The sequence below is a fragment of the Agrobacterium sp. ES01 genome (assembly GCF_050320885.1).
Taxonomy (GTDB): Bacteria; Pseudomonadota; Alphaproteobacteria; order Rhizobiales; family Rhizobiaceae; genus Allorhizobium.
The window spans coordinates 171291-397173 of the sequence record NZ_JBNQTH010000004.1; the positions used below are offsets into that span (position 1 = coordinate 171291).

General features: G+C 58.0%; 206 protein-coding genes and 2 tRNA genes (2 of these 208 only partly in view). 106 read left to right on the top strand and 102 right to left on the bottom strand.

Translation table 11 applies throughout. From position 1 onward, the window contains the following. The 6 genes from araD to ACQQ2Q_RS13720 form a co-directional block, all read right to left on the bottom strand. Positions 1–336, bottom strand: the 5' portion of a protein-coding gene (gene araD / locus ACQQ2Q_RS13695) for an L-arabinonate dehydratase (protein ID WP_428187657.1). Its footprint begins 1407 nt before the window's first position; only the first 336 of its 1743 coding nucleotides appear in the window; its start codon is at positions 334–336; the stop codon falls past the left edge of the window. 87 nt (positions 337–423) lie between these two features. Further along, positions 424–1206, bottom strand: coding sequence for a FadR/GntR family transcriptional regulator (locus ACQQ2Q_RS13700; protein WP_428187658.1), 783 nt, complete (start codon positions 1204–1206; stop codon positions 424–426). Between the two features lie 16 nt (positions 1207–1222). Then, positions 1223–2185 (bottom strand): galactofuranose ABC transporter, permease protein YjfF, encoded by a 963-nt coding sequence (yjfF, locus tag ACQQ2Q_RS13705; RefSeq protein WP_428187659.1) that lies wholly within the window; start codon positions 2183–2185, stop codon positions 1223–1225. Then, complete coding sequence (locus tag ACQQ2Q_RS13710; RefSeq protein WP_428187660.1) at positions 2182–3207, bottom strand: ABC transporter permease; 1026 nt, start codon at positions 3205–3207, stop codon at positions 2182–2184. Before ACQQ2Q_RS13710 ends, yjfF begins: the two co-directional genes overlap by 4 nt. Further along, positions 3200–4726, bottom strand: coding sequence for a sugar ABC transporter ATP-binding protein (locus ACQQ2Q_RS13715; protein ID WP_428187661.1), 1527 nt, complete (start codon positions 4724–4726; stop codon positions 3200–3202). The genes ACQQ2Q_RS13710 and ACQQ2Q_RS13715 overlap by 8 nt, the downstream gene beginning before the upstream one ends. 112 nt (positions 4727–4838) lie before the next feature. Continuing rightward, on the bottom strand, positions 4839–5753 hold the full coding sequence (locus ACQQ2Q_RS13720) for a substrate-binding domain-containing protein (protein ID WP_428187662.1): 915 nt from the start codon (positions 5751–5753) through the stop codon (positions 4839–4841). Between the two features lie 288 nt (positions 5754–6041). Here ACQQ2Q_RS13720 and ACQQ2Q_RS13725 point away from each other — a divergent pair, with 288 nt between their 5' ends. After that, positions 6042–7559, top strand: a complete 1518-nt coding sequence (locus ACQQ2Q_RS13725; protein ID WP_428187663.1) for an aldehyde dehydrogenase (NADP(+)) — start codon at positions 6042–6044, stop codon at positions 7557–7559. A gap of 267 nt (positions 7560–7826) precedes the next feature. Here the strand turns inward: ACQQ2Q_RS13725 and ACQQ2Q_RS13730 are convergent, their stop codons facing one another. Together ACQQ2Q_RS13730 and ACQQ2Q_RS13735 are read right to left on the bottom strand one after the other, a co-directional pair. Continuing rightward, entirely contained in the window at positions 7827–8000 is a 174-nt protein-coding gene (locus tag ACQQ2Q_RS13730) for a DUF1328 domain-containing protein (RefSeq protein WP_428187664.1), read from the bottom strand. A gap of 105 nt (positions 8001–8105) precedes the next feature. Next, positions 8106–8693 (bottom strand): exopolysaccharide biosynthesis protein, encoded by a 588-nt coding sequence (locus tag ACQQ2Q_RS13735; protein ID WP_428187665.1) that lies wholly within the window; start codon positions 8691–8693, stop codon positions 8106–8108. A gap of 229 nt (positions 8694–8922) precedes the next feature. On the opposite strand from ACQQ2Q_RS13735, the gene ACQQ2Q_RS13740 reads away from it, so the two are divergent. Further along, complete coding sequence (locus ACQQ2Q_RS13740) at positions 8923–9210, top strand: hypothetical protein (RefSeq protein ID WP_428187666.1); 288 nt, start codon at positions 8923–8925, stop codon at positions 9208–9210. A 95-nt stretch (positions 9211–9305) separates the two neighbouring features. On the opposite strand, the gene ACQQ2Q_RS13745 is transcribed toward ACQQ2Q_RS13740, so the two are convergent. Next, positions 9306–9578: a hypothetical protein gene (locus ACQQ2Q_RS13745; protein WP_428187667.1), complete on the bottom strand. Its 273-nt coding sequence runs from the start codon at positions 9576–9578 to the stop codon at positions 9306–9308. A gap of 312 nt (positions 9579–9890) precedes the next feature. Here ACQQ2Q_RS13745 and exbB point away from each other — a divergent pair, with 312 nt between their 5' ends. Genes exbB through ACQQ2Q_RS13760 form a run of 3 tightly spaced genes read left to right on the top strand, consistent with a single transcriptional unit; the run spans position 9891 to position 12337 of the window. Then, positions 9891–10907 carry a tonB-system energizer ExbB gene (gene exbB, locus ACQQ2Q_RS13750; protein ID WP_428187668.1) on the top strand — a complete coding sequence of 339 codons (1017 nt, stop codon included), beginning with the start codon at positions 9891–9893 and terminating at the stop codon, positions 10905–10907. Positions 10908–10919: 12 nt separating this feature from the next. Next, positions 10920–11390 carry a TonB system transport protein ExbD gene (gene exbD, locus ACQQ2Q_RS13755; RefSeq protein ID WP_428187669.1) on the top strand — a complete coding sequence of 157 codons (471 nt, stop codon included), beginning with the start codon at positions 10920–10922 and terminating at the stop codon, positions 11388–11390. Next, entirely contained in the window at positions 11387–12337 is a 951-nt protein-coding gene (locus ACQQ2Q_RS13760) for an energy transducer TonB family protein (protein WP_428187670.1), read from the top strand. Before exbD ends, ACQQ2Q_RS13760 begins: the two co-directional genes overlap by 4 nt. Positions 12338–12380: 43 nt before the next feature. Here ACQQ2Q_RS13760 and ACQQ2Q_RS13765 read toward each other — a convergent pair whose 3' ends face one another. The 6 genes from ACQQ2Q_RS13765 to ACQQ2Q_RS13790 all read right to left on the bottom strand — a co-directional run bounded on the left by ACQQ2Q_RS13765 (position 12381) and on the right by ACQQ2Q_RS13790 (position 18546). Continuing rightward, the gene (locus ACQQ2Q_RS13765) at positions 12381–13385 is read right to left on the bottom strand and encodes an ABC transporter ATP-binding protein (protein ID WP_428187671.1); all 1005 of its coding nucleotides are present in this window, start codon (positions 13383–13385) and stop codon (positions 12381–12383) included. A 12-nt stretch (positions 13386–13397) separates the two neighbouring features. Then, the gene (locus tag ACQQ2Q_RS13770) at positions 13398–14465 is read right to left on the bottom strand and encodes a Gfo/Idh/MocA family oxidoreductase (protein ID WP_428187672.1); all 1068 of its coding nucleotides are present in this window, start codon (positions 14463–14465) and stop codon (positions 13398–13400) included. Next, a complete protein-coding gene (locus tag ACQQ2Q_RS13775) occupies positions 14462–15301 on the bottom strand; it encodes a carbohydrate ABC transporter permease (protein WP_428187673.1) in 840 nt (279 codons plus the stop codon). The genes ACQQ2Q_RS13770 and ACQQ2Q_RS13775 overlap by 4 nt, the downstream gene beginning before the upstream one ends. A 10-nt stretch (positions 15302–15311) precedes the next feature. Then, positions 15312–16241: a carbohydrate ABC transporter permease gene (locus ACQQ2Q_RS13780; protein ID WP_428187674.1), complete on the bottom strand. Its 930-nt coding sequence runs from the start codon at positions 16239–16241 to the stop codon at positions 15312–15314. Between the two features lie 95 nt (positions 16242–16336). Further along, a complete protein-coding gene (locus tag ACQQ2Q_RS13785; RefSeq protein ID WP_428187675.1) occupies positions 16337–17596 on the bottom strand; it encodes an ABC transporter substrate-binding protein in 1260 nt (419 codons plus the stop codon). Beyond that, entirely contained in the window at positions 17593–18546 is a 954-nt protein-coding gene (locus tag ACQQ2Q_RS13790; protein WP_428187676.1) for an N-acetylmuramic acid 6-phosphate etherase, read from the bottom strand. Before ACQQ2Q_RS13790 ends, ACQQ2Q_RS13785 begins: the two co-directional genes overlap by 4 nt. A gap of 316 nt (positions 18547–18862) precedes the next feature. On the opposite strand from ACQQ2Q_RS13790, the gene ACQQ2Q_RS13795 reads away from it, so the two are divergent. The 3 genes from ACQQ2Q_RS13795 to nagA are packed head-to-tail and all read left to right on the top strand — an operon-like array spanning position 18863 to position 21806. Beyond that, the gene (locus ACQQ2Q_RS13795; RefSeq protein WP_428187677.1) at positions 18863–19645 is read left to right on the top strand and encodes a GntR family transcriptional regulator; all 783 of its coding nucleotides are present in this window, start codon (positions 18863–18865) and stop codon (positions 19643–19645) included. Between the two features lie 17 nt (positions 19646–19662). Continuing rightward, on the top strand, positions 19663–20676 hold the full coding sequence (locus tag ACQQ2Q_RS13800) for an SIS domain-containing protein (protein ID WP_428187983.1): 1014 nt from the start codon (positions 19663–19665) through the stop codon (positions 20674–20676). Continuing rightward, positions 20676–21806 carry an N-acetylglucosamine-6-phosphate deacetylase gene (gene nagA / locus ACQQ2Q_RS13805; protein WP_428187678.1) on the top strand — a complete coding sequence of 377 codons (1131 nt, stop codon included), beginning with the start codon at positions 20676–20678 and terminating at the stop codon, positions 21804–21806. The genes ACQQ2Q_RS13800 and nagA overlap by 1 nt, the downstream gene beginning before the upstream one ends. A gap of 7 nt (positions 21807–21813) precedes the next feature. Here nagA and ACQQ2Q_RS13810 read toward each other — a convergent pair whose 3' ends face one another. Continuing rightward, positions 21814–22308: a DUF421 domain-containing protein gene (locus ACQQ2Q_RS13810; RefSeq protein ID WP_428187679.1), complete on the bottom strand. Its 495-nt coding sequence runs from the start codon at positions 22306–22308 to the stop codon at positions 21814–21816. A 156-nt stretch (positions 22309–22464) separates the two neighbouring features. Between ACQQ2Q_RS13810 and ACQQ2Q_RS13815 the strand changes: the two genes are divergently transcribed. After that, a complete protein-coding gene (locus tag ACQQ2Q_RS13815) occupies positions 22465–22656 on the top strand; it encodes a CsbD family protein (RefSeq protein ID WP_428187680.1) in 192 nt (63 codons plus the stop codon). Between the two features lie 271 nt (positions 22657–22927). Next, positions 22928–23764 carry a PRC-barrel domain-containing protein gene (locus tag ACQQ2Q_RS13820; protein WP_428187681.1) on the top strand — a complete coding sequence of 279 codons (837 nt, stop codon included), beginning with the start codon at positions 22928–22930 and terminating at the stop codon, positions 23762–23764. Positions 23765–23899: 135 nt separating this feature from the next. Here ACQQ2Q_RS13820 and ACQQ2Q_RS13825 read toward each other — a convergent pair whose 3' ends face one another. Both ACQQ2Q_RS13825 and ACQQ2Q_RS13830 read right to left on the bottom strand, forming a co-directional pair. Continuing rightward, on the bottom strand, positions 23900–25822 hold the full coding sequence (locus ACQQ2Q_RS13825; protein ID WP_428187682.1) for a methyl-accepting chemotaxis protein: 1923 nt from the start codon (positions 25820–25822) through the stop codon (positions 23900–23902). A 459-nt stretch (positions 25823–26281) separates the two neighbouring features. Then, positions 26282–26356 (bottom strand) — tRNA-Thr (locus ACQQ2Q_RS13830). Between the two features lie 157 nt (positions 26357–26513). Here ACQQ2Q_RS13830 and ACQQ2Q_RS13835 point away from each other — a divergent pair. From ACQQ2Q_RS13835 to ACQQ2Q_RS13920, 18 genes are all read left to right on the top strand, one after another. Continuing rightward, positions 26514–26723, top strand: a complete 210-nt coding sequence (locus ACQQ2Q_RS13835) for a hypothetical protein (protein WP_428187683.1) — start codon at positions 26514–26516, stop codon at positions 26721–26723. Between the two features lie 116 nt (positions 26724–26839). Then, complete coding sequence (gene murA, locus ACQQ2Q_RS13840) at positions 26840–28132, top strand: UDP-N-acetylglucosamine 1-carboxyvinyltransferase (protein WP_428187684.1); 1293 nt, start codon at positions 26840–26842, stop codon at positions 28130–28132. Between the two features lie 148 nt (positions 28133–28280). Beyond that, complete coding sequence (locus tag ACQQ2Q_RS13845) at positions 28281–28718, top strand: DUF2948 family protein (RefSeq protein ID WP_428187685.1); 438 nt, start codon at positions 28281–28283, stop codon at positions 28716–28718. Between the two features lie 70 nt (positions 28719–28788). Beyond that, a complete protein-coding gene (hisD, locus tag ACQQ2Q_RS13850; protein ID WP_428187686.1) occupies positions 28789–30087 on the top strand; it encodes a histidinol dehydrogenase in 1299 nt (432 codons plus the stop codon). Between the two features lie 2 nt (positions 30088–30089). Further along, a complete protein-coding gene (locus ACQQ2Q_RS13855; RefSeq protein ID WP_428187687.1) occupies positions 30090–30563 on the top strand; it encodes a UPF0262 family protein in 474 nt (157 codons plus the stop codon). Positions 30564–30567: 4 nt separating this feature from the next. Then, on the top strand, positions 30568–31059 hold the full coding sequence (locus tag ACQQ2Q_RS13860) for a low molecular weight phosphatase family protein (RefSeq protein WP_428187688.1): 492 nt from the start codon (positions 30568–30570) through the stop codon (positions 31057–31059). A 104-nt stretch (positions 31060–31163) separates the two neighbouring features. Then, the gene (infA, locus tag ACQQ2Q_RS13865) at positions 31164–31382 is read left to right on the top strand and encodes a translation initiation factor IF-1 (RefSeq protein WP_018067566.1); all 219 of its coding nucleotides are present in this window, start codon (positions 31164–31166) and stop codon (positions 31380–31382) included. A 36-nt stretch (positions 31383–31418) separates the two neighbouring features. Then, positions 31419–32039: a Maf-like protein gene (locus ACQQ2Q_RS13870; RefSeq protein ID WP_428187689.1), complete on the top strand. Its 621-nt coding sequence runs from the start codon at positions 31419–31421 to the stop codon at positions 32037–32039. Positions 32040–32041: 2 nt separating this feature from the next. Beyond that, positions 32042–32248: a DNA gyrase inhibitor YacG gene (gene yacG / locus ACQQ2Q_RS13875; protein WP_428187690.1), complete on the top strand. Its 207-nt coding sequence runs from the start codon at positions 32042–32044 to the stop codon at positions 32246–32248. Between the two features lie 40 nt (positions 32249–32288). Beyond that, complete coding sequence (locus ACQQ2Q_RS13880; protein WP_428187691.1) at positions 32289–34079, top strand: sugar phosphorylase; 1791 nt, start codon at positions 32289–32291, stop codon at positions 34077–34079. Between the two features lie 237 nt (positions 34080–34316). Further along, positions 34317–34392 (top strand) — tRNA-Phe (locus ACQQ2Q_RS13885). A 210-nt stretch (positions 34393–34602) separates the two neighbouring features. After that, positions 34603–35754, top strand: a complete 1152-nt coding sequence (locus ACQQ2Q_RS13890; RefSeq protein WP_428187692.1) for an acyl-CoA dehydrogenase family protein — start codon at positions 34603–34605, stop codon at positions 35752–35754. A 1-nt stretch (position 35755) separates the two neighbouring features. Then, positions 35756–36826, top strand: a complete 1071-nt coding sequence (locus tag ACQQ2Q_RS13895; protein WP_428187693.1) for an enoyl-CoA hydratase/isomerase family protein — start codon at positions 35756–35758, stop codon at positions 36824–36826. 25 nt (positions 36827–36851) lie between these two features. Next, entirely contained in the window at positions 36852–38453 is a 1602-nt protein-coding gene (locus ACQQ2Q_RS13900; RefSeq protein WP_428187694.1) for a GMC family oxidoreductase, read from the top strand. A 43-nt stretch (positions 38454–38496) separates the two neighbouring features. Then, on the top strand, positions 38497–39387 hold the full coding sequence (mmsB, locus tag ACQQ2Q_RS13905) for a 3-hydroxyisobutyrate dehydrogenase (RefSeq protein WP_428187695.1): 891 nt from the start codon (positions 38497–38499) through the stop codon (positions 39385–39387). Positions 39388–39604: 217 nt separating this feature from the next. Further along, positions 39605–41098 carry a glycerol kinase GlpK gene (gene glpK, locus ACQQ2Q_RS13910; protein WP_428187696.1) on the top strand — a complete coding sequence of 498 codons (1494 nt, stop codon included), beginning with the start codon at positions 39605–39607 and terminating at the stop codon, positions 41096–41098. A 102-nt stretch (positions 41099–41200) separates the two neighbouring features. Then, positions 41201–41560 carry a YbaN family protein gene (locus ACQQ2Q_RS13915; RefSeq protein ID WP_428187697.1) on the top strand — a complete coding sequence of 120 codons (360 nt, stop codon included), beginning with the start codon at positions 41201–41203 and terminating at the stop codon, positions 41558–41560. 75 nt (positions 41561–41635) lie between these two features. Then, the gene (locus ACQQ2Q_RS13920) at positions 41636–42409 is read left to right on the top strand and encodes an SDR family NAD(P)-dependent oxidoreductase (protein WP_428187698.1); all 774 of its coding nucleotides are present in this window, start codon (positions 41636–41638) and stop codon (positions 42407–42409) included. Positions 42410–42420: 11 nt separating this feature from the next. On the opposite strand, the gene ACQQ2Q_RS13925 is transcribed toward ACQQ2Q_RS13920, so the two are convergent. Genes ACQQ2Q_RS13925 through ACQQ2Q_RS13935 form a run of 3 tightly spaced genes read right to left on the bottom strand, consistent with a single transcriptional unit; the run spans position 42421 to position 45787 of the window. Beyond that, the gene (locus ACQQ2Q_RS13925) at positions 42421–43638 is read right to left on the bottom strand and encodes a class I SAM-dependent methyltransferase (protein WP_428187699.1); all 1218 of its coding nucleotides are present in this window, start codon (positions 43636–43638) and stop codon (positions 42421–42423) included. Beyond that, positions 43635–44438 (bottom strand): DUF1365 domain-containing protein, encoded by an 804-nt coding sequence (locus tag ACQQ2Q_RS13930; RefSeq protein ID WP_428187700.1) that lies wholly within the window; start codon positions 44436–44438, stop codon positions 43635–43637. Before ACQQ2Q_RS13930 ends, ACQQ2Q_RS13925 begins: the two co-directional genes overlap by 4 nt. Next, positions 44435–45787, bottom strand: coding sequence for an NAD(P)/FAD-dependent oxidoreductase (locus ACQQ2Q_RS13935; RefSeq protein ID WP_428187701.1), 1353 nt, complete (start codon positions 45785–45787; stop codon positions 44435–44437). The genes ACQQ2Q_RS13930 and ACQQ2Q_RS13935 overlap by 4 nt, the downstream gene beginning before the upstream one ends. A 228-nt stretch (positions 45788–46015) precedes the next feature. Between ACQQ2Q_RS13935 and ACQQ2Q_RS13940 the strand changes: the two genes are divergently transcribed. The 8 genes from ACQQ2Q_RS13940 to pntB all read left to right on the top strand — a co-directional run bounded on the left by ACQQ2Q_RS13940 (position 46016) and on the right by pntB (position 53413). Further along, positions 46016–46585, top strand: coding sequence for a sigma-70 family RNA polymerase sigma factor (locus tag ACQQ2Q_RS13940; protein ID WP_428187702.1), 570 nt, complete (start codon positions 46016–46018; stop codon positions 46583–46585). Further along, positions 46582–47262 (top strand): ChrR family anti-sigma-E factor, encoded by a 681-nt coding sequence (locus ACQQ2Q_RS13945; protein ID WP_428187703.1) that lies wholly within the window; start codon positions 46582–46584, stop codon positions 47260–47262. The genes ACQQ2Q_RS13940 and ACQQ2Q_RS13945 overlap by 4 nt, the downstream gene beginning before the upstream one ends. A 102-nt stretch (positions 47263–47364) precedes the next feature. Then, positions 47365–47769, top strand: coding sequence for a DUF2177 family protein (locus ACQQ2Q_RS13950; RefSeq protein ID WP_428187704.1), 405 nt, complete (start codon positions 47365–47367; stop codon positions 47767–47769). A gap of 120 nt (positions 47770–47889) precedes the next feature. Next, on the top strand, positions 47890–48864 hold the full coding sequence (locus ACQQ2Q_RS13955; RefSeq protein ID WP_428187705.1) for an ABC transporter substrate-binding protein: 975 nt from the start codon (positions 47890–47892) through the stop codon (positions 48862–48864). Positions 48865–48907: 43 nt separating this feature from the next. Then, the gene (locus ACQQ2Q_RS13960; protein ID WP_428187984.1) at positions 48908–49618 is read left to right on the top strand and encodes an ABC transporter permease; all 711 of its coding nucleotides are present in this window, start codon (positions 48908–48910) and stop codon (positions 49616–49618) included. Then, positions 49615–50229 (top strand): ABC transporter ATP-binding protein, encoded by a 615-nt coding sequence (locus ACQQ2Q_RS13965; protein ID WP_428187706.1) that lies wholly within the window; start codon positions 49615–49617, stop codon positions 50227–50229. Before ACQQ2Q_RS13960 ends, ACQQ2Q_RS13965 begins: the two co-directional genes overlap by 4 nt. A gap of 223 nt (positions 50230–50452) precedes the next feature. Then, positions 50453–52027 (top strand): Re/Si-specific NAD(P)(+) transhydrogenase subunit alpha, encoded by a 1575-nt coding sequence (locus ACQQ2Q_RS13970; RefSeq protein ID WP_428187707.1) that lies wholly within the window; start codon positions 50453–50455, stop codon positions 52025–52027. 12 nt (positions 52028–52039) lie between these two features. Beyond that, complete coding sequence (gene pntB / locus ACQQ2Q_RS13975) at positions 52040–53413, top strand: Re/Si-specific NAD(P)(+) transhydrogenase subunit beta (protein WP_428187708.1); 1374 nt, start codon at positions 52040–52042, stop codon at positions 53411–53413. 90 nt (positions 53414–53503) lie between these two features. On the opposite strand, the gene uxuA is transcribed toward pntB, so the two are convergent. The 9 genes from uxuA to uxaC all read right to left on the bottom strand — a co-directional run bounded on the left by uxuA (position 53504) and on the right by uxaC (position 62337). Next, entirely contained in the window at positions 53504–54697 is a 1194-nt protein-coding gene (gene uxuA, locus ACQQ2Q_RS13980; protein ID WP_428187709.1) for a mannonate dehydratase, read from the bottom strand. Continuing rightward, positions 54690–56159, bottom strand: coding sequence for a mannitol dehydrogenase family protein (locus ACQQ2Q_RS13985; RefSeq protein ID WP_428187710.1), 1470 nt, complete (start codon positions 56157–56159; stop codon positions 54690–54692). The genes uxuA and ACQQ2Q_RS13985 overlap by 8 nt, the downstream gene beginning before the upstream one ends. Beyond that, entirely contained in the window at positions 56131–56877 is a 747-nt protein-coding gene (kduD, locus tag ACQQ2Q_RS13990; protein WP_428187711.1) for a 2-dehydro-3-deoxy-D-gluconate 5-dehydrogenase KduD, read from the bottom strand. The genes ACQQ2Q_RS13985 and kduD overlap by 29 nt, the downstream gene beginning before the upstream one ends. Then, a complete protein-coding gene (gene kduI, locus ACQQ2Q_RS13995) occupies positions 56874–57695 on the bottom strand; it encodes a 5-dehydro-4-deoxy-D-glucuronate isomerase (RefSeq protein WP_428187712.1) in 822 nt (273 codons plus the stop codon). The genes kduD and kduI overlap by 4 nt, the downstream gene beginning before the upstream one ends. A 19-nt stretch (positions 57696–57714) precedes the next feature. Then, entirely contained in the window at positions 57715–58038 is a 324-nt protein-coding gene (locus ACQQ2Q_RS14000; RefSeq protein ID WP_428187713.1) for a cupin domain-containing protein, read from the bottom strand. Between the two features lie 9 nt (positions 58039–58047). Then, entirely contained in the window at positions 58048–59328 is a 1281-nt protein-coding gene (locus ACQQ2Q_RS14005; RefSeq protein WP_428187714.1) for a TRAP transporter large permease, read from the bottom strand. Between the two features lies 1 nt (position 59329). Further along, the gene (locus ACQQ2Q_RS14010; RefSeq protein ID WP_428187715.1) at positions 59330–59839 is read right to left on the bottom strand and encodes a TRAP transporter small permease; all 510 of its coding nucleotides are present in this window, start codon (positions 59837–59839) and stop codon (positions 59330–59332) included. Positions 59840–59909: 70 nt separating this feature from the next. Next, on the bottom strand, positions 59910–60845 hold the full coding sequence (locus ACQQ2Q_RS14015) for a TRAP transporter substrate-binding protein (protein WP_428187985.1): 936 nt from the start codon (positions 60843–60845) through the stop codon (positions 59910–59912). Between the two features lie 85 nt (positions 60846–60930). Next, on the bottom strand, positions 60931–62337 hold the full coding sequence (gene uxaC / locus ACQQ2Q_RS14020) for a glucuronate isomerase (RefSeq protein WP_428187716.1): 1407 nt from the start codon (positions 62335–62337) through the stop codon (positions 60931–60933). A gap of 98 nt (positions 62338–62435) precedes the next feature. Between uxaC and ACQQ2Q_RS14025 the strand changes: the two genes are divergently transcribed. Then, on the top strand, positions 62436–63146 hold the full coding sequence (locus ACQQ2Q_RS14025) for a GntR family transcriptional regulator (protein ID WP_428187717.1): 711 nt from the start codon (positions 62436–62438) through the stop codon (positions 63144–63146). After that, positions 63143–64048, top strand: a complete 906-nt coding sequence (locus ACQQ2Q_RS14030) for a sugar kinase (protein WP_428187718.1) — start codon at positions 63143–63145, stop codon at positions 64046–64048. The genes ACQQ2Q_RS14025 and ACQQ2Q_RS14030 overlap by 4 nt, the downstream gene beginning before the upstream one ends. 12 nt (positions 64049–64060) lie before the next feature. Here ACQQ2Q_RS14030 and ACQQ2Q_RS14035 read toward each other — a convergent pair whose 3' ends face one another. The 7 genes from ACQQ2Q_RS14035 to ACQQ2Q_RS14065 all read right to left on the bottom strand — a co-directional run bounded on the left by ACQQ2Q_RS14035 (position 64061) and on the right by ACQQ2Q_RS14065 (position 71581). After that, positions 64061–64723 carry a TetR/AcrR family transcriptional regulator gene (locus ACQQ2Q_RS14035; protein WP_428187719.1) on the bottom strand — a complete coding sequence of 221 codons (663 nt, stop codon included), beginning with the start codon at positions 64721–64723 and terminating at the stop codon, positions 64061–64063. 5 nt (positions 64724–64728) lie between these two features. Continuing rightward, complete coding sequence (locus ACQQ2Q_RS14040; RefSeq protein ID WP_428187720.1) at positions 64729–66399, bottom strand: amidohydrolase; 1671 nt, start codon at positions 66397–66399, stop codon at positions 64729–64731. 27 nt (positions 66400–66426) lie between these two features. Beyond that, positions 66427–67611, bottom strand: a complete 1185-nt coding sequence (locus ACQQ2Q_RS14045; protein WP_428187721.1) for a serine hydrolase domain-containing protein — start codon at positions 67609–67611, stop codon at positions 66427–66429. Positions 67612–67685: 74 nt separating this feature from the next. Then, complete coding sequence (locus ACQQ2Q_RS14050; protein ID WP_428187722.1) at positions 67686–68720, bottom strand: extracellular solute-binding protein; 1035 nt, start codon at positions 68718–68720, stop codon at positions 67686–67688. 41 nt (positions 68721–68761) lie between these two features. Continuing rightward, entirely contained in the window at positions 68762–69565 is an 804-nt protein-coding gene (locus tag ACQQ2Q_RS14055) for an ABC transporter permease (protein WP_428187723.1), read from the bottom strand. After that, on the bottom strand, positions 69558–70481 hold the full coding sequence (locus tag ACQQ2Q_RS14060) for an ABC transporter permease (protein ID WP_428187724.1): 924 nt from the start codon (positions 70479–70481) through the stop codon (positions 69558–69560). The genes ACQQ2Q_RS14055 and ACQQ2Q_RS14060 overlap by 8 nt, the downstream gene beginning before the upstream one ends. Positions 70482–70483: 2 nt before the next feature. Then, the gene (locus ACQQ2Q_RS14065; protein ID WP_428187725.1) at positions 70484–71581 is read right to left on the bottom strand and encodes an ABC transporter ATP-binding protein; all 1098 of its coding nucleotides are present in this window, start codon (positions 71579–71581) and stop codon (positions 70484–70486) included. A 415-nt stretch (positions 71582–71996) separates the two neighbouring features. Here ACQQ2Q_RS14065 and ACQQ2Q_RS14070 point away from each other — a divergent pair, with 415 nt between their 5' ends. The 7 genes from ACQQ2Q_RS14070 to ACQQ2Q_RS14100 all read left to right on the top strand — a co-directional run bounded on the left by ACQQ2Q_RS14070 (position 71997) and on the right by ACQQ2Q_RS14100 (position 79926). Next, positions 71997–73412, top strand: coding sequence for an amidase (locus ACQQ2Q_RS14070; protein WP_428187726.1), 1416 nt, complete (start codon positions 71997–71999; stop codon positions 73410–73412). 183 nt (positions 73413–73595) lie between these two features. Then, complete coding sequence (locus tag ACQQ2Q_RS14075) at positions 73596–74648, top strand: dipeptidase (RefSeq protein ID WP_428187727.1); 1053 nt, start codon at positions 73596–73598, stop codon at positions 74646–74648. A gap of 49 nt (positions 74649–74697) precedes the next feature. Continuing rightward, a complete protein-coding gene (locus ACQQ2Q_RS14080) occupies positions 74698–76338 on the top strand; it encodes an ABC transporter substrate-binding protein (RefSeq protein ID WP_428187728.1) in 1641 nt (546 codons plus the stop codon). Positions 76339–76419: 81 nt separating this feature from the next. Further along, the gene (locus tag ACQQ2Q_RS14085) at positions 76420–77424 is read left to right on the top strand and encodes an ABC transporter permease (RefSeq protein ID WP_428187986.1); all 1005 of its coding nucleotides are present in this window, start codon (positions 76420–76422) and stop codon (positions 77422–77424) included. Continuing rightward, positions 77421–78350, top strand: coding sequence for an ABC transporter permease (locus ACQQ2Q_RS14090; RefSeq protein WP_428187729.1), 930 nt, complete (start codon positions 77421–77423; stop codon positions 78348–78350). Before ACQQ2Q_RS14085 ends, ACQQ2Q_RS14090 begins: the two co-directional genes overlap by 4 nt. Then, positions 78347–79180, top strand: coding sequence for an ABC transporter ATP-binding protein (locus tag ACQQ2Q_RS14095; RefSeq protein ID WP_428187730.1), 834 nt, complete (start codon positions 78347–78349; stop codon positions 79178–79180). The genes ACQQ2Q_RS14090 and ACQQ2Q_RS14095 overlap by 4 nt, the downstream gene beginning before the upstream one ends. Then, a complete protein-coding gene (locus ACQQ2Q_RS14100; protein ID WP_428187731.1) occupies positions 79177–79926 on the top strand; it encodes an ABC transporter ATP-binding protein in 750 nt (249 codons plus the stop codon). Before ACQQ2Q_RS14095 ends, ACQQ2Q_RS14100 begins: the two co-directional genes overlap by 4 nt. A 3-nt stretch (positions 79927–79929) precedes the next feature. On the opposite strand, the gene ACQQ2Q_RS14105 is transcribed toward ACQQ2Q_RS14100, so the two are convergent. Both ACQQ2Q_RS14105 and ACQQ2Q_RS14110 read right to left on the bottom strand, forming a co-directional pair. Further along, positions 79930–81105: an alpha-D-ribose 1-methylphosphonate 5-triphosphate diphosphatase gene (locus tag ACQQ2Q_RS14105; RefSeq protein WP_428187732.1), complete on the bottom strand. Its 1176-nt coding sequence runs from the start codon at positions 81103–81105 to the stop codon at positions 79930–79932. 94 nt (positions 81106–81199) lie between these two features. Next, a complete protein-coding gene (locus ACQQ2Q_RS14110; RefSeq protein WP_428187733.1) occupies positions 81200–82195 on the bottom strand; it encodes a P1 family peptidase in 996 nt (331 codons plus the stop codon). Positions 82196–82855: 660 nt separating this feature from the next. Here ACQQ2Q_RS14110 and ACQQ2Q_RS14115 point away from each other — a divergent pair. From ACQQ2Q_RS14115 to ACQQ2Q_RS14140, 6 genes are all read left to right on the top strand, one after another. Beyond that, positions 82856–83812, top strand: a complete 957-nt coding sequence (locus tag ACQQ2Q_RS14115) for a TAXI family TRAP transporter solute-binding subunit (protein WP_428187734.1) — start codon at positions 82856–82858, stop codon at positions 83810–83812. Positions 83813–83934: 122 nt separating this feature from the next. Beyond that, a complete protein-coding gene (locus ACQQ2Q_RS14120) occupies positions 83935–86022 on the top strand; it encodes a TRAP transporter permease (RefSeq protein ID WP_428187987.1) in 2088 nt (695 codons plus the stop codon). Next, positions 86019–86387 carry a DUF1850 domain-containing protein gene (locus ACQQ2Q_RS14125; RefSeq protein ID WP_428187735.1) on the top strand — a complete coding sequence of 123 codons (369 nt, stop codon included), beginning with the start codon at positions 86019–86021 and terminating at the stop codon, positions 86385–86387. The genes ACQQ2Q_RS14120 and ACQQ2Q_RS14125 overlap by 4 nt, the downstream gene beginning before the upstream one ends. A 153-nt stretch (positions 86388–86540) precedes the next feature. Beyond that, the gene (locus ACQQ2Q_RS14130) at positions 86541–87872 is read left to right on the top strand and encodes an NAD(P)/FAD-dependent oxidoreductase (protein ID WP_428187736.1); all 1332 of its coding nucleotides are present in this window, start codon (positions 86541–86543) and stop codon (positions 87870–87872) included. Positions 87873–88048: 176 nt separating this feature from the next. Beyond that, positions 88049–88852 carry a carbon-nitrogen hydrolase family protein gene (locus tag ACQQ2Q_RS14135; RefSeq protein ID WP_428187737.1) on the top strand — a complete coding sequence of 268 codons (804 nt, stop codon included), beginning with the start codon at positions 88049–88051 and terminating at the stop codon, positions 88850–88852. Between the two features lie 81 nt (positions 88853–88933). Next, positions 88934–89659: a sulfate transporter family protein gene (locus ACQQ2Q_RS14140; protein ID WP_428187738.1), complete on the top strand. Its 726-nt coding sequence runs from the start codon at positions 88934–88936 to the stop codon at positions 89657–89659. Positions 89660–89663: 4 nt separating this feature from the next. On the opposite strand, the gene nth is transcribed toward ACQQ2Q_RS14140, so the two are convergent. Continuing rightward, positions 89664–90440 carry an endonuclease III gene (gene nth / locus ACQQ2Q_RS14145; RefSeq protein ID WP_428187739.1) on the bottom strand — a complete coding sequence of 259 codons (777 nt, stop codon included), beginning with the start codon at positions 90438–90440 and terminating at the stop codon, positions 89664–89666. Positions 90441–90462: 22 nt separating this feature from the next. On the opposite strand from nth, the gene ACQQ2Q_RS14150 reads away from it, so the two are divergent. Next, positions 90463–90960: a DUF2244 domain-containing protein gene (locus ACQQ2Q_RS14150; protein WP_428187740.1), complete on the top strand. Its 498-nt coding sequence runs from the start codon at positions 90463–90465 to the stop codon at positions 90958–90960. Positions 90961–91027: 67 nt separating this feature from the next. After that, positions 91028–91912, top strand: coding sequence for a methylated-DNA--[protein]-cysteine S-methyltransferase (locus ACQQ2Q_RS14155; protein ID WP_428187741.1), 885 nt, complete (start codon positions 91028–91030; stop codon positions 91910–91912). Here ACQQ2Q_RS14155 and ACQQ2Q_RS14160 read toward each other — a convergent pair. Then, on the bottom strand, positions 91909–92916 hold the full coding sequence (locus ACQQ2Q_RS14160; RefSeq protein WP_428187742.1) for a sugar-binding transcriptional regulator: 1008 nt from the start codon (positions 92914–92916) through the stop codon (positions 91909–91911). The two genes, ACQQ2Q_RS14155 and ACQQ2Q_RS14160, sit on opposite strands and share 4 nt — an antisense overlap. A gap of 195 nt (positions 92917–93111) precedes the next feature. On the opposite strand from ACQQ2Q_RS14160, the gene tal reads away from it, so the two are divergent. Continuing rightward, positions 93112–94068 carry a transaldolase gene (gene tal, locus ACQQ2Q_RS14165; protein WP_428187743.1) on the top strand — a complete coding sequence of 319 codons (957 nt, stop codon included), beginning with the start codon at positions 93112–93114 and terminating at the stop codon, positions 94066–94068. Positions 94069–94090: 22 nt separating this feature from the next. On the opposite strand, the gene ACQQ2Q_RS14170 is transcribed toward tal, so the two are convergent. Further along, complete coding sequence (locus ACQQ2Q_RS14170) at positions 94091–94753, bottom strand: SH3 domain-containing protein (RefSeq protein WP_428187744.1); 663 nt, start codon at positions 94751–94753, stop codon at positions 94091–94093. Between the two features lie 131 nt (positions 94754–94884). On the opposite strand from ACQQ2Q_RS14170, the gene ACQQ2Q_RS14175 reads away from it, so the two are divergent. Continuing rightward, complete coding sequence (locus ACQQ2Q_RS14175) at positions 94885–95340, top strand: MarR family winged helix-turn-helix transcriptional regulator (RefSeq protein ID WP_428187745.1); 456 nt, start codon at positions 94885–94887, stop codon at positions 95338–95340. Then, positions 95337–97265 carry an FUSC family protein gene (locus tag ACQQ2Q_RS14180; RefSeq protein ID WP_428187746.1) on the top strand — a complete coding sequence of 643 codons (1929 nt, stop codon included), beginning with the start codon at positions 95337–95339 and terminating at the stop codon, positions 97263–97265. The genes ACQQ2Q_RS14175 and ACQQ2Q_RS14180 overlap by 4 nt, the downstream gene beginning before the upstream one ends. Before the next feature lie 39 nt (positions 97266–97304). On the opposite strand, the gene ACQQ2Q_RS14185 is transcribed toward ACQQ2Q_RS14180, so the two are convergent. The 6 genes from ACQQ2Q_RS14185 to ACQQ2Q_RS14210 all read right to left on the bottom strand — a co-directional run bounded on the left by ACQQ2Q_RS14185 (position 97305) and on the right by ACQQ2Q_RS14210 (position 103935). Then, positions 97305–98729 carry a gamma-aminobutyraldehyde dehydrogenase gene (locus tag ACQQ2Q_RS14185; protein WP_428187747.1) on the bottom strand — a complete coding sequence of 475 codons (1425 nt, stop codon included), beginning with the start codon at positions 98727–98729 and terminating at the stop codon, positions 97305–97307. A gap of 30 nt (positions 98730–98759) precedes the next feature. Continuing rightward, positions 98760–99575: an ABC transporter permease gene (locus tag ACQQ2Q_RS14190; protein ID WP_428187748.1), complete on the bottom strand. Its 816-nt coding sequence runs from the start codon at positions 99573–99575 to the stop codon at positions 98760–98762. Beyond that, positions 99565–100515, bottom strand: coding sequence for an ABC transporter permease (locus ACQQ2Q_RS14195; protein WP_428187749.1), 951 nt, complete (start codon positions 100513–100515; stop codon positions 99565–99567). Before ACQQ2Q_RS14195 ends, ACQQ2Q_RS14190 begins: the two co-directional genes overlap by 11 nt. Then, positions 100512–101498 (bottom strand): ABC transporter ATP-binding protein, encoded by a 987-nt coding sequence (locus ACQQ2Q_RS14200; RefSeq protein WP_428187750.1) that lies wholly within the window; start codon positions 101496–101498, stop codon positions 100512–100514. The genes ACQQ2Q_RS14195 and ACQQ2Q_RS14200 overlap by 4 nt, the downstream gene beginning before the upstream one ends. Positions 101499–101698: 200 nt before the next feature. Then, on the bottom strand, positions 101699–102859 hold the full coding sequence (locus ACQQ2Q_RS14205) for an ABC transporter substrate-binding protein (RefSeq protein ID WP_428187751.1): 1161 nt from the start codon (positions 102857–102859) through the stop codon (positions 101699–101701). Positions 102860–103026: 167 nt separating this feature from the next. Then, the gene (locus tag ACQQ2Q_RS14210; protein WP_428187752.1) at positions 103027–103935 is read right to left on the bottom strand and encodes a LysR family transcriptional regulator; all 909 of its coding nucleotides are present in this window, start codon (positions 103933–103935) and stop codon (positions 103027–103029) included. A gap of 200 nt (positions 103936–104135) precedes the next feature. On the opposite strand from ACQQ2Q_RS14210, the gene ACQQ2Q_RS14215 reads away from it, so the two are divergent. Continuing rightward, positions 104136–105038 (top strand): DMT family transporter, encoded by a 903-nt coding sequence (locus ACQQ2Q_RS14215; RefSeq protein WP_428187753.1) that lies wholly within the window; start codon positions 104136–104138, stop codon positions 105036–105038. A gap of 5 nt (positions 105039–105043) precedes the next feature. Here ACQQ2Q_RS14215 and ACQQ2Q_RS14220 read toward each other — a convergent pair whose 3' ends face one another. Beyond that, the gene (locus tag ACQQ2Q_RS14220; RefSeq protein WP_428187754.1) at positions 105044–105889 is read right to left on the bottom strand and encodes a LysR family transcriptional regulator; all 846 of its coding nucleotides are present in this window, start codon (positions 105887–105889) and stop codon (positions 105044–105046) included. Between the two features lie 127 nt (positions 105890–106016). On the opposite strand from ACQQ2Q_RS14220, the gene ACQQ2Q_RS14225 reads away from it, so the two are divergent. From ACQQ2Q_RS14225 to ACQQ2Q_RS14235, 3 genes are all read left to right on the top strand, one after another. Continuing rightward, positions 106017–108467, top strand: coding sequence for a GcvT family protein (locus ACQQ2Q_RS14225; RefSeq protein WP_428187755.1), 2451 nt, complete (start codon positions 106017–106019; stop codon positions 108465–108467). Between the two features lie 10 nt (positions 108468–108477). Beyond that, positions 108478–110934 carry a GcvT family protein gene (locus tag ACQQ2Q_RS14230; RefSeq protein WP_428187756.1) on the top strand — a complete coding sequence of 819 codons (2457 nt, stop codon included), beginning with the start codon at positions 108478–108480 and terminating at the stop codon, positions 110932–110934. 79 nt (positions 110935–111013) lie between these two features. Beyond that, positions 111014–112558, top strand: a complete 1545-nt coding sequence (locus tag ACQQ2Q_RS14235; protein ID WP_428187988.1) for a trimethylamine methyltransferase family protein — start codon at positions 111014–111016, stop codon at positions 112556–112558. Between the two features lie 34 nt (positions 112559–112592). Here ACQQ2Q_RS14235 and ACQQ2Q_RS14240 read toward each other — a convergent pair whose 3' ends face one another. Genes ACQQ2Q_RS14240 through ACQQ2Q_RS14255 form a run of 4 tightly spaced genes read right to left on the bottom strand, consistent with a single transcriptional unit; the run spans position 112593 to position 116068 of the window. Then, on the bottom strand, positions 112593–113450 hold the full coding sequence (locus tag ACQQ2Q_RS14240; RefSeq protein ID WP_428187757.1) for a metal ABC transporter permease: 858 nt from the start codon (positions 113448–113450) through the stop codon (positions 112593–112595). Beyond that, entirely contained in the window at positions 113447–114313 is an 867-nt protein-coding gene (locus ACQQ2Q_RS14245; protein WP_428187758.1) for a metal ABC transporter permease, read from the bottom strand. Before ACQQ2Q_RS14245 ends, ACQQ2Q_RS14240 begins: the two co-directional genes overlap by 4 nt. Then, positions 114297–115184 (bottom strand): manganese/iron ABC transporter ATP-binding protein, encoded by an 888-nt coding sequence (locus ACQQ2Q_RS14250; protein WP_428187759.1) that lies wholly within the window; start codon positions 115182–115184, stop codon positions 114297–114299. The genes ACQQ2Q_RS14245 and ACQQ2Q_RS14250 overlap by 17 nt, the downstream gene beginning before the upstream one ends. Next, the gene (locus ACQQ2Q_RS14255) at positions 115181–116068 is read right to left on the bottom strand and encodes a metal ABC transporter substrate-binding protein (RefSeq protein ID WP_428187760.1); all 888 of its coding nucleotides are present in this window, start codon (positions 116066–116068) and stop codon (positions 115181–115183) included. The genes ACQQ2Q_RS14250 and ACQQ2Q_RS14255 overlap by 4 nt, the downstream gene beginning before the upstream one ends. Positions 116069–116282: 214 nt before the next feature. Here ACQQ2Q_RS14255 and ACQQ2Q_RS14260 point away from each other — a divergent pair, with 214 nt between their 5' ends. Continuing rightward, positions 116283–117746: a hypothetical protein gene (locus ACQQ2Q_RS14260; RefSeq protein ID WP_428187761.1), complete on the top strand. Its 1464-nt coding sequence runs from the start codon at positions 116283–116285 to the stop codon at positions 117744–117746. A gap of 98 nt (positions 117747–117844) precedes the next feature. Here ACQQ2Q_RS14260 and lysS read toward each other — a convergent pair whose 3' ends face one another. The 4 genes from lysS to ACQQ2Q_RS14280 form a co-directional block, all read right to left on the bottom strand. Beyond that, complete coding sequence (lysS, locus tag ACQQ2Q_RS14265) at positions 117845–119338, bottom strand: lysine--tRNA ligase (protein WP_428187762.1); 1494 nt, start codon at positions 119336–119338, stop codon at positions 117845–117847. A gap of 96 nt (positions 119339–119434) precedes the next feature. Continuing rightward, positions 119435–120892 carry a glutamate--tRNA ligase gene (gene gltX / locus ACQQ2Q_RS14270; protein ID WP_428187763.1) on the bottom strand — a complete coding sequence of 486 codons (1458 nt, stop codon included), beginning with the start codon at positions 120890–120892 and terminating at the stop codon, positions 119435–119437. Positions 120893–121353: 461 nt separating this feature from the next. Next, complete coding sequence (locus ACQQ2Q_RS14275) at positions 121354–122100, bottom strand: TerC family protein (protein ID WP_428187764.1); 747 nt, start codon at positions 122098–122100, stop codon at positions 121354–121356. A 94-nt stretch (positions 122101–122194) separates the two neighbouring features. Then, the gene (locus ACQQ2Q_RS14280; RefSeq protein ID WP_428187765.1) at positions 122195–122878 is read right to left on the bottom strand and encodes a TetR/AcrR family transcriptional regulator; all 684 of its coding nucleotides are present in this window, start codon (positions 122876–122878) and stop codon (positions 122195–122197) included. Between the two features lie 130 nt (positions 122879–123008). Between ACQQ2Q_RS14280 and ACQQ2Q_RS14285 the strand changes: the two genes are divergently transcribed. From ACQQ2Q_RS14285 to xylA, 5 genes are all read left to right on the top strand, one after another. Then, entirely contained in the window at positions 123009–124217 is a 1209-nt protein-coding gene (locus ACQQ2Q_RS14285; RefSeq protein WP_428187766.1) for an HlyD family secretion protein, read from the top strand. Positions 124218–124228: 11 nt separating this feature from the next. Then, on the top strand, positions 124229–125824 hold the full coding sequence (locus ACQQ2Q_RS14290; RefSeq protein WP_428187767.1) for a DHA2 family efflux MFS transporter permease subunit: 1596 nt from the start codon (positions 124229–124231) through the stop codon (positions 125822–125824). 171 nt (positions 125825–125995) lie between these two features. Further along, a complete protein-coding gene (locus tag ACQQ2Q_RS14295) occupies positions 125996–127021 on the top strand; it encodes a LacI family DNA-binding transcriptional regulator (RefSeq protein ID WP_428187768.1) in 1026 nt (341 codons plus the stop codon). Positions 127022–127048: 27 nt separating this feature from the next. Further along, positions 127049–128497 carry a xylulokinase gene (xylB, locus tag ACQQ2Q_RS14300; RefSeq protein ID WP_428187769.1) on the top strand — a complete coding sequence of 483 codons (1449 nt, stop codon included), beginning with the start codon at positions 127049–127051 and terminating at the stop codon, positions 128495–128497. A 178-nt stretch (positions 128498–128675) separates the two neighbouring features. Further along, complete coding sequence (xylA, locus tag ACQQ2Q_RS14305; RefSeq protein ID WP_428187770.1) at positions 128676–129986, top strand: xylose isomerase; 1311 nt, start codon at positions 128676–128678, stop codon at positions 129984–129986. A 68-nt stretch (positions 129987–130054) separates the two neighbouring features. On the opposite strand, the gene ACQQ2Q_RS14310 is transcribed toward xylA, so the two are convergent. From ACQQ2Q_RS14310 to ACQQ2Q_RS14335, 6 genes are all read right to left on the bottom strand, one after another. Continuing rightward, a complete protein-coding gene (locus ACQQ2Q_RS14310) occupies positions 130055–131233 on the bottom strand; it encodes a PQQ-dependent sugar dehydrogenase (RefSeq protein ID WP_428187771.1) in 1179 nt (392 codons plus the stop codon). A 211-nt stretch (positions 131234–131444) separates the two neighbouring features. Then, complete coding sequence (locus tag ACQQ2Q_RS14315) at positions 131445–132275, bottom strand: NADPH-dependent oxidoreductase (protein ID WP_428187772.1); 831 nt, start codon at positions 132273–132275, stop codon at positions 131445–131447. 137 nt (positions 132276–132412) lie between these two features. Continuing rightward, entirely contained in the window at positions 132413–135151 is a 2739-nt protein-coding gene (locus tag ACQQ2Q_RS14320) for a DNA translocase FtsK (RefSeq protein WP_428187773.1), read from the bottom strand. 214 nt (positions 135152–135365) lie between these two features. Then, positions 135366–136550: a hypothetical protein gene (locus ACQQ2Q_RS14325; RefSeq protein ID WP_428187774.1), complete on the bottom strand. Its 1185-nt coding sequence runs from the start codon at positions 136548–136550 to the stop codon at positions 135366–135368. A gap of 210 nt (positions 136551–136760) precedes the next feature. Beyond that, entirely contained in the window at positions 136761–137120 is a 360-nt protein-coding gene (locus ACQQ2Q_RS14330; RefSeq protein ID WP_428187775.1) for a VOC family protein, read from the bottom strand. A gap of 10 nt (positions 137121–137130) precedes the next feature. Further along, positions 137131–138156 (bottom strand): LacI family DNA-binding transcriptional regulator, encoded by a 1026-nt coding sequence (locus tag ACQQ2Q_RS14335; RefSeq protein WP_428187776.1) that lies wholly within the window; start codon positions 138154–138156, stop codon positions 137131–137133. Between the two features lie 181 nt (positions 138157–138337). Between ACQQ2Q_RS14335 and ACQQ2Q_RS14340 the strand changes: the two genes are divergently transcribed. From ACQQ2Q_RS14340 to ACQQ2Q_RS14360, 5 genes are all read left to right on the top strand, one after another. Beyond that, on the top strand, positions 138338–139864 hold the full coding sequence (locus ACQQ2Q_RS14340; RefSeq protein ID WP_428187777.1) for a sugar ABC transporter ATP-binding protein: 1527 nt from the start codon (positions 138338–138340) through the stop codon (positions 139862–139864). A gap of 77 nt (positions 139865–139941) precedes the next feature. Further along, positions 139942–140952 (top strand): ABC transporter permease, encoded by a 1011-nt coding sequence (locus tag ACQQ2Q_RS14345; RefSeq protein ID WP_428187778.1) that lies wholly within the window; start codon positions 139942–139944, stop codon positions 140950–140952. A gap of 69 nt (positions 140953–141021) precedes the next feature. Beyond that, on the top strand, positions 141022–141966 hold the full coding sequence (locus ACQQ2Q_RS14350) for a substrate-binding domain-containing protein (protein ID WP_428187779.1): 945 nt from the start codon (positions 141022–141024) through the stop codon (positions 141964–141966). A gap of 131 nt (positions 141967–142097) precedes the next feature. Continuing rightward, positions 142098–143150: a sugar phosphate isomerase/epimerase family protein gene (locus tag ACQQ2Q_RS14355; protein ID WP_428187780.1), complete on the top strand. Its 1053-nt coding sequence runs from the start codon at positions 142098–142100 to the stop codon at positions 143148–143150. A 174-nt stretch (positions 143151–143324) separates the two neighbouring features. Next, positions 143325–144497, top strand: coding sequence for a Gfo/Idh/MocA family protein (locus ACQQ2Q_RS14360; RefSeq protein WP_428187781.1), 1173 nt, complete (start codon positions 143325–143327; stop codon positions 144495–144497). A gap of 119 nt (positions 144498–144616) precedes the next feature. On the opposite strand, the gene ACQQ2Q_RS14365 is transcribed toward ACQQ2Q_RS14360, so the two are convergent. Genes ACQQ2Q_RS14365 through ACQQ2Q_RS14375 form a run of 3 tightly spaced genes read right to left on the bottom strand, consistent with a single transcriptional unit; the run spans position 144617 to position 148416 of the window. Next, a complete protein-coding gene (locus ACQQ2Q_RS14365) occupies positions 144617–145930 on the bottom strand; it encodes a c-type cytochrome (protein ID WP_428187782.1) in 1314 nt (437 codons plus the stop codon). 11 nt (positions 145931–145941) lie between these two features. Then, the gene (locus ACQQ2Q_RS14370) at positions 145942–147711 is read right to left on the bottom strand and encodes a GMC family oxidoreductase (protein ID WP_428187783.1); all 1770 of its coding nucleotides are present in this window, start codon (positions 147709–147711) and stop codon (positions 145942–145944) included. Between the two features lie 3 nt (positions 147712–147714). Beyond that, a complete protein-coding gene (locus tag ACQQ2Q_RS14375; protein ID WP_428187784.1) occupies positions 147715–148416 on the bottom strand; it encodes a gluconate 2-dehydrogenase subunit 3 family protein in 702 nt (233 codons plus the stop codon). 354 nt (positions 148417–148770) lie between these two features. On the opposite strand from ACQQ2Q_RS14375, the gene ACQQ2Q_RS14380 reads away from it, so the two are divergent. The 7 genes from ACQQ2Q_RS14380 to ACQQ2Q_RS14410 all read left to right on the top strand — a co-directional run bounded on the left by ACQQ2Q_RS14380 (position 148771) and on the right by ACQQ2Q_RS14410 (position 155571). Beyond that, positions 148771–150144: a GH1 family beta-glucosidase gene (locus tag ACQQ2Q_RS14380; RefSeq protein WP_428187785.1), complete on the top strand. Its 1374-nt coding sequence runs from the start codon at positions 148771–148773 to the stop codon at positions 150142–150144. A 355-nt stretch (positions 150145–150499) separates the two neighbouring features. Beyond that, positions 150500–151540 carry a methionine ABC transporter ATP-binding protein gene (locus ACQQ2Q_RS14385; RefSeq protein WP_428187989.1) on the top strand — a complete coding sequence of 347 codons (1041 nt, stop codon included), beginning with the start codon at positions 150500–150502 and terminating at the stop codon, positions 151538–151540. After that, positions 151530–152198, top strand: coding sequence for a methionine ABC transporter permease (locus ACQQ2Q_RS14390; protein ID WP_428187786.1), 669 nt, complete (start codon positions 151530–151532; stop codon positions 152196–152198). The genes ACQQ2Q_RS14385 and ACQQ2Q_RS14390 overlap by 11 nt, the downstream gene beginning before the upstream one ends. A 29-nt stretch (positions 152199–152227) precedes the next feature. Next, on the top strand, positions 152228–153007 hold the full coding sequence (locus ACQQ2Q_RS14395; RefSeq protein WP_428187787.1) for a MetQ/NlpA family ABC transporter substrate-binding protein: 780 nt from the start codon (positions 152228–152230) through the stop codon (positions 153005–153007). Positions 153008–153175: 168 nt separating this feature from the next. Further along, positions 153176–153787 carry a DsbA family protein gene (locus ACQQ2Q_RS14400; protein ID WP_428187788.1) on the top strand — a complete coding sequence of 204 codons (612 nt, stop codon included), beginning with the start codon at positions 153176–153178 and terminating at the stop codon, positions 153785–153787. A gap of 197 nt (positions 153788–153984) precedes the next feature. Continuing rightward, positions 153985–154614, top strand: coding sequence for a nitroreductase family protein (locus ACQQ2Q_RS14405; RefSeq protein WP_428187789.1), 630 nt, complete (start codon positions 153985–153987; stop codon positions 154612–154614). A 231-nt stretch (positions 154615–154845) separates the two neighbouring features. Next, on the top strand, positions 154846–155571 hold the full coding sequence (locus tag ACQQ2Q_RS14410; protein WP_428187790.1) for an EAL domain-containing protein: 726 nt from the start codon (positions 154846–154848) through the stop codon (positions 155569–155571). 59 nt (positions 155572–155630) lie between these two features. On the opposite strand, the gene ACQQ2Q_RS14415 is transcribed toward ACQQ2Q_RS14410, so the two are convergent. The 5 genes from ACQQ2Q_RS14415 to ACQQ2Q_RS14435 form a co-directional block, all read right to left on the bottom strand. After that, complete coding sequence (locus tag ACQQ2Q_RS14415; protein WP_428187791.1) at positions 155631–156575, bottom strand: rhodanese-related sulfurtransferase; 945 nt, start codon at positions 156573–156575, stop codon at positions 155631–155633. A gap of 108 nt (positions 156576–156683) precedes the next feature. Next, positions 156684–157055 (bottom strand): VOC family protein, encoded by a 372-nt coding sequence (locus tag ACQQ2Q_RS14420; RefSeq protein WP_428187792.1) that lies wholly within the window; start codon positions 157053–157055, stop codon positions 156684–156686. Between the two features lie 67 nt (positions 157056–157122). Then, positions 157123–157818 carry a helix-turn-helix transcriptional regulator gene (locus ACQQ2Q_RS14425; protein WP_428187793.1) on the bottom strand — a complete coding sequence of 232 codons (696 nt, stop codon included), beginning with the start codon at positions 157816–157818 and terminating at the stop codon, positions 157123–157125. Between the two features lie 73 nt (positions 157819–157891). Continuing rightward, a complete protein-coding gene (locus tag ACQQ2Q_RS14430) occupies positions 157892–158803 on the bottom strand; it encodes a CHAD domain-containing protein (protein WP_428187794.1) in 912 nt (303 codons plus the stop codon). Further along, complete coding sequence (locus ACQQ2Q_RS14435) at positions 158787–159275, bottom strand: CYTH domain-containing protein (RefSeq protein ID WP_428187795.1); 489 nt, start codon at positions 159273–159275, stop codon at positions 158787–158789. The genes ACQQ2Q_RS14430 and ACQQ2Q_RS14435 overlap by 17 nt, the downstream gene beginning before the upstream one ends. 153 nt (positions 159276–159428) lie before the next feature. Here ACQQ2Q_RS14435 and ACQQ2Q_RS14440 point away from each other — a divergent pair, with 153 nt between their 5' ends. The 4 genes from ACQQ2Q_RS14440 to ACQQ2Q_RS14455 all read left to right on the top strand — a co-directional run bounded on the left by ACQQ2Q_RS14440 (position 159429) and on the right by ACQQ2Q_RS14455 (position 161846). Next, entirely contained in the window at positions 159429–160067 is a 639-nt protein-coding gene (locus ACQQ2Q_RS14440) for a 2-dehydro-3-deoxy-phosphogluconate aldolase (protein WP_428187990.1), read from the top strand. A gap of 91 nt (positions 160068–160158) precedes the next feature. After that, positions 160159–160857, top strand: coding sequence for a tellurite resistance TerB family protein (locus ACQQ2Q_RS14445; RefSeq protein WP_428187796.1), 699 nt, complete (start codon positions 160159–160161; stop codon positions 160855–160857). Positions 160858–160941: 84 nt separating this feature from the next. Further along, on the top strand, positions 160942–161631 hold the full coding sequence (locus ACQQ2Q_RS14450) for a GNAT family N-acetyltransferase (protein WP_428187797.1): 690 nt from the start codon (positions 160942–160944) through the stop codon (positions 161629–161631). Further along, the gene (locus ACQQ2Q_RS14455; RefSeq protein ID WP_428187798.1) at positions 161628–161846 is read left to right on the top strand and encodes a hypothetical protein; all 219 of its coding nucleotides are present in this window, start codon (positions 161628–161630) and stop codon (positions 161844–161846) included. The genes ACQQ2Q_RS14450 and ACQQ2Q_RS14455 overlap by 4 nt, the downstream gene beginning before the upstream one ends. Here the strand turns inward: ACQQ2Q_RS14455 and ACQQ2Q_RS14460 are convergent. The 3 genes from ACQQ2Q_RS14460 to ACQQ2Q_RS14470 all read right to left on the bottom strand — a co-directional run bounded on the left by ACQQ2Q_RS14460 (position 161837) and on the right by ACQQ2Q_RS14470 (position 164493). After that, positions 161837–162892: a nickel/cobalt transporter gene (locus ACQQ2Q_RS14460; protein WP_428187799.1), complete on the bottom strand. Its 1056-nt coding sequence runs from the start codon at positions 162890–162892 to the stop codon at positions 161837–161839. The two genes, ACQQ2Q_RS14455 and ACQQ2Q_RS14460, sit on opposite strands and share 10 nt — an antisense overlap. Then, complete coding sequence (locus ACQQ2Q_RS14465) at positions 162886–163527, bottom strand: DUF1007 family protein (RefSeq protein ID WP_428187800.1); 642 nt, start codon at positions 163525–163527, stop codon at positions 162886–162888. The genes ACQQ2Q_RS14460 and ACQQ2Q_RS14465 overlap by 7 nt, the downstream gene beginning before the upstream one ends. 72 nt (positions 163528–163599) lie before the next feature. Continuing rightward, positions 163600–164493, bottom strand: a complete 894-nt coding sequence (locus tag ACQQ2Q_RS14470; protein ID WP_428187801.1) for a LysR family transcriptional regulator — start codon at positions 164491–164493, stop codon at positions 163600–163602. 536 nt (positions 164494–165029) lie between these two features. Here ACQQ2Q_RS14470 and odc2 point away from each other — a divergent pair. The 5 genes from odc2 (at position 165030) to ACQQ2Q_RS14495 (ending at position 170428) form a co-directional block, all read left to right on the top strand. Further along, a complete protein-coding gene (gene odc2 / locus ACQQ2Q_RS14475) occupies positions 165030–166163 on the top strand; it encodes an ornithine/lysine decarboxylase (protein WP_428187802.1) in 1134 nt (377 codons plus the stop codon). 76 nt (positions 166164–166239) lie between these two features. Next, complete coding sequence (locus ACQQ2Q_RS14480) at positions 166240–166830, top strand: GNAT family N-acetyltransferase (RefSeq protein WP_428187803.1); 591 nt, start codon at positions 166240–166242, stop codon at positions 166828–166830. A gap of 393 nt (positions 166831–167223) precedes the next feature. Continuing rightward, a complete protein-coding gene (locus ACQQ2Q_RS14485; RefSeq protein WP_428187804.1) occupies positions 167224–167856 on the top strand; it encodes an outer membrane protein in 633 nt (210 codons plus the stop codon). Positions 167857–168120: 264 nt separating this feature from the next. After that, complete coding sequence (locus tag ACQQ2Q_RS14490; protein ID WP_428187805.1) at positions 168121–168804, top strand: OmpW/AlkL family protein; 684 nt, start codon at positions 168121–168123, stop codon at positions 168802–168804. A 373-nt stretch (positions 168805–169177) separates the two neighbouring features. After that, positions 169178–170428, top strand: a complete 1251-nt coding sequence (locus tag ACQQ2Q_RS14495; RefSeq protein WP_428187806.1) for an MFS transporter — start codon at positions 169178–169180, stop codon at positions 170426–170428. Between the two features lie 83 nt (positions 170429–170511). Here the strand turns inward: ACQQ2Q_RS14495 and ACQQ2Q_RS14500 are convergent, their stop codons facing one another. Then, a complete protein-coding gene (locus tag ACQQ2Q_RS14500; RefSeq protein ID WP_428187807.1) occupies positions 170512–171501 on the bottom strand; it encodes a WD40 repeat domain-containing protein in 990 nt (329 codons plus the stop codon). Between the two features lie 403 nt (positions 171502–171904). Here ACQQ2Q_RS14500 and ACQQ2Q_RS14505 point away from each other — a divergent pair, with 403 nt between their 5' ends. Further along, complete coding sequence (locus ACQQ2Q_RS14505) at positions 171905–172120, top strand: DUF1127 domain-containing protein (protein WP_428187808.1); 216 nt, start codon at positions 171905–171907, stop codon at positions 172118–172120. 62 nt (positions 172121–172182) lie between these two features. Here ACQQ2Q_RS14505 and ACQQ2Q_RS14510 read toward each other — a convergent pair whose 3' ends face one another. Together ACQQ2Q_RS14510 and ACQQ2Q_RS14515 are read right to left on the bottom strand one after the other, a co-directional pair. Beyond that, positions 172183–173298: a CobW family GTP-binding protein gene (locus ACQQ2Q_RS14510; protein ID WP_428187809.1), complete on the bottom strand. Its 1116-nt coding sequence runs from the start codon at positions 173296–173298 to the stop codon at positions 172183–172185. 76 nt (positions 173299–173374) lie between these two features. After that, on the bottom strand, positions 173375–173677 hold the full coding sequence (locus ACQQ2Q_RS14515; RefSeq protein WP_428187810.1) for a hypothetical protein: 303 nt from the start codon (positions 173675–173677) through the stop codon (positions 173375–173377). A 97-nt stretch (positions 173678–173774) separates the two neighbouring features. Here ACQQ2Q_RS14515 and ACQQ2Q_RS14520 point away from each other — a divergent pair, with 97 nt between their 5' ends. Further along, complete coding sequence (locus ACQQ2Q_RS14520; RefSeq protein WP_428187811.1) at positions 173775–174683, top strand: LysR family transcriptional regulator; 909 nt, start codon at positions 173775–173777, stop codon at positions 174681–174683. On the opposite strand, the gene ACQQ2Q_RS14525 is transcribed toward ACQQ2Q_RS14520, so the two are convergent. After that, on the bottom strand, positions 174667–175473 hold the full coding sequence (locus tag ACQQ2Q_RS14525; protein ID WP_428187812.1) for a creatininase family protein: 807 nt from the start codon (positions 175471–175473) through the stop codon (positions 174667–174669). The two genes, ACQQ2Q_RS14520 and ACQQ2Q_RS14525, sit on opposite strands and share 17 nt — an antisense overlap. A gap of 87 nt (positions 175474–175560) precedes the next feature. Between ACQQ2Q_RS14525 and ACQQ2Q_RS14530 the strand changes: the two genes are divergently transcribed. The 4 genes from ACQQ2Q_RS14530 (at position 175561) to ACQQ2Q_RS14545 (ending at position 178734) form a co-directional block, all read left to right on the top strand. Further along, positions 175561–176055: a MarR family winged helix-turn-helix transcriptional regulator gene (locus ACQQ2Q_RS14530; protein WP_428187813.1), complete on the top strand. Its 495-nt coding sequence runs from the start codon at positions 175561–175563 to the stop codon at positions 176053–176055. A 144-nt stretch (positions 176056–176199) separates the two neighbouring features. Further along, complete coding sequence (locus ACQQ2Q_RS14535) at positions 176200–177216, top strand: LacI family DNA-binding transcriptional regulator (RefSeq protein WP_428187814.1); 1017 nt, start codon at positions 176200–176202, stop codon at positions 177214–177216. A gap of 11 nt (positions 177217–177227) precedes the next feature. After that, a complete protein-coding gene (locus ACQQ2Q_RS14540) occupies positions 177228–178190 on the top strand; it encodes a 2-hydroxyacid dehydrogenase (protein ID WP_428187815.1) in 963 nt (320 codons plus the stop codon). Between the two features lie 88 nt (positions 178191–178278). Further along, positions 178279–178734: a hypothetical protein gene (locus ACQQ2Q_RS14545; protein WP_428187816.1), complete on the top strand. Its 456-nt coding sequence runs from the start codon at positions 178279–178281 to the stop codon at positions 178732–178734. Here ACQQ2Q_RS14545 and ACQQ2Q_RS14550 read toward each other — a convergent pair. After that, entirely contained in the window at positions 178731–179495 is a 765-nt protein-coding gene (locus tag ACQQ2Q_RS14550) for a gamma-glutamyl-gamma-aminobutyrate hydrolase family protein (protein ID WP_428187817.1), read from the bottom strand. The two genes, ACQQ2Q_RS14545 and ACQQ2Q_RS14550, sit on opposite strands and share 4 nt — an antisense overlap. Positions 179496–179769: 274 nt before the next feature. On the opposite strand from ACQQ2Q_RS14550, the gene ACQQ2Q_RS14555 reads away from it, so the two are divergent. Then, a complete protein-coding gene (locus tag ACQQ2Q_RS14555; protein WP_428187818.1) occupies positions 179770–180876 on the top strand; it encodes a TRAP transporter substrate-binding protein in 1107 nt (368 codons plus the stop codon). A gap of 139 nt (positions 180877–181015) precedes the next feature. Here the strand turns inward: ACQQ2Q_RS14555 and ACQQ2Q_RS14560 are convergent, their stop codons facing one another. Next, entirely contained in the window at positions 181016–182941 is a 1926-nt protein-coding gene (locus ACQQ2Q_RS14560) for a TRAP transporter large permease (protein ID WP_428187819.1), read from the bottom strand. A 1-nt stretch (position 182942) separates the two neighbouring features. Next, positions 182943–183488 (bottom strand): TRAP transporter small permease subunit, encoded by a 546-nt coding sequence (locus ACQQ2Q_RS14565; RefSeq protein ID WP_428187820.1) that lies wholly within the window; start codon positions 183486–183488, stop codon positions 182943–182945. A 408-nt stretch (positions 183489–183896) separates the two neighbouring features. Here ACQQ2Q_RS14565 and ACQQ2Q_RS14570 point away from each other — a divergent pair, with 408 nt between their 5' ends. The 3 genes from ACQQ2Q_RS14570 (at position 183897) to ACQQ2Q_RS14580 (ending at position 187502) form a co-directional block, all read left to right on the top strand. Next, the gene (locus ACQQ2Q_RS14570; protein ID WP_428187821.1) at positions 183897–186200 is read left to right on the top strand and encodes a putative bifunctional diguanylate cyclase/phosphodiesterase; all 2304 of its coding nucleotides are present in this window, start codon (positions 183897–183899) and stop codon (positions 186198–186200) included. Positions 186201–186389: 189 nt separating this feature from the next. Next, positions 186390–187145 (top strand): N-acyl amino acid synthase FeeM domain-containing protein, encoded by a 756-nt coding sequence (locus ACQQ2Q_RS14575; RefSeq protein ID WP_428187822.1) that lies wholly within the window; start codon positions 186390–186392, stop codon positions 187143–187145. A gap of 132 nt (positions 187146–187277) precedes the next feature. Next, positions 187278–187502 (top strand): aa3-type cytochrome c oxidase subunit IV, encoded by a 225-nt coding sequence (locus ACQQ2Q_RS14580; protein ID WP_428187823.1) that lies wholly within the window; start codon positions 187278–187280, stop codon positions 187500–187502. A 111-nt stretch (positions 187503–187613) separates the two neighbouring features. On the opposite strand, the gene ACQQ2Q_RS14585 is transcribed toward ACQQ2Q_RS14580, so the two are convergent. Next, positions 187614–188399: a tetratricopeptide repeat protein gene (locus ACQQ2Q_RS14585; protein ID WP_428187991.1), complete on the bottom strand. Its 786-nt coding sequence runs from the start codon at positions 188397–188399 to the stop codon at positions 187614–187616. 216 nt (positions 188400–188615) lie between these two features. Beyond that, complete coding sequence (gene rpsU / locus ACQQ2Q_RS14590; RefSeq protein WP_428187824.1) at positions 188616–188843, bottom strand: 30S ribosomal protein S21; 228 nt, start codon at positions 188841–188843, stop codon at positions 188616–188618. 324 nt (positions 188844–189167) lie between these two features. Here rpsU and ACQQ2Q_RS14595 point away from each other — a divergent pair, with 324 nt between their 5' ends. The 4 genes from ACQQ2Q_RS14595 to ACQQ2Q_RS14610 are packed head-to-tail and all read left to right on the top strand — an operon-like array spanning position 189168 to position 194289. Beyond that, positions 189168–190421, top strand: a complete 1254-nt coding sequence (locus tag ACQQ2Q_RS14595; RefSeq protein WP_428187825.1) for a sarcosine oxidase subunit beta family protein — start codon at positions 189168–189170, stop codon at positions 190419–190421. 22 nt (positions 190422–190443) lie between these two features. Then, positions 190444–190764: a sarcosine oxidase subunit delta gene (locus tag ACQQ2Q_RS14600; protein ID WP_428187826.1), complete on the top strand. Its 321-nt coding sequence runs from the start codon at positions 190444–190446 to the stop codon at positions 190762–190764. Beyond that, a complete protein-coding gene (locus ACQQ2Q_RS14605) occupies positions 190761–193754 on the top strand; it encodes a sarcosine oxidase subunit alpha (protein ID WP_428187827.1) in 2994 nt (997 codons plus the stop codon). The genes ACQQ2Q_RS14600 and ACQQ2Q_RS14605 overlap by 4 nt, the downstream gene beginning before the upstream one ends. Continuing rightward, on the top strand, positions 193747–194289 hold the full coding sequence (locus tag ACQQ2Q_RS14610; protein WP_428187828.1) for a sarcosine oxidase subunit gamma: 543 nt from the start codon (positions 193747–193749) through the stop codon (positions 194287–194289). Before ACQQ2Q_RS14605 ends, ACQQ2Q_RS14610 begins: the two co-directional genes overlap by 8 nt. 26 nt (positions 194290–194315) lie before the next feature. Here the strand turns inward: ACQQ2Q_RS14610 and ACQQ2Q_RS14615 are convergent, their stop codons facing one another. From ACQQ2Q_RS14615 to glgX, 3 genes are all read right to left on the bottom strand, one after another. Further along, entirely contained in the window at positions 194316–195374 is a 1059-nt protein-coding gene (locus ACQQ2Q_RS14615; RefSeq protein WP_428187829.1) for a DUF2332 domain-containing protein, read from the bottom strand. Beyond that, a complete protein-coding gene (locus ACQQ2Q_RS14620; RefSeq protein ID WP_428187830.1) occupies positions 195371–195862 on the bottom strand; it encodes a MaoC family dehydratase in 492 nt (163 codons plus the stop codon). The genes ACQQ2Q_RS14615 and ACQQ2Q_RS14620 overlap by 4 nt, the downstream gene beginning before the upstream one ends. A 90-nt stretch (positions 195863–195952) precedes the next feature. Further along, positions 195953–197908 (bottom strand): glycogen debranching protein GlgX, encoded by a 1956-nt coding sequence (gene glgX, locus ACQQ2Q_RS14625; protein WP_428187831.1) that lies wholly within the window; start codon positions 197906–197908, stop codon positions 195953–195955. Positions 197909–198099: 191 nt separating this feature from the next. On the opposite strand from glgX, the gene ACQQ2Q_RS14630 reads away from it, so the two are divergent. Genes ACQQ2Q_RS14630 through ACQQ2Q_RS14640 form a run of 3 tightly spaced genes read left to right on the top strand, consistent with a single transcriptional unit; the run spans position 198100 to position 199540 of the window. Then, positions 198100–198702, top strand: coding sequence for a TetR/AcrR family transcriptional regulator (locus ACQQ2Q_RS14630; RefSeq protein WP_428187832.1), 603 nt, complete (start codon positions 198100–198102; stop codon positions 198700–198702). A gap of 17 nt (positions 198703–198719) precedes the next feature. Further along, positions 198720–199163 (top strand): SRPBCC family protein, encoded by a 444-nt coding sequence (locus ACQQ2Q_RS14635; protein ID WP_428187833.1) that lies wholly within the window; start codon positions 198720–198722, stop codon positions 199161–199163. 35 nt (positions 199164–199198) lie between these two features. Further along, positions 199199–199540 carry a YciI family protein gene (locus ACQQ2Q_RS14640; protein ID WP_428187834.1) on the top strand — a complete coding sequence of 114 codons (342 nt, stop codon included), beginning with the start codon at positions 199199–199201 and terminating at the stop codon, positions 199538–199540. A gap of 76 nt (positions 199541–199616) precedes the next feature. Here ACQQ2Q_RS14640 and ACQQ2Q_RS14645 read toward each other — a convergent pair whose 3' ends face one another. From ACQQ2Q_RS14645 to ACQQ2Q_RS14715, 15 genes are all read right to left on the bottom strand, one after another. Continuing rightward, complete coding sequence (locus ACQQ2Q_RS14645) at positions 199617–201248, bottom strand: alpha-D-glucose phosphate-specific phosphoglucomutase (RefSeq protein ID WP_428187835.1); 1632 nt, start codon at positions 201246–201248, stop codon at positions 199617–199619. A 4-nt stretch (positions 201249–201252) separates the two neighbouring features. After that, on the bottom strand, positions 201253–202692 hold the full coding sequence (gene glgA / locus ACQQ2Q_RS14650; protein WP_428187836.1) for a glycogen synthase GlgA: 1440 nt from the start codon (positions 202690–202692) through the stop codon (positions 201253–201255). After that, on the bottom strand, positions 202692–203960 hold the full coding sequence (glgC, locus tag ACQQ2Q_RS14655; protein ID WP_428187837.1) for a glucose-1-phosphate adenylyltransferase: 1269 nt from the start codon (positions 203958–203960) through the stop codon (positions 202692–202694). Before glgC ends, glgA begins: the two co-directional genes overlap by 1 nt. 12 nt (positions 203961–203972) lie before the next feature. After that, positions 203973–206186: a 1,4-alpha-glucan branching protein GlgB gene (glgB, locus tag ACQQ2Q_RS14660; protein WP_428187838.1), complete on the bottom strand. Its 2214-nt coding sequence runs from the start codon at positions 206184–206186 to the stop codon at positions 203973–203975. Then, entirely contained in the window at positions 206186–208648 is a 2463-nt protein-coding gene (locus ACQQ2Q_RS14665; protein WP_428187839.1) for a glycogen/starch/alpha-glucan phosphorylase, read from the bottom strand. Before ACQQ2Q_RS14665 ends, glgB begins: the two co-directional genes overlap by 1 nt. A 272-nt stretch (positions 208649–208920) precedes the next feature. Then, positions 208921–210066, bottom strand: a complete 1146-nt coding sequence (locus tag ACQQ2Q_RS14670) for a VWA domain-containing protein (protein ID WP_428187840.1) — start codon at positions 210064–210066, stop codon at positions 208921–208923. A 185-nt stretch (positions 210067–210251) separates the two neighbouring features. After that, on the bottom strand, positions 210252–211130 hold the full coding sequence (locus tag ACQQ2Q_RS14675; RefSeq protein WP_428187841.1) for a transglutaminase family protein: 879 nt from the start codon (positions 211128–211130) through the stop codon (positions 210252–210254). Positions 211131–211137: 7 nt separating this feature from the next. Then, on the bottom strand, positions 211138–213558 hold the full coding sequence (locus ACQQ2Q_RS14680; RefSeq protein ID WP_428187842.1) for a circularly permuted type 2 ATP-grasp protein: 2421 nt from the start codon (positions 213556–213558) through the stop codon (positions 211138–211140). A gap of 6 nt (positions 213559–213564) precedes the next feature. Further along, entirely contained in the window at positions 213565–216897 is a 3333-nt protein-coding gene (locus ACQQ2Q_RS14685; RefSeq protein WP_428187843.1) for a DUF2126 domain-containing protein, read from the bottom strand. Between the two features lie 140 nt (positions 216898–217037). Then, a complete protein-coding gene (locus ACQQ2Q_RS14690; protein WP_428187844.1) occupies positions 217038–218177 on the bottom strand; it encodes an ABC transporter permease in 1140 nt (379 codons plus the stop codon). Beyond that, the gene (locus ACQQ2Q_RS14695; RefSeq protein ID WP_428187845.1) at positions 218174–219145 is read right to left on the bottom strand and encodes an ABC transporter ATP-binding protein; all 972 of its coding nucleotides are present in this window, start codon (positions 219143–219145) and stop codon (positions 218174–218176) included. Before ACQQ2Q_RS14695 ends, ACQQ2Q_RS14690 begins: the two co-directional genes overlap by 4 nt. A 7-nt stretch (positions 219146–219152) precedes the next feature. Next, a complete protein-coding gene (locus ACQQ2Q_RS14700) occupies positions 219153–220127 on the bottom strand; it encodes an HlyD family secretion protein (protein ID WP_428187846.1) in 975 nt (324 codons plus the stop codon). Next, on the bottom strand, positions 220124–220753 hold the full coding sequence (locus ACQQ2Q_RS14705; RefSeq protein ID WP_428187847.1) for a TetR/AcrR family transcriptional regulator: 630 nt from the start codon (positions 220751–220753) through the stop codon (positions 220124–220126). The genes ACQQ2Q_RS14700 and ACQQ2Q_RS14705 overlap by 4 nt, the downstream gene beginning before the upstream one ends. A 177-nt stretch (positions 220754–220930) precedes the next feature. Then, a complete protein-coding gene (locus tag ACQQ2Q_RS14710; protein ID WP_428187848.1) occupies positions 220931–222358 on the bottom strand; it encodes a mannose-1-phosphate guanylyltransferase/mannose-6-phosphate isomerase in 1428 nt (475 codons plus the stop codon). 920 nt (positions 222359–223278) lie between these two features. Continuing rightward, positions 223279–223737, bottom strand: coding sequence for a MarR family winged helix-turn-helix transcriptional regulator (locus ACQQ2Q_RS14715; RefSeq protein ID WP_428187849.1), 459 nt, complete (start codon positions 223735–223737; stop codon positions 223279–223281). Between the two features lie 274 nt (positions 223738–224011). On the opposite strand from ACQQ2Q_RS14715, the gene ACQQ2Q_RS14720 reads away from it, so the two are divergent. Further along, a complete protein-coding gene (locus ACQQ2Q_RS14720) occupies positions 224012–224707 on the top strand; it encodes a fumarylacetoacetate hydrolase family protein (protein WP_428187850.1) in 696 nt (231 codons plus the stop codon). Positions 224708–224719: 12 nt separating this feature from the next. Here the strand turns inward: ACQQ2Q_RS14720 and ACQQ2Q_RS14725 are convergent, their stop codons facing one another. After that, the gene (locus ACQQ2Q_RS14725; protein WP_428187851.1) at positions 224720–225478 is read right to left on the bottom strand and encodes an IclR family transcriptional regulator domain-containing protein; all 759 of its coding nucleotides are present in this window, start codon (positions 225476–225478) and stop codon (positions 224720–224722) included. A 117-nt stretch (positions 225479–225595) separates the two neighbouring features. Between ACQQ2Q_RS14725 and ACQQ2Q_RS14730 the strand changes: the two genes are divergently transcribed. Then, positions 225596–225883, top strand: partial view of a 3-oxoacid CoA-transferase subunit A gene (locus ACQQ2Q_RS14730; RefSeq protein WP_428187852.1) — the start only. The gene runs 420 nt beyond the window's last position; 288 of the gene's 708 nt are visible here — the first part of the coding sequence; the start codon lies at positions 225596–225598; its stop codon lies off the right edge, out of view.

Here is a 225883-nt window from a genome sequence, read left to right on the forward strand (position 1 = left end):
TTCTTCAACAGCCATGGCCGCCAGGTTGCGATACATCATCGCGGTCGGGCGGAAGGTGTTTTCCGATGCGGAGAACACAGGTACTTCAACCGGAAAACCACCGCCTTCCCAGATGCCGGCCTTTACCTTCTCGGCCAGTTCGCGCAAATGGCCGTTACACGGGGTCAGGTCGGACCAGGTGTTCATGATGCCAATGACGGGGCGACCGTCGAAGAGATCGTTCGGGTAACCCTGGTTCTTCAACCAGCCACGGTGGTAGATGGTGTCACGCGACGTGCCGCCATACCATTCCTGCGATCTCAATTTCCGCGGCCACTCGGCGGGCTTGAAACTCATTGTCGTTCCTCACTTGATCTGGCCAACCGCTCCGGACAGCCAATATGCCATATGTTGCGAGAGGTAACCCCTTGGGCGGGCGACCTCTCATCCTTGTTTTGAGAGAGCTTCGTCGACGTCCTTGATCGAATCGTCGAGAAGTTTCTCCATCTGCTGGCGAGCCAAGGTCGCATCCTGCTTCCTGATCGCCGCTAGAACTTCTCCATGTTGCTTGAGGCGCTCGTCCTTGATGACGGCGTTTTCCGCGCCGCGCCAGCTCAGTTTGAACGTGCTGAGCATGGCTGCATGAATAAGCGCGCTGAAGGCGCCAATAAAATGGTTTTGCGTTGCGAAGAGAATTTCGAGGTGAAAGCGGAGGTCGGCCTCCACCAGTTCGGTTTCCACCAGAGCGGTCGCTTGCATGTCTTTATAAGCTTCGGCAATCCGGCGCAGCTCCGCTTCGCTTCGCTTTTCGGCAGCCGTTGCAGCAACTGCCGGCTCGACCATGCGGCGTAACGCAAACAGATCCCGCGCGATCTCCAGCGATGGTTTGGTCTGAAGATGCCAGGCCAGAACCTCAGGGTCGAGCATATTCCAGAAAGCGGACGGCCGCACTGTGGTGCCGACTTTCGGGCGGGCCTGGATCATGCCCTTGGCGGCGAGCTTGCTATAGGCTTCACGCAAGGCCGTTCGAGATACCGAATAGCGCTTCAGCATAGAAGGCTCGTCGGGCAAACGCATATCGGGCTGGAAACCGCCGCTGACGATTTCCCGCCCGATCTGGTGGACAATATTGTACGAACTCCCGCCGTCGGCAATCAGCGAGGCGCGCTCGGCGGCACCGAGAACCGTCACATCGGATCGGTCGGGGTTCGCAACTGGGTCTGTCATCCGTGGTCCAACATTGTCACGATGTGCCTCTCAGGCCGAAAGTGCTCACGAGGAAACGATGAAGTACGATGAAGAGGAATAGCAAGATACCGCTGCTGATCATAATCCACGCGCTGTTCAAAGAGCCGTTAAATATGATTAGTGTCGAGATCAAGCCCAGTATCATGCCTCCGAAGAGTGTGCCTGCCACCATTCCGACGCCACCGGTCAAAAGTGTACCACCGAGAACGACAGCGGCAATGGCTGACAGTTCGAGCGTGTTGCCGGCGAGTGGGTAGCCCGAGGACGTGTAGAGCGCGTAAACGACGCCAGCAAGGGCGCTATAGAAGCCGCCGAGCGCGTAGACCATAACCGTTGTCTTACGGATGTTCACACCCATAAGTCGAGCCGATTCCTTGTCGCCGCCGATGGCATAGACATTGGTGCCGAAGCGGGTGAAGTGTGCGATGAACATAGCAACCGTCAGACTGATGAGCATGACGATGGCCGAACTTCGAAGCACACCGCGGCCCGGAAGCGGGATGCGCAAGGAAGCGTAGAAATCCACGAAGTCATTGCGAATCGGCACGGACTCGAGCGTCACCATGAAGCAGGCGCCTCTCAGCAGGAAGAGGCCGGCCAGCGTGACGATGAATGGCTGGATCTGGCAGAAGTCGATGATATAGCCCTGCATGGCACCGAAGGCTATGCCGAAGCATATCATCAGCGCGGCTGTTGCCAGCGGATGCCAGCCCATGGTGTCGAGCACGGCCATGCTGACGCCGACGAAGCCGATCATGGAACCGATCGACAGATCAATGCCACCAGACAGGATCACGAAGGTCGCACCGAGTGCGGCGATGATGATGAAGGCGTTGTCAGCCAGAATATTGCCGAGCACCGCTGTGGAAAGAAAATTGCGGTACATGGTGCCGCCAACGACAAACAGCGCGACAAAGACCAGGATTGTTGCCGCGAGCGGCAGATATTTCTTGTTCATTTCGCCCCCCGCGAAACCATCCGTTGAATTGTCTGGCGTGCATTGTCCGATTGCAGAAACAGGACCAGCAGAACCACGAGCGCTTTGATGATCAGGTTGTATTCCGGCGGTAGGCCGGAGATCAGGATGGAGGTCGTCAGCGCCTGGATGACGAGAGCGCCGATGACCGTCATCCCAAGATAGATGCGTCCTCCTGAAAGAGAGGCGCCGCCAATGACCACGGCCAGGATCGCATCGAGTTCGATATAGAGGCCCACGGATACGGGATCAGACGTGTGAGTGTCTGCTGTCAGGATGATGCCGGCCCAGGCGGCGGTGAAGCCGCAGATCACATAGGCGACGAAGATGATCAGCTTTGCTCTCACACCGGCCAGATCGGCTGCTGCTGCATTGCCGCCCACCGACTCCACAAACAGGCCGAGAGCAGTGCGCCGGATCAAGAGCCAGAGGCCGAGAAAGACGGCTGCGGCGACAAACAGGCGCATCGGAATGAAACCGAAGCTTCCTGTGCTCATGCCCTGCAAAAGTGGGCTGGTGAAGCTCGGATCGGTGCCACCATAGAGAAGATTGATCAACATTCCGATGCCGCGACCGGAGACCATCAGGATCAGTGTCGCAATGATCGGCTGAATGCCCAGCACAGCCACCAGCAGGCCATTCCACATGCCACAGATAATGCCGGCACCAAGGGCCATGAACAGAATGACAATATGGGGGTCGCCCATCTGGATGCGCCAGGCGATCACCGCGCCGCAAATGGCGATGGTCGATCCGACAGAGAGGTCGATACCCCTGGTGCCGATGACAATGGCCATGCCTATGGCGACGAGCGCCGTCGGTACTGCGCGATAGAGAATGTCGACCACATTGCCGAAGAGGCGGCCTTCCACAACGCGGATTTCGAAGAAGTTGGGCGATATGATCCAGTCAACGATGAGGATCAATGCCAGCGCCAGAAGCGGCCAGATCGCCCGGTGAGATCTCAGTGCCATGACGCGCTGAACAAGAACGGAATCAGTCATGCTGCTCATCGCTCCCTGCAATCATACGCACAATATTGTCTCTGGTGATGTCGTCGCCTTCGATCTCTCCGATCTTGCGACGGTCTCGCAACACGGCGACACGGTCGGATGCGGCGACAACTTCATCGAGTTCCGAAGACGCGACCAGAAGGGCCATTCCTTGTTCGCAAAGTTTGCGGATCAGCAGCACGATTTCTGCATGCGCTCCCACGTCGATGCCGCGGGTCGGTTCATCCAGCAGCATGACGCTGGGCTTTGAGGCAAGGGCGCGGGCGAGGACCACCTTTTGTTGATTGCCGCCGGACAGTTGCTTGACCGGCTTTTCAGCATCGGGTGTGGCGATCGCCAGCGCCTTGATCATTTCGGCGGCGACCCGTTCCTGTTCCTGTCTCGAAATGCGGTTCAACCAGCCATTCTTGGCCTGCATCGACAGCATGATATTTTCACGAATGCTGAGCTCGCCGACCAGACCTTCGGCCTTGCGGTCTTCGGGGCAAAAGGCGATGCCGGCCGCAAGGGACGAGCGCGGCGAGTTGCCGTTCACTGCCTGTCCGTTAATTTCCAGCGTACCAGTGTCCGAGCGCATGGCGCCGAAAATCAGTTTGGCGGTTTCGGTTCGCCCTGAACCGAGAAGACCGGCAAGGCCGACGACTTCGCCGGCACGCAGTGTCAGGTCGAAGGGCTCCAGTGTTCTTTTCTTGCCCAGACCTCGGGCCACCACCTTTTCGGCTCCAGCGGCAACCGCCGATTTGCGCGCAAAGGCTGCTTCCACATCGCCGAGTTCGCGACCGATCATCATCGCTATCAGTTGTTCGCGGGAAATGTTGGCCGTCAGGTCGGTGCCGACATGGGTGCCGTTTCTCAGCACTGTCACGCGGTCGGATATTTCATAGACCTGGTCGAGGAAGTGCGAAATGAAGACGACGGCGATATCTTGCGCCTTAAGCTCCCGGATGATGCCGAACAGTGTCTTGGTTTCCTGGGCATCGAGACTTGCGGTTGGCTCGTCGAGAACCAGAACCCGCGTGTCGTCCTCCAGTGCCCGTGCAATTGCCACCAGTTGCTGGACGGCGACAGAATAGCTGCCGACTGGTTGCTCGACGTCAATATCCAGATGCAGGCGCTTCAATTGTTCGCGGGCCTGCTCGCGGGCCTTCTTCCAGGAGATGTAGCCGAATCTGCCGGATGTGCGTTCCAGCGCCAGGTTTTTTGTCACCGACATGGACGGAATCAGGTTGACCTCCTGATAGACCGTCGAGATACCGCTTGCCTGAGCTTCGCCGGTGGTTTTGAAGTCGACCGGCTGGCCATCAAGGGTTATCTCTCCTGCGTCGCGGGTCGAGGCGCCTGTCAGGATCTTGATCAGTGTGGATTTGCCTGCGCCGTTTTCGCCGAGCAGAGCATGGACTTCACCGGGATAGAGCGTCAGATCGACGCCATCCAGTGCGCGCACGCCGGGAAACGACTTCACAATCGAGCGCATTTCGACGCGTGAGGCGCCTTCTACAGAATTCAACATTGCCGGAACCATCGTGTGGGACAAAGGTCACAATTTTTACTGCCATACAGCGATGCCCGACGCCCCGTTCCCGGGGCGCCTTGCATGTCACTGCGATGCTCGATGAGCGTCGTTACTTGGCAGTGTGAAGATCGGATGGAATCACGATCCATTTGTCCAGTTCACTCGGGTTCTTGAGATAGTCGAGAATGACCGGGTAGATGTACTTGCCGACGGCCGAGCGCAGCTCGACAGAGGCATTGGCTTCACCGTTTGCCAGTGCATCCTTGATCGCGGGGACGTAGTCGACCGAGATCATCAGAACATCCTTACCGGGCTTCAGGCCGGCTTCTTTCATGGCCTGGATCGCGCCGAGCTGCATGTTGTCGTTATGCGCAAACGACGCGCAGATGCCATCCAGATTGTTGGTGGACTTGATGAAGGCTTCCATAACCTTCTTGCCGCCATCGGTGGTGAAGTCACCCGACTGGGTGTTCACAATTTCCATAGCTGGAAACTGGTCGATGACTGCTTCAAAGCCCTTTTTGCGTTCGATCGCCGGCGCAGAGCCGGTCGTTCCCTGAAGTTCGACGATCTTGCAGGTGCCCTTGCTTTCCGCAGCCAACCATGCGCCGGCAAGTTTGCCTTCGAGGTTGAAGTCGGCGGAAATGCGGGTGACGTAAAGCGACTTGTCCTGAACGTCGACATCGCGGTCTACGAGGAAGACAGGGATTTCAGCGTCCTTGGCTTCCTGCAATACCTGGTCCCAGCCGGTGACAACAACCGGTGCGACGATGATGGCGTCGACGCCCTGGGCGATGAAGGCGCGAACGGCGCGAAGCTGCTCTTCCTGCTTGCCCTGTGCATCGGCGAACTTCAGGTCAATATCGTATTCTTTGGCGCTTTCCTGCATGTTGGCAGAAAATGCCGGGCGCCAGTCGCCCTCGGATCCGACCTGCGAGAAGCCGATCGTGGTGGCGTTTGCCATGCCGGCAAACGCGAACGATGCAGCGATGGCGGTACCAGTCAAAAGTGTCTTGAAGCTCATCTTTTATCCTCCCTCAAAAGAATGCTGGCGACCTCCTCCAATCGGTAGTCCAGCAGAGCAATAAAATCCTATAGTATTATTATTTGAGCTGGCAAGTGATATTTGTTAGCGTCCACACGCTCTGGGTTGTGACTGCGGACACGCCTTTGACTTGTCAGACAACGTCCTTATGTATGGTGCGGATTTCAGATTCGCTTGCGGGGGAAACCGCGCAAGATATCTTAAGGCAATTCACCATCGCTCCGCAGCAGCGACAAACAAACACTCGAGACAATAGGCGAGGAAAATATGACCTTCACTCCGCATGGCAAACATCTCATCGCAGGCGAATGGACCAGCAGCGACCAGAAATTCACATCGGCTCCGGCAACGGGCGAAGCCTATGAATTTTCTCTGGGATCCGCAGCTGATGTCGACAAGGCAGTGAAAGCTGCTGAAGACGCATTCTGGACCTACGGCTATTCCAGCCGTGAAGAGCGCGCAGCATTTCTGAATGCGATTGCCGACGAAATTGAAGCTCGCGCCGACGCGATCACAGCAATCGGCACCAGCGAAACCGGTCTGCCCGAAGCCCGTCTTCAGGGCGAACGCGGTCGCACGACCGGGCAGCTTCGCCTGTTTGCAAGCCACATTCTCAAGGGTGACTATCTTGATCGCCGCCATGATGAAGCCCTGCCTGATCGTAAGCCACTGCCGCGCCCGGACATTCGTCTGGTTCAGCGTCCGATCGGCCCGGTTGGCGTATTCGGTGCTTCCAACTTCCCGCTTGCCTTCTCGACGGCCGGCGGCGACACAGCCTCTGCTCTGGCTGCCGGTTGCCCGGTTGTGGTCAAGGGCCACCCGGCGCATCCCGGCACGGGCGAGATCATTGCCGAAGCTATCCATGCCGCGATCAAGACATGCGGTGTTCATCCCGGCGTCTTCTCTCTGATCCAGTCCAATTCGCGCGAAGCTGGCGAGGCAATTGTCCAGCATCCGTTGATCAAGGCGGTCGGTTTCACAGGGTCTCTCGGTGGTGGTCGGGCGCTGTTTGATCTTTGCGCACGTCGTCCTGAGCCTATTCCGTTCTTCGGCGAACTGGGTTCGGTCAATCCGATGTTCATGATGCCGGAAGCCATGTCGAAGCGCAGCGCGCAACTCGGTCAGGGCTGGGCCGGATCGCTCACCATGGGCGCTGGCCAGTTCTGCACCAATCCGGGTGTCGTGGTTGCCATTGATGGACCCGATACGGACGCATTCATTGAAGCTGCGACCAAGGCTTTGGCCGAAGTTTCTCCGCAAACGATGCTGACCGATGGGATTGCTTCGGCTTTCCGTTCAGGGCGTGACCGCGTTGCCGCAACCGCTGGCGTTCAGGAAGTGCTGACGTCCAGCTGCGACCTGCGTAATGCAACACCCTATGTGTTTGCGACGACTGGCAAGGAATGGCTCGCCAATGAGCAGCTGGGCGAAGAAGTATTCGGCCCGCTTGGTCTGATCGTCAAGGTCGCCGATTTCGACGAGATGGTTGCCGTTGCCCATTCGCTGCATGGCCAGCTGACAACGACATTGCATATGGATGAAGCCGACACTGAAAAGGCATCGAAGCTGATGCCGATCCTGGAACGCAAGGCTGGCCGTATTCTCGCCAACGGTTTCCCGACTGGCGTGGAAGTGAGCGAAGCCATGGTTCATGGTGGACCTTACCCGGCTTCGACCAATTTCGGTGCAACCTCTGTCGGCACCATGGCCATCCGTCGCTTCCTGCGTCCGGTCAGCTATCAGAACCTGTCGGAAAGTCTGCTGCCGTCTGAACTGCGTTCATAACAACTGAAGTCTCGGGGCGATAAAGTTTGCCCCGAGTCTCAGGGAACCTGAGCGGGGATGGCGCGTTATATAATCAAACCGGCGGCGCTTGCCTCGGTTTGTTGGGTTACTCCCACAGTGTTATTCCCTCCAGTCTTCATTCAAGTCCCGCTTCGGCGGGACTTTTTTTTCGCTCAGGCGCGCGTCGACTTTCAACCATGCCCCAAACGCAAAACACCGGCGCGATCATGAATCACGCCGGTGTTCGATTAAAGATTGTCGTTTTCTTTAGACGACCGCTGCACCAGCAAAGAGTGCAAGCGCCAGGAAGATCACGAAGATGATCAGCGCGATGAAGAACAGCACTTTAGCGATAGATGCGGTTGCTGCGGAAATTCCGGTGAAACCGAAGATACCCGCGATGACGGAAATTACGAAAAAGATGAGCGCCCATTTCAGCATGATAAACTCCTGGTTTGTTTGTCTGGAAACTCCTCACCAGGCTAGAAAGTTCCCCAAAAATGCACGAAATTGCCATATTTGGCTGCCGCGAGCGGTTGTTTTTCTCTAGATGAACAGCTGACTTGCCAGTGAGCCGCCGATCAACACCAGCAGAAATACAGCGCCAATCAACAGACCATCACCGGTCATCAACGCCAGTCCGAATACCGTGATCACCAGCCCGGCGATGGAGCTGGAAAACGGTATGAATTCCATCAGGGGCATTACCAACGCGATCAGAACACATAAGAGGCTCGCCACGCGGACAGGGACCGCTCCGGTCAGCCAGGGCAGTCTCTGCCTGCTAAATCTGTCGATAAACCCTGCAACGGGCCGCATATAGCCGATTGCCTTGTCCGATCGATCCGACGACAGTCCGGCTCTGCGCAAGCGTTCGGGAATCCAGATGGACTGACGACCGAACATCAGCTGAATGCTGACAAGAAAGATGATGATTGCCAGAATGGTTGGCAGTGTCGGTATTCCGCTGAGTGGAGAGACCAGGATCAGGCCGGGCAGTAACAGCATGGGGCCGCTCATGCGCCTACCGGCCAACTCTTGAATAGTCGCAAGCGTAACCCTGCCATGGGCGCCCTTAAGGTCGTCGATCTGGTCGAGGAGCAGGTTGACGGAGGAGTGGCCGGTATCCGACATCGTGGTCTTTCCCCTCCTCAGTTCTCATTGATAAAAATCGGTGTGGCGCCCATTATGCGCCAGAATACGCACTCGCAATGCATCAGCGGCAAATTAGTTCCCCTGGAACCTTCTCATCCCTAACCGAACAATTGCCGAAGTTGCGCATTTCTTTTCCATGCCTGCGAAACAAATGGAGGAGAAAATGGCTTATTCTTTGACCAGGGCAACATTCAGTTCGGCGTCGTTCTTGGTAAGCATTGTAGCGTTAGGTGGCGCATTGCTCGTTACGCCGGCGGCTATAGCGCAAGAGGCGACAGATGATTGCCGTGTCGTGCCGGAAGAGAATGCCCCAAGCGCGGTGCCAGACGACAAGACGGTTGTGGATCCGAATGAACCCAACACAATTGCAGACTGTAACGGTATGCTGAAGCCGCCGGTGGTTGGTGATCCGCAAATGGTGCAGCCAGCGCCGGAAGTTGGTCAGACGCCTGTATTGAAGCCGAAGGAAGTCCCTGCTCAGCCGCAAAGCGAGTAGGGCAGCATCCATCAGATTTGTGAGATGGTTCGAAGCGGCGTTCCCACCGCTCATCTTAAATTGCCCACTGGCCTGGAGTTGTCGGTGGCTTGGGACTATTCCCGTTCCACGAATTTGTTGAAGTGACTCCGATTTCCGCTGCCCGCATTGTCCTGACAGAGAAAGGCGAGATTTGCTCCCTCGAAGATCTGAAAGAACTCTGTCCATTCGATCTTTTTGAGTTCTCTATCGTCATCATCGAGCTTGTCGAATTCGACGCCAAGGACCCCTTCGTCTCTTGAGCCGTTGACCTTGGCTGGCATGCCATTGCGGGCTTCGATCCAGTTGCGGATTTCGGCGTGATCGGTTGTTTGCCGGGCCATCGTCATCGTCATTCTCCTCTACGGTTGTGTGCTTACACAATTAGCCAACCGGCGCATGCGGTGAAAGTTCCATGGATTTTTGGATTTTCAAAATTGATTCTCTGCCACTTTGCTTTCCTGCTAGCGCAACAGCCCAATTTCGCACGCAAGACGGACGGTCTTTGTGCGCGCAGACATGAAAGTTGGCGATCGGCATAGAGAATACTTGAAAACTATAATCATGTTTTATATCAAGCGTCGAAACGGCTTCCAGGTTTTGGCGCAAAGGGGAGTTTTCCCAAGTGTTGCCATCGTCCGCTATTTTCCAGGTGCGTTATGATGCTTTATTCGATTTCAAGATCTCTTTGTGCTGTCGGTATTGCCGCTGCTTTCTCGGTCCTTCCGCTTGCCGCACCATCCTCATTCGCTCAGCAGCAACTGCCAGCGGCTGAACAGACCGAGCAGCCGTCGACACCAGCAACCGAGGTTCCGGCTGTAAGTCTTGAGCCGACCGCCGAGATCACCCCCTCCGGCGCGTCCGCGGTGGATGACACGAGCGCAGATCCGCAGAACGGAAGCGTTGCGGATAAGGCGGCTGAGGTCGAGGCAGTGTCGACACCAGCTTCGGTGCCGAATTCGACGCTCCCTCATGAACTGTCCGTTGTCGGCATGTTCCTGGCCGCGGATATCGTGGTGAAGGCCGTGATGACGATGCTGGCAGTTGCCTCCCTTGCGACCTGGACCATCTGGTTAGCCAAGTCGCTGCAGATCATGGGCGCGCGTGCTCGGGCCAATCGTGGCTTGCGGGTATTGAGCGATGCGCGCACCCTTGCTGCTGCCGCCGATGCGATGGGAAAACGCCGGGGCGTGGTGGCAGCGATGTTGGCAACGGCTGGAGAGGAGCTTCGTTTTTCAGATGGAGCAATCGATCACGCCGGGGATCATGGGGTGAAAGAGCGGGTGGCACTTGTGTTGTCCAGAATCGAGGCGCGCGCCGGGCGCCATATGTCCAAGGGGACAGGCGTTCTTGCAACGATCGGCTCGACTGCGCCCTTCGTCGGACTGTTCGGTACGGTCTGGGGCATTATGAACGCCTTTATCGGCATTTCGGAATCCCAGACGACCAATCTTGCGGTCGTGGCACCGGGCATTGCCGAGGCGCTGCTGGCGACAGCGGTAGGCTTGATCGCGGCGATTCCGGCTGTGATCATCTACAACGTCTTTGCCCGCTCGGTGACCGGATATCGCCAACTACTGGCGGATGCCGGTGCCAGCATCGAGCGCCTTGTCAGCCGCGATCTCGATTTTCGCCGCGTGCCGGCCTCACCGGCTGCATCCCTGGTCAAGTCCCGATAAGGAGTTCGTATTATGGCTGGCGGAATCCGCGACAGTGGCAATGGCGACGAGCTTTCGGAAAACCACGAAATCAACGTGACGCCGTTTATCGACGTGATGCTGGTATTGCTTATCATCTTCATGGTCGCTGCGCCTTTGGCGACTGTTGATGTGGCCGTTGACCTTCCGGCATCCACTGCGACGCCGGCGGACCGTCCGGACGAGCCTGTCTATGTCACGCTGACCGAGGATCTCGGCTTAAGCCTGGGCGACAGTACCTTGCCACGAGATCAGTTCGTTTCGGCGTTGGACCAGCAGACAGGTGGGGATCACGAGACGCGGATCTTTTTGCGTGCCGACAAGGCTGTCGACTATGGCGCATTCATGGATGTGATGAATCTGCTGCGAGACGCCGGATATCTGAAGATCGCGCTTGTCGGTCTGGAAGCAACGTCTGCCGCTCAACCGAGCGATGCGGCTCCCGACGACGAGAAAACCCAATGACGCCCGAGGCAAGAGCCAAGGCCTATCGGTTCAGTGGTGGGGATTTCCTTCTGTGGTGCTCTGCGGCGATCATCGTGTTAGGCGCGCACGGAGCGGCGATGGCCGTGATCCTGAGCAAGACACCTGAGCCACCTGCTGCGGATCCGGGGCAGGCAGCGATCATGATCGACCTTGCGCCCGAGCCGGAGGCTGTGGAGACCGACCAAACGGAGGTGTCGACCGACACTGAAGATTCGATGGCCATGGACTCGCCAACCGTGACACCACCGCCTATGCCGGATCTCGAGGCACTGGCCGAACCCCCGCCGGATCTTACTCCCCCGGAACCGGTCCAAGAACCTGTGGTCGAGCCTCCGCCCGTCGAGGAACCACCTCCGGTCGAGCCGCCCGAGGAGGAAATAGAGCCCGAAGAAGTTCCGATCGAGGAACCCGTCTTGGAGGAGCCTGACGAGATCCAGGAGGTGTTGCCGGTGCTTCCGGATGAGATTGCCGTGCCTTTGCCTATGGCTCGGCCGAAGCCTCCGGCACCTCCGGAAAAGAAAGTCGTCAAGAAGAAGGCGCCTCCGCCGCCGGCTTCGAAGGCCAGGAGCAAGGCAAAGGCGGACACGACCCAGTCCGATCGTAATGCCGCCTCCAAGAACAGCACAGGCGGTGCCAGTTCGTCCGTCTCTCCGGCCCGCTGGCAGTCCAAGCTGCTGTCGCATCTGAAACGCTACAAGCGCTATCCGAGCGCTTCGAAAAGCGATCGCGAGCAGGGCACGGTCACGGTGCGGTTTCGTATCGATCAGAGCGGTCGCGTCCAGTCCGTCTCGGTCTCACGGTCGTCCGGTTTCAGCGCGCTCGATCAGGCTGCTATCGACATGGTTCGCCGCGCGTCGCCAGTTCCGGCACCGCCAGCCGGCGTGAATCTCACTTTGGTCGTTCCGGTCCGCTTCGATATCCGCTGAGAGTATGCTCTGGATAGTTTCTCCAGAGCGTACGCGTTGGGCGTTAGCTGCGAATACGCAAACCATCGTCGCCGAATCGATAGATGCGGCTTCGATCGAGCTTCAGCATCCGCTCTGTGTTGATGTCGACCGAATATTCGCCGAACAGCCGCACGACAATCAGGCCGGCCTCACCGCAATTCACGTAGACATTGGTCTCCGAGCCAAGGTGCTCGACATGGGAGACCTTGCCGGAAATATCGCCAGCGCCTTCGACGAAGGTCAGGTGTTCCGGGCGAATGCCCACGGTTTTTGCATCGGTGTCGCCAATTGCCTTGCCCGGCATCAGATTCATCTTCGGTGAGCCGATGAAACCGGCGACGAAGAGGTTGGCGGGATCGTTGTATAGCTCCATCGGTTTGCCGACCTGTTGGACGATGCCGTTATGCAGCACCACGATCCTGTCGGCGAGAGTCATGGCCTCGACCTGATCATGGGTGACATAGACCATGGTGGCACCGAGTGTGTGGTGCAGGTTGGCAATCTCCAGGCGCGTCTGGACCCGCAGCGCCGCATCGAGGTTGGAGAGCGGTTCATCGAACAGGAAAAGCTCCGGCTCGCGCACAATGGCGCGACCGATGGCCACGCGCTGCCGCTGGCCACCGGACAGTTCTGCAGGGCGACGCTCCAGCAGTTGATCGAGCGACAGCATGGTGCTGGCCTTGTCGACGCGCTGCTCGATCACGGCCTTGTCTTCGCCAGCCTGTTTGAGGCCGAGCGCCATGTTGTTCTTCACGTTCAGATGCGGATAGAGCGCATAGGATTGGAACACCATGGCAATGCCCCGTTTGGCTGGGGGCGCTGTCGTCACATCCTTGCCGCTGATTTCGATGGTGCCGGTCGTCGTGTCCTCAAGACCGGCGATCGTGCGTAGAAGGGTCGACTTGCCGCAACCGGAAGGTCCGACAAATACCACAAACTCGCCGTCGGGGATGTCGAGATCGATGCCCTTCAATACCTCGACATGGCCATAGGACTTGGTGACACCCTTGATTTTCAGAGAACCCATTGATGTCGTCCCTTAAAGTTTGACTGGTTGGCCGCTGCGCACGCTGTGATCGGCAGCGAGGCAGATTTCAAGCGATGCGACGGCGTCGCGCATGTGGCGTTCGAGATCGACGTCCTGGGTGATCGCATTCAGCACGAATTGCTGCTCACGGTAGCAAAGCTCGTCGTGGCCGGGCTCATCTTCCATCGAGAGGTTCTGATCCTCCTTCGTAAAGGCACCATTGGCGTCCATCGTCGATTTGTGGATGCGGATCAGGGAGGTCTTGGTGTGGGTGTCGATATCGTCGGATTTGATACCTTCCGGTACGACGATCGAGACACAGCCGGCAGGCGAAATCACATCCTTCACGAAGAAGGCGGTCTCCGACATCATCGGCCCCCAGCCGGCCTCGTACCAGCCAACCGATCCGTCGTCGAACAACACCTGGAAATGGCCGTAGTTATACATGTCCTCGGCAATCTCGTTGGACATGCGCAGTCCCATGCCGCGTACCTCCACGGCCCTGGCATCGGTAATCTGGCACATCACATCGACATAGTGCACGCCGCAATCGACAATCGGTGGTGTCGTGTTCATCAGCTGCTTGTGTGTGGACCAGGTTTGGCCGCTGGATTGCTGATTGAGGTTCATGCGGAAGACGAAGGGGCCGCCCAGGTTGCGGGCTTCCTCGATCAGTTTGATCCAGGAAGGGTGGTGGCGCAGGATATAGCCGACGACCAGCTTGCGGTTCAGTCGGGTTGCGCATTCGACCACGCGGCGGGCGTCCTCGGCAGTCGTTGCCAGTGGCTTTTCAACGAATACATGGGCGCCGTTTTCCATCGCATGAATGGCGAAGTCGGCATGGCTGTCGGAATAGGTGGCGATCACGCAGAGGTCGGGTTTCAGCTCGGCGATTGCGGCCTTGAAATCGGGCAGGATGGTGTGGTGGGCGAGGCTCTCGGGGAGCTTGACCTTCGAGCGGTTGACGAGTGCGACGATCTCGCAGCCCGGCAGATCTTCCAGCGCCTTGGCATGGCTTAGGCCCATATTTCCGAGGCCGGCCACGATAACGCGAATAGGTGTGGTGGATGTGTCGGTCATTTGACAGCTCCCGCAGTGATCCCGCGAATGAGCTGACGGGAGAAGATTGCATAAAGGATCAACACTGGAATGATCGCCAGTGACAGAGACGACAGGACCGCGTTCCAGTCGGTCACGAACTGCCCGATGAAGACCTGGGCACCGAGCGTGACGGTCTTGGTCTCTTCGGAAGGTGCCAGGATCAGCGGAAACCAGAGATCGTTCCAGATCGGGATCATGGTGAAGACGGCAACTGTTGCCATGGCCGGGCGCACCAGTGGCAGCACGAGCTGGAAGAAAATCCGGTATTCCGACAATCCATCGACTCGCCCGGCATCTTTCAGGTCCTTGGAGACCTGCTGCATGAATTCAGAGAGGATGAAAATCGCAAGCGGCAGGCCTTGAGCGGTGTAGACGAGAACAAGGGCGGTCAGCGTGTTGACGAGGCCGGAGGCCACCATCAATTGCAGGATCGCAACCGTGCCCAGGCGGATGGGGATCATGATGCCGAGCGCCAGATAGAGCCCCATCAGGCGATTGCCTCGAAAACGGTATTCCGACAGCGCGAATGCCGCCATCGCCCCGAACAGGAGCACGAAGAACAGCGAGGCGACTGTGACGGTCAGGCTGTTTTGAAAATAGAGCACAAAGTCGCCCTGCTTCATCACCGTCTGGTAACCGACAGTCGAAAAGCTCTCGGCATCAGGCAGGCTGAGCGGCGAGCGGAAGATTGCCTTCCTTGTCTTCAGCGAGTTCATGACGATCAGGACGACCGGAAACAGCGCTATCACCGTATAAGTCGCGAGGATCGCATGGGAGGCGAGGGAACGGGAAAAGGATTGTCTGGCCTGGCTCATCTTGCTCTCCTCAGAACTGGTATCGACGCATGCGCGTCTGGATCAGGAAAAGATAGGCGCAGACGCCCGCAAGGATGATCAGGAACATGATGGAGGCGATAGTGGCGCCCATATTGGGGTCGCCGATCTGGAGCTGGAAGCCGAAGAACACCCGGTACAGGAAAGTGCCGAGAATATCGGTGCCGAAATTTGGACCGGCGAGCGCCCCTTGCGCCACATAGATCAGGTCGAAGGCGTTGAAGTTGCCGACGAAGGTGAGGACCGAGATGATGCCGATCGATGGCAGGATGAGCGGCAGCTTTATCTTCCAGAATTGCCCCATGCCGGTAATGCCGTCGCATTCCGCAGCTTCCAGGATTTCGTCCGGGATCGACAGGAGTGCGGCGTAGATCAGCATCATGGGAATGCCGATGAACTGCCAGACCGAGATGAGTCCGAGTGTCGTCAGGGCGTAAGCCTCTTTGCCGAGCCAAGGCAGGAAGAGCGATTTCAAACCCACCAGGGCCATGAGATCCGGTGCGACGCCCCAGAGCGGTGAGAGAATGAGTTTCCAGACGAAGCCGACGATCACGAAGGAGAGGATGGTGGGCACGAAGATTGCTGTGCGGTAAAACCCGCGGAACCGCAGCCTGGGATTGGATAGCAAGGCTGCCAAAAGGATGCCAATCGGGTTCTGCACCAGCATGTGGATGACGAAGAACCAGGTGTTGTTGCCCAGCGCATTCCAGAAGCGTTCCGAGAAATGCGGCTCGAAGAACAGGGTGCGGAAGTTTGCAAGGCCAGCAAAGACCATCTGGTTATCAACCGACCGGTAGAGCGAAAGCTGCATCGTCGCAAACAGCGGCAGGATCATGATCGCGGTATAGACGAGCACTGCCGGCGCCAGAAACACGGCGATGTGGAGCCTCGAATGGCCACGATTATTGCGGGCGTTGGTCATCGATCCCTGCCGTCGTCATCAAGAGTAATGGACACATGTGCCGTTAAACGGGCTTGCGGGCCATCACAAGGATGGCCCGCAATCAGATTGACGACTTACTTCTGCGGATCGTACCAGCTGGCCAGGCCGTCCTGAAGCTGCTTTGCGGCTTCTTCCGGTGTCTGTGTGCCCTTGATCACGTTTGCTGAAACGGCCCAGGTCTCGTTTTCGAGGTTGGGTGTTCCACGCGACAGGATCTGGTAGGTCGAGCGGATAGTCGACTGGCACTTCTCACGCCAGGACACGAATTCCTGAGCGAGCGGATCGTCCAGCTTCACGGCTTCCTTGGAGAGCGGGAAGAAGCCGGGCAGGGCATTGGCGTAGAGCGTTGCGAATTCCGGCGAGGCAACCCAGTTAAGGAAGGCCTTGGCGGCTTCCGGATGCTCGGTCTTGGCATTCATGCCGATGCCGATATCGGTGTGGTCGGAAATGTAGCAGGTGTCGCCTTCGTTTTTGACAGGTGGCGGGAAGGCGCCCATCTTGAAGTCTGCATTGGCTTCAAAGCCTGCAATTTCCCAGGAACCGGCCGGATAGATGGCGGCGCGGCCAAGGGTGAACAGGTTCTGGCTGTCGGGGTAGGTCTGGGCTTCGAAACCGTCGCCGAGATAATCCTTCCACTTGGCCAGAACGCGATAAGGTTCGACCCAAGGCTCGTCGGTCAGCTTTTCTTCGCCCTTGATCAGTTTGTTACGGCCTTCTTCGCCCTTCCAGTAGGTTGGGCCAATGTTCTGGTAGCCCATGGTCGCAGCTTCCCACTGGTCGTTGGTGCCCATGGCCATCGGGATATAAGTGCCGTCTTCCTTGATCTTGTCGAGGGCGGCGAAGAACTCCGCTTCGGTCTTCGGCACGGAGATGCCGAGCGTCTCGAAGGCGTCCTTGTTATAAATGAAGCCGTGGATAACAGAGGCCATCGGTACGCAGAATGGTGTGGAGCCATCGTCGGTGATCCAGGCGGATTTTGCGACGTCGGAGAAGTTCTTCATGCCTTCCAGATCGGAAAGCGGTGCGAGATAGCCTTTGTCGTAGAGGGCAAGGGAGGCATCAAACGGACGGCAGGTGATGAGGTCGCCTGCAGAGCCTGCTTCCAGCTTCGAGTTGAGTGCTGCGTTGTATTCGGTTGGGGCCATGGGCTGGAAATTCAGCTTGATGCCCGGATGCGAGGCTTCGAACGCCGGAATGAGCTTTTCCTGCCAGATTGGCAGGTCGTCATTGCGCCAGCTTTCAATGGTGAGGGTTGCATCTTCTGCGAAGGCGCTCCCTGCCGAAGCGAGCACTGTCGCCCCGATGAGCATGGACTTGATGGCGGTCATGGTCATTTTTTTACTCCCAGTTTTCTTTGCCCTGAGGCGGTTGAAGTCTCGTTCCCCTTGATGCCTTCCAGCGCCCTATCGAGGCGTCCTTGGGCATCAAACAGCAGCCGTTCGGCCTGTTGCTTGTCGTCGGCTCCAAAGCCGATGAGTATCGCTGTTTTTACGTCGCCGCCGGTTTTGTCCAGCAATTCGCCAGCATGTTCGTCGGAGGTCTCGGCAATTGCGCTGACGATCCGCACTGCACGCTTGCGCAACTTGCTGTTGGCGGCATTCAGATTGACCATATGGCCTTTATAGACGTGACCCAGGCGGGCTCCGACCAAGGTCGAGATCGAATTCAGGACGATCTTCTGCGCGGTCGCAGCGCCAAGGCGCGTAGAGCCAGCCACCACTTCGGGCGGCGTATCCAGGTCGATTGCGATTGCACAGATGCGCCCGAGTTCGCTTTCGGAATTGTTGGTGATGGCAATGGTCTCGGCGCCGGCCGTTTTGGCCGCATGGGCCATTTCCATCACGAACGGTGTGGAGCCGCTGGCCGAGAGCAGCAAAAAGCAATCATCGGAACGAATGGCCTGTTTGGCAAAAACAGCGTCTGCTTCTTCCGCAGAATCTTCCGCCGATGCCTCAAAGCTTTCAATCGTGTTCAGGCCTTCCGCCAGAAGAATGCGGATCTGCGATTTGTGGATGCCAAAGGTGCCGGGAATTTCCAGCGCATCGGCAAGCGCCATCAGTCCGGAGCTTCCGGCGCCGCAATAAAAGACCCGTCCGCCACGATTGATCGTGTTCGTGACCTTGTTTGCCGCTGCTGAAATCAACGCCGCTTTGGAAGAGACGATCTCTGCTGCAGCAAGGTGAGAGTTGACCATGGCGGCAACCGCATCGGCCTCGTCCATCTGATCGATGGCGCCAAGGTCGATATTTGCTTGCTCGGTCTTGGGTATCGCGTTCAAGGCCATCCGGTCCCTCCGAAAGGTATCATGCCAAATCAATACCATTTGTCCAGAGTCATTTTTCCACAGGCCGGGAAACGCGGAATTTTGGGCGATATGCGTCGCATTTTCTGAGTTGGGAGAGGCAGGAGAGAATTGGACTTGTCGAATGGTATGTTTTTGGTATCCTTCTTTTTGAGGAGACGTCCATGGATCTCGCATTCAGTTTTGACGGCAGCGGTACGAGTTGCAACGCAGTGATCTCAGTCATTACTCTGAGCGATCCGGACGTTGCGGGACAAGATACGACAAAGCATTTTCCGCGTCGGTTGAGGATACGGATGTGACGGATTTTCAGGCCATCCTGTCCAAGGACCAGATCGTGGCACGAGGGCCGGGTCCGCTCTATGTCAATCTTCAGAAGATTTTGGACGAACTGATATCCGAGCGACGGATCGAACCGGGTACGGCTTTGCCGACCGAGCGCGATCTCGCTGAAATGTCCGGTCTCAGCCGGGTGACGGTGCGCAAGGCGGTTGATGAACTGGTTCAGCGCGGTCATCTGGTGCGCCGGCAGGGGTCTGGGACCTTCGTTGCACATCTTGCGGCGAAGGTCGAACAGCCGCTGTCTAAACTCACATCGTTCAGCGAAGACATGGCGCGGCGTGGCCTGGAGACCAAATCCGTCTGGTTGAACAAGGGCGTTTTTTCTCCCTCGCCCAATGAAACCATGGTGCTTGGCCTGTCACACGATATCGATGTCGTCAGGCTGGAACGCTTGCGCACCGGTGGCGGTATGCCGCTTGCGATCGAGCTTGCGGCAATTTCAACGGAGTTCCTGCCGGACCCGGATCTGGTCACCACGTCGCTTTATCAGGCGCTAAAGTCGCGCGGGCACAATCCCGTTCGCGCGACACAGCGCATTTCGGCGCGCAACAGCGACGAGCGCGAGGCCGAACTGCTCGGTATCGAGGTGGGCTCGGCGGTGCTGCAGATGGAGCGGGTTACATATCTTTCAACCGGGCGGGTGATCGAATTCACCCGATCGGTCTATCGCGGCGACACCTATGATTTTGTCGCCGAACTCAGAGTCTCAGACAATAACAATCAACTGGTGGAAGTTTAGACGTGTCACAGACCCATATGCAGCGCGAAGTGCTGGAAATTCCCGAAGCCGCAGCGCGGTTGCTCGAACTCGGTGCCGCTCAGGCAGAGAATTTCGCGACGGAGTTTCTGAAAGCCCAACCTTCGATGATTGCCACCATCGGACGCGGATCGTCCGACCACGCTGCTTATTTCCTCAAATATGCATTCGAGATTACATTGGGTATTCCCGTGGCGTCGCTCGGTCCATCGCTCGCCTCGCTCTACGGCGCATCGATGCATCTGAAAAATACCGCTGCCATTGCGATTTCCCAGTCGGGCAAAAGTCCTGATATCGTTTCGCTTGCGCAGTCGGTCACCCAGTCCGGCTCCTTGTCGATTGCGCTCGTCAACAGTGTGCCGTCGCCCTTGTCTGATGCATGCAGCCATGTGCTGGATATCGGTGCCGGACCGGAAAAATCGGTCGCTGCGACCAAATCCTTCGTCAATTCCATCGTCGCCGGCCTGATGTTGCTGGCCGCAATCAGCAAGGACGCCGGACTTTCTTCGGGATTGAAGACGCTGCCCAAGTCGCTGGATGCTGCCTTGAACCAGAACTGGCAGGCGCTGTCTGATCATCTGATCCAGCGCAAATCCATGTTCGTGCTTGGGCGTGGTCCAGCCCTTGCGATTGCCCATGAGGCGGCGTTGAAGATGAAGGAAACATGCGCGGTGCATGGTGAGGCCTATTCGTCTGCCGAGGTGCTGCACGGCCCTGTCGAAATCCTGGATGATGGCTTTCCGGTGCTGGTGTTCAATCCCGGCGATCGCAGCGGGCAGGCAACTGCCGGCGTTGCGCGCGAGATTGCGGGACGTGGCGCTTCTGTGTTCATGGCGGGCGGTTCTGTCGGTGCCGGGCTTTCGGAGCTTTCCGTTGCGTCAACCGGACATGCGCTGACGGATGCGCTGGTCCAGATTGTCAGCTTCTACGTGTTTGCAGAGGCCCATGCCCGCCGCTTGGGACGCAATCCCGATGAGCCCAAACAGTTGAAGAAAGTCACGGAGACTATCTGATGGCAAAGACTGCCTTTACCTGCGACCAAATTTTCGATGGTCATGCTATGCATGGTAACGCGGCTATTCTTGTCGAAGACGGGGTCTGCCTCGGTGTCGTGAAACAGGATGCCGTTCCTGCAGGGGTTTCGGTAGAGGCAGTGGCCGCCTGGTGTCTATCTCCCGGGTTTGTCGATCTCCAGGTCAATGGCGGCGGTGGAGCGCAATTCAACGATCAGGTGAACGTTGATGGGATTGCAACGATCTGCGCTGGCCATGCCCGATATGGAACGACATCGGTGATGGTGACCCTGATTACCGATACCGCAGATTGCTCCAGGCGTGCGGTGGAGGCTGCCATTGCAGCGCAGGCGGCAAATGTGCCGGGCTTTCTCGGGCTGCATCTGGAAGGTCCGCATCTGTCGCTTGCGAAAAAGGGCGCCCATAGTGCCGATCTCGTTCGCCCGATGACGGTCGCCGATCTGGATTTTCTGATTGAGGCTAAAAGCAAACTGAACCATCTGATGATGACGCTGGCGCCTGAGTCGGTGACGGAGGCGCAGGTCAGGGCACTGAGTGGCGCAGGTGTCCGCATCAGTCTGGGCCACAGTGCCTGCGATGCGGAAACGGCCAAACGATACACCGAGGCCGGTGCCTGTATGGTCACCCATTTGTTCAATGCCATGAGCCCGCTCGATCACCGCACGCCGGGGCTTGCAGCTGCGGCCCTTCTCGACGCGCGCCTGATGACAGGTATCATACCGGACGGCATTCATGTTCATCCAGACATGATGCGGATTGCGCTGAGAGCCATGGGCGGGCCGCGTATGTTTGCCGTTACCGATGCCATGGCGACCATTGGCACCGACATGACGAGTTTCGACCTCAACGGGCGCAAGATCCTGCGCGAGAACGGTCGGTTGACGCTTGCTGACGGCACGCTTGCCGGTGCCGACATCGATATGGCGGCCTGCGTGAAGAACCTGCATGAACTGGTTGGGTTGCCGCTCGAGGATGCACTTGCGATGGCGACCTCCATTCCGGCACTTGCCCTTGGCGTGGATGATGTCGGCCGCCTCACACAGGGAAGTCGTGCCGATATTGTTGCCATCGATCAACAGTTTGGCGTTCGTCTTTTGCCGGTCGCTTGAGTGATGTTCATGGGACTGCAGACAATGCCGGCCCAGCCGTACCTTTCACGACACTGAGGGAGCCGTCCGTCTCCAGGATAACGGCCGCGACCTCCGTGCCGTCTGCCTCTCCGGAGGCCCGGATAGCCGAAAGAACTTCGTCTTTCGTCAGCCGTTTTGCCTTGAGCGCCGCTGCGAGGAACTCACCATTGCTGAAGACCAATGCAGGCTCGCTTTTGATCAGGTCGCTCACTTTTTCGAACCGAACCGACATCCACGTAATGGTGAACTGTAGAAGGATCAGCAATGCAAGGGCAACTAACCCGTCTGCCAGAGGCACGGATTTGCTCAGCATGACCGTCGCCAGCACAGAGCCGAGCGCGACGGTGACCACCAGATCGAAGGCGTTCAGCTTTGCAAGCGTCCGCGGCCCTGAGATGCGCAGCATTGCAATGAGGGCGATATAGGCAATGACGCCCACCAGAATGACGCGGGCGATGCCAAGCCAGGATTCAAATAACATCGATCAAGTTCTCCTCTCAAAAAGAGGCAACGCTTGGGGTGGGAGAATGGCACCATCTGCCGACCAGAGACGATAAGTTTCTAACAGCGCAGGGAACGAAAAGACGAGACTGTCCGTTGTGGGGCCTGAGACAATGTCGTCTCCGAGGAGATTATCATGGGTAGCACAGCCGATAAGGTCGCCGGAAAGTCCAACGAGATTGCTGGCAAGGTTCGTCAGGGTGTAGGCGATGCCGTCGACAACAAGGAGATGGAAGCCAAGGGCGAAGTTCAGGAAGCCAAGGGCAAGGCCCAGCAGGCCAAGGGCGAAGCCAAGGACGCTGTCAAGAACGTCGTCGACAAGGCCTGAATTCTTTTCAAGGCAATTCAGAAGAGTCCGCAGCCTTCCGGCCGCGGATTTTTTTTCGCCTCTGTTTGCATCGCGACGGCAAAGACGGGATCCGTCCCATCCAAAAAATATCAACTGAAAGTTGGAACCTTTTATCGTCTAAGGTGTTGTTATTATACGGAGTTAATCAAGTTCGAATTGCCTGATGGCAACGAATGTCGCTGTGCACAAAATCTCCGTTGCACGCGGGGCGATCGAACGCATAAACCGAAAATTCAAGGGGAGATACCTTATGAAACAGTTTCTCGCGACCACCGCACTGAGCGCAATTCTGATGAGTTCGGCAGCAGGTGCTGCCACTCTCGATCCGACAATGATGTATCAGTCGCAGCCAACAGACATCCGTGCCTCCGAGTTCATCGGTTCGCGCATTTACGCCACGGAAGACAATGTTTCAGCTGAAACCGCGGTTAAGGCTGGTGATGAAGCGAATTGGGACGATATCGGCGAAATCAACGAGGTCATCTTGAGCCGTCAGGGCGAAGTTGAAGCCGTTGTTCTCGGCGTCGGCGGTTTCCTCGGAATCGGCGAAAAGGATGTTGCTATCCCGATGAAGGACGTCACTTTCGTCAAGAACGGCGACGAGCATGACGATTACTTCCTGGTCGTGAACGCCAACAAGCAGGTCCTGACTGACGCGCCAGCCTATATGGCTGACGAACACGCCGATGCGTCTGCCTCCATGAAGACGGACGCGACAGCAACCGACATGAACACGGACGCCACTGCAACGGACGGCCGCACGGCGCTGGTTCGCCCGGATGTGACGAAGGAAGGTTATACGTCTGAAAAGACCGACCTGACAGCTGACGCTCTCAAGGGCGCGTCGGTGTATGGTGCCAAGGATGAGGATGTCGGTGATGTTGCTGAAGTCCTGCTCAATGATGACGGAACCGTCAAGCAGCTGGTTCTGGATATCGGCGGCTTCCTCGGCATGGGTGAACACCGCATCGCTGTGAACCTCGATGAGGTCAATATCATGCGCAACGCCGATGGCGACGATGTTCGCGTCTATGTCGACTCGACCGAAGAAGCTTTGAAGGCACAGCCGGAATATACCGGCGGCTGATCAAGAGCGTATTGATCGAGCGCTATAAAGTGATTGCCTCCCCATCGGCATTGCCGGTGGGGAGGCTTGTGTCTGACAGGCGTCTTTTGGAGTTGGCTTTAGAGCAAATCAACGCCGTCGCGACGCCGTCCCATCTCAGAACTCGGTCCATTCCTGCGCCGCGGCTGCATTGCCCAGCGCTGCACGACGCGGTGCCTTGTTTGAACTCGTGTAAGTTGCCTCTCCAGATGCCATGCGTTGTGCTGTCTGTTGAAGTGCTTTCACCTGGCCACTGGAATTGCCCAAATTAAATTGGTCAATGAGCTGGCGCAAGTTGTTAGCCTCCTTGGCCAGTGTTGCAGCCGCTGCTGAGGATTCTTCGACCATTGCCGCATTTTGCTGGGTGGTCTGGTCCATCTGATTGACGGCCGTATTGACTTCGACGAGGCCGATCGACTGTTCACGACTGGATGTTGCAATCGCGTCCATGTGCCCGTTGATACTGACAATGAAGCTGCCGATCGATTTCAGCGCTTCACCTGTATCCGACACAAGCTTTACGCCTGTCGCAACTTCCTGCGTCGATGTCTGGATGAGACCCTTGATCTCCTTGGCAGCGTTGGCTGAACGCTGGGCCAGTTCGCGCACTTCCTGCGCGACGACTGCGAACCCCTTGCCGGCTTCGCCAGCTCTTGCCGCTTCGACGCCGGCATTGAGGGCAAGCAAGTTGGTTTGGAAGGCAATTTCATCGATCACGCCGATGATATTGGAAATCTGGCTCGAAGAATTCTCGATCTGGCTCATGGCGTTCACGGCCTGAGCGACGATCTCGCCAGAATGCGTGGCCGATGAATTGGCCTGTGCTGCCACCTGCCGTGCTTCTTCGGCCCGTTTCGAGGCAGACGTCACGTTGACGGTGATCTGATCGAGCGCTGCAGCTGTTTCCTCCAAAGCAGCGGCCTGCTGTTCTGTGCGTTTGGACAGATCGTCGGAACCAGAGGAGATTTCTTGCGATCCGCTGGTGATGCTGGAAATGCTACTGGCGACAGAAGACAGTGTGCTGGCAAGCTGTGTGACGGAGGTGTTGAAGTCCTGGCGCAAGCCTTCAAAATCAGGGGCAAAGGCGTCAGTCAACTGGATGGAGAGATCACCGGCAGAGAGGCGCTTCAATCCAGAACCCAAGTCGGTGGTTGCCTTGGACATAGCATCTGCCCGTTCCTTGTCTGCCTTTGCCTGCGCAATACGGTCTTTTTCGGATTGAGACCTGTTGGCTTCAATGAGCTGATCAGCCTCGATCTTCGACAGGGCCGTCTTGTGGAAGACCTCAACAGCGCTCGCCATGGCTCCGATTTCGTCACGGCGACCGAGACCCTGGATTTGGATATCGAGGTTGCCACCCGACAGGTCGCGCATGGTGTTCGTGATAGAGACCACCGGCTTGCTGATCGCGCGGATGAGGAGCCAGCACATGAAGACAGCGCTGAAAACAGCTCCAATTGCCCCTATGATCAGTGAGAGTGTGGACCGCGAAAGGTCGTTTTGTAACTGCGCTGAACGCCTTTCGAGCAGTACCTCTTCGGCTGCACTAAGGTCCGAAAGCTTGTTGCGGATGGCGTCCATTGTCGTCTTGCCGGCACCTGATGCCTCCAACTGCCTTGCCTCGTCCAGCGTTGCTGGATCGGAGCCGAGCTTCAGCTCGACATTGGCAACGGTTTCATGCCATTCCCGTGCAAATGCCGCAATCTGATCGATACGGACCTGCTGTTCGGCATTGTCACTCGTGAGCTCTTTCAGTTTTGCCAGTTGCGTATTGAATTCGACTTGTCCCGACTTGTAAGGGTCAAGAAACCCTTCGTCACCGGACACGAGGAAACCGCGCATGCCCGTTTCCTGGTCCACCATGGCGGCCCCCACCTTCTGAGCTACGCTCAACACGACATAGGTGTGGTCATTCCATTGGTTTGCCTCCTTGACCGACGCGGTGGCGAGCAAGGAGGAAATCGAAGCGGCAATCGAGATCACGATCACGACCGCAAAGGCAATCGTCAGTTTCAGCCCTATAGTCAGGTTGGACAGCATTATGGTCTCCGGTAGGTGAAGCGCGGATCTGAGCCGGCTGCAATAAGTCGTTTGAAACTTTGGCGGGCAGGTGTAGGTAACGGAGCTCATCATGAGGTCCGGGGCACGACGACGGTTGATTGCGGGCAAATATTTTAGAAAATGGTTCGCAATGGAATCGTGATATTCTAAAATATAAATTTAATATATTTATGTTCAGTTAATTAGTGTACTGCGCGGAAGTGGACGTCGCGTATAACGCAGTGCGCTTTTACTGAAGCGGTGGCGCAGACCGATGCACCTGTCCTGTCCCTGGACATCAAGCCGGAGCCTCACATCGCGGGCAATGCGATCTCTCATTCATTTGGTCTAGACGTTTTTCGAAAGATCACTTGTCGACAGGCGCTCAAACAGCGGCGCCTGATGACCCGCGTTAGCGAAAGAGGCAAACGCGCAATTCCATGAATTTTGGAAGAAAAATGGTGCTGCTAGAGAGATTTGAACTCTCGGCCTCTCCCTTACCAAGGGAGTGCTCTACCCCTGAGCTATAGCAGCATCCGACGGGCGAAGCGGTTGGTGTCCGCCCGGAGCGAGTGGCCTATTGCCATAGCTTGGCGGTGAGCGCAAGCCGCAATTCAAACTTCGGGGAAAGAAATGGTGCGTTCCGCGCTTGGTGCTTTTGGCGCGACAGGTTTTCGGTTAAGGAAAGCGCATGTCCCAGTCGAATGATGAAAATTCCACAACCGCTGAAAGGCGGCGCGCTTCGCTCAAGATCGAGCAGGATGCCAAGCGCGCGCGCGTCGCCAGCAAGCTCAAGGAAAACCTTTTGCGGCGCAAGCAGCAGATGCGGGCGCGTCGGGCTGGCGATGCCGATGAGGCAGAAGGCCTGCCTGCCGCAAAATCGTCGCAAGCCGATGATTAAGCCCTTCTGCACGGGGCGAATTGAATGCGCTTCTCTTTTCCTCTAAGACGCCTTTCCTCGGCGGCAAGTACCCTGACGAAATAACAAGAAAGGCGGGCCCGGCCCGTAAGCACAGTATGGATCGTATTCGGATTGTCGGCGGAAATCAGCTCAACGGCATCATTCCCATCTCCGGCGCAAAGAATGCCGCGCTTCCCCTGATGATCGCGTCCCTTCTGACCAGCGATACCCTGACACTGGAAAATGTGCCGCATCTGGCCGATGTCGAACTGCTTCTGCGCATTCTCGGCAATCACGGGGTCGATATTGCCGTGAACGGTCGTCGCGAGCACCAGGACGGTTCTTATTCGCGCACCGTTCATTTCACCTGCCGCACGATTGCCGACACCACAGCGCCTTACGAGCTGGTGTCGAAGATGCGTGCCAGCTTCTGGGTGATCGGTCCGCTGCTGGCGCGCGAGGGCCGTGCCCGCGTTTCGCTGCCGGGCGGTTGCGCCATCGGTACGCGACCGGTCGATCTGTTCATCGATAGTCTTGTTGCGCTGGGCGCGACGATGGAAATCGATAGCGGCTACATCGAAGCGACAGCGCCGAAAGGCGGGCTTGTGGGCGCGCGCTACACGTTCCCCAAGGTTTCTGTCGGTGCGACCCATGTGATGATGATGGCGGCATCGCTTGCCAATGGTACCACGGTCATCGGCAATGCTGCCCGCGAGCCGGAAGTTGTCGATCTCGCCAATTGCCTCAATGCCATGGGCGCGAAGATCACCGGTGCCGGCACTTCGACAATCACCATTGAAGGGGTTGCCAGCCTGTCGGGCGCGCGCCACCGGGTTCTGCCGGACCGCATCGAGACCGGTACCTATGCGATGGCGGTGGCCATGGCCGGTGGCGATGTTGTTCTTCAGGGCACGGATCCCTCACTGCTCGATACAGCGCTTGAGGCCCTTCGCCGCGCCGGTGCGGAAATCACGCCGGTCGAAGGCGGTATTCGTGTTGTTGGCCATGGTGATGACATTCGTCCCGTGGACATCGTGACCGAGCCGTTTCCCGGTTTTCCAACGGACCTTCAGGCGCAGTTCATGGGTCTCATGACGCGTGCCAACGGGGTCTCGCATGTGACCGAGACGATCTTCGAAAACCGCTTCATGCATGTGCAGGAACTGGCGCGTCTGGGTGCGCATATCACGCTGTCGGGCCAGACGGCACGGATCGAGGGCGTGAAGGGCCTGCGGGGGGCTCCGGTCATGGCGACCGATCTTCGCGCCTCGGTGTCGCTGGTCATTGCCGGCCTTGCCGCTGAAGGCGAAACTCTGGTCAACCGCGTCTACCATCTCGATCGCGGGTTTGAACGGCTGGAAGAAAAGCTCACGCGTTGCGGCGCTATTGTTGAGCGGATCAGCGACTAACCTCCCATTTCGGGCGAAAATCGTCATTCCGTTTCATTTTTATCCAGCTTTGGGGCGCAACGGCGTTGCGTCCCTTGGCATCGCGACTTATTTCCAAGGCAAGTTGAATACTTCGGAAACAGGCGAGAGCCGGCGGGATTAAGATATCATGGATGCATTGAAACTTCTGGCTCTTGATCAGGACGACCTCGCGATCATCTCTGCCCATGTGCAGGATGGGGTGTTCAAGGTTGGCGATATTTCCTTTTCGGCCCGGGCCGGTCAGTTGAGTATCGTTCTCAATCGTTTTGTCTGGGAAAAGGCGCAGCGCAAGCAGAAGAGTTTCGAGCGTCGACGTGCAGCGATCACCTTCAAGCGCGTCAATGCCGTTCGCTCCATCGGATTCGATCGTTCCAAACGCGAAGAGGTGCTGTCATTGCTTGCCATCCGCTTCGTTCAGGACGGCGACGGGCCTGAAGGGCGCATCGAAGTCTTGCTGTCAGGTGGCGGGACGATCTCGATGGATGTCGAGGTGATCGAAGTGCAGCTTGCCGATACCGGCGGAGCATGGGAAACCGGCTTCATGCCGAGCCATCCGGGCAACTGAGCGCTGTAACGCAGTCCGGATCATAGAATATATGGCAGTGTCATCTGCCAAGAAAAAAGGGTCTTTTAGAGTGGCAATCTGGCTTGAACAGACGTCGAGTGATTTTGAGCACCGCTTTGCGGAATTTCTGATGACGAAGCGCGAAGTCTCCGACGACGTGAATGCCGTGGTGACCGCTATCATTTCGGATGTACGGGCCCGCGGCGATGCAGCGCTTGCCGAATACTCCAAGCGCTTCGACGGTCTGGACTTTGCTCAAACGCCGATGCGTGTCGGTCTGGAGGAGATCGAGGCAGCTGTATCGCTCGTCGAGCCGGAGGTTCTGGGTGCCTTGAAGCTGGCTGCCGAACGGATTGAAAAGCATCACGCCCGGCAGATGCCGAAGGACGATATCTATGAGGATGCGCTGGGCGTTGGCCTTGGATCGCGCTGGACAGCGATCGAGTCCGTCGGTCTTTATGTGCCGGGCGGGACAGCCAGCTATCCAAGCTCTGTATTGATGAATGCGGTGCCAGCCAAGGTTGCCGGTGTGCCGCGAGTGGTGATGGTTGTGCCGGCGTCTTCCGGGCTGATCAATCCGACTGTGCTGGCGGCAGCCCATATTGCCGGTGTCGATGAGATCTATCGGGTCGGCGGCGCGCAGGCGGTGGCAGCGCTTGCCTATGGCACGGAAACCATAGCGCCGGTGGTCAAGATCGTCGGACCGGGCAATGCCTATGTGGCAGCCGCCAAGAAGCACGTCTTCGGGACTGTCGGGATCGATATGATAGCCGGCCCGTCCGAAGTGCTGATCATTGCCGACAAGAACAATAATCCCGACTGGCTGGCTGCCGATCTGCTGGCACAGGCCGAACACGATACGGGCGCACAGTCGATCCTGGTCACCGATAATGCCGATCTCGGCCATGCGGTGATCGAATCGGTGGAGCGGCAATTGGAGACCCTTGGTCGCGCGGCCACCGCCGCGGCGAGCTGGCGCGATTTCGGGGCGGTGATTATCGTTCCGGATCTGGAAGCGGCTGTGCCCTTGGCTGACCGCATTGCTGCCGAGCATCTGGAACTGGCCATGGATGATCCTGACACATTGCTGCCCAAGATCCGCAATGCCGGTGCGATCTTTGTCGGCCGTCACACACCGGAAGTGATCGGCGATTATGTCGGTGGGTCGAACCATGTGTTGCCGACGGCGCGCTCGGCACGTTTCTCGTCCGGTCTGTCCGTTCTGGATTTCGTCAAGCGTACTTCGATCTTGAGGCTTGGCCCGGAACAGTTGCGCGAGCTTGCTCCGGCTGCGATTATCCTGGCAAAGAGCGAGGGGCTCGATGCGCACGCACGTTCCGTTGCCATACGCCTCAATCTTGAGGAGTAGCGATGGCTTCGGGCGACTTCCGTCTCTGCGATGTTATTCTCGATGAAACGATCGGGCGTTCGACGCCCGATGTCGAGCATGAGCGGGCGGTCGCCATTTTCGATCTGATCGAGGAAAACCGGTTTGAGCCTGCCGGTCACGAGCATGGGCCCTACAAGCTCTATCTCTCGCTGGTGGACAGCAAGCTGGTCTTTTCGATCAAGACCGAGGCAGAAGAGGGTGTGGCGACCCATATCCTGTCGCTCACACCCTTTCGGCGGATCATCAAGGACTACTTCATGATCTGCGAAAGCTATTACGAAGCGATCCGGTCCTCGACACCAAGCCAGATCGAAGCCATAGACATGGGGCGGCGGGGCATTCATAACGACGGCTCGCAGATCCTGATGGATCGGCTGTCCGGCAAGATCGGCATTGATTTCGACACGGCACGGCGTCTTTTCACGCTGGTCTGTGTTCTCTACTGGCGTGGATAGGCCGATGGAGAGCGACGCGCATGCGGGCGCCGCGGACAAGCTGCCGGGTGCCATTCTGTTTGTATGCGGAATGAATGCGATACGCTCGCCCATGGCGGAGGTTCTGGCGCGGCACTTGCTGCCGTCAGGAACCTATATCGCCTCTGCCGGTGTGCGGGCAGGGGAGCGGGATCCGTTCGTGGATGCCGTTCTGGACGAGATCGGTCTGGAACTCGGGCGGCGTCAGCCGCAACGGCTGGACGATCTGGAAGACGACTATTTCGACCTGGTGGTCACGCTTGCACCGGAGGCGCATCACGCGGCATTGGAGCTGACCCGGTCGATGGCGGTCGAGGTGCTCTACTGGCCGACGCCCGATCCGACGGTTGCGACCGGGACGCGCCAACAGATACTGGATGCCTATCGCGATGTGCGCGATAGGCTGAAAACGATGATAGAAGGCCGCCTTTTGAGCGGTCGAACGGCGGCTTCCGACACCGGTTTTCCGCCCGGTTGAAAAGCTTTCGTAACAAGGTTCACAAAACCGCGATGATTGTGTAGTTTCCGCCCACATTTTCGCGGAGTCATTTCCGCTGGATAAAACAGAAAGAAAAATGCTCAATGGCAAAAGAAGAAGTTCTCGAATTTCCGGGTGTGGTCGTCGAACTGCTCCCCAATGCGACGTTCCGGGTTAAACTGGAGAACGAGCACGAGATCATCGCCCACACTGCTGGCCGCATGCGCAAGAACCGTATTCGTGTTCTCGCCGGCGACAAGGTGCTGGTGGAGATGACTCCATACGACCTGACCAAGGGCCGCATTACCTATCGTTTCAAGTAAGATCACGCAAAACGCCGAACGAGAAACCCGGGGTCCATGGAACTGAGACAAAAGCTGATATTGGCCTCCGGCTCGCCGCGTCGCGTCGATCTGTTGAAACAGGTCGGCATCGAGCCAGATCGGCTGATGCCGATGGATATCGACGAGGCACCGAAGAAATCCGAACATCCCCGTTCGCTGGCAAGGCGGCTTTCGATCGAAAAAGCGCGTGCGGCTCAAGCCGCGGTGAAAAGCGATCTCGGCTGGAAAGACAGCTATATCCTCGCTGCCGATACCGTGGTGGCTGTCGGTCGCCGTATCCAGCCGAAGGCGGAGTATCTTGAAGAAGCCTCGTCTGCGCTCCATCTCTTGTCCGGGCGCAGTCACTGGGTGTTTACCGGTGTGTGCCTGATTACGCCCGACCGTACGGTGCGCCAGAAGGTAGTGGAAACCAAGGTCCGCTTCAAACGGCTGTCGCGTGCGGAAATCGAAGCCTATCTTGCTTCGGGCGAATGGCGCGGCAAGGCCGGGGCTTATGGTGTGCAGGGACTGGCCGGCAGCTTCGTGCAGAAGCTTGTCGGCTCCTATACCAATGTGGTCGGACTGCCGCTGTTTGAAACCACGCAACTGCTGGCTGGCGAGGGCTTTGATACTCTCGCATCCTGGGCAGAGGGATAAACATGTCGGAGAAACCATCCATCGGGGCGAAAGTCGAACCCCTTCGCAAGGCAATGCCGTGTCCGGAATGCCGTCGTCCGTCCACCCGTGAAAACTATCCGTTTTGCTCGGATCGCTGCCGATCGCTCGACCTTTCGCGCTGGCTGAATGGCGCCTATGCCATTCCGGTTGCAGATGATGAAAGCAGGGCTGACGGCGATGACGACTGATACGGCTTGAAAACACCGTCGCGCATGCTAGTCTTTCGCGATGCAGCAGAAAATCGATCCGCCCAAAGTTTCAACCTCGGACGATAGTGACCAGATACCGCGGCGATTGCGCGAGAGTCTGGAGCTGCATCTGGCCAATATCTATCCAGATCTCGACGAGAGTGATCTGGCCCGAAAGATTGCTGCTGCATTCTGGACTGAAGGCCATGTGCCTCGCCGCCGTGGACGCACGCCCATGCACCCGATCTGGACGGAGCGCGACACCTATGTGATTGCCTATGGCAACAGCCTGATCGATGGCGAGCACAAGCCGCTCGATCTGTTGAAGGACTTCCTGAGCGCGCATCTCAAGGGGACGGTTAGCGGCGTCCATATCCTTCCCTATTTCCCTTATACCTCCGATGATGGTTTCGCCGTCACCGATTACCGGGCCGTCAACAGCGTGCTTGGCGATTGGCATGATGTGGAGCGTATCGCATCAGACTTCCGGCTGATGTCTGACCTTGTGCTCAATCACGGCTCCAGCCAAAGCACCTGGTTTGCCGAATATCTGCAGGGCCATTCGCCCTATGACCGCTTTTATTTCGAGGCATCGCCGAGCGACGATCTGACCAATGTGGTTCGTCCGCGCGCCCATCCCTTGTTGCGTGAAGTGGAAACGGCCAATGGTACGCGCCATGTCTGGGCGACCTTCAGCCACGACCAGATCGATTTCGATTTTTCCAATCCGGAAGTCTTGCTGGAATTTATCCGCATCCTGCGCTTTCATATCGATCGCGGGGTGCGCACGGTCCGGCTCGATGCCGTTGCCTTTGTCTGGAAGGAAGTCGGCACCAATTGCATTCACCTGCCGCAAACCCATGAGATCGTGCGCCTCTTCAGGGTGCTTGCCGACTATGCAGAAGAGCCGGTGGTGTTGATCACCGAGACCAATGTGCCCAATGTTGAAAACCTCTCTTATTTCGGCAATCGCAACGAGGCGCATGCGATCTACAATTTCTCGCTGCCGCCTCTGATCCTGCATGCGCTTTTGAACGGCACGTCCAAGCATCTCAATTCCTGGCAGATGGCAATGCCGCCGGCACAGCTCGGTTGCGCCTATCTCAATTTTACCGCCTCCCATGACGGGATCGGCCTTCGACCGGCCGAGAGCCTTCTGGAAGACACCGAGATCGCCGACATGATCGAGACCGTGCAGGGCTTTGGCGGGCTTGTGAGTATGCGGCGTCTTCCCGATGGGGGTTTCCGCCCTTACGAGCTCAATGTCGCCTTGTTCGACGCCATGAAGGGCACTGTGAACGGCGTTGATGACTGGAATGTCGAGCGCTTTCTGTGCAGTCAGGCCATAGCCATGTCGCTGGAAGGAATTCCGGCCTTCTACATCCATTCGCTGCTGGCGACGCCCAATGATCTCGAAGGGGTTGAAAAGGCGGGTTATAACCGCGCCATCAACCGGCATCGCTGGCACTATCCCGAGCTTCAGGAAAAGCTCGCAGACCCGTCGACGATACAAGCTCGGGTGTTTTCGGAAATGAAGCGGCTGATCGGCATCCGTATCCGCCAGCCGGCCTTTCATCCCAATGCCACGCAGTTCACGCTGCAACTGGGGGAGAAGCTGTTTGGCTTCTGGCGCCAGAGCGATGACCGCACACAGAGCATATTTGCCATCCACAATGTCTGTGACGAAGCCATCAGCATTTCGGCGATGTCGCTCAATCTCATTGGCGGCATGAACTGGAAAGACCTTCTATCCGACGAGGTCATCAGTGCCCGAGGCGGCGATATCGCGTTTGCGCCCTATCAGTGCCGCTGGATCTCGAACAAGGCTTGATCGCTGTCTGAACAGCGCTCCTGCGGCAGCGGAAAAATGCCGCTGTTCAGCGGTAGCGCGTACAGTCGAAGCACATGATTTTTATGCTTTTTTCGACTTCTTATAGATCTCCGTCAAAAAAGTGCCATTTGCCGCTGGACATGGCCGAACAAGATGTTATAACGCGCTCGCTTCCGGGGGAAACTATCCCCCAAAGAACCGGGAAACCGGTCTTTCGCCCGCAAAACGGCGTCGGTTGCCCGGATAGCTCAGTTGGTAGAGCAGCGGATTGAAAATCCGCGTGTCGGTGGTTCAAATCCGCCTCCGGGCACCATTTTTCTAAACGAAAATCGGTGTTTGCGTTTGGTCGTCGTCCTTGCCGGCGCGCTTGCTGTCTCCTCACGACATATTCCACTTTAGCCCGGGGTGATTGCGCGTTCGTCGCATGCTAGTCCTTGCTTGCTGATCGCGCTCCTCACACAAGAGCGCGCGTCTGGCGATCGCAGCTATGCAATTTGCTGCGGTTCGGGAGGAGGAGGAATTTATGGAGTTTGCGCTCGATGACGAGCAGCGGGCCATTGTCGATATGGCGCGCCAGTTTGCAGATGAGGTCTTGCGGCCATTTGCGCTCAAATGGGACGAGGACAAGCATTTTCCGCTCGATACCTTGCGTGATGCCGGTGCTCTCGGCATGGGGGCGATGTATGTGCGCGAACAGTCTGGCGGGTCGGGGTTGGGGCGGCTTGAGGCTGCTCTGGTGATCGAGGCATTGGCCACCGGTTGCCCGACGATTGCTGCCTATATTTCCATTCACAACATGGTTGCCTCGATGATCGACCGGTTCGGATCGGATGATCAGCGCGAACGCTTCTTGCCCGGGCTTGCCAGCATGGAGGCTCTCGCCAGCTATTGCCTGACAGAGCCGGGCGCCGGCTCCGATGCGGCGGCCCTCACGACCAAGGCCATCCGGGATGGCGATCATTATGTCTTGAGCGGACAGAAGCAATTCATATCCGGTGCCGGTGCAAGCGCCGTCTATCTCGTCATGGCGCGCACGGGAGGTGAGGGGGCAAAGGGCATCTCTGCCTTTCTGCTGTCCAAGGATACGCCCGGTCTGAGCTTCGGGGCCATCGAGCGCAAAATGGGCTGGCATGCACAGCCGACACGGGCGGTCATTCTGGATGGCGCACGCGTTCCCGTGGAGAACCTGCTGGGGGCAGAAGGCGAGGGGTTCCGGATTGCCATGGCGGGGCTCGACGGTGGTCGCATCAATATCGCTGCGGCCTCGCTTGGCGGGGCGCAATCTGCTTTCGACAGCACGGTCGATTATATGGATGAGCGCAAGGCTTTTGGGAAACCGCTGCACGCATTCCAGGCTCTGCAGTTCCGACTGGCAGAGATGGCGACCGATCTGGAAGTCGCACGCAGCTTTTTATGGCGCGCGGCATCGGCGCTCGATCACGGCGATGCCGATGCGGCAAGGCTTTGCGCCATGGCAAAGCTGCATGTGACGGATCGCTGCTTCGAGGTTGCCAACCAGGCGCTTCAATTGCATGGCGGCTATGGTTATCTTGCCGAATACGGGATCGAGAAGATCGTGCGCGATTTGCGTGTGCACCAGATTCTCGAGGGTACGAATGAAATCATGCGGCTGATCATCGGGCGATCGATCACCGGTCGTGCGGGAGACCGATAGAATGAATGCAGCGCTGGATATTGTCGCAGGCGAGGAGGTCATCATCCGTCGCCGTGGCACTCTTGGCCACATCGCGCTTAACCGGCCAAAGGCTATCAACAGTTTGACGCTTGAGATGGTGAGATCGATCGCCAGTGCGCTGGATGAATTTGCCGAGGATCCGGGCATTGCTGCCGTCTTGCTGACGGGGGAGGGCGAGCGTGGGCTTTGCGCCGGCGGCGATATCAAGGCAATCCAGGCGTCGGCCAGCAAGGACGACGGTTGGGCGGAGACCTTTTGGCGTGAGGAATATCGTTTGAACGCCGTCATCAACGGATATTCAAAGCCTTATGTGGCGATCATGGATGGTGTGACCATGGGCGGTGGTGTCGGGCTTTCTGCCCATGCAAGCCATCGCGTCGTCACGGAGAAAACCCGGCTTGCCATGCCGGAAACGGGGATTGGATTCTTTCCCGATGTGGGGGCGTCCTGGCTGCTGTCTCATGCGCCGGGAGAAGTTGGAACCTATCTCGGTCTGACCGGGCAGATGATCGGCGCTGCCGATACCATGCTCGCCGGACTGGCCGATCACTATGTTGCGACCACGAGACTTGAAGATTTATACGCGGCCCTTGAGGCACTGCCCGCTGACGCGAGTTTCGAGCAGGTTGGCGATGTGATCGAAAGCTTTGAAGATATCGCTCCGGAAGGTGATCTTTCCGGCCATAAGCCACTGATAGACCGGTTCTTTGGCGAGAGTTCGATGGAGGCAATCATCGCTGGATTGAAAGCGGACGAGAGTGCGTTTGCCGCAGACACGCTTGCCACGCTCGAAACCCGTTCACCGACCAGTCTCAAGGTGACGCTTGCCATGTTGCGGGCCGGTCGTCAAAGTCGCGATCTCGAAACCTGTCTGGAGCGGGAATTTGGCGGAACGGCATCGACCGTCATAAGCCATGATTTTCATGAGGGCGTGCGGGCGGCGGTGATCGACAAGGACCGCAATCCGAAATGGCAGCCGCTGCGGCTCGACGATGTGGGGGAGGATATCGTTGAGGCCTATCTGACGCCGCATGTGCGGCCCTTGTTCTAGAATTGCAGCGGGAGGAGTACTGGCTGTGGGGGCAGAGACATTCGACTATATCATCGTCGGTGCCGGCAGCGCCGGATGTGTTTTGGCCAATCGGCTTTCTGCTGATCCGGCAAACCGGGTGCTGTTGCTCGAAGCCGGCGGTCGCGACAATTATCACTGGGTTCATATCCCGGTCGGCTATCTCTATTGCATCAACAATCCACGCACCGACTGGTGTTTCAAGACAGAGGCGGAGGCAGGCCTGAACGGCCGTGTGCTCGGCTATCCGCGTGGCAAGGTTCTGGGCGGATGTTCCTCGATCAATGGCATGATCTATATGCGTGGCCAGGCGCGGGATTACGATCAATGGCGGCAACTTGGCTGCGACGGCTGGGGTTGGGACGATGTGTTGCCCTTTTTCCGCAAATCGGAAGACCATCACGGCGGTGAAGACGAGATGCATGGGGCGGGCGGTGAATGGCGTGTCGAGAAGATGCGCGTCCACTGGGCCATTCTCGATGCTTTCAGAGCCGCTGCCAGCGAAGCCGGAATTCCGCAAACCGATGATTTCAATCGCGGCGATAATGATGGGTCGAGCTATTTCGACGTGAACCAGCGAAGTGGCATTCGCTGGAATACCTCAAAGGCTTTCCTGCGACCCGCCATGAAGCGGGCAAATCTGACCGTGCTTACCAACGCGCATGCACAACGTCTGCTGGTCGCCGACGGGGCGGTGGCTGGGGTTGAGGTCCATCACGATGGCATGGTGATGCAATATCATTCCCGAAAGGAAACCGTGCTTTCGGCTGGTGCTATCGGTTCGCCGCATCTCCTTGAATTGTCCGGCATCGGCAAGGGAACTGTCCTGCAACACGCGGGCATTCCTGTGGTGGCGGAGGTTCCCGGGATTGGTGAAAACCTGCAGGATCACCTGCAACTGCGCATGGTGTTCAAGGTGACGGGCGCACCGACGCTGAACGAAAAGGCATCGAGCCTGTTTGGCAAAGCGGGCATTGGGCTTGAATATCTCGTGCGTCGGTCAGGGCCGATGTCCATGGCACCAAGCCAGCTTGGCATCTTCACCCGGTCTGGACCGGAAAAAGATACACCCGATCTGGAATATCACGTGCAGCCCGTGTCTCTGGACAAGTTCGGTGAGCCTGTTCACAGATTTCCGGCCATCACGGCAAGCGTGTGCAATCTGAGGCCCGAAAGCCGTGGCTCTGTCCATGCGGCATCACCGGACTTTCGGCATCACCCGTCGATCCGGCCCAACTATCTGGCGACCGAAGGCGATCTGGAGGTGGCGGCGCGCTCCATTCGACTGACACGCCGTATTGCTGCCCAGCCGTCCTTTGCGCGGTTCAAGCCGGAGGAGTTCAAGCCGGGTTCGGCCTTTGAGGCGGATGAGGATCTAAGGCGTGCGGCTGGCGATATCGGCACGACCATTTTTCATCCGGTCGGTACCTGTCGCATGGGTTCGGATGTGGAGAGCGTTGTCGATCCGCGCCTGCGTTTCAGGGCATTGAAGGGGCTACGCATTGCCGATGCCTCGATCATGCCGACGATCACATCGGGCAACACCAATTCGCCAACGGTCATGATTGCCGAAAAGGCTGCGGAGATGATCCTGGCGGACCATCACTAAGCCGGTTGCGCACCGGACATTGCATACTCTGGGAGGAGAGCGAATGACGAGGATCACATGTATCGGTCTGGGCAATATGGGCGGGCCAATGGCTGCCAATCTGGTGGCTGCGGGTCACGCGGTCACAGGTTTTGACCTCTCTGCGGACATGCTGAAGGCGGCTGCGGAACGCGGTGTCAGTTCCGCGCCGACACTTGAGCAGGCGGTTGTGGATGCCGAGGTGGTGATCACCATGCTGCCCAAAGGCCAGCACGTGCTGCGTGTGTGGGCAACACTTGTGACACTTTCGAGGCCCGGACAACTTCTGATCGATTGCTCCACAATCGATGTGGACAGTGCCCGCAAGGCGCACCAGATGGCCGCCGCTGCGCAATGCCTCTCTCTCGATGCGCCCGTTTCGGGCGGCACCAGTGGCGCGGAGGCCGGCACGCTCACATTCATGGCCGGTGGCAGTGTCGAAGCGTTTGAGCGCTCGCGACCTGTCCTGGAAGCCATGGGCAGAAAGATCGTCCATTGCGGCGATGATGGCGCGGGTCAGGCAGCGAAGATCTGCAATAACATGATACTCGGCATTTCCATGATCGGTGTCTGCGAAGCGTTCGTATTGGCCGAATCACTGGGGCTCTCGCATCAGGCCCTGTTTGACGTTGCGTCGACATCGTCGGGCCAGTGCTGGTCGCTCACCAGCTATTGCCCGGTGCCAGGTCCCGTTCCCGCTTCGCCTGCCAACAAGGATTACCAGCCGGGTTTTGCCGCCGCCTTGATGCTGAAGGATCTGAAGCTTTCGCAGGAGGCGGCCATGGCGAGCGGTGCGGCTACACCGCTTGGAGCCGCTGCAGCACAACTCTATGGGATGCTCGATCGCCAAGGGCAGGGTGGCCGGGACTTTTCCGCCATTATCGAGATGTTGAGAGGCAAAACTGCCGTGGAATGAACCTTCGTTTCCTCTTGCTCCATTTTCACATCTGCGTAAAATGAAAGGCAAGTGAAAGCGTGAGGTTTCGTTGTCCGGGATATTGCAGCCTGCATTGGGAGCGACCGAGCTGGAAGCTGTGCGGCGATGCTCGCACCAAGGCATGTTCCATGACATTGGTCTCGCTTGATCAGACATACCGGCTTGCCGTTGGGCGGTCGCGGGAGGAGATAAGTTTATGAGCGGTTACATTCTGGCGATAGACCAGGGAACCACGTCGAGCCGTGCAATCGTCTATGACGCGCAGATGCAGCCTGTCGGTGTTGGCCAGCAGGAATTTACCCAGCATTTCCCCGATTCCGGTTGGGTGGAACACGACGCCGATGAAATCTGGCAAAGTGTCGTCGCGACATCCAGGGCTGCAATCAAAAACGCTGGTCTTCAGGCCTTTGATATCACAGCGATCGGTATTACCAACCAGCGCGAGACGGTCGTTCTGTGGGACCGAAAAACAGGCGAGCCCGTGCACCGGGCAATCGTTTGGCAGGATCGACGAACCGCGCGGTTCTGCGAGCGCCTGAAGGACCGGGATCTGGAACCGCTCTTTACCGAAAAGACCGGACTGCTGCTCGATCCCTATTTTTCGGGCACCAAGATTTCGTGGCTGCTCGACAATGTCGAGGGTCTGCGCGGGCGCGCCGAACGGGGTGAAATCTGCTTTGGCACGGTCGACAGTTTCCTTATCTACAAACTGACGGGCGGAAAAGTGCATGCCACCGACGCCACCAATGCGTCGCGAACATTGATCTACAATATCGCCGACAATGGCTGGGATGAGGACTTGCTGGAGATCCTCAAGATTCCGGTCGGCATCTTGCCTGAGGTGAAAGACTGCGCCGACGATTTCGGCATGACGGATGCCGGGATATTGGGTGCAGCGATACCCATCCTGGGAGTTGCAGGCGATCAGCATGCGGCCACCATCGGCAATGCCTGTTTCGAGCCCGGCATGTTGAAGTCCACCTACGGCACCGGTTGCTTCGCTCTGCTGAACACCGGTGCCGACAGGGTGCCGTCATCCAATCGGTTGCTGACGACCATTGCCTATCGCCTGAACGGCAAGACGACCTATGCGCTTGAAGGATCTATCTTTATCGCAGGCGCTGCGGTTCAGTGGCTGCGTGATGGTTTGGGCATGATATCGTCTGCATCGGAAGTGAATGAACTGGCTGCGAAAGCGGATCCAAATCAGAATGTCTACCTGGTGCCAGCCTTCACCGGGCTTGGTGCTCCCTACTGGGATTCAGATGCACGCGGCGCAATGTTAGGGATGACCCGGAATACGGGTCCTGCCGAATTCGCAAGGGCGGTATTGGAAAGTGTGGCTTATCAGACGCTCGATCTTCTCGACGCCATGCAAAAGGATTGGGCCGGAGACGCGAGATCGCAGACTGTGCTGCGGGTCGATGGCGGTATGGTTGCCTCGGACTGGACCATGCAAAAGCTGGCCGACATTCTGGCCGCCCCTGTGGACCGTCCTGTGAACATGGAAACGACGGCTTTTGGTGCTGCCTGGCTTGCCGGCTCCAAAGCCGGGATATGGCCGGATCAGGCGGACTTTGCTGCCAACTGGAAACGTGAGCGCCGGTTCGAGCCTTCAATGGATGAGACCCGGCGTGTGGCTGGTATAGCTGGCTGGAGAGATGCTGTTTCTCGGTGCCTCACCAAATAAGTTGACTGAAATTCGCCAGATTCCGCGTGGCAAGATCACATGGCCGGTGGCATAATAGCCTTGAGCGGTGATTTTGTCCCGCGTGCGGAAAAGCGGATTTTCATGAGAATTGTTCTTCTTTGTCTCGGTTGGCTTGCTGTGGCGCTGGGCGTGATCGGCGCCTTCCTGCCGATCCTGCCGACCACGCCCTTCATGATCCTTGCAGCCGCGCTTTTCGCCCGCTCGTCACCGCGTTTTGAGAAGTGGCTGCTGGATCATCCAAAGTTTGGAAAACCCCTGACCGATTGGCGAAAACAGGGTGCTATTTCGCGTCCGGCCAAGATTGCATCTTTAAGCCTGATGAGTGTCAGCTACGGCATCATCTGGTTCACCGGCTCGACGATGCCGTGGGTGCGGATAGGGACTGCCGTCATCCTGCTCAGCAGTGCCATCTTCATTGTCACCAGACCCGAACCGAGTTGAATTTTGCCGTGAATTGATCCAGTTCGGCTGGCTTTCCGTATACGTCTTTAAGGTAAAACTTGAGGGCGATTATTGATGCAGATTGGCGATAAACCGACACCTCCTTCGGCCTGGGTCATCGGTGCAAGTTCGGGTATCGGGCGGGCTCTCAGTCTCGCCTTGGTCAAGGACGGTTGGAGAGTTGCGGTCAGCGCACGAGGTGCGGAAGGGCTGGAAAGCCTTTTCGAAGAAGCGCGCACTTGTATCGAGCCGTTTGCTGTTGATATCATGGATAAAAAAGCTCTGGACACCGTGACCTGTTCGGTCAACGAGGTCATGGGACCGCTTTCGCTCGTTGTTCTTTGCGCTGGAAACTATGAGCGCGACAATCCGAGCCATTTTGACAGTGCCGCCTTGCAGCGCATGGTCGATCTGAACCTGATGGGAACGGCAAACTGTCTCGAGCGTGTTCTGCCGCCCATGATCGCCAAGGGGAAAGGTCAGGTCGCAGTGGTCTCTTCCGTTTCCGGTTACGCAGGTCTGCCGGGCGCGGCATTCTATGGCGCGACCAAGGCTGGTCTGGCGATCATGTGTGAGGCGATGTATCCGCAGCTCAAATCAAAGGGCATCGATATCAAGCTGATCTGCCCGGGTTTTGTCGAAACGCCTTTGACATCGAAGAATGACTTCCCCATGCCGTTCATCGTGTCAGCTGAAAAGGCGGCAGGCATCATTTTGCGCGGCTTGAAGTCAAAGCGCTTTGAGATCGCGTTTCCCTGGCAGATGAAATACGGCCTGAAACTGTTGCGCTTCCTGCCGTATCCCATCCAGTTCGCGCTTACGAAAAAGATGTTGCGCAAGGAAACCTGACCCTTTCCGGGTCAGGGCGCCTTCAACTCGAATTGCACCACATCGAGCCGACCGATGCGGAAACCCACGGCGCAATAGTGGAGATAATACTGCCACATGCGCCTGAAACGTTCGTCGAAGCCGAGCGGCTTGATCCGGTGCCAGTTGGCCTCGAATGTTTCGTCCCACATCAGCAGCGTCTTCTCGTAGTCGCGCCCAAATCTGAACGTATCCAGAACGTCCAATCCCGACTGCCTTGCCGTGTTCTCGAACACCGTAACGGACGGCAGCATGCCGCCCGGGAAGATGTAGGTCTGAATGAAGTCGGCGCTGCGCCTGTAATCCTCAAACCTGCTTTCGTCGATGGTGATGACCTGTACCAGCGCATGACCACCCTTTACCAACAGATCCCGAACCCGGTTGAAGTAGAGGTGCCAGTTCTCCTCGCCCACAGCCTCGAACATCTCGATGGATACGATCTTTGTGAAGCGCTCGCGGCAATCGCGATAGTCCTGAATTCGGATATCAGACCTGTCGCTCATACCCGCTTCGTCGAGCCTTTGGCGGGCAAAGGCCGCCTGTTCTTTCGACAGCGTCAAACCGGTCACATGGCAGCCGGTGCGTCTTATTGCGTATTCTGCAAAGCCGCCCCATCCACAGCCAATCTCCAGAACATGATCGGTGGGGCCTATCTCCAGTTTCTGAAGGATGCGCTCATATTTGGCGTTCTGCGCGTCTGCCAGATCCTGATCCGGATGCTCGAAAAGCGCCGAGGAATAGGTCATCGTTTGGTCGAGCCAGGTCGCGTAAAACTCGTTTCCGAGATCATAGTGGAACGCGATATTGCGCTTGGAACCGGATTTTGAGTTGCGGTTCAGGCGATGGCGCAGGCGCGCCAGAAGTCTTGTCAGAATGCCGGGATGAACAATGCTCCCGAGGCTTTCCTCATTGGCAATTGCCAGTTCAAGCAGATCGGCAATATTGCTCGTGTCCCAGTCGCGATCCATGAAGGAACGGGCAAAGCCCAGGCTGCCGCCCGTCAGGATGCGCCAGACTGCGCGACCATTATTCAGTCTCAACGACGCTGAGGGGCCTGGCTCCATGCCAACGAAAATCTGCTCTCTTCCGTCTGGAAAAGTCAGGGTCAGGTGGCCGTGCCGCAGCTTTCCAGCCCAGCGAAAGAGCATCCGCTGCCACGGCAGTGTCACAGGCGGCATGATCGGTGCGGTCTGTTGGTCGACATGGGTCATGGCGTTTCGCTCTTGATGATACTGTCAGTGGGAACCAGGGATATGGCGATGGGGTCTGCTGCCTTCTTGTGGCGGTAAACCGGAAGGCCCTTTTTCCAGAGGCGAAATGCTTCCAGATGAATTCCGCCCATGATTTTCAAAGTCATCAGCGGATAAAGCGCGAGCATTTTCCAGAGCGCTGCCGAGGTGAGAGGTTTCCTCTTGCCGTTGAAACTTGCGAAAAGAAGCGAACCTTTCGCGTCGTGCTCATCGATGGCAATCAGCACATCATCCTGCGGCGGTGCGATGCGGAAACGGTAGCGGCATTCCATTGGCATGAAGGGCGAGACATACATGGCTTTGTCGCATTCATGGCGGATGGTGCGGTGCTCAGGGTTTGCGACCGGAATCACATAGGTGTGACGCTCGCGAAAGGTGTTGCAGACCTCGTAGAGCATCGCGAGCAAGGTGCCATCACCGTCTCTGCAGAAATAGACCGTCAGCGGGTTGAAGCCATAGCCCAGAACGCGGGGATAGCAGAGCACTGCGACAGACAATTTCTCCGCCTGAATCCCGGCGTCATCCAGACGCTCTCCGATCCAGGCTTTCAATGTGCCGGGTGTGCCCGAGCCATGATCGGCATCGTTGAAGGAAAATGCGCCGAAGCGGTTGTAGCTGAAGAGCGAAAGTGTGCGATCGAGCACTGGCAGTTCATCGAGGTCCAGCAGAAGGGTAAAGACGCCATAGCGCAAGCGATGCTGGCGCGGGCGGTGCCGTACATGAACCACGTCGCCGACATAAAGTGCTGATGTCCCCGTCATTCGGCGGCCACTAAATGATCCGGCACGACGATACGACCAGACTCATTTTCCACGTTCCAGGGCCGCTTCATTCCGCCGAGTTGCTCCGCGACGGCAAGACCGGACTGAAGGCCATCCTCGTGAAAACCGCTGCCGAAATGCGCGCCGCAGAACCAGGTGTTGCGGCGTTTTTGCAATTGCCACAGATCCTTCTGTGCACGAATGGCCGGTTGATCGAACAGCGGGTGGGTGTACTCAAAGCGCGCCAATATCTTTTCGCTCGCGATCTCCCTGTTGGGATTGAGCGTCAGGAACATCGGTGGAGCATTTTCCAGGTTTTGCAGCTTGTTCATCCAGTAGGTAACGCACAAGGGCTGTTCGCTGTTCATCCCGGAATCGCCGATGAAATTCCAGCTGGCCCAGACCTGCTTGCGTTGCGGCATCAAGGTCGCGTCGGAATGCAGGACTGCCGTGTTGGCCGTATAGCGGAACGCCCCCAGAATCTTGCTTTCCGTCAAATCCGCATCGGCCAGCATGGCCAAGGCTTGATCGGCGTGGGTTGCGATCACGACATCGTCGAAGATATCGACGCCGGCCTTTGTATCGGTGACCATGACATGATCGGCTTCGCGCCTGACTTCGATTACGGAGCAGCCGAGGCGCACTTCGCCGGCGAAATCGGCCAGAAGGCGGCTCACATATTCGCGGCTGCCGCCCTTTACCGTGCGCCATTGCGGGCGCCCTTTAACCACCACGAGGCCGTGGTTGACGAAAAAACGGATGAAGGCTTCCATCGGATAGTCGCGCATGTCGGTGATGGTTGTCGACCAGATTGCAGCGCCCATCGGCAGAAGATGATCCTCGATGAATGAGCGGCCATATGCTGCCTGATCGCAATATTCGCCAAGTGTCATACCGCCGAGGTCGCCACGCGCGGCAAGCTCAGGCGCTTCAGCATAGAACCTGCGGATGCCGGAGAGCATCTTCCAGAAGCGCGGATTGACGATGTTTGAGCGCTGCCCCAGCAGCCCACCTATGCCGGATCCGGAATATTCGAACCCGCCGCCATTAAGGGAGGCCGCGAACGACATGTTGGATGCTTCTGTCGGAACATTGAGGTGGTCGAAGAGAGCAACGAGGTTTGGGTAGTTGCGGTCGTTATAGACAATGAAGCCGGTGTCGACTGCAATCGTGTCACGCGTGGAGCCGGCGTCGACCGTGTTGGCATGGCCGCCCGGTCGGTTCTCGCTTTCGTAAAGCACAACATCCGCGGTTTTGGACAGAAGCCATGCCGCCGACAGACCGGAAATGCCGCTACCGATGACTGCTACCTTGCGTCTGCGCGCGCCTGAGAACTTCAATGTGTCCAACGGTTTGACCCCTGCTTTTTATCGTATTGCAATCTAATACGCGGTGCGAGGCACTGCGGATTTATGAGGGGTAAAAATTTCTTGGTGATCCAGTTTTCTGTGGCGGACGTATAGGTCAGCATGACGGTCCTGTTTCCCACAACGGCATTGACGTGCCACTATGTATCTCGCATCGCGATGAGGCCCCTGGTCCGCCGCGCTGGCAAGGGTGGGAGAGTGCGTGTCTGCATGAGTGGGGCGTCCGATAAAAACAATGAGACCAATGTGGCCGCTTTGCTGGCCGCTGTCGCGAATGCGAGGGATGTCGATGCCTTCGAAGCACTTTTCCGCCTATATGCTCCGCGCGTGCGGGCTTATATGGCGCGGCAGTGCCGCGACGTTCAGCTGGCCGAAGAATTGATGCAAGAGACCTTGATGACCGTATGGCGAAAAGCATCGCTTTTCGATCCCGCACGCGGAAATGCAGAAGCCTGGATTTTCACGATCGCGCGTAATCTGAGAATTTCCGCCTTTCGCAAGACCAGTCACCCCGCATTCGACCCTTCGGATCCGGCATTTGTGCCGGATGGTGAAGTGGCACCGGATATTGCGTATGAACAGGCCACTGAGGCAGACAGACTGCGTGAGGCCATGAAAGCCTTGCCTCCCGAACAGGCGGACTTGCTCCGCTATTCCTTCTTCGACGAAATTTCCCACCGTACGCTCGCCCAGAAGCTCGATCTGCCGCTCGGGACGATCAAGTCCCGCATCCGGATGGCTTTTGCAAAATTGCGTGTTGCACTGGAGGACCGCGAATGACCATCCAGCACCATTTGGGCGATGAGATCCTGCTGGAATACGCCTCTGGCGCGTTGAGCGAGGGCTGGAGCCTGGCGGTCGCCAGCCATATGGCCCTGTGTCCGTCCTGCCGTCGCAGGCTTTCCGTGCTTGAACAGGCGGGGGGCATCATGATCAAGCAGATTGAATGTGCCGATGCCGCAACAGACCAGGCATGGGACAGCATGAGAGCCCGGCTCGCGGATGAGGGCGGTGCACGGACTGAAACGCCGGCGACCGAGGTGACTTCTGCAACTGGACAAGCCCGTGGCAAATCCGTGTTGCCTGAACCATTGCGCTCCTATGTCGGGGGCGATGTGGATGCGTTGAAATGGAAGGCGCTTGGCCGTAGCGCCAGCCACGTTATGGTGACGACCGGCGATCCCTCCACACGTGTCCGCCTGTTGCGTATCCCGGGCGGAAAGCCCGTTCCGGAACACTCGCATGGTGGGCGCGAGCTGACCCTCGTGCTTGCCGGCAGCTACATGGACGGCGATCAACGCTTCGGGCGTGGTGACCTTGAGGAAGCCGACGAAGAGGTGATGCACCAGCCGATTGCGGACGATGGTGAAGATTGTATCTGTGTGGTTGTGACCGATGCGCCAATCCGGTTCAAGAATTGGTTTTTCCAACTTCTACAGCCTGCTTTGAAGATCTGATGGCGGTGCTTGCTGTCTATGTGAACCGTCAATTCCACCTGAAAAAATTGAGTTTATTTCAGATTTTATGTGCCCAGCGCCGTTGAGAAGGATGCGATGAAGATGACGACCTATATCATTGCCTATGTGAGTGCTGTGATCGTTTTTCTGGGCGCCGACTATCTGTGGCTTTCAAAGATTGCCATCGGGTTCTATCGATCGCGCGTTGGCGATCTCTTGATGGCACAGCCCAATTTTGCTGCTGCCGGCGCGTTCTATCTCGCCTATATCGTCGGTATCGTCTATTTCGCAGTCGTGCCTGCACTCAATAGCGGTACCTGGGTCACGGCTGCCGTTGCCGGCGCTCTTCTGGGCTTCATCGCCTATGGCACCTATGATATGACCAACCTGTCTACTCTCAAGGGGTGGTCTCTTTCGGTGAGCCTGATCGATATGGCCTGGGGGACAGTTTTGACCGGTGTGACGGCGACTGTTGCCTATCTTGTGGCATCACGCTTTGCTGCCTGATCAAGATCTCCGTCGATAAAGTGAAATAGCGGACTTGGGCACCTTCTGTCGTGCGGTCCGTTGCGTTATGAGTTCGCGGCTGCGCCAGCGATAAGGCTGGTGGCATTGCGGAGTATCACCATGAATTTTCTTCGTCACTTCGTGACGGTTTGCGCCCTTGCGCTGATGACGATGCCGGCTCTGGCAGATCAAGATCTGCCGAAATTGCGCGCGGCCATGCTGGCGACCGGCACCGTCAATTGGGAAATCAGTACCATCCAGCATCACGAGCTCGACGGTCGAAACGGGTTTCAGCTTTCGGTTCTGGCCTACGCCGACAATGGCGCGACGCGCGTTGCTTTCGAGGGCGGCGAAGCGGACGTCATGGTGGCAGACTGGATCTGGGTGGCGCGCCAACGCGCAGCCGGCAAGGACTATGTTTTTCTGCCCTATTCTCTGGCCGTCGGCGGTTTGATGGTGAAGGCCGATAGTGGCATTGAAACGCTCCCGGATCTCAAGGGTCTGAAGATTGGTATCGCCGGTGGGCCAGTCGACAAGAGCTGGCTGATCCTCAGAGCCTACGCGAAACAGGTTTTCGATATGGATCTCGCAGCCGAGACGGAGCAGGTCTTCGGTGCGCCGCCCTTGATATTTAAGGCAGCACTTTCAGGTGAGACCGCGGGAACGATCAATTTCTGGCACTTCATGGCCAAGATGAAGGCCAAGGGCATGCGCGAGCTTGTGTCTGTTGCCGACGCCGCAAAGGCCCTGAAGCTCGATCCGGATACACCACTGCTGGGCTATGTGCTGAAAGGTGATTATGTGGCGAACCATCCGGATATCGCCCGAGGTCTGTACATGGCGTCGCGCGAGGCCAAGGATTTGTTGCGCGTGGATAATGAGGCTTGGAATGCCATTCGCGAGACTATGAATGCTGCCGATGACGCAGAGTTCAGTGCCCTGATTGCCGGATATCGTGCGGGTATTCCGAGCGGCAAGCCCATTGACGAAGCGGCGGCGGATCGCTTCTTGCGGATCATGGCCGATCTCGGCGGCGAGGATCTGGTGGGCAAGGCCACGACGCTGCCGCAAGGAGTGTTCCTTCATCTTGAATAGGGCTTTCCACAACAGGGCGCTGGTGCGCGTGCTGTCATTGCTAATGCTCTTGGCGCTCTGGGGTGTCGCTGCCTGGCTGACGGCGGACCGACAGGTACTGCCGGGACCTCTTTCTCTGATTGAGCCCTTCGCAAAAGCCGTTGCTTCGGGTGCCTTGCCCTATCATTTGGCCATGACGCTGATGCGTGTGGTCCTTGCCTTTATTCCTGCCCTCGTGATCGGTCTGGTGCTGGGTTATTTGATGGGCCGGATGCCAACGGTGGATAAATGGCTCGATCCGTGGCTCGTGGTCTTTCTCAACCTGCCGGCGCTGGTCCTGATCGTTCTTTGCTATCTGTGGATTGGCCTCAACGAGACGGCAGCCATTGCCGCAGTGGTGCTCAACAAGATCCCCGGTGTCACCGCGATCATTCGCGAAGGTGCCCGAGCGCTCGATCCGAGCCTTGATGCGATGGCGAAGGTCTACCGCATGGCAAGCGTGGCACGTCTGCGTCATGTGATCGTCCCGCAGCTTGCCCCCTATATCACGGCAGCATCCCGGTCCGGGCTTTCCGTCATCTGGAAGGTTGTGCTGGTGGTTGAATTTCTGGGCCGTTCCAGCGGCATTGGCTTTCAGATCCATTTCTACTTCCAGCTTTTCGATGTGGCGATGGTGCTTGTCTATTCGCTGAGTTTCATCGCTGTCATGCTGGTGGTGGAGGCTGCCTTGCTGCAACCTTTAGAGCGGCGCGTGCGCCGCTGGAGAACCGCATGATCAGCGTCGATATCCAAAGGAAGGCTTTCGGAGCTCGCGAGATCCTCAAGGAGATCCACTTCACGATGGGGCACGGCGAAACTGTCGCCATCCTCGGGGCGTCCGGGATCGGCAAGTCGACGCTGTTGCGCATTGTGGCCGGTATCGACACTGATTTCGATGGAGCGATTACACGGCCGCAGAACGTTGCCATGGTGTTTCAGGAACCCGTACTTCTGCCCTGGCGCTCAGTGCTCGACAATCTCTTGCTGGTTCATGGAGGTCTGGATGAGGCGCCAGCGTTTGCGATGCTGGAACGCGTTGGCATCGTGGCAAAGGCCAGGGATTATCCCGGGCAGTTGTCGCTTGGTCAGCAGAGGCGACTGGCTTTGGCGCGTGCCTTCGTTGGCAAGCCGGAACTGTTGATCATGGACGAGCCCTATGTTTCACTGGATCCGGTGACCGCCAATGATATGCTCGAACTAACGGAGGCTCTGATGAGCGATATCCGTCCGGCGGTGATGCTGGTCACGCATTCCAAGGTTGATGCCGAGCGGCTTTCAAACCGCTGTTTGGTGCTTGAGGGATTGCCTGCATCCCTCACTCTGGTGGATGTGGCCAATACTCTATAGGGTCGACCAACGGTTCTGAGCCAGGGGGCAAAATACAACTGACCCTGACGTCGGTCGATGACTGTGCAAACGGGGGATAGCTGTAAAAAGCACAGTGACGGACCGATTGCATGTTCCAAGCGTACTCATATGATAAAAACGGGCCTTGTGCGCGGCTGAGGTCTTGTTAGGGATCTGGAGCCAATTTACGGTTTGTTTACAACTAACTTGATGGGAGACGGGTTTGAAGATCGGATCACCAAAAGAGGTGTTCGAGGGGGAGGCGCGGGTCGCCATGACCCCCGAGAGCGCTGCACAATTGCAGAAACTTGGTTATGACTGCATCATTGAGACTGGCGCTGGTAAAGCTGCCGGGTTCTCGGATGAAGCGTATAAAGCGGCAGGCGTCGAAGTGGTAAAAACGGCAGCCGCGCTTTTCAAGGCCGCCGATATCATCGCCAAGGTGCGCCCGCCTGTTGATGCCGAGGCCAAGCGTCTGACCAAGGACAAGACGCTTATTTCCTTCTTTTACCCGGCTCAAAGCCCTGAAATGCTTGAATTGTGCAAATCCAAGGGCGCAAACGTCATTGCCATGGACATGGTGCCACGCATCAGTCGCGCCCAGAAAATGGATGCCCTGTCGTCGATGGCCAATATTGCCGGCTACCGTGCGGTGATCGAGGCGGGCAACAATTTCGGTCGCTTCTTTACCGGTCAGGTGACCGCCGCCGGCAAGGTTCCACCGGCCAAGGTGCTGGTTATCGGTGCAGGCGTTGCCGGTCTGGCCGCCATTGGGACCGCAACGTCGCTGGGTGCTGTTACCTATGCTTTCGACGTGCGTCCTGAAGTGGCCGAGCAGATCGAGTCCATGGGTGCTCAATTCGTTTATCTCGATTTCGCCGATCAGCTGCAGGATGGGGCCGCGACCGGCGGTTACGCCGCTCCGTCATCGCCGGAATTCCGCGAGAAACAGCTCGCCAAGTTCCGGGAACTGGCACCTGAAATCGACATCGTGATCACCACTGCGCTGATTCCCGGTCGCGATGCGCCCAAGTTGTGGCTGAAGGATATGGTGGAAGCCATGAAGCCCGGGTCGGTCGTTATCGACCTTGCGGCCGAACGGGGCGGTAACTGCGATCTGACGGTTGCCGACGAAAAGGTCGTGTCCTCCAATGGCGTCACTGTCGTTGGCTATACCGATTTCCCAAGCCGCATGGCTTCGCAGGCGTCCACGCTTTACTCGACAAACATCCGTCACATGATGACGGACCTCACGCCGGGCAAGGATGGCAAGGTCGTTCACAACATGGAAGACGATGTCATCCGCGGGGCGACGGTTGCCTATCAGGGCGACATCACCTTCCCGCCGCCGCCGCCGAAAATCAAGGCGATCGCGGCGCAGAAGCCGAAGGAAAAAGCCAAGGAACTGACGCCCGAGGAAAAGCGCGCGCAGGAAGTAGCCGCCTTCCAGAAAGCGACCAAGCAGCAGGTTGGTCTGCTGGTCATCGGTGGTCTGCTGATGGCAATCATCGGAGCCTTTGCACCGGCAAGCTTCATGCAGCATTTCATCGTGTTTGCGCTCGCATGCTTTGTCGGCTTCCAGGTGATCTGGGGCGTTTCGCATTCGCTGCACACGCCGTTGATGGCCGTGACCAACGCCATTTCGGGGATCATCATCATCGGTGCCTTGCTGCAGGTCGCAGCAGGTGGATGGATTGTCACCGTTCTTGCGGCCATCTCGGTGCTCATTGCCATGATCAACATCGTCGGGGGCTTCATGGTCACCCGTCGCATGCTGATGATGTTCCAGAAGTCTTAAGGGGGCGGTTTCATGTCTTTCGGTATCCAGACCGCCGCCTATATCGCGGCTTCGGTTCTTTTCATCCTTTCACTCGGTGGGCTTTCCGGTCAGGAAAGCGCCAAGCGTGCCGTGTGGTACGGAATTTCGGGCATGGCGATCGCAGTCATTGCCACCATTCTCGGCCCTCAGGTGCAGATCTCGTTCATTTTGATCCTGGCACTGATCGTCGGCGCTGTTGTCGGCGTGTTCCTGGCCAAGCGGGTCGAGATGACCGGAATGCCACAACTGGTGGCGGCGCTTCACAGCTTCGTCGGTCTTGCGGCCGTGTTCATCGGCATCAACTCCGATCTGACCGTGCATGAGTTCTTGACCCATGCGGAGCAGGTCATCCATGAGGTCGAGGTGTTCCTCGGTGTCTTCATCGGTGCGGTAACCTTTACCGGTTCGATTATCGCCTATGGCAAGCTTGCCGGAAAAATCGGCGGCAAGGCGCTCATTCTGCCTGGCCGGCATATGTGGAATGCAGCGGGTGCCATCGTGTCGCTGCTGCTGTTGATCCTCTATATCGGCGGTGCAGGATCGTGGACGCTTTACCTGATGACGCTGATTGCCTGTGTGCTGGGTGCGCATCTGGTGATGGCGATTGGCGGTGCGGACATGCCCGTCGTGGTCTCCATGCTCAACTCCTATTCGGGTTGGGCGGCGGCTGCCACCGGCTTCCTGCTCGGCAATGACCTGCTGATCGTTACCGGTGCGTTGGTCGGCTCGTCGGGTGCAATCTTGTCCTACATCATGTGCAAGGCCATGAACCGTCACTTCCTGTCGGTTATCCTGGGTGGCTTCGGGAATGCCTCGGGTCCGCAGATGGAGGTCGAGGGCGAGCAGATTGCCATCGACGCGGATGGTGTTGCGGCTGCGCTGAACGAGGCGGACTCGGTCATCATCGTTCCAGGCTACGGCATGGCGGTTGCGCAGGCGCAGCAGTCGGTATCGGAGCTTACCCGCAAGCTGCGTGCGAGTGGCAAGGAAGTCCGTTTTGCCATCCATCCGGTGGCCGGACGTCTGCCAGGCCATATGAATGTGCTTTTGGCAGAAGCCAAGGTGCCTTACGACATCGTCATGGAAATGGATGAGATCAATGACGACTTCCCCAATACGGATGTCGTGATCGTCATCGGTTCCAACGACATCGTCAATCCGGCAGCACAGGAAGATCCCAACTCACCGATCGCCGGCATGCCGGTTCTGGAAGTGTGGAAGGCCAAGCAGGTGTTCGTGTCCAAGCGCGGGCAGGGGACAGGTTACTCGGGTATCGAGAACCCGCTGTTCTACAAGGACAATACGCGCATGTTCTATGGCGACGCCAAGAAGTCGATCGACAACCTGCTGCCTTTGATCCGGTAAACTGAACTGAAATTTCGAAAATGTGAAAACCGGCGGGAGAGCAATCTCCCGCCGGTTTTCGTTTGGTCCGCCGTTATTGGATATGGAAATTCAGACGTAGCTGACCTTCTCATGGCCGAGTGCAGCCATCACGCCGCGCAGTTCGGCCAGGCCGCGCATGCGCCCGATCAACGGATAGCCGGGATGATTGGCGCGCTCGGCATCGTTCAGCAATTCATGGCCATGGTCGGGGCGCCAGGGGATCCGCCAGTCGGCCCGGCCTTCGGCTTCGCGTCGCCTCTCTTCGGCAACAAGGGCGGCGGCCAGTGACACCATGTCTGTATCGCCCTCGAGATGGGGCGCCTCCTCGAAAGAACCGTCCGGCTCCTTGGCGACATTGCGAAGATGGGCAAAATGAATGCGGTCGGCAAAACGGCGTGCAATCGCCGGCACATCATTTGCCGGATTGGCACCGAGCGAGCCGGAGCAGAGCGTCAGCCCGTTGGCGAGGCTTTTCTGCTGGTCCATGATCCAGCCGATATCATCTGCATCGGAAACGATGCGGGGGAGCCCGAGAATGTCCCGTGGCGGATCGTCCGGATGGACGCAAAAGCGCATGCCGAGATCATCGGCCGCTGGAATGATTTCGGACAGGAAGCGGGCATAATTGCCACGCAACTCGTCCTGGTCGATGCCCTCATAGTTCTTCAAGGCAGAGCGCAGACCGTCGATGTCATAACGGTCAAAGGCACCCGGAAGGCCGGACATGATGCTTTTGAGGAGCGTTGTGCGCGCTGTTTCGTCAGACGACTGAAACCAGTTTGCGGCCGCCCTTCGCACTTCTTCCGGATAATCCGCTTCGGCCTCCTGCCGTCTGAGCATGAAGAGCTCGAAGGCCGCCATCTGCGGGGCGTCGAAACGCAGGGAGGATCCACCGCGTTTGACGGGAGCGTCCAGCCGTGTGCGGGTCCAGTCAATCAGCGGCATGAAGTTATAGCAGATGGTATGGATGCCAGCTTCGGCAAGGTTCGCCATCGACTGGCGGTAGTTGGAAAACAGCCGTTCCAGATCGCCTGTGCCGCGCTTGATGTTTTCGTGGATGGGCAGGCTTTCGACAACATTCCAGTGCAGGCCGAGGCCAGCATTGTCGATTTCCGCCTGTCTGTTGCGGATGGTGTCAAGCGGCCAGATCTCGCCATAGGGGATTTCGTGCAGGGCAGTGACAATGCCGCTTGCACCGGTCTGGGCAATCTCGCTAAGCCGGATCTTGTCGAAGGGGCCGTACCAGCGCCAGCTTTCAATCATCGGTGCGTTCTTTCGCCATCACACGGGCACCCTTTTCGACAAGGCCCTTGTAAGACTGAACAAGTGCGTCGCGAAAGATCGGGTTCGATGCGAGCGTCTCAGGGAAGATCTTGCGCACCGCGAGGATTGCATCGACCTTGCCCTCAGCGGACGACGCGCCATCGCTGAGCGCCTTCAGGTCTGCCGACAGCGGGTCGCGCACGTCAATTGCGTTGCCTTTTTCGTCGGTGCCGCCGACATAGCGCATCCAGGCAGCCACCGCGAGGCAAAGGCCTTTGGGCGTGCGGCCGGCGTCGAGATTTTCCGCGATTGTTCCCAGAATGCGTTGCGGCAGTTTCTGCGATCCGTCCATGGCAATCTGCCAGGTTCGATGCCGGATCGCCGGGTTGGCGTAACGCTCGAACAGTTCCCCGGTATAGGCCTGGAGATCGACACCCGGCGGTGCCTTCAGTATCGGTAGGATTTCCTTTGCCCAGAGAGACTTGCAAAAGGCCGCCAGAACCGGATCTGCCACCGTCTCCGAGATGGTTTCATGGCCTGAGAGATAACCGAGATAAGCGAGCGATGAGTGAGTGCCATTGAGGCAACGCAACTTCATATGTTCGAAGGGTGTCACGTCTTCGACGAGTTCCACACCGACGGCTGCGAAATCCGGGCGCTCACCATCGACGAAATCATCCTCGATCACCCATTGGCTGAAAGGTTCGTGCATGACAGGCGAAAGATCCATGACGCCAGTTTTCTCCGCCAGCCTGTCGATATCTTCTGGTTTGGTGGCAGGCACGATGCGGTCGACCATGGTCGAGGGAAATGTTGCGTGTGTTCCGATCCAGCTTTTCAGTTCGTTGTCGATCAGGCCGGACAGTTCCAGCACGAGACCGCGCAACAGTTTGCCGTTTTCCGGCAGGTTGTCGCAGCAAAGAACGGTGAAGGGCCGTGTTCCCGCCTTCCGACGGCGGTCGAGCGCACGCACGAGAAAGCCGACGGCCGAGCGTGGCGCATCAGGGTGTTCCAGATCGTGGGCGATATCGGGGTGGTCACGATTGAGCTTGCCGGTCGATGGTTCGTGGCAATAGCCTTTCTCCGTTACCGTCAGCGAAACGATCTTCGTTTCGGGCGCGCTCATGACACCCAGAACCGCGGCGGGATCTTCCCGCGCCACCAGAACATCCGTAATGACGCTGATCACCCTTGGTGTTTCGCCCTCGGGACCAAGCTCGACAGCGGTATAGGCAAAGTCTTGGGGGGCCAGTGCATCGCGCTGATCCGGGCGCACAAGGCTTACACCTGCAATGCCCCAGTCGCCGCCGGATTTCGTCATGGCTTCTGCGATATAGACAGCGCCGTGGGCACGGTAAAACGCGCCAAGACCGAGATGCACGATCGCGGTCGATGGACGCGCGGCGTCAGAGGGACGTTTCAAGCGGGGATATTCAGCGGGCAAGCCAGCCTCCGTCAACATTGAGTATCGCTCCGTGCACGTATTTGGCGGCCGGAGAGGAAAGAAAAACCGCAGCGCCACCGATGTCGGAAGCGTCGCCCCAGCGACCGGCTGGAATGCGCTCGAGTATAGCCTTGTTGCGGCTTTCGTCGGCACGCAGCGCCTCGGTGTTATTGGTCGAAATATAGCCGGGTGCAATAGCATTGACGTTGATGCCCTTCGCCGCCCACTCATTGGCCAAGAGCTTTGTCAGGCCCGCAAGGCCACTTTTGGATGCGGTGTAGGACGGAACACGGATGCCGCCCTGGAAGGACAGAAGCGAGGCGATATTGACGATCTTGCCTTCGCCGCTTCTGGCCAATACCGATCTGGCAAAGGACTGGCAGAGGAAGAAAATCGCCTTCAGGTTGACGTCCATCACCGCGTCCCAGTCTTCCTCGGTAAAGTCGATCGCATCGGCGCGGCGGATGATGCCGGCATTGTTGATGAGAATATCAACCGGACCATTGTCCTCGAACACCGGGGCACCCGCCATCGGGTCGGCGAGATCGAGCTTGAGGCCTTTCGCTTTTCCGCCAGCCTTCTCGATCATGCCCACTGTTTCGTCGAGCGAGGAGCGGCCAGCGCAGATCACCTCGGCACCGGCTTCTGCCAATGAGATCGCGATGGCCTGACCGATGCCGGTATTGGCGCCCGTCACCAACGCCCGCTTGCCATTGAGGGAAAAGATGCCGCTCATCGCAGGGTCTCCATCGAGACCATGTCCATGTCCTTGTAGTTGATGTTGTCGCCAGCCATGGCCCAGATGAATGTATAGGCGCTCGTGCCGGCACCGGAATGGATCGACCAGGGCGGGGAGATCGCGCCTTCTTCGCTTTTCAGCACCATATGGCGTGTCTCGTTGGGTTCGCCCATCATATGGAAGACGCGCTGATCGGCGGGCACATCGATGTAGAGATAAGCCTCCATGCGGCGGTCATGATAATGGGCAGGCATGGTGTTCCAGACCGAGCCGGTGGAAAGTTTCGTCATGCCGACCACCAGTTGGCAGGCTTTCATCACTTCCGGATGGACGAACTGGTAGATGGTGCGCTCGTTGGCGGTTTCCTTTGAACCCAGAGTGACCGATGCCGCATCCTCGATCTTGATGAGACGCGAGGGATAAGTGTGATGGGCCGGGGCCGACAGAATGTAAAAGCGGCCCTTGCCGGAGAACGAGATCTTGCCGGCGCCCATGCCGAGATAAAGCATATCGCCTTTGCTCATGGCATACTCGTCATCGGCCTTTATCGTGCCGTCGCCGCCGATATTGACGATCACCATTTCGCGGCGATCGAGGATGGAGGCTGTGCCGCAGGGCTTGACCTCATCCAGCACCAGTTCCTTGCCGTCCGGCACGGCACCGCCGACGATCATGCGGTCGTAATGGGTGTAGATCAGATTGATCTGGCCGGACAGAAAGATATCGCCGACGCGGAAATTCTGCCGGAGTTCTTCGGTGCCGAAGGTCTTGGCGGTCTTCGGATCGATGGCGTGGCGGATTTCAACATTCAGCATTATCGTATTCCTTTATGTTTTATAGAAAATCGTCGCGGCGGGGCGTAAAGCAATCGACAAGCGTGCCGCCCTCCAGCGCCCTGCAGCCGTGCACTACATTGGAGGGGATGACGAAGCTGTCTCCGGCTCTCACCACCGTCTTTTCGTCGCCAACCGTGAATTCAAATGTGCCGGATTGCACATAAGTCGACTGCACATGGGGATGATTGTGGAGGGCGCCGACGCCCCCCGTGTCGAAGTGGAATTCCACCACCATCAGCTCCGGGCTGTCGGCGACCACCTTTCGTGTGACGCCTTCGCCGGTGATGACGGTTGGAAAGGATTTCACGATGGTGTCAGACATGAGAACGCCTCAATGGAACAGTTTCGGCAGCCACAGCGACAGTGCCGGAATGTATGTAACCAGCAGCAGTGTCATGACGGCGGCACCATAGAAAGGCCAGATGGATTGCATGGCCTGCCAGATCGGTATGCGCCCGACGGCGCAGCCGACAAAGAGCACCGCTCCCACCGGGGGTGTGCAGAGGCCGATCCCCAGATTGAGGATCAGGATCACGCCGAAATGAACCGGGTCCACACCGAAGGCCGTTGCGACCGGCAGGAAGATCGGCGTGGTGATGACGATGAGCGGCGACATGTCCATGAATGTGCCGAGGATCAAAAGAACCACGTTCAAAAGCAACAGGATCACGATCGGATTGTCGGAGACGCCACGCAGCAGTTCGACCATGGATGCCGGCACCCGCAAATAGGCGAGAAGCCAGCCGAAGGACGCGGCGCAACCGATGACCATCAGCACCATGGCTGTTGTTCGCACGGCCGCAAAGGTCGCTTCGACGAAGTCCTTCCATGACAGCGTGCGGTAGACGAGGATGGTGACCAACAGCGCGTAGACCACGGCAATGTTGGAGGATTCCGAAGCGGTGAAGACGCCGGAGCGCACGCCGCCGAAAATGATGGCGATCAGAATGAGACCCGGCACGGCATTAAGGAAAAGACCACCCATCCGGCTCCAGCCGGGAAAGGCTTCCGTTGGGTAGCCTCGTCTGGTTGCAACAAACCAGGCGGCGACCATCAGCGAGACGGCCAATAGAAAGCCTGGAATGATGCCGGCGGTGAAGAGGTCGGCGATGGAGATCTTTCCGCCGGCAGAGATCGAATAGATGATCATGTTGTGCGACGGTGGGATCATCAGGGCAATGATGGAGCCGACGACTGTGATGTTGACGGCATAATCGACGCCGTAGCCGCGTTCCTTCATTTGCGGAACCATCAGTCCGCCGACGGCGGAAGCATCGGCGGCTGCCGAGCCAGAGACGCCACCAAACATGACGGATGCCATGATGTTGACCTGGCCAAGGCCGCCACGCAGGTGGCCCACCATCGCGCCCGCAAGCGCCACGAGGCGGCGGGCGATATCGCCACGAACCATCAGGTCACCGGCATAGATGAAGAAGGGGATCGCCATCAATGCGAAGACCGAGACGCCTGAGTTCAACCGCTGAAACACCACGACCGGCGGAAGACCCAGATAGAGGATCGTCGCGAAGCTCGAAACGCCGAGGCAGAATGCAACGGGAGTGCCAATCAGCAGAAGAAAGACAAAGGAGCCAAAGAGAACATAGAGTTCCATATCAATCCTCAAGCTCTGTTTCGCCAAAGCGCGCGGTCGGCAGACCAGCGGCGCGGCGGATAATACGTTCAATGGAGAAAAGCACGACGAGAACGCCGCCGGCGACCAAAGGAATGAAATCGAAGGCGCCGGATATGCCAAGGCTCGGGATCGTGTTGCCGGCTGTTTTCTGCGCCAGTTCAGTTCCGTAATAGATCATGCCGCCGCCAAAACAGCCAACGAACACATCTGATATCGAGTGCAGAAAATCCTTGCCGCGATCTGGCAACAGGTAGAGGAAGACGTCGAAGGACAGGTGGTAGCCTTCGCGCGTGCCCACCGCTGCGCCCAGAAAGATGAACCAGCCCATGATCATGACTGAAGCCGGTTCGCTCCAGATCAGGCTGTCGTTCAAAACATAGCGAAAAAAGACCTGAGCGGCGATGAAAACGGTCATCAGGACCAGACCGATGCCCGCCGTCCAAAGCGCGGCGCGGGCCAGAATGCTGGTCATGCGCGCAATGAATATCATTTTACTCTGCAAGGAAAACGCTCCACGACAAGGGATGGCCTGCGGCTGGTGCCGCAGGCCTGAGTGACGATTACTTGGTTTCCTGAATACGCTTGACCATGTCCTTCAGCTTGTCGGACGTGACGTATTTGTCATAGACAGGCTTCATGGCGTCGATGAAGGGCTGCTTGTCGATATTGGTGACAACCTTGACGCCGGAGGCCTCGACCTTGGCTTCAGAGGCTTTTTCCTGCTTCTGCCAGAGATCGCGCATGTAAGGCACGGATTCCTTGGCGGCTTCCTTTACGGCCTTCTGGTCTTCCTCAGACAAACCGTCCCAGGTCTTCTTCGACATGACCAGAACTTCCGGCACGATCAGGTGCTCATCGAGCGTGTAGTATTTGGCAACTTCGAAGTGGCCGGAGCTGTCATAAGACGGCCAGTTGTTCTCAGCACCGTCGATAACGCCGGTCTGGATCGAGGAATAGACTTCGCCGTAAGGCATGGGTGTCGCATTGGCACCGAGTGCCGAGACCATGTCGACGAACATGTCGGACTGCATGACGCGGAACTTCATGCCCTTCAGGTCGGCCATCGAATTGATCGGCTTTTCCGAGTTGTAGAAACTGCGCGAACCGCCATCAAAGAAAGCCAGGCCGATCAGATCGTGATCAGCGAAGGCGGCCAGAATTTCATCGCCAATCGGTCCGTCCATGACCTTGTGCATGTGATCGACCGAGCGGAAGATATAGGGCAGGGAGGGAACCTGGGTTTCCTCGATGATATTGTTGAACGGACCAAGCGAGACGCGGTCGAGGTCGATCACGCCGAACTGGGTCTGCTCTATGGAATCCTTCTCTTCGCCCAGCTGCGCGGAATGGAAGACCTCGATGCCGAGACGGCCATTGGTCTTTTCTTCCAGAAGCTTGCCCATGTGCTTGACGGCTTCCACTGTCGGGTAGCCATCCGGATGGGTGTCAGACGAACGCAGAACGCGGTCTGCTGCCTGCGCTGCCATTGATGTCATTACCACTGCTGCTGTTGCCAGCAGCGCAATTCCCAATTTCTTCAATCCTGTCATTTTCCACTCCTCCCAGAGAAAAAGGCTGTCCTCACAGCCTGTAGGCTTGCTTGGCAAGCCGATAGGCGAGGTCACCAGCGACCTCGTCTGCGTCTGCCCGGTCCAGCCGCCCATCGGCGACCAGCGTGGCGAGATAGGAACAATCCACGCGGCGCGACACATCGTGGCGAGCGGGGATTGAGCAAAAGGCGCGGGTGTCATCGTTGAACCCGACTGTATTGTAGAAGCCTGCCGTTTCCGTGGTCGCTTCCCGGTAGCGGCGCATGCCCTCGGTGCTATCGAAGAACCACCAGGCGGGGCCAAGCTTCAGCGCCGGATAGGCGCCGGCCAATGGCGCCAATTCGCGCGAATAGCTGGTCTCGTCGAGCGTGAAGACGATCACGGTCAGGTCCGGACGCATGCCGACGGCGTCGAGCAGCGGCTTTAACGCATGCACGTAGTCGGTCCGCGTGGGTATATCAAAGCCCTTGTCGCGGCCATGGCGGGCGAAGACTTCGGCGGAATGGTTGCGGAACGAGCCCGGATGGATCTGCAGGACCAGACCATCCTCCAGGCTCATCTTCGCCATTTCGGTGAGCATCTGGCCGCGGAAGGCATCGGCTTCGTCTGCTGAGCACTTGCCCGCAAGCGCTTTTTCAAAGAGGGCTGCCGCGTCCTGGTTCGACAGGTTTTCCGTGCGCGCTGTTGCATGGCCATGGTCAGAGCTGGTCGCACCATGGGATTTGAAGAAGTTGCGACGCTTGCGGTGGGCTTCGAGATAGCCCGACCATGTGGTGGCGTCGGTGCCGGCAAGGTCGCCCAGGCGCTCGACATTTTCGGCAAAGCCTTCGAATTCCGGATCAACCACCGCATCCGGGCGATAAGCCGTGACAACCTTTCCCTTCCAGCCGGATTGCTGGATCATCTTGTGCCAACGCAGATCATCCAGCGCGCTTTCGGTTGTGGAGATTGCCTCGATGTTGAAGCGCTCGAAAAGCGCGCGCGGTCTAAATTCCGGTTTCTGCAGGCAGTCGGCAATGTGGTCGTAATGATGATCCGCATTCTTGGCCGAAAGCGGATCGGTGAGGCCGAACAGCTTTTCGAACGAATGATCGATCCAGAGCCGGCTGGGTGTGCCACGGAACAAAAAATAGTTTTCGGCGAACAGACGCCAGATCTTGCGTCCGTCTGTTTCAATCGGGCCGTCGTCAATGCGCGGAACGCCCAGATCTGCCAGGTCGATACCCTGGGAGCAGAGCATGCGGAAGACGTAGTGATCCGGTGTGACGAACAACTGGGCCGGATCGGGAAAAGCTTCGTTCTCTGCAAACCAGCGCGGATCGGTATGTCCGTGCGGGCTGATGATCGGGAGATCTTTCACACGCTCATAGAGTTCACGCGCAATGCCACGAGCCTGCGATTCAATCGGGAATAACCGATTTTCGTCCAGCATTCTCATGGCCTCCCCGCCAGGCACGCTTTATGGTGCCGAAAGATTGTAATTGATCTACTGGTCATCTAATATGTTAGTATGCAGGACGAGTCAACGGAGGCGTTATGGGTGAAGAAATGCAGCTGCGCGTTGTGGATTTCGCGCGGGCGCCGTCCGTTACAGATCAGGTTTTTGACCAGCTTTATCATCAGGTGGTGGAGCTTGTTCTGCCTCCCGGTACAAAGCTGTCGGAGGTGGAAGTGGCCAAACAGATGGGCGTTTCACGACAGCCTGTCCGCGATTCCTTCTATCGTCTATCGCAGCTCGGCTTTCTGTTGATCCGGCCACAGCGCGCAACCGTCGTCACCCATATCTCTGAGGAAGACGTGATGCAGGCGCGTTTCATCCGCACGGCGCTTGAAATGGAAACGGTGCGGGCTGCATCCGGTCGGCTGACATCCGCCGAGATGGATGAGCTCGACGACCTGATTCGTCAGCAGCAGAGCGCCATTGACGATGGCAACCGAGTTTTGTTTCACAGCCTCGATGACGATTTTCACAAGCGCATCTGCGATATGTCCGGCAACCATTTTGCCTGGGCGCTCATCCGCGACAGCAAGGCGCATATGGACCGTGTCCGCTATCTCAGCCTGTCATTCGGTGCCCAAAGCGCTCTTGACGATCACGTCAGGATCATGGAGGCGTTACGGAACCAAAACGGCCATGTCGCGGCTGCCACCATGCGCGAACATCTCTACAGGATTCAGACCATTATCGGACGCATTCGCGAAAGCCACCCGTCCTATTTTTCAGAAGGTGAAAAGTCATTTCCATGAGTAAGCGTATTGTGTCGATCGGCGAATGCATGGTCGAGTTGGCGTTGCGCGCGGATGGCGCCTATGACCGGAACTTCGCTGGCGACAGTTTTAACAGTGCCTGGTATCTCCGTCATATTCTCCCAGAGGCCGATAAGGTCGACTATTTTACAGCGGTTGGTGAGGACACTGTCTCCTCCCAGATGCTCAGCTTCATGGAAACCTCGGGTGTTGGCACAGGCTATATTCGCCGCGTCTCCTCCCGCACCGTCGGCCTTTACATGATCGAGCTTGCCAATGGCGAGCGCAGCTTTTCCTATTGGCGCGACAGTTCGGCTGCAAAGCTTCTGGCCGAGGACAGGGCCGCTCTCGAAGCCGCCGTGGCTGGTCGCGATCTGGTGATTTTTTCAGGGATCACGCTTGCTATCCTTTCACCGGTACATCGCAATGTGCTGCTCGACGTTTTGGCCGGCGCGCGCGCGAACGGAACCGTTATCGCCTTCGACCCGAATATGCGCCTTCGCCTCTGGGCGACCAAGCGGGACATGACCGATGCGGTGACACACGCATCCAAAGTGGCCGATATCGTGCTGCCGTCCTTTGATGAAGAGCAGGCGGGTTTTGGCGATCTGACCGTGACGGATACGCTTCGTCGCTATCGCGAAAATGGCGCGGGCACCGTGATCGTCAAGAATGGCGGCGGGTTGCTGGTCGCTGAAGACGCAAAAGAAGGTCTTGTCGAGTTTCAGCCCGTTGCTGCGTCGCAAGTGGTCGATACCACAGCTGCGGGCGACAGTTTCAATGCCGGTTTCCTGGCAGCAAGGCTGGGTGGAGCGACGCTTTTGACCGCGCTTGAGCAGGGGGCTGCCCTTGCCGGGAAGGTCATCCAGCAACGTGGGGCGCTCGTCGATGTCGGTCAGTAAAAACCGGACGGTTCAGTTGGCCGGCGCGTCGGTTAGGTGCTTGAAATAGGCCTGGGTGGCCATGATCAGCGCATCCAGGCTTTCATTGGCCACGTCTTCATCGTGAAGAGCAAACGTCTGCAGGATCAGTCCATCGATACCGATCAGGATGAAACGGGCAAGCGCCTTTGCAATCTTCTCGTGCTGTGCTTTCGGTAGCATCTTGTCGTCGAGAACAAGACGACTGTAGAAGTCGATATAGGCGCCATATTGCCGCTCGGCCAGCCATCCCGATCCGCGGGTTCTAAGCGCATAGAGTGTCAACTCGATCTGGGCGATCTGCCGATTGCGGGTGCGGCCTATATAATACCAGATCAACCTGTAAAGCGACGCGATGCGCTCGTTGGGGTCCGCGCTGAGAGGTTCGGTCTCGTAGCTGTTTGTCATGTCAGCAATCATGTCTTCCAGCACCGCCAGGAGAATGGCTTCCTTGCTGTCGAAATAGTAGTGCAAGGTGGCGAGGCGCACATCGGCACTGGCCGCGATCTTGCGCGTTGTCAGCGCTTCGATGCCATCGTCTTCCAGAGCCTCGCGTGCGCCAAGAATAATGCGGGCGCGTGTTTCAGCGCCCTTTTTCGTGTTTCCGACTGCCGGAGCTGTCGTTGGCGCGCGTGCCGATGTTGCCTCTTCACTCATTCGTATCAGCTTGCTTTGTAGGTGATGCGACCATCGCATATGGTCATCACGGGTGTCATATCTGCAACCCTGTTGGGGGCGGCGGCCTCGATATCCCCTGAAAGAACGACGACATCGGCGAGATAGCCCGGTTTCAATTTTCCTTTGGTGTGTTCCATAAATTCTACCCAGGCACCTTCAGCTGTATAGGCATAAAGCGCTTCTTCCAGCGTCATGCGCTGATCGGTCAGGCCTTCCTTCCATGGCTTGCGGGTAAGGGCATCCTGCATGCATTCGAAGGGGTTGACCGGCGAGACCGGCCAGTCGGAGGCAAAGACCATGCGAGCGCCGGCATCTTTCAATGTGCGCCAGGCATAGGCATATTCCCAGCGATCCTCGCCAATCCGTTCCGTTGTCGGTTCCGGCGGGAAGCAGGAGCCGCCGGGATAATGAACCGGCTGCACGGAGGCAACGACTCCCATCTGCTGGAATCGACTGATGTCAGCGGGATGGATCAGCTCGATATGCTCCACGCGGTGGCGGCTGTCCCGTGAGCCGTTTGCCTTGATGGCTGCCTCATAACCGTCGAGGGTCTGGCGCACGGCCGCACTGCCGATCGCGTGAACGGCAATCTGCAGGCCGAGTGCATCGGCCCTGGTGGCAATGGCATTGAAGGCTTCCGGCGTAAACAGCGGTTCATAGCAATAGTCGGGGCGGTCGCCATAACCGTCGAGCATGTAGGCGGTCTGGCTGTCGAGAACACCGTCCATGAACACCTTGACGAAGTCGCCGCGAACCATGTCGGACGCATAGGTCTTTTTCCACTCGGCAGCTTCGTCGAGCTTTTCCAGATCCATGAAGTTCTTCATATGGAACGGGATGCGGATCCGCACCGGCAATTCGCCCGCCTGTTCAAGATCATGCATGATCTTCAGCTGGTGGTGATTACCATCGAAATTCTGGATTGAGGTAATGCCTTCTGACGCGCAATATTCGAGGCCGCGCTTCAGGATGGCGCGATCGAGCGCATATTGTTCTGGCGTCAGATTTTCCGGATCCATGCCCGTCAGCATGCCCAGTTCCTCGCGGCCGCCGGTCGATGCAAGCGCTGCCACAGGACCGAAGGCGTTGCCCTCGCGCAACTCGCCATTGGCCAGACCGTCTTCGCCCATGACGATTTCATTGCCGACACCAACATCGCGTCCGCCCAGAATGCCGGCTGCCTCCAATGCTGCGGTATTGGCCCAGGCGGTATGGTGATCGGGTGCGAACATCATGAAAGGGCGGTCGGCCAAGATGGCATCGAGATGGTGGCGGGTGACCTTTTCCTGTCCGCCCAAAAGTGTGTAGTCGGCGGAAAAACCGACGAGAAGCGGTTCGTCAGGATTTGCCTTGGCATAATCCTGGATCGCTGACTTCAATTGGTCGAAGCCATGCACGTGGTGCAGGTTGAGCTGTGTGAGCGACACTGCGCCTGGAAAAATGTGCATATGGGCTTCGTTGATGCCGGGCAGAACGGTTGCGCCTCCTGCATCGATGATCTGGGTGGTATCAGACGATAGAGCCTTGATCTCGTCATTGCTGCCGACGGCGAGGATCTTGTTGCCAGCAAGGGCAACAGCGTCCGCCTTTGGCTGGTCTTCGTCCATGGTGAGGACCTTGGCGTTGACGATGATGATGTCTGCGTGTTGTGCCATGTGCATGTTCCCGTAAAATGCCGGCTGTCAGATTGTGGCGTTGCTGACCGCCCGGAAGAAGGCGAAATTGTCTTGTTTGAGTTCGTCGTCGAGCGGATTTGGCTGCGATGACAGTTTCACGATGACTGTCTGCGAGGACGGATCGACATAGAGCCATTGGCCATGAATGCCGATGGCACAAAAAGCGCCGTCCGCTTCGCCTGACTGATACCATTGGCTTCGATAGCGCCCGTTCGGCAGGAAAGTCGGCTTTGCCTGCCGCCAGGCCTCCGCGTCTCCCGCCTTGCGCATGTCGAGGATCCATTCAGCGGGTATGACCTGTTGGCCTGTGATAGCTGAGACGCCATCATCCAGAAGCAATTGCCCGACCCGGGCTAGATCGCGTGCGGTGACACAGACGCCGCCAGCCGCTCTGGCCGTTCCAGCACCGTCGACGCTGATGAAGGCATGATTGCGCGCGCCGAGCGGTTTCCAAAGGAGTTCGGAAAAGAGATCTGCATAGCGTTTGCCGGATGCCCGCTCGATCAGGAGACCGAGCAGATCGGAATTGGGGGATGCATAGAAGAAGCGACCGCCATGGGGGCGATCGGCTTTCTTCATGCTCATTAGGAACTCCTGCAACGTTTCCGTTGCCAGGCCTGTTTCAGCGGGGTTCCACAAAGTAGAGCGGCGATAACGGGCAAAGGCGCCGGTCTTGTCCAGATAGGCTTCCTCGAAATCGAGGCTCACGCGCATGTCCAGAACATCACGCACACTGCAATCGGCATAGGCTGAGTTTTTTGCCTCAGGCAGATAATCGGCGACGGGGCAGGCGGGGTCTACGACACCTTGAGCCTCCAATATTCCACAAAGAATGGCCGTCAGCGATTTGGATATTGAAAAGACAATGTGTTTCTCATTGACGTCGGCATGCGGCGCATAGTGTTCGGCGACGATCCGCCCGGATTTCATCAAGACGAAGGCATCGGTATGGGCATAATCGAGAAAGGCACGCGGCGTTGCTGCTTCGGCAAGACCGGTTTGGAGTGGTTCATCCAGAAAGGGGGAGGACGTGAGCTCTGTTTCCCCCACTTCCTGCATGCAGGAAATTGCGGATGTCGGGACCATCTCGCGAAAGTTCTGAAAAGACCATTGGCTGAAAGGATGGCTGCGCCAATTGGAGATGTTCACATCCCCCCTCTCAAAGCCGAAGCGTGTTTTGAAATCTGTCATGATGGCCGCGCAAATATGCTGCGGGAGGGCGTAGATGCCCTCCCGCTCGCTGTTTGTGGAATGGTCGGGGCCGATTACTTCTGCAGTTCGGTCCAGATCTTTGTGTAGAGTTCCTGAACCTGAGGTTCGCAGCTCGTGAGAAACTCGCCAGCGTCCTTGTATTCGTCGGGAACATTCAATTCGGGTGCATCGCGCATTTCTGCCGGCATGAATTCTGCGGAGCCCTTGATGCCGTTCGAATATTTCGCGAAGTCCGAAATAAGCGCCGCGTTTTCCGGTGCCATGATGAAATTCATGAACAGCTTGGCATTTTCAACGTTCTTGGCGTCCTTGAGGATGGCAACGCTATCCATGAAATATGGGAAGCCTTCCTTGGGGTAGCCGAACTTGATGTCCGGGTTCTTCTCGCGCGAGCGCATGATCGCGCCATTCCAATAGTAGACGGCGTCATATTCACCGGTTGGCAGTTTCTCGGTGACGCTGTAGTCCATGGCGAGCCACTTTGTCTTCGCTTCGACCAGCTTGTCGCGAACCTTGCGCAGCAGGTCCTTGTCCACCGTGCACCAGTCGCCGCCGAGATATTTGATCGTGGCGAAGAGAACGTCGTTCATCTCAGGCGCTACGTTGATCTTGCCCACGAGTTCTTCAGGCGGGTCGAGGAAGATTGCCGACGTGTTGATGTCACCCTTGTAGACGGATGTGTTGACGCCGATACCGGTGAGACCCCACTGCCAGGGAACCGTGTAGTGACGACCTGGATCCCAGGCGACGTCGACCCAGCGCTCGTCAACGTTTTTGAAGTTTTCCATCTGGTCAGGGCGGGCTTCAAGCAGCAGGCCTTCTTTCACCCAGATCGGAACGTAGTTGGCAGAAGGCACGACGATGTCGAAGCCGCTGCCGCCGGCACGAACCTTGGACAGTGCCGTGTCGTTCGAGTCGTAGTCCGTGACGGTGACCTTGACGTCGAATTCCTTCTCGAACTTCTTGATCAACTCGGGATTGGTATAGTCACCCCAGTTGAAGATGTTCAGGTCGCCGGCTGCCAAGGCATTTCCAGCAAATCCCATGGCGATGATCGCCGCGGTTGCCGTTGTTGTCATCCATTTCATTGTCATTCTCCGTTCCCTCTGTTGTTCAGATTTGGATCTCGTTATTGCTTTCGCCTATTGATGAAAAACAGCAGCACCACGAGCAAGACCGAGAGCGCCAGGAAGACTGTGGCTATGGCGTTGATCTCCGGAGTTGTCTCGCGTCTCAGCTGTCCCAGCATATAGGTCGGCAATGTGTCTTGCCCGCCTGATTTGACGAATTCCGTGATGACCACGTCGTCCAGTGAGGTGACGAAGGCCAGCATGAAACCCGCAATCATGGCCGGACGCAGCAAAGGCAGTGTAACGCGTCTGAAAGCTGCCCAAGGCGTTGCGTAAAGGTCTGCGGCGGCGCGCTCCAGCGTCAGGTCCATGCTTTCCAGTCGCGCCCGGATGGGCAGATAGGCAAATGGAATACAGAATGCTGTATGCGCAAGTACCAGGTAGCCAAGACCGGAATAGCCCGTCCAGACCTTGATGCGTGAAAAGACGATCAGCAGGGCCACGGCTGTGACGATTTCCGGCACCATCAGCGGCTGGTTGATGATCGCATATTTGAATGTGAGGCCGCGATAGGGCCCGGTGCGGGTTGTCGCCAAGGCTGCCATGGTCGCGGCCGCAGTGGCCAGAGCAGCAGCCCAGACCGCGACGATCAGCGAGCGAATTGCTGCATCCTGTACGGCGCTGTTATTCCAGGCGGAAACGAACCAGCGCATTGAAAAGCCGTTCCATTCCGACAGCGATTCCGCTCCATTGAACGAATACACCACCAGGGCGATAATCGGCAGATAGAGCGCAAAGAAGGTGAAAATCGCGATGAAAGCAAAGCCCGGCTGGGTGCGGATGTCGAAGTTTTTCCTACGCATGACCTGCTCCCGAGCGCGAGGCATTTCGCACATAGAACAGCAGTGCAATCGTGACGAGGACCATCAGCGTGATTGAAATGGCAGCGCCCAGCGGCCAGTTGCGACCAGCGCCGAACTGAAGCTCGATCAAGTTGCCCAGCATCATGTTCTTGCCACCGCCCAGGACGCGGGGAATGACATAAGCGCCGAGCGAGGGAATGAACACCAGGATTGAGCCTGCGATCAGGCCCGGTTTGACCAATGGGATTGTGATCCGGCGCAAAACCTGAAGCCGGTTGGCATAGAGGTCATAGCCGGCCTCGATCAGTCGGAAATCAAGCTTCTCGATGGATGCATAAAGCGGGAGGACCATCAGGGGCAGATAGACATAGGTCATGCCGAGCAGATTGGCTGTGTCGGTGTACATGATCTGGAGCGGGCTATCGATCACCCCGAGCCACATCAGCGCATTGTTCAACAGGCCGCCATTGCGGATGATCTGCTGCATCGCGAAGGTGCGGATCAGAAGATTGGTCCAGAACGGGATCGTGACCAGGAAGACCCAGACCTCGCGATTGCTTGGCGGACGTGTCGCGATGAAATAGGCCGTCGGAAAGCCAAGGATCAGTGTCAGGATGGTGGTGAGAAGTGACAGTTTGATCGAGCGCCAGATGATCGAAAGGTGGGCGTCAGCCAAGCCTAGAGTGTCGTCGAAGATGTCGCGCTGGAACAGAACCGATGTCCAGCCATCGAGCGAGAAATGCCCAAACTGCACTTCGCCGTAGTCGCCTTTGAGCATGAACGAATAAAGCAGCATCACGAAGAGCGGACCGACAGCGGCAATCAGGATGATGACAAGCGCGGGCGCGCTCAAAAACCAGCGGTTTCGAATTTCTCTTTTCTGGGCCGCTTCTGCGACTTCCTGGGCACCACTCATGATCAATCCTTCAAGATCTGGGCCGCATTCGGGCCGAGTATGATGGCGATCTTCGTGCCCGGCTTATGAAGCGCCGAACCGCTGCGCATATTCTGCTCGCGCACCACGAATTCAGTGCCGCTGTCGAGCCGGACGTGAAAATGGGTGTCTGTGCCGAAATAGATTGCCTGTTCCAGCACGCCATCGAAGCTGCCGCTGCCGGGTTCGCCAAGGCTTGCATGTTCCGGGCGGATGACGATGGTGACCTTACCTGATGCTTTGCCGCCTTGCGGAAGGCTCGCCTCGATCAAGGCACCATTTTCCAACTTCACATGAGCGGTCGCATCGTTTGAAGACTGGATCTGGCCCTCAATCAGATTGGATTCCCCGATGAAGTCCGCGACAAAGCGATCCGACGGACGGTCGTAGATTTCGCGTGCGGTGCCGACCTGTCGCACTTCGCCATTGGACATGACCGCAATGCGGTCAGACATGGTCAGCGCTTCTTCCTGATCGTGGGTCACGAAGATGAAGGTGATGCCGGTTTCGGACTGAACGCGTTTCAGTTCGATCTGCATTTCCTTGCGCAGCTTGTAGTCGAGCGCCGAGAGCGGCTCGTCGAGCAGCAGAACCTTTGGCTTGGGTGCCAGCGCGCGAGCAAGTGCCACGCGTTGCTGTTGGCCGCCCGATAGCTGGTCGACCTTGCGGTCACGCATCGCGGTCATGTGGACGAGTTCCAGCATCTCTTCGACGCGGGCCTTGATCTCCGCTTTGGGTTTGCCGAGCATTTCCAGGCCGAAGCTGATATTTTGTGCCACTGTCATATGCGGGAAAAGTGCGTAGGACTGGAAGACCGTATTGACCGGACGCTTGAACGGCGGAAGCGTTGCGATGTCTTCGCCATGCAGGCGAATCTCTCCATCTGTCGGAAAATCGAAGCCTGCGATCAGTCGCAGCAATGTCGTCTTGCCGCAGCCGGAGGGGCCCAGCAGTGTGAAAAACTCATTCTCCGCGATATCCAGATCGACGCCGCCAAGAGCGGTGACCTTGAATTCTCCGGCTCCGTAAACGCGGCTTACGCCGCGAATTTCGATTGCCGTTTGTCCCTGATTTACACCCAAGATTTTTCCCCGGTCTTTGTTGTGTTCGGCCACTCAACTGGTCAGTCATTCACACTGGAATTGCTGTTGTCTCCATCAAAACGCAATTACCATGCCACGCACGCATATGACTTTTCGTCTCCGCTGTCATTTTATGCAATTTCAGTAAAAGGAGAATAATTTCAGTATCTTATTCTATGTCTCGTGCACTTGGGTTGTCGTGTTTAAATGTCTCTTTGAACCCATGTTGCCTCATAATTGGTCGTTTGACCATTTTTTATTTTCGCTCTCGGCAAATTAGCGCATCATCAGCCAAACATGCAGGTTCAGTGGCGTTATGCGCTTGACGAAAAGCGATGAGGATCTTCAACTTGTATCAGATTTTTCAGCACTTGCGAGCGACGCGGCCCGCGTTCATCCAATCGGGAATTGCAGCGTGACAGACCTGACAACACTTAATGCCGGACAGTTGTCCGCCGATATTCATGCGGGAAAGCTCTCCTGCACCACGGTCATGAAGGCTTATCTGGCGCGGATTGCCGCGATCAATCCCGGGATCAATGCCATTGTCAGCCTCCGGAGCGAAACCGAGTTAATGGAGGAGGCGCGCGACCGCGACGGGGAACTGGATGCTGGCAAGTCACGGGGCTGGATGCATGGCTTTCCGGTCGCGATCAAGGATCTGAGCGAGGCCAAAGGCATCCGCTGCACCTATGGATCGCCGCTGTTTAAGGATTATGTGCCGGATTTCGATGATATCCACGTCGAGCGCATCAAGGCGGCCGGGGCAATCGTGATCGGCAAGACCAACACACCGGAATGGGGTTTCGGCTCGCATTCCTACAATCCGATCTTTGGTGTCACGCGTAACCCCTATGACGTCAGCAAGAGTGCTGGCGGATCGTCCGGCGGTGCCGGTGCAGCACTTGCAGCACGACTGGTTCCTGTGGCCGATGGCTCGGATATGATGGGGTCGCTTCGCAATCCTGCCGCCTTCAACAACGTCGTCGGCTTTCGACCAAGTTTCGGGCGGGTTCCTTCAGGGCCAGGGGCTGAACTGTTTCTCGGTCAGTTGGCGACCGCTGGTCCCATGGGTCGCAGCGTGTCCGATGTTGCGCGGCTTTTGCAAACGCAGGCGGGCTATGATCGGCGCGATCCACTGTCGCTGCCGCTGGAAGCATTCGATCTCGATAAACCTCTGCGCAGAGGCGGACGCGTTGCCTGGCTCGGCGATTTCGGCGGCTATCTGCCGTTTGAGCCGGGCGTGCTCGATGTCTGCCGTTCGTCACTTCCGGTGTTCGAAAAGCTCGGCATGAATGTACAAGACGCGTTGCCGGACTTCTCCATGGATCGGCTTTGGTGGGCGTGGATCACGCTTAGAAGCTGGCTCACGGCTGGCAGTCTTCAGGCGCAATATGACAATCCGTCTGAACGTGCACAGATGAAGGCCGAGGTGCATTGGGAAATCAGGACCGGTCTCAAGGTCACAGCGTCCGAAGTTCAAGAGGCATCACGTATCCGCAGTGCGTGGTATGCTGCGCTTCTGTCGCTGTTCGACCGTTATGACGCACTGGTCCTTCCGTCCGCGCAGGTGTTTCCCTTCGATGCGGATATTCCCTGGCCTCGAGAGATCGATGGACGCCACATGGATACCTATCATCGCTGGATGGAGGTGGTGATAGGTCCGAGTATGGTTGGCCTGCCCGTTGCCGCAATGCCGGCTGGCTTTAATCCAGCTGGACTTCCGGCGGGGATCCAGATCATCGGGCCACCCCGAGCCGATGCCCAGGTTCTACGCCTGGCGCGTGCTTACGAAGCGGAAACGGATTGGTTGCAGCATACGCCGTTTTGAGTGTGTCACGACAAAATTGCGCGCTGCCATCGATTTGAGCAGTGCCTTAAATTTGCGCTTGAAACCAAATCTCGTTTGGCTCTAGGCTGGCATCTCGTCTCCAGCGGAGGAGACTTCTCACACGATCAGTGGTGCCGGCGTTCTCGATTATAAAGAACCAGGGTGCTGCTTCAGGAAATGCATATGGAATTGGTATTCGACGGCCACAATGATGTTCTTTTGCGGCTGTGGAGAGGGGAGCAGGGCGGGGGCGACGCCGTTCGCGAGTTCTCGCAAGGTGCCAATCACGGCCATATCGACAAGTTGCGTGCAGCGGAAGGTGGTCTGGCCGGCGGCCTATGTGCCATCTACATTCCTTCGATGAGCGACTTTGCGCTGACGGAGCCGGACGCGCAAGGCCACTATGTGACGCCGCTCGATGCGCCGCTTCATCGCGCGCAGTCCCTCGATATCGCGCTCGATATGGCCTCGATTGCCCTTCGTCTCGCCAGGGCCGGCGCTTGGCGGCTTTGCACGTCAACCGCCGATATCCGTGCCGCCATGGAGGACGGCGTGTTTGCAGCTGTCATGCACATGGAAGGCTGCGAGGCGCTGGACAAGGATTTGTCGACGCTCGACATTTTCTATGCCGCCGGCCTGCGCTCACTCGGACCTGTCTGGAGCCGCAATAACATTTTCGGCCATGGCGTGCCGTTTGCCTATCCCATGTCGCCGGATACCGGCCCGGGTCTGACGGAGGCCGGGTTCGAACTGGTCAAGGCCTGCAACCGTCTCGGTATTCTGGTCGATCTGGCACATATTACCGAAAAAGGCTTCTGGGACGTTGCCAAGACCAGCGACCAACCATTGATCGCCAGTCACTCCAACGCGCATGCGTTGACGCCGGTGGCACGCAACCTCACCGACAAGCAGCTTGATGCAATCCGTGAAAGCCGCGGCCTTGTCGGTCTCAACTATGCCGTCACTATGCTGCGCGCGGATGGTCTGGACAAGGCGCAGACGCCGATCTCCGACATGATCCGCCATATCGACTATCTGGTCGAGCGTGTGGGAATCGATTGTGTGGCGCTTGGCTCCGATTTCGACGGAGCAACAATTCCCGAAGGAATTACAGATGCCAGCGGCAATCAGAATCTGGTTACCGCGCTGCAAGACGCTGGCTACCGTGACGACGACTTAAGGAAGATCTGCCGGGAAAACTGGCTCCGTGTCTTGAGTTCTGCCTGGCACGAATAGTGTGGGCGAACGTAAAGGTCTCAACCAATAAAAAAGGGGAACAAAGACCATGACTATGATGCTCAACAAACGCGTAAAGATGCTTGCAACCAGCGCGGCTCTGGCCGTACTGCTCGCGTCGGCTCCGGCCGCCTTTGCGGAAACACCACAAAATACGCTGGTGATCGCATGGGCCATCGACGACGTGATCACGCTCGATCCGGGCGAAGCCTTCGAGATCACAGCCGGAGAAATTACCGGCAACACCTATAATACGCTGATCAGCCTCAACACCGAGAACACATCCGAGGTTCTGCCGACGATTGCCGAAAGCTGGACGGTGTCGGATGACGGCAAGACCTTTACATTCAAGATCAAGCCCGACCTGAAATTTGCCTCGGGAAATCCGATCACGGCAGAGGATGTGGCTTGGTCTTTCGAGCGCGCCGTCAAGCTCAACAAGAACCCGGCCTTCATTCTGCAGCAGTTCGGCCTGACCGGTGACAATGTTACCGATATGGCCAAGGCCAGCGATCCGATGACCTTCTCTTTCACCACGGACAAGGCCTATGCGCCGAGCTTCGTCTTGAACTGCCTGACGGCTTCCGTTGCCTCCGTGGTGGACAAGACCCTTGTCATGGAACATGTGGAGTCGGTCACACCCAGCGACGAATATAAATTCGACAACGACTTCGGCAATAACTGGCTGAAGACCAATTATGCTGGGTCCGGGCCATTTGCGATCCGCGCATGGCGCGCCAATGAAGTGATCCTGCTGGACCGCAACGACAATTATTTCGGCGATGCGCCAGCTCTGGAGCATGTGATCTATCGCCATATGCCTGAGAGCTCGGGTGAGCGTCTTGCGCTCGAAGCCGGCGACATCGACGTTGCCCGCAAGCTGCAGCCGCAGGATATCGATGCCGTCTCCTCCAATGCCGATATCAAGACGGCATCGGCGGCCAAGGGGACGGTCTACTATTTCAGCCTCAACCAGAAGAACGAAATTCTGGCCAAGCCCGAAGTGCGCGAGGCCATGAAATATCTGGTCGATTACGATGCGCTCAGCACCACGCTGATCAAGTCGATCGGCACGATCCACCAGACTTTCCTGCCATCCGGCATGTTCGGTTCCCTTGACGAGAAACCCTACACATTCGATCCGGCCAAGGCGAAGGAACTGCTTGCCAAGGCAGGCTATCCTGATGGCTTTTCCATCACCATGGATGTGCGCAATACGCCACCGGTCAGCGTTGTCGGTGAGGCGCTTCAGCAGTCCTTCGCAGAAGGTGGCGTCAAGCTCGAGATTATTCCGGGCGACGGCAAGCAGACGCTGACCAAGTACCGTGCCCGCAACCACGACATCTATATCGGTCAGTGGGGCACAGACTACTGGGATCCGAATTCCAATGCCGATACCTTTGCCGCCAACCTCGACAACAGCGACGAGACGATGACAAAGACGCTGGCGTGGCGCAATGCGTGGGATATTCCGGAACTGACCACGAAGACGCAGGCAGCGCTTCTCGAAAAGGATACTGCCAAGCGCAAGGCCATGTATGAAGAGCTGCAGAAGACAGTTCTGGATACCGGCCCCTTCGTCATCATGTGGCAGGAAACGGAAGTCGCGGCCTACCGCGCCAAGGTTTCCGGCTACAAGCTTGGTCCGACATTCGATACCAACTTCCTTGCACCCGTCAGCAAGGAATAGTGGAATCGGAATAGTTCGTTGGCTTCCGTAGAACCCCAAACCGGAGCGCGGCGCATTAGTCGGCGCGCTTCGGCCTATGCCATGCCGGTGCTGGGATTCGTGGTCACGATCGTGACCACTTATCTCGGGCTGCTGGCCGTGACCTTCTTTATCGGTCGCATCATTCCAATCGATCCGGTGCTCGCGATGCTTGGCGACCGAGCGCCGGCCTCTGCCTATGCGCGGGTGCGCGCCGAACTTGGCCTCGATCTGCCGCTCTATCAGCAGTTTTACATCTATGTGAGCAAGGCGCTGACAGGCGATTTTGGAACTTCTGTGCTCACCACTCATCCGGTGATGGAGGATATCCGGCGGGTCTTTCCAGCGACGATCGAGCTTGCCACGCTCGGCACGCTGATTGGCTCCTTCATCGGTGTTCCTCTGGGTGTGCTGGCTGCGGTCAAGCGTGGCAGCCTTGTCGACCAGATCGTCCGTATCATCGGGCTGATCGGCTATTCGGTGCCGATCTTCTGGCTTGGCCTGATCGCTCTGGTGCTGTTTTACGCCCGATTGCACTGGGTCGCCTATCCCGGACGTATCGATATCGTCTACGAATACACCTTCACGCCCAATTCCGGCTTCTACCTTTTCGATGCGCTCTGGCAGGGCGAGTGGGATGTGTTTCGCGATCTGATGCGCCACATCATTCTGCCGGCCGGATTGCTCGGCTATTTCTCGCTTGCCTATATCAGCCGTATGACCCGCAGTTTCATGCTCAACGAGTTGAGCCAGGAATATATCGTGGCAGCGCGCGCCAAGGGCTTGTCGGAAACCCGCATCATATGGTTCCACGCGCTTAGAAACGCGGCGGTGCCGCTGGTGACCGTGATTGCTCTGTCCTATGCGGGTCTACTGGAGGGATCGGTCCTGACCGAAACCATCTTCTCCTGGCCGGGGCTTGGGCTCTACATCACCAACTCGCTGCAGAATGCCGATATGAATGCGGTGCTCGGCGGCACGATCGTGGTGGGCTCTGTGTTCATCGCCATCAACATTTTCACCGACCTTATCTACCGCACACTTGACCCGAGGACGAAGAGCCGATGAGCCCAGTCGCTTCGATCGAAAAACAGGGCCTGCGTGACTGGTTGCTGTCCGACCGTCCGCAGTCGCGACGGCAGGCGAAGCTTGGACGTATCTATGTCATCTGGCGGCAGTTCTCTGCCAACAAGCTTGCCGTTGTCGGCCTTTTCATCCTGCTTGGGCTGATATTCATTGCGGCCTTTGCTGATTTTCTGTCGCCGTTTTCGCCGGTCACCGGTGATCTGAAAAACGCACGTCTGCTTGCGCCCAATGAAACCTATTGGCTTGGCACCGACGGGCAGGGCAGAGACATTCTCTCTCGCCTGATCCATGGGTCGCGACTGACATTGATGGTTGTGGCGCTGGTGGCGATCATTGCCGCGCCGATCGGCCTTCTGGTCGGTACGGTCTCTGGATATGCAGGCGGATGGCTAGATGCGGTGCTGATGCGCATCACCGATATCTTTCTTGCCTTCCCGAAGCTGGTTCTGGCGCTGGCATTGGTGGCAGCGCTTGGTCCCGGCATCGAGAATGCCATTTTGGCCATCGCCGTGACGTCCTGGCCGCCCTATGCCCGTATCGCCCGGGCCGAGACAATGACCTTTCGCAATTCGGACTATATTGCCGCCGTTCGGTTGATGGGGGCATCGCCGCTTCGGATCGTCGTGTCGCATATCATGCCGCTTTGCATCTCCTCGCTGATCGTGCGCGTTACGCTCGACATGGCGGGCATTATTCTGACAGCGGCAGGGCTCGGCTTTCTGGGGCTGGGCGCTCAACCGCCACTTCCCGAATGGGGTGCGATGATTGCCGATGGTCGTCGTTTTATTCTCGACCAGTGGTGGGTGGCTGCTGCTCCGGGCGTTGCCATCCTGATCGTCAGCCTCGGCTTCAACCTTCTGGGCGATGGCCTTCGCGATGCGCTCGATCCGAAGGAGGCCGGCCAATGACGCCGCTTCTGACCGTCGACAATCTGAAGGTCGCCTTTCCGACCCGGACAGGTGTCGTCGAGGCCGTGCGCGGCGTGAGTTTTACGCTTGGCAAGGAACGTTTAGGCATTGTTGGAGAAAGCGGCTCCGGCAAGTCGCAGACCGGGCGTGCGATCATGGGGCTTACGCCGGAACACGCGCGCATCTCCGCCGACAGGCTGCATCTGGGCACAACCGATCTTCTGGCCGCGTCGCCTGGGGAACGTCGTGCACTGCGCGGACGCCAGATTGCCATGATCCTTCAAGACCCGAAATATTCGCTCAATCCGGTGATGAGCATCGGTCGCCAGATCGTCGAGACCTTGAGGACGCATGAGAAGATCGGCAAGCGGCAAGCGCGTGAGCGTGCGCTTGCGATGCTTGAGACCGTGCAGATCCGCGACCCCGAAAGGGTGTTTGATCTATACCCGCACGAGGTCTCCGGCGGCATGGGTCAGCGCGCCATGATCGCCATGATGCTGGTCTGCGGGCCGGAGCTTCTGATCGCCGACGAGCCGACATCGGCGCTCGACGTGACCGTGCAACTTGAAGTGCTGGATGTTCTCGACAAGCTGGTGTCCGAGCGGGGTATGGGTTTGATCTTCATCTCTCATGATCTGCGTCTTGTCTCCTCCTTCTGCGATCGGGTTCTGGTCATGTATGCCGGCCATGTGGTGGAGGAGTTGAAAGCCTCCGACTTGTCGCAAGCCAAGCATCCCTACACGCGCGGACTGTTGAACTGTCTGCCAAGTATCGGCGGCGATCGGCATCCGCTTCCGGTGCTGGAACGTCAGGCGGAGTGGGCCGAATGACCAAAGCCCTTTCTATCCGTGACATGGTTGTGACCTTCGATGAATACCGGGCGCTCGACGAAGTGAGCTTCGATATTGCCACCGGCGAGTCCTTCGGTATCGTCGGCGAATCCGGATCGGGCAAATCGACGCTGCTGCGTGCCGTGACCGGGCTCAATTCTTTCGACAGCGGAACGCTTGAGGTTGACGGTCGTCGTTTCTCGGGGCATCGGCGCGACAAGGAGTTTTTCCGGACCGTACAGATGGTGTTTCAGGATCCTTACGGGTCCTTGCATCCGCGTCAGACGGTCGACCGGTTATTGCTGGAGCCTTTGAAGATCCACGGTTTTGCGGACAGCGAGGTGCGCATTGCGCGGGCGCTGGACGAGGTGGGACTGGGCTCCGGTTTCCGCTTCCGTTATTCGCACCAGCTATCCGGCGGCCAACGCCAGCGCATTGCCGTTGCGCGCGCGCTGATCGTCGAGCCGAAGATCCTGTTGCTGGACGAGCCGACATCGGCGCTCGATGCCTCGATCCAGGCAGAGATCCTCAACCTGCTTGAGCAGGCGCGCAAGGATCGGGGGCTGACCTTCGTCATGGTCAGCCACGATCTGGCGGTGATCAGCCATATGTGCGAGCGGCTGGCGGTCATGCAGCATGGCAAGGTGGTGGAGACGCTGAGTGCCGATGCTCTGCCGCGCCGCGAATTTGCAACCGATTATACGCGGGAATTGATGATCGCCAGCGAGGGCTTCAAACGGGTCTGAGCGTCAGGCCACTCTCAGCCCCTCGCGCCAGATCATCTTTGGGAAGGGATGTCCTTCGAAGAGGCCGATATGCACGAGATCGGCCCGGCGACCTTCAACGATCTCACCGCGGTCCATCAGGCCTGCCGCCTCTGCCGGGGCCTTGGCCACCATTCGGATCGCGGCCGGCAGGTCTTCGGTGAATGCGCCGCTTTCGGCAATCACGAAGGCGGCGTCCAGCATGGAGCGTGGCACATAGTCGGAGGCAAGGATGTCGAGCAGGCCTTCCGCCATCAGGGTCTTCATCGCGACATTGCCGGATTGCGACTGGCCGCGCAGGATATTGGGCGCACCGCCCACAGTGACCATGCCACGAAGCCTCGCTTCGCGGGCGGCCTCCAGTGAACAGGGAAATTCGGAAATGGCGACGCCTTCATCTGCGGCCAGATCGACATGGGCAATGTCGGTATCGTCGTGGCTGAGCAATGGCAGTCCGCGTGCCTTGGCCATGGCGACGATCAGCGGGCGGACCTTTCGACCGATCTCGCTTTTCTCGTCGACCATTTTCATGACCTGCTCGCGTGTCGTCTCCACGCTCTGGCGACGAATGTCGGCAAGCCTGTCGATATAGCCGTCAATGTCGCGGGTCTGCCGAATGCCTGGCAGATGCTCCATCACCGAGGCGATTCTCACCAGGTCATTATCGAGCACCTCCGCCATCAGTTGCGGTGTCCTCTCGTCGATGACTTCGCAACGAAGGTGGACGAAATGCTGCGCCCTGAGCATGCCGCCGGCGGTGGCCCGCTCCAGCGCGTCGATCATCGGTTTCAGGATTTCGGAACGGTAGCTGTCGCTTTCCGCATTGCCGACCGCAAGACTGTCGAACACGGTGGTCACGCCACCGCCGATAATCTGCGCATCGTGGGCGAGGGCTGCGCGGACATAATCCCAGCGAACGTGAAAGCGCGGGAAAATGTGCTTTTCAAAATGGTCGGTATGAATGTCGACGAGACCGGGGATGAGGTGATCGCCACCGAGATCGAGCGCGCCCGCAGGGACCTTGTCGCCGGTTTTCTCGATTGCCTCGATCGCGCCGCCGCGAACAACGACACTTCCGTGTTCCATGCGATCTGCAAGCACGATCCTCGCATTGGCAAGCACCAGCGGGTCGCTGGCGCTGATCAGATCTTGTCCCGTCATTCCTCGTCCTTTACGCCGGTGCTCTCAATTCGCGATGATATCATGCAGGCAGATAGCGCCGGTTGATGTCAGTTCCATGTCGACGATCGCTACTTCAGGCGAAGCGGTCGCGCCATGCCGGTTGGGCGGCGTCATTGGGAAGGGCCGTCGCCTCGAAGACTCCGCGGGCAATGGCGCGGGCCATGACGATCGTGGAGAGATGGCAGAGTTCCATGAATTCCGCGGCATCGGCAAGAGCGCGCTTTCCGGTTGCTGCGGAGAAAACAGTGTCGCCATCTGCCGGCAGGTGCGCGGGCAGAATTGCGCGCGCAAGTCCGTCATGGGCCATGATCGACAGTCGATGCGTTTGCGCCTTGGTGAGGACTGCATCCGTGACGACTGCGCCAATTGTGGTCGCCGTGATATCGACGCCCTTGGCCCGTAGGGCGATGTCGGACGGTGAGACTTTATTCGGTTGGCCGCGCCCACCGAATTCGCTCTCCTGCTCAAAAGGTGCCGACCAGAAATGCGGCCCCTCGCCAACGGTGGGTGAGCCCATGGCGTTGACGGCGACGATCGCCGCGATGCGGGTTCCGCGGGTGGTGCATGCGCTCGCCGACCCAAGTCCGCCCTTGACCGTTGCCGTCGTGGCGCCGGTTCCAGCGCCCACAGTTCCCAACGCAAATGTGCCCTTGGTCGCTGCCTTGAAGGCATCATAGCCCATGTCGCGATAAGGGGATTGCAGGCCCCAGTCCTTGTCACCGCCATTCAGCAGATCCATCAGGATTGCCTGCGGGACGATCGGCACGCGCACGGGGCCGACCGGATAGCCGCGACCGATTTCGCGCAGGCCTGCCTGGACCCCGCCTGCTGCATCCAGCCCGAAAGCCGAGCCTCCGGAGAGGACGAAGGCATCGACCTGTTCAACGGTCATTGCCGGATCCAGAAGTGCCGTTTCGCGCCCGCCCGGTGCGCCGCCAAGGACGGAGCCGGATGCGGTCGCCGGCTCATCGAATACGATTACCGTGACGCCGGAACCAAGCGCGAGATCGGTGGCATGGCCGACAGATAGGCAGTCGATGTCGGTTATGAGATTGAGCATACGGGTCATGGCGCCTCTTTCGTCAAATGTCGGCTGGGACCCTAGCGTGATTCTTTGCCCAGAACATAAATGAGAGAGGCCTGGGCAATAAATCAACTGGAATGGCCCGGACTACAGGCGATCCGTCGCCAGCCGGTGCATTTGGAATCCGTCGACTGACACGTGGAACCGCGAGCCTCGAAGCCTGAAGTAAATAACTGTTGGGCGCTATTGCGCATTATTTGAGCATTACAGTGTAGTGATGAATGTTCGGGCTTTTTTGCTTGCGGAACGTAGCAAATCACTCTAGCGTCCCTGGCGGATCAGGAGATGCGGCGGGCTTTTCTATTTCCGGCGTTTTGTGAACGATGTTCTGCGACACGCAGGCGCGATCGCGGTGCCGAATTGTTGCGGGCGGCGATTAGCGTCGCGCGACTGGCCGTGGACGCTGCCAACACCGGGCGCAAGTCGTTTCTTGCTGCTCTGAGGTGTATCGGTTGAGGAACATATGAACTTCTGGGCCAAGCTTTAAGGCAGGTATTAGACCAACGTCGCATGGCCTGAAGGCGTGTCGATGGAACTTGGCACAATTTGCACCTTTCATTGTATTCACAATTGGTTTTTATTGCTTCTTGTCACAAAGAGGTGGGCTTCGTGGGAGCGGACCGCACCGACAAGAGGAGGAATTCCATGACCCGATTTTTCGGACGCGCGGCCTTTGCCGCCATCACCGTCAGCAGCCTTGCGCTCGCGCCATTGGCTGCCAAGGCTGATGAGTTCATCAATGTTCTGACGGGCGGTACATCCGGCGTCTATTATCCGCTCGGCGCCGCACTCTCCAAGATTTACGGTGAGAAGATCGAGGGTGTTCGCACCCAGGTCCAGTCCACCAAGGCATCGGTCGAGAACCTCAACCTTCTGCAGCAGGGCAAGGGCGAGATCGGTTTTGCACTGGGCGATAGCGTCAAGCTTGCCTGGGAAGGCGATACCGAAGCGGGCTTCAAGGGACCGCTGGACAAATTGCGCGGCATTGCTGCGATCTATCCGAACTATATCCAGATCGTCGCTTCCAAGGAATCGGGTATTACCTCTCTCGATCAGCTGAAAGGCAAGAGCGTTTCCGTCGGTGCGCCGAAGTCCGGCACGGAGCTCAACGCCCGCAAGATTTTCGAGACTGCCGGAATGAGCTATGAGGATCTTGCCAAGACCGAATATCTGCCATTTGCGGAATCGGTGGAACTGATCAAGAATCGTCAGCTCGATGCCACACTGCAGTCTGCTGGTCTTGGCGTCGCTTCCATCAAGGATCTGGCGACATCCGTCGACATCCAGGTGGTTTCGGTGCCTGAAGAAATCGCCACCAAACTCGGTGCTCCCTATATTGCCGCCACCATTCCAGCTGGAACCTATCAGGGCCAGGATGCGGATGTTCCAACCGTGGCTGTCGTCAACTTCCTCGTTTCCAGCACGAATGTCTCTGATGATCTCGCCTATGAGATGACCAAGCAGCTGTTTGAAAACCTGCCGGAGATGGAAGCCGCTCACAAGGCTGCTGCGCAGATCAAGCTTGAGAATGCCATCAAGGGCATGCCCGTACCGCTGCATCCGGGTGCTGAGCGCTACTACAAGGAAAAGGGCCTCCTCTAAGGATGTCCGATCAGGCCCGGCTCTTGCCGGGCCTTTTTCGACCCGGTCCGTCTTCTTCGGTCGGGTGATGAATTTGTGGTTCAGTGGAGCGTCTCATGCCGCACGACAAGGCCGGGCATCATATGCCGCAGGGCGATCAGCAACTCTCAATCCACGATCCTTTGGCCGAAAGCTTCCCGGCCGGTCGCGAGGGGCGTTTGCTGTTTTACATCGCGATTGCCTTTTCCGTCTTCCAGATCGCGACCGCTGCCCATCTGATCGACCTGCCCAGCCAGGTGGTCAGGGCATTGCATGTCGGCTTTGTGACCTTGCTCGCCTTTCCGCTTCTGGCGCTGGCGCGCCAGTATGGCGTGATCTTGAAAACCGTTGCCTGGGGTTTTGCGCTCGCCGGTTTGGCAGTCGCGCTCTATCAGTGGGTTGAATATGCGCCGCTGATCCAGCGTGCGGGCGATCCCCTGACACGCGATCTGGTGATGGGCATCATTGCGCTGGTCACGGTGTTTTCCGCTGCATGGATGGTGATGGGGCCAACATTGCCGGTGATATCGGGGCTCTTTCTCGCCTACTGCCTGTTCGGGCAATATCTTCCGTCGCCCTTCAATCACCGCGGCTATGATTTCTCGCAGGTCATCGATCACATGACCTATGGCACGGAGGGCATTTACGGCATTCCTGTCTATGTGTCCTCGACCTATATCTTCCTCTTCATCCTGTTCGGTGCCTTTCTGGAAAAGGCCGGCATGATCAAGCTGTTCACAGATGTGTCGCTGGGGCTGGTCGGTCACAAGAAGGGCGGCGCGGCCAAGGTTGCGATCATCTCTTCCGGGCTCATGGGGACCATCTCCGGTTCGGGGGTCGCCAATGTCGTAACCACCGGGCAGTTCACCATTCCGCTAATGAAACGTTTCGGCTATCGGGCGGCCTTTGCCGGCGGGGTGGAATCCACCTCTTCCATGGGCGGACAGATCATGCCGCCGGTCATGGGGGCGGTCGCCTTCATCATGGCTGAAACAATTGGCGTAGAATATCACGAGATCGTACGGGCCGCGATCATTCCGGCGCTTCTCTATTTCGCCTCTGCCTTCTGGATGGTCCATCTGGAGGCCGGAAAATATAATCTGGTCGGCCTTCCCAAAAGCGAGCTGCCGTCGGCGCTCAACGCCATCCGCACGCAGTGGTATCTGATCCTGCCGCTGGCTGCCCTCGTCTGGCTCTTGTTTTCCGGTTACACGCCGCTCTTTGCCGGCACTGTGGGTCTCGCTTTCACCGTATTGCTGATCCTTGGCTCATCGGCAGCGCTTGGGCTTCCCTCCACTGTGCTGCGGGTCATCCTGTGGGTGGGACTCGGTCTTGTGGCAGCAGCCTTCTTCCGCTTCGGCATGCATGTGGTGCTTGCAGCTCTGGTTGTGCTGGTGGCCTGGAACGCGGTCCTCAAAGGCGGGCGCGAAACGCTCATCATCTGCCGCGATGCGCTGGCTGACGGGGCAAAGACTGCACTTCCGGTCGCGGTTGCCTGCGCCGTCGTCGGCGTGATCATCGGCACTATGACGCTTACCGGAGCTGCCAACACCTTCGGCCAGTTCATCGTTTCGGTTGGCGGGCAGAGCCTGTTCCTGTCGCTTATCCTGACAATGGTCACCTGCATCGTGCTCGGCATGGGTATACCCACCATTCCGAACTATATCATCACGTCCTCGATTGCCGGTCCGGCTTTGCTCACCCTCGGTGTGCCGCTGATCGTCAGCCACATGTTTGTCTTCTATTTCGGCATTCTGGCGGATCTGACACCGCCGGTGGCGCTTGCCTGTTTTGCCGCAGCCCCCATTGCCAAGGAAAAGGGGCTGAAGATCTCCATGGAGGCGATCAAGGTGGCCGCTGCCGGCTTCGTCATTCCCTATATGGCGGTCTATACGCCGGCGCTGATGTTGCAGGATGGTGGCACGCTTGCCGGTGCAATCGGCTTCCCGCTGGCGGTTGCCTATATCGTGCTGAAGGCTGTGATCGCCATCGGTCTTTGGGGTGCTGCGGTCATCGGTTTCTTGCGCATTCATCTCAGTTGGCTTGAACGATTGCTTGCCATGGCAGCGGCCTTCACGCTCATTACGGCCTTGCCATTGACGGACGAGATCGGCTTTGCACTGGCATTGGTGTTTGCTTTTGTCGTCTGGCGGCGGTCTGCCAACCGGCAGGTTACGGAAGCCGGCGCGTGAGTGCAGCCGTTTGCATTCTGGCCGGCGGTAAAACCATTGCGCTGGCGGCTGCAACCTTCACGCTGTCGTGGATACATTCGGTCGAGAAGACCGAGTGGCGGGAAAGCTGGGCTCTCACACCATCCGGGTTCGAACTGACCGAGGCGTCTGTCAAGGGTTCCGGTGCCGGCATGGATCCGGGTGAGGGAGCGAAGCTTGTCGATGATTGGTGGGTCTGGTCTCCACACTTGCCGCCGCAGCCGAAACTGGCGCTTGCCGCCTCAGGTGCAACGGTCTCCGCCTGGACAGTATGCTCCGCTGGCGTTTGCCAGGATATCGGCGGACATGCGGACGTGCCGGTCGTCATTAGACCCTGCGATAGCTGACATTCCCGACCGCCGCGATCACGGCCTGCGTCTTCCCATCGCTATGATGTTTCTGCCGGATGTTGCTTGCGCGAAGGCATGGGGGCTATAGGTTGACCCGTGGTCCGAGGGTGTCTTTGGCCCTTTATCTGTTTTTCGTATTGGAGCTATCGCATGCCAGGTCCGCAGGTTGTTGCCGTTCAGGGAGATGAAGCGCTTCCGTCCAAGGTGGATGTGGTGGTCATCGGCGGCGGTATTATCGGTACCTCAACAGCACTGGAACTTGCCGAGCGCGGCGTGTCTGTCGCTCTTTGCGAAAAAGGCGGCATTGCCGAGGAACAGTCCAGTCGCAACTGGGGCTGGGTGCGTATCTCGCAACGCGATCCGCGTGAAGTGCCTTTGATGGCGGAATCGATCCGCATCTGGCGCGATCTCGACAGCCGTGTCGGGCGGGATATCGGTTATCGCCAATGCGGAATTGTCTTTGTGTCTGCCGATGAAGCGGAGGAGGCCTCCAATGCGCAGTGGCCGGAAGAGCTCGGGCGCTACCAGTTGCCGTCGCGCATGGTGGGGCAGGTGGAGTTCGACAGCCTATATCCAGGCCTGAGGCTTCCTGTTCGAAGTGCTCTTTATACGGCCGCTGACGGTCGTGCCGAGCCGCAAAAGGCGGCACCCGCCATTGCCGAGGCCGCGCGCGACAAAGGTGCCCATATCCTCACCCGCTGCGCCGTGCGCGGCATTGAAAAAGCAGGCGGCAAAATCTGCGGGGTGGTGACCGAACGCGGCTCTATCGCCTGCTCGTCGGTGGTCTTGGCCGGCGGTGCCTGGTCAAGCCTCTTCTCGCGCAATTTGGGTGTAGACTTGCCGCAGTTGAAGGTGATGAATACGGTCATCCGGACAACCCCGGTCGAAGGCGGGCCTGAGACAACGCTGTTCAGCAATGATTTTGCCATCCGCAAGCGTCAGGATGGCGGCTATACCATTGCCTCAGAGGGCGACAATGTCGTCGATATCGTGCCCGACAGCTTTCGTTATTTCGCAAAATTCCTGCCGGCATTGAAGAACGATTGGCGTTCTTTGAAATTTCGCGTCGGAAACCGTTTCCTCGAAGAGGCAATGCTGCCGTCGCGCTGGGCACTCGACAGGCAAAGCCCGTTTGAGCGCTGCCGGGTACTCGATCCCGTTCCTGCACCTCGTGAGACTGATCGTGCGCTTTCCAGGCTCAAGGCGGCCTATCCGGTTTTCAAGGATGCCCAGATCGCACAACGCTGGGCCGGCCTGATCGACGTCACCCCCGATGCCGTGCCAGTCATCTCGCCTGTCGAGACAGTGCCGGGCTTCTTCATCGCCACCGGTTTTTCCGGCCACGGATTCGGCATCGGTCCGGGCGCCGGACGATTGACCGCGGATCTGGTGACTGGCGGTACACCGTGCGTGGATCCGACAGCCTTCAGGCTCTCACGGTTTTTTGACGGTTCGACGATCGAATTGCTGACCACGCTCTGATCGAGGTCTGTGGGGCGCGTTGCGCCTCAAGAAATCAGAGGAATATCGTCGGCAGTTCTCAGGTTTCCCTGAGATGTTGAGTACGATAAGTGTTTCAGCTCATCGCTGACTGGAGATGTGTCTAACACATTTCCAATGCGGTCCGACTATGTCAGCCACACTGCCACGGAGTTTTCATGCGCGTCGCCATGTTCCAGATGTTTTCAGAGTTGACGAATGTCGACGGCAATCTTGCCAAGATCGCTAAAGCTGCGGAAGCGGCAGCCGTTATGGGGGCTAATCTCTTGGTCACTCCGGAAATGTCCGTGACGGGCTATGCGCTGGAAGCTGCGACAGCAACGATGGCGGAGCCCGCAGATGGTTCTATTGCCACCAAGCTTCAGGCGATCGCAGACAGGTTCAAGATTGCCCTGGTGGCCGGTTTTGCCGAGCGCGATGGTGACACGATCTTTAACAGCGTTGCTCTTTCGCAGCCGGGCAAGCGACAGCGTGTCTACCGGAAATGCCATCTTTATGGCGATATGGAGCGCGTTGCGTTCACGCCTTCGGATACAGGGCCCGAACTGTTCGAGATTGGCGGTCTGAAGGCTGCGATGTTGATCTGCTACGATGTGGAATTCCCTGAAATCGTGCGCAGCATCGGCCTGTCCGGCGCTGAATTGTTGATCGTGCCGACAGCACTTGCGACGACACCTGCCAATCGTCGTATCCCGGAACGCATCTTGCCGGCGCGTGCGATGGAAAACCAGCTTTTCATTCTCTATACCGACCTTTGCGGCAATGACGGCGTGCTGAACTACGAAGGCCATTCGGTTGCGGTCGCACCTGATGGCAGTTTCCTCTGCCGTGCCGGCAGCGGCGAATGCCTGATGTTTGCCGATCTCGATCCGGCCGCCTATGACGAGAGCCGAGCAGAACTGCCCTATCTGCGCGATCGTCGGCCAGAACTCTACGGTGCTGTGACTGCGACCAAGGCATAATCCTCGGACACTTTTGGGCGCTGGCTTGCGCGTTCGCGCCCGCCTTCTTACATCGATAGTCATGTCACGAGGGAGAGATACATGATTTTCGACGCGGCGAGGCTTGCGCTGACCAATCTATTTGCGGTCGAGACCCGGTCGGTTTTCTGGAAGGTGCTGGGCCTGACCATCCTCGTTCTGATGGGGCTATGGTTCACCTTTCGCAGCGCCTTCATGGCCTATGCCATGCCCTGGCTTGCCGGCTTCTTTCCCGATCTGCCCGACTGGGCTGGCTGGCTGACATTTGTGTTCGGCATTGTTGCCAGTATCGGTCTGGCGCTGGTGCTGGCTTTCCTGTTGTCGTCGGTGACCGCAATCATTGCCGGACTGTTCCTGGATGATGTGGCCGAGGTGGTGGAAAAGCGCGATTACCCAGCCGATGCGCCCGGAACGGCAATGCCTCTTGGGCAGGCCATCATCTCCTCACTCAAGTTCTTCGGCGTCGTCATTCTCGGCAATATCATTGCGCTGCTGTTGCTGTTTATTCCCGGCGTTAACATCGTCGCCTTCTTTCTGGTCAACGGCTACCTGCTCGGACGTGAGTTCTTCGAATTCGCCGCGACACGCTTCCGGACGCCTGCGGATGCACGGCTTTTCCGGGCCAAACACAGTGCCACCGTTTTCATGGCCGGGTTGCTGATCGCGGCCTTTCTGGCGGTGCCGATCGTCAACCTGCTCACGCCGCTGTTTGCGGCGAGCATGATGGTGCATCTGCACAAGATGTTGTCGAAACGCGATCCGGGCTTTGCCCCAAGCCAGCCTCGATGAGAGGTCAGGCGGGCGTGGCCAAAATCTGAGCCGGCAGCTCGACCAGAGGGGCTGGAACGTCGCAGGTCTTTTCGCCGGACTTGCAGATATCGGCAATGACGCAGCGCTCGCATTCCGGCTTGCGCGCCTTGCAGACATAGCGCCCGTGCAGGATTAGCCAGTGGTGGGCGTGGAACAGATAGTGTTTGGGGATAATCGCCTCGAGCCTGGCTTCCACCTCGTCTGGCGTCTTGCCCGGTGCAAGCTTGATGCGGTTGGCGATGCGCAGGATATGGGTGTCGACGGCTATGGTCGGAATGCCGAAGGCCATGGACATGACCACGTTGGCGGTCTTTCTGCCGACGCCCGGTAGCTGCACAAGCTCCTCGCGGGTACGGGGCACGACCGAGCCGAACTCATCCACCAGCATCCGGCTGAGCGCGATGACATTCTTGGCCTTGTTGCGATAAAGGCCAATGGTCTTGATGTAGTCGCGGACCGTGTCTTCGCCGAGCGCCAGCATCTTTTCCGGCGTGTCTGCAATCTGGAACAGGGCGCGGGTTGCCTTGTTGACACCGATATCAGTCGCCTGCGCCGATAGGGCCACGGCGACGACCAGGGTAAAGGGATTGACGTGTTCGAGTTCGCCCTTGGGCTCCGGCCGCTGGATCGCAAAACGGCGAAAGATCTCTTCCAGCTCCGCCTTTGAATAGGCACTGCGACGCACGGGCTTTTTCCGCGCAGTCGCGGAAATTGACATTTTCGTATTTTGGGTGCTGGATTTGGCCTTCGGAGTCGTCATCGTCATTCTATAGATGGTTCACATGAGCGAAGGCAACGTAGACGATATGATCGAGCAGCCAATTTTTGCAGCCGAGCTGACACCCTATCGCTCGCTCGGGCGCAAGGGCTTTGTCATCATGCTGGCGATAGCCGGTTCGGTCTGCGTTGGCCATGCGCTGTTCTTCATCATGACCGGTGCCTGGCCCATCGGTCTGTTCTTCGGCCTCGACTTCCTGCTTCTCTACGGCGCCTTCTGGCTCAGCTACCGGTCCGGTCGCGCCCGCGAAGAGGTAGAGGTTGCGCGCACCTATCTCCATGTCCGCAAGTTCACGCCTTCCGGTCTGATGACCGAACATCGCTTCAATCCGTTCTGGGCAAAGTTCTTCGTCGAGCGTGAGGGCGAGGACGGCATCGTGTCCATGCATGTGAGTGGCGAGGGGCGGCGAACGGATGTCGGCTCCTTTCTCAATCCGGATGATCGCGAAAGTTTTGCCAAGGCGTTTCGCGGCGCTCTGGCAACGGTAAAACAGCGGATCTGATGGGCGCAAGAATCGGGTGGTTTCAACGCGTTCATCGTGGTGTTCTCTCAACATGAAGGAGAGCCCCATGACCCTTGCTGCCAAGATCGACATATCCACGCTTCAAGACATCACGCCTGAGGGCGGTGACTACGAGACTGTGCGGCGCGTGATCGAGATGATGACGCTGGATTATCAGGAGCAACCGTCACTGGAGACGGTGGCCGCACGACTCGGCCAGTCGCCGACCCAGTTGCAAAAGACGTTTACGCGCTGGGCGGGACTGTCGCCCAAGGCTTTCCTGCAGGCTGTTACGCTGGATCATGCCAAGCGGTTGCTGGGGCAGGAGGCGATGCCGCTTCTGGAGACCTCCATCGAGCTTGGTCTGTCGGGACCGGGGCGGTTGCATGATCTGTTCGTTACCCATGAGGCGATGTCGCCGGGCGAATGGAAGGCGAGGGGAGCCGGACTGACTATTCGCTATGGCTTTCATTCATCGCCCTTTGGCCAAGCGCTGATCATGGCGACCGAGCGCGGTCTTGCAGGTGTTGCCTTCGCCGATATTGGCGCGGAGGCGGCAAGTTTCGAGGATATGGCATCACGCTGGCCAGAGGCCAATTATATTGCCGACCAGGCGGTTACCGCTCCCTATGCCGCTCGCATATTCGATCCCGCGCAATGGTCATGCGATCAACCGTTAAGGGTTGTCCTGATCGGCACCGATTTTCAGGTCCGCGTGTGGGAACAGCTTCTGCACATACCGCTTGGCAAGGCTGTGACCTATTCCGATATTGCCAAGGGTATCGGTCAACCGAAGGCAAGCCGGGCCGTTGGTGCAGCGGTCGGACGCAATCCTGTCTCCTTCGTGGTGCCATGCCACCGGGCGCTTGGAAAGAATGGCACCCTGACCGGTTATCACTGGGGACTGACACGCAAGCGCGCAATGCTGGGTTGGGAGGCCGGGCAGGTTTAAGCGGTTTCCTCAGCCCCGGGTCGCGATTGCCCCTGCAGCTTAAGCAATTCCCGCGCGGCGGCTTCGTCCGTGATCAGCGTGTTGCAGCCGATGCGTTTTATTGTAGCGCGAATGGCTTTGGCGCGATGGGCGCCGCCGGAGGACAGCACAATGTGCTTCGCTTTCTTCAGCGTATCCAGTTCCACCGACATGACGCGTTGGTTGATGGAGTGTTCGACGGAACGGCCCTCGGCATCGAGGAAGTTGAACATGGTATCGCAGATGCAGCCGGCCGCGATCAGTTCGTCCAGGGTTTCATGGCTGATAAAGCCTTCCGACAGCGATGTGGACTGTGGACCTATATCGCCGCAGGAAACCACGGCGAGGTCCAGATTTTCGGCAAGGTCGTAGAGGGTCTTCAAGCCGCATTTTTCGATCAGTGCCTGCTTGGTCTCCACCGAGTCCACCAGCAATGGGGCGAGGAACATGTAGCATTCCGCGCCAAGCTGGCTTGCAAGCCGCCATGTGTAGTCGATGGGATTGGTCTGATGGACGGCGACGATGCCGCCAAGGAGAGACACGACCTTGCAGTTTTCACGGCGCGGCGGACGAAAGCCCGACAGCGAGGCGGTCATAGTGCGGCCCCAACCAACGCCGATGGTGGTATTGTCTTCAATGACGTCAGATAGAAATTCACCGAGAGCCAGCCCCACTGCCTTGGCAATCGCGTCAGCCTGATCCGACGCCGGCGCCGGAACGACAATGGCTTCATCCAGCCCGAAGGCTTTTTCCAGCCCCGTTGCAAGCTCAACGCAATCGCCGATCCCGTCGCTGATCCAGATCTGGACTTCGGCACGCTTCAGCGCTTCGTCGAGCAGTCGGATTACGGTCGACCTGCTGATGCCGAGACGTTCGGCCACATCTTTCTGGGTCAGGCCCTGGTTGTAATAAAGCCAGGCGGCACGCAGTCTCAAGGACGAAGCTTCGGAATAGGTCGGATGGCTGCCGCGTCGAAGTTTGGCCACTATGCATTCATTCCCGTCAGGTGAAGATCGCCATACTATTGCCATCCGTGAAACTTATGTCAAATGGGATGAACAAATGTCTTGACTTTGTCGCGAGCGAGCGATGATATTCTGTTTAATTAAAGCGTTCGGTCGTGAAACGAATTCGCCTGCCGACCGTTCCAATAGAAACGCATTCTCCAAAGGGTTTTCCAGATGACTTCCAAGCTTGAACAACTGCGTTCCATGACTACCGTGGTGGCCGATACCGGCGATATCGAGGCTGTGGCGCGGCTGAAGCCAGTCGACTGCACCACCAACCCCACCATCGTCCTGAAGGCGCTCGGCACCGATATGTTCGATGATGCCTTCAAGAAGGAAATTGCCTGGGGAAAATCTAAAGGCGGATCCAGCGATGCAGTGGCGTCTGCCGTTGCCGACCGTCTGGCCATTTCCGTTGGTGCAGCGCTGGCCGGTATCGTTCCTGGCCGCGTTTCGACCGAAGTGGACGCCGATCTTTCCTTCAACACCGAGGCTTCCATTGCCAAGGCGCGCGAGATCATCGCTGCCTACAAGGAGCGCGGCATCGAGCGGGATCGCATCCTGATCAAGCTTGCATCGACATGGGAAGGCATTCGCGCAGCTGAAGTGTTGCAGACCGAAGGCATCGATTGCAACCTGACTCTGCTGTTCTCCAAGGCTCAGGCAATTGCCTGCGCCGAAGCGAAGGCATTCCTGATTTCACCTTTCGTCGGTCGTATTCTCGACTGGTACAAGAAGTCGACAGGTGAAGAATACACCGCTGAAACCGATCCGGGTGTGAAGTCGGTGCGCGAGATCTACAACTACTACAAGGTCAATGGTATCGAGACCATCGTCATGGGCGCATCGTTCCGCAATGCTGGCGAAATCGAAGCCCTTGCCGGTTGCGATCGCCTGACCATCAGCCCGGCTCTGCTGGACGAACTCGATGCTGACAAGGGCACGCTGGAGCGCAAGCTTTCGCCCGAGAAGACCACAGCCGATCCGGCTGTTTCGCTCGATGAAAAGGCATTCCGTTGGGCCATGAACGAAGATGCAATGGCAACCGAAAAGCTGGCCGAAGGTATTCGCAGCTTTGCCAAGGATCTGGGCACACTGCGCAGCAAGGTCTCCAAGGCGCTCGACGCCTGATCAAGTCTGTATCGTGCTCGGCTTACCAGTCGAGCACGACTTTATCTGGAATAAAATACGTCTCATAGCCACCCACGGTGACCTCTGCCTCACCGCCGCGCTTGCGCGATCTGGTTGCAACCCCGTCCGCGCTTTTGAACCGTCCCGCCCTGTATTCGAGCTGCCGGGTCATACCGTCCGGTGTTTCAATGTCGATCAGGGCGCTGGTCCCTTGACGTTGCAGGCCGAAGCGGCAGTTGTAGAGCCTGGGGTCGGGGTCGAAACGGCAGTCGACATAGCCTGACTGATCGTAGCGACCAGGTTTGACCGGCGGCGGTTGATAGGCTCCGCCCTGACCGGGATCGACAAATTCATCCGAGATATAACGTCCGTTTACCCAGCCGCTGATGCGCGGCCTGCCATAGGTCGAAACGCGGCACCAGTATTGACCATCGCGGTCCTGGCAGCCTTCATTGCGCACCGGCATGCCTTCTTCCAGGGCAGCAATCACTCTACCTCGCAGGCTGGGCGCCGTTCGCATGTTGAGTACATCTCCCCGGCGAAGTCCCAGGACATGCCAGATGGCTGCGTCGTCTGACGGATTCGTGCGAATTTCAGGCGCTGGCACGACATAAGGTTCCTGCGCGAAAGCGATGCCAGCAGTGAGGATGGTGCTGGCTGCAATGATGGCGGCGATTGAACGCATGCAATTCTCCGTTGTTCGGGCAAAGCATAAACGATCTGTCCGACAGGCTCACGAATTATCGCAGGCAAAGGTAAATTCTTGGGCAGTTCAAAATTTACTTGCAGTACAAACTGTTTTGATACAAATGAAATATGACGAAAAATTCGAAACACCTTCTCGGCATGCGCATCGTCGTTATTGCCCGGCGCTGGCGCCAGTTTCTGGATGACCGACTATCCGCAAGCGGGCTGAGCGATGCGACCTGGGCGCCGCTTGTGCATCTCCATCGCGCTGACGGCTGGCTGCATCATAAAGATCTGGCGGCCCGGATTGGACTGGACGTGTCCAGCCTTGTGCGCCTGCTCGACAAGCTTGAGGAGCAAGGTTTGATCGAGCGGTGCCAAGATCCCGCAGATCGCCGTGCCAAGCGGCTTTCGCTGACAGCTGCCGGCAAGCACCGTGTGGATGAGATCATGGGCGTAGTCGCGCAACTGGAAGAGGAGCTTTTGCAGGATATCGACGATCGGACCGCCGAGGCGATGATGAGTGCTTTTTCGCGGATTGAAGAACGGCTTGAAGGTACAAAAGACACCCGAGACAATCAATGAAATCAACATTTAGTGCGTCACCTCTTTCAAAGCTTGGCTTTGATCTGCCAAAACTGCGCTTTGCGGCACAGACTGCCTTTGCGGCCTCGGTTGCGCTGGTTATCGCATGGCTTCTGGGCCTCGAGCATCCGCAATGGGCGGCGATGACGGTATGGGCGACATCGCAGCCGACGCGGGGACAATTGCTGGAAAAGGGACTGTTCAGGGCAGGCGGCACCTTTGTCGGGGTGGCTGCGGGCATCCTGCTTGTATTGCTGTTCAGCAGTTCGCCGCTTGGTATGGTCATCGGGCTCGCAATCTGGGTAGCCGGATGTGTTGCCGCGGGGAACATCCTGCGTGGGCTTACGTCTTACTGTGCCATGTTGGCTGCCTATTCGGCATCCATGGTCGCGCTGCTGGACATTGGTCATCCTGACCATGTCTTTGCTTTGGGTCTCGATCGGTTGGGTACCATTCTGACAGGCGTCGTTGCATCGGTTGTTATCGGATGGATTTTCACCCCTGAAAGCGGAGAGGCCGAGATCGTCGGGCGTATGCGCCACATGACGGCCAATCTGTTGCGTGCCTTGGCATTACGCGTTCGTAACGGCGGGGCCAAGCAGTTGACCCCGGCCGAGGAACGGATACTGGCCGACATGGCCCTGGCCGATGAGCAGTTCGATTCGCATGCCGCTGGATCTTTGCGACGTCGGCAGTCGACCCGGGCAATGCGCAGCATTCTGTCCGCGCAGATAGCGCTACTGTTGTCGGCCCGCTCTCTGTCGGAGGGTAACGATATCGAGATTGCCGCTGCACTGGAAGACGCTGCAAGCCTGCTCGAGGGAGGCGAGGATAGCGCCTTGGCGATTGAGCGGATCAATCTTGCTGCCGCCAAAATAAATCATTTTCCTGACCTTGCCGAGGCGTTGCATGGTCTTGGCAATGCTATAACTGCCTTCCGTTCGGCTCGCTTTGAGAAGCCTGTGCCTTTGCCGACAGCCTTTTCACCTGTGCTGCATCGCGACTGGCACGGTGCACGGCAATCGGCGGTGCGGGCCTTTGTCAGTCTCATGCTGGTTGGTCTGGCCTGGAGCCTGACTGGCTGGCATCCGCTTGCGTTTCTGATGCTTGGTCTATCCATCATGACCACCATATTCTCCACCTTCGATAATCCGGCGGGACTGATGCGTTTCGTCATGAAAGGGCAATTCCTCGGAGCGTTGGGCGCTCTTGTCTGCAATTTCGTCGTCTGGCCTTTCGCCGACAACACATTCCAACTCGTGTTGATGATGATCCCGTTCATCTTTGCGAGCGCGCTTTTGTTTGCGCATAAACGCACTGCGGTTCTTGGATTTGACTATGCCATGGTCTCATTGCTCCTGCTGCAACCGCATCTACCGCTGACGCTAGACCTTGCGGGCTGGATACCCAATGCGGCTGCGGTTGTCGCTGCTCCCGTCGTCGCGTTCTTCGTTTTCAAAGGCATTTATCCTGTGGATGCCAAACGCCGCCTGAATGCGCTGATCAGGATGGCTGTCGATGAGGTTGCGATGCTGGCTCGTGCAGAGGATGCGCTTGATCACCGTCTGGTCTGGCGTGCACGCCTTCATCATCGTCTGCTGCGCATGGTGTGCTATGCAGAGCGCAGTGGCATGCCAGTGCATGAGGTGGCAGAGGGTGCTCTCGCTGTGCTGTCACTCGGCAAGGCGGTCATGGAATTACAGATGATCTTGCGAAGTGAACGTGCGACGCCCGCGGAAAGACGCGTGGCCTTGGCCGCATTGGCCCGATTGCAGCGGCTCGATCGTGAGCCGGCAAAGGCAGCGGTTGCGCTGAACCGCGCTGCGCGACGTGTCGGTGCGGGGTGGCTGCCGTCACTGCGGTTACTCAGCGACGCCAATGACGCACTCACGCAGCACAAAGTTTTTCTGACTGCCGCCCGATAAGTCGAACAGAGGCGGCCGAACGCCGCCTCGCTACGCGTGTTAGTGTGCGATCATCACATGGCGCACTGCCGTATAGTCTTCCAGCGCATAGACCGACATGTCCTTGCCATAGCCAGACTGCTTCAGTCCGCCATGGGGCATCTCGTTGCAGAGCATGAAGTGGGTGTTGATCCAGGTGCAGCCATAGCGAAGCTTGGCGGCGGTCTTCATGGCGCGGGAAATATCCTTGGTCCAGACGGAGGATGCGAGCCCGTAATCGCTGTCATTGGCCCAGGCGATGGCATCGTCCGTCTGCGAGAAACGGGTCACAGAGACGACGGGACCAAACACCTCACGGCGCACAATCTCGTCATCCTGCAGAGCTCCTGCAACGACGGTCGGCTCATAGAAGAAGCCCTTGTCGCCGGACACCTTTCCGCCGGTGACGATTTCGATGTGCTTGTGTTCGGAGGCGCGGGCGACAAAGCTCTCGACCCGGTCGCGCTGGCGCCTGGAAATCAGCGGGCCGATCTCGTTTTCAGTGTCGTCTGCCAGATTGAATTTCAGTGTCGAGACGGCGGATGCAAGGTCGGCGACAAAATTGTCATAGACCTTGTCGGAGGCATAGATGCGACAGGCCGCGGTGCAGTCCTGGCCGGCATTGTAATAGCCGAACGCACGGATGCCTTCGACAACGGCATTGATATCGGCATCGTCATACACAATCACCGGGGCCTTGCCGCCCAGTTCGAGATGCGTGCGCTTCACCGTCTTGGCGGCTGCCGCCAGCACCTTCTTGCCAGTTGCCACATCGCCGGTGATCGAGACCATGTTGATCTGCGGATGGTTGATGAGCGCATTGCCGGTGCTCTCGCCACGACCGAGCACGACATTGACCACGCCTTCGGGCAGGATGTCGGCCAGCAGCCTGGCCATCTTCAAAGCCGTGAGAGGCGTCTGTTCAGACGGTTTGAAGACGACTGTGTTGCCGCCGGCAATGGCCGGTGCCAATTTCCAGGCCATCATCATCAGCGGGTAATTCCAGGGGGCGATGGAGCCGACGATGCCGACCGGATCACGGCGGATCATGGAGGTGTGGCCCGGCAGGTATTCACCGGCAACGGGGGCGTGCAGCGAGCGGATCGCACCAGCAAAGAAGCGGTAGCAATCGACAATGGCGGGGATTTCATCGTTGAGGACGGCATTGATCGGCTTGCCGCAATTGAGCGCTTCGAGCGTGGCAAAGCCCAGCGCGTCGGCCTCCACAGCATCGGCGATCTTGAGAAGATAAGCAGAGCGTTCACCCGGCGTCGTTTCCGACCATTTGTCGAATGCCTTGCCGGCTGCGTCAACGGCTGCGTCGATCTGGGTTGCGGATGCCTCCGGCAGGTCGAGGATGGTTTCACCGGTTTTGGGGTTGAGGATCTTTTCCTCGATCTCGGTTCCAGCTTCGAACTTCGAGCCGATCAGCATTTGCGTGTCCATGTCGTTCTCCCTCGGGCTTTATTGTCTGGGTTACTTCCCGCTGCCGGAAATCTGGTCGGTGTCGCGGGTCAGGTAATAGGCGGCAAGAATTGGCAGGAATGTCACCAGCACCACGGCCATGGCCACCACATTGGTCACAGGCCGCTGGCGTGGGCGGATCAGTTCCTCGAGCATCCAGATGGGGAGCGTCGACTGTTGCCCGCCGGTGAATGTGGTGACGATGACCTCGTCGAAGGATAGGGCAAAGGCGAGCATGCCGCCGGCCAGCAATGCCGTCGCGATATTGGGCAGGATCACATAACGGAAGGTCTGGAAGCCATTGGCGCCCAGGTCCATCGAGGCCTCGATCAAGGAGCCGGATGTTCTGCGGAAACGGGCGACCGCATTGTTGTAGACCACCACCACGCAAAAGGTGCCGTGGCCGAGAATGATCGTCCACATGGAATAGGGGATATCCGCCAGCGAAAAAGCGGAACGCAGCGCGATACCGGTGATGATGCCCGGCAGTGCAATGGGCAGAATGACCAGCAGCGATATGGCTTCGCGCCCGAAGAACCTGGTCCGGGAAACTGCCGCTGCTGCAAGCGTGCCAAGCACCAGTGCAATGAGGGTCGCGATGGCCGCAACCCGAAGCGACAGTCCCAGCGCATCCCACACATCGGGACGGTTCCAGGTCACCTCGAACCATTTCATGGTGAAGCCCGGCGGCGGCCATTGATAGCTCTTTTCCTCCGTCGTGAAGGCGTAGACGAAGATCAGCAGGATCGGCAGATGCAGAAAGGCCAGGCCTGTTCCTGCTGCCAGTTTGAGCGTCATGCTGGCGCCAGTCGAACGGTCAGAGCGCATTGAAGGCCCCCATGCGTTTGGCAACAGCCAGATAGATGCCCATGATTACGATCGGGACGACGGAAAAGGCGGCGGCAAGCGGCACATTTCCAGCGGTTCCCTGTTGGGCATAGACCGCCTGACCGATGAACAGGCGGGACGAGCCGACGATCTGCGGGATGATGTAGTCGCCCATCGTCAGCGAGAAGGTGAAGATCGAGCCGGCGATGATGCCGGGCAGTGCCAGCGGAAACAGTACATGGCGAAACGTCTGTCCGGGTTCCGCACCAAGATCGCCGGAGGCCTCGATCAGATTGCCGGGCACGCGTTCCAGTGCTGCCTGCGTTGGCAGGATCATGTACGGCAGCCAGACATAGACGAAGACGATGAAGGTGCCGATATAGCTGATCGACAAGGAATTGCCGCCGATCACGGGGATCGCCAGAATGCCATCCAGCAACCATGTCAAATGGAGCTTGGCAAAGATCCAGGTAAGGATGCCTTCCTTGGCAAGGATCAGTTTCCACGCATAGATCTTGACCAGATAGCTGGACCACAGCGGCAGCATGATGCCGAGATAGAAGAAGGCCTTCCAGCGCCCCCTGGCATAACGGGCAGCGTAATAGGCAATCGGGAAGGCAATGGCTGCGGAGGCAAGGGTGACGGCTGCCGACATCAGAAGCGTTCGGACGATAATGTCCAGATTGGCCGGGTTGAGCAACTGACGATAGGTCGAGAATGTCAGCTCGTAATTGATCATCCCGGAGAAGTCGTCGATCGAAAAGAAGCTCTGCAGCAGCAGTGCGATCAGCGAACCGATATAGATGATGCCGAGCCAGAGAAGCGGCGGGATCAGCATCAGGATGAGGAACAAGGTGGGCTTGCGCCAGAACAGATCCGACAGGCGCCCAAGCACGCCACCGCTGGCGGGCAGGATGGAGGCTTGCGGAAGGGCGCTCATGCCTCGCCGTCCATATAATGCAGGTCGCTCGGCCGCCAATTGATACGTGTCTCTGTTCCTGTCTCTGGCAGCGGCAGGCCAGCGGGAGCCATGACGGTCAACGGAATATTCATGGCCGAAACGCAAATCCGCGTTGTGGCACCAAGGAAGTTCCTTGAGGTGACGGTGGCCTGAATTCCATCTGAGGCGATGCTGATGGCCTCGGGCCTGAGGCTTGCCCATCTCTGTTCGCCACCGAGCCTTGCCGTATCTGCCGGTGATATGACATTGGAGGAGCCGACGAAATCGGCCACGAAACGGGTTCTCGGCTTGTTGTAGATATCTTCGGGCGTTCCGGCCTGTACGATCTTGCCCTCATTGAAAACCGCCACCCGGTCAGCCATCGACAGGGCCTCGCTCTGGTCGTGGGTGACAAAGATGAAGGTGATGCCGAGGCCGCGTTGCAGGCCTTTCAATTCGTCCTGCATCTGCTCGCGCAGTTTCAGGTCGAGTGCGCCGAGAGGTTCGTCTAACAACAGCACTTTCGGCTTGTTGACCAGAGCGCGGGCGAGCGCCACACGCTGACGCTGGCCGCCGGATAACTGGCTTGGCTTGCGCTTGCCATAGCCCGGAAGCTTGACGAGTTCGAGCGCGTCTTCGGCCATTTTCAGCCGCTCTTGCTTTCCAACGCCCTTGACCATCAGGCCGTAAGCGACGTTGTCGAGAATGGTCAGATGGGGAAAGAGCGCATAGTCCTGGAAGACGGTGTTCACATGGCGACGATAGGGCGGTACGCCCTCGCAGCTTTCTCCGAAGATTTCGATATGGCCCGATGTCTGTTGCTCGAAACCGGCAATCAGGCGCAGGCATGTCGTCTTGCCGGAACCGGAGGGGCCGAGCATGGCGAAGAACTCGCCCGGCGCGATCTTCAGATCCACCCCGTCGACAGCTTTGACGTCACCGAAATGGCGTGCCACCTTCGAAAATTCTACCGCTGCGGTCATGGATACTCCGGGTCTGACTGATTTTACGGCCCCTCATCCGCCGGCCGGGACCTTCTGCCCGCATGCGGGCAGAAGAACGAATCCAGCCGGCCTCAGCTACAAATCTGCAACATCGGTTCGGGGCGTGTCCCTCTCCCCTGAGACGGGGAGAAGGTTGGCGTATGGGGCAAAACCTATCCGGACTTGCCTGACGTGAGGGGTTAGCGGCCGCCGATCACGCCAATATAGTCGGAGACCCAGCGGTGGTAGGGGACGCACTCGCTCTGGCTTTCGCATTTCGAGGTTGGCGTGCGCCAGAAGCTGATTTTCTCGAAGTCGTCATAGCCGTTGGTTGTGCAGCCTTCGTCGGTGAAGAGCTCGTTGCCCTTACAGGCAGCCGGTACCGAGGGCACGGTGCCGAACCAGGCGGAGACATCGCCCTGAACCTTGGGGGCCAGCGAATGCTCCATCCACATATAGGCGCAGTTCGGATGCTCACTGTCGACATGCAGCATGGTGGTGTCTGCCCAGCCTGTCACACCTTCTTCGGGGAAGGTGGATTCGATCTTGGCGCCTTCGGCCTTCATCAGGTTGACCTGGAATGGCCAGGAACCGGATGCGACCACGCCTTCGTTCTTGAAGTCGTCGATCTGGATCATGGCGTCGTGCCAGTAGCGACCCACGAGCTTGCGCTGACCGCGGAGCAGATCGAGGGCTGCCTTGTACTGGTCTTCATTGAGTTCGTAAGGGTCCTTGATGCCAAGTTCAGGCTTGTGGGTCATCAGGTAGAGGGCGGCATCGGCCACATAGATCGGGCCGTCATAGGCCTGAACGCGACCGGCATTCGACTTGCCATCGGGAAGCGTCATTTCTTCAAAGACGACGTTCCAGCTTTTCGGTGCTTCACCCTTGAACGCATCGGTGTTGTACATCAGCACATTGGCGCCCCAGACATATGGTGTGCCGTAATGGACGCCATCGACCGTGTGCCATGGCGCGTTCTGGAGGCGTTCGTCAATGGTGCTCCAGCTCGGGATCAACGCCGTGTTGATCGGTTGAACGCGTTTGCCGGCAACCAGGCGCAGCGACGCATCGCCAGAGGCGGTCACGAGATCGAAGCCGCCTTCGTTCATCAGCGCGACCATTTCGTCGGAGGTTGCCGCGGTTTTGACCGAGACCTTGCAGCCCGTCTCTTCTTCGAACTTGCTGACCCAGTCATAGGCGGGATCCGTTTCGCCGCGCTCGATATAGCCGGCCCAGGCAACGATCGACAGCGCGCCTTCGCCGGGACCCAGTTCCTTGAGTGGCTCGGCTGCAATCGTCTGAGTGGCAAAGCTCAGAACGGCGGTCATCGCAGTGCAGGATTTCAGGATGGTCTTCATCGCAAATTCTCCCGGTAAGGGCCGCATTTTTGCGGCGTTTGTTCCCGATGTTGAACCTGCCGTGATTTCACCGCATTCGCAAATTCATTTGTCAGAAAGTTGATATCGATTTTTCCGATACCGTGGCGAAATGCCGATTGCGCAGGCGGAAGTTTCCTCGGGCGCAATTATCGCGGGCGGCCGCTTCTGAGCGCTTCGGCAATTCCCACGAAATCTCTTGCCGATTGCGGCAGGCTGGACCCCTTGCGCCAGACCATGCCCACCTGCACGACCGGAAGCGAACCGGAGACGTCGCGGCTTTCTATGCGGTCACCTTCCAGCGACCAGGGGCGGTAGACAAGGTCGGGCAACAGAGCGACGCCGGCACCCGTCGCGACCAGACTTCTGACGGCTTCCACCGAGCGTGTGCGAAAGGCCACATGCGGGCGCGCACCCAGTGCAGAGAGTAGTTTGCCTGTATTTTCCTCGATTTCATCGACCGTCAGCATGATCAGCGGTTCACGGGCGATATCGGCAATCGAGATGATGTCTGCCGATACCAGCGGATGCCCCATGGGCAGCCACAGTCGATAGGGCGAGGTTTCGAGGATTTCGGCCTGCAGCGCCATGCGGTCGCGCAGGTTGGAAATCACCATGACGGCGACATCCAGTTCGCCGCCCACCAGCAGATGTTCGAGATAGGCGCCGTTATCCTCGATGGCCGAAATCTCGACATTGGGGCAAGCGCGGCGATAGCGGGCCAGAAGGTCGGAGAGAACATAGCCAGCGACGAGCGATGTCACGCCGATATTGAGCGTTCCACCCGGCTCGGTCCGGGTTTCGGAAAACACATTGCGGGCATCGGCAACGGAGCCAAGGATCTTGGTGGCGTGGCGCAGGAACTGATGGCCGTTATGGGTGATCGACAATCCGCGCGGATGGCGGTCAAACAGTTCCAGGCCCAGATCGCTTTCCAGCTCCTTGATCGCTTCGGTAACTGAAGACTGGGAAATGGACAGATTTTGTGCGGCCCGGGTCACCGAACCCTGTTCGGCAACGGCGACGAAATACTGCAATTGTCGAAGCGTGAAGGCCATGTCGCTTTAGAGCATGACGCAAGGTTGAACCGCAAGATGATCGAGACCGAAACTCGGCCTTACCAAAAACGCATGGCGGCTGTGCAAATTGGCGACTTCGCAAACGTCAAGAATGCTGTTTATTGTCTTTTTATTGACCTCGTCTTGATACGGTGGCGCGATTACGATCCTCGCGTCACCGTTTCTGCATTGCAAGCTTCATGAAATCCACTCGCCTCGGCTACCTCCTGGCTTTCACGGCCTTCACCGTTTTCGCGATGCAGGACGCAATTTCCAAGCATCTGGGCGACAGCTATTCGCCGGTGGTGGTTGCTTTGGTGCGCTATTGGGCCTTTGCAGCCTTTGCCATCTTCCTTGCGCGCCGCGCGGGTGGCGTGCGCCACAGCCTCAAAACGAAACACCCCGTTTTGCAGACCATTCGTGGCATTCTGCTGGCCGGGCAGATCATCATCTCGGTCGCCGCCTTTCACTACGCGGGACTTGCGCAGTCGCAGGCAATCTTTGCGTCGGGACCTATTATCGTTGCGCTGCTGTCTGTGCCTATTCTTGGAGAAAAGGTTGGTTGGCGTCGGTGGACGGCAATCGGTGTCGGCCTTTGTGGCGTGCTGCTGATCTTGTCTCCGGATTCCAGCGGGCTCAACGTCTATTTCCTGCTGCCTCTGGCAACGGCTTGTGCGGGTGCGCTTTATGGCGTGCTGACGCGGTTGGTCAGCCGAGACGATCCGCCGGTGACCAGTTTCGTCTATATGTGCTTCGTCGGCTTTGTCGGCATCAATCTCATTTCGCCGGCATTCCTGACACCGATTGCGACCGAGGACTGGGGCTGGATGGCCGCCTTGTGCTGCACAGGCATCATCGGTCATTTCTCGCTGATCCGCGCCTATGACAACCTCGATGCCGTGGTTATTCAGCCGATCACCTATTGGCAGCTTGTCTTTGGCTCGACGCTGGCGGTCTTCATCTTTGGCGAAACGCTAACATTCAACATGGTTGCCGGCGCCATCATCGTGGTAGGGGCAGGCCTTTTCACGGTCTGGCGCGAACATGTGCTCAATCGGCGTGCGGCCCTTGAGGCGCGTCAGCAGCAGGCCGCCGCTCGATAGAGAAATCACTGCAAGAGTTGAGAGACGGCATCTATGATGCGCCGGTGCTGATGCGCGTGGCGTGTTCTGATATTGGTTGCCGCATAGACCGGCTGGGGTATCGGCGCGACATCCACCACAATCTGCGCGATGCCATTGTCAGCCAGCTCGCGGGCGGTGACATCGGTTACGAAGGCCGCGCCTCCCATGCTCTTCAACAGGCTGGTCATGGCGACATTCTGGCCCGTAGACAGTGTGGCGCCGACCAGATGGGGTAGCGCTATGCGGTGTGTGCGCTCGAAGGCGGGAGAATAGTGGGTGCTGCGATAGGTCTCCAGCCGCAAGTCTGCGGCAAACGGCGAGAGCGTGCTCACCAGTTGATAGGTGATTTCTCCGATCTTCTCGTAATGCAGGTCGGGCAGGAAATGCGGCGTGTAGAGAACCGCAAGGTCCAGTTCGCCCGATGCCAGATCGCGGTTCATCTGGGTCGAATAATCGACTTCCATGTAAATCGAGGTTGTCGGCAGTTCCTGATGAATCTTGCTCAGCCACGGTCCGGCCAGTTGTTCGGCGACATCCTGCTGCACACCGATGCGGATGGAATGTTCAAAGGCGCCGGCACTTTCAACCGCTCTTGCCGCTTCGTGCCACTGTCTTTGCAGGGCGCGGGCATGGTCGTGAAAACGCAAGCCGGCAGACGTGGGAGCGGTGCCTCCCTTGTTTCTGGAAAACAGGCGCTTGCCAAATTCGGTCTCCAGCGACTTCACCCTGTGGGACACCGTTGACTGGGTTACCCCCATTCGTTCCGCAGTTCGATTGAAGTTGCGGGTTTCCATCAGGTCGAGAAATGTCTCAATCAGGCCAATTTGCATTTTCGCGTCGCTTTTGTGGAAATTTTCCCGCACTGTAATCGAATTTATCGATCAATAAAGCAATTTCATGCGGCTTGATGGAGACCTGTCTGATCTGCGAAGCTTCGCAAAAATGAGGGGCTTTGGAATGGCGGATTTACCGACGCAGGCACGGGTGGTCATCATTGGCGGCGGCGCAGTCGGTGCGTCCGCACTTTACCATCTGGCACTGGCGGGCTGGACGGACTGCGTTCTTCTGGAAAAGAACGAATTGACGGCTGGCTCCACGTGGCATGCGGCGGGCAATGTGCCGACCTTTTCGTCCTCCTGGTCGATCATGAACATGCAGCGCTATTCGGCTTCGCTCTACCGCGATCTGGGTGAGCGGGTCGGTTATCCGATGAACTATCATGTCACCGGGTCGGTACGGCTTGGCCATTCGAACGAGCGGCTGAGAGAGTTCAAGCGCGTGGTCGGCATGGGGCGCTATCAGGGCATGGATCTCGATATCCTGACGCCTGATGAACTCAAGTCGAAATACCCCTTTGCCGAACTGCACGATCTGACCGGTGCCCTTTACGATCCCTATGACGGCGATATCGACCCGGCACAGTTGACGCAGGCGCTGGCCAAGGGCGCGCGCGATCTCGGTGCCAAAGTCGTCCGTTTTTGCCCGGTCACAGCCGCGCGGCGGGAAAACGAGGAATGGGTGCTGTCGACACTGCAGGGCGAGATCCGCTGCGAATATGTCGTCAATGCCGCCGGCTATTACGCGCGCGAAGTGGGCAAGATGTTTGGCCGGGATGTGCCGATGATGGTGATGAGCCATCAGTATATGCTGTTTGAGGCCATTCCAGAGCTTGAAGCCTGGTCGAAAGAAGTGGGGCAGAAGCTTCCACTGATGAGGGACGTCGACAGTTCCTATTATCTGCGGCAGGAAAAATACGGGATGAATCTCGGCCCGTATGAGAAGAACTGCAAGCCGCACTGGGTGACGGCTGACGATCCGATGCCGGAGGATTTTTCCTTCCAGCTTTTCCCCGACGATCTGGAGCGGCTGGAATGGTATCTGAGCGATGCGATTGAGCGCGTGCCGATCCTTGGTACGGCTGGACTGTCGAAAATGATCAACGGGCCGATCCCCTATGCGCCCGATGGTAATCCGCTGATCGGACCGATGCCGGGTGTGCCCAATGCATTCGAGGCTTGCGTGTTCACCTTCGGCATCTGCCAGGCGGGCGGGGCCGGCAAGGTTCTGTCCGAATGGATCACCGAGGGCGAAACCGAATGGGACATGTGGTCCTGCGACCCGCGTCGCTATACGGGTTTTGCCTCAGACAAGGATTACTGCGTCGCCAAGGGCGTGGAAATCTACGGCCACGAATATGCGATGCATTTTCCGAAACATTACTGGCCTGCGGGGCGCGACAGGAAGCTGTCGCCGATCCACGATCGTGTCGCCAGGCTCGGCGCACAGTTCAAGCCGTTCAACGGTTGGGAGCGGGCCATGTGGTACGCAAAGCCGGGTGACGATACGTCGGAAGAGGCGACGCAGACCTGGAGCCGCAATGGGCCGTGGAGCCCCCGTATCGAGGAAGAGTGCCTGGCTGTGAGAGACGCTGCCGGCATTCTCGACCTTCCCGGATTTTCCCGTTTTCGCGTTCAGGGGAAGGGCGCCACCGAATGGCTGTCGTCGATCATCACCGGCAAGGTGCCGAAGCCTGGCCGTATGGGTCTTGCCTATTTCGCCGATGACAAGGGCCGTATTGTTACGGAGATGTCGGTGATGATGCTGGGCGAGGATTTCTTCTTCCTGATCACGGCTGCAACGGCGCAGTGGCATGACCTGGAATGGCTGAAGGCGCTTGTGCCTGCTGGCTCGGCTTTCTCTATCGACGACATGACGGACGCCTTTTCCTGCCAGATCCTGACTGGTCCCGCCGCGCGCAAGATTTTGGCAGAAGTTTGCGACGCTGACCTTTCCAAGGGATGGCTCACTCACCAGTCCTGCCAGATTGCCGGACGCTGGTTGCAGCTGGTGCGCGTCTCCTTTGCCGGTGAACTTGGCTGGGAACTGCACACCAAGATGGACGATACGGCGGCCGTGTTCGACGCGGTGTGGGAGGCCGGGCAGTCCCGTGGGCTCAAGCCATTCGGGATGGAGGCTCTCGATTGCCTGAGGATCGAGAAGGGCTACCGCGCCTGGAAGGGGGATCTCTCAACGGATTACACGGTTTTGCAGGGTGGACTGGAGCGTTTCGTCGACTGGTCCAAGGACGACTTCAAAGGCAAGGTGGCCCTTCTGGCCGAGAAGCAGCACGGCGTTGCCAAGCGCTTTGTGACGCTGTTGGTCGAAGCCGGTGACTGCGATGCGCCCTACATGTCGACGCTCTGGCATGGCGGCAAGGTTGTCGGTGAGACCACCTCCGGAAACTGGGGTTACCGCATCGGAAAATCGGTCGCGCTTGGCATGCTGCGCGCGGATCTGGCGACGGAGGGAACTGAAGTCGAGGTCGAGATTTTCGGAGATCGGTTCAAGGCGGTGGTGCAAGCCGATCAACCGCTCTGGGACCCGACAAATGAAAGATTGAAAGCATGAGATTTGAAGTATGAGCAAGACGATCCCTTCCAAAGCGCGCGCGGTCATTATCGGTGGGGGCGTTTCCGGCTGCTCGGTGGCCTATCATCTGGCCAAGCTGGGCTGGACGGATGTCGTGCTTCTGGAGCGCAAGCAGCTGACGTGCGGGACGACCTGGCATGCCGCCGGGCTGATCGGCCAGTTGCGTTCCAGCCAGAATATGACGCGCCTCGCCAAATATTCGCGCGATCTCTACGTCAAGCTTGAAGACGAGACCGGTATCGGCACCGGCATGAAGCAGAACGGGTCGATCACCGTCGCACTGACCGAAGAACGCAAACAGGAGATCTATCGCCAGGCATCGCTTGCCCGGGCATTCGGGATAGACGTCCAAGAAATCTCGCCCGATGAAGCGAAGGCGATGTATCCGCATTTGAATATCGCCGATGCAGTTGCAGCGGTGCATCTGCCGCTTGATGGGCAATGCGATCCGGCCAATATCGCCATGGCCCTTGCCAAGGGCGCGCGCCAGTTCGGCGCCACGGTCATCGAAGGGGTGCAGGTTGTCGATGTGCTAACCGTGGACGGACGGGTAACCGGGGTCGTATGCGCGCAGAACGGCGAGCAATATACGATCGAGACGGAGCATGTCGTCAATGCGGCTGGCATGTGGGGCCGAGACTTCGCGGCCAAGTCCGGCGTGACTGTTCCACTGCATGCCTGCGAGCATTTCTACATCGTCACCGAACCCGTGGCCGGACTGAAGCAATTGCCGGTGCTGCGCGTCCCCGACGAACAGGCCTACTACAAGGAAGATGCAGGCAAGCTGTTGCTGGGTGCCTTCGAGCTCAAGGCCAAGGCCTGGCCGCCCAAGGGAGAGGCCATTCGCGCCGATTTCTGTTTCGACCAGTTGCCGGATGATTTCGATCACTTTCAGCCGATCCTGGAGATGGCGATCAACCGTTTGCCCATGCTGGAAACGGCCGGCATCCACACATTCTTCTGCGGCCCGGAAAGTTTCACGCCTGATGACCGCTATTATCTCGGGGAGGCACCGGAGCTGAAGGGCTACTGGGTGGCCGCCGGCTACAATTCCATCGGTATCGTGTCCTCTGGCGGTGCGGGTATGGCGCTGGCGCAGTGGATGAACGATGGCGAGCCGCCCTTCGATCTGTGGGAAGTTGATATCCGTCGTGCCCAGCCGTTCCAGAAGAACCGTGCCTATCTTCGCGAACGGGTGACCGAAACGCTGGGTCTGCTTTATGCCGATCATTTTCCCTACCGCCAGATGGAGACGGCACGCGGTGTGCGACGCTCGCCCATTCACGAACATCTGAAAAATCGCGGTGCCGTCTTTGGCGAGGTCGCTGGCTGGGAGCGTGCCAACTGGTTCACCAAAGAGGGGCAGAAACCGGAATACCAATATAGCTGGAAGCGCCAGAACTGGTTTGAAAACCAGCGGGTCGAGCATATGGCAGTGCGCGAGAATGTAGGTCTTTTCGACATGACCTCATTCGGCAAAATCCGGGTGGAGGGACGCGATGCCCTGTCCTTCCTGCAACGGCTGTGCGCCAACCAGATGGATGTGCCGAACGGACGCATTGTCTACACCCAGATGCTGAATGGCAGAGGATGCATCGAGAGCGATCTGACGGTCACACGATTGTCCGAGAGGGCCTTCTTCCTGGTGGTTCCTGCAGCCACGCTGCAGCGCGATCTCGCCTGGCTTCGCCGGCATATTTTAACGGATGAATTCGTTGTCGTGACCGACCTTACGGCTTCAGAAAGCGTGCTATGCGTCATGGGTCCCAAGGCGCGCGATCTGATGGCCAAGGTGAGCCCGGATGATTTATCCAACGCGGCGCATCCCTTCGGTACCGCCCGCGAGATCGAGGTCGGAATGGGGATCGCCCGCGCGCACCGCGTCACCTATGTGGGCGAACTCGGCTGGGAGCTTTATGTATCAACCGATCAGGCCGCGCATGTGTTCGAGGCACTGGAAGAGGCGGGTGCGGATGTCGGCTTGACGCTTTGCGGTCTGCATACGCTCGACAGTTGCCGTATCGAAAAGGCTTTCCGCCATTTCGGTCACGACATCACGGATGAGGATCACGTGCTGGAAGCGGGCCTCGGCTTTGCTGTGAAGACGGCCAAGGGCGACTTCATCGGGCGCGATGCCGTTCTCAGGAAACAGGACGATGGACTGACGCGCCGCATGGTGCAGTTCAGGCTCAAGGATCCCGAGCCGCTGCTCTTTCACAACGAGGCACTGGTGCGCGATGGCAAGATCATCGGTCCGGTGACGTCAGGTAATTACGGTCATTTCCTCGGCGGTGCCATCGGCATGGGCTATGTGCCCTGTGCCGGGGAGACGGCTGCCGATGTTCTGTCGTCCACATACGAAATCGAGATCGCCGGCGAACGGTTCCCGGCGGAGGCATCGCTGAAGCCGATGTATGATCCGAGCGCCGAGCGCGTGCGGGTCTAGGCAGAACCGAACATTTTGGGAGGGTACCATGATTGAAGAACTTGGATCGACTGAGGTGCCCTCCAGCAGCTTGGGGGACATGGGGCCCGGTTGCGCAGTGGTGCCATCGCGTCGCAGCGGCGGACGTGCCGCACGGGTGGCCATGCGCAGTTCACCGCTTGCGGAGAATATCCGGCCGGTTAGACCCGGTCTCTCGGGCGGGCAATACAAACCCCTGACCGACGCCAATGTTCTTCGCATACATGAAGCAGCCCTCGACGCCCTGGAACAGATTGGCCTTGCCAATGCGCCAAAGTCGGGCGTGGAAATCATGACGAAGGCGGGTGCCTTGTTGGGCGATGACGGGCGGCTTCGGTTTCCCCGGGCGCTGGTGGAGGACATGTTGGCGCTTGCCGCGCGCAACCTCACGCTTTTTGGCCGTGATCCAAAGCACGATATGCAGTTGTCCGGCACCCGCGTTCATTATGGAACGGCAGGTGCTGCCGTACATGTAGTGGATTGCGAAAAGCGCGAGTATCGGGAATCGACCTCCAGGGATCTGCTCGATGCTGCCCGTCTGGTGCAGCATCTCGACAATGTGCATTTTTTCCAGCGCGCAATGGTGTGCCGCGATGTCGCGGACAATTTCCTGATGGATATCAACACGCTCTATGCCTGCTGTGCGGGGACGACCAAGCATGTGGGGACGAGTTTTTCCGATCCCGCCCATGTCGAGGGTTGTTTCGATGTCCTGCACATGATCGCAGGTGGCGAGGACAAGTGGCGGGCGCGGCCGTTCGTGTCGAATTCCAACTGTTTCGTCGTGCCGCCCATGAAGTTCGCCGAGGAAAGCTGCATTACCATGGAGGCCTGCATTCGTGCCGGCATGCCGGTGCTGCTGTTATCGGCGGGGCAGGCGGGCGCCACGGCACCGGCTCCTCTGGCCGCTGCCATTGTCCAGGCGGTCGCCGAGTGCCTGGCTGGCGTGGTCTATGTCAATGCCATGGCACCCGGTCACCCGGCGATCTTCGGAACATGGCCTTTCGTTTCGGATCTTCGCACGGGTGCCATGTCGGGCGGGTCAGGCGAACAGGCTTTGCTGACTGCGGGGCTTGCCCAGATGCACCGCTTCTACGATCTGCCGGGCGGTGCGGCTGCCGGTATTGCAGATTCCAAGTTGCCGGACATGCAGGCAGGATGGGAACAGGGAATTTCCAATGTGCTCGCCGGTCTTGCCGGGCTGAACCTCGTCTACGAGTCCGTCGGCATGCATGCCTCGCTGCTGGGCTTTTCGCTGGAAAGTCTTGTTCTGGGTGACGACCTGTTGGGACAGGCGCAGCGGTGTATCCGCGGCATCGATGTGACAGAGGACAGCCTGTCGATCGAGACCATGCGATCGGTGTGTCTGGAGGGCCCCGGCCACTATCTGGGCGACCCGCAGACGCTGGAGCTGATGCAGACTGAATATATCTATCCAGCCGTTGCCGACCGAACGAGCCCCAAGGAGTGGGTGGAGAATGGCCGGCCGGATCTGTTGCAGAAAGCCATTGCCCGGAAGAACCGCATTCTTGAGATCGCTCCGCTTTCGACCATCGATGCCGATGCCGACAGGGCAATCCGGGAGAAATATCAGATCTATTGCTAGCGGCGAAGCGGAGGGCCGAACGCAGATCGTCTGCCTATTTTGCGTTCACAACTGGAGTATCTGTTGCGCGCCCCGCCCGTCGAACGGTCCGGACGAAGGCAAAAATGAAAGTGGCGGTCAAAAGCAGGACGATGGTGGGTGCCGGTGCGCTGTCGAGGATGAAGCTCAGATAGATGCCGAGCAGGGATGATCCGCAGGCAATGGCCACGGAGACGATCAGCATTGCGGTGAACTGTCGCGTCAGAAGGAACGCGATTGCGCCTGGTGCCACCAGCATGGCGACCGAGAAAATGATGCCGACCGCCTTCAGGGCACCGACCACGGTCAGCGAGAGAACAGCCAGCAGCCCATAATGCAGGAAACGCACCGGCAGGCCGATGGCGCGTGCATGCTGAGGGTCGAAGGCATGGACCAACAGATCCTTGCGCCAAAGAACGAGGAAGGCGGTGGCTGCCAATGCAATGAGGCCTGTTTGCAGAAGATCGCTCATCTGAATGCCCAGCATATCGCCAAACAGGATGTGATCGAGATGCACGTCGCTTTCGACATTCAGATAGAGAATGAGGCCAAGCCCGAACATTCCTGAGAAGACAATTCCAAGCACGGTGTCTTCCTTGATGCGGCTGTTTTCCTTGAGGTAGCCGGTGGCAACCGCACAGACCATGCCCGCCGCAAAGGCTCCCAGTGCCAGTGGCAGGTTGAGCATATAGGCAAGGACGATGCCCGGCAGGACCGCATGGGACACCGCATCTCCCATCAGCGACCAGCCTTTCAACACGAGAAAGGCAGACAGGATCGACATCGGGATGACGATCATCAGCGTGACGAGAAAAGCTGTCTGCATGAAGGGCAGTTGAAAGGGCAAGAGGGCAAAGGCCAGGGTATCGCTCATGTGTTCCCCGCTTTTGTGCCGAGCGCGCGCCTCGCCTTGCGCCGGCTGGCGAGGAGACCGTGCTTGGGCGCAAAGACGAAGGCTGAAAGAAAGATCAATGTTTGCAGCACGACAATGATGCCGCCGGTTGCGCCGTCGAGAAAGTAGCTCGCATAGGCGCCGACGAGACTGGTGGCAGCTCCTATTGCTGCGGCCAGCACAATCAGCCTCTGAAAGCGATCTGTCAGCAGATAGGCTGTCGCCCCCGGTGTCACCACCATGGCGATAACGAGGAAGGCGCCAACGGTTTGAAGTGCCGCGACGGTCGAGGCCGCAAGGAGAGTGAAGAACAGGCCCTTGAGAAAATCAGGCCTGAGACCGATTGAACGGGCGTGATTTTCATCGAAGAAGACCGCCATCAGGTCCTTCCACTTGAATGCCAGAATGACAAGCGTGACGCTGCTGATCAGCACGAGCTGAAGCGTATCGGCAGGCGTGATCGCCAGCACATTACCCATGATGATCGTCTGGATGTTCACCGGCACCGGCGAGACGGAAACCATGAACAGGCCAAGGCCAAAGAAGGAAGTGAAGATCAGACCGATGATGGCATCTTCCTTCAGGCGGGTCCGCTGGTTGAGAAAGAGCATGGCTATGGCGGCAAGACCGCCGGATAGAAACGCGCCGAGTGCAAAGGGCAGGCCGAGCATGTAAGCACCGGCCACGCCGGGTACGATGGAATGCGAAAGCGCGTCGCCAATCAGCGACCAGCCCTTGAGCATCAGATAGGCGGAGAGAAAGCCGCAGACGCCACCGACCAGCGCACTGACCCAGATGGCATTGACCATATATTGATAGCTGAAGGGCTCAAGAAGAACGCTCATTGTTCCCCTCACCAGTGCGCGGTTCGCCGTAGATCACGAAGGGGCGTTCGTCGTCGGTGATGACCGTCAGTTCGCGCCGGTCAGCATCGTCGTGCAAGTCGCGACCGCCGAGAACGAAATGACGCAGCACGCCGCCGAAGGCATTCTTCAGGTTCTCTTCGGTGAAGGTGTCAGCGGTCAAACCGGCGGCCAGGACGGTCCCCTTGACGAAGACGGTGCGGTCGCAGAAATCCGGGACGCTGCCGAGATTGTGGGTCGAGACCAGCATGATCCGACCCTCGCGGCGCAGTTCACCCAGCAATGCGATAATCTGCTCTTCGGTGGTGACGTCGACCCCGGTAAACGGCTCGTCGAGCAGGATCACCTGGCCTTCCTGTGCCAGCGCCCGTGCCAGAAACACGCGCTTGCGCTGGCCGCCGGACAATTCGCCGATCTGGCGTTTGCGATAGTCGATCATGCCGACGCGCTTGAGGGCGTCATCGACCAGAGCACGGTCGCGCTTGCCGGGGATGCGCATGAAGTTCATATGGCCGTAGCGCCCCATCATCACGACATCCTCGACAAGGACCGGGAAATTCCAGTCCACCTCTTCGCTTTGCGGAACATAGGCGATGAGATTTTTGGCGAGTGCTTCTCGTACCGGCATGCCGAGAATGGAGATTGCCCCTTCGGCCAGCGGCACAAAGCCCATGATGGCCTTGAACAGGGTCGACTTGCCGGCACCATTCACACCGACGAGTGCAGTTATGGTTCCATTCGGTATCGAAAAGCTCGCATTTTTCAGCGCCGTGTGTCCATTGCGGTAGGTCACGGAGATTTTGCTAACCGATAGCCCCGCGCCCTTCTTGCGCGTCCCCCCGGACATGATCATTGCGACAGACCTTTCACGATCGTCGAGACGGTCACCTTGAGGAGGTCAATATAGGTCGGTACAGGTCCGTCTTCGCTGCTGAGTGAATCCACATAGAGCACTCCGCCATAGCGGGCACCGGTTTCGGATGCGACCTGCCGGGCCGGCTTGTCGGAAACGGTACTTTCGGAGAAGATGGCGACGACCTCGTGTTCGCGCATGGCGTCGATGATGGCGCGGACCTGCTGGGGGGTGCCCTGGCTGTCGGCGTTGATCGGCCAGAGGAATAGTTCTCTCAAACCCAGATCTCGTGCAAGATAGGAGAAGGCCCCTTCGCTGGTCGCCAGCCAGCGGCGATCTTGCGGCAGGCTGTCAATCGCCTGTTTGAGCGGATCGATCTCAGCCTTGATCCTGGCCGTGTAGGCCTTGGCATTGGCAGCATATGTGTCGGCATTGGCCGGGTCGGCATCGCTGAGCGCCTTGCGTATGTTGTCGACATAGATCACGGCATTGTCGGGAGACATCCAGGCATGCGGATTGGGCTTGCCATCATAGGCGCCGCCGGAAATGCTCATCGGATCTATGCCGTCACTGACGACGGCGCTTGGCACGTCCCGCAGATTGGTAAGGAACTTTTCAAACCAGCGCTCGAGGTTCAGCCCGTTCCACAGGACCAGACCTGCGCCGCTTGCCTTCAGGATATCGCGGGGCGTCGGTTGGTAGTTATGAATTTCCGCATCGGGTTTCAGAAGGCTGTCGACGTCGGCTGCGTCCCCCGCCACATTCTTTGCCATATCAGCGATCACGGTGAAGGTGGTGATGACCTTCAGCCGCTCAGTGGCCTGTGCCTTCAAGGGCGTGATGCAGGTGGCGAGAGCAAACAGGATCGCCAGCAGTCTGGGCATGCATTTCTCCGCTTTTGCGACTTATTTGCATTTAACCTATGCCCAATTTCTGTGTTGTCAAGTCAGTTGCGAGCGGTTCGCAAAAGCGAAAACTCGAGTTGTGCCAAAAAAGCAGACGGGGAGTGTGCTCATCAGTCCGCAGGTTAAACCTTCCTCAAGAGAAAGCTGTCAGGGTCTGCGCCAAGTATAGCGTAAATCAGTGGAGTGGCCTCAATTGGGTATGCCCAGCGTAAAGGGTCTTTTCGGGCGCATTCATCTGTCCCGGAAACTGGTCATTGTTGTCGGAGGCGTTCTGGTGCTGCTGGGCGGCACCGGCGCTGCTGCCGTGTTTATCGGTGCCGACACATTGCTTGGTCCATCCTATGCCGAATTGAATGGCATGGCCTGCACTGAGATCAAGACCGTCCAGATTACCAAGAAAGACCGCTTTTGGATCCGCAAATATGTGTCGACCGAGCCAGGTGACGGTCTGGCGCGGGTCAAGACCGCCTTGCGTGTGGCCGCTGCCGTCTATGAAGCCGAGAAACCGGATCTCGTTCAAGTCGTGGTTCTCGACAAGAATGGTCCGACAGACCGCGCCGGCATGCGTGGCCGCGCAATCGGTGCCGATGTTGTCTATATTCCCGACCCCAGCAAAGTGCCGGAAGAAGCCGGTACGGAAAAACTGACCGCGCGTTTCGTCGACAAACAGGCCAGCGCCGATGGCCAGTTTTATGGCGAGCGTCTGTCGCTACCGGAGGCAGAGATCGACGCGCTGTTTGCCAAGCTTGACGATCGTACCGATTGCATCAAGCCCGAGGTCGAGACCGAGGGTGACCATGGTGCGGTGGCAGGCCACGGCGAAGCACCTGCCGGACATGGTGAGGCAGCGGCGGGTCACGGTGAAGCTGCAGGGCACGGAGAAGATGCGGGCGCCGGCCATGGCGAAAGCGATGGTCACGCCACGGACAGCGGCCATGGGGACGCTGCACCCGCCGAAGGCGGCCATGAGGTTGACGCCTCCCATGGTGAACCTGCGCCAGCGGAAAGCGGCGGATGGTTCGCATCGATCAAGGGCATGGTTTTTGGCGGAGAGGACGCTCCGGCTGAAGCGCATGGGGTAGACGGATCAGAGGGTGCTGCGCCGGTGGCCCATGGTGAGGCTCCGGCCGATCATGGCACGGTGCCGCATGGTGATGCTCAGGGTGTGTCAATTGAGAAGTCTCCTCATGGCGAAACGGCGCATGGTGAAACTGCCCATGGAGAGCCATCCAGCGGCCACGAGCAGCCCGCGGAAGCCAATGACCACCCAACCGTGAGCGATGCAGAGGCACCCGTCGAAGAAGCTAAGGCTGCAGATACCGGTCATGACGCCGAACCTGCTGCCGAGGACGGCAAGGGTTGGCTCGGTTCATTGAAAGATATGGTCTGGAGCAATAGCGGCGACCATGAGGGTGAGCTTCCGGAAGAAGTGATGGCTAAGGATGTGCCGGAAGCTGGCGGTGACGCGGATCAAGCGGGAGCGGCCTGGCTCGCCAAGCTGAAGCGTAAGGCCGCGGCCGATGCCGAAAAGCTGTCGGACGATACGGCGCATAATGAGCCCTCGACTCCTGACGTCCCGGCAGAAGATTCCGATTATCTACCGCCCAAGGCGAGCAATTCCGCTCATGACGAGGCGACCGCAGACTCGGGTCACTGAAGGCTCTGCACGGCATTTTACACGCCCTCATGATCCAACAAAAAAGGCTTCTTCCCGACGGGAAGAAGCCTTTTTCAGTTCAGCATGCTGTGGCGAACTCAGTCCCTGGCGCGGCGTGCCGGGAAGAGGATCACGTCGCGGATCGACGGCGCATTGGTCAAGAGCATGATCAGGCGGTCGACGCCAATGCCGAGACCGCCGGCGGGCGGCATGCCCTGATCGATGGCGTCGAGGAATTCGTCGTCGAGCTGCTTTTCCGTCTCGCCGCGGGCATGAGCCTGTTCCAGCTGATCCACCATGCGGCGGCGCTGTTCTTCCGGATCATTCAGTTCGGAGAAGGCATTGCCCAGTTCCCAGGCGTTGCAATAGGTCTCGAAGCGCTCGACCAGGCGCGGTTCGCCCGGCACTTCCTTGGCAAAGGGCGAGATGTCCTTGGGGAAATGCGTGACGTGGCTCGGCTGGATCAGCGTGCCTTCGACCTTTTCCTCGAAGATGAAGGCAAGGCATTCGCCCCAGGTCCAGTCCTTCTCGACCTCGAAGCCGGCGGCCTTGGCGGCAGCGCGGGCTTCTTCATCCGTCTTCATCGCAAGGAAATCGATGCCGGTCACGTCCTTGACGGCTTCGGGCATCGGCACGCGCTTGAAGGGACCCTTGAACGAGATCTGGTGTTCGCCATAGGCAAATTCGGAAGAGCCGTGGATCTTGATCGCCAGGCTCTCGAACAGCCGCTCGACGAGATCCATGATGTCCTCGTAGTCGGCATAGGCCCAGTAGCATTCCATCATGGTGAATTCAGGATTGTGCCGGGTGGAGACGCCTTCGTTGCGGAAGTTGCGGTTGACCTCGAACACCTTGTCGGTGAGGCCCGAGACCAGCGTGCGCTTCAAAAACAGTTCCGGCGCGATACGCAGATACATGTCCTGCTTCAGCGTATTGTGGTGGGTCTTGAACGGATCGGCCGAGGCACCGCCATAGACCGAATGCAGCATCGGCGTTTCGACTTCCATGAAGCCGTCGTCTTCCATGAAGCGACGCACGCCGGAGATGATCTGCGAGCGCTGCTGGAAGCGCAGCTTGGAGTCGTCATTGCTGAGGATGTCGAGGTGGCGCTTGCGATAGCGGATTTCGACGTCGGCAATGCCGTTCCACTTCTCCGGCATCGGAAGAAGCGTCTTGGTCAGCATGGTGATTTTCTGGGCGTTGACCGTCAGTTCGCCCCGCTTGGTGCGGCGCACGACGCCGGTCACGCCTATGATGTCACCGAGATCGATCATCGGCAGCAGTTCGCGGGCTTCCTCAGGTGTGGTGTCCTTGTGGGAGAAGACCTGGATCTTGCCCGAGGCGTCGCGAAGATCGATGAACATGCCCGAATTGCGCGCGGAAAAGACGCGGCCGGCAATGGTCACGACGTCACCGGTTTCGGTGTCGTCTGCGAGATCCGCATATTTCTCCGCCAGTTCCGCATTGGTGATGGTGCGGTGAAAATGGGCCGGATAAACGTCGCCGATCTTCTCGCGCAACTGGGCGAGTTTCTGACGGCGGACCTCTGTCGGGTCGGAGGAAAGTGCGGTGTCTGTCTTCTGGTCGGTCATATCGGTCTCGCCTATCGGGCAATTGTCTCGTTTGCGTTCCAGCGCTGCCTTCGCGGCTGGTTCTGTCTGGCCCTGCCCTTGTGGGGAGGGGCTTTTTTACTGCGCGGCCACCATTGCGGCCACGACCTTTTCGGCGGTCTTCAAGCGCTGGCGCACGACCGAGCGGCCGAGGATGTCCATGCTGTCAAACAGTGGCAGCGAGCGCGAGGTGCCGGACATGGCGACGAAGAGTGGAGCAACGACGATGCGCAGCTTCTTGTCCATTTCTTCGGAGAGCTCGCGCAGGCACTGCTCGATCGTCTCGACATTCCACTCGATCAGCTTTTCCAGCGCCGGCTGGACGGCCTTCAAGATCTCCAGCGTTTCTTCCGGCGAGGTCTTCTTGAGCGCGGCAAAGGCTTCCGGCTTCGGCTCCATATCGGACTGCAGAAGGAAGCCGGCCAGGTTCGGGATCTCGCCCAGCTTGGAGATGCGCGACTGCGAGAGCTTCAGGCCGGCCTTCAGGCGTTCATTCTCCATCGCCCAGTTGAGCGTGCGGGAGATGAACTCCTCTTCGGAGAGCCTTTCGCGCAGCCAGCGGCCGTTCAGCCAGTCGAGTTTCTGGATGTCGAAGATGGCACCGGCCTTGGAGAGATTTTCGGGATCGAACTGAGCGGCCAGTTCCTCCATATCCAGCACTTCCTCGCCTTCACCGATCTGCATGAAGAACAGGCCGAGGAAGTTCATCAGTGCTTCCGGCAGATAGCCGAGCGCCGAATAGTAGGAAATCGATGTCGGGTTCTTGCGCTTCGACAACTTCGACTTGTCGGCATTGCGCATCAGCGACAGGTGCATGAAGGTCGGTTCCTGCCAGCCGAAATACCGGTAGAGCAGGATGTGCTTGGGCACAGACGACAGCCACTCCTCGCCGCGGGCGACATGGGTGATCTTCATCGCATGGTCGTCGATAACATTGGCCATGTGATAGGTCGGCATGCCGTCGCCCTTGACCAGAACCTGCATGTCGACAGAGTCATACGGGATCGAGACCGGACCATAGACGCCATCGGTAAAGTCGCAGGATCCTTCGGTCGGGATCTTCATGCGGATGACGGAGCTTTCGCCCGCTTCCATCTTGGCGGTCACTTCTTCCGCCTTCAAATGTAGGCAGAAGCCGTCGTATTTGGGTGCCTTGCCGGCGGCACGCTGGGCGTCGCGCATCTGCTCCAGACGTTCCGGGGTGCAGAAGCAACGGAAGGCATGACCCTTGTCGAGCAGCTCCTGCGCATAGGGCTGGTAAAGATCCTTGCGGTCGGACTGGCGGTAGGGACCGTAGGGGCCGCCGACGTCCGGGCCTTCCTTCCAGTCGAGACCGCACCACTTCAATGCATCCAGCACCTTCTGCTCGAATTCGAGCGTGGAGCGTGTTGCATCGGTGTCTTCGATACGCAGGATGAATTCGCCGCCGTGTTTCTTGGCGAAGAGATAGTTGAACAGAGCGATATAGGCGGTGCCGACATGCGGTTCGCCTGTGGGAGAGGGTGCGATACGGACGCGGACGCCGGAAGTGGTCATGGGTTTTTGCTCTTGCTGACGTGCGGGCAACACAGAGGCAGTGCCAAAGGTCGCGGGAAATCGGTTGAATTGCGGAGCAGGCGGCAAGCAAATGGCGGCTTTTCCGCGCTCTTCCGTTCGGCTGGCCTTAGGCCACATTCAAGGGGGTACGTCAAGGGAAAGCGCCGCAACGGTGCCTTTGCGGATTGCCTTCAACGAGCAAAAAAACGTGCTCTTGAAAAAAATCTCATTTTTCCCGGAACCTTTTTTTCGCACCCGCATTATCTGCTCAGTGTGTTGCCGGTCGCAACTGCGAAGACGGTGAAAATCAAGACGGCGTTTCGTCATCCTGTTTTTCTTCGTGTTCAAGGAAGCGGTAGTCGAGAGCCCCCCACTTGGACTATCGGCGACACCTATACCCAAAGTCCCCGCCCTGAAAAGCCTGCATCCGCCAATGCAGGCTTTTCTCTTTTTGGGTCAGCTTACTGTCTCGATTTGTCAGAGCGGCGTTTGCGGCGTGCGAGCATATTGAGCCCTTCCACCAGACCGGAAAAGGCCATGGCTGCATAGATGTAGCCCTTGGGCACATGGAAGCCCATGCCATCGGCGATCAGCGTCATACCGATCATCAGCAGGAAGCCGAGCGCGAGCATGACGATCGTCGGGTTCTTTTCAATGAAGTTGGCAAGCGGCGTTGCAGCAACCAGCATGACGGTGACGGCGACGATGACCGACGTGACCATGATCGGTAAATGATCGGTCATGCCGACGGCCGTAATGATGCTGTCGACGGAGAAGACCAGGTCAAGAATGAGGATCTGGCCGATGGCCGCAGTCAGTGTGGTCGTGGCCGAGGAGGCGATGAAATCTTCCTTGTCGTCTTCCGGATCGACATTGTGGTGTATTTCCTTGGTGGCCTTCCAGACGAGGAACAGTCCGCCTGCAATGAGGATCAGGTCCTTCCAGGAATAGCCATGACCAAAGGCCGTGAACAGGGGTGCTGTCAGTTGAACAATCCAGGCGACCGTTCCCAGCAGAAGAAGCCTTAACACCAGAGCAAGACCAATGCCGACGCGCCTGGCTGGCACGCGCTGTGCTTCGGGCAGCTTGTTGGTGAGGATGGAGATAAAGACCAGATTGTCGATGCCGAGCACGACTTCCATAACGACGAGCGTCAGAAGCGCTATCCACGCAGCAGGGTCTTGAACAAGGAGCACAATATCCTGCATGAAATCCGATCCGGTTGCTTGTCGCACGGATCTAGCATGGATTACTTAAGGTGCAAAGGCGATGTCGCGGCAACGTGGCCGAGCGCAGCCTGCGTCAGGGCTTGCGGGTATAGAACCGCATGAACATGTCTACCGCCCGCGACACATAGCGATGCACTTCTTTGTCAGGCGGAGTGGCCAAAATCTCATCCAAAAGGCGGCTTTTGAAAAATGTCGCGCTGCAGGCGTCGATGAACTGGCGTGCTGCAAGCTCCCTGTCGTCGATATCCAGGCGCGCCTTGACATCGGGCCGATTAAAAAATTCTATCAGAACCGTCACTGCATTGATCGGCGAGGCCGCGAAGAAGTTTTTGCATAGGCCGGGCATCCGGTCGATCACGCCCAGCAAGGTGCGCATGGCCGGGACCATTCCGGTGCCTGTCATCTGTGTGACGAAGGTTATTCCGAACTGGTAGAGAGCATCGGCCACATCGTTGCTTTCCGCTATCACGTCGCGCAGCTTCATGCTGAACAAGCTCTTCTCGCGATTGATCAATGCAGCGAAAAGTTCTTCCTTGCTGCTGAAATAGACGTAGACGGTTCCTTTCGAAACACCCGCCTCTCGTGTCACGTCGTTCATGCTTGCGGCATCGAAGCCAAGTCGCATGAAGACGGATTTCGCACCGTCGAGTATCTGCTCGCGCTTGACCGGATCCTCGCCCGCTGCATAGCGGCCTTGCCCTTGCGAAGGCTTGTCCTGCGAGGCGTCGGGATTGGCTTTTTTTGGTATTCCGCTCATTGGATACTCGTTCGTTAACTTTTTGGAACGTTTCAATTAGATAATGCTTGATATGGGCGAGTAATATGACTATGTCAATCGAACCGAACGGTTTAGTTCGAATTAGTTTCTCCTCAATTGGTCCGAGATCATGTCCATCAACAACAGAAATGCCGCAATTCGTCCCGTGAGCGCAGTTGAGACTGTCGATCAAACGGATAACGTCCAAAACGATGCGGCCCGGGCCGATGCCGGCGCGCCCGTCGATCAGACGACGGTTCAGGCGAAGCAGCCGGCAGCGCCGGCCAAGAAAAAGCGTAGCAGCCTGATCATGCCGGTCATCGTTATCGCGCTTCTCGGTGGCGCTGGCTGGTATGGCTATAACTGGTTTACCGACTATCGTTTCCAGATCTCGACCGATGACGCCTATATACAGGGAGATATCGCCGAGATCTCGCCGAAGGTGTCCGGATATGTCGCATCGGTTGCCGTGCAGGATAACCAGCACGTCAAAAAGGGCGATGTTCTCGTTACTCTCGATGATGGCGACTACAAGATTGCTGTGGAACAGGCCAAGGCGCAGCTGAATAGCGCGCAGCTGACCGTTGATCGTATCGACGCCCAGATCAAGGGCGGCGATGCAGCGCTTGCGCAGGCCAAGGCTCAGAGAGAAGCATCCGACGCCAGCCTTGACCTGGCACAGCTGTCCTTCGACCGTGTCACCAATCTGCAGAAGCAGAAGGTTGTCTCGACAGCCGATCTCGACAGTGCGAAGTCGACGCTTGCCCAAGCAAAGGCCAATGTCACCGGAGCTGACGCCAATATCGCATCTGCCGAAGCGCAGATTGCTGTTTTTAAGGCGCAGCGCGCCGAGGCCGAAGCATCCGTGCACTCCGCGGAAATTTCGCTGCAGCAAGCAGAGCGCAATCTCGATTTCACGGTTTTGAAGGCGCCCTATAACGGCATTGTCGGCAATCGCTCCGTCCAGATCGGCGATCTTGTCTCCAGTGGCCATCAGTTGATGGCGCTTGTGCCGACCGAAGATTTGTATGTCGCTGCGAACTTCAAGGAAACACAGCTTGACGGTCTGGTGCCGGGTTCAAAGGTGAGAGTTGTGGCCGACGCCTATCGAGACGATCCGATTGAGGGAACGGTCGAGTCAATCTCGCCAGCGTCCGGTTCGGTCTTCTCTCTGTTGCCACCCGAAAACGCCACCGGCAACTTCACAAAGATCATTCAGCGCATTCCTGTTCGCATTTCTCTGCCTAAGGAAGCGCTTGAAAGCGGTCGTCTGCGGGCGGGCCTGAGCGTGGTTGTCGATGTCGACAAGCGGACGGCTCCGAAAAGCGCGACCGAGTAAAGAGGTCAGTCATGGCTGAGACTGCTAATCCTGCTGCGGGCGTGGCATCGACCGCGCCTGCCGACGAAGCTATGGATCCACGCAAGCTGATTGCCTTCTTCGCGATGGTGCTTGGCATGTTCATGTCGATCCTCGACATCCAGATCGTCTCGGCCTCACTATCTGAAATCCAGGCAGGCCTGTCGGCCGGATCCGACGAGATCGCCTGGGTGCAGACTTCCTATCTGATCGCCGAGGTGATCATGATCCCTCTGTCGGGCACCCTGGCGCGCATCGTCTCGACGCGCTACCTCTTTGCGTTTTCGGCTGCCGGTTTTACCGCGGCGAGCGCGCTGGCCGCGACAGCGACCAATATCGACCAGATGATCGTCTACCGGGCGATCCAGGGTTTTATCGGCGGTGGCATGATCCCTTCGGTGTTTGCTGCTGCCTTCACGATCTTCCCGCCGTCCAAGCGCAATATCGTCTCGCCGATCATCGGCCTGATTGCCACGCTGGCGCCTACCATCGGCCCGACCGTCGGCGGCTATCTGTCCAATGCATTTTCCTGGCACTGGCTGTTCCTCGTCAATATCGTGCCGGGGATCATCGTGACCATCGTCACGTATAATTTCATCGACTTCGACAAACCCGACCTGAAGCTCTTCAAACGGTTCGACTGGTGGGGTCTGGCAGCAATGGCGATCTTCCTTGGCGCGCTGGAATATGTTCTGGAAGAGGGCAATGCCAATGGCTGGTTCAACGATGAAATGATTATGCTGGCCGCAATCGCATCGGCGATCGGTTGCATCATTTTCTTCTACCGGGCTTTTACCGTGGATTTTCCGGTCGTCGATCTGACCGCTTTTGCCAACCGCAACTTCACCTTCGGATCGATATTCTCCTTCGTGATGGGAATTGGTCTGTATGGCTTGACCTATATCTATCCCGTCTATCTGAGCGCTATCCGCGGTTATGATGCGTTGATGATCGGGGAGACCATGTTCGTCTCCGGTCTCGCCATGTTCATGACTGCGCCGATTGCGGGTCGGTTGGCGTCCCTTCTCGATTTGCGCTTGATGATGGCGATCGGCTTTGTCAGCTTTGCTGCCGGCACCTATCTGATGACCGGTATTACCGCTGACTGGGATTTCTGGGAGCTCTTCATTCCCCAGATCCTGCGTGGCTTTGGCCTGATGATGTGCATGGTGCCGATCAACAATATTGCGCTTGGCACCCTGTCTCCACAAAAGATCCGCGGTGCGTCGGGGCTTTTCAACCTCACGCGTAACCTCGGCGGGGCTGTCGGTCTGGCGATCATCAATACGATTTTGACCACGCGTCAGGATGTGCATTACCAGCGTCTGCGCGAAGGCGTGGAATGGGGCAAGCCCGCTGCAGAAAACATGCTGACCGACCTGACCAACAAATTCAATGCGCTTGGCATGGACGGTCCGACCATCGCCATCAAGAAGATGGTCGGCATGGTCACGCAGCAGGCCGTCGTCATGTCTTTCTCGGATGTGTTTCTGCTTTTGACGGTGCTGTTCTCGCTGATGATCCTCGGCGTCTCCTTCATCGACAAGCCGGCGCCGCAGGGCAGTGCGTCGGGTGGCGGAGGCCACTGACCGCGCGCACGTATCCCACGCTATCCACCGCCTGCAAGCAAGCCGTCGTCCCCCTGAGGGGCGGCGGCTTGTTTGCTTGCGAAAGCGCTGGATCAGTCTCACTCTGCGCATTTGCAGATTTTTGATTTACGTACCTCAAAAACTTCGTTACAGGTGTGCGCCGGAGGAGACATGAAACCAACGGTGCATGATATTGCGGCCCATGCCGGCGTGAGCCTGGCAACGGTTGACCGTGTCTTGAACGACCGTCCGGGCGTGCGAGAAGTCACAAGGGTCAAGGTCGAGGAGTCGATTTCGGCGCTGGGTTTCGTGCGCGACGTGAATGCCGCCAATCTGGCGAAGAGCCGCAGCTATTCCTTCGTTCTGATTTTGCCGACCGGCAATAATTCCTTCATGGAGGCGCTGAGAGCCGAAGCAATGGAAGCGGCACAGCGGGCAAAGTTCGAACGAACGTCGATCCGCATCGTCGATGTCCGTGCCTTCGATGCCAAGTCGCTTGCAGCCATCCTGGATGGACTTGCCGAAGAAAGGCCCGATGGCGTGGCGCTCGTGGCGGTGGAGTCGCCCGTCGTCGCAGCCGCGATCGACCGTCTGGCGGAACAGGGTATCGCCTGCGTTACCCTCGTTTCCGATCTTCTCGGCTCCAAACGGGTGCATTATGCCGGCATCGACAATCTGGCGGCCGGCCGAACAGCGGCCAGCCTACTCGGACGATTTTTGCGAGACCGCCGTGGATCGGTCGCGGTGCTGGCCGGTTCCATGCTGGTACGTGACCATCGCGAACGTCTGGAAGGTTTCTCAGCCGTCCTCAATACGGAGTTTCCAAAGCTTAATATCCTGCCAATTCTCGAAGGCTGGGACGAGCCCGAGCGGGCCGAGCGGATGGTGTCCTCAGCGCTTGGCGAACATCGCAATATTCTGGGTCTTTACAGCCTGGGTGCCGGTAATCGCGGTCTTGTAAGGGCAATATCGGCGCGTAGCGAAGGCGAACATATTTCCGTCATCGTCCACGAGTTGACCAATACCACGCGCGAAGCACTGAAGAGCGGCGTCATCGATGCGGTGCTGAACCAGGATCCTGGCCATGAAATTCGCAGCGCCATTCGCGTGCTCACGGCGAAAGCCGACAATCTTCAGATCGTGGCAGCGCAAGAGCGCATTCGCCTCGACATCTTCTTGAGAGACAATCTGCCGTAAGGGCAAAGACAAATTAGGGAGTAAGGCATGTATCTTGGACTGGATCTTGGCACGTCAGGCGTGAAGGCGATGCTGATCGATGGGGATCAGCGGGTCGTTGGCGTCGGCAACGGCACACTCGACGTCAGTCGCCCGCATCCCGGCTGGTCGGAGCAGGACCCTGCCTGGTGGATCAAGGCAACCAAGGACGCTGTTGCCAGCCTCAAGCAGAACTTCGCCAAGGAACTGGCAGCGGTGAAGGGCATTGGCCTTTCCGGCCATATGCACGGCGCGACGCTGGTCGATTCTTCCGACGAGGTCATCCGCCCCTGCATTCTTTGGAATGACACGCGATCCTGGAAAGAGGCAGCCGAGCTGGATGCCAATCCGATCTTTCGCAAGCTGACCGGCAATATCGTTTTTCCGGGCTTTACTGCACCGAAGCTCGTCTGGGTGCGCAATAACGAGCCTGAGGCGTTTGAGGCTGTGGCCAAGGTATTGCTGCCGAAGGATTATCTGCGGCTTTGGCTTTCGGGCGAGCATTTGTCTGAAATGTCGGACTCTGCCGGCACTTCCTGGCTTGATACCGGCGCGCGCAAATGGTCCGACGAGTTGCTTGATGCGACGGATCTGGTTGAAGGCCAGATGCCGGGTCTGGTCGAGGGCACCGAACAGGCCGGCACGCTTCGGGCCGAGCTTGCCGCTGAGTGGGGCATGGGCGATAAAGTGGTGATCGCTGGCGGTGCCGGCGACAATGCAGCCTCTGCCTGCGGTATGGGCACGGTGGCGGAAGGCAATGCCTTTGTGTCGCTTGGCACCTCCGGTGTGCTCTTTGCGGCCAACGCATCCTATCTGCCAAAACCGGAAAGTGCAGTCCACGCCTTCTGCCATGCGCTGCCGCAGACCTGGCACCAGATGGGCGTTATTCTGTCTGCGTCCGATGCGCTCAACTGGCTTTCCGGCGTGACCGACAGAGGTGCCGGCGATCTGACAACCGAACTGGGCAACGATCTCAAGGCGCCCGGCAGCGTGACCTTCCTGCCTTATCTCTCCGGTGAGCGGACCCCCCACAATGACGCGCAGATCCGCGGTGCCTTCATGGGGCTCGGCCACGAGTCCGGCAGACCGGCGATGACGCAGGCTGTGCTGGAAGGTGTGACCTTTGCCATTCGTGACAATCTTGAGGCCCTGAAATCCGCTGGCACCAGCATCCAGCGCGTGACGGCCATCGGAGGCGGGTCACGCTCGCGGTACTGGCTGTCTTCGATTGCGACCGCTCTTGGCATTCCGGTCGATATTCCAGCGGATGGCGATTTCGGCGCAGCATTCGGCGCTGCCCGTCTTGGCCTGATCGCAGCAACCGGTGCTGATCCGGTAGCCGTGTGTGCGGCACCTCAGACCGCTGAGACGGTTGAGCCGGTCTCGGCGCTTTCAGATGCCTATGCGGAGGCCTATGGCCGTTACCGGGCATTTTATCCAGCGCTCAAGGGGATGTGAATTTTCTAGATCCCCTCTGGTTTGTCAGCCATCTCTTCCACAAGGGGAGACACCATGCCTGGCCCGCATGCTTTAGGCAGCGGGTGAGGCGGAGGCAAATTTCCTCTCCCTTGTCGGGAGGGGTAGGGAGGGCAGTTTCACCCAGTTTCAAATTTCGACACACAAGGAGGAGTCATCCATGTCGACAGGATTTTTCGGCAACATTTCCAAGATCAAGTATGAAGGCCCTGACAGCACCAATCCGCTGGCCTTTCGTCATTACAACCCGGACGAAATCGTCATGGGCAAGCGCATGGAAGATCATCTGCGCTTTGCCGTTGCCTATTGGCATTCCTTTGCCTGGGAGGGCGGCGATCCCTTTGGTGGGCGCACCTTCGACCGACCCTGGTATGATGGCGAGATGGACAAGGCAAAGCTGAAAGCCGACGTGGCCTTCGAGATGTTCCAGCTCTTGGGGTCGCCCTATTACTGCTTCCACGATGCCGATGTTCGGCCGGAAGGCAAGACCTTTGCCGAGAACACCAGGAACCTCAACGAGATCGTCGACTACTTTGCCCAGAAGCAGGAAGAGACCGGCGTCAAGCTTCTGTGGGGCACGGCCAACCTGTTTTCCAACCGCCGCTTCATGTCCGGCGCATCGACCAATCCGGATCCGGATGTATTTGCCTATTCGGCTGCCACCATCAAGACCTGCATGGATGCCACCATGAAGCTGGGCGGCGAGAACTACGTGCTATGGGGCGGTCGCGAAGGTTATGAAACGCTGCTCAACACCGATCTCAAGCGCGAGTTCGACCAGATGGCGCGCATGCTGCACATGGTGGTCGAGTACAAGCACAAGATCGGTTTCAAGGGCGCAATCCTTGTCGAGCCCAAGCCGCAGGAGCCGACCAAGCACCAGTATGACTACGACGTTGCAACGGTCTATGGTTTCCTCAAGAAGTATGGCCTCGAAAACGAAGTGAAGATGAACATCGAGCAGGGCCATGCAATCCTGGCGGGGCACACCTTCGAGCATGAACTGGCACTTGCCAATGCGCTCGGCATATTCGGCTCGATCGACATGAACCGCAATGACTACCAGTCGGGCTGGGACACGGACCAGTTCCCCAACAATGTCCCGGAAATGGCGCTTGCCTATTACCAGGTGCTGCAGGCCGGCGGATTTACCTCCGGGGGCACCAATTTCGACGCCAAGCTTCGTCGCCAGTCCATCGATGCCGAAGACCTGCTGATTGGCCATATCGGTGGCATGGATTGCTGCGCCCGTGGCCTGAAAGCGGCTGCGAAGATGGTGGAGGACGGCGCTCTGCAGAAGCCACTCGACGAGCGTTATGCCGGCTGGAACTCGGCGGAGGCCCAGAAGATGCTGCGCGGTGAATACACACTGGAAGAGATCGCGGCGAAGGTCGAGAAGGACAACATCAATCCCGAGCCAAAGTCGGGTCGTCAGGAATATCTGGAAAACGTGGTCAATCGTTACGTTTGATCCGTTCTGCAGAAGGAAGAAAAGCCGGGGTGCCACGCGCCCCGGCTTTGTTTATTGCCCCGTCTGGCTCACTCGGCTTTCGGCGTGAGCTTCAGGAGTGGGGCCGGGCTGTCATCGACGGCCAGCCAGACTGCACCGTCCGGCCCTACCGCGACGTCACGGATACGGGCCTCCATGTCATAGCGTTCGGCCTCGTCGGGATTGCCGCTGCCGTCGAAGGCCACGCGCACCAATGTGGTGGCGGCCAGACCACCGATCAGGGCAGAGCCATTCCACTCAGGGAACATGTCGCCCTCGTAGAATGTCAGGCCGGCTGGCGCGATCACCGGCGTCCAGTAAAGCGGCGGTGCCGCAAATTCCGGACGCGTCGAATGGTCAGGAATCGGGGTGCCGCTATATTGGCTGCCGTTCGAGACCTCCGGCCAGCCATAATTCTTGCCTGCCTCGATCAGGTTGAACTCGTCCCCGCCCTTTGGCCCCATCTCGTGTTCCCAGAGACGACCGTCGGGTGCGAAGGCGAGGCCGTAGGGGTTGCGGTGGCCCATGCTCCAGGTCATGGCTTGGACGCCACCCTTGTCGGCGTTCGGGTTGTCGTCCGGTGTGGAGCCGTCAAGGTTCAGTCTGAGTATCTTGCCGGCGGTGTCATCCGGGTCTTGCGCCCGATCCGGTACCATGCGGTCGCCGGTCGAGAGAAAAAGATGCTGATTGTCGGGCGAGAAAGCGATGATGCCGCCCGGTTGGCCGCGACCGCCCGGCGGTGTCTGGCGGAAGATGACATTGAGATCGACAAGGGATGCCTTGCCGCCGCTTTCGGAAAGTGTCGCCGTGGCCAGTTCCAGAATGCTGCCGCCTTCGCCCGGTCCGACATACGAAATATAGATCTTGTTGTCGTCGGCGAAGCTCGGCGCCGGTGCGACATCGAGCATGCCTATCTGGCCGGAATAGCTGACTTGCGGCATGCCTTCGACTTCAATCTTGCCGCCGTCCTGGGTGACCAGATACATCGCGCCGGGCTTTTCCGTGACCAGCATACGGCCATCCGGCAGAAAGGCGATCGACCAGGGTGTGTCGAACTCGCCGACCTCAGTGACGGTAAAGGGCAATTCCGACACGGGCTGGCGGTCGCCGGCATTGATGGACTGGGCGAGCGCTGCCGTGGTCGTCATAACGACGGTGCCGGATACGAGTATTGAGGCTATGGTGGCCGCGGCTGCGCTGTGCCATAGGCTGGTTCGTCTGCTGGTCATCTTTTCCTCCATTTCGGTATGCTCTCATCGAGATCTAAGGTCTCAACGTTACAAACGCCGCAATCGGAGGTGCTTGGTGTGGTCAACTCTTCGTTAGATGCGCGTGCGGCACCCCGATATGAGACGGGGGAACGCCGTGGTGACCGCCAAGCGGTGGTTTGCAAGTTGCCTGCCGATCGGGGCTTGCGGCAGGGCTCTTGCAGTCGCCTCGCTACCTAATCTTGAAACCCATTCGCCGCATGATCGCGGACAAGAGGTGCCGACCGTGCAGCGACTGCGCATCGCCAATACGGTTGGCGACGACCTTTGTCCAGCCGCGAACAGCCATATCCTGGGCGCTCTGGAAGGCACGCATGGTCTCGTCATAGCCGTCTAAATCCCGTTCGACAGCCCCGGACCGATAGTGTTCCCGATGCAGGACGAGCGATTGTGGGAGTCTCGGTTTCACCGCAGTCTTGATCGCCGGGTCCGGGTAGCCGACAGTCATGCCGAACACCGCCATGCTTTCCGGGGGCAGGCCCAGCAGTTCCGCGACCTCGGACGGATGATTGCGCATGCCGCCGATATAGCATGTGCCAAGTCCGAAGGATTCGAAGGCAACAAGCGCGTTCTGGGCGGCCAGCGTCGCGTCAATGCTGGCAACGAGAAAGCTCTCCAGATAATCGAGGCCTTCTCCGCTCCTGCCGTTTGACTGGCTAATGATGCGAAGCCGCGAAAGATCGGCGATCCAGACGAGAAATAAGGGAGCCGAAACGATCTGGGGATTGGGTGAGGCCAGTTGCTCCAGCCTTCTCCGCTTTTCCTCGTCCTCCACAGCCACGACGCTCCAGGCCTGCAGGCTGGAGGATGTCGGTGCCGACTGTGCGGCGGCGATGGCCAGTTGCAACAGGTCTTCCGGCACGGGATCCGGCAGATAGCTGCGGACGGAGCGGTGCGAAAGCATGGCCTCCACCGTCTCGTTGTGGCGCTCGATCTTCGCTCCCTGATCCGCACCGTAGCGACAGTGAAGCAGATCGGTGGCTGTTGGGGATTGAGGCGACATTTACGTGTCCTTGCTGATTGTGCTGTCCGGGGCCGTGACACCGCCAATCTAGGGCATGATCTGGTGGCAGCAAGATCTCGCCGGGCGTGGCACGTGTTGAAATGAAAAGGGCCGGCGAGAGGCCGGCCCTAGTATCGCTATTCTTCCGCTTGCGGCTCGACGGCATGATGGGCGCGCGGTTCGAGGATCTCGCGCTTGCCAACATGGTTGGCGGGGCCAACCAGACCTTCCTTTTCCATGCGCTCCACCAGCGAGGCGGCTCGGTTGTATCCGATCGAGAGGCGGCGCTGGATATAGGAGGTCGAGCACTTCTTGTCGCGCTGGACGATCTTCACGGCCCGTTCGAACAGGTCGTCGCCATCGTCTTCACTGCCGGCGGCACCCATCGACGTGTTGTCGAAAACGGCGCTGTCGTCTTCGTCTTCCATGTCCTCGTCACTGTCTTCCGTCACGCTGCCGAGATAGGCCGGCTGCCCTTGCGTCTTCAGATGGGCAACAACCTTTTCGACTTCTGCGTCGGCGACGAAAGGACCGTGGACGCGGGCAATGCGGCCGCCACCCTTCATGTGCAACATGTCACCCTGGCCGAGAAGGTTTTCAGCGCCCTGTTCACCAAGGATGGTCCGGCTGTCGATCTTCGACGTTACCTGGAAGGAAATACGGGTCGGGAAGTTGGCCTTGATCGTGCCTGTGATGACGTCGACCGAGGGGCGCTGCGTTGCCATGATGAGGTGGATACCGGCGGCACGGGCCATTTGGGCGAGACGCTGGATGGCACCTTCGATTTCCTTGCCGGCGACCATCATCAGATCGGCCATCTCGTCAACGATGACAACGATATAGGGCAGTGCCGTCAGGTCGAGTTCCTGTTCCTCGAAGATCTGTTCGCCGGTGCCCTTGTCGAAACCGACCGGGACCGAAAGCATGATCTTCTCGTCGCTGGCGCGGGCTTCGGCCACACGCTCGTTGAAGCCGTCGATATTGCGCACGCCGAGCTTCGACATCTTGCGATAGCGATCTTCCATCTCGCGCACGGCCCATTTGAGCGCCAGGACTGCCTTCTTCGGATCGGTCACGACCGGCGTCAGCAGATGCGGGATGCCGTCATAGACCGAGAGTTCCAGCATTTTGGGATCGACCATGATCAGGCGGCATTCTTCGGGCCGCAGATGATAGATCAGCGACAGGATCATGGTATTGATGGCAACCGACTTGCCGGAACCTGTGGTGCCGGCGACCAGCAGATGCGGCATCTTGGCAAGTTCCGCCACGACCGGTTCACCGCCAATGGTTTTGCCAAGGCACAATGGCAGGCGGTATTCGGTGCCGACATAGGCGCGACTTTCAATCAATTCGCGCAGGTAAACCGTTTCGCGCTCATTGTTGGGCAGTTCGATGCCGATGACATTACGGCCGGGAACGACGGCGACGCGTGCCGAGACCGAGGACATGGAGCGGGCGATATCGTCTGCAAGGTTGATCACACGCGAGGATTTGACGCCGGGCGCCGGCTCGAATTCATAGAGCGTGACCACAGGCCCCGGACGCACATCGATGATCTCGCCCTTGACGCCGAAGTCTTCCAGCACGCTTTCCAGCAGACCGGCGCTCTGTTCCAGTGCTTCCTGGGTCATGTGACCGGTATGGCCAAAGCGCGCCTGCTGCAACAGATCGACGGACGGGAAGAGATAGTCGTCTGTATGAATGAAAGACATCGGCGATAGTGAGCGCCTTGCGGATGCAGGCGAGGGCGATGGGCTGGCGACTTCCGGCCTGCTCGGGATAACCGTCGCAGGGACTCTTTCCAAGGGCGCAATCTCGGTTTGAATTGCTTCGCCAATCTCGTCGCGCAAAACTGGCTGGGCTTCAGCTGTTGCGACGTCCAAGGAGGGTTCGGTTGTCCGGCGCAGTTCGATCTGACGGTAGAGATGAACGGCGGAAATCGTGCTCTCGGTTTCGGCGGCAGCATGCTGAACCGCCGGCGCTGCGGGCTTGACCCTCGGAAATCTTGGCGCCGTGGCGGGGACAGTGTAGGAATGCACGGGCGGCCTCGACGCAGTCTCGTTTGGACGCGACGGTGTTCCGGGAGAGGGGATATCTGGCAGATCGCCTGCAAAGCTGCGAGGCTGGGCGGTTGTCGTCGCAGGCCGTGTTTCGGCGCGTTCGGAGGCACCTGAGCTTAGCATTTCCCACAGCAGGTGATCCGGGATGATGGCCAGCGGCCGTGCCGGCTTTGCGGATGCGGTTGGTGTTTGGGGCATGGGGACAGCTGTCTCTGGCATTTTCGGGTATGTCGGCTCTGTTTGAACGGCAGGTGCAGGCGTCGGCGTCGGAGCAACTGTCGATACTTGAGGCGACTGCTGTTCGATGGCGCGCCTTGCCAGTTCTGACACATCGGGCAGGACCGCCGTCTTGTCGCGCGGTGGGCGGGGCGGAATGCGCAATGGCGAACCGGTGCGCGGCGGCAGGTTCAGGTGCGCGGGGATCACATATGGGCCTGGAACGGCAACGATCGGGCTTTCGTCGGCTGCCATGGCGGTCACCGCTTGCGCGACCTTGTCTTGCAGGTCGGCAACAGGCGAAGATCCGGTGTCGGATGCCGGAGGATGCGCATTTTGCCTGGTCGAGGCGTCACGATCGGGCCGGATCTGCGTCGGGGTGCGGGTGAAACGGACATTTCGGCCCAGTACGAATGGTTGCTGCCAGCTTGGAAGCGTCTCTGGATCGAGCGCGACGCCGCTCTTGGAGATGCCTGCCGTTGGCGGCGCGTTGTGCGCCTCCGTCTGGTTTTCATCCTGCGGCGATTGCCTTTCACCGGAACCGGTTTCAGAGCTGCGGGAAGCGATATATCGAAGATTTGATCGGGAAAACTGCATGCTACGCGAGACCATTACACAAGCTGTCAATCTGACCTTGTTAATAGAAAGCAAACCTTAATCAGCCCTTTCCAAACTACGGCGAGAATGTGTCCGAAGCTGCCGCGCGTTTGAAATCGTTGCGTTTTTTAAGTTAAGTATTTTTTCGTGCCGAGATGATCGTTAAATACTGCTGCACGCCCGAGCGACCTTCGGCCCGCAGACAACCGATGCTTCAAAGGCCTTTAGCCGCCAACTCCGGCAGACCCTCGCGGGGAGGTGATGCGAACTGGATGGCTGGCAGGGGGCCAGCAGTCATCAGCGAGAAATCGAAGGTCGTCTGCTTGTCGGAGGCCAGCACGTATTGGCGATGAACGCGCAGCATGTCCCATTTGATGCGGCGATAGCGTTCGGGCGTCAGCATGTTCTTGATGCGGATAAGGCGGATGACAGGCTGCGGGGCATCTGCGTGGCCAAGAATGGATGCTGTGCGGGATTTATAAAAGTTGACGGCATCCGTCAGGCACTGCACCTCGAACCATTTGATGGAGGCCGCGTGGGCAATCATGCCGGCGCGGGCACGCAACAGCTTTGCAGATTTGAGCAGTGCGCATTGCAAAATGGCTCCGCCGAGTGTGGCAAAGACCACGCGCTTGCCGTCCAGAAGATGCGGGTCGCGTTCCAACAGCATGCCGATGGCATGAACAGCGGCGCTCGAGCCCATGCTGTGGGAACTCACCAGATACTCGTCGGCATCGTCCTCGAAGACCGATTTTGCATGGGCGGCACATCGCTCCAGCCAGTCGCGGACGTCGGCACGGTCAAGGGCTGCAACTGCGACGGCCATTTCCCAATCGGAAAAGAGATGCAGCACATGGTATTTTTCCGACCAGGGCAGAAAGAGTTTCATGAAGAATAGCCATGCGAGCACGAGGCCGATTGGAAAGTGCCACAGGGGCAGCTCAAACCAGAATGGATAGGTGGCGATGGCCAGGCTTGCGGCGAGTGCGAGGGCGACAATCAGAAACGGAAAGACGAAGAACAGGCCAAAGCGCCATCCATGCTTCATATAGCCTGCGGCACCGCCGTCCATGACAACGCGCGCAGCGCTTTTGTAGCCATGGACAAAGCGGCCGAAAAGCGATCTGTTTGCAAGCTTTTCCACCAGCCAGTCATGGTCGAAGATGTGGATATGGCTTGCCGTGTGCCAGCCCTGTCCGCGGCTGTCGACGGTGAAGCGGGCAATGCCGTTATCCATTTCGATCGGCGCAACGTTTGTTTCGAAGTCCCAGAGTTCAGCCGCTTTGGCAACCGTGTGGGTGTAACGCTCGCGATGTTGGGTCGCATCCAGTGGCTCGAAGCCTGGAAAATGCAGGACATGGCGTTTTGCAATGCGCGATTTCGAAATCGTGTCGTCCAAGCTCGGTTCTCTTCTCTATCGGCCTTGTCCTTCAAGCCCTGAGGCTGAAGGCCGTCGGATGTGCGGTGCACAGGCGCCGGACAAGCGGTTGTCACGCTGCCGTATTTCAAAATGCAATCCGCCGCAATGCGCCTTTGTCTGACGCGGGAAACATAATGATTTCTCGTGCATCGGTGGAGAAGCATCGGGAATGCAGCTACGAGGCGTCAATCAACGCCTGACGAAAGCTCTGCTGGACAGCGCAATCGGGTTGCCGTCGGGGTCCTTGGCGTTGGCGAAGACGTAACCGTCTGCTGGATGTCGCGGACCGAAGATCAGGCCATTGGCGGCGCATTCGGCGCTGGCCTTCTCGACATCCTCGACATCGAAGATCAGTTTCACCAGAACCTGACCCATTTTCTGTGCTTTGCCAGCCTTGTGCAGCAGTAAATTCGCACCACCGTCAGTTGAGACCAGTTCGACAATTCGGTCACCTTCCAGTCTCAAGACGCTGAAGCCGAAATGGCGTTGATAGAATTCAGCCGAGGTCTCGACGTCGCGCACGTAAAGTGTGATCCGTCCAAGACGCATGGGAGGCTCTCTATCGTTGTTTTCTGGTGGGGCTTGTCACAGAGCCTCTGACGACCAGATCCGGCATGATCAGCACTTCCTTCGGTGCGCTCAACGGCGTTGCGAGCGATTGCAGGAGAAGCGCCATCGCCTGTTTTCCGATGGCGGTTCGGGGCTGTCGAATGGTGGTAAGGGCCGGGTTGAGGTAGGTGGCCTGGGGCACGTCGTCAAAACCGATGATGGAGAAGTCATTGGGCAGATCATATCCGCGTGCGGCAAGCCCGTTCATGACGCCGACGGCGGTGGCATCGTTGACGCACATGAAGGCGGTTGGGAGCGTGTCGCGCATGAAAAGCTGCTCGACTGCCAGTCTGCCGCTTTCAGTGGTGCCGTCACCCTCGATCACCATGCGCTTGTCCTGCGCGATGCGGGCCGCATCGAGCGCCATGTCATAACCCTGCCGGCGGCGGGCCTGTCCGAGGCGCGTGCGGTTGTCGCCGATAAAGGCGATGGCGCGATGGCCGGCAGACAGCAGGTGTTCGGCAGCCTTGCGTCCGCCCGCCACGTCATCTACGCCCACATAGGAAATCTTGCTGCCAAAGACGGGTTCGAACACGGCGACCGATGGGGGCAGGTTCTGACCCAGCGCCTGATGGCCAAAGGGTTCGTGGCCGGTGAACAGCACCATTCCGGAGGCCTGACCGGAACTCAAGAATTTCAGATATTCCAGTCCGCGTTCTGGGTCGTTCTGCGTGTGGCCGATCAGCACTCCATAGCCATGGGCGCGCGCTTCGTTTTCCAGCCCCACGAGAATATTGGAAAAGTTCGGGTCGCCTATGTCGGGGGCCAGCACGAGAATCATGTTGGAGCGGCCCATGCGCAGGGAGCGAGCCATGGCATTGGTGGTGTAGCCTGTGATGGCGATTGCCTGGTTGACGCGCTGGCGTGTCGACTTTGCCACCTTGTCGGGCGTGTGGATGGCACGGCTGACCGTTGCGATCGACACCTCTGCCATACGCGCGACGTCCTCGATGGTTGCTGTCGTGGAATTCGACACGGACGGCGTTATCCCCATATGCCTCTGGAAGTTCAGACGACCTTATAGCGGGAGTTGCCAGCGGAAAAGCTGTCTAAACGCCAACAATCCCCAGAATGATGCATGATGTAAACCTTTACATAGGTCATGTAAAGGTTTACATAAGTCGTCAGGAGCGGTTGAGGAGCCGCGGGAGGATATCATGGACAGCCAGATTGGCGAGGCGCGCACGCCTGTGCTTGCGGCCGAGCGCATTTCCAAAACCTTCGGTGAAGTGCAGGTGCTTTTCAGCGTCGATTTCGATGTGCTGCCGGGTGAAATTCATGCGCTCATTGGCGAGAACGGTGCCGGCAAATCGACGCTGTCGAAAATCCTCGCCGGTTTCGAACAGGCAAGTTCCGGACAGATTCTGCTCGACGGTCAGCCAGTCACGCTGCCGTCCAATGGTCGGGCCGAGAATATGGGCATCGTGCTCATTCATCAGGAATTCAACCTTGCCGAACACCTAAGTGTAACCGAAAGCCTGTTCCTTGGTCGAGAGGTGTCGCGCTTTGGCATGCTCGACCGCAAATTCATGCGCGAAGAGACCCGTCGCATTCTCGATCAGCTTGGGTCCCATATCGACGAGGACGCGCCGATTTCCTCGCTGGCTGTCGCCGACAAGCAGATGGTTGAAATTGCCAAGGCCATCAGTCGCGATGCTCGCGTCGTGTTCATGGACGAGCCAACGGCTGTGCTCTCGCGCGAAGAAACCGATGTCCTTTTCGACCAGGTGCGTAAACTGAGCGCAAGGGGAACCAGTTTCGTTTTCATCTCCCACAAGCTGGATGAGGTGCTGGAGCTGACCGACCGGGTGACGATCCTGCGTGATGGTCAGTGGATCAAGACGGCGCCGACCGCGATCCTCGACGGCGAGTCGATGGCGCAGCTGATGGTTGGTCGCGAACTCTCCAGCCTCTATCCCGCCAAGCACGAGCCGGATGTGGATGAAGAGGTGACCCTGTCTGTGCGGGGTCTCACCACCGGATATGTACGCGATGCCAGTTTCGATCTGCGCAAGGGCGAGGTTCTTGGCTTCTCCGGTCTTGTCGGATCAGGACGCTCCGAGCTGATGGAGGCCATTGCAGGCCTCAGGCCCTGGCATGCCGGCGAAATCGACCTGAAGGGTGCCAATCTCCAGTCTGGCGATTTCCGCTCGGCCAAGGCGCGCGGTCTCTCCTATATGACCAAGGACCGCAAGGGCCGGGGACTGTTGCTGGGTGAGGGCATGGCAGTCAATCTGACGCTGCAATCGCTCGACCGGCATGTGCGCCATGGCTATCTCAATCCGCAAAGCGAGGCCCAAGCTCTGGCGCGTGCACGCCGTCGCTTCGATATCCGCGTGCGCGATGACAGCATTATTGCCGGGCGCATGTCGGGCGGTAACCAGCAAAAACTGATGCTGGCGAAAATCATGGAAACCGAGCCGGATGTCATCATCATCGATGAACCGACACGTGGCATCGACGTGGGCACCAAACAGCAGATCTACCATTTCATCGCAGCGCTTGCGCGCGAGGGACGTTCCATCATCGTGGTATCCTCTGAAATGCAGGAGATCATCGGTCTTTGTACCCGCGTCGCGGTGATGCGTGAGGGCCGGATCGTCGGCATGCTGGAAGGCGAGGAAGTCTCCGAACAGGTGATCATGCGCTATGCTGCAGGTCTGAAGAGACAGCTGGCGAGCTAAGCGGGTCAAGTTCGAACGCTTAAAAAGACAAGGTGCCGGCATGCTGAATGCGCCGGTCAGGGAGGAAGAGGGTGACAATGTCGGCAAGTGAAGAGGGCGGATCTAGCGTGGAGGTTCGAAAAGGACGCCGGAATATCGATCTGCGTGCGGTTGCGCCATTTGCGGCGCTGGCTCTGCTCTTGATCGTGGGGGCTCTGGTCAATCCGAACTTCATCGGGATCAACAATCTCGCCAATGTGGCAACACGCAGCGCTTTCATCGCCATTATCGCGGTCGGCGCTACCTTCGTCATTTCGTCGGGCGATCTCGACCTGTCGGTTGGTTCGATGGTGGCCTTTGTCGCCAGTCTGATGATCCTGTTCATGAATTCCGCCGTGATCGCCGACCCCGCCCTTATGCTCTTTGCAGCCATGGCGCTTGCCATCGTCATCGGTGGACTTTGCGGCCTGGCCAACGGTCTGATCACGACCGTCGGGCGGATCGAACCCTTTATCGCCACGCTTGGCACCATGGGGATCTACCGCGGATTGACGACGTGGCTCAGCCAGGGCGGCGCCATCACCCTGCGTTCGCCCGAACTGCAGGACATGTACCGACCGGCCTATTTCGGTTCGATCCTGGGACTGCCGGTGCCGATTGTCGTCATTCTGGCGGTTAGCGCCGTTGCAGCCTTTATTCTCTATCGCACGCGCTATGGCCGGCATGTCGTGGCCGTTGGGTCCAGCCGGGATGTCGCCCGCTATTCCGGTATCGGCGTCGACAAGGTGCGCACCATCGCCTTCATCATTCAGGGCGTCTGCGTGGCCATCGCCGTGCTGCTCTACGTGCCACGTCTCGGCTCCACCTCCGCGACCACCGGTATCCTCTGGGAATTGCAGGCGATCACGGCTGTGGTGATTGGCGGTACGGCGCTGAAAGGCGGTGTCGGTCGCGTGTGGGGCACCATTTGCGGCGCGTTCATTCTCGAACTGGTCGGCAATATCATGCTGCTGTCCAACTTCATCAGCGAATATCTGATCGGTGCCATTCAGGGCGCGATCATCATCATCGCGATGCTCGTCCAGCGCTCGCTGACGCGCAAATCGTGACTTGACCGGGCTTGGTGGGGTGGCCCGGTTTTCAAACCGCAGACCCCGACGACACTCTGGGAGGAGAACATGAAGAAGAACCTTTTGGGCCTCGCGGTCGCCATGACGGCGATGATCGGCACGGCCTATGCCGCAGATACCAAGACCATCGGCGTTTCCATTCCGGCTGCTGACCATGGCTGGACGGCTGGCGTCGTCTACCACGCCAATCGCGTGGCCGAGCTTTTGATGAAGGAACATCCGGGCCTTAACGTCATCGTCAAGACATCGCCCGATCCGGCCACGCAGGCCAATGCGCTTCAGGATCTGGAAATCCAGGGTATCGACGCGCTGGTGATCCTGCCGACCGATCCGGACCCGCTCGTCAATGCCATCAAGGAAGTGAAGAGCAAGGGCACATTCGTCTCGATCGTCGACCGCGCACCGTCGGTCAACGACAATTCCGTGCGAGATCTCTACGTTGCCGGTAACAACCCGGCGCTCGGTCGCGTTGCCGGTGAATATATTGCCGAGAAGACACCGGACGCGAAGGTCGTCGTCATCCGCGGTCTGCCGATCCCGATCGATCAGCAGCGCCAGGACGGCTTCGATGAAGGCATCAAGGGTTCCAATGTCGAGATCCTCGATCGCCAGTTCGGCAACTGGAACCGCGACGATGCGTTCAAGGTCATGCAGGACTATCTGACCAAGTACGACAAGATCGACGTTGTGTGGTGTCAGGATGACGACATGGCCGTTGGCGTGCTTCAGGCCATCGAACAGGCTGGCCGCTCCGACATCCAATATGTGGTGGCCGGTGCCGGTTCCAAGGACATGATCAAGAAGGTCATGGATGGCGACAAGATGATCCCGGTCGACGTTCTTTATCCGCCGGCAATGGTGGGTACGGCCATGGAACTGACAGCGGCTGCTATCTACGATCAGGTTCCGGTTCACGGCACCTATACGCTGGATGCAACGCTGATCACCAAGGACAATGCCGAGAACTACTATTTCCCGGATTCGCCCTTCTGATTTCACTCATCCGTTCGCCACTCTCCTGCCCGATCTCCGGGCAGGCCTTTCGGGGTCGACTTGCCCTGTTGTCACCATGATGCAATGTTGTAAACGTTAACGGAAACGTTGCAGCTATTGGGAGGAGTTTCATGAAAACGATTAAAGGTCCGGCTCTTTTTCTGGGGCAGTTTGCGGGCGATGCGGCACCATTCAACACATGGGACGGCATTACCAAATGGGCAGCGGAAAAAGGCTATCTCGGCGTACAGGTGCCGACCTGGGCAAGCCAGCTGATCGACCTGAAAAAAGCTGCCGAATCCAAAGATTATTGCGATGAATTTACCGGTGTTGCCAAGGATAACGGCGTCGACGTAACGGAACTTTCGACCCATCTCCAAGGCCAGTTGGTTGCCGTGCATCCCGCCTATGACGAAGCCTTTGACGGCTTTGCGGCACCGGAAGTGCGCGGCAATCCGAAGGCGCGTCAGGAATGGGCGGTCGAGCAGGTCAAGATGGCGCTCAAAGCCTCTCGCAATATGGGCATCAAGGCGCATGCCACCTTCTCCGGTGCGCTGGCCTGGCCCTATATCTATCCATGGCCGCAGCGTCCCGCCGGTCTGGTCGAAACCGCATTCGACGAGCTGGCCAAACGTTGGGCGCCGATTCTCGATTATGCCGACGAGCAGGGCGTCGATGTCTGTTATGAAATCCATCCGGGTGAGGATCTGCATGACGGCGTGACGTTCGAGATGTTCCTGGAGCGGGTCAAGAACCATCCGCGCGCCAACATGCTCTACGATCCCTCGCACTATGTGCTGCAGTGCCTCGACTATCTCGACAATATCGACATCTACAAGGACCGTATCCGGATGTTCCACGTCAAGGACGCGGAGTTCAATCCGACCGGTCGCCAGGGCGTCTATGGCGGGTATCAGGGCTGGGTGGAGCGCGCCGGGCGTTTCCGGTCGCTCGGTGACGGTCAGGTCGATTTTGGCGCGGTCTTCTCCAAGATGGCGGCCAATGACTTCGACGGCTGGGCCGTGGTCGAATGGGAATGCGCGCTGAAGCATCCCGAAGACGGTGCTCGCGAAGGCGCCGACTTCGTTCGCCACCACATCATCCGTGTGACGGAAAAGGCATTCGACGATTTTGCCTCGAGCGGAACCGACGATGCAGCCAACCGACGGATGCTGGGGCTGTAGACGAACAACAACACCCCTCCTCACCCTCCCCACAAGGGGGAGGGTTTGACCCGACGGCCCCGCCGATATGCCATTCCGGCCAAGGGATGCGGCGTAGTATCTCCCCCTTGTGGGGAAGATGGCTGCCGGACTGGAGGGGAGCTTGTTTCGAACGACATTTCAGGGAGAAAATCTATGGCAATCGAAGGCAAGGACGAAGGCACGCGAGCCCCACGCATCAGGCTCGGCATGGTTGGTGGCGGGCAGGGGGCGTTTATTGGCGGCGTGCACCGCATGGCGTCCCGGCTCGACGATCACTTTGAACTGGTGGCGGGCGCACTGTCGTCCACGGCTGACAAATCGAAGGCATCGGGGAAGGATCTCGGTCTTGACCCGGAGCGTTGCTACGGGTCTTTCGAGGAGATGGCCGAGAAGGAAGCCGCGCGACCTGACGGGATCGAGGCGGTGTCGATTGTGACGCCCAATCATGTGCACTATCCAGCGGCCAAGGCATTTCTGGAGCGGGGCATTCATGTGATCTGCGACAAGCCGCTCACATCCAATCTGGAAGACGCAAAGAAGCTCAAGGCTGCGGCCGACGGCTCCAAGGCGCTTTTTGTGCTGACGCATAACTATACGGGTTATCCGATGATCCGGCAGGCCCGGGACATGGTTGCCAATGGCGATCTCGGCACGCTCAGGCTCGTGAACGTCGAATATGTGCAGGACTGGCTAACCGAGGCGGTGGAACAGACCGGCGCCAAGCAAGCCGTGTGGCGCACCGATCCCAACCAGTCGGGCGCCGGCGGGGCAACCGGCGATATCGGCACCCATGCCTATAACCTTGCAAGCTTCGTATCGGGCCTGACGCTTGAAAGCCTTGCTGCCGATCTCGACAGTTTCGTCGAGGGACGTCGCGTGGACGATAACGGCCATGTCATGATGCGCTTCACTGGCGGTGCCAAAGGCATGCTCTGGTGCAGTCAGGTGGCGCCGGGCAATGAAAACGCACTGAAACTGCGCATCTACGGCACCAAGGGTGGGCTCGAATGGGAGCAGGAGAACCCCAACTATCTGTGGTTCACACCGTTTGGCGAACAGAAGCGCCTGATCACCCGCAACGGCGCGGGAGCGGGTGCTGCCGCAGGCCGTGTCAGCCGTATTCCGGGCGGGCACCCTGAAGGTTATCTGGAAGCCTTTGCAACGATCTATACCGAAGCGGCGGCGGCAATCAATGCGGCCAAGTCGGGTTCTGCCCTCGATCCGGCCGTGCATTTCCCAACGGTGGACGATGGGGTGAAGGGCGTTGCCTTTGTTGGCGCTTGCGTTCAATCGTCGAAGCAGAATGGCGCCTGGGTCAAGCTCTGACCATCGATCTTGGCCGATAGGCGATCCATTTCTTCGTAGAGATGAAAAACCCCGCCGTGCAATGCGCGGCGGGGTTTTTCAATTCAGTCGACGAACCGGCCCGATGCGGACCGGTGTCATCAATGGCCAGCGTCGCGGGCAGCCTTCGCATCTGCCGCCGTTACCGCCGGCGCGTCATTGTGCCAGGCCTGACGCAGGAAGGTGGCAAGCGTCGCCGCTTCCTCGTCAGACAGACGATCTGCATAGCCCTGCATGCGGACCTTCATCGGACGATCCTTGGTGGAGGGAAGTTCCGCGCCGTGGAAAATCACGTCCAGCAGCCCCTTTGGCAGCTTTGCCGTTACCAGCGAATTGCCATCCAGTTCCGGGAAGATCTCGGGCGCGCCCTTGCCGTTGACGAAGTGGCAACCGTTACAGTTGTCCAGATAGAGACGGGGGCCGAGTGGCATGTCCGCCTTGGCTTCCGTCAGCATCTTTTCCGTCTCGGTGACCTCAGCCTTGGTCTCGGCGGTGTCCGCCTTCTTGTCGCCGCCACTGATCGTCTTGAGGTATGTGGCAATGGCCAGATTGTCCTCATGCGTCATGTATTGAAGCGAGTCGCGTACAGCCAGCATCATTTCACCGGTCGCGGTGGAATGGGCGTTGCGACCGGTCGAAAGATAGGCCGCCAGCTGTTCGGTGTCCCACTTCTGCGGTGCACTGTGCGGGCCGCGAAGGTCCGGAACGGAGAAACCGTCGACTTCGCCACCGGTCAGGAATTCCGGGCTGGTCTCATCATGACCGCTTTGCGCCATGATCAGGTTGCGCGGGCTGTGGCAGGCGGCACAGTGGCCGGCACCTTCGACGAGATAGGCGCCACGATTGAAGGCATCACTGTCTTTCTCATTCGGATCGAAACCTGCCTTGCCAAGGGCGACCCAGTTCCAGGCTCGTATGCCGAAGCGCATGTTGAACGGAAATGCCAGTTCGGTGGGTTGAACCTTGTTGGAGACCGCATCAACGTCATTCATGAAATACTGGTAGAGGGCAACGACGTCCTCTTCCTTCAGCTTGCGATAGTTCTCATACGGCATGGCCGGATAGAGATGCGTACCATTCTTGCTGATGCCGTCATAAAGGACTGCGCGGAAGTCATCGAGCGTGTATTCGCCGATGCCGGTTTCCTTGTCCGGAGTAATGTTGGTGGACCAGATGGTGCCCATCGGGCTTTCGATCGGGCGACCACCGGCGAAGGGCTTGCCGCCCTCCGCGGTATGACAGGCCATGCAGTCCGATGCCCGCATCATGTATTCGCCGGCACCTTCGGCCGGCTTGAAGTCGCCGGCAAGCTGCGTCACCGGACCGGTCTTTTGAACGGGAACGAAGATGAACGCTGCGAGCGCGACAACGCCGATGACGACGAGCCCCAGAAGAACGCGAATCAATGTTTTCATAGCGGTTCTCCTCAGACCAGCGGACGCGGGTTGCGCAGGTAGTTGGTGCGGATGGCGTGCGCTGCCCAGTAAGCGAGGCCGCCCACCATGCCGGTCGGGTTGTACTGGGTGTTCTGCGGGAAGGCGCCTGCACCCATGACGAAGATATTGTGCTTGTCCCAGGCCTGCAGATAGCGGTTGACCGCCGAGGTCTTGGGATCATCGCCCATGACCGATCCGCCGACATTATGGGTCGTCTGGTAAGGACGCACGTCGTACATCGCGCCTTCCTTCTTGAAGCTGGCGGACGAGATGTCGGGATTCATGGCCTTTACGATCGGCTCCATCTTCTCCTTCATGAACTGCGTCTGGCGGATGTCATTGGCATTCCAGTTGAAGGTCATGCGCATCAGCGGACGGCCATGGCGATCCGTGTAGGTCGGATCGAGGTCGAGATAGTTGCCGCGATAGGACATATGCGAACCGTGCGAGCCGATCGACATGGAATGGCCGTACCATTCGCCGATCGATTCTTTCCATCCTGCGCCCCAGGACGGCGTACCGGGCGGAAGGCGCATGGAGCGGATTGGCTGACCATTGGGCTGGCCGGCGCGCCAATAGGCGCCGCCGATGAAGCCCTCGCGGCCAAAGTCGATGCTATCCAGACCGAAATCATTCACGGACATTCCATTGGCACCGGTGCCGACGAACGGGTTGAAGGATTCGTCCTTGAAGAACAGCGAATAACCGCCATTCATCTGGTAGGCGTAGTTGCGGCCCGTGACACCTTCGCCGGTGTTCGGGTCATAAGCCTGTCCGATGCCCGAGAGCAGCATGAGATGGACGTTGTGCAGCTGATAGGCGGCCAGGATGACAAGATCCGCCGGTTGGAACACTTCTTCGCCGGCCTTCTCGTCGAAATAGGTCACGCCGGTTGCGGTCTTGCCGTCGGCTGCCATTTCGATCTTCAGCACTTCAGAATTCACGCGGTATTCGAAATTCGGCATGCGCTTCAGCGCATCCAGGATGGCCGTCTGCGGCGAGGACTTGGAATAGTTGTAGCAACCGAAGCGCTCACAGAAGCCGCAGAAATTGCAAGGGCCCATCTGCATGCCGTATTCGTTGACATAGGCCTTGGAGGCAATGCCGCCGGGACTCTGGAAGGGATGGTAGCCCAGGGACTTCGCAGCCTCGCCAAATTTCACGCCATCCCAGGTGACCGGCATGGCTGGCATCGGATAATCTTGCGAACGGGGGGCTTCGAACGGGTTGCCGCCTTCGACCGTCTTGCCGTTGAGATTGCCGGCATTGCCGGAAATTCCGGCTACACGCTCAAAGCGGTCGAAGAAGGGTTCGAGCTCTTCGTATGTGACCGGATAATCCTGAAGATGCATATCTTCCGGAATGATGTCTGCGCCGAAGTTTTCTTCGACATGGGAACGCAGACGATATTCTGACAGCTGGGGACGCCAGGTCAGTCCGTTCCAGTGGGTGCCTGCTCCGCCGACGCCGTTGCCGGGAAGGAACGAGCCGAGGCTGCGGTATGGCAGGGCGGTCTCGTCGGTGCTGCGACGAATGGTGAGGGTGGATTTGCTGGGCTTTTGCATCAGGCCGTAGCGCACGCCGTATTTCAGCTCATCCATCATGTTCGGATACTGGAAGTCCGGAACGGTGTTCTGATCATGGCCGCGCTCGAGCGCCACAATGTCCAGGCCTTCCTGTGCCAGTTCCATGCCGAGGATCGAGCCTGTCCAGCCGAGCCCGACGATGACGACGTCTTTCTTCTTTTCAGTCCGTGCCATGGATCAGCCCCTTTCCCCGGAAATCGATACCGGACCCAGCGGGTAAGGCACGTTGTATTTGTCGACCCATTCCTTGTAGTTGCCGCGCGCGCCCGGAAAGCCGATATATTTCCAGGCTTCCATGCCCTGGTTGCCGCCATACATCGGATCGGCGAAATAGCCTTCCTTGGTGTTCTGTAGCAGGATCGAGAAGAAATCGCGCAATTCAGGCTTCAGGCCGATCTCGTCTTTCTGCAACGAGGTCAGGGCTTTATCCTGGGTCTCGGCATCCAGTTCAGCGAAGGGCTTGCCGTGATTGGTCTGGCACCATTGGTCGAAAAACGGGATGGCCTGCTGGTAGATTTCCAGCGGCGTCAGCGGTGTCTGCCAGCCGCGCAATGGGCTCGCGTCGGCCTCAAAGGGGCCTTCCATATACCAGTCGGAGGCTGCGCCGAAGTCGCCAGCCAACTGCCGGTCGATGAAGACGGGAACACGGGCTTCGAGTGCGCCGGGGCCATCGCCTTCCGACGGGATCAATCTGGCTACGGCTGCCATGACAAAGGCCCACTCAGTGGGCTTGAGACAGTCCGGTTGATAATCGTCCAATGGTGGTGGCGGCGGCGCTGTTTCAGCCTTGGCTGGCACGGCAATGCCAGCCAGAGCGGCTGTTGCCGCCGATGCTTTCAAAAAGCTTCTGCGGGACGGTAAACCCGGTACATCTCTCATGTTTCGCTCCTTAGCAACGTTTATATTTTCCCGTTTCAGATTCCAGAAACAGCGACCTCGTCCTCGTGAAAGGCGACACGTTGTCGCGTCGCTTTACGCCTCAGAATCAGGTGTAGCAACGGTTGTAAAGTTGAAGTGTGTATACTTACTACCTATGCTGACTAAGATGTTCACGATGTCTCGAGTGAAGAGTGTGGCAGGATCAAAATCCATCTTCCCCGCCAAAATCCGGCACGTCTGGGTGTCTCAGCGATGTCGCCCCATGCCGATGAATCGCCTGTACATCTTGCGGTTGATTGTCTAAATCGCATGAAACAGTCGATTTTGACCGAGACAGACAGGTTTGATTTTCCCATGAACGATCCCAAGAAACTGGCAGGCCGTTTCCCTGGAGATTTTCTCTTCGGGGTTGCTACCGCGTCATTCCAGATTGAAGGCGCGACAAAGGAGGATGGGCGCAAGCCATCCATCTGGGATGCATTTTCCAACATGCCCGGTCGTGTCTATGGTCGTCAGAACGGTGATGTGGCTTGCGATCATTATCACCGTTGGGAACAGGATCTTGATCTCATCAAGGACATGGGCGTGTCTGCCTATCGGTTCTCGATCGCATGGCCGCGCATCATTCCAGATGGCACGGGACGCATCAACGAACAGGGGCTCGATTTCTACGACAAGCTGATCGACGGTCTGAAAGATCGCGGCATCAAGGCCTATGCAACGCTCTATCATTGGGACTTGCCGCTGACACTGATGGGTGAGGGCGGCTGGACGGCCCGCTCGACCGCCTATGCCTTCCAACGTTATGCCAAGGTGGTCATGTCTCGTCTGGGTGACCGTCTGGATGCGGTTGCGACTTTCAATGAGCCCTGGTGCTCGGTCTGGCTCTCTCACCTTTATGGCATTCATGCGCCCGGTGAGAAGAATATGGATGCAGCCCTGCATGCCCTGCACTACACCAACCTGGCGCACGGCCTTGGCATCGATGCCATTCGTCAGGTTGCCCCGAACGTGCCGGCGGGCCTTGTGCTCAACGCGCATTCGGTCGTTGCCGGCTCCGACAGCAAGGCCGACAAGGCGGCTGCCGAGCGCGCCTTCCAGTTCAACAACGGCGTTTTCTTCGGACCTGTGTTCAAGGGCGAATATCCAGATAATTTCATGAAGGCCCTTGGTGGTCGCATGCCACCAATCGAAGATGGCGATCTCGAGGTGATCAGCCAGAAACTCGACTGGTGGGGTCTCAACTATTACACACCGATGCGTGTCGCGCATAATCCGGCCAAGGGTGCCGAATTCCCTGCTGTCGTGGACGCTCCGCCAGTGTCGACGGTCAAGACCGATATCGGCTGGGAAGTCTACGCGCCGGCGCTGGGCAGTCTGGTGAAGGATCTCTACGATCGCTACGACCTGCCAGATTGCTACATCACCGAGAATGGTGCCTGCTATAACATGGGTCTGGAAAACGGCGAGGTCGACGATCAGCCACGTCTCGATTATTACGCCGAGCATCTGGGTGTTGTGGCTGATCTGATATCGGACGGCGTGCCGATGAAGGGTTATTTCGCCTGGTCGCTGATGGATAACTTTGAATGGGCGGAAGGCTACAAAATGCGCTTCGGGCTGGTTTATGTGGACTATGACACCCAAGAGCGCATTCTGAAGAAGAGCGGCAAGTGGTATCAGACGCTTGCAGGCGAATTCCCCAAGGGCAATCACGCGTCCTCCTGAAGCTCGATGTCCGTGGTCGCCGGCAGTTGAAATTGGAAGATTTTTGCTCACGATCTGATGATCGACGCAATGCTATTGCTGTTGTTCGTGCGTGATCCGAGCCATAAGCTTAATCCCGAGCGCAGGGCAGATTTGCGCAGACCGGTTTGAAAAGGTGAGTGAAAAGATGTTAGGGCCGCGTCATACCCGCCGAATGTGTCGAACAGCCTGACTGTTCGAACCCTCATCTTGTCCGGCTTGCCGGGCTCATCACCGAGAGACTTCCATGCCCGAGTCCCCATCGTCCAACACGGAACATCCGCGTCCGCAAATTTCGCCCGTTCCAACAGCCAGGTCGCATAATGTCCATGATGCGATGGTTGCCTTTGAGGCTGTGACCAAGACATTTCCCGGAGACAAGGATCGCCCGCCTTTCGTGGCTCTGGGCGGCGTCGACTTCACCGTGCCACGCGGCTCCATCACCGGTATTATCGGGCGCTCGGGCGCCGGCAAGTCGACGCTGATCCGTCTTGTGAACGGGCTTGAGATGCCAAGCGATGGCAAGGTTATCGTGGACGGCGTCAATGTCGGCGGGCTGGACGATGTCGGACTTCGCACGCTGCGTCGTTCTGTTGGCATGATCTTCCAGCATTTCAATCTGCTGTCATCACGCACCGTTTGCGACAATATCGCCATGCCGCTTGAAATTGCCGGCGTCTCCAAGGCCGTGATCCGCGACAAGATCGGACCGCTGATGGAACTGGTTGGACTGGCTGACAAGGCCGATCGCTATCCGGCTGAGCTGTCGGGCGGTCAGAAGCAGCGCGTCGGCATTGCGCGCGCATTGGCCACCGATCCGAAATTGCTGCTCTCCGACGAGGCGACCTCAGCGCTCGATCCTGAAACGACGCAATCGATTCTGGAGCTTCTGAAGAATATCAATCGCGACCTCGGTCTGACCGTATTGTTGATTACCCATGAGATGGAAGTGGTGAAGGCGGTGACGTCCGAAGTCGCTGTCATCGATCGGGGCAAGATTGTTGAAAGCGGTCGCACCTTCGATGTGTTCACCGATCCGCAGCACGAGACCACGCGTGTGCTTCTGTCGGCGACAACCGGAACCAAACGTCCAGACTGGATCCGCTCGGACCTGAACGCTGCGCCCTCGGCGGGCGACCGGGCATTCGTGCGGCTGGTGTTCTTCCGCGAAACAGCCTTTCAGCCTCTAACGGCGCGGCTTGTCGCCGAAATCGGTGCGGATGTGAATATCCTTGCTGGCAACATCGACGAAATTGCAGGCGAACCCTTCGGATCGCTGGTGGTCTCTTATCCGGCGTCGCCCGAGATCATGGATCGGGCCAATCGTTTCTTTACACAAACCGGTCTGAAGACGGAGGTGCTCGGTTATGGCGCTTGATATGCTGTTCAACCTTCTGACAAAGGCGCTGTGGCAGACCATCCAGATGGTGGCCGTCGCCGGGTTCATCGGCAGCGTCATCGGCCTGCCGCTCGGTGTCTTCCTGGCAACCAGTGGCAAGGGCGAGCTCTATGAGGCGCCATTGATCAACCGTGTGCTCGGGCTGATCGTCAATGCCGCGCGCTCGACGCCGTTCATCATTCTGGTCGTCGCCATCATTCCGTTGACCCGTCTGCTGGCCGGCACATCTATCGGCACGGCGGCTGCCATCGTGCCTCTGACAATCGCGACCATCCCCTTCGTCGCCCGCCTGGTGGAGGCCTCCATCCGCGAGGTAGACAAGGGATTGATCGAGGCTGCTCGTGCCATGGGGGCAACCCCGATGCAGATCGTGACGAAGGTATTGCTGGCGGAATCCCGCTCCGGCATCGCACTGGCGTTGACCATGACAGTTGTCAGCCTCATCGGCTATTCGGCCATGGTCGGTGCCGTCGGCGGTGGGGGGCTGGGCGATCTTGGCATTCGCTACGGCTACCAGCGCTTCATGCCCGACGTCATGCTGGCAGTAGTGGTGGTTCTGATCCTGCTTGTGCAGGCGGTGCAAAGCGTCGGTGATGCGCTTGCCCGCCGGTTCGACAAGCGCAATCGCAAATCCTGAACAACACAATTCATTCCAAGGAGACAATCATGAAGAAGCTAATTCTCGCGGCCGCTGCCGTGGCGCTCTTTTCCGCCGGTTCGGCAATGGCTGAAACCATCAAGGTCGGTGTCACCGGTGGTCCGCATGCGCAGATCATGGAGAAGGTAAAGGAAGTCGCAGCCACCAAGGGCCTCGACATCGAGATTCTCGAATTCTCCGACTACGTTGTTCCAAATCAGGCACTGGCGGACGGCGATCTCGACGCCAACTCCTTCCAGCATCAGCCCTATCTGGACAACCAGGTGGCCGATCGCGGCTTTGACCTTGTCAGCGTTGCCCAGACCGTGAACTTTCCGATGGGCATCTATTCCAAGAAGATCAAAAGCCTTGATGAGCTTCCAGAAGGCGGCACAATTGCCATCCCGAACGATCCGACAAATGGCGGTCGCGCACTGCTGATCGTTGCCGATCAGGGCCTGATCAAGTTCGCAGATGGTGCCGGCCTCAAGGTTGGCCCAGCCGATATCGTCGAGAATCCGAAGAACATCACCTTTGCAGAGCTCGATGCGGCCCAGTTGCCGCGCGCGCTGGATGATGTCGATGCGTCGGTCATCAACACCAATTACGCCCTGGAAGCCGGTCTTAATCCGGGTACGGATCCGATTGCCCGCGAAAACGAAAAGGCGCCCTACATCAACGTCATCGCCGTCAAGGATGCCAACAAGGATGCGCCTTGGGTGAAGACGCTGATCGAATCCTATCACAGCCCCGAAGTGAAGGATTTCATCGCAACCCAGTTCAAGGGCGCCGTCGTCGCCGCCTGGTAACGGGTCGACATTGACAGTCTGATGAAGAGGCCTTCGCACTCGCGGGGCCTCTTTTTTATGTGGCAGTTGGCAACGCTGTTGTCCCTGCACGACGATTAAGCCTTGCTGTCTGTCCGTCCCCATGACTATCAAGGTGCAGTGCATTTATGCAGAGAGGTTCAGTTGCCGATGATCGAACGCAGGACATTGCTGAAGGGGGTTGGCGCTGTTGCCGCATTGTCATTTCTGGGGCAAATCCCGGCTCTGGCGAGCGCGTTGACTGAGGACGACATCTTCCTCGATGAAGATGCGCCGGTGCTCGGCAATCCGGACGGTGACGTGACGATGGCCGAATATTTCGACTATCAATGCGGTTACTGCAAGGCCGTCCATGCCGATGTGATGTCGCTGGTCGAGGAAGATGGCAATATCAAACTGCTGATGAAAGACTGGCCTATTTTCGGCGATGCTTCGATCTACGCGGCGCAGGCTGTGCTGGGGGCTGCTCAGATCGGGCAGTATGAGCCGGCCATGGAGGCGCTGATTACAGCCAAGGGCAGGCTAACCAAGACCTATATCAAGATGCGTCTAGAGAGTGCCGGCGTCGACATGGATGCGGTTGCGGCTGCCGTCAACGCCAATAGCGGGAAAATATCCGGTTTGCTGGACCGCAATTACCAACAGGCGGTCGGCCTCAGATTTCGTGGAACGCCCTCCTTCATCATCGGCACAACAGTCTATCCCGGTGCCATGGACCGTGATGCGATGAAGCGTGCGGTGGAAGCCGCGCGCAAGGCGTAGCCGCGCAGATCGTCCCTTCAGCTGTTCCGGCTTGACGTTGCCGAAAAGCGATCTCAAATAGGTGGTATACTTTTTGTTCCTGCTTGCGGGGCGGTTTTGCATTGCCATCTAGGTGCGATGAAATCGCCAGCGGCTGAGGTCTCGCCTTGTCTCCCAGGAAGGCGAAGAGCTGCCGCACTGCCCGGAAAGGATATTCCATGTTGCTCGAAAAACTGAACTGGCGTTATGCCACCAAGAAGATGGATCCCTCGAAATCCGTGCCGGCCGAAAAGGTTGAGCGCATTCTCGAAGCCGCGCGGCTTGCGCCGACCTCAAGCGGCTTGCAGCCCTTCGAAGTGATCGTGGTGACCAATCCCGAGACAAAGGCCAGGTTGCGCACTGTCAGCTGGGATCAGAGCCAGATCACCGACGCCTCGCATGTCCTGGTCTTTGCTGCCTGGGACAACTACACCGAAGAGCGCATCGATGGTGTACTGGCGCAGATCACGGCCGAGCGCGGCCAGAATGATGGGATGGATGCCTATTACGCGCGCCTGAAGGGTATGTATCTGCCGCGGGACGCACAGACCAATTTCGAGCATGCCGCACGTCAGGCCTATATCGGCTTTGGCATGTCTATCGCCCAGGCGGCTTTTGAAGGCGTGGACGCAACGCCGATGGAAGGCTTCGAGGCTGACAAGGTCGACGATATCCTCGGTCTTCGCGATAAGGGCCTGCGCTCGGTCTGCATTCTGCCGCTTGGCTATCGGGCCGGAGATGGCGATTGGCTTGCCGGCCTGAAAAAGGTCCGCCGACCCAAAGATCTGTTTGTGACCGAAGTCGCTTAAGGCAATTCAGACATCAAGATAGAAAAGGCTCCAGTGATGGAGCCTTTTTTGCGGAATGATCTCGCTCCGTGCTCAGACTGCGTGGAGTTCGTGATTACTCCAACTGATTGCATTCATATAAGGCACTTTTAATGCTTCCATGCGATATCCAGACAAAGCATTGGAGTGTTGATTATGGCTGGGGTTTGCAACGGGTGTCGGAATGGCGAGGGCTTCGATTTGCCGTTTTCCATGGCATTTCAGCCAATCGTCGATCTCTCCAGCGGCCGTATTTTCGCCCATGAGGCGCTCGTTCGCGGGTTGAATGGAGAATCGGCGGGTTCAGTTCTGTCGCGGGTGAGCGATGATAACCGCTATGCCTTCGATCAGCAGTGCCGGGTGAAGGCTATTGAACTGGCGTCGAAGCTGTCGGCGCCCGGCGATGACAGCAAACTGTCGATCAATTTCATGCCGAATGCGGTGTATGAGCCGCGCGCCTGCATTCGTCTGACGCTGGCGACCGCCGAACGAGTCGGCTTTCCGCTCAACCGTATCATCTTCGAATTCACCGAAAATGAGCGGCTGGATACCGAGCACGTGCTCAATATTCTAAGGGTCTACAAGGCGATCGGCTTCAAGACGGCCATCGATGACTTCGGGGCAGGGCATGCCGGCCTCAACCTTTTGGCCAGGTTCCAACCGGATATTGTCAAGCTTGATATGGACCTGATCCGCGGGATTGATGTCGACACGTCAAAGCAGATCATCGTGCGCCATACCGTGGCCATGCTGAACGAGTTCGGTATCACGCCGGTGTGTGAAGGCGTCGAGACCGAAGCGGAACTGTCTATCCTGCGCGATTTCGGCATTACCCTTATCCAGGGCTATCTCCTGGCCAAGCCCTCTTTCGAGACCTTCTCGACGTTCGGACCCCGTCCGGTAGCCGTCAGCCAAAATCTGGAAACAACTGCAGCCTGACGATCCGGCCAATCGCTGTCCGAGGCTACGTGTTCACGCGGCCGAGACGGTGGTTCCGATCAACTGCCGATATGTTTTTCGCCGCGCGTCTTTGCCAGCGCAATCTGCTTCTGGCGCTGGCGGTAGCGCAGGCGATCCTCTTCGGTGCGCGTCGCATGGCAATGGGGGCAGGCCACACCTTCTTCGTAGAGAGGGGATCGCACTTCCTCTGCGGTAAGCGGATAGCGGCAGGCATGGCAAAGCGTGTGCTCGCCTTCCTTCAGTCCATGGGTGATGGAAACACGCTCGTCGAAGACGAAGCATGCGCCCTCCCACAGGCTTTCCTCTTCCGGTACCTCTTCCAGATATTTCAGGATACCGCCCTTGAGGTGATAGACCTCATCGAAGCCCTGTTCCTTCATGAAGGCCGTTGCCTTTTCGCAGCGAATTCCGCCGGTGCAGTACATGGCGATCTTCGGCTTGTTGTGCAGGCCGGTATTGTTTCTCACCCAGTCGGGGAATTCCCGGAAGGTCTTGGTGTTCGGGTCAATGGCATTCTTGAAGATGCCAATCGAGGTTTCGTAGTCGTTGCGGGTGTCGATAACGATGGTTTCCGGATCGGAGATCAGTTCGTTCCAGTCCTTCGGCTCGACATAGGTGCCGACGATCTTGTTGGGGTCGATGTTCTCGACGCCCATGGTGACAATCTCTTTTTTCAGCCGAACCTTCATGCGCAGGAAGGGCATTTTGGAAGCGCGGCTTTCCTTGTGCACGAGAGCCGAAAATTCCGGCTGGGCGCGCAGGAAGGCAAGCACATTGGCAATGCCCTCATCGCTGCCGGCAATGGTGCCATTGATGCCTTCGGAGGCAATCAGCAGCGAGCCCTTCACGCCGTTTTCCTGACAGAGCGCATAAAGCGGCTCTTGAAAGCTTTCGAAACGCGGAAAGCGGGCGAAATGATAAAGGGCAGCCACGCAAAACGCGCCGCCGGGCTCATGCGGGATGGTATCAGGATTGTCGCTCATGGCCCGCAAATACAGCTTCTACGGCCGTTGCGCAATCATCATGTGGGTGATGATTGCGCTTTGCCTTTCGTCAAGTCCGGCGGGTCTCAGAGTATCTTGGGGTTCCCGCTAGACTGGATTGTTTTCGTTAAAGACACGAATGCGGTGGCCGTCGGGATCGGCCGCGAGGAATGTCCGGCCGAAGACGAGGTCGGTCGGCTCCTGCAGAATGGTCGCGCCAAGCGATGTCCACTCCGCGCATTTAGCGTCAACATCATCCGCTGATTTGACCACCAGCGCGACTTCCGATCCGCCCGCCGGTGTCACGTCCGGCGCGACCGTGGACGTGGACCAGAGGCCCAGCCTCATGCCGTCATTCAACAGGAAGCTGGCAAAGGTCGGGAATGCTTCCAGCGGTGGCATGCCGAGCATTTTTTCATAGAAGGCGACGCTCTTCATTACGTCTGTTGTGTAGAGAAGGGAGTATACGGTTTTGGTCATTGTCTGGCTCCTTGTCGTGTTTGAACGAGGAGACAATAACGCGACATGCTGCCAAATTTTGTCAGTATTACAATGGCGGTGGCGAGATACCGACATGCTCGCGCCATTCCTTCAGAAGTTGCGTGCGACGCCTGGGATAACGGCCGGGCAAGGGCGTGAGCGTGACGACGCGATCTGTTCTGAAATGGCGGAAGTCCTGGCGCAGTTCGCACCAGCCGACGATGATACGCTGCTTGTCGAGGTAGCCGAGCGCAATTGGCCAGACCGTGCGCTCGCTGGCGCGACCCGAGGCATCTGCATAAGCCATCTCGACCTTGCGTTCTTCCCGGATCAGGCGACGAACAAGCGATGCGTCGATCACGCCGTCGCTGCCGCGCTCCCCGCCGACGATCAGCAGTCCGGAATCGCGCAAGTGCGCCTTGAGGTCCGAGGGTAGAACCGCCTCGATCTTGGCCAGTGCATTGCGTGCCGCGTCATTCAGGTCGTTGTCGGCGCGGCTCGATACCCAGCGGGAGCCGAGAACCAGCGCTTCAATCTCTTCTGGTGAAAACATCAACGGCGGCAGCATGAAGCCCGGTCGCAAAATGTAACCGACACCCGGCTCGCCCTCGATGTCGGCACCTTGCGCCTGCAGCGCTGCGATATCGCGATAGAGGGTGCGAAGAGAAATACCGAGTTCCTCGGCCAATACCTGTCCGCTTACCGCGCGGCGATGTCGGCGGAGGATTTGCAGGAGTTCAAGCAGGCGGACCGAGCGGTTCATGGACGATCTCTATGGGATCATGCTGACAGATCATGTCAGCATGATTTCCTGTCCATGATTCTTGGTCAAGTGATCATGTATCGGACGCTGCCATCCAGAGCGTCGAGATGGTATTCGCCTCGCGTTCGGGCGTGTCCTGGAATACGCTGGCTGCCAGTGTGAGCGCCTCACGGCGCAGGATCTGTTGCTGGCGGATGATGACGCCCAGGAGATGCGACAATTCCTCGCCGACACCCAACATGCTGGCATCGAGGTTCAAAAGTTCAACGAGCAGTGTGATGTCATGTTCGTGGCCGAGAAGGTCGACGAGGGCTTTGGTCTGCGACCGCTTGGCATTCATCGCCGAGGGCCAGATATCGCGCAAGAGCGAGTTGTACATCCAGTAGGTTTGCGCGGTCTTGCGCAATTCATGGAAGGCCTCTGCGTGGACATTGTCCTGGCATTCCGCAAGATTGCTGTGGGCGCGCTCCAGTGTCTTGACCCAGCTCTTGCCCAGCAGTTTGGCCACCTTTTTCGGGTGGTCATCGAAGTTTAGTTCTGACAAGGCTTCGATCGCGCTTTGGCATGAACCGATCGCCGCCTGCACATCGTCCTTCAGATCGGTCGCCGCGTCCGCGACCTCTTCCCGGCGCGCTTTCAGAATGTCACGGGCGTGTTCGATCGATTGGGCTTCTTCGGGTGTCTCGGTGAAGCCTGCCAGATAGTCCAGTGTTTCGACCAGAGCGGTGGCATCGCGCACGACCGACAGGCTGGCCGCGGTATCGCGCAGCCGGGCATTTTCGCGTGCGCGGAATTCCTTCTGTCCCTTGGCGATCAGGCGATAGAGCCCGCGTACACGTTTGAACTTCTTGCGGGCTTCATGAATGGCCTCATGCAGGCCGTCCGGTTGTTCGGTCAGTGCCTTTTCCGCCGTGCGTAACTGGTGTTGCGCCAGGGACCGGATCTCCTGAGTGAAGGGTTTGCCAGGCTTAACGCGATAGCGCATGCACGAGCTCCGGCTTCAGCCGTTCGGTGGCCAGAGCCTGATTGGAATAACGACGGTCGCCTGTCACTTCGCGGCCGACCCAGTGTGGGATTTCCGGATCATCGGTCTCGGCCTTCATTTCCACTTCCGCAACCACCAGTCCATGATAGGCACCGGCGAAAACATCCACTTCCCAGGTAAAATCGCCGATTTTCACGTTATGGCGGGTTTTTTCGATGACGTTACCAAGAGAAAGGTCGATCATCTCTTCGGCATCGGTCAGCGGAATGTCGTATTCGAATTCATCGCGAACCAGCGCCGCCCCGCCCACCTTGACCGTCAGTCGGGCCGAGCCGTTGTCCAGGGTGCGCACGCGCACCGATCTGTCGGAATTGACGGAAATATAGGCCTGACGCATGGTGACCGCAGAGATTGCGTCCCGGCGCCAGCTATCGTCAACGACTAGAAACTTACGTTCGATTTCCTTGGCCATGGGGCAACCTCGGTTTCATCAGCGAAAAGCCTATCGCAAAAGATCACATTGGCCAATGAAAGACATCAAGAATGTGGCGTCTTGTCTCGACAAGGGGCAACACCCGCGATACTTCTTCGGCCAATCAATCGTTTGAAAAAGGATGGTCCGATGATGGGTCCGAAAACCGAGAAGCTCCTTTCCGTTCTCAAGTTGCAGCCGGTCGTGCCGGTTCTGATCATCGAGGACGCTGCAAAGGCTGTGCCGCTGGCACGGGCGTTGGTCGCCGGCGGTCTGAAGGCCATCGAGATCACCATGCGCACGGAGGCGGCTCTCGAGGCGGTGCGTCTCGTGGCAAATGAAGTCGAAGGTGCCGTTGCCGGTGCCGGCACCATTCTCAATGCTGCGCACTACGAGGCGGCCGTTGCTGCCGGTTCGCAGTTCATCGTCAGCCCCGGCACCACCCATGAATTGCTGGACGCCGCACGCAAGTCCGACATTCCCCTTTTGCCGGGGGCCGCGACCGCAAGCGAAGTGATGGCACTGCGTGAAGAAGGCTACCGCGTGTTGAAGTTCTTCCCGGCAGAACAGGCGGGCGGTGCTGCTTATCTGAAATCACTGTCGTCGCCGCTTGCCGGCACGGTGTTTTGCCCGACCGGCGGTATTTCGCTGAAGAATGCGCGCGATTACCTGTCGCTGCCCAATGTCATCTGCGTCGGGGGCTCCTGGGTTGCGCCGAAGGAGCTTGTCGATGCGGGCGATTGGGCTGGTATCACCAAGCTTGCGGCGGAAGCTGCGGCTCTTGCCGGCTGACATTTCCGTGACCTCGGCTCCGGTCGCTTTGTAATAGCGTCTGTGCATCCTTATCTCCCCTGTCGAGAATTGAACGACAAGGGAGAAGGCTATGTTTGACGCGAAGAAGTTGCTGGATCAGTTCCTCGGCGCACAGGTTCCGGGGTCGAGCGGGACGGTGAAGGAGAAGGCTGGCGGGGTTGTCCAGATGGCGAAAGACAATCCGCTGGCAACCGGCGCCATCGCGGCTGTGCTTTTGGGGACCAAGACCGGAAGGTCGCTAACCGGTAGCGCCGTCAAGCTCGGGGGACTGGCAGCCATTGCCGGTCTTGGGTATCAAGCCTACAAGAATTATCAGGCTGGTCATGCACCAGACCGGTCTGCCGCCAATGCCCCGGCCGAACTTCTGCCGCCACCATCAGATTCCGCGTTCAGTGCGGAAGCACCTCATGCCACCAATGACTTCGCCCTGGCATTGGTCAGAGCGATGATCGCTGCGGCAAAGGCCGATGGCCATATCGACAATTCCGAGCGTGCCCGGATCATGGACCGCGTGCAGGTGTCCGGTCTCGGCGCTGAGGCACAGGACTTCATTGAAAAGGAATTGTCCAATCCGACCGATCTCGATGCGCTCGTGGCAGCGGCTGTCACGGAAGAGCAGAAGGTCGAACTCTATACCGCGTCCAGGCTCGCCATCGAGCCCGACAATCGTGCCGAGCGGGGCTATCTCGACCTGCTCGCCGGACGTCTGGGCCTGGCGGATGCTCTGGTCGATCACATTGAAGCAACCGTCTCTGCGTCCAAGGTCTGATCAAGGTCAAATTGCCGCCCGTTGAAGCGGTTGCCTTTGGCGGGCGGCTGGCCTAATCCTCGTGCCCCACGACAAGAGGCAATGATGCGCGATCTGAGGAATTACAAGGTTTCACCGCCGGCTCCCGTCACTTTGAAGGGGCGCTTCGTGACGCTCGAACCCTATAGCCATGAGGAGCATCTGGCCGATCTGTGGGATGGGCTCGGCGGCCTTGGCACCAATGCGCTGCTCAAATATTTTCCCAATGACGATTTCGCCGACAGGGCAGAGTTTGGCGATTGGCTCGATGGCGCCAACGCTTCGGGCAGCCTGATCACGCTTGTCTGTCGGGAGAATGCCAGTGGACGCATCGTCGGCATGGCGAGCTACATGCGTCCCGATTCCAAGAATGGCGTGATTGAAGTGGGCTCCGTGGCGCATGGGCCTTCCATGAAGCAGTCACCGCTTGCGACCGAGCTCCACTATCTGATGGCGCGCCATGTGTTCGACGACCTCGATTACCGACGCTACGAATGGAAGTGTCACAACGAAAATGAGCCCAGCAAGATTACGGCGAAGCGATACGGCTTTACCTTTGAGGGTGTTTTCCGGCAGCATGTGATCTCCAAGGGCAGCAATCGCGATACCGCATGGTTCTCGATGATCGATCGCGAATGGCCGGTGATCAAATCAGCATTCGAGGCCTGGCTTGCGCCGGAGAATTTCGACGCCGACGGCAAGCAGTTGCGCCGTCTGGACGATATCCGCAGCGAATTTTTGAAAGAGACACTGTGAGCAACGCAGACCAGAACCGTTCTTCAGCCATCGCGGCTGCCATCATCTTGCTGGGCGCAGGTGTCGCACTTTATTTCCTGCCGCAATTGGTGCTGTGGATTGCAGAGTTCTCGCCTATCCTGGCGACCATTGTCGGCGGGCTGGTGATCCTGTCCTTCTTCGGTGTTTTCTGGCTGCGTGCTCGTTACAAGCGGCGCCATCCCTCTCAGGATTGAAGGGCTGCCAGCAGCAAGATCACACCGAGGACAACCACCAGAAGAGCCCCCAGAAGTTCAATGGCGGTCGAGATGCTGCGTGACAGCGTGGAGCCGGGCCCAGACAATCTGACGGCAACACCCTTGGCGGTCACGGCAAGCGTCGCCAGCAGAGACACGGTGATCGCGGTGCCGATCGACATGGCCAGCACCGACAGGATGCCGCCGAGATAAAGTCCGTTCAGTATCGAAAAGGTCATCACCAGAAGCGCACCGGAGCAGGGCCGCAAGCCGACTGCGATGATGGCTGACCACGCCTCTTTGATGCTGAAGCTTGAACCCTTCAGCATTGCGGGGTCCGGAAGGTGGGTGATGCCGCAGTCGGGGCATGTGGCTCCTGCTGCAAGGCTGTCATGGCCATGGTTGGCGTCGGTTGCAGAGAAGGACAGACCCGTACCACCAGCCTGCGCCAGTTGCGGCCCGTCGAAAAGAGATGCGCTGACAGGCGCCGATCTGCGGATCGCGATCTGCCGCAGCTTGCGAAACAGAAGCCAGCTGCCAAACAGTATAATCATGGCATAGCTTGCGATTTCCATCGTGTTGGTGGCGTCGGTCAGGGTGATGCCGCTTCCGCGCAACACCATATATGCGGCGGCGACTGTGAGGATGGCAACGATGCCTTGCAGCAAGGCCGATACGAGCGAAATGGTTGCGCCGCGGCGAAGCTCTGTCTCGTTGGCAATCATGTAGGACGAGATAACGGCCTTGCCGTGGCCGGGGCCGGCTGCGTGAAAAACGCCATAAGCGAACGACAGGCCGATCAGTGTCCAAAGATGGGTGCCATTATCCCGCATCGCCTCCAGAGACTGGGTGAGTGCCCGGTAAAAGCTCTGTTGATGCTGGTTGACCCAGAACAGGAAGCCGCTGAAGAGCCCCGACGTCTGGAAAGATGGCTCGGCAGTGCCGATGCCAAGGGGGGAGGCTGCCTGGGCGATTGCGGGCACGATATTCGCGGCCAGGACCGCGAGCAGCCCTGTCATGATCAGGGCACGCCTCGATATCAGCATGTCATCTCCAGCCGGGTCGCAAACAGCTTGCCGATATCGGTGTTACCGGGATCGTTGAAAAAGGATTCCGTCTGCATATTCTGGTTTTGGGCGAATATCTTGTCCGGATCCGGGCGGACGACCGAGCGTTTGCATGCCTTGAGCAGCTTGCCCTCCACCTTCATGTCCTCATCCTTGTTGAAATCGATCGCCGTGTAGAGCGTCGGGTCGTAGATGCCGATATTGAACTTGCCCTTAAGGGGGACCTTGTCGACGGGTCTCAGCGAGAAAACCAGAAGTAGCTTGTTGTCCTTGAAGTCCGCGTGGAAGTGATCGGGCTTGCCAATTTTTACCGGGGCACCGTCTCGGGTGATGAAGGTGAAGTAATCATAGTCGGCAAGCGACGTGCGGATGGTCTTGGAAATCTCTTCCAGCTCGTCGTGATCGAGCTTCAAGTCGGTATTGGTGTCGAAATCCAGCAATACGCTGGACGAAAACACATCGTCGAAGCGCCAGACATTGCGTAACTCGCCAAGCGTTCCATCCTTGTTGGCGGTGACCTCGATGGTCGCGTCGGCGAAAATGTGCGGATGCGCATCGGCAATGGCAGGCGCGACGAGCATGGAGATCAGGAAAGCGGCAAGCCGAGACTTCATCTCTTCTCCCAGAATTTCGGGTTGGTGCCGGTATTTCGAGCAAATGAGACTGAATTGGGACGGGCGACCCGTTCAGGTGTTTTTTCGGAACCACGCATGCAGATAATCGACAAAAACCCTGACCTTGGCCGGCAGATAGCGTCGATGCGGATAGACCGCATAGATGCCCCGGTCGCTCGGCAGATAGTCCTCGAACAAACGAACGAGTTCGCCTGATTCGACATACGGTCTGGCGATGAAATCCGGAACCATGGCCACGCCCATATCCTTGCGGGTGGCGCGCAAGGTCGCAAGCGGACTATTGACGACAATCGGTCCGCTGACTTGAACCGTGATCGGTTCGCCCTCGGGGCTCTGGAACTTGACCGAGTTATGCGCTCGCGCATTGGTATCGATCAGGAACGGCACGTGACTGAGATCGGACGGGTGATCGAGCGGCCCGTGCTTTTCCAGAAAGGCGGGACTCGCAAGGGCATAGACACCGAAATCGGACAGCTTCCTTGCAATGAGACCCGAATCCTCCAAACGGGTGATGCGGATGGCCAGATCGAAGCTTTCTTCGATCAGATCGACAAACCGGTCTTCGGCCAGGATCTCCAGGGTGACATCGGGGTGTTCAGCGGCAAAATCGATCATCGACTGGCCGACATCGGCGTCGATGAAGGTGCGCGGCACCGACACTTTCAGCTTGCCCTTCAGATCCGCATTGTTTTCGCGCACCAGATCGGCAAGGCTTTCAATTTCCTTCAGGATTTCGGATGCCGAGCGGTAATAGGTGTTGCCGGCCTCGGTCATGGAGAACTGGCGTGTCGTTCGATTGAGCAACAGGGCGCCGAGTTCATCCTCAAGTTCGCGGACATATTTTGATAGCAAAGCCTTGGAACGGCCGGTCTTGCGGGCGGCTGCGGAAAAACCTTCCGCCTCGACCACGTCGATAAATGCGCGAATTCGCGTAAGGGTATCCATTGGCGTCCTGTTTCCGACTCGTCTCGTTTCATTGAACAATTAGCATATTTTGTTCGAAGAAAAATTTCTCGATGCGTTCAAAAAACACTTGATTATGACGACGAACATTCATATCTCCTGACTTGCCCAAAGTCGCACGTGCCTGTGGGTGTCCGCCGATCCTCGAATGGTGAGAAATCGGTAAGGTACCTGGAACTAACCCCTCCAGTCGTTTCTCCGGCCAACCGGAAATGCGAGGACATCTTGAAGCAACGACGGTGCGGGCCTTTCTGGTTCTCTTCCGGCTTTCCAACAGCCGGGGTCACTGAAGAGGCACACCATCATTGCCGGAAGTGCGGTAGGCTCAACCTCCCAATCCAAGGCAGACAAAGCGGATCAATGCTCCTTTCTATGCGTTGTTCCCATATACCGCGCGCCGAGCGCTTGTTCGTCACCAGGGTCTCCAAAGGCTGGTTTCGCTCAAGATTTCGTCGTCCTTTGTCACTCCGGAGTCCGACTGGATTCCGGGTTTGAAGCTATTTGGAAGGGTTATAACGATGACCACTCAGCGCATCCTCGACTTCATCAACACCCGACGTCCCGAAGGTCCCTGCCTCGTGGTCGATCTCGACGTCGTCCGTGACAATTATTCCGCTTTCCGCCACGCCCTTCCGGACAGCTCGATCTATTACGCCGTGAAGGCAAACCCCGAGCCGCAGATTCTGAAACTTCTGGCTTCGCTTGGTTCGAACTTCGACTGCGCTTCGGTTGCGGAAGTTCAGATGGCTCTGGAAGCCGGGGCTACTGCGGATCGCGTTTCCTTTGGCAACACGATCAAGAAGGAGCGCGATATCGCTCGCGCCTTCGCGCTCGGTATCGACCTCTTTGCCGTCGACAGCCACGAGGAAGTTGAGAAGATTGCCCGTGCCGCTCCCGGCGCTCGCGTATTCTGCCGCGTTCTCACAGATGGCGAGGGCGCCGAATGGCCGCTTAGCCGCAAGTTCGGCTGCGTGCCGCAGATGGCGGTCGACGTTCTCGTCTATGCGCATCAGCTTGGACTGGAATCCTACGGGGTTTCCTTCCATGTCGGTTCGCAGATGACCAAGGTCGATGCATGGGATGCAGCTCTCGGCGATGCCAAGCGCGTCTTTGCACAGCTTGCCAAGCAGGGAATCCACCTGCAGATGGTCAATATGGGCGGTGGTTTCCCAACCAAGTATCTGCGCGATATCCCGTCTGCTGAAGCCTATGGTCAGGCCATCGTTTCTTCGCTGAAGAAGCATTTCGGCAACCAGCTTCCGCGCACCATCATCGAGCCTGGCCGCGGCATGGTGGGTAACGCCGGTGTGATCAAGGCCGAAGTCGTACTGATCTCGAAGAAGTCGGACAATGACGCACATCGCTGGGTGTTCCTCGACATCGGCAAGTTCGGCGGTCTGGCTGAAACCATGGACGAAGCGATCCGTTACCCGATCCGCACCGCCCGTGATGCCGACGAGATGGAGCCGTGCGTTCTGGCCGGTCCCACCTGCGATTCAGCCGATGTGCTTTACGAGAAGAACATGTATCCGCTGCCGCTTTCGCTCACGATCGGCGACGAAGTTCTGATCGAGGGCACGGGCGCTTACACGACAACCTATTCGGCGGTTGCCTTCAACGGTTTCGATCCGCTGAAGTCCTACGTTATCTGACTGGACGTCCGCGCCGGGTTTTCCGGCGCGGCTCTTCAAACAATTTGTTGAAACTGCTTTGCAACGGGAGGCCGCCATGGCCGCTGTTCTGGATAGCGTGCGCGCATTTTTCGCAGCACCTGCCTTTTTGATCGACACTGAAACACCGGCCGATGTCGTGGCGCGCGAAGCGCTTCTCGACAAGGTCATGGGTGAGGACCGCAAGACCAAGTCGTCGGAAAAGATCCGCCGTGGTCGGCTGCCGGCTGAAGGCCTGGCACTGGTTGCGCGTGATCGTGACGGTCATGTGATCGGCACCGTGCGCCTTTGGAACATCGAGGCTGGCATTTCCAGCGAGGGCAATGCCATCGATGCATTGCTTCTTGGGCCGCTCGCCGTTGACTGCGCCTGCGAAGGCAAGGGGATCGGTTCTGCCTTGATGCGCGCTGCACTTCTGGAAGCCAAGCGGCGTGGCCATGGCGCGGTGCTGCTGGTGGGCGACGCTGCCTATTATGAACGTTTCGGTTTCTTCGCTGACAAGGCACAGCATCTGATCATGCCTGGTCCTTTTGCGCGTGATCGTTTTCTCGGTATCGAGTTGAAGACCGGTTGGCTGAGTGGCGCTGCCGGTATGGTTGTCGCAACGGGTAACAAGCTAGGGGTGTCCTTGGAGACAAAGGCGGACTGAGGACCCCACAAAGGGCTCGCGCTCCCGGCTTGGCTCGATTTGGCGGGACTTCTTGAGTCGCCGGTCGACAGCGCGGGCCCACACTTATTCTTATAGCTGCGATCACATTCTCGGGATCGCAGCTATTTTTTTGCACGCCCCAATTCCGGTTGCCACGCAATTAGTGATGAAGTGGCTGTTTTCGCTGTGTGTTTTACCGTCACTGTCGACTTGTCCGCGGCGACCTGAAAATCGTTATGTCACATAACCGCCACGGTGTGCGGAAAGAAGTTTCATTTCGTATGGAACCTTCGGAACATTAGCCCCTCCTTCGAGAGTTATGGGTTCGTGGGTGATCCACATACGCTCCGACATGTCGGAGATCTAAAACGCAGCCCTTAGGGAGTAACCCAAATGTACAAGAAGATTCTTCTGGCCTCGGTCGCAACAACACTGTTCACAGCCGGTGCAGCCATGGCTGCCGACGTCGTCTATGAAGCACCACCTGCGCCACCAGCGGCTGTTGAAGCCCCTGTGGTCTATTCGTGGGGCGGCGCTTACGTCGGTGCTGAAGGCGGCTATGGCTGGGGTGACGGCGACGTTGCCGGTTCCGGTTCCGGTGATTTCGATGGCGGTCGCTTCGGTGGCTTCGTTGGTTATAACTGGGATACCGGCAGCAACCTGATCGTCGGTCTCGAAGGTAACCTCGATTACGACTGGAACAAGGATTCCGTTGGCGGTGCCGACTTCGAAACCGGTCTGAACGGTGGCGTTCGCGGCCGCGTCGGTTATGCCATGGATCGCGCGCTGCTCTTCGGTGCAGCCGGTTGGACGGCGACGGATGCCAAGCTCGACACAGGCGCGGGTGAATCCAACGAAATGATGAACGGCTGGACCGTTGGCGGTGGTGTAGATTACGCCTTCACCGACAACATGTTCGGTCGCGTTGAATATCGTTACAACGATTACGGCGACAAGGATATCGGCGGCACGAACGTCGACTTCAGCCAGCATGTGATCAATGTCGGTCTCGGCGTGAAGTTCTAATATTACGCTCGGCGATCTTTTGCCGACGTCAGTCATGGGCCGGTCAGCATCTGATGATGCTGGCCGGTCTTCGCGTCTGGCCCAATGACACGCATTATTCTTGACGTTTGTCAGAGCCTTGCGTGCTAATTTTGTGACATGGGTGCCGGATCGTGAAGCATGCTTATCTAATTTCTAATGTATTGATTTAAATCAATATATTTATCTCCTCCGTCAGGAAAGTCGCGGAAGGCTTTGGCCTTACGATTCCTAAGGAGAGATAAAATGACCACCATCTGGACGACCGTCCGCACTCTGGCTCTTTGCGCATCCACCCTGACTGTGGCGTCTGCGGCGACCGCGGCCGATCTGATGCCGATGACGCCTGCGGAAGAAGCGGCGATGACCTCTGTCAGCCCCTGGATGATCCGCCTGCGTGGTCTGGGTGTAATCACCGAGGACAAAGGCTCTCTGGCTGGCGTTGCGGGCTCCGACCTTTCCTATAGCGACACCGTCGTTCCCGAACTCGATATTTCCTATTTCTTCACCGACAACATTGCAGCCGAACTGATACTCGGGACGACCTATGCCAATATCGATGGCGAAGGTACGATTTCCGGTTATGGCAAGATTGGCAAGACCTGGCTTCTTCCACCAACGCTGACATTGCAGTACCACTTCACCAACTTTGGCAACTTCAAGCCCTATGTCGGAGCGGGTGTCAATTACAGCATCTTCTACAACCAGAAGGGGTCCGCTGCGGACTCAATCGATGTGAAGAACACCTTCGGTGCGGCGCTGCAGGTTGGTTTTGACTACATGGTCGATCAGCACTGGGGTGTGAACTTCGACGTGAAGAAGATCTTTATGGAGGCCGATTACGATGCGGTCGTTGGCGGCACGCCGGTAAGCGGCAAGGCCAAGTTGAACCCGTGGCTGATCGGCGCGGGTGTCACCTACCGCTTCTGACTTTGCAATGTTTCGCTGACAGATCCACGTCTCATGAGAAAGGGCTCCCGTTCGTTTGGACGGGAGTTCATTCTTTTTTGGGGACAGAGTTGCCTGCCGCTGCCTTCTGCTTCTGTCTGATGTAGATCCGGATTTTTGTTGCCGACGTCCGCCAACCTTACTGAAATGTAAGGGATTGCCCTGGAACAAAGCACCTGTTTTCGGCCTTAGACGTATGCTGCTTACTCGTGCGCCATACCTGCCTTATTATCCGAGACACGCATTGCGTTGAGCGCAGAAATGCCCGGCTCCCGCCGGGATGGTTTTTGCTTCGCACTTTGACGGTATCCGGACTACAAGCCGCCTCACCGCCGGTGCTCCGATGGAGGACCTCATGTCGGCAATCTCAGATCTACGCGCGTTGACCCCAACGCAACGCAACACAGTCATCGCCAGCTATCTCGGCTGGACACTCGATGCTTTCGACTTCTTCATTCTCGTCTTCATACTCAAGGATATCGCAAAGGACTTCCACACGGACGTCGCTGCGGTGTCCATCGCGATCTTTCTGACACTGGCCATGAGGCCCGTCGGCGCCTTGATCTTCGGTTTCGCTGCCGACAGGTTCGGGCGTCGCACCACCTTGATGATCGATGTGCTGTTGTATTCCCTGCTCGAACTCCTTTCGGGCTTCTCGACAGGGCTCACGATGTTGATCGTTCTGCGTCTCCTCTATGGTATCGCCATGGGTGGCGAGTGGGGCGTCGGTGCCTCGCTGACGATGGAGACCATTCCAGAGCGAACACGCGGGATCGTGTCCGGGCTTTTACAAGCCGGTTATCCCAGCGGCTATCTGCTTGCTTCGCTTGTCTTCTTCTTCCTGTATCCGCTGATCGGCTGGCGCGGCATGTTCTTCATTGGTGTCGCACCGGCTTTGCTGGTTCTCTATATCCGTCGCAATGTGGAGGAATCTCCGGCTTTCATTGCCAGCCGCAATCAGGTGCGCAGACCATTTTTGATCGTGCTGAAGGAGAATATCCCGCTGTTCGTCTGGGCTGTTATCCTGATGACCGCTTTCAATTTTCTCAGCCACGGAACGCAAGACCTCTATCCGACCTTCATGGAGAGCCAGCGTGGCTACACATCCCATACCGTCGGCGCCATCGCCATCTTCTACAATATCGGCGCGATCATAGGTGGTCTTGTCTTCGGTGCCCTGTCCCAGAAGATCGGGCGGCGCAAGAGTATCGTTATCGCTGCTTTGCTGGCGATCCCGGTTGCCCCGCTTTGGACCTATGCTTCCACGCCCATTCTGCTGGCAATCGGTGCATTCCTCATGCAGTTCCTCGTCCAGGGTGCCTGGGGTGTCATTCCCGCTCATCTGAACGAGCTATCGCCCGACGAGGTTCGCGGAACCTTCCCGGGTTTCGCCTATCAGTTGGGCAATCTGCTGGCCTCGGGCAATGCCACGCTGCAGGCAGGGCTGGCCGAGCACTGGAACGGCGACTATGCCTTCACGATGCTGGTCGGTGCCATTGTCGTCTGTATCGCGGTCGCCCTGCTTGCAGGCTTTGGCTATGAGAAGAAGGGCATCAGCTTCAAGGGGTCTGTTTCCCCGCAGGTGGCGCCGCGCTTGGCCACATAATCTTTAGTTGTGCTCATCCAATCAGAAAGGCCGGCGCATTGCGCCGGCCTTTGCCGTTTTCCGTCACGGCTTGCCATATGCGGTCAGGCGGCGATATCGATGACGCCGCAGTCTCCGGCCTCGGAGGCATAGGCGAGAAGTTTGCCGTCACGATTCCAGCCCATGGAGGTGATGGCACCCTTGCCGGGTCGGCGCAGCAGCGCTTCCTTGCCGTCGGCGATGCGCACGGCGAGGATCATGCCGTCGATAAAGCCGATGGCCAGTACGTCTTCGGCCGGATGGAAGGACACTTGCGTGACCATGATGTTGGAGCGGGTGCCGAGCTCAAGAGGCGCCTTGCCCATTGGCCCATCCTTGCTGGCAAAGGGCCAGACGATCGCGGCCGGTGCGCCGGATGAGGCAAGCCATTTGCCCTTGGGCGACCAGGAATAGGATTTCACCTTGGCGGGATAGCCGGTCATGCGCATGTGGCGCGCATCTGGCCCGTTCTTGCCATCCAGTTTCCAGCCATGCAGTGCGTTTTCCTGCATCGTTGTCACGACGAAACGACCGTCCGGCGAGAATGTCACGCCGGTATGAGCGCCTTTCCAGTCCAGATCGATCGGTGCACCGGCGGTGCCGACCCAATGCAGGGTCACGCCATTATAGCGGGCTAGAGCAATGCGCATGCCCTTGGGGGCAAAGTCGATACCTTCGATTGTGCGCTCTTCGGTAAATTCCTTCACGCTGCCATCGGCGAGACGAACGAATGCAGTCTTGCCATAGGCATAGGCGATCGCACCTTGCGGGCCGGGTGCAACGACCGAAATCCATTTGCGCGGCACGTCAGCGAGCTCTGTCACCGAGCCATCAGCTGCGATTCTCAAGACCTTGCCGTCCTCGCCGCCCGTCACCAGCGTCTGGTTGCTTGCGTCCTTGACGCAGGAGAGCAGGCCCTGATGCGCCTCGGTCACCTTGTCTGCGCCATCGAGGCGGTGGATGCGGCCGGCTGCGGTGGCAAAGACGGGGGTGTCGCCAAGAAAGGCCGCTGTGACGACGTGGCCTTCAAGATCAAGTGGAGCTACGGATGGCATGGCTGTCTGAATATCCTTTGAATTTGGTGCCTATTTGCGACCCGGTTCGCTGTTAGGCAAGAGCAAGCGACCATTTTTCTGTTCTGTCTGACGGTCGGCGAGCGTCGATCTGAGCTCTCGGTTCTGACGATCAGGCGCGTCGCCGCGCACATTCGAACAGTTTCAAACAATTGTGCAACAATTCAACCTTACTCCGGGCATTGCGTTCTCTTGCTTGGGCCAGGGACGCAAGATTGGAACTCAGGTCGCTTCGATACGTGCGGATGTTGAGCCTGCATCTGGGCGTATCGGAGCGAATTTCACTCCAGTGAATGCTGACAACTTCGAAGGTCGCTTCTTGACCTTCAGGCGGGCCGGTCGTGTCCCAACCCGGCTGCCCGCCACTTTTCTCATGGGGGATATCATGCTGCATTCCATTGCATTGCCGACGGTTGATACAGCTGCGCGGCCTGTGACACTCATTTCACGCATAGGGTTATGGTTCCAGAACGCTCGCACGCGGGCACAGCTTCGCGAGGCCGAGGATTGCGTGTTGCTCGATATCGGTATCACACGTGATGAGGCTCTTCTTGAAGCTGCCAAACCATTTTGGCAGAACCTGCAAACGCCCATCCGCTAACGTACAAAAAAGCCGCACCCTCTTGGAGGGCGCGGCTGATCATGTCTTGTTGTTTCGGTTTGTCAGGCTGCCTGGCAGGCCTTGAAGCTGTTTTCCAGCTTCTCGCGGTCCAACTCTCTGCCGATGAAGACGAGGCGGCTTTCACGGGTCTCGTTTTCCTTCCACGGGCGCTGATGATCGCCTTCGATAATCATGTGCACACCCTGAACCACATACCGTTCCTCGTCGCCCTTGAAGGCGATGATGCCCTTGAGGCGCAGGATGTTCGGGCCTTGCGTCTGCGTGACCTTCTGGATCCAGGGGAAGAAACGATCCGGGTTCATCTCGCCGCCACGCAGCGAAATCGATGTAACCGTCACATCATGGATAGCGGAGGGGGCGTGGTCATGATGATGATGGCCGTGTCCGTGATCATGGTCATGGTGGCTATGGTCGTGGTGGCTATGGTCGTGGTCGTGGTCGTGATGATCGTGACCGTGGTCATGGCCGCAATCGGGGCCGCAAACGTGATCGGGATCATCGTGGTTGAGGAAGTAGGGATCGTTTTCCAGCGCGCGCTCAAGGTTGAAGGCGCCCTGGTTCAGGACCTTGGCGAGATCAACTCCGGACCGGCTGGTGGAATAGATGCGTGCAGACGGATTGATGGCACGGACGATATGTTCGATCTGGTGCAGTTCGTCATGGGTGACAAGGTCGGACTTGTTGACAACGACGACATCGGCAAAGGCGATCTGGTCTTCAGCTTCACGGCTGTCCTTGAGGCGCAGCGGCAGATGTTTGGCGTCGACCAAGGCGACGACGGCGTCCAGTTCGGTCTTGGCGCGTACGTCGTCATCCATGAAGAAAGTCTGGGCGACCGGAACCGGGTCTGCAAGGCCGGTTGTCTCAACGATGATGCCATCGAAACGGCCCGGGCGGCGCATCAGGCCTTCCACGACGCGGATAAGGTCTCCGCGCACGGTGCAGCAGACGCAGCCATTGTTCATTTCGTAAATTTCTTCGTCGGACTCGACGATCAGATCGTTATCGATGCCGATTTCGCCGAACTCGTTGACGATGACCGCATATTTCTTGCCATGGCTTTCCGACAGGATACGGTTCAACAATGTCGTCTTGCCGGAGCCGAGATAGCCGGTCAGAACGGTGACGGGAATGGGTTTTGCCGTTACTTCGGTCATAGCAATCATCCTTCGCGGGGGAATTCCGGCCCTATATAGGGTGGGGACCTGCTCCCCCGCAAGGACGTGGCTCAAATCAGTTCGTGTGGCTGCCTGCCTCGCAACACTGGCGCGCCGTGCGCGCTTTGTCGGCTGCGGTACGGTGGGCAAACAGGCTTTTTGCCGATGCGACGACGCGGTCCTTCACACTCTTGAAAAACAGACGACGCTCCTCTTCTCTGTAGAGGGCGGCATTTCGCTCAAGGCTTGCGAGGTCCGTGCGCTTGCCCGGCCAGATCTCGGTCGGGATATCACCCCAGATGTCATCTGCTGATGGACGGGTGGCGTCGCTCTTGGCCTTTTGGCTGGCAAGGCCCTTCAATCCGTTGAACTTGTCCATGGCGTTTCTCCTTGGGTTGGACAAGTTGGACATTAAATCATTCCTGGATTATGATAATCGCATCCTTGAGATCTATAATAATGAATTGAAATCATGAATGTTGGATCCATTTGCCGCTCATGAGATGAATGTCTTCTCCAAGATCGTGGATGCCGGAAGCTTTGCGGCGGCGGCAGGTGAAGTGGGAATGACGCCATCTGCCGTCTCCAAGCTGGTGAGCCGCCTGGAAGCCAGGCTCGGTGTGCGCCTTCTGACGCGAACGACGCGCCGATTGGCTCTGACCGGGGAGGGGGAGACCTATCTGGATGCGGCGCGCCGGATTGTTGCCGATATCGAGGCTGCCGAGGCCGAGTTGACGGCCAGTGCCCGGGAACCGTCCGGGCTTTTGAAGATCAATACGGGTGTCGTGCTTGGGCGCCATGTCGTCATGCCCATGATGCCCGATTTCATGGAGCGCTATCCCAAGATCTCGGTCGAGCTCAATATCGCCGACCGTCAGGTCGATGTGATCGGCGAACAGGTCGATATCGCCATTCGCACCGGACCGCTGGTGGCATCACCGCTGATTGCGCGAAAGATCGGCGACACCATGCGGGTGATCTGCGTCAGTCCGACCTATCTTGAGCGATACGGCCGTCCTGAAAGCCCGGCTGATCTCAGAGATCACAATTGCATGGCTGCGGGTGGTTTTCCGGAGCTGCTGCGCTGGCCATTCCTGACACCGGAAGGTGTGAATGTGATCGAGGTGAACGGTGGTTTTACCTCCGACAGTCTCGATGTGATTGTCGACATGGTTCTCGCCGGCAAAGGCATTGGCCGGATGTCGCGCATCATCGTTGCCCAGCATCTGGACAGCGGTGCGCTGGTGGAACTCTTCAAAGACAGTCACAGACGCGACCCGCTGGCGGTTCATGCGTTGATGCCGCCCGGCGGCAACCGCTCATTGAAGGTGCGCGCTTTTCTCGATTATATGATCGGCCACCCTTTGGTCAGGGCGCGCTTTTAGGCATGAGACTGTCGATGTCGAAGCGGTCGACGTCACGAAGTAGTTCGACAATGCCCGAGATTGCATGGGCGAGAATCAGCTCACCTTTTTCAGCCGATGCAGCGGCGGCGTCGCCGGCGACGCCCTTGGCGTTGAGATCCGACATTTTCCAGCCGAATGCGTGGGGACCATAAGCCCGCAGGTAGCGGAATTTTGCGGCAAACTCGCTCTGGCGCGAGCCGAAGGCTTCAGCCTTTTGCATGTTCACCTGATCGGGGCAGAGCGCCAGCATGACGGAGGTCTCGATATCGCCGCCGTGAATATCTATGGCTTTGTCTTCCGGCTTGATCAGGCCTTCCGGCAGACCGAAACGGGTCCAGCTTGTGGCAACCGCGAGCATGTCGAAACGGATACGGGCTTCGGTGGCAACTATCGTGAGCAATGGTGAGTTCCCGCCATGGGCATTCAGCATCACGAATTTCTTGATACCTTGCTTGGATAGTTCCTCGGCGATGCCGAGCCAGCGTTCGACGGCCTCGCGCCAGTAAAGCGTTTTCGTGCCGGCGACATCCATATGCTCGATAGAATAGCCTACGGATTCTACAGGCAGAAAGGTGACGGGAAGCTCGTCTGGCAGGACATCAACCAGTCTCTCCACGATGCCGCTTGCGATCAGTGCGTCGGTTTCGAAGGGCAGATGCGGGCCGTGCTGTTCATGGGCGCCCAGCGGCAGAACCGCAATCCAGTCCTTTCGTGCATCGGCTGACATGCGGTCGTCGTTGTCTTGGAAACGTCGTTTCGGAATGGGCATCTGGCGTGCTGCTGCTTCTTTGAATATGAATCGGGCAAGTTGAACGATAACCGCAGCCGAATGCCACCGGCTGGCGCGGGGGACAAGATGGCGAAAAAGGGTAAGGCCGACAAGAAAAACAAATCGGGCAAGAAGAAAGACCAGCTCAAGGAGCAGGTCGAGGCTCTGCCACTGGAGCTTGGTCCGGCGGTCGCGCAAGCTGCCCGGTCCATGCGCACGGCTCTGTCCCATCAACTTGCCGCGCATGGCCTTTATGCCGGCCAGGATGGCGTCATTCAGGCGCTGGCGGGTGAGGATGGTCTGACGCCCGGCGCCCTTGCCCAGAAACTTGGCGTCAAGGCGCCGACCATGACGCGGACGATCGGGCGCATGGAGGCGCAGGGCTTTGTCGAACGCCGCGCCGGGGCGGGCGATGCACGTCTAACGCAGGTTCATCTGACAGAGACCGGGCGGGCGAGCCTCGCCGCCATCAATGCCGCCGTCGATGAATGTAATCGTATCGCGACCAAGGGCCTGTCGGGCAAGGAGGTCCGCGCGTTGGTCAAATTGCTGGCAACGATCGATGAAAACCTGCATGCTTGATCATCCGCGCGTTCGGCGAAGTACCTGTTATCCGACGAAAAATTCCATCATGAAGATTGCGTCGCAGAATTAAACTGTTTAATTAAACAGTTTAGAAGGCGAGGATATTTGTGAGGATCGCCGCTTCGCTGCCGTGGAGGAAACGTGGCGCAGAAAATCAAACTCTCGACAATTGCCGAGTCTCTCGGTCTGTCCACCGCGACGATTTCACTTGCTTTGCGCGACAGTCCGCTGGTGGCAGCCGACACACGCGAGAAGATCAAGGAACAGGCGCGGCTGCTCGGTTATATCTATAATCGTCGCGCTGCCAGTTTGCGCACATCGCGTTCGGGGATCATCGGTGTCGTTGTCCATGACATCATGAACCCGTTCTATGGCGAAATCCTCAAGGCCATCGAGAGCGAGCTCGATCGCAACCGCCAGACTTTCATTCTCTCCAACCACTATGACTCGGTCGAAAAGCAGCGCATGTTCATCGAGACATTGCTGCAGCTTGGCGGTGATGGCGTGATCATGTCGCCGGCGATCGGTACGCCGCCGGAAGATGTCATGCTGGCGGAGGAAAACAGCATGCCGGCCATTCTGGTTGCCCGTTCCATGGACGGCGTCGACCTGCCGACCTATCGCGGCGACGACAGCTACGGGATTTCGCTGGCGACCAATCACCTGATTGGCCTTGGCCACCGGACCATCGCCATGATCGGCGGCACCGATCAGACGTCGACTGGCCGCGATCGATATCAGGGCTATGTCAATGCTTTGCGCAAGGCTGGGATCGAGGTCGATCCGGAGTTGCGCATTCCAGGCCCGCGCACCAAGCAGGGCGGCTTTGAGGCTGCTGTGCATTTCTTGTCCCTGCCGCAAAGGCCGACTGCGGCCGTGTGCTGGAACGATCTGGTTGCCATTGGCCTGATGAACGGCATTTCCCGTGCGGGGCTGACCCCCGGTCGGGATATTTCTGTCACCGGTTATGACGATCTGGAGGAAGCCTCCATCGCCACGCCGTCGCTGACCACCGTCTGGAACGGACAGGCCGAAGTCGGGCGCCTTGCGGCGCGCGCGCTTCTTGACAAGCTTGCCGGAAATCATGATCCCGACGGTATCCATCTTATCAAACCTGAAATGCGGATCAGGCAATCGACTGGTCCGATCAACCGCTAAAGGAGGGCTCCATGGCCGAGTCATTGCCTGTGATCCTGCTCACAGGGCGCATCAATCCGCGCGTCCGCGAAGGGCTGGACGGCAAATTTGAAGTCGTGACCGTTGACGGAGATCTGTCGTCTCTCGACGAAAGCGTGATTGCGCGTGCGCGCGGTATTGCCGGCTTCAATGCGGCTCCCGCAGAGCTGATCGATCAATTGCCGGCTCTCGAGATCATTGCCAATTTCGGTGTCGGTTACGACGGTGTCGATACTGCCGCTGCCGCCAAGCGCAATATTATCGTCACCAATACGCCTGATGTGTTGAACGATGAAGTGGCCGATACCACCATTGGCCTGCTGCTCGGCACGGTGCGGCGTCTCTATGACGCTGAGAAGTGGCTGCGTGATGGCAAGTGGGAAAATGAAGGTCCGTTTGCTCTGTCGCCGCTGTCTTTGCGGGACCGCCATGTCGGTCTCTACGGGCTTGGCCGCATCGGGCTCGAAATTGCCAAGAGACTTGAGCCTTTCAAGGTCAAGATTTCCTATCACACCCGGTCTGAGCGCAAGGACGTCTCTTACGGCTATTATTCGTCACTCGGCGAACTTGCCACGGCTGTCGATACACTGATCTGCATCGTGCCGAAGACGCCTGAGACGCATAAGGCAATTGATGCGGACGTTCTCAAGGCCCTTGGCCCAAATGGCGTGATGATCAATGTCGGTCGCGGCTGGTCCGTGGACGAGGAAGCACTTGAGGCAGCGCTCAAGAGCGGCGTGATTGCCGCCGCTGGTCTCGATGTCTTCCAGGATGAACCCAAGGTTCCTGCAGGACTTCTGGACGCGCCGAACCTGTCTGTCCTGCCGCATATCGCGTCAGCCTCTGTACCGACGCGCAATGCGATGGCCGATCTGGTTGTTGCGAATTTGGTCTCCTGGTTCACAGATGGCGCTGTGTTGACGCCAGTTGCAGAGACGCCTGCCAAAACCCGGTAAAACAGCCTTTCGTCCCGGAACTCCAGCTTTCGGCAAGTTCCGGGGCGCATGCTTGCCTATCCTAATTCAGGGTATGCGAGGTGTTTGAATGAAAGCCCGCGTTATCGTAGCGGCAAGCAGTCTTTCGGCAGCGCTTGCTGCAGCCGTCTTTCTCTGCATTTGGACCTTTAACCCAACACCTGTGGCCGATCAGGATTTCGATCATCTGGTTTCCGCGTCGATCTCGCACGATGCCGACGTCAATCCGCGACCTGCGCCACCGGCCATGTTTTCCGTATCCAACCTCAAGAACCGCGCGGTCTGTCTGGCCGAACGCGGCGCAACACTCACCAGCCGCAGCCGCAGTTTCTGGGCACCTCCGGACTGCGATGACGTTTGGCCAGGCCTCTCCATGGCCGATAACTGGACACAGAACGAGGATGGCACCGTCACGATCACGTCCAATAGTGGACATGTGGTGCTGACACTTGCACCCGGGGCCGGGTTTTCCTACGAGTCCCTCGACAATCCCGACGCAGATCTTGCCTGGATTATGCTGCCCTAAGCGTTTTCCAGCGCGCGGTGTTTGACGTATTCGCGGACAGCATCGCCAAAGGCTTCGAACAGTGCGCGGGACGGCTTGTCAGTTTCCGCCCAGTATTCCGGATGCCATTGAACGCCGATGGCAAATCCCTTTGCATCCACAACAGAGACCGCCTCAATGGTGCCATCGTCGGCGACCGCCTCTACGGCAAGACGCGGTGCTGCCTTCCAGATGGCCTGCCTGTGCAGTGAGTTGACCATGACTTTTCCGGTCCCAAGATAGCGGGCGATACAGGAGCCCTCCTTGATCTGGATGGGCTGGCGAACAGCAAAGGCCTCGTCGCGAGACACATCCTTGGGCTTGCGGTGATCCCAGATGCCCGGTTGGTCCTGAATTTCTGTCGCAAGCGTTCCGCCAAGCGCGACATTCAGTTCCTGAATGCCGCGGCAAATGGCGAGGACAGGGATGGCGCGTTCAAGTGCTCTTTGGATCAAAGGTATGGCCGTTGCATCGCGACCTGGATCAAAGGGGCCATCTATTTCGCTGGCTTCAACACCATAAAGAGAGGGATGCACATTGGTTGCAGATCCGGAGACCAGCAGGCCATCCACACGGTCGAGAATAGCGTCGATGTCGTTGCCATTTTCGAAGGCTGGAACGATGAAGCTCATCACATCGGCAACCTTCAAGGCCGCGTTGACATACTGGTTTTGGGCAGCGTGCCAGCTTGTGCCGTCAAATTCACGAATATCGGCAGGAACGGCGATAATTGGCTTGGCCATGGAAGTCTCCGGAAACATGCGATGCAGGGGCAATTCTTGATGATATTCGGTGCGAAATGTCAACGTCGCGGCGCCAGAAGACAGCTTTGAGCGCATCAACAGCCTTCCGTTGCGTTAGTTAAGCAATCAACCTTTATATTGCTCCGCTTGAATTAGCAGGATTAATGCAACCCTTTCGCTTGAAAGCGCTTTGACAACATGGTTATCTCGATAGCATTGACGACCAGCCTACGGGAGACGGGCTGGCGCAACGATCTGATATGGGAGGTATTTTATGGATCGTCGTTCATTTATCAAAAAGGCTGGTGTCGCCAGCGCCGGAGCCGCGGCTTCGACTGTGCTGGCCGCACCGGCCATTGCGCAGGAAAATCCGAAAATCACCTGGCGTTTGACGTCGTCGTTCCCGAAAGCGCTTGATACGATTTTCGGCGCTGCCGATGATATTGCAGCGCATGTCTCGGCTGCGACCGGCGGAAACTTCACCATCCAGAACTTTGCCGGTGGCGAGATTGTTCCTGGCCTTCAGGCTGCGGATGCGGCGGCATCCGGTACAGTCGAAATGTGCCACACAGCGACCTATTATTACTGGGGCAAGGATCCGACCTATGCGCTTGGCACAGCTGTGCCGTTCGGTCTCAACGCACGCCTGCAGAATGCCTGGTTCTATGATGGCGGCGGTAATGATCTCATGAATGAGTTCTTCGCCACGCAGAACCTCTACGGCATGCCGGCTGGCAATACCGGTGCCCAGATGGGCGGTTGGTTCCGCAAGGAGATCAACAGGGTCGAAGATCTCAAGGGCCTGAAGATGCGTATCGGCGGGTTTGCCGGCAAGGTCATCGAAAAACTCGGTGCGGTCCCACAGCAGATCGCTGGCGGCGATATCTATCCGGCGCTGGAAAAGGGCACGATCGACGCCACCGAATGGGTTGGCCCTTATGACGATCAGAAGCTCGGCTTCTACAAGGTCGCCAAATACTACTATTATCCCGGTTGGTGGGAAGGTGGCGCCTGCCTCCATGCCATGGTCAATCTGGACAAGTGGAACGAACTGCCGAAGCATTATCAGGCAATCCTTCAGGACGCGTCTGCCTTCGCCAATATGAACATGCTGGCCAAGTACGACACGAGGAACCCGAAGGCGGTGAAGGAACTGGTTGCCGCCGGCGCCGTTCTTCGCCCGTTCAGCCAGGAGGTTCTATCGGCGTGCTACGACGCCTCCATGGAAACCTATGCGGAGATCAACGCATCCAATCCGGGCTTCAAGAAAATCTATGACAGCCAGCAGGCCTTCAAGAGAGATGCCTATCTCTGGATGCAGCTGCCTGACTACACCTTTGACACGTTCATGATGATGCAGCAGCGCGCAGGAAAGCTGTAAGCTGTCACAACCGTCTGATCGACTTTGTTCAAGGCCCCGGGGTTCGCTCCGGGGCCTTTTGCTTTGTTTGGCAGAACCGCCCACAAACGCAAAACGGCACCGTGAGGTGCCCGCTTCGCGTGTGCCTGCATTGTCGGTGTTATTGAATGACTGGCGGTTGGCTGAGATCCATGGAGGGTGTCTGGCCGTTTGCTTTCGGTTCGTCCGGCTTTGGCGTTGCAGCGCCGCCAAGGTCGAGCGGTGGGAGTCCCAGTGGTGCAGGGGCGTCGCCGCTCGGTTGGGGTGCGGCATCCGTTCCAAGGTCAAGGGGCGGAAGACCGAATGCCGGTGGCTGATCCAGTCCATTGGAAGTACCGTTCGAACCCGGAGGTGTCAGGCCGAAATTCGGGCCGTCGTTGCCACCGGTGCCCATAGACGGCAGATTGACGCCGCCATTGTTCTCCTGTCCGAAGCCCGGAATCTGGATATTGATGCTATCGGGATCCACCGTCGGCAGGTCATCCTTGTAGCGCGTGACCAGACCCGGGAACGCAATCACCACCATGATGACGATGAACTGGATGATGATGTAGGGCACCACGCCTTTGTAGATCTGTAGCGTTTTAACGCCTTCCATCATCTGGCCTGTCACCTGGTCCTTCCACGTTCCAGCAGGTGTGATGGAACGCAGATAGAAGAGCGAGAAGCCGAAGGGCGGCGTCAGGAAGGATGTCTGCAGGTTGATGCCCAGGATAACGCCGAACCATATCAGGTCGATGCCGAGCGTTTGCGCCACAGGCGCCAGCAGCGGTATCATGATGAAGGCGATTTCGAAGAAATCGAGGAAGCAGCCGAGAATGAAGACAATGATCGTGACGACGATCAGGAACCCATATTCGCCACCGGGCAATGCCAGCAACAGCTCCTCGATCCAGACATTGCCGTTGATGCCGTAGAATGTCAGGCCGAAGACACGGGCGCCGATCAGGATCATCATCACGAAGGCGGAGAGCTTGGTGGTGGCGTCGAGCGCGTTTTTCAGCGTCGCGATAGAAAGCCGGCCTTTCATGGCCGCCATGACCAAGGCGCCGGTCGCACCCATGGCGCCACCTTCGGTTGGGGTGGCAATGCCGAGGAAGATGGTGCCGAGGACGAGGAAGATCAGCGCCAATGGCGGGATCAGCACAATGATCACCTGCTGCGCCAGGCGCGAGATGATGTTGAGGCCGAAGATACTGTTTGCCAGCGCCACGAGGTAGACAACCAATACTGCGAAGACAAGGGCTGCGACCAGTTGCCAATCCGGCGACTGGATGCCTGTAAAGAGAATATTGTGGCCAAGGAAATAAAGCGCGATGACGATGGCGATCATCACGATCAATGACGTGACGCCATCGCCCAGCGTGCGCGCCTCACGGGGCAGGGCCGGGGCCCATTGCGGGCGCAGCATCGACACGCCGAAAACGTACAGGCAGTAGGCGACAATGATGAGCATCGCCGGATAGAGCGCGCCGACATACATGTCGCCAACGGAACGGCCGAGCTGGTCGGCCATCACGATCAGCACCAATGAGGGGGGAACGATCTGCGCCAGTGTGCCTGAGGCCGCGATAGTACCGGCAACGAAGGGCCGGTTATAGCCGTAGCGCAGCATGATCGGCATGGAGATGAGGCCCATGGCCATGACCGACGCGGCAACAACGCCGGTGGTGGCACCAAGCAGGGCGCCGACCAGGACGACGGCATAGGCGAGGCCACCGCGTATGGGCCCGAACAACTGACCGATTGTATCCAGCAAGTCTTCCGCCATGCGCGATCGCTCAAGGATCAAGCCCATGAAGGTGAAGAACGGGATCGCCAGCAACGTGTCATTATACATGATGCCGTAGATGCGTTCCGGGTGGGATTGCAGCAAAGGCCAGAAAAGACGGATCTCCGGCGATATGGAGGAGAGTTCCACCCCAATTGCAAAATAGATCAGACCGCCTGCTGCCAATGTGAAGGCCACGGGGTAGCCAAGCAAGAGCATCAGCATCACGCTGGAGAACATGATCGGCGCGAGGTTGTGGGCGATGAAATCGATCATGTCACTGTCCCTCGGTCTCGACCGCTGCCGTTGCCGGATCTTCCATGTAACCGAAGACGATGGCCGCGCGCTTGATAATCTCCGAAACGGCCTGGGCGCTGAGAAGTATGAAACCTATCAAGACTGCTGCCTTTGCAGGCCATATGATCAGGCCGCCGGCATTGGTGGAGACTTCGCCTGAGTTGAAGGATAGCCAAAACCAGGGCCATGCGAGCCATGTCATCAAAAAGGCAAAGGGCACGAGGAACAGGATGTGGAGTACCAGATCCACTCTGTCACGTGTCTGCTTGGACCAGGAGCCGGAAACGATGTCGATACGGATATGCTCGTTGCGCAGGAGAGTATATGCGGCGGCCAACATGAAGACCGTGCCGTACAGATACCATTGGAGTTCCAGCCAGGCATTCGATGACACATCGAAGAGCTTTCGCGAGACTGCATTTCCGGCGCTGATCAGTACAGCAGCCAGAAGCAACCAGGAAACAGATCTTCCGATCGCTCCGTTGATCGCGTCTATCAGTCGGCTCACTGACAATAAAAGACCCATGTTTTTCCCTCCGACAGGCGCTTGTGCATAGAGCAAGGCCCGTTTTGGCGCAACAAGCCTTTTGTCTGAGGGGCCAGGCTGTTAACCCGGCCTTAACCGCTTCGCCGTTTATGCAGCGCTCTTTCGCACTTTGTTAAAGAGGAATTGGTGACTTAGCCTGCATTGATAGTGGCGAAGTGTCAGAACGAGGCAGTTGGTTGAAGATTATTGCTGATCATTCGTTGATGGTCTCTGAGCCGAAGCGTGCCCGTCTGCCGGTGCGGCAACTTCGGGCGCGTCATTGTGCGCCTGCCACTGACCGTCTTGGCGAGGCTGGTTCTGCGCAAAAGCCTTGGGATACCGTTTTGAAAGTGAGTAGGCATTTCAGTGCCTTGTGCTCCGGCTTCATTCGAGCACGGGGAGCGAGCAATGCCGATTAGTAGCACCAGCCGTGCGCCGAAGGACGTTTACCTTTCCTTCGTGAGCTCGCTGTTCGGCAATCGCAGCACTCTGCTGACGGGTGTGTTTGTGCACATCCTGACCTATCTGGCTGTGTTCCATAAAACCGGCGATTTGTATTTCATCTTCCTGTCCTTTGCTTTTGCAACTGTTTTTGTCTACCGCATCCTCGGTTTTACCCGTTTCGTGCAGTTGAATAAGACCGACTGGTCTCTTTCGGATATCCGGCGGTGGGAAATACGGTATGTCACCGGCGCGGCCTCAACAGCGGCTATTCTGGGCATCGGTTGCGGTTACTCGATCCTTGTCTATGACGACACGTTTGTCGAACTGGCCTGTATTGCAGTCACCATGGCCTCAATGGTCTCTGTTGTGGGTCGTAACTATGGTTCGCGACTGGCGGTGAATCTGCAGAGCCTTGGCTGTTGTCTGCCGATTATTGTCTGTTCACTGTTTTCCAATGACCCGTACAAGGTTTTGCTGTCTGTAATGCTTGTGCCCTTCGTGCTGACCACGCAGGCCATGGCGACCGGAGTGCGCGAATTTCTCTATGAGAATGTGATCGCATCGCGACAGATGCGGAAGATCGCGGATAGTTTCGATACTGCCCTCAACAATATGACGCATGGTCTGATCATGCTGGATACGGAGAACCGCATCCAGGTGATCAACAACAGGGCATGCAACCTCCTTCATCTCGGTGATCGTCGACGCCTGATCAATTGCGACCTCGATGTCGTCATGCGCTATGGTGTGCGTCACAGCTCGGTGGATGGGGTAATGCCGGAGGATATCCAGCGGCAATTACGACAGTTGATCGACGGTACGCTGTCTCGTGCCGTGATGAATTTCTCCGACGAGCTGATCCTGGAATTTTCAGCCAACCGGCGCCCTGAGGGCGGCGTGGTTCTGATTTTCGAGGATGTCAGTGCGCGCGTGCGAGCCGACCGGAAAATCCTGCACATGGTGCGCTTCGATACGCTGACGGGGCTGCCCCAGCGTAATTATTTTTCCGAGGTCGTTCAGTCGCGTATCGCCCAAGCGCGGCCGGCGACCGATGTCGGTTTTATTGTGCTTGATGTCGATGAGTTCAAGCATGTCAATGATATGAAGGGACATCATACCGGCGACCGATTGCTGGTGGCAATTGCCAAACGTTTGGCAGAAATCGTCGAGGACGAGACCGAAGTGGCGGGTCACCTTGTCGGTGATCAATTTATGGTCTTTGTCGAGGCGACCGGCGGAATTGCCGTTCTGGATGCGCGAATGCGAACGATCCATGGCGCCATCAGCGGAGCCTATGAGGTCGATGGTACCACCTTCAACATATCCTTCAGTGCGGGCTGCATGATTGCGACACTTGATGAACTGCAGGTGGACGAGTGGTTGATCAAGGTCGATCTGGCGCTGTTTGAATCAAAATCGCGCGGCAATGGCAGCTTCACCGTGTTCGCCGAGGAAATGGATGCGCGCTACGTCGAGCGCCAGCGGCTCAAGGAGGATCTTCGAGAGGCGGTGGAGAGCGGTGGACTGCACGCCGTCTATCAGCCTATGTATCTTCCGGATGGTTCTCGTCTGGAAACCTGCGAGGCCCTGTCTCGATGGATCCACCCCACGAAGGGGAGTATTCCGCCGAATATTTTCATCCAGATTGCCGAGGAAATGGGTATTGCGCCCATGATCACCCGCTTCATGATCCGCCAGGCCTGCCGTGATTGTGCAACCTGGCCTGAACATGTTTCGGTGTCCGTCAATCTGTCTGCGCATGATCTGCAAGACAATTCAATTGTCACTGTGGTCCTGGAAGCTTTGGCCGATGCAGGCATCAGCGCCTCTCGCCTTCATCTTGAAGTGACCGAGAATAGTCTGATTAAGGAACTCGCAACTGTCCGCCATATTCTCGACGAACTGCGAAGCTTAGGCATCACGATCTCGATCGACGATTTCGGCACCGGCTTTTCAAGCCTTAGCTATCTGGATGTCCTGCCCGCGGATGTGATCAAGATCGATCGGTCTTTCGTCCGGGATATTTCCAAGAATGCCCGCAGGCTCAAACTTCTCAGAGGTATCGTCAATCTTGCGCGCCAGTTGGACCTGAAGATTGTTGTCGAGGGCGTCGAAGATACCGAGCAACTTGCTTTGATTATCAAGCATAAATGTGCGGATCTGATACAGGGCTATGTCTATTCCATGCCTGTTTCGAGTGAAGATATTCTCGAGCGCATGGTTGCTGGCGCTCCAAAGGGCACTGGCGGTCACAAAAGCGTCGCCTGAAGTGCCTTGTCCAAAAACACTTTCTGTAAACTGACTGTGTTGATGTGGTAAATTAGTATTCATCGATTAACATTCTGTTAACCTTAATGAAAGGTAAACGCAATCCCCCAAATTCTTGGAGGTGCTACGCTGGTGGCCGCATGATAATTATGGTTACTGTTTCCTTAATTTTGGCGGGACCTTTTCCCTATGAGTGCTGCGTCTAACGAAAGTTTCCCCGATCGATTGCTGAAGCTGTTGGATCACATCGAATACAGGCGCATCGATAGTAGCGAAGATTTTAGTGACATCGAGCGACTACGCTATAAGGCTTACAAGGCTGCAGATGTGCTCCCTGTTGGTTCGCAGAGTCTCATCGATGACGTCGACTTCGATAAGAATGCCTATGTTTTCGGAGTTTACTATTTCGAAGAATTGGTCAGCACCATCAGGCTCCATTATGTAACACCGGACCATCGTGTTTCTCAGTCCGCAGGCGTTTTCCCTGATGTGATGGATGAAATGCTTGGGGCAGGGCTGACCCTGATTGATCCGGCGCGATTCGCGGCAGATCCCCAGGTCGCAGCCGAACTGCCGGTTATTCCCTACATAACCTTGCGTCCGAGCATCGTCGCTGCGGCGTATTTCAAAGCCGACCGGGTGTTGCAGCATGTGCGTCCCCCGCATGCCGCATTTTACAAGCGCGTCTTTTATGCCGACACCCTTGTCGAACGTCGCATGACGGAGATCTATGGACTTGAGTTGACGCTGATGTCGACAAACACCCATACCGTCGGCAGCAAGCTTTTGAAACGTTATCCGTTTTTCGATTCCGGCTCGCATGAACGGCGGCTGATGTTCGGGCGGACGGAAGAGCGCTCTTCGCCGAGCCTCACCGTGTTGCCTTCGGCGCGCCTGGTTGCGTCAGGGGCAATTGTTGGAGCGCAGGCCGGCATAGACTATTGATCGGCTGACTTGACGTGGACCTTATTGCTTCGGCAAGATCCTTTGTGTATTCGAATGATAGAGGGCGGTAGAGCCGCGTCTTTTAGAATTCGCGTCCGGACAAGACGGCCGGCCATCTGAGGAGAGTTGACCATGAGCGAACATCATAGCGGACCTGTCGAAACCGGCGCAAAGATGGACTATTCCGAACACGAGAAAACCTACGACAGCTTCATCAATGCCACGAAGTATGGCACAGCGATCCTTGTCGCGCTGATGATCGCAATGGCTGCCGGGTTCTTCACGGCCGCAGGCTTCTTTGGCGGTCTGATTGCGTTCATCGTGCTGAGCGTCGTCGGCGTCATCATGCTGCGCTAGGAACTGCTCCGGGAAACCGAATTTTCTGGTAGAATGTCTAACGGCCCGCTTCAGAACTGAAGCGGGCCGTTTTTATATCATCGATTTAAGAGGTTCGTTGCAGGCCCGCGATCAGCCGCGGGTTCTCGCCAATCCGGCTGCAGCTGGGCTGTATTTGGGGTCGAGGCCCAGCGCGTGTCTGTAGGACTTGGCGGCGAGTGCCGTTTCGCCGCGACGCTCATAAACCAGCGCCTGGTTGGCCCAGGATTCTGCGACCTTCGGATCCAGCTCAATGGCATGGTTGAAGTCGGCAAAAGCATTTTCGTCGTCGTTCAGGGCAACGTAGGAAACGCCGCGGCCATTATAGGGTTCCGGCGACGTTGGTGAAAGTGAGATCGCCTTGGAGAAGTCCTCAATCGCTTGCGCGTGCTGTCCGCGCAGCTGATAAATCAGGCCGCGATTGTGATAGGCGCGTCCATCGGTCGTTCCGAGCTGGATCGCACGGTTGAAGTCACCGAAGGCTTCGTCGTTTCGACCGGCCTGACGGTAGATATTGCCGCGGCCAATATAGGCCACGTCGTAATTGGGGTTGAGCTTCAGCGCTGCACTATAGTCGCTTGCTGCTTCCACGGGCTTGCCCATGTTGCGGTAGACCAGGGCGCGGTTGGCGTAAGCCTGATAGAAGCGCGGATTGATCTGTAGAGCGGTGTTGAAGTCATTCAGCGCGTTGCGGAAGTCACCGGCGCGGCCATAGGCGGAGCCACGCACATTGTAGCCTTCGGGATCGCGCGGGCTGGCGTTGATCACCGAGGTCAGCGAGGCAATGTTTTCTTCAGTCCCCTGCTGGCGGTCGAGGCGGATCACGTCATCCGACTGCGGCACTGTCGTGCATCCGGAAATGACAAGTGCTGCGAGCATTGTCAAAACCAGACCATTGGCGCGGGGGCGAGTGAGTAATGTCGTTGCATGCATCGGCGAAGAACTCGTCGTCATCAGTGCCATATTGGGGGGCGTTTCCGGTTTCGTATCCATGCCATCTCGGCAGTCATACGTGCATAAGTCAATAGAAAAGGGCGGAGGCGACTGCTTCGCCTCCGCCCTTAGATCATTGGAAAGAGTCTAAAAAACGACCGATCAATGGGCCGGACGGCTTACGCTCACGAGGCCTTCACGCTGTGCGCGCTTGCGGGCCAGCTTGCGAACGCGGCGAACGGCTTCTGCCTTCTCGCGGGCGCGCTTTTCGGAGGGCTTCTCGTAGTAGTCGCGCATCTTCATTTCACGGAAGATGCCCTCGCGCTGCATTTTCTTCTTGAGAGCGCGAAGCGCCTGATCAACGTTGTTGTCGCGGACTAGTACCTGCACGTTGTAATCCCGTTCCTTTGGTTTTTAGAGTTAAGATCCGTTGACGCAGCAAGGTGTCCGCGGAATAGCACATCCGTATCGCACGGTGCTAATCCGGGCGATTTGGCAGGCGAATATCAGATCGTGTCGTCAAAGTCCATATGCCGCAGGGGCTGTAGCGCATAAAAATTTTCGTTCTTCTTCGATTTTTTCGTGGTGTCGAAAGTCAGCTGTCTGTGCGTCGCAAAAGGGACTTCGCGTGCAGCATTGATTTGCGAGTGGTAAGGTCATAGGCAATGCTTGCATGCGGCCCGACGGGCGGAACCACAGGAGTTTACAAGGCAAATGCGCAAATATTCCGTTTTTGCCGTGGCGCGTGAAGCGCTGCGCGGTCACAAGGGTTGGGGGGCACAGTGGTCCTCGCCCGAGCCGCGATCCGCCTATGATGTCATTATCATCGGTGGTGGTGGCCATGGCCTGGGCGCCGCTTACTATCTCGCCAAAGAGCACGGCATCACCAATGTCGCTGTGATCGAGAAGGGCTGGATCGGAGGCGGCAATACCGGCCGCAACACCACCATCATTCGCTCGAATTATCTCTATGAAGAGAGCATGGACATCTACGAGCATTCGCTGAAGCTGTGGGAAGGCTTGAGCCAGGATCTCAACTATAACGTCATGTATTCGCCGCGTGGCGTGATGATGCTGTCGCACAACGTGCATGACCAGCAATCGTTCAAGCGGCATGTCAATGCAAACCGCCTCTACGGTATCGACAATGAATGGTTGTCGCCTGAACAGGCCAAGGCCTTTTGTCCGCCGCTCGATATCGCCAAATCCGCCCGCTACCCGATCAATGGCGCGGCCCTGCAGCGCCGTGGTGGCACCGCCCGGCACGATGCGGTGGCCTGGGGTTATGCCCGCGCGGCATCCGATCGCGGCGTGCACATTATCCAGAATTGCGAAGTGAAGGGGATCACCCGCGGTGCAAACGGCGAAGTCACCGGCGTCGAAACCTCGCGGGGTTTCATCGGGGCCAAGAAAATCGCTGTGTCGGCATCCGGTCATAATTCGGTGATCGCGGAGATGGCCGGTGTGAAGCTGCCGCTACATTCAAACCCTTTGCAGGCGCTGGTGTCCGAGCCGTTGAAGCCGATCTTCCCCTGCGTGGTCATGTCCAACACCGTGCATGCCTATATCTCCCAGTCAGACAAGGGCGAGTTGGTCATCGGTGCGGGTACCGACCAGTACACATCTTACTCTCAGACGGGTGGCCTGCAGATCATTACGCATACGCTTGATGCGATCTGCGAGTTGTTCCCGATCTTCCGGCGCACCAAGATGATGCGTCAATGGGGCGGTATCACCGACAATACGCCAGACCGTTCGGCGATCCAGAGCGTGACACCGGTTCCGAATTTCTTCGTCAATGCCGGCTGGGGTACGGGTGGCTTCAAGGCGACGCCGGGTTCGGCGCATCTCTTTGCGCATCTCATCGCCCGGGGCGAACCGCACAAGTTGGCCGAAGGTCTGACCTTGAAGCGGTTCGAGACCGGCCGCCTGATCGACGAGGCGGCAGCTGCCGCCGTGGCGCACTGATTACTCAAAGGATTGAACATCAATGTTCCTGATTAGATGCCCCTATTGCGAAGAAGAGCGCTCGGAACTCGAATTCCGTGGTGCTGGTGAAGCCCATATCGCTCGCCCGCAGAATATCGCCGATATCACGGACGCCGAGTTTGCCGATTATTTCTTCATGCGCGAAAACCCGAAAGGGCTGATCTTCGAGCGCTGGCGGCATATTCATGGCTGTGGCCGCTTCTTCAATGCCGCGCGCGATACCGTGAGCGACAAAATTTACATGACCTACAAGGCCGGTGAGCCGCAACCCGATGCCGAAACGCTGACGGCAGCAGGCGTACCCGCGGGAGCTATTCGATGAGCGCGTCCAATCGTATTCCCGGCAAGGGCCGTCTGACGCCCGCCCGCACCGCACGCTTCAACTACGATGGCGTTAGCTATACTGCGATCGAAGGCGATACCGTCGCTTCCGCGCTTCTGGCCAACGGCATTCATCTCGCCGGTCGCTCCTTTAAATATCACCGTCCTCGCGGCATTCTGACGGCCGGTCCGGAAGAGCCCAATGCGCTTCTCGACATTTCGCGTGACAGTGCCCGTCGTCAGCCGAATGTACGGGCGACCGTTCAAGAAGTCTTCGACGGCATGACGGCCCAGTCGCAGAACCGCTGGCCTTCTCTGGCCTATGACATCGGCGGTATCAACGATCTGTTTTCGCCATTCTTTGCCGCCGGCTTCTACTACAAGACCTTTATGTGGCCGAAGGCTGCCTGGCATGCGCTTTACGAGCCCTTTATCCGCCGCGCGGCGGGTCTGGGTGTTGCGCCGACGGAAGCTGATCCGGATCACTACGACAATCGCTATGCCCATTGTGACGTGCTCGTTGTCGGTGCCGGCGCTGCCGGTCTGGCTGCTGCTCTTTCTGCAGCGGAAGCGGGCGCCAAGGTAATCCTTTGCGATGAACAGCCCGAAGTTGGTGGTGCATTGCATTTCGATACCGGCGCGAAGATCGAGGGTGTCAATGGTTATGACTGGGCGCAGGCGACGGCTTCGCGGTTGTCCGAAATGGACAATGTCACCTTGCTGAACCGCACTACGGCTTTCGGCTACTACAACCACAATTTCGTGGCGCTGGCCGAGCGTGTAACCGATCATCTGGCCAATCCCGGCCGCAACATGCCGCGTGAGCGGCTGTGGCAGGTTCGTGCCAAGCAGGTGATCATGGCAACCGGCTCGATCGAGCGTCATATGGTATTTGCCAATAATGACCGCCCGGGCATCATGCTTGCCTCTGCCGGACGCACCTATCTCAACCATTTCGGGGTTGCTGTCGGTGCCAAGGTCGGCATCTACACCGCTCATGACTCGGCGTACGAAGCGGCCTTCGATCTGAAGAACGCCGGTGTATCCGTTCCCGCAATCATCGACTGCCGCGCGAACCCGGGTGATGCCGTTCTGGCGAAAGCCAAGGCACTCGGCATCGAGGTTCTGACATCGCACCATATTACCGACACCTCCGGGCGCCTTCGGGTCAAGTCGGTGACGGTCAAGGCCAATGGTGGTGGCTCCGCTCGCAAGATCGAGGTGGATGCCCTTCTGGTCTCGGCTGGATGGACACCGTCGGTGCATCTGTTCTCGCAATCGCGGGGCAAGCTGAAATTCGACAAGGCAAAGGACCGTTTCCTGCCGGACGTCTATGCGCAGAACGGTATCTGCGTTGGTTCTTGCAACGGAACGGACGACCTTCAGGCTATGCTGGACGAAGCATCGATTGCTGGCCTCAATCTGGCCAAGGAGGCCGGAACCAAGGGCAAGAAGCCGTCGAATATTCGCGGTGAGAATGCGTTTGACTGGACGGGCGGCATGATCGGTGCTGCAGAAGGCGCCGGACCGGAGACCTCGGTCAAGGCCTTTATCGACTTCCAGCATGATGTCTGCGCCAAGGATATTCGCCTTGCTGTGCGCGAAGGCATGCATTCCATCGAGCACATCAAGCGATTCACCACAAACGGCATGGCGTCTGACCAGGGCAAGCTTTCCAACATGCATGGTCTGGCGATTGCCGCTGAAATGCTTGGCAAGGAAATCCCCAATGTGGGGCTGACGACATTCCGTGCACCCTATACGCCCGTCACTTTCGGTACGCTCATCAACCATTCTCGTGGCGAGTTGTTCGATCCTGCGCGCAAGACGGCAATGCACCAGGTCGAAGTTGCCAATGGTGCGGAGTTTGAGGATGTCGGCAACTGGAAGCGTGCCTGGTACTATCCCCGCCCTGGCGAGGACATGCATCAGGCCGTCAACCGCGAGTGCAAGACCGTTCGCGACGTAGCCGGTGTGTTCGATGCCTCCACGCTTGGCAAGATCGAGGTTGTCGGTCCTGACGCTGCAAAGTTCCTGAACCTGCTCTATACCAATGCCTGGGATACGCTGAAGCCCGGTCGTTGTCGCTACGGCATCATGACCCGCGAAGACGGATTCATTTATGATGACGGCGTGGTCGGGCGCATGGCCGAGGATCGTTTCCATGTGACCACCACCACCGGCGGCGCGCCACGCGTGCTGCAACACATGGAAGACTATCTGCAGACCGAGTTTCCGGATCTGAAGGTATGGCTGACCTCGACCACCGAACAATGGGCTGTCATCGCCGTTCAGGGACCGAAGGCGCGCGAGATCATCGAGCCTTTCGTTGAAGGCATCGATATCTCCAACGAAGCCTTCCCGCATATGAGCGTGGCTGAGGGCAAGTTCTGTGGTGTGCCGACGCGGCTGTTCCGCATGTCGTTTACCGGCGAACTTGGCTTTGAAATCAATGTGCCTGCCGATTACGGTGCGTCTGTTCTCGAAGCTGTCTGGGCGCGTGCCAAGGACATGGGGGCATGCCTTTATGGCACCGAGACCATGCATGTGCTGCGCGCTGAAAAGGGCTATATCATTGTCGGTCAGGATACGGACGGCACGCTTACGCCGCACGATGCCGGGCTGTCATGGGCCGTGTCGAAGAAGAAGACGGATTTCGTCGGTATCCGCGGCCTCAAGCGTCCGGATATCGTGCGTGAAGGCCGCAAGCAGCTTGTTGGTCTGATCGTCAAGGAAGGCAGCAATGTGCTGGAAGAGGGTGCGCAGATCGTTGCCGATCCGAACCAGCCGAAGCCGATGACCATGCTCGGTCATGTAACATCGTCCTATTGGTCGGAAAGTCTCGGCAAGCCGATCGCGATTGCGATGGTGGCTGGCGGACAGACCCGCATGGGCCAGACGCTTTTCGTGCCGATGGCCGACAAGACAATCGCGGTCGAAGTGACCGATATGGTGTTCTACGACAAGGAAGGGGGGCGCATTCATGGCTGATGCAATGGAAGCGGTACGCAAGCCTGTGCTTCAGGGCAAGCGCGGTGGATCGTCAACGGTGCGCCTGACCCCGGCTGAGCCGGCGGCCCGGGTTTCTCTGAGGGCAGGGGCAGATGCAATTGCCGGGCTTTCCAAGTCTCTCGGCATCAAGCTGCCGGTCAAGCCGAAGAGTTCGGTTGCAGCCAAGGGGCGTATTGCGCTCTGGCTCGGTCCCGATGAGTGGCTGCTGATCGACGAGAAGGGCGGCGACCTGATGTACGATTGCGCCGCATCGGGGACTGTTCATTCGGCAACGGATGTCTCTCACCGCAACACGGCGATTATCGCATCCGGTCCCGGTGCTGAAGCGACCATCAATGCGGGCTGCCCCCAGGATCTGTCGCTTTCGGTCTTTCCGGTGGGCGCTGCCTCGCGCACCATTCTCGCCAAGATCGAAGTGGTGCTCTACCGCGTCGATGAGGAAACGTTCCGCGTCGAATGCTGGCGGTCGTTTGCCGATTATGCGTTCGGGCTCCTCGCCGAAGGCGCGCATTGATCGATTACGAGTGATGCTGGCCGTTGCTAAGCCGACGGCCAGCCTTTCCAGTTGACCCAGCGGCCATGGAAATCGGCTCGGCCGATCTCGTGGCGCTCGCCTGTTGGCCAGATTTGTAGCGTCAGTGCTGCGCCATCCGTCTTTCCATCCGCTTCCATCTGCAACCGCGCCAATGGTGCGTCGGTCGTTGCTTTTTTACCGGCTGCTGCGATGAGCGCTTCGCCTTTGGCTTTCAGCGCATCCGGCAGATATTGCCAGGCGATGGTGTGGTAGATCACGTGGGTGACGCCGGTATGCTGTTGCGACAGGCGCCGTTTGAGCCAGTCGATCGCGTCTGCGCGGTCCACGACGACATTGTTTGCAACGGCAATTTCCAATGCATGGCGTGTCCGCTCCAAACGGTCCGCCTGATCGGCCCAGATATAGGACATGAGCCGAAGGCGATCTTCCGCGGATGCGGGATTGAGAGGGTTGAGATCGCAACCGGCTCTGTTCGTGACGCTCAGTTTCGCATTCGGCACTGGCTGTCCCTGCCAATCAGGTGCCAACGACACTGTCGATGTCCCGCCCCAGGTCGTGGACCCGAATGTGTAGGCATATTTGTCCCAGTTGAGATTGAGGCCAGCGCTGGCGCCGACTTCCGAGAGCATTAGCGGCTTGGCCGTCAGCTGCGCAATTGTGAGGAAGCCTGGCAAGAGGGCAGCGGATCGGCGCACCTCGTTGGTCTGGGGTGCCGACGTCAGACGGTCCAGTATGAAGGCTTGATGGTCAATGAAGGCGGCCTTCACCGATGCCCAAAGCATCGCATCCTCTGCGGCCTTTGGTGGATAGATGTCGGCCAATGCCACGCTTTGACCGGAGAGCACGAGCGCATGCAGCGAGCCTGCTAGGCGAAGTGCCAGGGCATCACCGGTCGCGGTTGCGTTGCCGGGCCAGGAGAGAATGCGTTCTTCGACTGCGGTATCGGCGCGCATGTGCTTTGCCGCCAAGCGGCACAATCTGGCGGTGAATGCGGAACCCAGATCCTCGCAGCTTTTGGCTTGTTTCAGGAAAGCCTGCCGCACATCGGTTTCGACGGAGGTCATGGCTTGGCGTCAGGCCTGTCCTTCGGGTCGAACTGGATGATGGTAATCCAGTTGGCGGTGAGCGCCGGCTTGCGTTCCCCTTCAATCTCGATGGAGACCTCATAGGTGGTCATGAGCATGCCAGCACCGCGAAAGCGCGCCTCCGCCAGCACGAAATGGCCGCGGATGCGCTTGCCCGTCCTGACCGGCGACATGAAGCGGACTTTGTCGAAACCGTAATTGATGCCCATGGTCTGCTCGCGGATCGTCGGCAGGCAGTTGAAGTTCATGGTCGACAACAGGGAGATCGTCAAAAAGCCATGGGCAATCGTGCCTCCGAAGGGCGTTTCAGCCGCAGCGCGCACGGGATCAGTGTGAATGAACTGATGATCGTCGGTCGCGTCGGCAAAGGCGTCGATCCGTTTCTGATCGACTGTCATCCAATCCGAAACGCCTACTTCCTGTCCAACGAAGCCTTCGACTTCGGCCAAGGAGATTTCACGCGGCATGCTACCTCACAATTGTTCGAACGTATTCTTATTGAATAGGCATGGCAGACGGTCGTTAACATCGTCATCCACGTAAAGGGCAATATTTAGTCAGTGCTGGACAAGGAAAACGACGCTTCGAGGATCCATTTCCAGTGTGGTCGGCGTTGCACCCGTTGATGCAATTTGCCATTCAGCCGTGCCGGACATGGGAAGCTCCACTCGATGCATAACATCGCTTCTATTGAAAATGACTGCAAGTCGTGTGTCTTTATCCGACATCGCGTCATGGGTCTTTAGCACCATGGCAAACCCGGCGGCGTCAGGCTGCTCCCAATCGGAGACGGACATTGGCTGACCGTCGAGCGTCAGCCACTCCACATCGTGATCGGTTAAAAGCCTGGTGTCTGAGAATACCGAGAAGCGCCGGCGCATGGTCTGGAGACTGGCGGTGAGGTCTATGAGTTCCGCATCCATGGTTTCCCAATCAAGCCAGGTGATTTCATTGTCCTGGCAATAGGCGTTGTTATTGCCCTGTTGGGTGCGCCCTCCCTCATCGCCTGCGGTCAGCATGATTGCGCCACGGCTGGCAAAGAGTGTCGACAGGAGCGCCATGATATCGCGCTTGCGGCGGCTGGCTATTTCAGCGTCCTCGCTGGGACCCTCTGCGCCATTGTTCCAGGAGAGGTTCTCATTGTGGCCGTCGCGATTGTCTTCGCCATTCCGCTCATTGTGCTTGTGGGCAAAGGAGACGATGTCCATCAGCGTGAACCCGTCATGGGCGGCGATAAAATTGACCGAGCGTGTCTGGGTGCCTTCATGGCGGGAGAAAATATCGGAAGAGCCTGCAAGCGCCGTCGCCATGGCTCCGGTCATATGGTGGTCGCAGCGCCAGAATTTGCGGATCGTGTCGCGGGCCTGATCATTCCACTCGAGGAAAGGTTCGGGGAAATTGCCGAGTTGGTAGCCACCGGGGCCTATATCCCATGGTTCGGCAATCAGGATGCGATCGCACAGCACCTCGTCCGAGGTGATTGCCCGCAGGGTCTCGGCATGCCGGTCGAAGCCATGCGCGGTTCGGCCCAGCACGGGTCCAAGATCGAAACGGAAACCGTCTATTCCGGCATTCAAGACGAAGTGGCGCAGACTGTCGACAATCAAACGGCGGATATAGGGGTGATCGCAGGCGAGTGTGTTGCCGGTGCCGGTGTCATTGATCAATACGCCCGCATTGTCGGCTTGGTGACGGTAACTGCTGATATTGCTCAGTCCCCGCAGCGACAGGGTCGGGCCCAGGACATCGCTTTCGCCGGTGTGATTGAAGACAAGATCAAGAATGACGCCGATGCCGGCATTGTGCAGGGCTGAAACGGTATCGCGCAACTCCTTCACACCGCCCGGCGCAAGGCGCGGATCAAGCGCCATCATTGCGACCGGATTATAGCCCCAGGCATTTGTGAGGCCGAGTGCTGGCAGATGGCGTTCGTCGATCCAGGCGGTGATGGGCAGCAGTTCGACTGCATCGACGCCGATCTTCTGCAAGTGCGCGATCACTGCCGGATGAGCCAGGGCCGCAATCGTGCCGCGCTGTTTGACCGGCACCTGAGGATGTAACTGCGTGAAGGCTTTTACCGAGAGTTCATAAATGAAGCCGCCGCTTTTGAATTTCGGGGCAGATTGCTTTACCGGCCGGTCTTTGCCAACGATCGTTCTGGGAACGAGGTCGGCCGTATCCTCGCCAAAGACGGCAAGCCGTCCGTCATAGGTGAAGGCACGGTCCAGTTCCTTCGCATAGGGATCGATGAGAAGCTTTGCCGGATCGAACCAGAAGCCATTTTCTGGCTCATAGCGTCCATACGCGCGAAAGCCGTAGCGCTGGCCTTTGCCAACCTTGTCGACATGCAGGTGATGATTGCCGTCATCATCGCGGATCATCTCAAGCCGATCTGTTTCCGTCTTTCCGTCACGGTCAAAGAGGCAAAGCTCTATTTTATCGGCGTGATCTGACCACACGGAAAAATCAGTGCCTGATGCTGTCGGCGTTGCGCCTGAAACTGTGGATGTCATGGCTTCTTTTCGCGCAGGTAAGGATTGCGAATCTGTCCCGGTTTCAGTGTGCCGGATAAGACGCGACTGGGCGAGCGATAGTTTGATGACGCTTGCGATCGCGGGGGCGAAATCATCATTTCAAAACTATCGATTGACACCATACCAACTGGTTGGTTTATTATCGCATAAGTTGGAGCGTGGAGATCAGCATGTCCGAGGCCATTCATCCTTCCCGATTGAAATTGATCGAGGCAGCACTCGGCCTCGTCCGCGAAAAGGGCTATGCTGCCACCACTGTCGACGATATCTGCGCGCGCTCCGGTGTCAGCAAAGGCAGCTTTTTTCATCACTTCAAAAGCAAGGAAGAACTGGTCATCGGCACTGTCGATTTCTGGAACCGGTTTACCGGCGAGATCTTCGTCTCTGCGCCCTACCGGTCGATGACCGATCCGCGCGCGCGTCTGCTCGCCTATGTCGATTTTCGCCTCGATATCCTGGACCGGGACGTGTCCGAATTCACCTGTCTGCTGGGTACTCTGGTGCAGGAGACCTATCAGACGCATCCCGCGATCCGCGGTGCATGCGATGATGGCATGTCGGGGCATATCGCATTTCTGGTCGAGGACGTTGCTGCCGCCAAGGCGCTCTATGCGCCTGATGCCGACTGGACGCCTGAGAGCGTCGGCTACTTCATCCAGTCGGTGCTGCAAGGTGCCTTCATTTTTGCCAAGGCCAAAAATGGCGCTGATCAGGCACGCGACAGCCTGCGGCATCTGAAGGCCTATCTTGAATATATTTTGCCACAACCGTAACCATCAGGGAGCTTGTCATGCCGCATACCATTCGCATTCACCGTGTGCTCCGCGCACCGCCGGAGAAGGTCTATCGTGCATTTCTGGATGGCGACGCCCAGTGCAAATGGGTCCCGCCTTATGGCTTTATCGGCAAGATGCATCATCTGGAGGCGAAAGTCGGCGGGACGTTCAAGATGTCCTTCACCAACTTCAGCACCCAGCACTCGCACACATTCGGCGGAACCTATCTGGAGCTCATCGAAAACGCGTTGATCCGTTACACCGATGTCTTCGACGACCCCAATCTGAAAGGCGAGATCGTGGTGACAGTGACGCTGAAGCCGGTCTTTTGCGGAACGGATCTGACCATCGTTCAGGAGGGCGTCCCGGAGGTTATTCCCGAAGCGGCTTGCTACCTCGGTTGGCAGGAGTCCATGACGCAATTGGCGCATCTGGTCGAGCCTGACATCCAACAGTAAAGCCGCAGCGAGCGACATTCCGAGGAGGAAAACGCATGTCACAGTATCTCGTCGCCATACATTTTCCGGATGATTACGATCCCTTGGCCTCAGAGGACGAAGCGATGTCCCGCGACATCGACAGGCTCAACGACGAAATGGTCGCAGCTGGTGCGCGCATCTTCGCTGGCGGCCTGAAATCGGCCAGCGAGGCCAGGTCTCTCACTGCACAGTCTGATGGGGAAGTGCTGGTCACCGAAGAGCCCTATCTGCAGACAAGCGAGCATATGGGCGGCTTCTGGATCCTCGAAGCCCAGTCCATGGACGAAGCCTTGGCCTGGGGCCGCAAGGCCGTGATCGCCTGCCGAACACCGGTCGAGGTGCGCGCATTTCACTGAGCAGTTCGTGGCAGACGAGAAACGGGTACAGGAAGCTCGACCTCCGGCACCCGGGCCAAGCTTTAGCCTGTCATGATCAGGTGATGACGGTCGGTGCGTCGAAACCGGTGCGGCTCTTGATATCGGCCAATGTTTCGGCCGCTGCAATCAGATCCGCAAGGGCCGTCTGGGTTTCGATGTCGTGTCGGTCGGGATCTGGCTCGTAGCGCTCGATATAGACACGCAGTGTCGCGCCAGAGGTGCCTGTGCCGGACAGTCGGAAGACCACGCGGGAGCCGCCTTCGAAGAGGATGCGGATACCCTGGTTCTTCGATACGGATTCGTCGACCGGATCGTGATAGGCGAAATCGTCTGCCTCGGCGACCACGAGATCGCCGACCCTGGTGCCAGGAAGCGTGGCCAGACGTTCGCGAAGCGAACCCATCAAACCATTGGCGCGATCCGTTTCCACACCTTCATAATCGTGGCGGGAATAGTAGTTGCGGCCATAGGTCGCCCAGTGCTTGCGCACGATGTCTTCGACGCTTTCGCCGCGACCTGCCAGAATGTTGAGCCAGAGCAGGACGGCCCAGAGGCCATCTTTTTCGCGGACATGGTTCGAGCCGGTGCCGGCACTTTCCTCGCCGCAAATGGTCACCTTGTCGGCATCCAGAAGATTGCCAAAGAATTTCCAGCCGGTCGGGGTCTCGTACATGCCGATCCCGAGCTTTTCCGCCACCCGGTCTGCGGCCGCACTGGTCGGCATGGAGCGGGCAATGCCGGTGATGCCGCCGGCATATCCGGGTGCGAGCGTAATATTGGCCGCCAGCAATGCCAGGCTGTCGGAGGGGGTCACGAATATCCCCTTGCCGATGATCAGATTGCGGTCGCCATCACCATCGGAGGCGGCGCCAAAATCGGGTGCATCATCGCCCGACATCATCAGGTCATAGAGTTCCTTGGCATGGACCAAATTCGGGTCCGGATGGTGGCCGCCAAAATCGGGCAATGGCTTACCGTTGCGAACCGTTCCTTTGGGCGCACCGAGGCGATTTTCCAGAATTTCGGTCGCATAGGGGCCGGTAACCGCGCTCATGGCATCAAACACCATTCGGAATCCGAGACCGAACATGCCACGGATGGCGGCGAAGTCGAACAATTGCTCCATCAGTTCGGCGTAGTCAGCAACGGGATCGATCACCTCGACCGTCATGCCGGCGAGTTCTGTCTCGCCAATATCGTCAAGATTAACCTCGTCTGCCTCTGCGATCTTGTAACTGTCGATCGCCTTGGAACGTTCGTAAATCGCATCCGTGATGCGCTCGGATGCCGGGCCGCCATTGCTGGCGTTATACTTGATGCCGAAATCTTCGTTCGGGCCGCCGGGATTGTGGCTGGCCGACAGAATGATGCCGCCGAAAGCCTTGTATTTACGAATGATGTTGGAGGCTGCAGGCGTCGATAAAATGCCGCCCTGTCCAACCATGACCTTGCCGAAGCCGTTGGCGGCCGCCATGCGGATAGCGATCTGGATGACCTCGCGGTTGAAATAGCGGCCATCGCCACCGATCACCAGCGTCTTGCCGGCAAAACCTTCCAGTGAATCGAAGATCGACTGGATGAAGTTTTCGGCATAATTCTCCTGCTGGAACACAGGTACCTTCTTGCGCAGGCCCGAGGTGCCGGGCTTCTGGTCAGCATAAGGTTTGGTGGCAACAGAGTTTTTCATTGTATTACTGGCCTTTCGCAACGAGGCTTGTGTAGAGGTCGTGATAGCGCGCGGCGCTTCGACCCCAGGACACATCCGATTTCATGCCCTGTTTCTGCATCTGAGCCCAAATCTTGTCCTCACCATGAAGGCGCATCGTGCGGCGCAGCGCCTGACGCAATCCATCTGCGCTCACATTGCCGAATTGAACGCCGGTTGCAACGCCGGCAGACAATGCGGCCTCATTGGCGTCGACCACGGTGTCATTCAGTCCGCCGGTGCGTGCAACAACCGGAATACATCCGTAGCGAAGGGCGTAAAGCTGGGTCAGGCCGCAGGGTTCGAAACGGGAGGGTATGAGGATCGCATCCGATCCTGCCTGCATCAGGTGAGAGAGTGGTTCGTTATAGCCGATGGTCATGCCAATCCGGCCAGGATGGCGGGCGGCTGCTTCGGACAGTGCGCCTTCCAGGCCTGCATCGCCGGTGCCCAGAATGGCCAGTTTGCCGCCCATGGCGACAAGGTCGTCTGCGACGTCCGCCAGAAGATCCATACCCTTTTGCCATGTCAGCCGCGAGATCACGCAAAAGATCGGGCTGTCATCAGCGTCGAGACCCATACGGTTGCTCAACGCCTTGCGGTTCTGGGCGCGTTTGCGTGCCGAGGAGGCAGTAAAATTGGCAGCGATCAGCGGATCAGCGCCGGGATCCCAGACGGAGGTGTCGATGCCGTTGGCAATGCCGAACAGATCGCCGGCGCGGCTGGCAATCACACCTTCAAGGCCCATGCCAAATTGCGGAATGAGGATTTCCTCGGCATAAGAAGGGCTGACGGTGCTGAGCGCATGGGCCGTCATCAGACCGCCTTTGAGGAAACTCATGCTGCCATAATATTCGAGCGCTTCCGAATAGGCGTGGGTTGGCAGTTCAAGCTGCGGAAACAGGTCCGCGGAGAACTGACCCTGAAAGGCGATGTTGTGGATGGTGATCAGGCTTGGCACTTCCGGCGCTTCGGCATAGCGCATGAAGACAGGCGTCATTGCAGCCTGCCAGTCATGCACGTGAACAACGTCCGGGCGCCAGCCGGGAAGCGCACCTGCCGCGATTTTGGCACCGGCCAGTGACAGCGCGGCGAAACGCTTCCAGTTGTCGGTATAGTCTTTGCCGCTGCCGTCCACGTAAGGTCCGCCCGGCTTGTCGTAAAAGGCGGGGATATGCAAAAGCAGCATATCCAGGCCTTCATGCTTTACTTCGAGAATTGTCGCCTTTTCGCCGAATAATACGCCCAGCGGGAGCTTCTTTCGGGTTTTGCCGACCGCCGCCAGAACAGACGGATAGGCCGGCAGCAGTGTGCGGGTCGTGACACCATGCGCACCCAGTGCCAGGGGCAGCGCACCTGTCACATCCGCAAGCCCACCGGTTTTGATCAGAGGGTAGAGTTCCGAGGCGACGGACAGAACATTCATCAGGTCGTCATTTCCAGTTTGTCGATCATGGCTTGGGTGATGAGGCAGATGCCGTTTTCGGAGCGGCGGAAACGCTTGGCATCCATTTCCGGATCCTCGCCCACGATCAGCCCTTCGGGAATGACCACGCCATGGTCGATCACGACATTGGTCAGTCGCGCATGGCGTCCGACGAGAACCTTGGGCAGGATGACCGCGCCTTCGAGCCTGGAATAGGAATTGGCGCGCACACCGGTGAAGAGCAGGCTCTTGTAGAGGGACGAACCGGAGATGATGCAATCGCCCGATACCAGCGAGGATATCGCCGAGCCACGCCGGCCTTCGTCGTCATGGACGAACTTCGCCGGCGGATTGATCTCCGCATAGGTCCAGATGGGCCACGACTTGTCGTAGATATCGAGTTCCGGAACGATATCCGTCAGGTCGATATTGGCCTGCCAATAGGCGTCGATCGTGCCTACGTCGCGCCAATAGGGCTCACGCTCGAAATCGGACCGCACGCAGGACTGGGCGAAGCGGTGCGCCACTGCCTTGCCATTCTTGACGATGTGCGGAATGAGATCCTTTCCGAAGTCACGGCTGGAATTGGGGTCGGCTGCATCCTCGCGAAGGATTTCCATCAGGAACTTGGTGTGGAAGACGTAGATGCCCATGGAGGCCAGGGCAAATTCCTCGTTTCCCGGAATGCCGGGCGGATCGGCGGGTTTCTCGACGAAGTCGATGATTTCGTCTTTCTCGTTGACATGCATGACGCCGAAGCCGGTCGCTTCCATACGCGGCACTTCCATGCAGCCGACGGTCACATCGGCACCGGAATCGACGTGCTGCTGAAGCATCAGCTCGTAGTCCATCTTGTAGATATGGTCACCGGCCAGGATCACCATATATTCCGGGCCATAGGGCTCGATGATGTCGATGTTCTGGTAAACGGCGTCGGCGGTACCTTCATACCACTGCGTCTCCGACACGCGCTGGGAGGCCGGCAAGATGTCAAAGCTCTCGTTACGCTCCGGCCTGAAGAAGTTCCAGCCGTGCTGCAGATGGCGGATCAGGGAATGCGCCTTGTACTGGGTGGCGACACCAATGCGGCGAATACCGGAATTCATGGCATTGGAAAGGGCAAAATCGATAATGCGGGCCTTGCCGCCAAAATAGACGGCGGGTTTTGCGCGCCGGTCTGTCAGTTCTTTCAGGCGGCTCCCCCGTCCGCCTGCAAGAACATAGGCCATGGCATCACGGGCCAGCGGCTGGATCCTTCGTTCCGACATTCAAACCTCCCCTTAAATTTCCAGTTCCAACATGATGGTTGCAAGGGGCGGAAGGGTCAAATCGGCACGGATCGTTCCGTCGCTGTGCCGTACCGCATTCACCCGCCCGCCATTGCCTTTGCCGCTTCCTCCATAGACTTCGGCATCGGTATTCAAAAGCTCTCTCCAGCGGCCCTCGGCGGGCAGCGGAACAGAGTAACGCTCGTGATAAACAGGCGTGAAGTTGCAGATCACGGCAACCGGTGCTTCCCCCGGAGCCTTGCGCAGCCAGGAGAAAACCGAGTTTTCCGGATCGTCCGCCGTCAGCCATTCGAAGCCTTCGCCTTCGCAGTCACGGGCATGAAGCGCGGGCTTTCGGCGATAGGTCATGTTCAAATCGCGCACCAGACGGCGCATGCCTTCATGGGCGGGGTATTGCAGCAGGTTCCAGTCCAGCTGCCGCTCCTCGCTCCATTCGCTCCACTGGGCAAACTCCTGGCCCATGAACAGCAGTTTCTTGCCGGGATAACCCCACATCATGCCATAATAGGCGCGCAGATTGGCAAACTTCTGCCAGTCGTCACCGGCCATCTTGGCGATCAGCGAGCCTTTGCCGTGTACGACTTCGTCATGGGACAGCGGCAGCACGAAGTTTTCGTTGAAGGCGTAGACCAGCCCGAAGGTGATTTCGTCATGGTGGTGCTTGCGGTGTACCGGGTCGCGGGCCAGATAGCTCAGCGTGTCGTGCATGAAGCCCATATTCCACTTGAAGCCGAAGCCGAGGCCGCCCTCGTGGACGGGCTGCGATACCTTGGGCCAGGATGTGGATTCCTCGGCGATGGTCATGAAACCGGGCGTGGAGCCGTAAACCAGTTTGTTCATCTGCTGGAGGAAGCGAACGGATTCGAGGTTTTCTCGGCCACCATATTCGTTGGGCACCCACTCGCCTTCTTTCCGCGAGTAGTCGAGATAGAGCATCGACGCCACGGCATCGACGCGCAGGCCGTCGAGGTGGAATTTCTCTGCCCAGTAGATGGCATTGTTGACGAGATATGCCAGAACTTCGGCGCGCCCGAAATTGTAGATCGCGGTATTCCAGTCGGGATGGAAGCCCTGGCGGGGGTCTTCGTGTTCGTAGAGTGCGGTTCCATCGAACCAGCGCAAGCCGTGCTCATCTGTGGGGAAGTGGGCGGGCACCCAATCGAGAATGACGCCGATGCCGACCTTGTGACAACCATTGACGAAGCGGGCAAACCCCTCCGGCTCGCCGAAGCGAGCAGTGGGCGCATAAAGCCCTGTCGTCTGATAGCCCCAGGATGGGTCGTAGGGGTGTTCGGTAATGGGCAGGAACTCGATATGGGTGAAGCCCATATCGATACAGTAGGGAATCAGCCGTTCGGCTATCTCGTCCCAGCTCAGCATGGAGCCATCGTCGCGGCGCTGCCATGAGCTGGCGTGTACCTCATAAATGGTGATCGGCTGACGGCGATGATCAACAGAGGCCCAGTGCTCGCGATGGGCTGTGTCCTCCCAATCCTGGATCAGTTCGGGCGTTGTGACCGAGGCGTTGTTGGGCCGCAGTTCAGCACGTCTGGCATAGGGGTCAGCCTTTAGCGGCAGTCGCTCGCCATTCTTGCCGATAATCTCGAACTTGTAGGACGAGCCCGCATGGACATCCGGCGCGAAGATTTCCCAGATGCCGGTATCGCGTCTCAGTCGCATGACATGGCGACGTCCGTCCCAGCCGTTGAAATCTCCGACCACCGACACGCGCCGGGCATTGGGAGCCCATACCGCGAAATGGAAACCGTCGACACCCTGGTGACGCAGCGGATGGGCACCCATGCGGTCGAAGAGACGCAGATGCGAGCCTTCGCGGATGAAGTAGTCGTCCATGGGACCAAGAACCGGCCAGAAGCTGTAAGGGTCCGTGACCGTCCATTCTGCATCCCCGCGTTCGGCGCGGAAGCGGACGGGGAAAACACCTTTCAGATTGACCGGCCCATCAAAAAAGCCTGCCGGGTGAAGGCAGGCCAGTTCTCCGATGGCGGTACCGTCGAGCTTGTAGACGGTGACTTTTTCCGCATCAGGGATGAAGCAGCGGGCCACATAACCGGAGCCGCTTTCGTGAACTCCAAGCACTGCAAACTGATCAGAATGCTCACCTTTGACGATCGCTTCGATTTCCTCCGGCGCAATTTTGTCTTGCTGTTCCTGTTTGCCGGCGCTCTTCGTTGCTTTCGCCATCAAGCTCTCCAGATATCCGCGGTATATTGGCGGATCGTCCTGTCAGAGGAAAACCAGCCCATGCGGGCTGTATTGCGGATCGTCTTGCCGAACCAGCTCGGCTTGTCCTGCCAGATGCTGTCCACGAAGCGTTGAGCCTTGGCATAGGCTTCGAAGTCAGCGGCAACCATGAACCAATCGTGGCTGTAGAGGCCATCGATCAGGCCCGAGAATCGGTCGCGATCATCCGGCGAAAACACGCCGGACGCGATAGCAGACAGTGCCTGCGACAATTCTCGCGAGCCTTCAATAATGGCACGGGGATCATGGCCCTCCGAGCGCATATTGGCAACCTCGTCAGCCGTCATGCCGAAAATGACGATGTTGTCTTCACCCACATGATCGCGCATTTCCACATTTGCACCGTCCAAAGTTCCAATCGTCAATGCACCATTCAACGCAAATTTCATGTTGCCGGTTCCCGATGCTTCCATCCCGGCTGTCGAAATTTGTTCGGAGAGGTCTGCTGCGGGTACCATGACCTCTGCCAGAGACACGTTGTAGTTGGGCAGGAAGACGACCTTGAGCAGGCCACCGACGGAGGGATCGTTGTTGATCACGCGGGCAACATCATTGGCCAGTTTGATGATCAGCTTGGCATTATGATAGCTGGGGGCAGCCTTGCCGGCGAAGAATTTTACGCGCGGCACCCATTCACGATCGGGATGAGAACGGATTTCATCGTAGAGCGCGACCGTCTCTATGATGTTCAAAAGCTGGCGCTTGTATTCGTGAATGCGCTTGATCTGGATATCGAAAAGCGCGTCCGGGTTCAGGCGGATGCCCATTCGGCTTGCCACCAGTGCAGCCAGCTTCTCCTTGTTTGACCGTTTGACGGCCGCAAACTTTTCCTGGAACGCAGCATCGTCAGCAAAGGCGTCGAGTGCTGTCAGCTTTTCCGCGTCGTCGAGGAAATCATCGCCGATCGCTTCGCGGATCAGCGATGTTAGTTGCGGGTTGCATTGCATCAGCCAGCGGCGCGGGGTGATGCCATTGGTCTTGTTGTTGATGCGGTCGGGATAGAGCTTGTGAAGGTCGGCGAAGACCGTTTCCTTCATCAGTTCTGTGTGGAGCGCTGACACACCGTTGATGCTGTGCGAACCGATAAAGGCCAGATTGCCCATGCGCACGCGGCGTTCACCGTTTTCGTCGATCAGCGATATGCTGCTGATTTCGCCGTCATCGAACTGCTGGCGCTTGCGGACATCGCGCAGGATTCTGGCGTTGATCGCATAGATCAGCTGCATGTGGCGCGGCAACAGGCGCTCGAACAAGGGGACCGGCCAGCTTTCCAAAGCTTCGGGCAACAGCGTGTGGTTGGTGTAGGAGAATGTGCGTGAGGTGATGTCCCAGGCCTGGTCGAAATCCATCCCGTGAACGTCGCAGAGCAGGCGCATGAGTTCGACAACAGAGACAGCAGGATGGGTGTCGTTGAGCTGGATCGCGACCTTTTCTGGCAATATTTCCAAGGCGTTCCCGTGCTGGATATGGCGACGCAGGATGTCCTGCAGCGAGGCGGCACAGAAGAAATATTCCTGACGCAGCCGCAATTCCTGTCCGGCCGGGGTGGCATCTGCCGGATAGAGAACGCGCGTCAGCGTTTCGGCCCTGTTGCTCTCCTTGAGTGCGCCGATATGGTCTCCGGCGTTAAAGGCATCGAGCAAAATTGGATCGATCGGCTGGGCCGACCATAGCCGCAGCGTATTCACGCGTTCGCCGCGCCAGCCAACCACCGGCGTGTCATAGGCCATGGCGATGAAGCGCTCGCTTGGCTTCCACACATAGCGCAAATCGTCATGCTGTCCGTTGACCGTCTCGACGGTGCCACCGAAGCCGATCTCATAGGACGATTCGCGGCGCTCGAATTCCCACGGGTTGCCGTGGGCGAGCCAGGTTTCCGGAAGCTCGACCTGCCAGCCATCGGCCATCTGCTGGCGGAAAAGGCCATGGACATAACGAATGCCGTAGCCATAGGCCGGAATGTTGACGGTTGCCATGCTCTCCATGAAGCAGGCGGCAAGGCGTCCAAGGCCACCATTGCCGAGCGCTGCGTCTGGCTCGAGGCCTGCGATCATGTCGAGGTCGACGCTCAGCGACGCCAAGGCGGCCCGGATTTCCTCGACCAGACCGAGATTGGACATGGCATCGCGCATCAGGCGACCGATCAGAAATTCCAGCGACAGGTAGTAAACACGCTTGGAATTGCTGCTATAGGCCGAGCGAGTGGTTTCCATCCAGCGGTCAATGATGCGGTCGCGCACCACCAGGATTGTCGCCGTCAGCCAGTCATGCGGTGTCGCGACCTTGGCGTCCTTGCCGATGCCATAGGTGAGGCGTTCCATGATCTGGTCGGCCAGAACCTCGGGCGTCGATGCTTTGGGCTTGGGAAGGGGGAGGTCGGCTTCATTGACGGTCTTGATCATATCCCCAATCCTTTTCAGCGGCTTTAGCGCAGGAGATGTCTCCTCGCATATAAGCAATCGATATCGACAGTTTATGCATCGTTGTGGGACAGTTGCAACAAGGGAATTTGTTCGGTGCATCGCAAAGCGATGACCAGAACACTGTTGTAAACCTATTCGATTTCAACCGTTTGCGCGATATTGCGGCGCAAAGCACAAAAAAAGCCGCCCCAATCGTTGGAGGCGACTTTTCTTCATGGTCTCAAGTTCGGTGGCGCTTGCGCGCGACTTTGTCAGTTGGTCAGTCGGGTCATCGCTTGCGAGGCTTTTTCGCCGATCTGCTTGAATGCCGCGACGAGGTCCGAGGCGTCCTTGGCCGTGTAAAAATGCTGGTCATCCGTTGCACAATTCTTCAAAAGTTGGCGTCCCCGATCGGGAGCCATGAAGGCAACAGAGAAAATCTCCATTCCCTCTTCTTTTGCCTTGTTGCAGTAATTGATCGTCTTTGTGTCGTCACTCGTGCTGTTGTTGTCGCCGTCGGTCATGAAGACGATATACTTGCTGGGGATCTGTCCGTTCTTCTTCTGGTGTGCCTCGTCCTCTGTCGAGCCGGAGAGCGCGGTATAAGCAGCCTTGACAGCGTCTGTTGACGCGGTGCCGCCTTCAGCGTCCAGATGTTCGACATATTTCAGGGTCGCCGTGGTGCCCCACTGGAAATCGGTGGGCTTCTGCGCCGAGTAACTATACGACACTGCGGCTGTGCGGACGTAGATATTGTCGGGGTCGGCCTCATTGAGCTGCGACGTCAGGTTCGCTGTTGCAATCTTAAGTGTCTCAATTTTCGTCACATAGCAGGGGGATGTGGCCTGGATATTTCGTCCCCAGTTCCATTCATAGTAGTTTTGGCATTTCTTCTTTGCCGAATTGATTGTGTCGGTTGCCCAAGCCATCGATCCCGAACGATCCAGAACAAGATACATGGAAAGCGCATTCTTGCTTTCCGTCGCGCTCTGCGCCTTGCTCGACGCCCCTATAGTCACGGTTTTGAACCCGAGTAGCTGGCTAAGAGGGTTCAGTTTTATATCGAGTTTCGTATTGACCGTGACATCGAATGTCTTGGCCGTTCCGCTTGTCTTTTCGGTTGCTGCAAGATCCGTCGAATCCTTGAGTTTCTTCAGCTCATCCTCAAGCTCTTCAAGGCCTGCTGCTGACAAATTACCGGTCGACATGAGGTTCATCATCTGGGCGGCAAGGTATTTTTCCGCCATTTCCTTGGCTTCTTCCTCGCTGATACCCTTGCCCGACATGGCAGAGGCCGCTGCTAGGGCTGCCGCATCTGCAGAATTCTGAAGCTCGGATTTCATGGTCATCACATGGGTAAGATCCATGGCGATACCGGCGGTACCCAGAGCCATCGGGAGCAAAAGGGCGGTTATCATCCCGAAATTGCCTCGCCGGTCGCGGAGAAGATTGAGAAAAGAATTTTTGCTAAATCCGTTGTCGATCATCATGAACTTTCACCGATGTCAGCGTTGTTTTGCCGCAAAATACAAGGGAGAGGTCTAAATCGACTTAAACAGTGTGGTAAAATTTGAATGAAATTAGGGTTCTTTTGAAACCTGCCTCAAGTGACGGGGATGACGTCTACCGCCTGTACTGTCTGGTGGCTGCCATAGGTCTTTAGAATGCCGATGACCGGGGCAACATCGGAATAATCCCGGCCGTAGCCGACAACGATGTGGTCGGTGCCGGCAAGAATATCATTAGTCGGGTCCAGCTCGATCCAGCCCGTCGCGGCACCGCACCACACACGCACCCAGGCATGCATGGCGTCCGCGCCTTCGAGGCGCTCCTTGCCCTCAGGTGGAATGGTGCGCAGGAAGCCACTGACATAACCTGCAGGAATACCCAGGCTTCTAAGCGCGATGATCATCACGTGGGTGAAGTCCTGACAAACCCCCCTCTTGATCTCGAAGGCCTGTTTCGGAGTGGTGTCGACGGTCGTTGCTTCCGGATCATAGGTGAAGTCACGATTGATCATCGTACACATATGACGTGCAAGCTGTCGCACAGTCTGTCCGGGTGTCACCATGTCGCGGGCATAGGCCGCAATCTCAGGCACTTCATCGATACGCTGACTTGTACCCATGAAGTGATGCGGCGATGCCGGCTCCAGGGACCAATATGTGGCCAGTTCGGCGGGCAAATTCTCCAGCACCGGCGACAGATCGGCAGTCACCGGTTCGGCCTGCACGATGATGCGCGCCTTCATGCGGATGTCGAGCTTTTCGTGATGACTGCGGAGCTGGAAGCTTGTCACCGGATGCTCGAAGAAGTCCGTGAAGGTCGAGGTTTCGTCCGGTGTCGGTTCAATCGATATGGTGCCGGCAACGAGTCTTTGGCGATCAGGCAGGGTCATCGGCAGCAAGCGCAGGATATGATGCGCTCCCGATGCTGCCGTATCGTAGAGATAGCCCATATGCAGCGATAGGTCGTATAGCATTTCAGGTCTATCCAAGATGGGTGCTGGCGATGAGATTGGCCAGACTTTCAAGGTCTCGCTCGAGCGTTTCGTAAACATCGGCGTTCATGGATTCCGGTACCATGACGGCCAGGCTCGAATGCAGACGCATGGCTTCGCGATAAAAGGGCGACATCTGCCCATTCGTCATGGCATTTGGAAGCTGTTCGACCTCGGTGCGGATCTCGTTGAGCTGGAACAGGATGGAGCGCGGGTTGAGCGGATCGAGTGCAAGAAGGTCTGTCACGGTCAAATGTGCCGTGTTGACGTTATAGCGGCGGCGATGGGTCATCACGTTGTCGCCAATCTCCAGCAGCATGTCGAGCGCGCCATCGGGTGCATCCGGTCCGGACATGCGACCCAGCAGGCGTGTCATGTGCAGGCTACGCTCGAGATAACGGCCGAGGGCGAGGAAGCGCCAGCCGGTGAAGCGATACATGTTTTCATGGACGAGACCGGCAAAGCCCGCAAGCTTTCGCAGAAGGATGGTCATTGCATGCGCGGCATCGTCGCCCGGTGTGACGTGGTCGTGGAAGCGTTTTGCGGTCTTCGACAGATCCTTCAGCGCCAACCAGCCATCGGGCGAAAAGCGGTCGCGGATATTGCTGGCAGAATAAACCGCGCTGTCGAGGTTCTGGATCAGGCTTTCCGGCACACCCTTCTCGGAGTCCATGTCGATATCGAGAAAGCCCAGATAGTCGGCGACATCAGCAAGCAGCGGGTCCCCGCGGTCGGCCGCTTCAGCAAATCGCGCGTGCCATGCGCGCAACACGCGCAGGCTTCCTTCTGACCGCTCGATATAGCGGCCCAGCCAAAAGAGATTGTCGGCCGCGCGGCTCGGCAGGCTGCCGGGCAGATTGCGGGTGAAAGTCTCTTCTGTGGGGAGAAGTGTGGTGCGTTCGACTGGCTTGTCGGAAACGATCCATACGTCGGCAGCACTGCCACCGGACTGCATGGCAATGGCAGTCACATCATTCGAACTACCGATACGGGCAAAGCCGCCCGGCATGATCTGCCAGCCGTCGCGGGTGCGGGCGGCATAGACGCGCAGGCTCATCGGACGCGGTGTCAGCTTGCCATCCACAAAGGCCGGGGTGGTGGACAGAGTGACAACCTCCTGCCCGACCAATTTTGCGCCATCGGTCAAGAGCCAGTTCGCCACCGTTTCCTGTGCGGTTTCACGCAGGCTGGATCCGAGCACGGAGACGCCATTGTCGTCGAAGAAGGGCATGCGCGAATAGGCCGGTCCGATGACCATGCGGTCGATATTTCGGGCCACATGCTCGCGCTCGGTCTTCTGACCGCACCACCATGTGGCGACTGACGGCAGGATCAGTTCTTCGTTGAACAGATGATGACAGATAGTCGGTAAGAAAGAGAGGAGGGCGCGGGTTTCAAGGACACCGGAACCAAGGGCGTTGACGAAGGTCACAGCGCCGTTTCTCACGGCCTCCACCATGCCGGGTGTGCCGATATGGGAATTCTGATTCAACTCCAGTGGGTCGCTGAAGGCGGCATCAAGACGGCGCCACAGCACGCTGATCGGTTTGAGGCCGGCCACGGTGCGCACCATGACACGCCCATCAACCACGGCCAGATCCTCGCCTTCCAGCAGCATGATGCCGAGGTAGCGGGCAATATAGGCGTGCTCGTAATAGGTCTCGTTGGCCGGTCCCGGTGTGAGTACGGCGATACGGTCGTCGGAATGCTGCTTTCGGCCCTGCAGCGCATCCCGGAATGCGCCGAAGAAGGAGGCGAGCCGGTGCACATGGGATTCTGCATAAAGGTTGGAAAAGGCTCTGGTCGTCGCCACGCGGTTTTCGAGCGCAAAGCCCGCACCCGATGGCGCCTGGGTGCGGTCGGCCAGAACCCACCAATCTCCATCAGGCCCGCGACCGATTTCGAAGGAACAGAAATGCAGGTAGTGCCCGCCGGCGGGCTTGATGCCGACAAGGGGGCGTAGATATTCGGGGCTGGATGCAATCAGAGCTGGCGGCAGGAAGCCTTCGCGCACAAGCTTGTTGTCGCCATAGATATCGGCAACGACCGATTCCAGCAGATTGGCGCGCTGGACAAGGCCTGCAGACAGGGCAGCCCATTCCTTTTCGGAGATCAGTACCGGAATGTGGGAGAAAGGCCAGGGACGCTCGCCGCCCCCTTCGCCGTCATAGGCGCGGTAGAAGACGCCGGCATCGCGCAGATAGCGGTCGGCTCTGGCAAAGCGTTCATGCAATTCAGGCTCGGACATCGCATCGATGGCGGCGACGAATTTTTGCCAGACCGGCTTGATGACGCCGCTGGCGTCCAGCATTTCGTCGGCTACGCCCGGAAGGGCACGGTAATGCTTCGCACCCAAGGCTCCTCCCTTCTTCGGTTCCGTCTCTTTCTCAGCAACCGTCTGGTTTGCCATACGCCGTTACATTCCTCGAGGTCGTCGCATGTCCAATGTATGCGGAAACTCGGGTGCGACCGGTTCCGACGACAAGACATAATTTCCGGCAGTGTGTCCCCACGACTCGAAACGCGCAAGGCGGCGGGCCTGAGCTTCATTGCCATTCACAGGGAAAGTGTCGTAGTTGCGTCCGCCGGGATGTGCAACGTGATAAACGCAGCCTCCGACGGCTCTCCCGCTCCATGTATCATATATATCGAAAGTAAGAGGTGTATTAACCGGAAGCATCGGGTGCAGTCCCGATGCCGGCTGCCAGGCCTTATAGCGGACACCGCCGACCGCGGTGCCATTGACACTTGTCCTGGACAGCGGAACCTCGCGGCCATTGCAGGCAACCTTGTAACGATCCGGATTACCGGTATCGAGCTTCACCTGAAGGCGCTCGATGGAGGAATCGACGAAACGCACGGTGCCGCCGATCGCACCTTGCTCACCCATGACATGCCATGGCTCCAGCGCCTGCCTGAGTTCGAGCTTGGTGCCCTCGTATTCGACTTCGCCGTAGAAGGGGAAGCGGAATTCCAGCTGGGCTGTGAACCATTCCGGCTTCAGATCAAAGCCGTGCTCCCTCAGATCCGCCAATACATCCTGGAAATCTTCCCAGATATAATTCGGAAGCATGAAGCGGTCGTGCAGCGACGTGCCCCAGCGTACGAATTTGCCCGATGCCGGATTGCGCCAGAAGCGGGCAATCAGGGCGCGGATCAGAAGCTGCTGTGCCAGCGACATGCGGGAATTCGGCGGCATTTCGAAGCCGCGAAACTCGACAAGCCCAAGCCTGCCTGTCGGTCCATCCGGCGAGAACATCTTGTCGATGCAGATCTCGGCGCGGTGGGTGTTGCCGGTAACGTCGATCAAAAGATTGCGGAACAGGCGGTCGACCACCCAGGGCAAAGGTGGAGCGCCTTCCGTTGGCAATGGCACCTGAGCCATGGCGATTTCGAGTTCATAGAGGCTGTCGTGACGGGCCTCATCGATGCGCGGCGCCTGACTGGTCGGGCCGATGAAGAGGCCGGAAAACAGATAGGAGAGCGAGGGATGGCGCTGCCAGTGCAAGACCATGCTTTTCAACAGGTCGGGACGACGCAGGAAGGGGCTGTCATTGGGGGTCGCGCCACCCACCACCACGTGGTTGCCGCCGCCGGTGCCGGTGTGTCGACCATCGATCATGAACTTGTCGGCACCGAGACGCGACTGACGTGCTTCCTCGTAGATCGCTTCCGTTGTTGCCACGCATTCGTCCCAGGACGACGCCGGGTGGATGTTGACCTCGATCACGCCCGGATCAGGGGCGACGCGGATGACATTGATGCGGTCGTCATGCGGTGGTGTGTAGCCTTCGATATGCACCGGCAGGCCGAGTTCGGTTGCTGCCCGTTCAGCAGAGGACAAAAGATCCAGATATTCCTCGACCGCAGCCGTTGGTGGCATGAAGACGCAAAGACGTCCCTCGCGGACCTCGACTGAAATCGCCGTGCGGACATGGCCGCCGATTTCCTCATAGCTCTGCGGGATCTGCTTCTGCTGCGCAGACGTGTCTGCCTGGAAAGAGTGTTCGGGCAAAGCGCGGCTCTTGCGGTCCTCTTCCTTGTAGTCGGGCAAGGGCGGCCGCTCGACCGTCGGATCCACCGGATTGACATAAGGATACCAGGACGCCGAAATATGCGGCAGCGCATTGAGCGGCAAACGAAAACCGACCGGGGAATCGCCGGGAACGAGGTAAAGCTGACCGCGCCGGGTGCGCCATTTTTCACTGACCCACGAGCGGCCCGAGGCGCGCGACTGCCAGGCCTGAACCGGTAGTACATAACCTGCGGGATTGGTAAGACCATTGGCAAAGACCTTGGCCATGCGGCTTCGCTCTTCCGGATCCTTCAGCTTGGAATTCGACGGGTCGACATTGTCTGGAAGGTTGGCCTCCTTGACGATCCATTCTGCAGGATCCTCATAGGCGGGCACGACGTTTTCGGCTTCCAGATCCAGCTCGACGGCGATCGTCTGCAACAGCCTGGCGGCATCTTCATGAGTAGGCTTGTAGTCCTTGCCTTCGCGGGCAATCAGCTCCTGATTGGCCCAGATCGGCTTGCCGTCCTTGCGCCAGTAGAGCGAAAAGGTCCAGCGTGGCAGGCTTTCGCCGGGGTACCATTTGCCCTGACCGTAATGCAGGAAACCACCGGGCGCGAAACGGTCGCGCAGGCGTCGGATCAGGTCGTCCGCCAGTTCACGCTTGGTCGGGCCAACGGCTGCGGTGTTCCATTCTTCGGCTTCGAAGTCGTCGATCGATACGAAAGTCGGCTCTCCGCCCATGGTCAGGCGTACATCCTGTGCTTCAAGCTCACGATCCACGGCCTTGCCGAGCGCGTTCAGTTCGTCCCAGGAGCCTTCCGAAAACGGCTTGGTGATGCGCGGGTGTTCGGCGACACGATTGACCACCATGTCGAAATCGAATTCGGTGTTGGCCTCGCCGAAGAAGCCGCCCGAGATTGGCGCCGCATTCTTGTAATGCGGAGTGGCGGCCAGCGGAATATGGCTTTCGCCGGTGAGCAGACCCGATGTCGGATCAAGGCCGACCCAGCCGGCACCGGGCAGATAGACTTCCGCCCAGGCGTGCAAATCGGTGAAGTCGGTCTCGGTGCCAGACGGGCCGTCGAGCGCCTTCAGGTCCGGCTTGAGCTGGATCAGATAGCCTGACACGAAACGGGCGGCCAGTCCCAGTCGACGCAGGATCTGCACCAGGAGCCAGCTGGTGTCGCGGCATGAGCCCTTGGCAAGTGTCAGCGTTTCCTCAGGCGTTTGCACGCCGGGCTCCAGCCGCACGATGTACCCGATATCCTGCTGCAGACGGGCGTTCAGATTGACGACCATGTCGACGGTCTTCTGGCCGGGCGCCTGGTCGACGGTCGCCATGAAGGCGTCCAGTGCCGAACTGCCGCCCTCCGGCTTCATGTAGATCGCCAGATCGTCGCGGATGTCATCGGGATAGGAGAATGGCCAGACGGATGCTTCTTCCTCAACGAAGAAGTCGAACGGATTGTAGACGGCCATGTCGGCCACCAGATCCACCTCGATCTTGAACTCGGTCACCGGATCCGGAAACACAAAGCGGGCGAGATAGTTGCCGTAGGGGTCCTGCTGCAGGTTCACGAAGTGGTTGGACGGCGACACTGTGAGCGCGTGGCTCAAAACCTTGGTGCGCGAATGGGTCGCGGGTTTGAGGCGTATGATTTGCGGGCCAAGACGGATGGGCTTGTCGTATTTGTAATGCGTTAAATGATAGATGCTCGCTTTAATCGACATACGCGCCCCAATGTCTGTTGCTCGGTTCTTGTCTTTATCCAGTCATTACGTCGACTTTGTGCAATGCAATCTCATAAAGCAAGCGCAAGCGTCATGTGCAGCTCTTGTTTGGCTCCCGGATCGCTGTATAGACCGCTTAATCAGTCCAATGTCCGCCGGAAGCGACGAATTGCGATCGTGATTGTGATTGCAGTCAGGATTGCCAGCGCCAGCGTGTCGTAGCTCAAAACCGACAATGGTGCGCCTTTCAGCATGATGGCGCGCACCAGGCGGATATAGTGGGTGAGCGGCAAGGCTTCGCCAATCCACTGCGCCCAGTCCGGCATTCCTGAAAAGGGGAACATGAAGCCCGACAGCAGGATGTTCGGCAGGAAAAACATCATGGTCATTTGCACCGCCTGCAACTGATTGCTGGCGATCGTGGAGAATGTGTAGCCCAGCGAAAGATTGCAAATCACGAAAAGGAGCGACAGCAATACGAGCGCGACGGGGCTGCCCAGCAGGGGGACGTGGAAGACAAAGAGGCCCGCGACGATGATGATAATGGCCTGAAGGAGCCCGACAAGCACATATGGTGCGATCTTTCCGAGCATGATTTCCATCGGCTTGATCGGCATGGAAAGAAGATTCTCCATGGTGCCGCGCTCGATCTCGCGGGTGACGGCGAGCGCTGTGAAGATCAGCAAGGTCATGGTCAAGATGGTGCCCAGAAGGCCCGGGACAATGTTGAGTGTCGAGGAGCCTGCCGGGTTATAGCGGCGGTGCTGGATGATGGTGAATGGCGGTTCGCGCGGCTCTCCAATCTCCGTGGCACGATTGCCGGCCAAAGCATGGGACACGATGCCAGACAGGGCACCGAGCGCCGAACTGGCGGCCACCGGATCTGTCGCGTCTGCCGCCACCAGCAGAGCGGGGTTCTCCCCGCGTCTGACGGATCGCTCAAAACCTTCGGGGATCTCGACCACGAACAGAACCTCGCCCGCTTCCAGCAGGCGGTCCATGTCCGTCGCTCTCGTCACTGTTTGGCGCAGATCGAAAAAATCTGTGTTTTCCAATGCCGCAATGATGGACCGGCTTATATCGGTATTCTCGCGCATCAGCACGGCCGTCGGCAAATGGTGGGGTGTGGTGTTGATGGCAAAACCAAACAGGAAAAGCTGCATGACCGGGAGCATCACCATGGTGGCAAGAGTCACCCGGTCGCGGGTCATCTGGATGAATTCCTTGACGGTCATGGCCCATGAGCGCCGGAAGAAACCGGATATGCCGTTGCCGGTCATGTGAAATTGTCCTTCGACCGGTTCATCAGTTCGATGAAGGCATCTTCCAGGTTGGGCTCGCTGCGTCTCCAGGTGATTTCCCTGTTGTCCTGGAAGGGGGCAATCGCGGCCTCCAGAGCATTCGCATCGCGACCGCAGACATGCAGGCTGTTGCCGAATGGTGCGACCAAGTCGATGCCCGGCTGGTGTTCCAGTTTTTCCTGCAGCTGATGGACGGTCGGGCCGGAGGCTGTGTAAGTGGTCAGGCCCACAGAGGCGGTCACATCGTCCACCGTTCCACGCACGAGCAATTTACCATACGCCATATAGGCGATCTCGTGGCAGCGCTCGGCCTCATCCATATAGTGGGTCGATACCAGCACAGACAGGCCGTCTGCTGCCAGCGCATGGATCTCGCTCCAGAAGTCGCGCCGCGCCTTTGGGTCGACGCCAGCGGTCGGTTCGTCGAGCAGCAGCAGGTCAGGCTCGGGCAGGATGCAGGCGCCAAGGGCCAGACGCTGTTTCCATCCACCTGACAAATTGGCGGCAAGCTGCTTTTCCCGTCCCCCCAGCCCCAACCGTTCAATTGCATCGCCAGCCCGTTTGCGCGGGTTGTTCAGACCATAAACCCGGGCCACGAATTCGAGGTTTTCTCGGATCGAGAGATCCTGATAGAGCGAGAATTTCTGCGTCATATAGCCAACCCGCCGGCGGATCTGGTCTGACTGCGTGAGGATATCGAAGCCGAGGCAGGTGCCGTTGCCACTATCGGGAGTGAGCAGGCCGCAGAGCATGCGGATGGTGGTTGTCTTGCCCGAACCGTTTGGGCCGAGGAAGCCCTGAATTGTTCCGGCCTTCACCTGCAGCGACAGGTCGTCGACGACCCGGCGCCCGGAAAAGCTCTTGGTCAGATGCGAGACCTCGATTACCCAATCGGTTGAAGCGTTCTTCTGCCGTTCGTTTTTCACATCGTCTGGAGCCGGCTGCATGACCGTCTCACTTTTCTGTCTGGTCTGTGGACAGCATCACATCCACAGGCAGGCCGGGGTTCAGCGTTTCAGGCTGTTCGGGAATGGCGTCGACGCGGTAGACGAGTTTGGCGCGTTCTTCGCGGCTGTAGATTTCGGGCGGGGTGTATTCTGTTGTCTGCGAGATGAACGATATTCTGGCAGCGATGGGGCCGCAGGCATCGCATGTGACAGTCAGCTTCTGGCCGATATGCAGTCCTGCGACATCACCTTCTGGAACGTAGAAACGGATTCTGACGTCAGCCGGAGGTAGGATGGAGACGACAGGACGCCCTGCGGGCACGATCTCGCCCTTATTGTAATAGAGTTGCTGGACGCGGCCGTTGACGGGAGCTTCGATCGTGAGCCGCTCAAGGCTGCTGTTGGCGGCTTCAAGTTCGGCCAGCGCTGCGTCCATATCGGCCTGAGCCTGTCTGATCGCTTCTTGCCGGGCCGGCATGGCCGCGAGCTCGATCTGGCCGTTGATGTTGTCCAACGCCGCCTGATTTGCCGCTTGGGTTGCAACGGCAGAATCGAGATTGGCTTTTGTCGTCGTGCCGGATTTCGCGAGTGTTCTCACCCGTTCGAGCTCCTGGCTGGCGAGATCCAGGTTTGCCTCCGCCTGTCGTCTGGATGCCTTGAGGATATCGATTTCTTGCGGTCGCTTTTGTGCAGCATTGGCCTGCTCGAGCTTTGCCCTGGCAGCCGCAAGACTGGCCTCGGCGGCGTCTACCTTTGCACGTGCGATGTCATCTTCGAAGCGAAAGAGCATCTGTCCCTTTTGAACGATTTCTCCCTCTGCGACCTTTAGATCCGTCAGACGGGCAGAGGTTTCCGCGCCGATGAAACGGAGATTGGCTTCGATCCATCCCTGATAGGATTGATGCTGCTCGCTTCGAAAGAGGTAGGGGGCGGCGAGCACACAAGCGGCGACAATGAGAAGCAAAATTGCTGCCTTTTTCATGATCTCGTTTCCTGTTGCGGCACAAAAATGCTGTCGAGGAAGGCCGTGAACATAAGATCGGCATCAAGCGCTTCATACGGGGCAAACAAGGAGTTCCAGATGATCGTCAAAAGCACCGGCGCGATTAAGAGCTGGGCCGAATTGCTGATCGTTTCGCTGCGCAATTCCCCTCGCGCAGCCCCCCGTTTAAGTATCATCTGCATGGCAGAAATGCCGGGTGCGGTAACATTGCGGTAGTAATGCTCGGCCAGTTTGGGAAAGCGTGGCCCCTCGGCGATCATCAGTCTCAACAGATGACGCCTGTCGGTTTCGATGATTTCCCGGCGAATAAGGGTGTAGAGTTCTGCGACTTGTTCCCGGCAGGAGCGGGCGCTGGCGACAACGGCGAAAGCCTGAAGTCGTTCGACAATGGGCGATACCATGCCGGAGATCAGCTCGCTGAACAGTGCCTCCTTGTCAGGGAAGTGCAGGTAGACCGTGCCCTTTGCGATACCGGCACGCACCGCGACATCCTCCATTCGCGTCGCCGCAAAGCCGTTTTCTGCAAACAACACCATTGCTGCCGACAAGATTTCGGCCCGGCGTTGTTCTGGCTCGATCTTGCGTCGCTTTTTATCCGAGACCATAGCGCACTCCAGGAATGACTGTCCGGTCAGTCATAATGCGTGCGGCGATGATTGGCAAGTGATGTCTTCGTGAGTGACTGACGAGATTTCGGTGGGACGGGACCACAGAGGCGCCAAACGAAAAAGACCCGGAGTATTCGCTCCGGGTCTTTGAAAGCGGCTGGCTTGATGTAGCGCTTAGCTGCGTCCGAATTCGTCGACGAGGCGAATGATGTCGTCTTCGCCGAGATAGGAGCCGGTCTGGATCTCTATCAGTTCCAGGCGGATCTTGCCCGGGTTGCCGAGACGGTGAACGGAGCCTTGCGGGATATAGATCGACTGGTTTTCGTGCAGCAGTGTCACCTTGTCATCGATGGTGACTTCGGCCACGCCCTTCACCACAATCCAGTGCTCGGCGCGGTGGTGGTGCTTTTGCAGCGACAGCTTCTTTTCCGGGCTGACGAAGATGCGCTTCACCTGAAAGCGGTCGCCGTTGATCAGCGAGGTATAGCCGCCCCAAGGACGCAGCGAAGTCGGATGCAGTTCGGTCAGTTGTTCGGTCTTCTTCGAGCTCTTCAGCAACTTGACGAGATCACCGACCTGCTGGCTCTCGTCGAGCTTGCCCACATAGACGGCGTCTTCGCTGGCGATCACAGCGATGCCATCCATGCCCTGCACGGCCATATGGCTGTTGCGGGACATGACCAGCGAGTTGGTGGTGTTGACGAGTGTGGCATTACCCGAGATGACATTGCCTTCCGCGTCCTTGTCGCCAAGCTTCCATATGGCATCCCAGCTTCCAAGGTCGGACCAGACGATGGGGGAGGGGACGACCGCGGCATTCCTGGTCTTTTCCATGACGGCATAGTCTATGGAGATATTCGGACTTTCGGAAAAGGCATCCTTGTCGAGGCGGATGAAGTCGAGGTCGCTGGCGGCCTTTGAAACTGCAGCGCGTGCGGCTTCGATGACCTCTGGCGCGTTTTTTTCCAATTCTGCCAAAATCTGTTTTGCAGAAAAGACGAACATCCCGGAATTCCAGTAATAGTTCCCGGATTTCAGCATTTCCTTGGCAGCGTCTTCGGCCGGCTTTTCGACGAAACGGGCAACTGTATTGCCGCCGGCGGGCAGTTCCTTGCCCATCTCGATATAGCCATAACCGGTGGCCGGTTCTGTCGGCTTTATGCCGAAGGTGACAAGCTTGCCGGCCTCTGCTGCAGACCGGGCGGTCTTGACGCAATCCCAATAGGTCTTGTCGGCCTTGATTTCGTGGTCGGAGGCAAGGATCTGAATAATGGCATCCTCGCCGAACTGTTCTGCAACGACGATGGCTGCAACAGCGACCGCGGCTGCGGTGTTGCGCGCGATCGGTTCCAGAACCAGGCCGGAAAGGGCGATGTCGACTTCGCGGGCCTGTTCGGCGGCGAGGAAGCGAAACTCCTCATTGGTGATGACAAGTGGCGCTTCATAGAGCGCGGTATCGGATACCCGGTCCAGCGTATTCTGGTAGAGCGTCTGATCGCCAACGAATTTGATGAACTGCTTGGCTGCTGCGGCGCGAGACAGCGGCCACAGCCGGGTACCTTTGCCGCCAGCCATGATAACGGGTACGATCTTGTTGCTCATTGCGTCTTACCTTTTCTCATCTTGCAGTTCGCGACCACCGTGGGATGCGGCGGTCAAATCGGGAAATCTCAGGGCGCGGACCGGTCGGTCGGATGAAGCAGAAGCTCTGTCAAAATGTACAGGCGCTCTCATCCCCCAATTGTTTTTAACGTCTCAAGCCTGGATAAGTTCAAATAAAATCCCATCGATTTCTCCCGTATCGCTGCGGCGAGAGAAGAGCGTCACGGAAAGCAGTTGTTTCGAATGACACGCTATGTCTTTTTTACGTCGCAGAGATCACAGGCGGATCGTAACCATTGAATTTGATAAATAAAAGCGTGGCGGTCGCGTTTTCGTTGCTGCTGACAATTGAACCGATGTCGGCCCGTGATTTATGGCCGCTTTCCGGTTCGGATACGCCCGTGTGGACGGACCAACCGATGAGGATCGATCGCACTCGGCAAAGTTATGAGCGTGTTCCCGGTTTCAAGGATGATCATTTTCTGAAGTTCCGGGTGAGCCCAGCCGTCAAAGTCCATGACGGCGCTTCCTTCTCGATAGGCGTACAGATCTACATCGTGGCAAAGGCTATCGGTATGCATCCTGACAAATCATTGTGTCGCAATGATCGCGGGGCTGTTTTCGCCTGCGGCGGCCAATCTCGGGCCTATCTGAGGAGGTTGATCACAGGCCGTTATCTCGAATGCAAATCCCAAACCCTGGCGCAGTCAACCAGACTCGTTGACTGCCGTTTGGGCGGAGACGATCTTGCAGAACGTCTGGTTCTATCTGGATTTGCGCATGCTGCGCCCGGCAGCGGGCTGTCGGGTGCAGAACAACGTGCCGTCACGCTCAAGGCCGGGATATGGGCCGATCCCACGTGTCGCGACAAACCCGCCACTTGCTGACGACGACGTCACCTGCATCGTCGCCATCGATGCTCAACTCATGCGCAGCGGAGCGCGGCTGCGCTCATTGACAGCATCTGCGGACTTTCTGAGAAGCGCCACCAACTGTGTCCGTTCCTCATTGTTAAGGCCAACGAGCAGCATATCCTGCGTGCTCCTCACAATCGGGCGAATTTCGCCAAGTACGGCTGTGCCCTTGTCGGTGAGGAAAAGTTCGCGCGCGCGTCGGTCAGCAGGACTAATTTCGCGGCGCACGAGATCCTTCTGCACCAGTCGGTCAACGACACCGCCGATGGTAACGCGGTCATAGGCTATGTGGCTTGCAAGCGTCGCCTGATCCAGTCCAGGTCTGTTGGCGATTGCGGCCAGCGAAGCGTATTGAACTGGCGTCAGGTCGTAGCCTGCCTTGCCAATTTCTTCCATGAATATGGATACGGATGCCTGATTTAGGCGTCGTACGAGATGTCCCGGCATTTCATAAACTTCCAGCATAAGGTGCGGCCCTCCCCAAATATGTCTTGTTTTTCTACCCTCAATTGCGAATGTAGGGAAGAGCAAGTTAGTGTCGGGACGGGGGCAAGCAAGGGTCTTGGCATGCGCCATTGGTCTAATATGATTGAGTTTTTCCAGTCGCGCTCGCGATTGAACTTGGCACGACATGCCACTCTTCTGTTGTTGTTGCTCCCGATCCGGTTCCGTGCTTCAAGCACATGAGCATAATTGTCCGCGACTTTCGGTTTGCGGATATCCACAGGGTCGTCATCACATGAGTGCATTGTTTGCCGTTCCGCCAACCCCTCTCGTTCCCGTTCGTGGCGAGAGCGACGCTTATCCTGTGCACAGGATTTTCTGTGTAGGACGTAATTTTGCCGAGCATGCCGCTGAAATGGGATTCGAGGTTGACCGGGAGGCACCCTTCTATTTCACCAAGCCGCCGAGTTGCATCGTTCTGTCGGGTGCCGAAATTCCGTATCCGCCCGGCACCAGCAATCTGCATCACGAACTGGAACTGGTTGTCGCCATTGGTGGACCGGCATTCCGTATCGCCGCTGAAGAAGCGGAAGCGGCAATTTTTGGTTATGCCTGCGGCTTCGACATGACCCGACGCGACCTGCAGCTGGCGTCCCGTGCCAAACAGCGGCCCTGGTCGCTTGGAAAGGCTTTTGAAAATTCTGCGGCCATCTCCGAGATCACCCGGGCGGCTGAATTCGGCAAGCCCGGTGAACAGCGTATCTGGCTGGAGATCGGAGATCATGTGCGTCAGGATGCGCATCTGTCGGATCTGATCTGGTCGGTTCCCGAGCTGATCAGCCATCTGTCGAATTTCTATCATCTCGTGCCAGGCGATCTGATCTACACGGGAACGCCAGCCGGCGTCGGTGCCGTTCTGCCTGGCGATACGCTCAAGGGGCAGATCGAGGGATTGGAGCCGGTTGTTCTGACCATCGGCGCTGCTGAATGAGGACTGCAGCTCTCAGCTGAGCACACGGCGCAGGCCTTCCTGCGCTCTGACAAGCGCTGGCAGATAGAGACGGACAAGATCGTCCGGTTCTGTCTGAAGGGCGGCCATGCCGGTGTTGAGCGCCGCCACGGTCTGGCCCTTGGCGTTCAGGACAGGGACCGCCAGCGAGCGTACGCCGATCTCGACTTCCTGATCGATGATGGCGTGACCTTTGATCTTGACGTCGGCGATCACGCGCATGATTTCATCCGGATCGGTGAGGGAATGGGGTGTGCGCGGTGTGAGGTCTGACGTTTCCACAAGATTGCGCGCCGCATCTTGCGGAAGCGCTGCCAGAAGAACGCGACCCATTGAGGTGCAATGGGCGGGAAGCCTTGACCCAGGCATCAGGCCGATCGACATCACCCGCTTCTGGGCCGCTCTGGCCATATAGACTATATCGTGCTCATCGAGGATCGATACCGAGCACGATTGGCCGATCTGCTCGGACAGTTGATCCAGCCATGGCTGGACAATCTGGGGCAGCGGCAGGGCCGCCAATGCGCCCATACCCAGACGCAGCACCTTCGGTGTCAGCGTGAAGAATTTGCCGTCATAATTCGCGTAGCCGAGATCATGCAGGGTGAGAAGGCAGCGGCGCGCTGTGGCGCGGTCAAGCCCGGTCGCATCCGCCACATCGGCAATGGCAAGTCTGGGGCGCTCCGCACCGAAGCATTCGAGAACGCGCAATCCCTTGGCGAAGGAAGCGATAACGTCAGTTTTGTTCAACATGCGCACGGATCATGAATCCATTTGAACAAATGTCAATATGCGCACAAACGGGATTGCCTGACATATCAATTGGCCTACACCAGAATGCAAAACCCATTTTACGGGAGGTTTGGTTTAATGGACAAGACAATTGCCTCGCTCCGCGAGGCTGTGGCGGATATCGGCGACGGTGCCACATTGATGATCGGTGGCTTTGGCGGCTCCGGCGCTCCGATAGAGCTCATTCACGCGCTGATCGACAAGGGACCGAAAGGCCTCACCGTCATCAATAACAATGCCGGCAATGGTCATGTCGGTATCGCCGCAATGATCGAGCAGGGCATGGTGGCCAAGATGATCTGCTCGTTTCCGCGATCTGCCGATCCAAAGGTCTTCACCGATCTCTATCTGGCCGGCGAGATCGAG

Excerpts from the sequence above, each read along its gene's own strand:
- ACQQ2Q_RS14105 (WP_428187732.1), bottom strand. The coding sequence starts at position 81,105 with ATGACGGGACAAGATCTGATCAGCGCCAGCGACCCGCTGGTGCTTGCC.
- ACQQ2Q_RS14550 (WP_428187817.1), bottom strand. The coding sequence starts at position 179,495 with ATGGCCAAGCCAATTATCGCCGTTCCTGCCGATATTCGTGAATTTGAC.
- ACQQ2Q_RS14200 (WP_428187750.1), bottom strand. The coding sequence starts at position 101,498 with ATGACCGCAGCGGTAGAATTTTCGAAGGTGGCACGCCATTTCGGTGAC.
- ACQQ2Q_RS14575 (WP_428187822.1), top strand. The coding sequence starts at position 186,390 with ATGAGTGCTGCGTCTAACGAAAGTTTCCCCGATCGATTGCTGAAGCTG.
- ACQQ2Q_RS14465 (WP_428187800.1), bottom strand. The coding sequence starts at position 163,527 with ATGAAGTCTCGGCTTGCCGCTTTCCTGATCTCCATGCTCGTCGCGCCT.
- ACQQ2Q_RS14060 (WP_428187724.1), bottom strand. The coding sequence starts at position 70,481 with ATGAGTGGTGCCCAGGAAGTCGCAGAAGCGGCCCAGAAAAGAGAAATT.
- ACQQ2Q_RS14095 (WP_428187730.1), top strand. The coding sequence starts at position 78,347 with ATGACGCCGCTTCTGACCGTCGACAATCTGAAGGTCGCCTTTCCGACC.
- ACQQ2Q_RS14170 (WP_428187744.1), bottom strand. The coding sequence starts at position 94,753 with ATGCGTTCAATCGCCGCCATCATTGCAGCCAGCACCATCCTCACTGCT.
- ACQQ2Q_RS14250 (WP_428187759.1), bottom strand. The coding sequence starts at position 115,184 with ATGATCATGTCCGGGGGGACGCGCAAGAAGGGCGCGGGGCTATCGGTT.
- ACQQ2Q_RS14610 (WP_428187828.1), top strand. The coding sequence starts at position 193,747 with ATGGCTGATGCAATGGAAGCGGTACGCAAGCCTGTGCTTCAGGGCAAG.
- ACQQ2Q_RS14080 (WP_428187728.1), top strand. The coding sequence starts at position 74,698 with ATGACTATGATGCTCAACAAACGCGTAAAGATGCTTGCAACCAGCGCG.
- ACQQ2Q_RS14180 (WP_428187746.1), top strand. The coding sequence starts at position 95,337 with ATGAAATCAACATTTAGTGCGTCACCTCTTTCAAAGCTTGGCTTTGAT.
- ACQQ2Q_RS13735 (WP_428187665.1), bottom strand. The coding sequence starts at position 8,693 with ATGTCGGATACCGGCCACTCCTCCGTCAACCTGCTCCTCGACCAGATC.
- ACQQ2Q_RS14120 (WP_428187987.1), top strand. The coding sequence starts at position 83,935 with ATGCCGCAGGGCGATCAGCAACTCTCAATCCACGATCCTTTGGCCGAA.
- uxaC (WP_428187716.1), bottom strand. The coding sequence starts at position 62,337 with ATGAGAATGCTGGACGAAAATCGGTTATTCCCGATTGAATCGCAGGCT.
- ACQQ2Q_RS14295 (WP_428187768.1), top strand. The coding sequence starts at position 125,996 with ATGAAACCAACGGTGCATGATATTGCGGCCCATGCCGGCGTGAGCCTG.
- ACQQ2Q_RS14530 (WP_428187813.1), top strand. The coding sequence starts at position 175,561 with ATGGCGAAAAAGGGTAAGGCCGACAAGAAAAACAAATCGGGCAAGAAG.
- ACQQ2Q_RS13815 (WP_428187680.1), top strand. The coding sequence starts at position 22,465 with ATGGGTAGCACAGCCGATAAGGTCGCCGGAAAGTCCAACGAGATTGCT.
- ACQQ2Q_RS14500 (WP_428187807.1), bottom strand. The coding sequence starts at position 171,501 with ATGCCATCCGTAGCTCCACTTGATCTTGAAGGCCACGTCGTCACAGCG.
- glpK (WP_428187696.1), top strand. The coding sequence starts at position 39,605 with ATGAGCGGTTACATTCTGGCGATAGACCAGGGAACCACGTCGAGCCGT.
- ACQQ2Q_RS14290 (WP_428187767.1), top strand. The coding sequence starts at position 124,229 with ATGGCTGAGACTGCTAATCCTGCTGCGGGCGTGGCATCGACCGCGCCT.
- ACQQ2Q_RS14140 (WP_428187738.1), top strand. The coding sequence starts at position 88,934 with ATGATTTTCGACGCGGCGAGGCTTGCGCTGACCAATCTATTTGCGGTC.
- ACQQ2Q_RS13860 (WP_428187688.1), top strand. The coding sequence starts at position 30,568 with ATGGAGAGCGACGCGCATGCGGGCGCCGCGGACAAGCTGCCGGGTGCC.
- ACQQ2Q_RS13715 (WP_428187661.1), bottom strand. The coding sequence starts at position 4,726 with ATGTTGAATTCTGTAGAAGGCGCCTCACGCGTCGAAATGCGCTCGATT.
- ACQQ2Q_RS14585 (WP_428187991.1), bottom strand. The coding sequence starts at position 188,399 with ATGCTCGCAGCACTTGTCATTTCCGGATGCACGACAGTGCCGCAGTCG.
- ACQQ2Q_RS14555 (WP_428187818.1), top strand. The coding sequence starts at position 179,770 with ATGGATCGTCGTTCATTTATCAAAAAGGCTGGTGTCGCCAGCGCCGGA.
- ACQQ2Q_RS14605 (WP_428187827.1), top strand. The coding sequence starts at position 190,761 with ATGAGCGCGTCCAATCGTATTCCCGGCAAGGGCCGTCTGACGCCCGCC.
- ACQQ2Q_RS14445 (WP_428187796.1), top strand. The coding sequence starts at position 160,159 with ATGTTTGACGCGAAGAAGTTGCTGGATCAGTTCCTCGGCGCACAGGTT.
- ACQQ2Q_RS14545 (WP_428187816.1), top strand. The coding sequence starts at position 178,279 with ATGAAAGCCCGCGTTATCGTAGCGGCAAGCAGTCTTTCGGCAGCGCTT.
- ACQQ2Q_RS14030 (WP_428187718.1), top strand. The coding sequence starts at position 63,143 with ATGAGTAAGCGTATTGTGTCGATCGGCGAATGCATGGTCGAGTTGGCG.
- ACQQ2Q_RS14720 (WP_428187850.1), top strand. The coding sequence starts at position 224,012 with ATGAGTGCATTGTTTGCCGTTCCGCCAACCCCTCTCGTTCCCGTTCGT.
- xylA (WP_428187770.1), top strand. The coding sequence starts at position 128,676 with ATGTCGACAGGATTTTTCGGCAACATTTCCAAGATCAAGTATGAAGGC.
- ACQQ2Q_RS14390 (WP_428187786.1), top strand. The coding sequence starts at position 151,530 with ATGGCGCTTGATATGCTGTTCAACCTTCTGACAAAGGCGCTGTGGCAG.
- ACQQ2Q_RS14045 (WP_428187721.1), bottom strand. The coding sequence starts at position 67,611 with ATGACAGATTTCAAAACACGCTTCGGCTTTGAGAGGGGGGATGTGAAC.
- ACQQ2Q_RS13785 (WP_428187675.1), bottom strand. The coding sequence starts at position 17,596 with ATGACCATGACCGCCATCAAGTCCATGCTCATCGGGGCGACAGTGCTC.
- ACQQ2Q_RS14050 (WP_428187722.1), bottom strand. The coding sequence starts at position 68,720 with ATGAAATGGATGACAACAACGGCAACCGCGGCGATCATCGCCATGGGA.
- ACQQ2Q_RS14480 (WP_428187803.1), top strand. The coding sequence starts at position 166,240 with ATGGCCGCTGTTCTGGATAGCGTGCGCGCATTTTTCGCAGCACCTGCC.
- ACQQ2Q_RS14595 (WP_428187825.1), top strand. The coding sequence starts at position 189,168 with ATGCGCAAATATTCCGTTTTTGCCGTGGCGCGTGAAGCGCTGCGCGGT.
- ACQQ2Q_RS14025 (WP_428187717.1), top strand. The coding sequence starts at position 62,436 with ATGGGTGAAGAAATGCAGCTGCGCGTTGTGGATTTCGCGCGGGCGCCG.
- exbB (WP_428187668.1), top strand. The coding sequence starts at position 9,891 with ATGCTTTATTCGATTTCAAGATCTCTTTGTGCTGTCGGTATTGCCGCT.
- ACQQ2Q_RS14415 (WP_428187791.1), bottom strand. The coding sequence starts at position 156,575 with ATGAGCGACAATCCTGATACCATCCCGCATGAGCCCGGCGGCGCGTTT.
- ACQQ2Q_RS13770 (WP_428187672.1), bottom strand. The coding sequence starts at position 14,465 with ATGACCGACACATCCACCACACCTATTCGCGTTATCGTGGCCGGCCTC.
- uxuA (WP_428187709.1), bottom strand. The coding sequence starts at position 54,697 with ATGATTGAAAGCTGGCGCTGGTACGGCCCCTTCGACAAGATCCGGCTT.
- ACQQ2Q_RS14670 (WP_428187840.1), bottom strand. The coding sequence starts at position 210,066 with ATGATAACCGCCCTTTTGCTCCCGATGGCTCTGGGTACCGCCGGTATC.
- ACQQ2Q_RS13775 (WP_428187673.1), bottom strand. The coding sequence starts at position 15,301 with ATGAGCCAGGCCAGACAATCCTTTTCCCGTTCCCTCGCCTCCCATGCG.
- ACQQ2Q_RS14255 (WP_428187760.1), bottom strand. The coding sequence starts at position 116,068 with ATGCCCAGACTGCTGGCGATCCTGTTTGCTCTCGCCACCTGCATCACG.
- ACQQ2Q_RS14110 (WP_428187733.1), bottom strand. The coding sequence starts at position 82,195 with ATGACCCGTATGCTCAATCTCATAACCGACATCGACTGCCTATCTGTC.
- ACQQ2Q_RS13845 (WP_428187685.1), top strand. The coding sequence starts at position 28,281 with ATGGATGCATTGAAACTTCTGGCTCTTGATCAGGACGACCTCGCGATC.
- ACQQ2Q_RS14680 (WP_428187842.1), bottom strand. The coding sequence starts at position 213,558 with ATGGCAAACCAGACGGTTGCTGAGAAAGAGACGGAACCGAAGAAGGGA.
- ACQQ2Q_RS14570 (WP_428187821.1), top strand. The coding sequence starts at position 183,897 with ATGCCGATTAGTAGCACCAGCCGTGCGCCGAAGGACGTTTACCTTTCC.
- ACQQ2Q_RS14365 (WP_428187782.1), bottom strand. The coding sequence starts at position 145,930 with ATGAAAACATTGATTCGCGTTCTTCTGGGGCTCGTCGTCATCGGCGTT.
- ACQQ2Q_RS13955 (WP_428187705.1), top strand. The coding sequence starts at position 47,890 with ATGAATTTTCTTCGTCACTTCGTGACGGTTTGCGCCCTTGCGCTGATG.
- ACQQ2Q_RS13700 (WP_428187658.1), bottom strand. The coding sequence starts at position 1,206 with ATGACAGACCCAGTTGCGAACCCCGACCGATCCGATGTGACGGTTCTC.
- ACQQ2Q_RS14370 (WP_428187783.1), bottom strand. The coding sequence starts at position 147,711 with ATGGCACGGACTGAAAAGAAGAAAGACGTCGTCATCGTCGGGCTCGGC.
- ACQQ2Q_RS13835 (WP_428187683.1), top strand. The coding sequence starts at position 26,514 with ATGTCCCAGTCGAATGATGAAAATTCCACAACCGCTGAAAGGCGGCGC.
- lysS (WP_428187762.1), bottom strand. The coding sequence starts at position 119,338 with ATGACCGACCAGAAGACAGACACCGCACTTTCCTCCGACCCGACAGAG.
- ACQQ2Q_RS14340 (WP_428187777.1), top strand. The coding sequence starts at position 138,338 with ATGGACAGCCAGATTGGCGAGGCGCGCACGCCTGTGCTTGCGGCCGAG.
- ACQQ2Q_RS13950 (WP_428187704.1), top strand. The coding sequence starts at position 47,365 with ATGACGACCTATATCATTGCCTATGTGAGTGCTGTGATCGTTTTTCTG.
- ACQQ2Q_RS14410 (WP_428187790.1), top strand. The coding sequence starts at position 154,846 with ATGGCATTTCAGCCAATCGTCGATCTCTCCAGCGGCCGTATTTTCGCC.
- ACQQ2Q_RS14435 (WP_428187795.1), bottom strand. The coding sequence starts at position 159,275 with ATGGCCAAGGAAATCGAACGTAAGTTTCTAGTCGTTGACGATAGCTGG.
- ACQQ2Q_RS14175 (WP_428187745.1), top strand. The coding sequence starts at position 94,885 with ATGACGAAAAATTCGAAACACCTTCTCGGCATGCGCATCGTCGTTATT.
- ACQQ2Q_RS14075 (WP_428187727.1), top strand. The coding sequence starts at position 73,596 with ATGGAATTGGTATTCGACGGCCACAATGATGTTCTTTTGCGGCTGTGG.
- ACQQ2Q_RS13880 (WP_428187691.1), top strand. The coding sequence starts at position 32,289 with ATGCAGCAGAAAATCGATCCGCCCAAAGTTTCAACCTCGGACGATAGT.
- ACQQ2Q_RS14350 (WP_428187779.1), top strand. The coding sequence starts at position 141,022 with ATGAAGAAGAACCTTTTGGGCCTCGCGGTCGCCATGACGGCGATGATC.
- ACQQ2Q_RS14320 (WP_428187773.1), bottom strand. The coding sequence starts at position 135,151 with ATGCAGTTTTCCCGATCAAATCTTCGATATATCGCTTCCCGCAGCTCT.
- ACQQ2Q_RS14690 (WP_428187844.1), bottom strand. The coding sequence starts at position 218,177 with ATGACCGGCAACGGCATATCCGGTTTCTTCCGGCGCTCATGGGCCATG.
- ACQQ2Q_RS14310 (WP_428187771.1), bottom strand. The coding sequence starts at position 131,233 with ATGACCAGCAGACGAACCAGCCTATGGCACAGCGCAGCCGCGGCCACC.
- ACQQ2Q_RS14430 (WP_428187794.1), bottom strand. The coding sequence starts at position 158,803 with ATGCGCTATCGCGTTAAGCCTGGCAAACCCTTCACTCAGGAGATCCGG.
- ACQQ2Q_RS13765 (WP_428187671.1), bottom strand. The coding sequence starts at position 13,385 with ATGGGTTCTCTGAAAATCAAGGGTGTCACCAAGTCCTATGGCCATGTC.
- kduD (WP_428187711.1), bottom strand. The coding sequence starts at position 56,877 with ATGAGCGGCATCTTTTCCCTCAATGGCAAGCGGGCGTTGGTGACGGGC.
- ACQQ2Q_RS14580 (WP_428187823.1), top strand. The coding sequence starts at position 187,278 with ATGAGCGAACATCATAGCGGACCTGTCGAAACCGGCGCAAAGATGGAC.
- ACQQ2Q_RS13945 (WP_428187703.1), top strand. The coding sequence starts at position 46,582 with ATGACCATCCAGCACCATTTGGGCGATGAGATCCTGCTGGAATACGCC.
- ACQQ2Q_RS14685 (WP_428187843.1), bottom strand. The coding sequence starts at position 216,897 with ATGTCGATTAAAGCGAGCATCTATCATTTAACGCATTACAAATACGAC.
- ACQQ2Q_RS13780 (WP_428187674.1), bottom strand. The coding sequence starts at position 16,241 with ATGACCAACGCCCGCAATAATCGTGGCCATTCGAGGCTCCACATCGCC.
- ACQQ2Q_RS14460 (WP_428187799.1), bottom strand. The coding sequence starts at position 162,892 with ATGCTGATATCGAGGCGTGCCCTGATCATGACAGGGCTGCTCGCGGTC.
- ACQQ2Q_RS14215 (WP_428187753.1), top strand. The coding sequence starts at position 104,136 with ATGAAATCCACTCGCCTCGGCTACCTCCTGGCTTTCACGGCCTTCACC.
- ACQQ2Q_RS14375 (WP_428187784.1), bottom strand. The coding sequence starts at position 148,416 with ATGAGAGATGTACCGGGTTTACCGTCCCGCAGAAGCTTTTTGAAAGCA.
- ACQQ2Q_RS14620 (WP_428187830.1), bottom strand. The coding sequence starts at position 195,862 with ATGCCGCGTGAAATCTCCTTGGCCGAAGTCGAAGGCTTCGTTGGACAG.
- ACQQ2Q_RS14275 (WP_428187764.1), bottom strand. The coding sequence starts at position 122,100 with ATGCAGGATATTGTGCTCCTTGTTCAAGACCCTGCTGCGTGGATAGCG.
- ACQQ2Q_RS14000 (WP_428187713.1), bottom strand. The coding sequence starts at position 58,038 with ATGTCTGACACCATCGTGAAATCCTTTCCAACCGTCATCACCGGCGAA.
- yjfF (WP_428187659.1), bottom strand. The coding sequence starts at position 2,185 with ATGAACAAGAAATATCTGCCGCTCGCGGCAACAATCCTGGTCTTTGTC.
- ACQQ2Q_RS14210 (WP_428187752.1), bottom strand. The coding sequence starts at position 103,935 with ATGGCCTTCACGCTTCGACAATTGCAGTATTTCGTCGCCGTTGCCGAA.
- ACQQ2Q_RS14630 (WP_428187832.1), top strand. The coding sequence starts at position 198,100 with ATGTCCGAGGCCATTCATCCTTCCCGATTGAAATTGATCGAGGCAGCA.
- ACQQ2Q_RS13760 (WP_428187670.1), top strand. The coding sequence starts at position 11,387 with ATGACGCCCGAGGCAAGAGCCAAGGCCTATCGGTTCAGTGGTGGGGAT.
- ACQQ2Q_RS14185 (WP_428187747.1), bottom strand. The coding sequence starts at position 98,729 with ATGGACACGCAAATGCTGATCGGCTCGAAGTTCGAAGCTGGAACCGAG.
- infA (WP_018067566.1), top strand. The coding sequence starts at position 31,164 with ATGGCAAAAGAAGAAGTTCTCGAATTTCCGGGTGTGGTCGTCGAACTG.
- nth (WP_428187739.1), bottom strand. The coding sequence starts at position 90,440 with ATGACGACTCCGAAGGCCAAATCCAGCACCCAAAATACGAAAATGTCA.
- ACQQ2Q_RS14695 (WP_428187845.1), bottom strand. The coding sequence starts at position 219,145 with ATGCAGCCGGCTCCAGACGATGTGAAAAACGAACGGCAGAAGAACGCT.
- mmsB (WP_428187695.1), top strand. The coding sequence starts at position 38,497 with ATGACGAGGATCACATGTATCGGTCTGGGCAATATGGGCGGGCCAATG.
- ACQQ2Q_RS14280 (WP_428187765.1), bottom strand. The coding sequence starts at position 122,878 with ATGAGCGGAATACCAAAAAAAGCCAATCCCGACGCCTCGCAGGACAAG.
- ACQQ2Q_RS13855 (WP_428187687.1), top strand. The coding sequence starts at position 30,090 with ATGGCTTCGGGCGACTTCCGTCTCTGCGATGTTATTCTCGATGAAACG.
- ACQQ2Q_RS14130 (WP_428187736.1), top strand. The coding sequence starts at position 86,541 with ATGCCAGGTCCGCAGGTTGTTGCCGTTCAGGGAGATGAAGCGCTTCCG.
- ACQQ2Q_RS14150 (WP_428187740.1), top strand. The coding sequence starts at position 90,463 with ATGAGCGAAGGCAACGTAGACGATATGATCGAGCAGCCAATTTTTGCA.
- ACQQ2Q_RS14190 (WP_428187748.1), bottom strand. The coding sequence starts at position 99,575 with ATGCGCTCTGACCGTTCGACTGGCGCCAGCATGACGCTCAAACTGGCA.
- ACQQ2Q_RS14450 (WP_428187797.1), top strand. The coding sequence starts at position 160,942 with ATGCGCGATCTGAGGAATTACAAGGTTTCACCGCCGGCTCCCGTCACT.
- ACQQ2Q_RS14330 (WP_428187775.1), bottom strand. The coding sequence starts at position 137,120 with ATGCGTCTTGGACGGATCACACTTTACGTGCGCGACGTCGAGACCTCG.
- ACQQ2Q_RS13800 (WP_428187983.1), top strand. The coding sequence starts at position 19,663 with ATGCAGCGCGAAGTGCTGGAAATTCCCGAAGCCGCAGCGCGGTTGCTC.
- ACQQ2Q_RS13745 (WP_428187667.1), bottom strand. The coding sequence starts at position 9,578 with ATGACGATGGCCCGGCAAACAACCGATCACGCCGAAATCCGCAACTGG.
- ACQQ2Q_RS14525 (WP_428187812.1), bottom strand. The coding sequence starts at position 175,473 with ATGCCCATTCCGAAACGACGTTTCCAAGACAACGACGACCGCATGTCA.
- ACQQ2Q_RS14115 (WP_428187734.1), top strand. The coding sequence starts at position 82,856 with ATGACCCGATTTTTCGGACGCGCGGCCTTTGCCGCCATCACCGTCAGC.
- ACQQ2Q_RS14565 (WP_428187820.1), bottom strand. The coding sequence starts at position 183,488 with ATGGGTCTTTTATTGTCAGTGAGCCGACTGATAGACGCGATCAACGGA.
- murA (WP_428187684.1), top strand. The coding sequence starts at position 26,840 with ATGGATCGTATTCGGATTGTCGGCGGAAATCAGCTCAACGGCATCATT.
- ACQQ2Q_RS13920 (WP_428187698.1), top strand. The coding sequence starts at position 41,636 with ATGCAGATTGGCGATAAACCGACACCTCCTTCGGCCTGGGTCATCGGT.
- ACQQ2Q_RS13985 (WP_428187710.1), bottom strand. The coding sequence starts at position 56,159 with ATGTTGACGGAGGCTGGCTTGCCCGCTGAATATCCCCGCTTGAAACGT.
- exbD (WP_428187669.1), top strand. The coding sequence starts at position 10,920 with ATGGCTGGCGGAATCCGCGACAGTGGCAATGGCGACGAGCTTTCGGAA.
- glgX (WP_428187831.1), bottom strand. The coding sequence starts at position 197,908 with ATGACATCCACAGTTTCAGGCGCAACGCCGACAGCATCAGGCACTGAT.
- ACQQ2Q_RS14560 (WP_428187819.1), bottom strand. The coding sequence starts at position 182,941 with ATGATCGATTTCATCGCCCACAACCTCGCGCCGATCATGTTCTCCAGC.
- ACQQ2Q_RS14710 (WP_428187848.1), bottom strand. The coding sequence starts at position 222,358 with ATGAGCAACAAGATCGTACCCGTTATCATGGCTGGCGGCAAAGGTACC.
- ACQQ2Q_RS13915 (WP_428187697.1), top strand. The coding sequence starts at position 41,201 with ATGAGAATTGTTCTTCTTTGTCTCGGTTGGCTTGCTGTGGCGCTGGGC.
- ACQQ2Q_RS14425 (WP_428187793.1), bottom strand. The coding sequence starts at position 157,818 with ATGAACCGCTCGGTCCGCCTGCTTGAACTCCTGCAAATCCTCCGCCGA.
- ACQQ2Q_RS14195 (WP_428187749.1), bottom strand. The coding sequence starts at position 100,515 with ATGAGCGCCCTTCCGCAAGCCTCCATCCTGCCCGCCAGCGGTGGCGTG.
- ACQQ2Q_RS13790 (WP_428187676.1), bottom strand. The coding sequence starts at position 18,546 with ATGGCCTTGAACGCGATACCCAAGACCGAGCAAGCAAATATCGACCTT.
- xylB (WP_428187769.1), top strand. The coding sequence starts at position 127,049 with ATGTATCTTGGACTGGATCTTGGCACGTCAGGCGTGAAGGCGATGCTG.
- ACQQ2Q_RS14035 (WP_428187719.1), bottom strand. The coding sequence starts at position 64,723 with ATGAGTGAAGAGGCAACATCGGCACGCGCGCCAACGACAGCTCCGGCA.
- ACQQ2Q_RS13890 (WP_428187692.1), top strand. The coding sequence starts at position 34,603 with ATGGAGTTTGCGCTCGATGACGAGCAGCGGGCCATTGTCGATATGGCG.
- odc2 (WP_428187802.1), top strand. The coding sequence starts at position 165,030 with ATGACCACTCAGCGCATCCTCGACTTCATCAACACCCGACGTCCCGAA.
- ACQQ2Q_RS14355 (WP_428187780.1), top strand. The coding sequence starts at position 142,098 with ATGAAAACGATTAAAGGTCCGGCTCTTTTTCTGGGGCAGTTTGCGGGC.
- ACQQ2Q_RS14010 (WP_428187715.1), bottom strand. The coding sequence starts at position 59,839 with ATGATATTCATTGCGCGCATGACCAGCATTCTGGCCCGCGCCGCGCTT.
- ACQQ2Q_RS14665 (WP_428187839.1), bottom strand. The coding sequence starts at position 208,648 with ATGATCAAGACCGTCAATGAAGCCGACCTCCCCCTTCCCAAGCCCAAA.
- ACQQ2Q_RS14245 (WP_428187758.1), bottom strand. The coding sequence starts at position 114,313 with ATGAGCGTTCTTCTTGAGCCCTTCAGCTATCAATATATGGTCAATGCC.
- ACQQ2Q_RS14055 (WP_428187723.1), bottom strand. The coding sequence starts at position 69,565 with ATGCGTAGGAAAAACTTCGACATCCGCACCCAGCCGGGCTTTGCTTTC.
- ACQQ2Q_RS13925 (WP_428187699.1), bottom strand. The coding sequence starts at position 43,638 with ATGACCCATGTCGACCAACAGACCGCACCGATCATGCCGCCTGTGACA.
- ACQQ2Q_RS14240 (WP_428187757.1), bottom strand. The coding sequence starts at position 113,450 with ATGAGCGATACCCTGGCCTTTGCCCTCTTGCCCTTTCAACTGCCCTTC.
- ACQQ2Q_RS13810 (WP_428187679.1), bottom strand. The coding sequence starts at position 22,308 with ATGTTATTTGAATCCTGGCTTGGCATCGCCCGCGTCATTCTGGTGGGC.
- ACQQ2Q_RS14600 (WP_428187826.1), top strand. The coding sequence starts at position 190,444 with ATGTTCCTGATTAGATGCCCCTATTGCGAAGAAGAGCGCTCGGAACTC.
- ACQQ2Q_RS14705 (WP_428187847.1), bottom strand. The coding sequence starts at position 220,753 with ATGGTCTCGGATAAAAAGCGACGCAAGATCGAGCCAGAACAACGCCGG.
- ACQQ2Q_RS14440 (WP_428187990.1), top strand. The coding sequence starts at position 159,429 with ATGGGTCCGAAAACCGAGAAGCTCCTTTCCGTTCTCAAGTTGCAGCCG.
- ACQQ2Q_RS14675 (WP_428187841.1), bottom strand. The coding sequence starts at position 211,130 with ATGCTATACGACCTATCGCTGCATATGGGCTATCTCTACGATACGGCA.
- ACQQ2Q_RS14615 (WP_428187829.1), bottom strand. The coding sequence starts at position 195,374 with ATGACCTCCGTCGAAACCGATGTGCGGCAGGCTTTCCTGAAACAAGCC.
- ACQQ2Q_RS14005 (WP_428187714.1), bottom strand. The coding sequence starts at position 59,328 with ATGGAACTCTATGTTCTCTTTGGCTCCTTTGTCTTTCTTCTGCTGATT.
- ACQQ2Q_RS14040 (WP_428187720.1), bottom strand. The coding sequence starts at position 66,399 with ATGGCACAACACGCAGACATCATCATCGTCAACGCCAAGGTCCTCACC.
- ACQQ2Q_RS14725 (WP_428187851.1), bottom strand. The coding sequence starts at position 225,478 with ATGTTGAACAAAACTGACGTTATCGCTTCCTTCGCCAAGGGATTGCGC.
- glgA (WP_428187836.1), bottom strand. The coding sequence starts at position 202,692 with ATGAATGTTCTGTCCGTCGCCTCGGAACTCTACCCTCTGATCAAAACC.
- ACQQ2Q_RS13710 (WP_428187660.1), bottom strand. The coding sequence starts at position 3,207 with ATGACTGATTCCGTTCTTGTTCAGCGCGTCATGGCACTGAGATCTCAC.
- ACQQ2Q_RS13825 (WP_428187682.1), bottom strand. The coding sequence starts at position 25,822 with ATGCTGTCCAACCTGACTATAGGGCTGAAACTGACGATTGCCTTTGCG.
- ACQQ2Q_RS14085 (WP_428187986.1), top strand. The coding sequence starts at position 76,420 with ATGCCGGTGCTGGGATTCGTGGTCACGATCGTGACCACTTATCTCGGG.
- ACQQ2Q_RS14225 (WP_428187755.1), top strand. The coding sequence starts at position 106,017 with ATGGCGGATTTACCGACGCAGGCACGGGTGGTCATCATTGGCGGCGGC.
- ACQQ2Q_RS14015 (WP_428187985.1), bottom strand. The coding sequence starts at position 60,845 with ATGACATCAATGGCAGCGCAGGCAGCAGACCGCGTTCTGCGTTCGTCT.
- ACQQ2Q_RS14640 (WP_428187834.1), top strand. The coding sequence starts at position 199,199 with ATGTCACAGTATCTCGTCGCCATACATTTTCCGGATGATTACGATCCC.
- ACQQ2Q_RS14100 (WP_428187731.1), top strand. The coding sequence starts at position 79,177 with ATGACCAAAGCCCTTTCTATCCGTGACATGGTTGTGACCTTCGATGAA.
- gltX (WP_428187763.1), bottom strand. The coding sequence starts at position 120,892 with ATGACCACTTCCGGCGTCCGCGTCCGTATCGCACCCTCTCCCACAGGC.
- ACQQ2Q_RS13725 (WP_428187663.1), top strand. The coding sequence starts at position 6,042 with ATGACCTTCACTCCGCATGGCAAACATCTCATCGCAGGCGAATGGACC.
- ACQQ2Q_RS13965 (WP_428187706.1), top strand. The coding sequence starts at position 49,615 with ATGATCAGCGTCGATATCCAAAGGAAGGCTTTCGGAGCTCGCGAGATC.
- ACQQ2Q_RS13730 (WP_428187664.1), bottom strand. The coding sequence starts at position 8,000 with ATGCTGAAATGGGCGCTCATCTTTTTCGTAATTTCCGTCATCGCGGGT.
- ACQQ2Q_RS14470 (WP_428187801.1), bottom strand. The coding sequence starts at position 164,493 with ATGGATACCCTTACGCGAATTCGCGCATTTATCGACGTGGTCGAGGCG.
- ACQQ2Q_RS13895 (WP_428187693.1), top strand. The coding sequence starts at position 35,756 with ATGAATGCAGCGCTGGATATTGTCGCAGGCGAGGAGGTCATCATCCGT.
- ACQQ2Q_RS14235 (WP_428187988.1), top strand. The coding sequence starts at position 111,014 with ATGGGGCCCGGTTGCGCAGTGGTGCCATCGCGTCGCAGCGGCGGACGT.
- ACQQ2Q_RS14540 (WP_428187815.1), top strand. The coding sequence starts at position 177,228 with ATGGCCGAGTCATTGCCTGTGATCCTGCTCACAGGGCGCATCAATCCG.
- kduI (WP_428187712.1), bottom strand. The coding sequence starts at position 57,695 with ATGCTGAATGTTGAAATCCGCCACGCCATCGATCCGAAGACCGCCAAG.
- ACQQ2Q_RS14385 (WP_428187989.1), top strand. The coding sequence starts at position 150,500 with ATGGTTGCCTTTGAGGCTGTGACCAAGACATTTCCCGGAGACAAGGAT.
- ACQQ2Q_RS13930 (WP_428187700.1), bottom strand. The coding sequence starts at position 44,438 with ATGACGGGGACATCAGCACTTTATGTCGGCGACGTGGTTCATGTACGG.
- ACQQ2Q_RS14315 (WP_428187772.1), bottom strand. The coding sequence starts at position 132,275 with ATGTCGCCTCAATCCCCAACAGCCACCGATCTGCTTCACTGTCGCTAC.
- ACQQ2Q_RS14230 (WP_428187756.1), top strand. The coding sequence starts at position 108,478 with ATGAGCAAGACGATCCCTTCCAAAGCGCGCGCGGTCATTATCGGTGGG.
- yacG (WP_428187690.1), top strand. The coding sequence starts at position 32,042 with ATGTCGGAGAAACCATCCATCGGGGCGAAAGTCGAACCCCTTCGCAAG.
- ACQQ2Q_RS14700 (WP_428187846.1), bottom strand. The coding sequence starts at position 220,127 with ATGAAAAAGGCAGCAATTTTGCTTCTCATTGTCGCCGCTTGTGTGCTC.
- ACQQ2Q_RS14395 (WP_428187787.1), top strand. The coding sequence starts at position 152,228 with ATGAAGAAGCTAATTCTCGCGGCCGCTGCCGTGGCGCTCTTTTCCGCC.
- glgB (WP_428187838.1), bottom strand. The coding sequence starts at position 206,186 with ATGGCGAAAGCAACGAAGAGCGCCGGCAAACAGGAACAGCAAGACAAA.
- nagA (WP_428187678.1), top strand. The coding sequence starts at position 20,676 with ATGGCAAAGACTGCCTTTACCTGCGACCAAATTTTCGATGGTCATGCT.
- ACQQ2Q_RS14220 (WP_428187754.1), bottom strand. The coding sequence starts at position 105,889 with ATGCAAATTGGCCTGATTGAGACATTTCTCGACCTGATGGAAACCCGC.
- ACQQ2Q_RS14405 (WP_428187789.1), top strand. The coding sequence starts at position 153,985 with ATGTTGCTCGAAAAACTGAACTGGCGTTATGCCACCAAGAAGATGGAT.
- ACQQ2Q_RS14285 (WP_428187766.1), top strand. The coding sequence starts at position 123,009 with ATGTCCATCAACAACAGAAATGCCGCAATTCGTCCCGTGAGCGCAGTT.
- ACQQ2Q_RS14155 (WP_428187741.1), top strand. The coding sequence starts at position 91,028 with ATGACCCTTGCTGCCAAGATCGACATATCCACGCTTCAAGACATCACG.
- ACQQ2Q_RS13820 (WP_428187681.1), top strand. The coding sequence starts at position 22,928 with ATGAAACAGTTTCTCGCGACCACCGCACTGAGCGCAATTCTGATGAGT.
- ACQQ2Q_RS14380 (WP_428187785.1), top strand. The coding sequence starts at position 148,771 with ATGAACGATCCCAAGAAACTGGCAGGCCGTTTCCCTGGAGATTTTCTC.
- tal (WP_428187743.1), top strand. The coding sequence starts at position 93,112 with ATGACTTCCAAGCTTGAACAACTGCGTTCCATGACTACCGTGGTGGCC.
- ACQQ2Q_RS14510 (WP_428187809.1), bottom strand. The coding sequence starts at position 173,298 with ATGACCGAAGTAACGGCAAAACCCATTCCCGTCACCGTTCTGACCGGC.
- ACQQ2Q_RS13720 (WP_428187662.1), bottom strand. The coding sequence starts at position 5,753 with ATGAGCTTCAAGACACTTTTGACTGGTACCGCCATCGCTGCATCGTTC.
- ACQQ2Q_RS14420 (WP_428187792.1), bottom strand. The coding sequence starts at position 157,055 with ATGACCAAAACCGTATACTCCCTTCTCTACACAACAGACGTAATGAAG.
- ACQQ2Q_RS14400 (WP_428187788.1), top strand. The coding sequence starts at position 153,176 with ATGATCGAACGCAGGACATTGCTGAAGGGGGTTGGCGCTGTTGCCGCA.
- ACQQ2Q_RS14715 (WP_428187849.1), bottom strand. The coding sequence starts at position 223,737 with ATGCTGGAAGTTTATGAAATGCCGGGACATCTCGTACGACGCCTAAAT.
- ACQQ2Q_RS14135 (WP_428187737.1), top strand. The coding sequence starts at position 88,049 with ATGCGCGTCGCCATGTTCCAGATGTTTTCAGAGTTGACGAATGTCGAC.
- pntB (WP_428187708.1), top strand. The coding sequence starts at position 52,040 with ATGTCTTTCGGTATCCAGACCGCCGCCTATATCGCGGCTTCGGTTCTT.
- ACQQ2Q_RS13960 (WP_428187984.1), top strand. The coding sequence starts at position 48,908 with ATGCTCTTGGCGCTCTGGGGTGTCGCTGCCTGGCTGACGGCGGACCGA.
- ACQQ2Q_RS13940 (WP_428187702.1), top strand. The coding sequence starts at position 46,016 with ATGAGTGGGGCGTCCGATAAAAACAATGAGACCAATGTGGCCGCTTTG.
- ACQQ2Q_RS14645 (WP_428187835.1), bottom strand. The coding sequence starts at position 201,248 with ATGAAAAACTCTGTTGCCACCAAACCTTATGCTGACCAGAAGCCCGGC.
- ACQQ2Q_RS14345 (WP_428187778.1), top strand. The coding sequence starts at position 139,942 with ATGTCGGCAAGTGAAGAGGGCGGATCTAGCGTGGAGGTTCGAAAAGGA.
- ACQQ2Q_RS14485 (WP_428187804.1), top strand. The coding sequence starts at position 167,224 with ATGTACAAGAAGATTCTTCTGGCCTCGGTCGCAACAACACTGTTCACA.
- ACQQ2Q_RS14360 (WP_428187781.1), top strand. The coding sequence starts at position 143,325 with ATGGCAATCGAAGGCAAGGACGAAGGCACGCGAGCCCCACGCATCAGG.
- ACQQ2Q_RS14520 (WP_428187811.1), top strand. The coding sequence starts at position 173,775 with ATGTTGGATCCATTTGCCGCTCATGAGATGAATGTCTTCTCCAAGATC.
- glgC (WP_428187837.1), bottom strand. The coding sequence starts at position 203,960 with ATGTCGGAACGAAGGATCCAGCCGCTGGCCCGTGATGCCATGGCCTAT.
- ACQQ2Q_RS14490 (WP_428187805.1), top strand. The coding sequence starts at position 168,121 with ATGACCACCATCTGGACGACCGTCCGCACTCTGGCTCTTTGCGCATCC.
- ACQQ2Q_RS14515 (WP_428187810.1), bottom strand. The coding sequence starts at position 173,677 with ATGGACAAGTTCAACGGATTGAAGGGCCTTGCCAGCCAAAAGGCCAAG.
- ACQQ2Q_RS14635 (WP_428187833.1), top strand. The coding sequence starts at position 198,720 with ATGCCGCATACCATTCGCATTCACCGTGTGCTCCGCGCACCGCCGGAG.
- ACQQ2Q_RS14505 (WP_428187808.1), top strand. The coding sequence starts at position 171,905 with ATGCTGCATTCCATTGCATTGCCGACGGTTGATACAGCTGCGCGGCCT.
- ACQQ2Q_RS14090 (WP_428187729.1), top strand. The coding sequence starts at position 77,421 with ATGAGCCCAGTCGCTTCGATCGAAAAACAGGGCCTGCGTGACTGGTTG.
- ACQQ2Q_RS13870 (WP_428187689.1), top strand. The coding sequence starts at position 31,419 with ATGGAACTGAGACAAAAGCTGATATTGGCCTCCGGCTCGCCGCGTCGC.
- ACQQ2Q_RS14495 (WP_428187806.1), top strand. The coding sequence starts at position 169,178 with ATGTCGGCAATCTCAGATCTACGCGCGTTGACCCCAACGCAACGCAAC.
- ACQQ2Q_RS14205 (WP_428187751.1), bottom strand. The coding sequence starts at position 102,859 with ATGAAGACCATCCTGAAATCCTGCACTGCGATGACCGCCGTTCTGAGC.